A 230,686-nucleotide genomic window follows, 5' to 3' on the forward strand; every position below is an offset into this window, starting at 1 on the left:
AGAAACAGTAGGTCGACTGAGACCAAGTCTACGAGCTATTTCTGCACGAGAAATCGGACCCTCTTCTCTTAAGAGTTTTAAAATTTGTCCTTTATTAACCTCATCTATTAATTGTGGTCTTCCAATTTTCATTTTTTGTCTCTTCAAAAATCAAAAATTTTTTATAAAATATAATGGATTGTGAAATTTGTCAAGAAAAAAATAAATATTTTAAAAAAAGATGAGAATATTTAATATTCATTTGTTAAGGGTTGTTTATGCGTGAAAAAATCAAGGTTGCAGTAGGCATGAGTGGAGGAGTTGATAGTTCGGTTACTGCTCTCTTATTGAAGAAAGAGGGTTTTGAAGTTATTGGTTTAACTATGAATATAGCGTTGACACCTCAGGAAAGATATGAGGCTTGTTGTTCATGGAGTTCTATTAATGATGCTATGAGGGTTGCACATAGTCTTGGTATACCTCATTTTGTGGTAAATCTTAAAAAAGAGTTTGAAGAGAGGATAATTAAATATTTTATTGATTCTTATATAAATGGGTATACTCCAAATCCATGTGTGTTTTGTAATAGGTTGATAAAGTTTGATCTTTTACTAAGAAAGGTTCAAGAGTTAGGTGCTGAATATTTAGCGACAGGTCATTATGTAAGGAAAGTATGGGATCCATTAAAAAATGTTTTTTTATTAAAAAGGGCAAAAGATCAGAAAAAAGATCAGTCTTATTTTTTAAGTTTTTTAACCCAAGATCAGATATCCAAAGCTCTTTTTCCTTTGGGAAATTTAACGAAAGAGGAAGTACGTAGAATTGCTCGTGATAATGGATTAATAGTAGCAGAAAAAGGAGAGAGTCAAGAAATTTGTTTTTTACCTGACAAGGATTATAGAAAATTTTTAAAGCAATATGTGAATGAGAAATCAGGGAAAATTGTTACGGAAGATGGGAAAATAGTGGGATATCATGATGGTATTTTTTCCTTTACTATAGGTCAAAGGAGAGGTTTAAAGGTAGCATTAGGTAAGCCTGTATATGTAAAAGATATAGATACAAAAAGTGGTAATGTGTTTGTGGCAGAAAAAGAGAAAATTTTTAGAAGAGAGGTTTATGCTGTAAATGTAAATTATCCGTCATATATTCCTGAGGAGAAAGAGCTAAGAGTAAATGCTATGATAAGATATAATATGAAACCGTCGCCAGCTACTCTTCATATCTTATCAGAAAAGGAAGTTTTTGTAGTTTTTGATGAACCTCAATGGGCTGTTACTCCTGGGCAGATATTGGTTTGTTATAAAGATGATTTTGTAATATGTGGAGGAGTAATAGAGAGAGAAAAAAATTAGGAAAAATTAAATTTTCCAGTTAATTTGAAAAATTTTTCTTTTTGTTGTATAATTTCATCCAAAGTTAAATAGAGTTGCCCTATAAAGGCTGTGAACAGGAGGAGTAGCTCCCAAGCGGGATCCAGAGAGGCCGGGTAAGGTGGAAGCCGGCTATCAGCGCGGGGAGTGAATGGGCCTGGGAGCTGCATACTGAAAGGGAAGAAATTAGTCTTCCCGAGTAAGCTATGCCGGAGTTGCCACCGTTATCAGGGCAAAGGGTATCGGAGTCGATGGTGTTCTCCTGTACCCGAAAAAGAGATGGGCAATGATGCTCAATAAAGGTGGCACCGCGAGAGTAAACCCTCTCGCCCTTTAAAGGGCGAGAGGGTTTTTTATTTATAGGCTTTTGAGCTTCGTAAAAAGGAGGTGAAAGTTTATGGAGAAAATTATGACAGAGACCTATGTTCCTTTGGTTTTTGATTTTCCTGGAGATTATGAGACTCCTACCAGTCTTCTCTCTAAGATAAGAGAAGAAGAATATCTTTTTCTTCTTGAGAGTGCTGAAGGAGGAGAAAGGATTGGTAGGTATTCGTTTATAAGCTGGGGACCTAAGGAAATTTTGAGTTTTGATAAGAATGTAAATTATGACATTATTAATTATCTTGCCCAAAAGTATCCTGTTTTAAATGTAAGGAATAAGAAGGAACTTCCAAGATTTATTGGGGGTATTGTGGGTTATTTTAGTTACGATATTGTGAGACAGTGGGAAAAAATTCCTGAATTAACCTTAGATAATTTAAACTTTCCTATGGCTGAGTTCCAGTTAGTAAATTTTCTTGTTGTTTTTGATCATTTAAAAAGAAAAATAAGTGTGATTTTTGTTGTTCCAGAAGAAGAAATTGAAAACCCAATATTAAAAGAGAGAATTAATGAAAGATTAGCTCAAATAAAGGAACTATTTAAAAAAGAGTCCCAAAGAGTACCAGCTTATAAAAAGGAGTTTTCTATTGAAGCTCTAACTTCTCAAGAAGAATATGAAAATAACGTGGAGAAGGCAATTGAATATATTAAGGCTGGAGAAATTTTTCAAGTTGTTTATTCTCAGAGATTCTATACCGAATATGAAGGAGATCCCTATCTCTTATATAGAGCCTTAAGGTTGATAAATCCTTCTCCTTATATGTTTTATCTGAAATTTAAAAATAGGTATCTTATTGGTTCTTCTCCAGAGGCTTTGGTAAAAGTAGAAGGTGACAGGGCTGAGATAAGACCTATTGCTGGAACTCGTAGAAGGGGAGAAACGGAAGAAGAGGATAGAAACTTGGAAGAGGAGCTATTAAAGGATGAAAAAGAAAGAGCAGAACATACCATGCTTCTTGATTTAGCAAGAAATGATCTTGGGAGAGTAGCTGAAATAGGAACAGTGAGGGCAGAAAATGTAATGAAAATAGAGAAATACTCTCATGTTATGCATCTTGTTAGTACGGTATCATGTAGAATAAAAGAGGGAATTCATCCTCTTGAAGTATTAAGAGCTTCCTTCCCTGCAGGGACAGTTTCTGGAGCACCCAAGGTTAGAGCAATGGAAATTATAGAAGAACTTGAAAAATATAGAAGAGGACCTTACGCAGGAGGTGTTGGTTACTTATCGTTAAACGGAAATTTGGATACATGTATTTCCATAAGAACATTCTTTTTAGATGGGAAAAACCTTTATTTACAAACTGGTGCTGGTATTGTTTATGACTCTATAAAGAAACGAGAATATGAGGAATGTATAAATAAGGCGAAAGCATTATTTGAAGCTATAAAGACGGCGGGGGAGATGGATTATGATTTTGTTAATAGATAATTATGATTCATTTACTTATAATCTTTATCAATATTTAGCAGAGTATACAGATGTTTTAGTATATAGAAATGATCATATATCTTTGGATGATATATATAGATTAAAACCTAAGGCAATAGTTATATCACCAGGTCCATCTATACCTGAAAATGCAGGTATAAGTATTCCTGTGGTTAAAGAATTTAAGGATAAATTACCCATTCTTGGTATATGTTTGGGACATCAGGCTATAGCATCAGCTTTTGGCACAAAAGTTATAAGAGCACCTATTCCTATGCATGGCAAGGTTTCTCTTATTTATCATGATGGAAATCCTATCTTTAATGGCATAGAGAATCCCTTCCAAGCTACCAGGTATCACTCGTTAGTAGTGGATATGGAGACCTTACATCCTGATTTAAAAGTAATTTCTTGGACTTTAGATAAATTAATTATGGGAATTCAATATAAAGATAATCCAGTTTATGGTCTTCAATTTCATCCAGAGTCCATATTTACTCCATCTGGAAAGGATATAATTAAAAATTTCCTTAAAATAGGGGGTGTTTTGTAATGATTAAAGAATATATTAAAAAGATATCTGAGGGTAAAAATTTGAAATTTGAGGAAGCAAAGAATGTGGTTGAAATTTTGGATATGGAAGAGATTACAGAAGCACAATTGGGGGCATTTTTACTGGGATTAAGGGTTAAAGGAGAAGTTCCAGAAGAGCTTGCAGGTTTTGTCTCTGGGCTGTTTGAGAAAGCTAAAAAAATCCCAAACGTATCTCCTGCAATTGATGTGTGTGGTACAGGAGGGGATAAATCTAATACTTTTAATATCTCTACTGCAGTAGCATTTGTTTTAGCAAGTATGGGAATAAAAGTAGCAAAGCATGGTAATAGGGCCATGTCCAGTAAGTCAGGAAGTGTTGATGTTATTGAGGTTTTAGGCTTTAAGTGTAGTGATAATCCTGAGGAGATTGCTAAAAATATTGAGACTAATAATCTTGGTATAATTTTTGCTCCTTATTTCCATCCTGTTGTAGGAAAGGCAGTAAAAGTAAGGAGAGAGTTAGGAGTTGGAACAATTTTTAATATGGCAGGACCTATGCTTAATCCAGCAAAATTGCAAGGCCAGATAATAGGAGTATATTCTGAAAATTTAATGAAGAAAATGGCAGAGGCAGCTTCTATTTTGGGAAGAGAGAATATTTTATTCTATCATGGAAAGGACGATGGGATAGATGAGATTTCTCTTTGTGGTACTACAATTATGGCTTATGTAAAAGGTAATAAAATAGATTATTTTGACTTTACCCCTGAGGATATTGGTTTAAAAAGGTATAAATTTGAGGATTTCTTAGGTGGTACTGCAGAAGAAAATGCTAAGATTTTGGAAAGTATTTTTAAGGGGGAAGGAACTGATGCCCAAACTGATATTGTTGCTTTAAATGCTTCTTTTGCTCTTTGGGTTTTAGGGAAGGTCAATAGTGTCAAAGAAGGATTTGATAATGTAAAGAACCATATTCTTTCTGGTAAAACCTATGAATATTTAGAGAGACTGAGGAGGGGTAATAAATGAACATATTAGATAAACTTGTAGAGGAGAAAAGAAAAATAATATATAACAGAATATATAAAATACAAACATCTTTTCCATATAAAGAAAAGGACTATTTTTTCAATACTCTCGTAAAAAATAGATTTAATATAATAGCTGAAGTAAAACCATCTTCTCCTGTAAAAGGTAGTCTCATGTCTCTAAGTATTTCTGAAATCTTAAGAATTTATGATATGGCAGATGAAATTTCTGCAATATCTATTCTTACTGCAGAAAGTTTCTCTGCTACTCTTGCTAATCTTCAACTAGCAAGGAATATTACTAAAAAACCCCTTCTTCAAAAAGATTTTATTCTTATTCCAGAGCAGATATATGAAGGTAGATTATTAGGAGCTGATGCTATCTTGCTTATTGCAAGAATATTACCAGTGGAAGATCTGGAGTCTTTATATAGGCTTATTATGAAACTTGATATGGAACCTATCATAGAAATCTATGATGAAAGGGATTTGAAGAAGGTTTTAAAACTAAATCCTCGAATAGTAATGATAAATAATAGAGATCTTAGTAGTTTTAGAGTTGACATTAAAAATACTATAAGACTTTTATCATACATTCCTAAGGATATTTTTGTAATTAGTGCAAGTGGTATCAAAGATAAAGAAGATATTAAAATTTTATACAGGTATGGAGTTAGAGGTGTGCTTGTAGGGGAAAGTATTGTAACTTCAGAAAATCCCAAGGAAAAGATAAAGGAGCTATATGAAGGATGTGGATTAAAATCTGTGGAATAACTGATATTATTACTGCATTACATTGTGAGATAGAAGGAGTTTCAGCTATTGGTTTGGTTTTTGTACCATGGTCACCAAGATTTATATCTTTTGAAAAGCTTGAAAAGCTTGGTCCCCATCTTAATAGATTAAAAATTATGAAGATTGGAGTTTTTATGAATCAGAGCGAAGAAGAAATTAAAAAAATTCTCGATATTGTTTCTTTAGATGGTATTCAGTTTCATGGAGATGAAAATTTAGAGTTTATGAAAAAGTTTAGAGAGTATTTTCTTATAAAGGCAATAAACACAGATCAGTATGAAGACTGGGCTGAAAGAGTTAGTTATTTTTCTCAGTTTTCCTATGTTCTTTTAGATAGGAGTAAAAATTCTGCTTTATCTTTTGAGGAGTTTCTAAGCAGGGCTAAAAGGATTATAAACTCAAAAACGATTATAGCAGGTGGAATTAGAGAAGATAATGTTTATGATGTTCTTAGGTTAAAACCATTTGGTATAGATCTTTCGAGTGGTGTGGAATTTGAAATAGGTAAGAAGGACCTTTTAAAAATATCAAAATTTATGAGAAAGGTGAGGGATTACAGTTATGAGGACGGAAAAGCTTCCTGATGAAAGGGGCTATTTTGGTGAGTTTGGGGGAAGATTTGTTCCTGAAACTTTGATGGAACCTTTATTACAGCTGGAATTAGCATACTATAAGCTAAAACAAGATGAAAATTTTAAAAAGGAATATGAATATTATTTAAGAAATTTTGTGGGTAGACCTACTCCTCTATATTATGCCTCAAAACTTTCTGAGAAGCTAAAAGCAAGGATATATTTAAAAAGAGAAGATCTTTGTCATACAGGAGCTCATAAAATCAATAATGCAGTAGGACAAGCATTACTTGCTAAATACATGAATAAAAAAAGATTAATAGCAGAAACAGGGGCTGGTCAGCATGGTGTTGCTACTGCTACTGTAGCTGCACTATTTGGTTTTAAGTGTACTGTATATATGGGAGAAGAAGATTGTAAAAGACAAGAGATGAATGTGTTGAGAATGAAGTTGTTAGGAGCTGAAGTTGTTCCTGTAAAGGTAGGATCAAGGACATTAAAAGAGGCAATAAATGAGGCTTTAAGAGATTGGGTCGCTCATCCAGAAGATAGTTATTATCTTTTAGGATCTGTGGTTGGTCCTCATCCTTATCCTATGATTGTAAGAGATTTCCAAAGGGTAATAGGAGATGAGGCAAGAAAGCAGATTTTAGAAATTGAAGGTAGATTACCTGATTATCTTATTGCATCAGTAGGCGGTGGTAGTAACTCTATAGGGCTTTTCTATCCCTTTTTAGAGGATAATGTAAAGATTATAGGAGTAGAGGGAGGAGGAAAGGGTATAGAATCAGGTCTACATTCAGCAAGTATAAACTTTGGCAAAGTTGGAATACTTCATGGTGCTAAAATGTATCTTATCCAAGATGAAAATGGTAATGTTTCTCCTACTCACTCTGTTTCTGCTGGTCTTGATTATCCAGGGGTTGGTCCCGAACATAGTTACTTAGCTAAAATAGGAAGGGTGAAGTATGATATTGCTACTGATGATATAGCAATAAAAGGATTTTATGCCCTTTCAGAATTAGAAGGTATAGTTCCAGCTTTAGAGAGTGCTCATGCTATAGGATATCTGATAGAGCATAGAGATGATTTTCCTGAAAAAGAACCTCTTATAATTGTTAATTTATCAGGGAGAGGAGATAAAGATCTTGGAATAATTTATGCTCTATGGGAGGGGAAAAATGAGTAACCTTCAATATAAAATAATAAACAGAAAAAAGAAATTAGTTTTTGTCCCTTTTTTTGTAGCTGGCTTTCCTGATTTTAAGTTTTTAGAGAATTTTATTATTAAAAATAAAGATAAGATTGATATATTGGAACTTGGTATTCCCTTCTCTGATCCTGTAGCAGATGGCCCTGTACTTCAAGAAATTAATTATAGAGCTATTCTAAGTGGAGTAAGTTTGGAAAATACATTAAGTTGGTTGAAAGATACAGAGATACCAAAAGTGGTAGATGTAGTTTTTCTTTTATACTTTAATCTTCTGTATGATAGATTAGAAGAAAGACTTCAAAAAATTAAGGATATTGGAATAAAAGGTCTTGTCATACCAGATCTTCCTCTTGAGGAGAGTGAAGATCTTTTACCCATTTTCAATAAATATGGTTTAGATTTAGTGCTTTTTATATCACCTACCACAAGGAAGGAAAGAAGAGAAAAGATTATAAAAATAGCTCCAAGCTTTCTTTATTTTATATCGGTTAAGGGTGTTACAGGTGAACGAGATGAACTTCCTCAAGAGGGAATTAATTTTGCAAGAGAAGTAAGATTGGAAACAGATAAACCTTTGATTTGGGGGTTTGGTATAAGGAATAGAAATCAAATTGAAAATTTATATGGTTTAGTAGATGGTGTGATAGTGGGAAGTGCTTTTGGAAGGAAGTTATTAGAGGGACAAGATCTTCAAAATTATTTTGATGAATTATATGAGGCCACATTATAAGTAGTATAATAGGCAATAAAAAATACTTAGGAGGGATTGTTATGAAAGCAATATGGTTTGAAGAGAGTATCCCTCGATATTTGCTAAGTAAAACCTTAGGAAATATTCACCATTCTTTTTATTATAATGTATTTTCATGTATAAGATATGGAGATTTTCCAGAGCCAAAACTTCCAGGACCTAAGTGGGTAAAGATAAAAACTCTTATGGGGGGAATTTGTGGGAGTGATATTGGTCTTATAAAACTTCATGATAGTCCTGCAACTTCTCCCTTTGCGTCTTTTCCTTTTGTTATAGGGCATGAAAATTTAGGAGTAATTGTAGAGAAAGGTGAAGAAGTGGAGGGTTTTGAGGTAGGAGATAGAGTGATTGCTGATCCAACTCTCTCTTGTAGGGCAAGGGATATAGATCCACCTTGTGAGAAGTGTCAAAATTGGGAGTTTTCTCAATGTTTTAATTTTAATAAGGGAAGTGTATCACCTGCACTAATGATTGGAGCATGTAGGGATACAGGAGGAAGCTGGGGAGAATATTATGTGGCCCATGAGTTTCAATTATTTAAAGTGCCAGATAAAATTACAAATGAGAATGCCATTTTAGTAGATGCATTTTGTTCTGCATTACATCCTGTTATGAGAAATTTTCCCAAGGATACAGATACAGTTTTAGTGGTCGGGGCAGGAAGTATAGGAATAAATGTTGTAAGTTCATTGCGAGCTTTAGGAAGTAAGGCGAGAATCATAGTTCTTGCGAGATATAAATTTCAAGGAGATTTTGCAAAACATTATGGGGCAGATGAGGTTATATATACTAAAGGATTAGAAAAGTCTAAATTATATAAAAAGATTGTAGAGATGACTGGAGGTGAAGTATTAAAACCCGTTTTAGGAAAGCCTGTTGTGGTTGGAGGTGCAGATATAGTATTCGAATGTGTGGGAAGCGATGATTCTATTGATGATGCATTGAGACTTACTAAACAAGGAGGAAAAACAGTATTTGTAGGTTTGGTGGGAATTACCAAAAAAGTGGATTGGACCTTTGTCTGGTTTAAAGAATTAAAGGTTGCAGGGACAAATAGTAGTAGTGGTGAGATATTTAGAGGAGAGAGAAAAAGAGGTTATGAGATAGCTCTTACTTTAATGAAGGAAGGTTTGGATCTATCACCTCTACTTACCCTTACCTTTAAGTTGGATGAGTATAAAAAAGCAATACAGATGAACTTTCTTAGGGGAAAGTATGGATTAGTAAAGACAGCTTTTGTATTTTAAGATATTTGAAGAACACTTTCTACCTCTTCGTATATTCTGTCGGCAAGCTGAATCCCCTCTTCTAATAAAGATTCAGCTTGCCTTTGAATTTCATTAACAAAATTTTTATCCCTTATACTAACAAGATTTATCTTAACATTAAGCCAAGCGGACTGAATAGCAGATTTAAGACATAAGGCGCTTACACCAATATCACTTACCGCATTAGGGTTGGAGTTTCCTAAGGTATTTTCAAGAATTTTTAGGGCTTCTAAACTCTTTTTCATGACTTCAAGGGGTACTAATGATGCTTCTTTTAATGTATTTTCTAATATTTCTTTCCTTTTTTCCTTTTCTTCAGGATTATTTTTAGGAAGTTTTAAGGCTTCTGCTACTTTATTAAAGGCTTCAGCATCTTTTTCTATAAGATCTAATAATTCTTTCTGTAGTTTTTCATTTTTTTCTACAATTTCTTCCATTAATTCCTCTTTATCTTTAAATTTTTCTTTTCCTATGGTTAAATTTGCAACCATAGATGATAATGCAACCCCAATACTTCCAACTAAGGCTGCTGCAGCTCCTCCTCCAGGTGCAGGTTCCTTTGAGGCAAGTAGATCTATAAATTCTTTTATTGCATAGTTTATAAATTTTATGTTTTTAGATGATTCCAAGTTTTTTCCCTGCCTTTTCAAAAATTTCTAAGGCCCTATCAATTTGATCTTCAGTATGAGTTGCCATATAACTTGTTCTTAGAAGAGATTGATTAGGTGGAACACCAGGTGGAAGTACAGGGTTACAATAAACTCCTAAGTCAAAAAGCTCTTTCCACATATATATGGTTTTCCATCGATCCCTTATATATATGGGTATAATAGGGGTACAGCTATTTCCAATATCAAAACCTAAAGATTTTAATCCCTCTCTCATTCTATTGCTAATTTTCCATAGATGCTCTATTCTTTCAGGTTCTTCTTGCATAACCTCTAATGCTGCTAAAGCAGCTGCAGTATTGGCAGGAGACATGCTAGCAGAGAATATAAAGGACCGTGCTGTATGTTGTACATAAAAAATGGTGTCTTCATCTCCTGCTATAAAACCTCCAAGACTGGCAAAAGATTTACTAAAAGTACCCATTATAATATCTACTTTATCTTCTACACCAAAATAATTAGCAGTACCTCTACCGTGATCACCCAATACTCCTATAGAATGGGCATCATCTACCATCAACCTGGCATTATATTTTTCACAGAGTTTGATAATTTCGGGGAGTGGTGCAATATCTCCTGCCATTGAAAATATACCATCTACTATTATCAATTTTCCTGCATTGTCATGACAAGAAGCAAGCACTTTTTCTAAATCCTCCATATCATTATGTTTAAACCTTTTCATTTCTCCCTGAGATAGTCTACATCCATCAATAATAGAAGCATGATCTTCCTTATCTGTAATTGCAATATCTCCTTTACCTATTAAAGCAGATATTGTTCCTAAATTGGTTTGATAACCTGTAGAAAATACTAAAGCTGCCTCTTTATGGAGAAATTCTGCAAGTTTCTCTTCTAATTCTTTATGAAGTTTTAAAGTTCCATTCATAAAACGTGATCCAGTACAACTTGTACCATATTCTTTAATGGCTTTTATAGCTGCTTCTTTTACTTTGGGATGGGTAGTTAGACCAAGATAGTTGTTAGAACCAAGCATTATTAATCTTCTACCATTAATAACTACTTCTGTACCTTCTGTCTCTTCTAACGGAAGAAAGAATGGATAAATGCCTTGATCTATAGCTACTCTTGCTTCATTTAAGAAATGATCAGGTCCTATATTTCTAAATTTATCAAATAAGTCCATTTTGTACTCCCATCCTTTCTAATTGTTTTTTAGATAATTTTAACACAAAAATTGTTGACTTTGCATTGTTTTTAAGTTATTATTATATGGAATTTGGACTAAAAAGGTAGGTGATTATATGAGAAACAAGGTATTTATAGTAGGGGCGGGTTTTGTAGGATCTTCTTTTGCTTATAGCTTAATGCAGAGAGGTATAGCTAGGGAAATTGTTTTGTTTGATATAGATAAGAATAGGGCTTTAGGAGAAGCTATGGATCTTTCTCATGGGGTATCTTTTACTAAACCTACAATAATAAAGGCTGGAGAATTAAGAGAAGCAAAAGATTCAGATTTAGTAGTTATTACTGCAGGAGCAAAGCAAAGACCTGGTGAAACAAGATTACAACTTATTGATAGAAATCTACAAATATTTAAAGATTTAATTCCAAAAATATTAGAATCTGGATTTAATGGGATTTTCTTGGTGGTGACAAATCCAGTAGATGTACTTACTTATGTTACTTATAAGCTTTCTGGTTTCCCAAGACAAAGAGTAATAGGTTCTGGAACTGTACTTGATAGTTCAAGATTTGCATATCTTCTTTCTCAACATTGTAATGTAGACCCAAGATCAGTTAATGCCTATATAATAGGTGAACATGGCGATTCTGCTGTTGCAGCTTGGAGTTTAACCCATATTGGTGGAATTCACATATCTGATTTTTGTCCTGTATGTGGTAAAAATTGCTTTACTCAAGAAATTATGGAGAATATTTTGAAAGAAGTAAGAGAATCTGCTTATAAGGTGATTGAACTTAAAGGAGCAACATATTATGCTATAGGCTTAGCTTTAGTAAATATTGTTGAAGCTATTTTGAGGGATGAAAATAGAATTTTGCCTGTATCTTCAGTACATAAAGATATATTAGGTATAAACGATATTCCATTAAGTTTGCCTTCTATAATAAATAGAAATGGGATTGAAAAGGTATTAAATATAAAACTTTCTGAAAAGGAAGTAGAGGAATTATTGAATTCTGCAAAAATAATTAAACAAATGATAGATTCCTTAGATTTTGATAAAGAACCAATTTTTAGTTGATCTATTAATTCAACTTTAAACCCTTTTAACCTCTTTAACACCCTATCCCCTGGGTCTCCCCTCCCAGGGGATTTTTCTATGATATACTACTTTTGAGACTTGAATTAAAAATAATTTTTTTAAGGGGGAATTATTATGGAGAAAGAAGAGAAGGTGTATCAGTCTCAATATGAAGTTGTAGAAGATGCAATATTATCTTTAAGAGATATAGGTGATAGAGCAGTAGAGATAAGAGGAGTACCTACAGGAATTGAGGGATTAGATAATTTATTTTTTACCACAAAAATAGAAAAGGGAAAAACAAAAGTTGTATCTTTAGGAGGTATTCCTCAATATAGTGTTTTTAATTTGACTGGTATATCAGATACTGGAAAGAGTTTAATGGGGGAACAATTTGCAATAAAGCAGGCTTCTCTTGGCTATTCAGTTGCCTTTATTACAGTAGAGTCTCCGGCACATTTTGTGGCTACATCTATGAAATCAAGAGCTGTAGCTATGGGAGTAGAGGAAAATGTTATAGACGATAATATAGTTTTTATTGATGCAGCTTCTTATTCTAAATTAAGAGAGGATGTTCCTACACTTCTTGCAACTCTTGCACATGCTATTAAAAAATATAAAATAAAATTTACTGTTATTGATTCAATAACTGGTTTATATGAAGCAAAAGAGATGATGGCAAGAGTAATAGTGAGACAACTTTTCAACTTTATGAAAAAGTGGTACCAAACAGCCATATTTATATCTCAAAAGAGATCAAGCCAAGAAGAGTTCTCAGCTGAAGCAGCTGGAGGCTTTGCTATTTCCCATATAGTAGATGGTACCATGGTACTTTCAAAGGTGCTTATAAGTAGCCAATATATGGAAAGAATATATAAGCGTCCTTTAGGAGAACTGGTTAGACTTTTTAGGATAGATGGTTGTAGAATGTGTGGACATAGTACAGATACTTTTCTTCTTGAAATTGATAGGAATGGTTTAGTAAGAATAGGACCATCTTTAAAAGAACTTTCTAAGGGGGTGAAATTAGATGCCAATTCTTAGTGGTGAAGATATTCCTTTACAAGAGGATGAGCTTGATAATATTGCTATGAAAACTTTTTTGAAAACATTGGAGATTTTGGGGGGACCAAGGAAATTGATTCTTTTTAGAAATCTTACTTGGGTACCAAGTTTAATTGAAGCATGTTATGCAGTAGTACTAAGGGACAGATATATGAAAACGGAGACTGAGATTGCAGAATTTTTAGGGCTGACTAAGCAGACTGTTAGAAATATATTAAAGGCAGATCCAGATATAGTATTGGATATTCTTGAGGATGAGTTTAAGAAAAAGGAGCTTAAGACTCATGTTGCGGGAGGACTTGCCAAATTAGCTTATAGAAAGATAAAGGAGGATTTAGAGATTAAGTAAAGTGGTAAAAGTAGGGGAAGAATACATAGTAAAAATTGATGGGATTAATTCTCAAGGACAAGGAATAGCCCATATTGAGGGATTTGTGGTATTTGTTGATTACGGCCTTCCTAGTGAAATAGTAAAGATCAGAATTCATACAGCTAAAAAAGATTATGCTATAGGTAAAATTGTAGATTTTGTTGAAAAAGATACCCATAGGGTTGATCCTCTATGCGATGTTTTTTATAGATGTGGTGGTTGCCATTTAATGCATGTTAGTTATGAATATCAATTGGATTTAAAAAGAAGGATAGTTGAGGATACATTTAAGAGAATTGGTAAAGTTAATGTATATATTAAACCTGTTATTGGTATGGATTACCCTTATAGATATAGAAATAAGGCAAAGATTCCTGTTGGGCGAAGAAATGGCAAAATAGTAGTTGGTTTTTATAAAACTAATACTCATCATATTGTGGATATTAAAAAGTGCATAGTTCAACATGAGGATACTGACGGACTTATTGAAACAGTTAAAGAGGCAATAAAGAAATTTAGGATAGAAATATACAATGAATTAGAACACAAAGGAGAAATTAGATTTATGGTAGCTCGCAGATCCTTTGCCTTTGATGAATTAATGGTTATTTTAGTTTCAAAGAAGATGCTTAATAATGCTAAGAAAATTGCAAGATATTTTAAATTCAAACATCCAAATTTAAGATCATTTTATATTAATATTAATCCAAAGCGTACAAATGAGATATTTGGAGAGGAATCAAGACTCATATGGGGAGAAGAGGTCATAAAGGACAAAATAGGGGGTTTTATTTTTGAAATTTCTCCCGTTTCTTTCTTTCAGGTAAATTCGATACAAACAGAAAAACTATATAGTAAAGCTGTAGAATATTTATCAGAAGATAGCAATTTAGTTTTTGATGCTTATTGTGGAATTGGTACTATATCTTTATTTTTATCTAAAAAGGCCAAAAAAGTGTATGGAATTGAGATAGAAAGATCAGCCATAGAAGATGCGTGGAAAAACACCAGAATAAACAAGGTTAAAAATGTAGAATTTATTTGGGGTAGATCAGAAGAGGTTATTCCCAGGTTAATCTCTGAAGGTAAAATTCCTGATGCAGTGGTTTTAGATCCACCAAGAAAAGGATGTGATAAGATTCTTTTGGATGCGATTATAAATAGTAATGTTAAGCAAATCATTTACATATCCTGTTATCCCTCAACCTTGGCTCGCGATATAAATGTTCTTGTAAATTCTGGATATAGGGTTAAAGAAGTTCAACCTGTAGATATGTTTCCTCATACATTTCATGTAGAAAACATTGTGTTATTAGAAAAAGATTAATTCTTCAAAAAATTTATTCTCCTAATATTAAAAGAGTGATAAAATAAAAAGTAAAAGAACCTAAATAATGGGAGGATAATTTCAATGGATATAGAAAAATACATAGATTTTAAAGAAAAAGTGGTGAAAAACGTTTCAAGGGTTATTGTTGGCAAAGAGAAAATAATAGAGCTAATAGCGGTTGCATTTATTTGTGGGGGACATGTGTTGATAGAAGATGTTCCCGGCCTTGGTAAAACTCTAATGGTTAAAGCTTTTGCGAAGACAATAGGAGGAAGCTTTAAAAGAATACAATTTACTCCTGATCTTTTACCGTCAGATCTTACAGGTATAAATTTTTATAATCAAAAAAAGGGAGAATTTGAATTTAGACCGGGTCCATTATTTGCCAATATAATCTTAGCTGATGAGATTAATAGGGCAACTCCAAGGACTCAATCAAGCTTATTAGAAGCTATGGAGGAAAAACAAGTAACGGTTGATGGTGTCACAAGAAGACTTCCTGATCCTTTTATGGTTCTTGCAACCCAAAATCCAGTTGAAACTTATGGTACTTTCCCTCTACCAGAAGCTGAATTAGATAGATTTTTTATGAGAATAAAGATAGGATATCCCAATAGAGAAGAAGAAATAGAGATAATAAATAGAAACAAGAAAAGGGATATGCTTGAGGATATAGAAACTGTGGTAGATACTGATGAGATAAATTATTTAAGAGAGAATTTTATTAATGTTAGGGTTTCAAAAGAAGTTATGGATTATCTCTTAGATATTATAGATTCAACAAGAAAATCAGAATCTATACTTCTTGGAGTAAGTCCAAGAGGAAGCGTAGCTTTGTTTAAAGCAAGTCAGGTTTTTGCATTATTTAATGGAAGGGATTATATTATTCCTGAGGATATAAAATATTTGGCTCCTTTCATTCTCAATCACCGTATAATCACTATTGGGGCTTCGAAGAGTAAAGACATATATGAGGTAATAAATAACTTATTAGAAACTATAAAAGTACCTGTAGAGGAGATTTAACCTTGATTTATATTTTATTTTTTGTCATTCTTATAGGGTTAATAATAAATGAGCTTTCTAAATATTATGTTTTAGAAGGTCTCAGCTTTCATAGATATTTTTCAAAAAAATTAATAGAACCAGGAGAAGAGTTTTTCATTGAAATTGTAATAGAAAACAAAAAAATTATACCGGTTACTTTCTTGCAAGTAGTGGAGGAACTTCCAGGAACATTAGATTATAAGTTTAAAGTTGATAAGATAAGAACGAAGAATTTTCTATATCATACTATGACTTTTTTTATACTACCTTTTCAAAGGATAAGAAGAAAGTATTTGGCTACATGTTATAAAAGAGGAAGATATATTTTTGGTAATGTGGAGATTTTAGGGGGAGATTTTTTTGGGCTTAAGGTTAAGACTAAATCTTTAAATTATATGCAAGATATTGTTGTGTTACCTAAGAAGATGGATATGGAAGAGGGTTTAATACCTTATGGAGATTATCATGGAGATATATCGGTTAAGAGATGGATTATTGAAGATCCAACCATGATAATAGGAGTAAAGGAATATACTGGTAGAGAACCTTCTAAAACAATTCATTGGCCTTTGTCCTTAAAACATGGAGAATTATTGGTTAAAAATTTTGATTTTACCTTTGAAAACAATGTTATGATTCTTCTTAATGTAGAATGCTCAAAGCCCTATTGGTTTAATATGGATGAAGAAGGTATTGAGAAATGTATATCTATAGCGAGAGGAGTAGCTGAAGCTTTTAACGAGAAGAAGATTCCTTTTGGCTTTTCTACTAATTCCTTGATTTATGGACTTTCAAGGGATGAAAACACTATATATCCTGGGATAGGAGAGGCTCATCTATATTTGCTGTTAGAGTATTTAGGAAGGGTTTCTTATAATGTTAATTTACCTTTTGAAGAGACCATAAAGAGATTTTTTAGAACAGGAAATTTACTTATTTCTACATTTGTTATAATTACTCCTTATGTGTTGAAAGAGTATATTCCTATTATAAATTCTTTAGATACAGAATTCACAAAAGTGATTGTCATATCCATAAATAGTGATAATTTTCCTTATCTTTCAGAAAGAATATTGAAATATGAGGTTAAAAAGGATAAAAATGTGGCTTATATTTCTTGATTTATTAGCAAGAATTTCTTTTCTTTTTTCTTTGATAGGTACAGCTATTATTCTGCTTTACAACCTTAAGATATATTATATTTCATATCTTTCCTTAGTTTTTGTTTTACTTTGTGGAGTTATTATTAAGAGGAGATTTAAAAAACTTATCTTTCTCCCTTTCCTACTGCTTTTGTTTGTCCCAATTTTCATATATGAGAAATTGTTTTTGTTAATTTTAGGAGGATTAACTTTATTTCTTCTTTATACCCAAAGGGATGTTACGTATGGCTCAGTTTTAGAGCATTTTAATAAAACCTATCCCTTAGCTTTATTATTATTTCTTACAACTTTCGCTATGAGATATATAAGTACTATTAAGTTTATTATTTTAGAAAGTGTAGTATCATCATCCTTGTTGATGTATTTTATATCAAGCATAATTCTGCTAAGAACTTTAAGATATTTAGAGCATAAACCGGAAGATAAAAATCTTATGTCCTTAAATATTAGATATGCCTTGGCTATTCTTGTTTTCTCTATGCTTTTGAGTATACCTTTTGTGAGAGATAAATTGTTTTGGGTAGCAAGTTATGTTTTCTCTTTTATTTATTTCATTTTTATAACTTTAATTTCAGTTATCTTTATTATTATCGGATATGTGATAGGTAAAATAATTTACTTTATTATCTCCTTTATGGCTAACAGAGGATTAATTGGAAGATCTTCAAGAGAAATTATGAATATGAATCCCGAGATAAATAAATTCCTCAAATTCCTTTGGGAGAGGAGACATATAACTTCCGATTTATTAGATAAGATTATAATTGTGTCATTTTATATCTTTGTAACGGTAACACTAATTTTAATTATATATTGGGTAATGAAGAGATTTTATAGAACGTATAAAAAAGAAGAAAACTATATAGAAGAAAAAGAATTTATATTCCCCTCTTTGAATCCAATAAAGATGCTTCAAAATCTTTTTGGTAGGGATAATCTTAATCCTATTAGAGAATACTACAGAAAATACCTTTTAGATAGTAGAGAAATGGGGGCTGATATTAGATATTCTGATACTACTTACGATGTCTATAAGAAGACCTCTGATCTTTTTAATGATAATTCATTGAAAAGAATGAGAAATATTTATATTGAAGTAAGATATGGGTTTGGCAGAATAACATCTGAGCTTATTAAGGAGTTTAAGAAACTTTATAAGAGTTTAAATAAATAGATTCAGGAGGTTGATTATGAAAAGAAGTGAATATGATAAGGCAAGAGAGAAAGCCATTTCTTTTTTGGAAAAAGCCCATATAGTAATTACGGAGGAAGAAAAGAGAAAGATTGAAGTGGCTGATTTTGGTTTAGGAATGTTGTCTGTTTTTGGACTTCAAATACTTACATATGTGAGTACTGAGAGGGTTTGTGCAAAAGAACTTATTTTGTTTCCTCGCCAAACATGTCCCGAACATAGACATCCCCCATTTAATGGAGATTTAGGTAAAGAAGAGACTTTTAGATGTAGATGGGGAAAGGTTTATCTTTATGTTCCTGGAGAACCAACAAGAAATCCAAAGGCTATTATTCCAGAAGATAAGAGAAGATATTTTACAGTTTGGCATGAGATTGAGTTAAATCCTGGTGAACAATATACTTTATATCCTAATACCCCTCATTGGTTTCAGGCAGGAGATGAAGGAGCTATTGTTTCAGAATTTTCTACAAGAAATTCTGATGAATATGATATATTTACAGATCCTAATATAAAGAGAATTCCTGTAATAGAGGAAGATTAAAGGTGTATGGAAGTACATGGGTTGTAACCAGAGAAAAGGCAGAAAAAATAAAGGAAGAGCTCATAAAAAGAGGGGGAATAGAGGAAAATCCTAAAAGTATTTATGAGATTTGGAGGATAAGATTAGGAAATAGTATATTTATATACTATTCATCTAATAAGCTTTACAGCACTCCTTCTAATGAGATATGGAGAATTTGGGAATTAATAGATTCCATAATAAAGAGTGAAAGTGATAATTTAAAGAATTATTTGTTGGGATTTGATGAGACGGGAAAAGGGGAGCCTTTTGGGCCACTTGTACTTGCAGGAGTAATGGTACCTAAGGAAATTCTGAAAAATATTTCTTTAGAATTTAGTACTTCTGATACCAAGAAAAAACATAATTATGAATATTGGGAAAAATTGCTTTTTTCTCTGAATTCAATAGAAGATCTAAAATATAAGATTGATCTTATAATGCCAAGGGAAATAGATAGATTTAATATAAATATGTTGATGGATCTGGGATATGAGAAACTATTGAAAAATCTTATTTATAATGTACCTTTTGAAGACTTAAGGATTGTAATTGATGATTATGGTATAGGTAATATTCTTAATAAATATTTACAGCATGTTAAAGAAAAGGGGGCTGAAGTTATTACTATTTCTGATTCAGAAAATAAGTTTATAGAAGTGAGAGTAGCTTCCTTAATTGCCAAAGCATATAGAGAAAAATTTTTGAAGAAGATCTCAGAAGTATATAAACTTGAAGAAGAAGTTATAAAAGGAAATTTGTCTGATATTTATGTAAGAGATAGGTTTTTGCAGTATAAAAAACAAGATTTCTGGTTTTTGAGAAGGTCATTTGGTGAAAAGAAAATTAAAGAGAAACCATCTTTTATAAATATGATAGACGAAGAGGGTAGAGTTATATGTTTTTTCTGTGGAAAGGCTTCATATCAAGTAATTTTATATAACTATAAGTTTAAATGCATATACTGTGGAAAAGAAATGAAAGATTTGCAGTTTGCCTTAAAGTATAAATATGGAGTTATAAAGGTAGAAGATAAAAGGATTATAAATATGATTTTTGATATTTTTAAGCATAAAGATATATTGGATGGCTTTGATTTTATATTGCCTGAAGGTAGCCTCCAAGATCTTCTTCCCTTTAGAGATATGGGAAAGATTTTAATAGATACTAAAAGTTCGTACCTGACTTATATAGAGCTAAATCTTCAAGGAGATAGTATAGTTTTTTCCCTTATTAGGAATGTCTAAGATTTTTAACTTATAAGGTGTATTGTTTTTATTTAATTCAAATATGAGGAGACCAGATTTCATCTCGTTAGGTTTTATATACCTCATGAAAAATACTTCTTGCCCCCTTAAACCATAATAAATAGCTCCTAATGTACTAATAGGAATTTTAATTCCATCATCATTTATAAGACGAAAATTATCGTGTTTTATTAATAATTCTTTATTTGTTTTGTTTAGCACATATATTTCAAAGATATAAAAGACATGGTTTTTCTCTGGCTTTATATTAGAAGAATCAAAAGGTAAAGCTTCTAATTTGTCAATTTTGGATATATAAAAGATTAATCCATCTATATTTTCTCCTTTTACTTCTTTTCCTTGTATGGTTAAGGATATATCTTCAGCTATTATTATTGAGAAAAGAGGGATAATAAATAAGACTAAAATTATTATAGCTTTTTTCATATACACCCCCAAGAAATTTGTTTTCTGTTTATTATATCATTACTTGGGAGAGTAAGGTAGGTAAACCTACCTTACTCCTTGACAGCCCCACGAGTTAAACCAGATACAATCAAGTTTTGAAGAGCTAAAAACATAATGACAATAGGTAATGCTCCAACTATCGATGCTGCAGCAAAATCCCCCCATCTTACATCATACATTCCTGATATAAAATTTCTTAAGCCAACAGCAAAAGTATATTTGGATGGATCCTTTAATACAATACTTGCTAAAAGGAAATCAGAATATGTTCCAATAAAGGAGGTTATAGCTACAACTGACAAAATAGGTGTAGAAAGAGGTAAAATTATCTTGTAATAGGCTTGAAATCTTGTGGCACCATCTATTAATGCAGATTCTTCAAGAGAATCTGGAATACTATCAAAAAATCCTTTCATAAGCCATATATTATATGGTATTCCTCCACCTAAATATATCATTATCAATCCAGAGAGAGTATTAAGACCTAAAAATGGTAGATATTTCCCTAAATGATAAAGTAGCAAGTAGACAGCAACCATTCCCATAATAGCAGGAAACATTTGAAGTATTAATAAGGTGAGAAGAGAATATTTTTTACCCCAAAACTCAAATTTTGAAAAAGCATAGGCAGCAAGGGAAACAAAAAATACTGTAAGTATAGCTGTAGTTATAGATACTATAAGGGAATTTTTTATCCAATTAAAAAAGCCAATATCTTTTAGGTTGGAATAATGTTCTATAGTAATATTATCGGGGATAAGTTTTTGCCCTACCAAGCTACCTCCAGCCCTAATGGATGCAGAGATAGTCCAAGCTACTGGAAAGAAAGTGAATACTAAAAATATCCAAATGATTATATGCTTGGGAATTTGGAGTATGATTTTGTTTTTTCTCATTCGTATCTCACCTCACGTTTAAACATACCAGAAATCCAAAAGTTAAATATACTTATTAAAGCTATTATGATAAATACGATAATTGATATAGTGGCTGCTAAACCATAGTCTTGACCTCTACCACCTTCAAAGGCAAGTTTATATGTATAAGAAATTAGGATGTCAGTGGTACCAGCTACTGTGGAGATATCAGACATAGGAGGTTTACCTGATGTAAGTAAATATATTACGTTAAAATTGTTAAAATTAAAAGCAAAAGTTCCAACTAAAAGAGGACCAATAGCTGTTAGGAGAAGAGGTAATGTTATACTTCTTAATTGTTGAAAATAGCTTGCTCCATCAACTTTTGCTGCTTCATAGAGCTCCTCTGGGATACTTTGTAAAGCACCTAAGCAAACTGTCATAGCATATGGATATCCAAGCCATAAATTTACCACAAACAATGCTACTCTTGCCCATGTAGTTTCTAAGAACCATGGTATCTTAACTCCGAAAAGGGAAAACAAGATTCTATTCACTACTCCTACTTCTGTATTAAGTAATCCTACCCATATAAGTAGAGATATAAATGCAGGGATAGCCCAAGGGACTATAAGTAGTGTTCTATAAATACCTTTAAATTTTAAATTTTTATCATTCATAAGTAATGCTAAAAATAATCCTACTGTAAAGTTTAAGAGAGTTGTTCCTGCTGCCCAAAAAATGGTCCATAGAAACACTCTAAGGAAGGGCTTAGATACTCTATCATCCTTTATTAATCTTACAAAATTTTCTGTACCTACAAACTCAACAAATCCAGGAATTATCTTTTCACCATTTGGTCTTGTAAAGAATCCATCCTTTGGAAATAATTTTTCATTAGTGAGTTTATCTATTATTACATCTTCCTCTGGAATATAAACATATCTTTGTTTATATAACGAGAAATGATTAAGGTCTGAAAGTTGAAGAAAGGAGTCATCTTCCAGTTCAAATTTAAGATTTTGTAGTAAGGGAATTTTAGAGAATTTTTTCTCTTGGGAGATTAATTTATATTCTTCATATTCAGAAGGAAAGTTATCTTTTGAAATCAATATCAATTTTTTGTTTTCAATTTTATATATATTACCCATGGAATCTTTCAATAAGATTTTAATCTTGTTATCACTTTCATAAACAGCGTATTCATATTTTTGAGTATTTTCAGGTAAATAAGTTTCCTTTTCTAATTGTTCAATCACTTGAGATTTAGTGAGTATGTGTCCAGTACCATAATTTGTAAAAGCTATTTGGATGGTATAAATAATTGGATAAATCATAAATATGAACATTAAAAGAAAGGCAGGTACTATATATCTCCATGGATAGGTTTTAGGATGTAAAACAAATAAAGAAAAGAAGAAAGTAACCATGAAAAAGATTAAACCCCATATAAGTCCTGCTACATTTCCTATAATATAACTAAAAAATATCCCTATTACAGCTATTACTATAGAGTATAAAATATGAAAGATTGTCTTATAAAGATTCATTTCGAGTTACCTCCTGTAAAGAAGGAGGGAGAAAATATTTCTCCCTCCTTTGGTGTATTATTACTTTCTTGCTTTTTGTATGGCATCTTTTATCTGTGCAACTGCCTCTTTTAAGGCAACATCAGGAGCTTTTTTGCCTGAGGTTATCAAAGTGAGGGCGTCACCCATGTAGCTCCATACAGGCCCCATTTCTGGTATATTAGGCATAGGAATTCCATCAGCAGCACTTGCTCCAAAGGCTTTTATGTCTGGATTTGATGATACTACTCTATAAGCGTCTTTCCTTGCCAATATTCTGGGATCTGTCTCAAAGAGTTTTAATTCTAATTCTTTAGAGGCTAATACTTCAATTGCAAAGGTTTTTAATATAGCTAGATTGGGTGATCTGGAATTTAACATAAAGCCTTGAACTCCTACAAAAGGCCTCATTGGTTTTCCATCAATCTTAGGTAATTTGGCTACCCCATAGTTTATTTTTGCTTTTTTGATATTATCTATTTCCCATGGACCATTTATCATCATTCCTAATTTACCTTCTGAGAATAAACTGGTAGTTGTTTGGTAATCTACTCCTTGTTTTAAGATGCCCTCTTTAAAGAGATTGACTAATTTTTCGATTCCTTTAATTGCTCCTTCATTTGCAAGTCCTATGTCCAATGGATCTAATCCATTTGGAGTTTCTTTAAAGACATATCCTCCAAGAGCTGAGAAGAAAGGAAAACTAAAATAGAAGTTATTATAGTCATATAGGAATCCATAAATTCCACCTTTTGTTAAACTTTTAGACACCCTAACTAAGGATTCATAGGTAGTTGGAGGATTTGGAACTAAATCTTTATTATAAATTAAGGCTACTGCTTCCATGGAGTAGGGGATTCCATATAATTTTCCCCTATAGGACATGGCTTTTAAAGTGACAGGTGTAAATTCATCGAGTACTTTTTGTGGTAAGAAATCTATTGGAAGAAGAAGGCCATTTACTACTAATTCTCCAACCCAATCATGAGCCCCAACAATGATGTCTGGACCCTCTCCTGTAGGTGCAGCAGTTATGAATTTGGGTTTAATATCTCCAAAACTTACCTCATTTACTTCTACCTGAATACCATATTTTTGTACAAAAGGTTTAACAGCTTCTCTTAATCCTTTAACTTGTGCTTCTGACGTCCAGATAGTTATTTTGCCAGGAACTGCTCCTTTAGATAAGGTGAAAACTAATAAAAGAATCAAGCTTAAAATTAGAAGCTTCTTCATTTTTTAATACCCCCTTAAAATATGTTTTTTAAAATCCATAAATTATAGAAGGTTTGTCTTTTAAAGTCTTTCACCTCCCTACTTAACTCGTGTTAGTGAAATTATAGCATGTGTTAAGAATTTTTTAAAGATCTTTTTCTTTTTTTTATTTGTGATGTATAATCTTTTAGTTATAAACTTATGTAGATGGAGAGGTAGAAATTATGAAGAGAATAAATATTTTTGATCTTTTTGTGGTTTTGGTCATATTTTTAGCCATATTAGGCTTTTTTTTAGTGAAAGAAGGTAGGACTCCTCTTGCAAGAGTGAAGGGGGAGGAAAAGGATATAGAAATTGACATGATTGTTAGAAATTTACCTCTTAATGATAAATCTGTAATTAAACCAGGTGAGAAAGCCTTTATAAGAATAAAGAATCAACCATTTGCATGGGTAACAGTTAAAGATGTAAAAATATATGAGAAAAAAATGTTGGTACCTAATTTTAATGACACATATACTTTTATAGATGATGTGAATAATCCATTTAATGTGGATATGCTTATTACTTTTACTACTAAAGGTTATGTAACAGAAGATAGTGTTATTCTTGGGGTTAAAGTAAAGGTTGGTATGAGTATAAATGTGGAGAGTTTTAAGGCTGATATTTCGGGAGTTGTATCGGCAATAAGGTATTAATATGGAGAGGCTTTTAGATATTTGGAGAAAAAGTTTTCTTTTTTATATATTAAACAAAGCAGAATTATTTATAAAGGATATAACTGATAAAGTTATCTCTGAATCTTTTTCTTTCCCCCTTATCTCTTTTGTTCTTGAATATTATCTATATCTTTTTCTCTTTCTTATTCCTTTTTTATCATCTGGAAAAATTGCTATAGGAATATTTATTGCTTTCTTCTTATGGTTTCTTGATACTTTTCTTTCAAAGGATAAAAAATTTTTTGAAAGTTTAAATTCCTTTGTTATTATATATGTGATTTTTCTTCTTATAAATCTTGTTGCAACTTTCTTTTCTCCTTATCTTATACCAGCCATTAATGGGTATTTAAAGTTTTTAGTTTATTTTGCCATATTCTTAGTCTTTAAAGATGTTTTTAAAGATGATGAGAAAATAAAAAGAGCTTTCTTTTCTATTCTTCTTTCTACGTTCTTCCTTTCTTTATATTGTCTTTATCAGTGGATAATTAAAGTCCCACCATTAGCTGGATGGGAAGATGTGGAGTTTGTGGGAGAGAAAGTGACAAGAGTTTATGGTACTCTCCTAAACCCTAATCTCTTAGGTGGTTATTTAATAGGAGTTATGCCTTTTATATTATCTACAATTTATATATTTAGCTTAAAGAGTATTTCTGTAATTACTGCTATTTTAACTTTTCTTTCTATTATTTGGACATATTCAAGAGGAGCATACTTGGGTTTTTTGGTATCTATGGCTTTATATTTTATAATGATATTAAAGATAATTTATATGGTAGCAAATAGAAATATAAGGAAAATTTTATTGATGTTTTTGTTTGTTGTAATACTGGCTAGTGTAGGAATTTTCTCCCAGTCCTCTTATTTTCAAAAAAGGATTCTCTCTGCTTTTACCCTTTGGGGACACTCTTCTAATGCGACCAGAATTGTAATTTGGGAACGTTCTTTTAAGATTTTTAAGGATTTCTTTTGGACTGGTATAGGTTTAGGTAATGACGTTTTTAGAAGAGTGTATGCTTTCTATATGGAGCCTAAATTTACTGCCCTTGCTTCTTATAACTTATTTTTAGAAATTGGAATAGAAGGTGGTATATTAGCCCTTATTGTTTTTCTTCTTATGATCTATTATCTTTATAGGAGATTTTTCATAAAATACTCTACATGGGATCTGAAACATAAAATATTGGGTATATCAGCTATTTCATCTATTACTGCTCCTCTTTTTCATGGAATTGTAGATACTATATGGTATAGGCCTTACCCTCAAATAATGTTTTGGTTTTCTGTAGCTATTCTCTTAAATCTTTTTGAATATGATGGAAAAATAAAAAAGGTGCTTTTATTTAATTTAGGAGGTTTAGGAGATCAAATTTTATTCCTTCCAGTGGTTAAAGGGGTTATTCAGAGATGTAATCCTCAAAGGTTGAAGATTATAACTGAGAGAAGAGGAAGAAAAATATTTGATATTCTTGGAATGGATGTAGAGGAATTCAATCCAAAGGAAAAACTTTCTTTTTCTAAAACATTATATCTTATGGCAAAATTAAGAAGAGAATCTTATGATTTGAGTATATCTACAGGAAAATCTCCTTTTATCCCTATCTTTATGTATTTTGTAGGAGCTCCTATTAGGGTAGGTTATATGGAAAATCCTTTGAGCTTTTTATATACCCATAAGGCTTCTTCTACAAGAAATGAGTATATGGGGAAGGTTCATTTTAGGCTTTTAAAAGTATTAGATGAGAATTTAGAATTCTCGTTGCCTGAGATAGATATACCAGAGAGTATAAAAGATAGAGTAAAAAATAAACTCATAAAGTACTCTTTAGAACCTTTCTCTTATATATTAATACATCCTGGAATTAGTAAGATGAGTATTAGAAGAGGTATAGATAGAAGGTGGGCTCCTGAAAAATGGAAAGAATTGATTGAAAAATTAAATCAAAAAGAACTTCCGTATGTAATTGTTTATGGTCCAGATGAAGAAGAAACGATAGAAGAGTTAAAAAAATTAATAAAAGATGGATTGTTTATATTACCTGATGGTTTGGATGAATTTATAGGGTGGATATATTTTAGTAAGGCTATGATATGTTTGGATTCGGCTCCTCTACACTTAGGTGTAGCATTGAAGAAACCTTTAGTCGTCCTATTTGGACCTACTAATCCTAAAGAGATTGTTCCAGATGATCCTAAATTTCAAATAGCTAAAATAGACCTTCCTTGTGAGCCATGTCTATGGGATAAGAGAAATAAAGTTTGTGATGACTTATCTTGTATGGATATTACAGTTGATTTAGTATGGGAAAAATTAATGATTCTTATAGAGAGTTAGAATTTTTTGGATTATTTGGGTAGTAGAGAAATCTTCTAATATAGGTAGAATTATTATTTTTCCTCCATATTCTTTAACAATTTTTGCTTCAGGTAATTCTTCTTCTTTATAGTCTCCTCCTTTTACATGTATATGAGGCTTTATAATTTCTATTAAATTTTCTGGTGTATTTTCATTGAAAAGAGTAACATAATCAACACATTCTAATGCTGAGATGATTTTTAATCTACTTTTTTCATCAAATATTAATTTCTTTTCTCCTTTTATTCTTTTAACAGACTCATCACTATTTATACCCACTACGAGAATGTCACCATAATTTTTGGCCTCTTCTAAAAGTTTTATGTGACCAGGATGTAAAATTTCAAAACAACCATTAGTAAAGACTATTATTTTCCCTTGATTTTTGTGAATGTCGATGACATCTTTTAGTTCTTCAATTTTTTTAATTTTTCTATCAGAAGATAACATGGTTATTCTTAATTTCAATTTTTTCAGGTATTATTGCGATTAGTTCATCAGTTGATAAGGTGCTTGTACCAAATTTTCTCACTACACAGCCTGCGGCAAAATTAGCAATTATACATGCAGAAAGGATATCTGTACCTGCGGATAAACTTAATGATAGAGCGGATATAACAGTGTCTCCAGCCCCTGTTACATCTCTTACTTCAGATTTTAAGGCAGGAATTTCAAAAAATTTATCATTCTCTAAAAGAAAGATTCCTCTTTCTCCTCTTGTTATAACTATTCCTTTTCCTTTAATTATCTCCATGAGTTTTTGGGCACCTTTAATTAAATCCCATTCTTCCTCCATATTTGTAGCGATTTTTGCTTCTTTCTCATTTGGAGTGATAAGGGTGGCATTTTCATATTTGGAAAAATCTTTTCCTTTAGGGTCTACAATTACCTCTTTATTATTAGATTTGGCTATATTTATTATTTTTTGGGTTGTCTCTGGGGTTAAGACCCCCTTTGCATAATCGGATAGGATTATAAGATCTATTTCATTTATATGTTTTTTAAACTTTGATATGAGTTTTTCCTGTATATAATTATTTATTGGGTATTTTTTCTCTCGGTCCATTCTTACTATTTGTTGATTTAAAGCTATAAGTCTTGTTTTTAATGTAGTAGGTCTTCCTTTATCTGTAATTAATATATGTTTTATATTTTTATTAGAAAGAAGATTTATAATTTTTTCTCCTCCGTGATCTTCTCCAATAACCCCAAAAAGAATAGGTTCCCCACTTAAAGCTTTAATATTGTTTGCCACATTTGCTGCTCCTCCTAATACATGTCTTTCTTCTTCAACTTCTAATATGGGAACGGGAGCTTCTGGTGAAATTCTCTCAATTTTTCCTATTATGTATTCATCTAACATTACATCCCCAATGACTGCTATTTTTTTCCCTTTCCATGATTTAATAATTTCTATGAGTCTTGATTTAAGATCCATTTTGCAGCCTCCATCAAGTTTTTAGCAGAGTAATCAGCAGTTACATCCTCTTTTCCTATAATTATGGCTTTACAGCCTGCATTTTTACCAGCTTCAATATCACTTGTTTTATCCCCAATCATATAAGAATTTTTGAGATCTATATTCCAATCTTTTGCTGCTTCTAACAGCATACCTGGATTTGGTTTTCTACATTCTCCTTCCAGATAGGGACAATAATAAAAATCATCTATATATACTCCTTCCTTAGAAAGGATGTAATATAGATATCTATGAAACCTTTCTACATCTTCTTTCGTATAGTAGCCTCTTTCAACTCCTGATTGATTGGTAACAATTATCAGAAGGAACTTTTTTTGTAAAAGTTTTAAAGCTTCTATAACTCCAGGAATAAGTTCCAAATCTTCTATCTTATGGACATAACCCTTGTCTATATTAATTGTTCCATCTCTATCTAAGAAACAAGCAACCTTTTTTGATGGAAATAATGCTTCTTCTATCAGGTCACATAGAATATGACCAATAGTTATATGGGCTTCTTGAATATGAGGAGTCATATGAAAAGGTACAATTATGGAAAAGTGGGCAAAATTTATAACTTTTCCTCCGTTCTTTCCTGTTAAAGCAACTGTATATCCTCCAAGTTCTCTTGCCTTTTCTAATCCTTTTATAATATTAGGTGAGTCTCCAGATGTTGTTATTCCTATAACAATATCTCCTTTATTCATTATAGCTTCTATTTGTCTTGCATATACCTCTTCAAAGCCATAATCATTAGATATAGATGTAAGATTAGAAGTATTTGTGGTTAATGAAATAGCTGGAATACCACGTCTCTCTTTTAGAAATCTTCCTACAAGTTCTGCGGTAATATGTTGGGCATCAGCGGCACTGCCACCATTTCCAAATAATATAACTTTGTTGCCTTTTTTATATCCATCTACAATTATTTCAGCAAGTTTTTTAATATCTTCTATAAGAAATTCTTCTATCATTTTAATGACAAAATCATGTTTTCTTAATCGAGCTTTTATTCTATTTTCCATTGTTTCTCCTTATAAGCTTGAAAATTCTTTATTATTTTATCATAAAAATAAATTACTATTTTATTTTCCATCCTTGTTTATATGGTGATATATCCCTCAATCTTTTTACAGTTTTTTCTAATACTTCTAAAGTATAGTCTAAATCTTCCTTTGTAGTATAGTATCCTAAGGTAAACCTTACTGCACTATGAGCAAGTTCTATCGGAAGTCCTATAGCTGAAAGGACATGGGATGGTTCAAGGGAAGCAGAACTGCAAGCTGAACCTGTAGATACAGCTATCCCTTCTAAATCTAAATTAAGAAGTATGGATTCACCTTCTATATAGGCGAAACTAAAATTTATATTATTAGGTAGTCTTTTCTCTCTTGGTCCATTAAGATATACATCCTCTATTCGTTTTTCTATTTCTTTTATAAAATAGTCTCTAAGATTGATTAATCTTTCTCTCTCTTTATCAAGCTCTAAAATTGAGATTTCAATAGCTTTACCCATTCCTACAATACCTGCTACATTTTCGGTACCTGCTCTTTTTCTTTGTTCTTGCTCTCCACCATGAATAAAAGGGTGTATTTTTGTCCCTTTTCTTATATATAGTGCTCCAATTCCTTTTGGGCCATAAAATTTATGGGCAGAGATGGATAATAGATCAACTCCTAATTTATCTACATTTACAGGTATATGGCCAACTGTTTGCACTGCATCAGTATGAAAATATATTTCATATTCTTTAGCAATTTTTGTAAGTTCCTCTATTGGTTCAATTGTGCCGATTTCGTTATTGGCATGCATTATGGAAATTAGGATAGTATCTTTTCTTATTGCCTTTTTTAATGAATCTGGATCAATAAATCCTTCTTTATCAACTGGCAAATAGGTTATCTCAAATCCAAGTTTCTCTAAGAAATGACATGGTTCTAATATGGCATGATGTTCTATCGAGGATGTAATTACATGTTTTCCTTTATGAGAGAGGGCATATGCTACTCCTTTTAGAGCCATATTATTGGATTCTGTTCCCCCACTGGTAAATATAATCTCCTCATTTTTTGCTCCTAAAGCCTTAGCAATTTTTTCTCTCGCTTCCTCTATAGCAATTCTTGCTTGTCTTCCGAAATGATGGATACTGGATGGATTTCCAAATTCTTTTGTTAGATATGGTTTCATAGCCTGAAAGACTTCAGGTCTTATAGGAGTGGTAGCTGCATAATCTAAATATACTTCTCTTTTCATGTAAATTTACCTCCTAAAATATACTAAAATAGTATAAATTATATGATAATTGTTGTCAAAAGTATTTTTATGTTATAAAATATATTTTGAAAATATACTAAAAAAGTAGGAAAAGGAGGAAATAAATTAAGTTGAATTTAAAATATTCTGATATTGTTTTAGAGCATTTTAGAAATCCAAGAAATGTAGGGATTATAGAAAATCCTGATGGGTTTGCTATAGAGGGAAGTCCTGCTTGTGGTGATCAGATTGCTGTTTATATTAAGGTAGATAAAAATACAAATATAATTACAGACATAAGGTTTCAATCTTTCGGTTGTGCTTCCAATATTGCAACAGGCTCTATGATGACAGAGATGGTAAAAGGAAAGACTATAGAAGAAGCCTTAAAAATTACCTGGAAAGATGTGGCAGAGGCTCTTGGAGGATTGCCTCCGGTAAAAATGCATTGTTCTGTTTTAGCTGTCGATGGATTAAAGTCGGCAATAAAAAATTATTTGGGAGAAAAAAATACTTCTTCAGTTTTAAATGAAAAAGAGATTATAGAGGTTCTTTCTAAGATTGTTTATCCGAGTATTTCCATGGATATTATTAGTCTAAAGTTGCTCAATTATTTAAAAATTACTGAGGAAGGAGATATAATAATAGAACTATTATTGTCTGATGATGATTCTTTCAAGAGTCATATAAAACAAGAAATAGAGGAAAATCTAAGAAAGATACCAGAGGTAAGAAACATAGAGGTTAGATTTGTAAAATGAAATTTTTATCTTAATATTAGTATTTCGTTATCTCTGTCTATAATTTCCTCGATTGTTTTCTTGTATTCTTTATAATTCTCAGTGGGGATAAATATCTCTTTTAGTTTGAAGTTTCTTTCAATTAGAATATTCTTTCCTTCCCAGTAACATTTTCTCGTGTAGGTTATCCAAGGATTCTCTATATTTACATTTTCCAATATATTTTCAGGGATTTTATTAATAGAGGACAAATTAATGGTTATTAATTCTTTTTCCTCGTATGGAAGGTAGTATTGGATGGGGTATATTCTTTCTTCTTTAAATATTTCTTCAGCCTTCTCTATTTTTGTAATGAATGGGGAATATATATATGTATATTTATTATTTTTTAGAAGCTGGCTATTATAATATTGGACATTTATCCTTAGAGGGGCTTCTAAATTATATAGATTTTCAATATTCCAAGAAGTAAGATAAGAGCCGGGATAAGTATTGTTTATTAAGTAGGATATAAGATTTTCCTTTTCCTCATAAGATAGACTATCTAATAACCAACGAAAATAAGTTGCAAAATAGCCTTTAAAAGATAATGTAGTTTTCATTAAAGCCTTGCCATTTTCAAAAATAATTTCTGTCTTAAAATCTTTTGCGTTTTCTTCAGGTTTGCTCATGGGAATTTTTGTAAATACTGGTTTTTCGTCTTTTATAATCATAACATCTGCTCCTTGATCCATGTATGGTACTTCTCCAAAAGGTGTATTTTCAGCTGTTCCATCAAGGAAAATAAAATTATTATTTAGAGGTACAGCTACTATAGCATGATCAAACTGAAAAGCAGGTATTTCTTTCTTAAAAGATATGGAATATCTGGTGTTTACGAGAGTATAATACGCTTCTATTCCTGCTTCTTGAAGCATAGTAATGAGCAGTATTGCCTTATCTTTACAATCACCATATTTTTCTCTAAATATGTTGGGAGCACTATGAGGCATAATTCCTCCAATACCAAATTCTAATCCAACATATCTTATTTCTGACGTTACATAATAGTATATAGCTTTTATTTTGTCTTCTTCTTTTTTCAAACCTAATATTAATTCTTTAACCTTTTCTTTAATTGCCTTATCAGCTCTAATTTGAGGGTAAGCTAAGGAATAATAAAGATCTGCTAATTGTTCCCAATCTTTGAATGTGGTTATCCATACTTGAGGTATTAGATCTATTACTTTAGGCATAAGTGGTTCTTCTATTATAGCAGGAAGTTTTTCCATTTCCCATTTGTATGTTTTCCATTTCTTATCTTCTTCTATGTTAGGTTCTTTGTTACCATTATAAAAGGTATATTTTATCTCTAAATCCTTTGGAATCTTTAATATGAATCTACTGTATAATGAAGGTATCTCGTTTTGAAAGAAAAAGATATCTTGAAAGTTTTTACCATATATCCCACCAGTGTATTCTTCTACCATGTATAGACACTCTAAGATAGCTCCTTTTTCAATTCCTGGATATGAGAGAACAATTTTTCTTTCATCAGTATAAAGAGGGTAATCACTAAGTATTGGAAAATCCTGTATTGTTGAGACTTCAATTTCATCACCGTTTGGTTTTATTGTTCTTGCCCTTAATATTCTTACTCTCTCAAAGCTTGAATCGTAGTCTATTTGAATTTCGCCATATTTGTCTTTTGCTGAGTTTTTAAGAATTTTAATTAATTTATGATAAATCATCCTTGAAGTTCCATCATTAAAAAAAGTTCTTTCTTTTTGATCTAATAAGATTACAGCTGGATATTCTAAATATTCTTCTGGAATTTTTGATTCTAAATAAGAAGAAACATCAGGGAGATTATATTCTTCTCTTTTCAGATGGTTTATATAGATTCTTAAATTTGTAAAATATGGATTTAATTGAAGGGTTCTTTCGAAAAGTTCTATGGCTTTTTCGTCATTATCTTCTAAATAAAGTTTTCCTTTGTATAGATAGGTTTCAGGATATTGATAGGAGATTTTTTCAACTCTTTCTAATATGGAAAATGCTTTCTCTTTGTCTCCCCTAATCATGTATAATCTTATCTTTTCTAAGTACGCCCAAATGCTTGTTGGATCTTTTTCTAAGGCTATATTTAATAAATTTTCTAAGATATCAATTCGATTTAGTTCATCGGCTAAGTTATATAATGTTAAAAACATCTCCCAATTTTCAGTGTCTATAGATAATGCTTTTTGATAATAATCTATAGCCTTATCTTTAATTTCCTTTATCTCATAATATTTTCCAATTAAAAATAATGTTTCTATAGAGTTTGGATATTTAGATGATAATGTATTAACGTTTGAATTTACTTCTTTTTCCCACGATAGTGATATGAAGATTCTTGAGAGTAGAGATCTTAAAAGGAATGAATTATCGTGTATATTTTCTTTAATTATCTTTATGGCATCCTCATATCTTCCATAATTTAAGTTGTAGAGAGATAAGTAATATGCAGAGAGTTTTATGTCTCTGTTACCCTTATAGGCAATGTCCATATATTTTTTAGCAGTTTCTAAGTTTCCAAGTTCATATTCAAGCTTGCCTTTTAAAAACTTTATTAATGAGGATTTAGGTTTTATTTTTTCTGCTCTTTCTAAAAATTCTTCTCCAGCATCACTATATCCATAATAGGTGCCTAAAAGAAATCCGTAAAAAGAATAAAATATCTCAGATAATGATGATTCTCTGATAAAGTCTTTTTGTGGGATTATTTTTACCCAGGACAAATTCCTTTTTATATAATTCTGAATATTCTCAGATATCTTTATTCCAGATATAGGTTCATTCTTTTCATTGGTGATCCCTAAATAAAATCCAAAAGGACCCATAGTATTAGAAATTTTAATTAATAATTTATGCCAACCTAAAGGTAAGTAAATTTTTATAATCTCTTGGTCAAACAAGTTTCGTCTTTCTGTTTCTATGCTATAGATAAAAGAGTCATCTATAAATAATTTATAGGAATTTGGCGAACCTATTTTAATTAATACTTCTTGGCTTTTGGGCATAAAAATATAACAAAGAGCATAAGCAGTACTCCATTTATTAGGATAGAACAAATTATAAAGGTTGATATAACCATTTATACTTTTTTCCATAGGCTTAAACCAATTAATTTCTATGCCATTTTTTCCTTTATACTTTTGATTTAGCAAAATCTCTTTTTCAGGTGGAAATTCTTTATATAATCCAGAATTTCCTACATTTTCAAAAGGGCCGATGAAAAGAAAATCAGTAATAAAGCCTTTACTTCTTGCATAATTATAGATTTCTTTTATCTTTTGTTGAGAAAGCAAAGATTTCCAATATAAATTTTCCATGAAAGGAGAAAGGTTTTTTTTATCTTTTAAGATAATGGGAATTTCTTTAAATATCCCTAAATTCTCCCAAGCACCTTCTCCAAGAAGTCCTATGATGTCATGCCAATAAGAGGAAGAATTTATTTGAAGTGCTTTTTTCCAGTAATTCCAGGATTCTGTAAAGTTATCTTCTAATAAAAAAATTAAAGCTTTTGCTATGTTTGTATTAAAATCATCAGTCTCTAAGTTTTTTACATAGTTAAAATTTTCATCTAAGATGGCGCTCCATAATATTTTAGGATCTGCTTTTTGTTGAGCAGAGACTTGAAATATAAGTATAATAAGGAGAAATAAAAGAAATATATTTTTTCTTTTCATAATGTTTTGAGAATTATTATATCAAAGAATATAAATTTTGTGCTAATATACTAAGAAAAACGTGTTAATAAAAGGGGTGGAAAAATGACAAAGAAAAAGAAAGCGCCTACGAGTTGGGATGTAGCAAGACTTGCTGGAGTTTCTCGTTCAACTGTTTCTTTTGTTCTTAATAATACTCCTGGAATAAAAATAAGTGAAGAAACTAGAAGAAGAGTACTTGAGGCTGTGAAAATACTGGATTATAAACCAAATGCAATTGCAAGAAGTTTAGCAAAGCAAAAAACTGAAGCTATTGCATTTTTTGTATTAGATATAGCTAATCCTGTCTTTCCTAATATGGCAAGGGGAATAGAGGATGTGGCAAGACATAATGGATATACCGTTCTTCTTTGTAATACAGATGGAAAATCATTGAGAGAACTAAGATATATGAATCTTATGTTGGAAAGAAGGGTTGATGGTGTGATCGTTGGAGCACTGTCAAATGAAGAAGTAAGTAGGCTTGCTCGTAAGAAAAATATGCCTTTGGTTATATTGGAGCATCCAAGATTTTCCGAACATGATGTGGTATATGCTGATAATATTCAGGGAAGTTATGAGGCAGTTAAGTATTTAATTGAGTTAGGTCATACAAGAATAGCTCATATTACTATAAATCCAGAAAGTATTATTGTAAGGGAAAGAATTGAAGGTTATAAAAAAGCGTTGGAGGATGCTAAAATTCCTTTTGATGAAAATCTCCTGAAGATATTTTATGATCAGGTTAATGAAGAAATAGCAATTAATGAGTTACTTTCTCTTCCTATTCCGCCTACTGCCGTTTTTGCTTTTAGTGATTTTATGGCTATTCAGATTATGAAGATACTTGTCAAAAGAGGAATTCGTATACCTCAGGATATGTCTATAGTGGGGTTTGATGACACTCTTGCCAATCTTACTATACCCGAACTAACCACTGTTTCTCAGCCATTCTATGAGATGGGAGTTAAAGCAGCGGAAGTTTTAATAGAAAGATTAAAAAATCCAGATCTTCCTATTCAACATATTAAACTTCCTACAAAGTTGGTGATAAGGGAGAGTACTGCTCCAAGAAAATAGAAAATTTGGGTAAAAATTGAGGTAAATATGATATAATTCATAAAAGAAAAACGTTTTCGGGAGGTTTATAATATGGAAATATTAAAAGAAATTGCAAATGCTGTAATTTCAGGTGATAGAAAAAAGGTTCAAGAATTAGTGGAGAAGGCATTAAAAGAAGGGATTACCCCAGAAGATATAATAGACAAAGGACTTCTTTCAGGTATGAGTGTTATAGGAGAAAGATTTAAGAAAAATGAAATCTTTGTTCCCGAGGTTCTTGTTTCTGCAAGAGCAATGCAAAAAGGTATGGAAATTTTAAAACCTCTTATTGCAAAATCCTCAAATGTTATTAAAGGAAAGATTGTAATAGGTACTGTTAAGGGAGATTTGCATGATATTGGGAAAAATTTAGTCGCTATGATGTTAGAGGGAGCTGGTTATCAAATAATTGATCTTGGTATAGATGTGCCACCTGAGAAGTTTGTGCAAGCAATAAAAGAAAATAAACCTGATGTGGTGGGGATGTCAGCTCTTCTTACCACTACAATGCCTCAAATGAAGGTTACTATAGATGTTATTGAAAAGGAAGGATTAAGAGATAAGGTTAAGATTATTGTTGGAGGTGCTCCTGTTACAGAAGAATTTGCGAAGGAGATTGGCGCAGATGGTTATGCAGAGGATGCTTATTCCTCTGTGGAGTTGGTCAATAGATTACTCAAAGTATCATAAATGCCATATATAAGAGTTTTACCTGAAAACAAAATAATTAAGGTAACTCAAGGGGATAGATTATTAGATATATTGATAGAAAATAATATAAAAATTACTTCTTATTGTGGTGGGGCTGGATGGTGTAAAAAGTGTAAGGTAAAAATATTAGATAAGGGTATAAGCCTTGCTTGTCAGACATATGCGGAAGAGGATTTAACGGTTGAATTGTTAAAAGAAGAAAGTACTGACATAAACATACAAAAGGAATTTTTAGAAGATAACAATTTTATCCTTTCTCCCGTCATTACATTACAAGCTTTTTCTCTGCAAATTCCTTCTCTTAGCGATTTGAGATCCGATTTAGAAAGAATTTTATCTGTAAAAGAAAATATATATTTACAAGATATTTCTGTTTTAAGAAGATTACCAACTTTTTTAAGAAGAAATAATTATAAAGGGAATCTTGTACTTTTTAAGGAAGAAATAATTGATATAAGGGAAGAAGAACTAAAAAGTGTATATGGTATTGCTTTGGATATAGGGACAACAACTTTAGTAGGACATATATTGGATCTTACAAATGGAAGCGATATAGATAGCTATTCTACTGAAAATCCTCAGTTAACTTATGGGGCTGATATAATTTCAAGAATTAATTTTATTATTCATAATCCTGAGGGTTTGCAGATTCTAAGAGATAAGTTAATAAAAGCTATTACAGAGATAATTCAAGATTTGTGTATAAAGAATAATATAAGTTTAAATGATATTTATGCTATCTCCATAGCTGGTAATTCCGTTATGACTCACATTTTTCTTGGTGTAACTCCGGAAAATATAGCTTTTTCTCCTTTTGTTCCTGCTTTTAGAAATGGAATGATTTTTAATTCAAAAGATATTTTTGGAAATATATTTAATGCAAAACTTTATGTCTTTCCTTTAATCTCAGGTTATGTGGGGGGAGATGTAGTAGCAGGAATTATAGCTACTAATTTATTGAATGAAAAAGGAAATGTTATGCTTATTGATATAGGAACCAATGGTGAGATAGTGTTAAAGTCAGAGGATACTCTTTTTGCGTGTGCTACGGCTGCAGGACCTGCCTTTGAAGGAAGTAATATTTCACATGGCATGATTGCAAAGAAAGGTGCTATTTCTCATGTATGGTTAGAAGAAACAGTTAAGTTTGAGGTTATTGGAGATATGGAAGAGAAAGGAATATGTGGTTCTGGCCTTTTAGATGCTATATCAGTAATGTTGGATCTAAAGATAATAGATCATACTGGGAAATTTATGAAGGGCGGGGAATTTTATATAGGTAAAGTTAAGATAACTCAGAAAGATGTTAGGGAGTTTCAACTGGTAAAATCTGCCTTAAGAGCTGGTATAGAGGTTTTACTTAATAAAGCAGGTATAATCTATAAAGAAATAGATAAAATTTATATTGCTGGTTCTTTTGGTAGTTATTTGAATAGAAAAAATGCTATTAAAACAGGACTTTTACCTCATATACCTTTGGAAAAAATTATATTGGTTGGGAATTCGGCTATTGGAGGAGCTAAGATTGTACTTCTAAATAGATTTCTTATGGAAGATGTAGAAAAGATAAAAGAAAAAGTCAATTATGTAGAGCTTTCTTCTGATAAAAAATTTCAAGAGTATTTTATAAAGTTTATGTATTTTGAGGAGGAAGATCAATGCTTGATAAGAGAGGAGAAAGACTAATAATTCCTTTACTTGGTGCTCCAGGAATAAAATTGACTAATACTACTTTAAAAGAAAATTTAATAAATCCAGAAATACAGTTTAAAACTTTGGATATGATTCTTTCAGAGTTTCAACCTGATGGTATATTTACTTTTATGGATTTGACTGTAGAAGTAGAAGCTTTAGGTCTAAAGATTAATTTCCCTGAGAATGAAAATCCTTCTGTTTTAGATCATCCGGTTAAGGATAGAGAAGTTCTTCAAGATATAAAAAGAAGATGGAAGGGTATTTCTGGACGTATGATAACATTTATTAGAGTGGCTGAAAAAATGGCTCAGAATTTCAAGGTAATAAAAGGAGGTTATGTTATAGGTCCTTTTACTTTAACAGGTGAACTTATGGGTGTAAATGATTTAGGTATTAATGTAATAGATGATCCTGATTTTGTAAAGGAATTGCTAGAGTTTTCTGTGAATGTTATCAAAGAGTATGCAAAAGCTTTTTTCGATGCAGGAGTTGATGTGGTAGCGGTATTGGAACCAACTGCAGTTATACTTTCTCCAGCTTATTTTAGGGAATTTTCTTTACCCTATTTCAAGTATCTTGTATCTGAACTTAAAAGACCTCTCATATATCATATTTGTGGTAATACATCTCATCTTATAGAAGATATGGGGAAAAGCGATGCTTATGGGTTAAGTCTTGATAGTTTGGTAGATTTAAAATGGGTTGCTGAAAAAATCCCATCTCATATGTATATTATAGGTAATCTGGATCCTGTCAAAGTTTTTTTACAAGGGAAAAAAGAAGATATAGAGAAGAAGACTATTGAGCTTCTAAATAAAATGAGAGATTTTAAAAATTTTATTTTAAGTTCTGGTTGTGATATACCTGTAGGTACACCTTTGGAAAATATAAAGGTTTTTATGGAGACTGCTAAGAAATATAGATAAAATCAATTTATAATCTTGCAAAACTCCGACGTTTTTGGTATTATATATGGAAAATTTTACCCCTTATTTAAGGAGGTGGTGAAATTGTTATGGATCATGCCTTGCCCGAAAAGGGCGGTTAATATAGGAGAAGTTATAATAGATATTGAGAAAAAGGAGGTAAAAGGATGAAGACAATTGAAGAAATTAATGAGAAGATCCGCCAGGGTAAGGCAGTGGTTGTTACTGCTGAGGAAATGATTGGTATCGTGAAAGAAAAGGGTGTAGAGAGAGCAGCTAAAGAAGTAGATGTTGTAACAACTGGGACTTTTGGAATTATGTGTTCTTCTGGTATATATTTTAACATTGGCCATACAAAACCAAGAATTAAGCTCGGGGGAGGAAAAGTATATCTTAACGGTGTTCCTGCTTATGCTGCTTACGCAGCAGTAGACTTATTCTTAGGTGCAAATGCCTTGCCTGATGATGATCCAAGAAATAAGTATTATCCCGGAGATTTCCCATATGGTGGAGGACACGTAATAGAGGATTTAGTTTCAGGTAAAGAAATTAGAATAACTGCTCAAGCATATGGTACAGATTGTTACCCAAGAAGATTTTTGGATGCTTATATTACAATAAATGACCTTAATGAAGCTGTACTTTTTAATATAAGAAATGCGTATCAAAATTATAATGTGGCTGTAAACTCTTCAAACAGAGTGTTGTATACATACTTAGGTATGTTAAAACCTAAGTTTGGTAATGCAAATTATTCCAGTGCAGGGCAATTATCACCTCTTTTAAATGATCCTTATTATAAGACTATAGGAATCGGAACTCGTATATTTTTGGGTGGTGGTATAGGATATGTGATTTGGCATGGAACTCAACATAATCCTTCTGTAGAGAGGACAGAAAGGGGTATACCAAAAGGTGGAGCAGGTACATTAGCAGTTATTGGTGATCTTAAACAGATGAACGCAAAATGGCTTCGTGGGGTAAGCATGAAAGGATATGGGGTCTCACTGGCAGTAGGCATAGGTGTACCAATTCCTATTTTAGATGAAGAGATGGCTTTTTATACCTCTGTTAGTGATGAGGATATACTGGCGCCAGTAGTAGATTATGCTACAGCTTATCCTAATAGAGAATCTGATGTTATCACTTATGTAAGTTATAAGGAACTTAAAAGTGGTTATATAGAGCTTTTTGGAAAGAAGATACCTACAAGCCCGTTATCAAGTTATCCTAAAGCTAAAGAGATAGCTGAAATACTTAAATCATGGATAAAAGAAGGAAAATTCTTTTTAACTTCTCCTTCTGCCCCACTTCCTGGAGTAGAGTCAGGTATAAAATTTAAACAATTTAGTGGAAAAGAGATTTTAGGGGAGGTGGAGCAGAAGTGAGAACAGAGAGGATAGTATTACATTTTCCAAAGGAACTTGCTGATAAGCCTGTAGTGGTAAATTTGGTGAAAAAATTTAATTTGGATTTTAATATACTTAAGGCTACGATCACTCCAGACGAAGAGGGATTAATGGTTTTAGAGCTTTCGGGAGAAGATGATAATTTTATAAAAGGAATTGAATATTTGAAAGATTTAGGTGTTGAGATTCAGCCTCTTTCTCAAGATGTAGTATGGTTAGAGGATAAATGTGTACATTGTGGATATTGTGTAAGTTATTGTCCAACAAAAGCTCTTTATAGAGAAGGTTATTTTGTCAAGTTTGATTCTCAAAAATGTACAGCTTGTGGAATTTGTGTAGAACTATGTCCATATAATGCTATGGAGATGAAACTCTTTGTTTAGATATATTTAAATGGGGAGAGGATATATTTCTCTCCCCATATTTTATGGATTTTTATGACAAAAGAATATATAGAAAGAAAATATAGAAGGTTAGTGAAAACAGAGGATCTTGTTGGTTTTCCTGTAAAAATTCGGGAAAGTGACCTATTTGTTTTAGCTGAGAAAAACCTTGAAGAAGAAACATTAAAAATTTTATCTTTCTATAGACAACAATTAGAAGATTATATATCAAGAGATCCTTTATTTAGGGTATCCTTAACTCCTTACACTGTGGAAGAGGATGCACCTTTAATAGTTAAACAGATGTCATACTGGACAGGAAAGGCAGGAGTTGGGCCAATGGCTTCTGTAGCAGGAGCTATATCCGAGTTTGTTGGAAAAGATCTTTTAAATTATTCTTCTCAAATAATCATTGAAAATGGTGGAGATATTTTCATTTCTACAAAAAAAGAAAGAAAAGTGTTAATCTTTGCAGGAGAATCTCCCTGGAGTAATAAAATAGGGATACTTATTCCTAAAAATTCGGTATTGGGTATTTGTACATCTTCTGGAACAGTGGGACCTTCTCTTAGTTTTGGCAAAGCTGATGCTGTTGTTATAATATCACATTCTGTTATTTTTGCAGATGCTATGGCTACAGCAGTGGGAAATCTTATTCAAAAGCCTGAAGATATAAATATAGGATTAGAATTTGCTAAAAAATTTCCAGAAGTTCATCAAGTAATAATTATTATAGGAGAGCATTTAGGAGTTTGGGGCAAATATGAATTGATAGATGTTTAATATCTAAACTATTTCCACAGTTACTTGTGTGTTTTTTTCTGGTACATTTATATCCACAATTTTCCCTTTTAAATCTGGATTGCTTATTAGTTCTTCCCATTCTTCTGGAGAGAAATCTATTTTTTCTCCGTATTTTTCTGCATATGAATTAGCAAATTTTAGGCCCCATTTTGCTAAGGATAGTGGGATACTTATGTTTACTATATTATTTCCATTTTCTATTACCTTTAATAGAAGTAACCTTTTGCCTCTATTTTGATTCTCTTCTAATTTTTTTAAGAGTTCTTCTGCTTCTTCTGCTGTAATTCTGCCTTCTTGAACTAATTTCAAAATTTTATATCTTTCTTCTCTCATTTTTATCCTCCTTTTATGATCATATCTTTTAGAATTGTAGATAATCTTTATTCCAAAGTATATGAAAATAAGAGGCCAAAATTTCCATAGATCCTTAAGCAAAGGTATTTGAAAATTTTGGGCAATAAGAGAGATACCAATAATTAGAAAAGCTATCCCCAAAAAATATTTATTAAACATCTTTATCCTCCTCTAAAGCCTTTAAAGCCTCTTGAACTGTAATTTCTCCTTTTTCTAATTTATCAATGATCCATCTTATTTTATCTTTTGGCTCTTCCTCAGATAAAAGTCCTAAATTTTTTAAAATATTATCCAATTTACTTCTCACCGTAGGGTAAGAAATTTTAAGAATTCTTTCCATTTCTCTTACATTTCCTCTTGTTTTTAGAAAGAGCTCTAAGAATTCCATTTCTTCTTTGCTTAGACTTGCTAATCTGCTAACCCAAAATTCTCCCTCAATAGTTATCTTACAATCAGGACATTCAAGTTTCCTGATAATCATTTCTTTACCACATATAGGACATTTTGGTAAATTGTGAGACATCCTTTCCTCCTTTAAAAATTTACAAATAAATTTTATAATTTTCAATTATAAAAATCAACATTTTGAATAAAGGATTTTTACTATGGTAAAAAGTTTACTCTGAGCGTAATGCTTGTATTGGATCCAAATTGGCAGCACGCATAGCAGGTAACACTCCAAATATAAGTCCTATAAAAAGAGAGAAAAAGAAACCAAGTAGTACTGTGGTTATATTAAAAGAATATGGTATTTCGAAATTTTTCAATATTTCTCCAGTGATTATGGATAAAATGATTCCTAAAAATCCACCTATTATTCCTAAAAAAGATGATTCAGTAAGAAATTGAATTAAAATATCTTTTCTTCTGGCTCCTATGGCTTTTCTTATACCAATCTCTTTATACCTTTCTGTAACAGAGACCAGCATTATATTCATTATTCCAATACCTCCTACAATAAGTGATATACTTGCTATTCCTGCTAATGTTAAAGTCAATATATTTAATATTTCATTCATAGCAGATAAAAGATCTTCTTGTTTTGCAACAATGAAATTTAATTTTCCTCTGATTTGCTTTAGTATAAATATGAGCTTTTGTTTATAAATATCAATATTTTTTGAATCTTTTACTTGAGCAATAATAATATTAAGATTTTGATCTCCTTTTAAGATAAAGGCGGTAGTAATAGGTATTATGATTCTGGAATCTAAATCACCTAAATTTTGACTGTATCCCCTTTCTTTGAGAACCCCTATAACTCTAAAATTATAACTACCTATTTTAATTATTTTGTTCAGTGATTCTTGAAGTTGAGATGCAATATTTTGGGCAATCTTAGGTCCTATGATACATACTTTCTCCTTTGAAGATATTTCATACTCTGAAAAGAATCTTCCATAGGTAATTCCATCTTTATTGATGATTAATCCATTGCTATCAGTACCATAAATAGTAGCATTAATAGGAAAAATTTTGTATTTCACTTCTAAGTAAGAGGTCACCATAGATGAGAATATAATTTCATCTTTAAATACTCTTCTTAGAGATAGTAAGTCATTATACTTAAAGAGCTGAGGAATAACTCCTCTTTGATTTCTAAAATTCTGATTTCTGATGGAATTAAATGTTCCTTCTGTTTCTACCGATGTAGGAAAGATTAATAGGGTATTTCCACCTAAATTTTCAATTATTTGAAGAGTCTGGTTTTTAGCACCTTCTCCTATAGAAATAAGGAGAACTACAGAAAATACACCAATAATAATCCCTAAGATGGTTAAAAAAGATCTTAACTTATTACTTTTAAGAGTAAAAATAGCTATCTTTAGGTTTTCATAAAATTTTGTGTTCATTTTAGTTTTCTTTATATATTTTTATTTTGGAGTTATCAGAGATTTTATCAAGAGGAGATAAGATTACTAAATCTCCTTCTTTTAGTCCTCCTTTTATTTCCACATAATCAGTATTCATATCTCCTATTACAACTTCTTTTCTTTTTGCTCTTCCATTTTCTACAGTGTAGACATAGGTTTTGCCTTCTTTAAAGGAGATAGTACTTAAAGGTATAACAATAACATTTTTCTTTACTCCTATATTTATGGTAGCAGAAATACTCATACCTTCTACTACTTTATTTCCAAGTTGGGGAATATTCACAGAAACATCATAAGAGTAAGAACCATCTTTATTTAACGAAGGAATCATGTTTATGGATGTTATTTTTCCTCTCCATGGGTTTTCTTCCAAAGCGTCTACATATATTTCTACATCTTGACCTTCTTTTATTTTTAAAATATTGTTTTCATCTACTTTTAGTAAACCAACCAAAGAAGTAGGATCAATTATAGTAATTATGGAGTTACTATTTGAAATATTAAGGTTGAATAAGGATAATAGACTGGAGAGATTTCCTAAGAAATTTGTAGCAGGGACTTGTTCTTGAGATTTTATGGTTTCTCCAGGAGTAATATTTACTTTGGCGATAATACCAGATATTGGGGCTTTTACTATTCGTTCTTCATAAAGGTTTTTTAAAGAATCATAATAGTTTTCTAAGGTCTTTAATTGATCTTGTGAGAAATAAGGAGTATTACTTTGTTGAAATCCTATGCCTCTTAATGCGTTGTTTATTTTCAAAAGATCGATCATATTTTTTATTTGGTCCATCTGTTTTTTTAATTCTTGAGCATCTATTGTAGCTAGTATATCTCCTTTCTTAACTTTGTTTCCTGGTTTTACTCTAACTTCTTTTACTACTCCGGATATTTTAGGATATATGTCTATTTTTCTTGAAAAAACTAAAATACCACTTACGCTTATAGATAAGGGTAAATCTCTTCTTGAGAGCCTTAATACTTCTACATCTACAGGTCTATTAGTTATTTGAAAATATGCAAAAAGAGCTATAGCGATTCCTAATAGTAATATAGTTATATATACTTTTCTCATTTGCCTGATACCTCGTTTAATTTGTCAAGAGTAATTTTTAAGAACTCCAAATAACCTTTTGTCCATCCTGCAAAATTTTCTAAATTATGAAGGATAATTTTATCATACTCTTCTCTTAATTGAGAAGGTTTACTAAATAATTCTTTTGGGGCTTTATAATTTTTATTGTCATTTATTCTAGGAAAATATTTAGATTGAATCTCCCATAATTTTCCTGCATCTTTTCTTGCTTCCCATGCTGCTTTAATTCCTGCTTCTTCAGGATTATCTACCTTGTGAGGTTGTGCCTTTTTAATGGTTTGAATATATATAGGATTTTTATTTATTATTTGCCATTCTTGGTAATCTTCTAAAGTATAATGATGATTTTCTCCCTGGGCAATGAGTTTTTCAAGATTAAAAATATTAACAATAGCATTTCCCAGAGGCATGGGATAGGCGTGAAAAGGCTGTGTAAGGTCCTGAAGGTAGTGGAGGCTATAAGCAAAGAAACGGAAACCCCAATAATAATCATTCTTTTGGAAGGCCTCTTTGGCTAAGTTCCAAAAATGGATTATTCTTTTGGGGGCTTCGCCTAATTTAAGGGTTCCACCAAAAAGTATATAATATTGATGTCTCCAACCTGAGCTTCCTCCCGTAAGTTTTTGCATAGAGTTAAGATTTATGTTTTCATCCATTCCCATATCTGGTTCAGTTACATATCTTGTGATTATTGTTATGGCATCTATCTTATCACCTATTTTTTCTCCACGATAGGGAATAATATATGATGGATTGTATGGGGATGTATCATGATAGGTATAAGCTGTTACGGTTATGTCCCTATATTTTTTTAGCCAATCTAAATCTTTCAGTATGATTTCTGTCATTTCTCTATGGGCAGACCAAGAAAGAGCTGGGGAGAGAAAAAGTATTATTAAGAAAATGCTTAAAGTTACTTTTTTCCACATGTTGGATTATCCTCCTTTTATTTTAGATAACTCTTTTCCCTGAAATCTTATCAAACACATAAATTCTATTTGGAAGGGAAAATGATATAGTTTCTCCTACATGAAATCTTGTACTTTCCTTTATTTCTATTTTTATGATCTTCTTTTCTTCGGTTTCAACATTTAGGATTCTTAAATTATCTGAGGGAGTTCCATCAATAAAAAAGATTTCTCCTCTAAAAATTCCTTCGGAAGTAATTTTTATATCCCTTGCATGAAAACCTATAAGGTATTCTCCGTCTCTTATAGTATATCTGATAGGAATATTTTTTGAACCTATGATAATGTGAGAATTTATAATCTTTGCTTCTATAAGATTCATTGGAGGTTTCCCTACAAAAGAAGCCACAAAAGAATTTTTAGGATCTTCTATTAATTTATCATAAGTACCAACCTGTAATATTTTCCCTTCATTCATTACTGCTATTATATCTCCCATACTTGTTGCTTCTATTTGATCGTGGGTGACATATACTGATGTAACTTGAAATCTTAAAAGGAGCTTTTTTATTTGTACTCTTGTTATAGCCCTTAATCTTGCATCTAAATTAGATAAGGGTTCGTCAAATAACATAACTGAAGGATTTCTAATTATACATCTTCCTATTGCTACTCTTTGTTTTTCTCCTCCTGAAAGTTGTTTTGGTTTTTTATTTAGTAAGTATTGAAAATCAACTCCTAATATATCTGCTGTTTCTTTAATTTTTTCATCAATTACTTTTTCGGGGGTTTTTTTAATCCAAAATGGAAATGCTAAATTACCTCTTGCTTCGTAGTGAGGATAAAGGGCATAGTTTTGGAAAACCATTCCAATTTTTCTTTCAGCGGGTGAGAGATCATTGACTTTTTGTTGATTAAAATAAATATCTCCACTATCTGGGTTTTCTAAACCTGCTATTACTTTTAATAAAGTAGTTTTACCACATCCAGATGGTCCTACTACAGCTAAGGTTTTCCCTTCAGGAATTTCTAAATTAATATTCTCTAAGGCATTTGTAAATTTTTTCTCTTTTAATAAGCCTTCCTCTTTATAAGTTTTATATATATTTTCAAGAGTTATTTTTATTCCCATATTTATATTTCAAAGGTTTGTGGATCAATTTTTATGTTTATCTGAAGGTTTTTATATACTCTCCTATGTACTAATGTTCTTTCTCCCTTAATATCTTCATATTGTTCTAAGGAAACAGGTAAAAATAAATTTTTTTCTATATATATCCTTTGGAAAGAATAATTATATAATTTATCTCTACTACTTCCTATTTCTATTATGTAACAATTATAGTTTAAAAAAACAGTTTCCTTTATTCCAGTTGGGTTATTGGTAGTTAATAAGTCTATAATATAATCAAAAGTGAGGTCAGGTATTTGCCCTTTTCTAATGGATACTACCAAGGGATCATCTACGTTTAAAGATAAGGGAATAAAGCTTAATAATCCGCCCTTTTTATATCTTACTTTACCTGTTTGATATACCATTATTGTACTCTTATCTTTTCCCTCTAGTACTTCCAACCTTATTTTATCTGGTTTCTGGTAATAAAATTTATATGTAATATATTCTTCGTTATTCCCTAGTCTATTATAAACTTCAAGAATACTATAAAGAGTGGATACTTTATTATTAGCTTCTTGGGTTTTTCTTATTACTTCTTCAATAGATATACCTAAGGATAAGGATATGCTTAGTAAAATAAATAATAAAACTAATATAAAATGATGTTTAATTTTCTTCTGATAATTTGATGGTTTCATATTCACCTGTTGTAGTATAAACATCTTTTCCAAAATAGAGAAGGGCTTTGTACTTTGAAGGATCATAAATGGTTTCAAAATATTCTTCTAAGGCTTCAGAGTAAATTACTTTACCTATTACTATGTGATGATCAGCCTTAAGTTCTACAATATCTTCTAAAGAACATTCTATATGTGCGGTACATTCCTTGATTAGGGGAGCAGTTATTTTATGGGCAGGTATGGGAGTAAGGTTAGCCTTTTTAAATTTATCTGTATTTCTACCACTAAATCTTCCACATATAAAAACTGATTTTCTTAAAGAATAATCAGGAATGTTTATTGCAAAGTTTTTTGTTTCTTTAATAAGGGCATAGGTATATCTCTCTGGTCTAAGACTTACAGCAATAAGAGGTGGGTTTATACTTACTGGTATGATCCAAGAAATAGTCATAACATTAGGCTTTTGATTTTTGCTAATACTTGTGATAAGAAGAGCAGGCAGGGGATGTAATAGATAGGTAAAGGTATTTCTTATTTCTTTATACACAATATCACTCCTCATCTTATATTTTTAATATCCATTCAAAATCGTAATTTTTAGATGAAAATACTCCATTTTTATATTCAAGTTTCTCGGTTTCTAAAAAGACTAACATTTGGCTACCAAACTTATTTATATCCTTGGCTTTTGCAAACTCTTTTAGAGAAGATAGAGTAAATGTGATAAAAAGGGTTTTAGAATCATATATATTTTTCTCATCTTCTGTATATAGGATTATGTTGATATTTGTTTTATCAGGAAGCTCTGAACTATTTAAAGCAAAGACCAAATTTTTAAGAATTCTATTTATCATGGAAGGATAAGGATTACCTTTTTGGGAAAGTTTTGTATAAAAAGATAGGTTTAAACCAATCGCAGGATGATATATGGGAATACTCATTTTAAAAGAATCATCAAGCCCTTTTAAATCTTTTTCTAAATTGGATTTTACAAGATTGTTAAATGTTAATACATGAAGGGTAAATATAGTAACTGGTTTTTTCACAATATTTTTTTGAGTGGGGGTTTGAGTATTTTGGGCAAAGCTTAAATTTATGATTAAAATTACAATAAGAATCAAAGTTATAATTTTTTTCATTTTATTATTTCCTCCTTAAAGGATTTTATTTTCTCTTATTATATAATAATTCTTATGGATAACCAATTTAGTGATAAGAAAATTTATATTCTCCCTTCTAAAAAGAAGCAAGAATTTCTTAAACGTATAGAGAAGGACCTAAATGATGAACAGAAAAAAGTAGTTTTAGAAGCAGATGGTCCTTCCTTGGTTATTGCTGGACCTGGATCAGGAAAGACTCGTACAGTTATCTATAGAGTAGGATATCTTATTGCTTTAGGTTATTCTCCTAAGAATATTATGCTTTTAACTTTCACCAACCATGCCGCTAAAAACATGATAAACAGGGCTTCTGCTTTAATAGGAGAAAAGGCTGAAGATATATGGGGAGGTACATTTCATCATGTGGGAAATAGAATTTTAAGAATATTTGGAAAGGAAATTGGAATGAGGGTAGATTATAACATATTGGATAGAGAGGATTCAGCAGATCTTATTGATGAATGTTTAGAGGAGCGGAGGGAGGAAGAATTAGGTAAAAATTTAGTTTTGGAAATATTTAGTTATAAGGTGAACACTGGGAAAAATTGGGATGAGGTTTTGAAAATAAAGGCTCCTCATATTATAGAAAAGGTAGATTTAATTGAGAGGGTTTTTAAAAGATATGAAGAGAGGAAAAAAGAGCTAAATCTTGTAGATTATGATGATCTACTTATGTTTTGGTATAAGCTTCTTATGGAAAAAGAGAAGGTAAAAAAAATCTTAAATGATAAATTTATCTGGCTTTTAGTAGATGAATATCAGGATACAAATTGGCTTCAAGGAGAAATTGTAAGACTTATGAGAGAAGAAAATAAAAATGTATTGGTAGTTGGAGATGATGCTCAAAGTATATATTCCTTTAGAGGGGCCACTATTGATAATATATTGAATTTTCCTAATATATTTTTAGGAACGAAGATTTTTTATTTAGAATATAACTATAGAAGTACACCCGAGATAATAGCTTTGGCTAATGAGATTATTAAGAGAAATGTAAATCAGTATCCTAAGACTATAAGACCCGTATTAAAAAGTGGATCTAAACCCAAATTAGTATGGGTAAGAGATGATGAAGAAGAAGCTCAATTTGTGGCAGAGATCATTAAAAATATGCATCAGGAAGGTATTAAATATAAGAATATGGGAGTACTTTTTAGGTCTAACTATCATTCTATGATTTTACAAATGGAGCTTACTACTCAAGGTATCCCATATGAGGTAAGAGGAGGTTTAAGATTTTTTGAACAAGCTCATATAAAAGATATGCTTTCCATATTAAAAATTCTATATAATCCCCAAGATGAACTTTCTGCCCAGAGATTTTTTAAATTGTTTCCAGGAATTGGTAGAGCTTATGCAAAAAAATTTGCTTCTATTTTGAGAGAAACAAGAGATTTTGAAAGGATATTTCAGATCTCAGTAAGTGGTAGAACTTTAGATGGTTTAAGAAGGATAAGAGATTTATGGGATAAGATTAAGAATATCCCTTTAGATAGATTTTCAGATATTCTATTTGTTTTTTATAACGAAGAGTACAGAAATTATTTGGAAACTAAATATCCTGATTTTAAAGATAGAGAAAAGGATATTGTTCAACTTATTAATTTTTCTCAAAAATATAAGAATTTAGGCGATTTTTTAAGCGAACTTACCTTATATACCTATGCAGGAGAAAAATTAATAGAAGAAGAGGGAGAAGAAAAGGACTATGTGGTTTTATCTACTATTCATCAGGCAAAGGGTTTAGAATGGGATGTGGTTTTTATTCTCCGTTTAGTACAAGGAGAATTTCCTTCTTATAAAAGTATGGATAATTTAGAAGAAGAAAGGAGACTTTTTTATGTGGCAGTAACAAGAGCCAAAAGAGAACTTTTTGTTATTACTCACATAATGAAAAGATTAAAGGATATGAATATATTTAATAAGCCTTCCATATTTATCGAAGAGCTCCCTAAAGAGGAGCTCTTCGAAGAGTGGGTTGTTAAGAAAGAATGATTAACTTTTATCGATTTTTTAAAATTTCATTTGCTTGTTCTGCAAATATAAAATCTACCACCTCTACATCTACATTTTTTACACCTTCTATTTCTTTAATGACTTTTTTGATGGATAGAGCAAGTTGAATACCCAAAGGGCAAAAAGGAGTTGTGGGTCTAAATACAACTTTCACATTTCCATCATTGTCTACTTCCAGTTTATCGATGGTATTAAGTGTTACTAAATCCATACCTACCTCGGGATCTATAATTTCTCTAAGTCTGTTTTCTATTTGCTCTTTTAAATTCATACCTTTCACCTCGTAATATTTTTTTTATTATAATATACTTGGTATAATAAGGTAAAATTAAAATTAAGTTAATTAAATTAAAGATTTATAGGAGGTATTATGAAGAAGATTCTAATAGTGGAAGATGAAGAAAATGTTAGAAGCCTTATCAGAGAAACCTTGGATTTTTTAAAAAAATATGAGATACACGAAGCTGGGACAGGGAGGGAAGCATTAGAGAAAATAAGAGAAGTACAACCCGATTTAGTAATTCTTGATATAATGCTTCCTGATATTGATGGTTATAGTATATGCGAACAAATAAAAGGTGATCCTTCTATGAATACCATGGTACTTATGCTTACAGCAAGGTCCAGCGAATTAGATAAAAAAGTAGGTTATAGTATGGGGGCAGATGAGTATATGACTAAACCTTTTGGTCTTGCGGATTTGATTTCTAAGGTAGAACTACTTTTAGGGGCATAGAAATTTTATGAAAGTTTACTATAATCAAAAGAGAGAAAACTTTTTATCTTTATTTAGAGGCTTAATTCTTTTTGTAGCTCTTCTTCTTGTAAAGTTTGATATTGTGCCTCCTACAGATGTAAGAGTATTTAATATTTTTCTCATTATTTCGTCCATCTATATATTATTTACTACTATTTTCCCTGTACATAAATATCCCTTTTTTTATAAGCATGAAATATTTGCCTCTATAGATGTTATATTAGTATCAATTCTGGTATATTTGACTGGGGGTATAAGCAGTGATTTATACTTATTCTTGGTTTTTCCAGTGGTAGCAGCAGCCTTTAGATATGATTTTAGGACTGCAATTCTTTCTGCTTTTTTAGTTACTCTTGTTTTTATTCTTTTTGGAATAATTCAGGGAATAAATGTAGTCTTAAGTTCTGCCTATATCAGAATTTTAGAACTTGGAATTATGGCTATCGTTTTGGCTCTGTTTTTAAATTATATTGGGAGAGAAAGTTTAAAACTCGAACAGAAAATAAATGAAATGAAGATATTCTCTGATATAACTAAAGCTGTAAATTCATCCTTGGATACTAAAGAGGTTTTAGGACTTATTTTAGATTCTGCTGTTAAATTACTTGATGCTGATGGTGGAACCATCTTTCTTAAAGATAAAGAGACAGGGGATTTAATCTTTGAAAAGGCTATAGGAGAAAAGGGAGATTTATTAGAAGGTAAAAAGCTTGCAAAGGGAGAAGGAATAGTTAGTTGGGTTGTGGAGACAGGAAATCCTGCTATTGTAAATAATCCATCTAAAGATAAAAGGTTTAGTCAATATTATGACTATATATCAGGTTTCAAAACAGGTTCTATTTTATGTGTACCTCTTAAAGTTGGAGATGAAGTATTGGGAGCAATAGAAGTAGTTAATAGTACAAGGAATAAGAAATTTTCTAATTATGAATTAGAGATGCTTATTAATTTATCTTATGAAACTTCTATAGCTTTGCATAAGGCAATTCTTTACAGTAATGTGAATTTGGAAAGAGAAAAGATGAAAAAGATTCTTGAAAATGTTGGTGATGGACTAATAATTCTGGATGGGCGAAAAAGATTAAGTATGTGGAATAATGTAGCAAATAATTTCTTTAATATTACACAGGGAGATATTCAGAAAAGATGTACAGAAGTCTTAAAATGTAGAAATGCAAATGGAGAGTTGATGTGTTCTGAGTGTCCCCTTGATAAAATGGTTTTTCAGGGATTATCCTTACTTCAATATGAAATGAAAACTTGGAATGGGCAGAAAGAATATATTCTTGGATGTAACCTTTCTGGTATATGGGAAGGAAGAAAAGTAACTAATTTTATTTTAGCTCTTAGAGATATCAGTTTGATAAAAGAATTGGATAGAATGAAGTCAGAATTTGTAGCTAATGTTTCTCATGAGTTGAAGACTCCATTAACTGCAATAAAGGGTTATAGTGAGCTTTTAATGAAAATGAATCTCCCTCCAGAGAAAATAAAAAATTATCATCAGATCATATACAAGGAGGCAGAAAGGCTTACTCAACTTATAAATGATCTTCTGGATGTATCAAGAATTGAATCAGGAAGAATAGAACTTAGAAAAGATATGGTAGAGTTGAGAAGAATAATTAGAGAAAGAGCTTCTTTTTTTCAAACTCAAACTTCAAAGCACAAAATAATTTTGCAATTCCCAGAATATCCCACTCTTCTTTTAGGTGATTCAGCAAGACTTACACAGGTATTTCATAATCTTTTAGATAATGCTATAAAGTATTCTCCAAATGGAGGAAATGTATGGGTGAGAGTTACTGATAAAATGGAGGATATAATTATAGAGGTGCAAGATCAAGGAGTAGGAATACCTCCAGAGCATCTTCCCCATATATTTGATAGATTTTATCGGGTAGACAGTTCATTGAGAAAATCAACAAGTGGTACTGGTTTGGGGCTTTCAATAGTTAAGAGTATAGTAGAAGCCCATAATGGTAAAATATCTGTTAGTAGTAAGGTAGGAGAAGGTACTACCTTTACAATAAAATTGCCTCGAAGATATTCTTTAGTAGATCCTTTAACGGGAACGCTTTCTCTTCCTTACTTTTTCCCTATCCTTTGGAGAGAACTTTATAGAGAAAAATCATCTTTTGCCTTTGGTAAAATTGCTTATGAATTTGAAGGTCTTGTTTCGGAGAATTTAAGAAGATCCTCTATTTTTAATCTGGCATCATTAATAAAGGATAAATTAAGACCCAATGATCTTATAGGTCATGGTTTTGATAGATTTTATGTCTTTACCCGTTCTGTTATGGATATTGAAGAAAAAGTCTCCCATATCTCTTTGGGAGATATGGGAGCTATAAGATTGAAATTTAATTTTATTTCATCCACAAGTAAAACTATTGAAGAGGTAGTTAAATTAATAAATGAAGATTTTTAACGAGACTCCCATGTTGATATACTGTAATTAGGTGCTTCTTTTGTTATTATTACATCATGAGGATGGCTTTCTCTAAGTCCAGCATTAGTTATTTTTATAAATTTAGTTTTTGTTCTTAACTCTTCTAAATTTCTAACACCACAATACCCCATACCTGATTTAAGCCCACCTACAAGTTGGAAAATAACTTCTGAAACTGGTCCTCTATATGGTACTCGTCCCTCAATACCTTCTGGTACAAGTTTTTCTGAATTTTCTTGGAAATATCTATCTTTACTTCCTTCTTTCATTGCTGAGAGTGAGCCCATGCCTCTATATACTTTAAAGCTTCTACCTTGATATATCTCAATTTCTCCAGGGCTTTCTTCAGTACCAGCAAGTAGGCTTCCTAACATAACTGCATGAGCTCCAGCTGCTATTGCTTTTGTAATATCTCCAGAAAATTTTATTCCTCCGTCTGCAATTATTGGCACGTTATATTTTTTGGCCTCCTCAGCACATTCCCATATAGCTGTGAATTGTGGTACTCCTATACCTGCCACAACTCGAGTAGTACAAATGGACCCAGGTCCTATACCCACTTTAACTGCATCTGTTCCTGCTTCTATTAATGCTTTTGTACCTTCTGCTGTTGCCACGTTACCTGCAATTATTACTATATTGTCTTTAAATAATTTTTTTAATTCTTTAACAGTTTCTAATACTTTTTTATGATGTCCATGGGCCGTATCAACTACAATAACATCTACTTCAGCTTCCACTAGTGCTTTTGCTCTTTCAATAGCCTCTGAGCCTACCCCTATAGCAGCACCAGCCAAAAGCCTACCTTTACTATCTTTTGCTGCATTAGGATATTGTTTCATTTTTTGGATGTCCTTTATTGTAATAAGACCCTTTAATTTATAATCTTTATCTACAATAGGAAGTTTTTCAATTTTATATCTTTGTAGAATTTCTTGGGCATCCTTAATAGTTACACCAACTTGAGCAACTATAAGATTTTCTTTTGTCATTACTTCGTATATTTTTTTGTTCATATCAGTTTCAAATCTTAGATCTCTATTAGTAACTATCCCTACAAGCTTACCATTTTTTTCTACAACAGGTAATCCTGAAATGTGGTATTTTGCCATGATATTTAAGGCATCACCGACAGTTTGATCTGGATATAGGAATATGGGATCTGTAATCATACCATGTTCTGATCTTTTTACCTTGTCTACCTCCTCTGCTTGTTTTTCAATGGAAAGATTTCTATGAATAATCCCTAAGCCTCCCTCTCTTGCCATGGCAATAGCCATTCTTGCTTCTGTTACTGTGTCCATTGCGGCACTTAATATGGGTATATTTAGATGAATCTTTTCAGTAATATATGTATCGACACTTACTTCTTTTGGGGTTACTTCACTGTATGCTGGTACTAATAGTATATCATCAAAAGTTAGAGCTTCTCCTAAGAATCTTTCATTAAAATTCATAACCTTTTTAGCCTCCTTCTCGGTTGGAAAGTTTTCAATTATTTTATTTAAGGGAGATTTAAAAGTCAAATTTAAATTTGTAAAATAAGAAATATATGGAATATAAATTATTTTTCTATGACTCTAAGGAAAACAAATATAGTATAAATGCTCTTCTTGGAGCAGTAGAAGGGGATAAAGAGCTAAAAGAACTTCCAATATTATTTTTTGAAAAAATAGATGATTTATTTTTCGAAAGAGATTTAAGAAATAGTATTTTATGTTTTTCCTTTTTTACTACTCAATTTTTTGAAATAAAAGATATATTAGGAAAGCTCAGGGAACTTAAAAAGAGTAATGAGAATCTTTATTTTATGGCAGGTGGACCTCATCCATCGGGAGATCCCCAGGAAGTATTAGATATGGGATTTGATATTGTGGTAAAGGGAGAGGGAGAAAGAATATTTCCAAACTTAATAAAAGAGATAGTTAGTGGTAAAAAAATTTTTGGAATATTTCATGATAAAAAGAAAATTGATTTAAATGATTACTTCCCTTTCTCAAAAAAATTTGGTAGGTTTGGGCCTATTGAAATAAGCAGAGGTTGTCCTTTTGGGTGCTACTTTTGTCAGACACCAAGAATTTTTGGTGGAATTATGAGGCATAGGAGTATAGAAAAAATAGTGGAAATTGTGGAAGTTATGGTAAAAAGAAATTTAAAAGATATAAGATTTATTACACCTAATGCTTTTGCTTATGGATCTTCTGATAGTATGACAATAAATCTTAAAAAATTAGAAGAATTACTTATTGAAATTAGAAAAATTATTGGAAAAGAAGGAAGAATATTTTTTGGATCTTTCCCTTCAGAAGTAAGACCAGAACATGTTTTACCTGAAACTGTAGAGCTGATAAAGTTATATGCTAATAATGACAATATCGTAATAGGAGCTCAATCTGGTAGTCAGAGGATTTTAGATTTAGCTCATAGAAGGCATAAAGTAGAAGATGTTTATAGAGCTGTAGAAACTGCTACTTACTATGGTCTCAAGGTGAATGTGGATTTCATATTTGGATTACCTTATGAAAATGAGGATGATATAAACCAGACAGTCAAAATGATAGAAGATTTAGTAAAAATGGGAGCAAAGATTCATGCTCATACCTTTATGCCTCTTCCCGGAACTCCTTTTGAGAATTTTCCTCCAGGTAAATTTGATAAGTATATGAGGAAAGTTATAAATAAACTTCTTCCAAAAGGTGTAGTTTTTGGAAATTTTAGAGAACAAGAGGAAATAGCTTGGAAATTATACAATTATTTTTCTTCTAAAGAAGCATAGAATACTGCTATTATTATTAAACCTATTCCTATAAGTTTATATAGATTTATAGTTTCTTTTAAAAAGATGACTGAGAAAACTGTTGCTATTACTGTTTCACCTATTAATACTATAGAGGTAAAGGTAGGAGATAAAATTCTAATAGCATAATTGGTAGAAGAATGACCTATTAACTGTGGTATTAGGGCAAGGAGCAAAAAATTTAGATATGTATAGGCAGAGTATCCTACTAAAGGTATTTTTAAGAGGATAGTAATTAAAAGTAAGCATATCCCTGCAATAGAATATACATAGGTAATATATGAGATGAAGGATATTTCTTTTGAGAGATATCTACCTGTGTATATATAAATGGCAAAGGTTATAGCACCTATAATGGATAATATTTCACCTTTTCCTATTTGGACTTTTAAATCATTGTTATAGGTTATAAGAAACACACCTATAAGGGCTACTAATACTGAAAGGTAGAATTTTTTTGATGGTATTTTTTTCTCTATAATTGATACTAATATAGATATAAATATAGGACTTGTATTTACAAGTACAACAGCATTAGCCACAGAAGTTAGAAAAAGAGCAGAGATCCATGTGTAAAAATGAATGCTTAAGGATAATCCTGCAAAAGTTAACAATATATTGTTAAATATCTTAGAGCATGTTTTTACTTTCTTGTAATTCATTAAGGAAAGAATAAGAGATGATATTAATAAACGGTATGATGCTATAACAAGGGGAGGAGCTTTTGTCAGCTTAATAATAATGGAAGCTGAAGCCATAGCTGATATGCCAATTAAAAGGAAGATATATGCTTTTTCCTTTTGAGTTTTGGTTTTTAACATTGAAGTATTATTCTATTTCCAAGCTTAGATCTAAGCTTTTCACTGAATGAGTTAGTTTTCCCATAGATATAAAGTCCACACCTAATTTAGCAATAGATTCTAAATTTTCTATGGATATTCCTCCTGAAACCTCTATTAATGCTTTTCCTTTTGCTATTTTTACACATTCCTCTATAGTTTTTAAATCCATATTATCCAACAATACCATATCTACATTATTTTCTAATGCTTCTTTTAGTTCCTCAATATTTTTTACTTCTACTTCTATTTTATATATATGAGATAGGTTTTTCCTAATTCTTTTAATTGCTTCAGTGATGCTTCCTGCAAATTTTATATGATTATCTTTTATTAATACCATATCGTATAGTGCAAATCTGTGATTTTCTCCTCCACCAACCTTTACTGCATATTTTTCAAGAATTCTTAAAAGTGGAGTAGTTTTTCTTGTGTCTAAAATTTTAACATTGTATGGACTTACTATATCAATGCATTTTCTTGTATAGGTTGCAATGCCAGATAGTCTTTGTAAAAAGTTAAGAGCTGTTCTTTCTCCTGAAAGTATAGCTCTTGTTTTTCCATATATTTCAAGTATTATGTCTCCTCTTCTAATGGAATCACCATCTTTACAATTTTCATTGAATTTTACATCTGCATCAAGATATTTAAAAACTTCTTTTGCTACAGGTATACCAGCAATAATACCGTTATCTTTTGACAAAATAATAGCCTTTGATCTCATATCTTCTGGAACGATACTATCGGTTGTAATATCTCCTGTACCAATATCTTCAATTAAAGCTTCTTCAATGATCTTTTTTAAAAGATGGTGGGGAATTGACATCACGATATATTACCTCCTTATCTTTTTCCCAAATTATATGTTTTTTCCATTCTTTTTTTGAGGTAGGAAAATCTATTCTAAAATGGGCACCACGACTTTCCTTTCTTAGAATAGCTGATCTTATCATCAATAAAGAAAGGGTTAACATATTTTTGTATTCAAAAAAGTTTCTATTTTTCAAATATACTCCGTTTATCTCTTCCATTAAATCAATTATTTCTCTTTCACTTTCTTTTAATTTACTTTCTTCCCTTATAATTCCTACTTTATCCCACATAAGAGTTTTTAATTTTTGTATTCTCTCCTTTAAAAATTTGTCATTTTCAATTTCTTTTAAATTTAGGTTTTCATCATATTCTGAGATCAAAGATGGGTTATCATTTAATATAGCATCAATACATCTCTTACCAAAAACAAGCCCTTCCAGTAGAGAATTACTAGCAAGTCTATTAGCTCCATGCAGTCCTGTACAAGCTACTTCTCCACAAGCATATAAATTTCTTATGGATGTTCTTCCATATTCATCAGTTTCTATTCCCCCCATAAAATAGTGGGCAGCAGGTGATATAGGGACAAGGTCTTTTGTTATGTCTATTCCATATTCCAAGCATTTTTTGTATATATTAGGAAATCTTCTCTTTATTTTGTTTTCTCCGATTGGTCTTAAATCAAGATATACATCTTTTTGCGTTTCTAATATTTCAAAGTATATAGCCCTTGTGACTATGTCTCTTGGGGCTAATTCTCCCAAAGGATGATAATTAAGCATAAACCTCTCTCCATAGGAGTTTATAAGTCTTCCTCCTTCGCCTCTTACTGCTTCGGAGATAAGGAATCTTTGGGGAGCATCTATTTTTAAGGCTGTTGGGTGAAACTGGAAAAATTCAAGATCCATAATTCTTGCTCCCGCCCTAAAAGCAGATACTATACCATCTCCTGTGGCAATGAGAGGATTAGTGGTATGAAGGTATAACTGGCCTGCTCCACCAGTAGCTAATATAATATAACTGCTAAGATATATTGAAATTTTGTTTGTTTTTGAATCAAGAAAGATACATCCATAAGCTTGATTATCAAGGGTAAGTATATCAATAAGCATATGATTATCAAATAATCTAATATTCTCCTTATCTTTAATTTTTTTAATTAGAGTACAAGCCACTTCGTATCCTGTAGCATCTCCATGGGCATGGATTATTCTCTTTCTACTATGGGCAGCCTCCTTTGTAAAGGAAAGCCCATTTTTTTTATCAAAATTCACACCTAATTTTATTAAATCTCTAACCCTATCAATTCCTTCTTCCACAACAATTCTTACTATTTTTTCCTCATTAAAATCTGCCCCAGCTAAAATAGTATCTTTGAAGTGTAATTCGGGAGAATCATCAGGAGCTAATGCTACTGCAATTCCTCCTTGGGCATAATAAGTATTACTTTCCTCTATTTTGTCTTTTGTAAAAAGGCCGACTTTAAATTGAGGGGGAGTATAGTAGGCTGAAATTAAGCCTGCTATTCCACTTCCAACAATTATTATGTCAAATTTTTCTAATGTACTTTTTGATTTGAAATTAGCAATATATCTATCTATCATAAGGATAGCATTCTCATGATTGGTATTAATGCTTTTTCTCTTATATGATCTGGTACCTTTACTTGTGGAGATAAATCTTCCAAAGACCATAATATTTTTTCTAATGTGATTTTTTTCATGTTAGCACATACTGCAAGTGGGGATGCCAGGAAGAATTCTTTATTGGGAACTTCCTTTCTTAGTCTGTGTAGTAATCCTGCTTCGGTCCCTATTATGTATCTATGATGGTTATCTTCTTTTACGTATTTGATAATTCCACTTGTACTTGCTACTTTATCAGCTAAGTCTAATACCTCTTTTCTGCATTCTGGATGTACTACTATTTTGGCATCTTTATGTTTTTCTTTAAGTTCCAATATATTTTGAGGAAGAATTCTTTGATGGGTAGGGCAAAATCCATCCCAAATTATCATTTCTTTCTTAGTATGCTTACTTACATAATAGCCTAAATTTCGGTCTGGTACGAAGATGATTTTATCCTCTGAAATTTTATCTACTACAGAGACCGCATTTGCAGAGGTGCAAATATAGTCACTTAATGCTTTTACTTCTGCGGTTGTATTTATATAACTAACAACAACATGATCTTTATATTTTTCTTTTAATTTTAAAATATCTGCTGGGGTTATAGAATTAGCCAAAGGGCACCCTGCATGTGGGTCAGGTAGAATTACTATCTTATCTGGAGCAAGAATAGAAGCTGTTTCTGCCATAAAATGTACTCCACAAAAAATTATTACTTTTTCTTTAACTTCCTTTGCTATCCTTGCAAGTTCTAATGAATCTCCCACAAAATCAGCTATATCTTGTACTTCAGGAAGTTGATAATTATGAGCTAATATAACAGCATCTCTTTCTTTTTTTAATTTTTTTATCTTTTCCTCTATCATTTTTTCACCTCTTAGTTTCCTGGAGATATTTCTTGCTCTTTATTTATCTTAAATTGTTTTTCATAATCTTTTATTTTTCTATTTAATTTCGATATTTCTCGTTTATATTTAAACAAAACTGGTAATATACTAATAAAAGCTAAGAGAACTCCAATTGCAAAAGTAATAAAAAGTACTGTAGAAATTTTAGTTGTAAAAGACCAATATACGAAGTAGATTACAACCTCAGTCTGATTTTGAAATGAAAAAATTAAAGCTATAATTATTCCCAAAAGAAGTATAATAATTAAGTTGGACAATAAGATCACCTCCTTGAAATTCGTTTTACCTATTAATTATATCTAAAATTGTGTAAATAAAAAGAGAGGAAGAAATTTATTTCTTCCTCTCTTTTCTAGAAAATTTTTATTTTAGCTTTTTTTAGCTATGTTTTTTGCAAAAGCTTTATTGGCTCAAAGACTACTGTAGCTATATCTCCGTTTTTAACAAATGCAGCATTTGCTTCGTCTGTATCAATATGAAATTCCCAGGCGTATTTGTCGCTTACTCTTATTAAGACATTTTCAAATACTACAGCTCTTATTCCTTCTACTTTTACCTTTACAATCTGCTTATCCACAAGACCCAATTCATCTGCCATATCTTTTGGAGTGTGTATATGTCTCCGTGCGACAATTACTCCTTTAGGAATCTCAATCTCTCCTAAGGGACCTCTAATCTTTATTCCAGGTGTCCCTTCCACATCACCAGAATCCCTTATGGGAGGAATGGGTTGAATCCCTAAATAAATAGCATCGGTTATTGCTAATTCTACTTGAGTATTTTTTCTGGTTGGCCCTAGTACTCTTAACTTTAGAGACCTTTTAGGCCCAATTACTTCTACCTCTTCTTCTGCTGCATATTGTCCTGGCTGTGATAAAGGTTTATAAGGATGCAACTCGTAACCTTTTCCAAATAACCTCTCCAGATCATCCTGTGAGAGGTGGACATGGCGTGCAGACACGCCTATCGGTACTTTTATTTCTTTCATTTTTATATTCCTCCTCGAATATAAAATCTTTTTTCTATTTATATTTATACCACTTATATATAATTTTTAAAAGAGAAAAAAATATTTTATTATCTACGAGGAGGAATTAGTTTTATATAATCCTCTAAGCTCCCATCATCTAAGCAACATTCAATAATTCTTTTCCCTAAGGGATCAAGATCTAAGGTCATAAATTTTTTAAGTTCTTTTTTAAAGAAATTTTTAAGTATTTCTGCTCCAGCATCATAGGCTTCTGGTCCTACTTCTGGTTGTTGATCTACTTGAAGAAATGCCTTTGGTATATAGTGACCTTCAACTTTTACTATTTCTAGGGCATATCCCAACAAAGGACATCTTGCAGGTTTTAATTGCTCTGGTCTGAATCTAGCACTTCCTCTTTTAGCTAAGTACTCTCTTACTATCCACTCTGGCATAAATCCTACCCTATAAACACCAATATACTGATTAGGCACAAGTATATATTGAGTATTAGGATAATCTAATATTTGCTGTAAAAGGAGATTGGCTTGTTTTACCATCTTTCCTGTAGCAAAAGGCCAATAAGATCCTACACCTTCACTACTCATTAAATCTCCATTGGTTACACTTGGATTATCATATCCTCTTGGGCTTACAAGTCTCCAAAGCCAAGCGATAGCAGGGGGAAGCACATGAAAGAGACCTACTATGCCATATGTTGGTTTTTCTTTTGTACATGGTGGGGTTCTAAAACCAAAACTCCTTACATCTATTTCTACAGATTCATCTATAATATTAGGTATGAATCTTCTTGGGATTATAACCCTTGGATTTGGACATGGTTTACCAGGTTCGTCCATAGTATGTTCCCATATTAAAGCAGTAGCACCAGGGTGTCCCTCAATATTTAAGAATATTAATGGCTCAGGCGGATGTATAGTAAGTCTTTCTAGCTGAGGCTCAGTGCCATAGCTTTTAATATTGTCCAGTCTTACAAACCATCCTTGTTCTGCATCTTTTACTACCATTTTGCCTCGTCCGGTTTGTAACTTAGGATGACACATTGCCATATCATCAGTTACAGGATAAATTTCACAAGATTCTTGGATTTCTATATAAAATTTTTCTCCTGTAATGATATTTGTACCTAATAGTACTCGGTTATCTTTTTCTCTGTGCATCTGTTGTAGTAGTTCGCTTTTTCCACCACCGCTTGCTCCTTCATGCATTATAGTTAATACATTATCATAAGGTGTTATTATTTTTACTGTTGAGGCATGTGCAGTAACCCAGCCTTCCATTTCTCCTATATTTAACAGTACTCCATATATTCCCTTTTTTGCACTGGGCCCAGGGTATAAATTATATGAAAAAACCTCATGATGGTTATTTATTCTATTATGTACTACGACTTGTTTTCCTCCAAAATGAGTATGTCTAAAAGGAGGGGCTACATATACTATGGCTATAGGCTCAAAATTGGTTCTTATTTGGCTTTTAGGTATAAAACCTTGAATATCAGCAAGTGCTCCAGCAAAAAAAGCAGCGTTAGAAGGGCAAATTAATAGGGAAGGGTATCCTAATTCTTTTCCACCAGACATAAATGGCATGACTATAAGTTCTTGTGATTTTAGCCATTCAAAGGTTTTTTCTCTTAATGTATCAAAATCTTCTCCAAACCTTTCCTTAAATGTAGGTTTATCTGTATCACCTTCGTCGCCAACTACTAAGCTATCTGGATCTCTTCTTCTCATATATACATCAGGATAATTTATTACAATTCCATTTTTGCATTTTGTTACTATAGCTTCCACTACTTCTCCTTTTCCAGGTACATTGTATTTTACTTCAAATTCTTTATTATCTTTTCCTCCTATAGCGAGCTCAAAAAATTCTTCTCTTTTTTCTGGTATTATAACTTTTTTACATGAAAGAAGGATATCTTCTACTTCTTTTGGAACTATAAAATAGGATACTTCTTCCCTAAGCATAATCTAATCGCTCTCCTTTCTAACATTTTATAAATAAACAAAGGCCAATATTTCTATCCTCATTGATGAGGGAAATATTGGTCATCTTTGAGCCTTTATTAGTTCAAGGATAAATTTATCACAAAAAGATGTTAAAATCAATTAAAGATTATTAAAATGGGAGGAATAGGAAGTGAAATATAAGGATGCTTTAGATTACATATATGGTTTTATAAATTATGAGAAAAACTTAGATAAATTAACTTATGAGGAGAAAAAGTTTTATTTAGAGAGAATGAAATATCTTTTAAATCTTATGGGAAATCCCCAAAATAATTTTAAATCTATTCATATAGCTGGAACAAAAGGTAAGGGATCTACATCTGCCTTTATTTTTTCAGTACTAAAAGAAGCAGGATATAAAGTGGGATTATATACTTCACCTCATTTGCAAACCTTAAGAGAGAGAATTAGGATTGATCGTGGATTAATTTCTGAAGAGGAATTGGTTGATCTTGTAAACATTGCTAAACCTTATATTGAAGAAGCCAAAAAGCATCCTATTTATGGTTCTCCTACTTTCTTTGAAATATTAACAGCTTTGTCTTTTCTATACTTTTCTATCAAAAAAGTCGATTTTGCAGTTATTGAAGTAGGATTAGGAGGAAGGTTGGATGCTACTAATGTTATATTGCCTTTAGTATCTGTAATTACTCCTATAGGTTATGATCATATGCATATTTTAGGAAACACTTTATCCCAAATAGCTTTTGAAAAGGCTGGCATTATTAAGGAAAATATACCAGTAATCTCATCTTTACAAGAGGAAGAGGCATGGAATGTGGTTAAAAAAATGGCTACTGAAAGAAAGGCTCCTATAATTAAAATAGATGAAAAATATAGTTGGAAAAGATTGTCATTTAGTAATTTGGGTCAGGAATTTTCAATAAGTGATGGTTCATATGAAAAAATATATTTTATCCCTTTATTAGGTAATCATCAGATAATTAATGCTGTTACTGCTTATGGGGTTTTAGAAGTTTTAAAATCAAAATATTTTATAGATATTGATGATGAGAGTATAAAAAATGGTTTTTCAAAGATTGAATGGAAAGGTAGAGTTCAAATTTTAAAGGAAAATCCAATGGTAGTTTTAGATGGTGCTCATAATATCTCTTCTGCTAAAGCTTTAAGAGATACTATCACAGAATATATAAAATATGATAAATTATTTCTAATCTGCGGTATGATGAAAGATAAGGATGCTTTAGGCTTTGTCTCTACTTTAGATCCATTGGTTTATAGCTATCATTTTGTTCCATTACCTACTAATAGAACAAGAACTCCTGATGAACTTTCAAGAATAGTAAACAGCTTCTCTGTAAAAGATGCTTTTTCTTATGTAGATTTTAAAGAAGCATATGAAGATGTGATAAAGAAAGCCTCACCTACTGACTTAATATTAATTACTGGATCTTTGTATTTAGTAGGTGAGGCTTTAGACCATTTCTTTGGTAAATTAGACTAATCTTTTAGGGCAGATTTAAAATATTCAAGAAATACATTTTCAGGAACAGCACCTTCTATCTCAACCTTTTCATTGATTATGGTTTTTGGTACCCCTGTTACTTCATATTTTTCTGCTAAATGTGGAAATTCAATTGCTTCAATCATATCTGCTGTGATTAATGGATTCTCCATAGCAAATTGATGGGCTAGCCTTACAGCTCTTGGACAATATGGACAGGTAGGTGTGACAAAAACTTGTATATGTACAGGTTTATCTACTGTCTTAAGAAATGACTTTGTTGTAGGAGAGAGTTGAGTTTCTCCTCTTGAAATATCAATGAGGTCTTCTATTAAACTTGAGAACTCATAACCTGATGGTATTCCGAAATACCTTACTCCTAAAACATTATTATTTTTCTCAAAAAGTATGGCAGGTATTTTATCCACATTATATTTTTTAGCAATAATCTCATCTGTGAGGAAATCATGTACCTCAAGTTCTAATAGATCAGAAAGTCCAGTTAATTCTTCCAAAATTTCTCTTGTTTGTTGACAATAGGGGCATTCTATTCTTCCCGGAACTACAAGTTTGCTTCCTGCAGCCTTTTCACTGAATAATATTATTTTTACTTTATCTTTTAGATTTTCCCTAAAAAGATTTTCTAAATACTGACGATCCTCTTCTTTTAAAAGAGCCATTATTATACCTCCTTATTATATTTAATATCTTCTAAAAATTTACTTGCTTCCATGCCTGCTATAGCACCATCTGCAACAGCAGTTACTATTTGTCTTAATATTTTTCCGCGTACATCTCCAGCAGCATATATACCTGGTACTGAAGTATGCATCTTTTCATCTGTTATTATAAAACCATCTTTATCTAAATTCAAAATATCTTTAAAAATTTCTGTATTTGGTATTAGTCCAACATAGATAAAGACTCCATCTATCGGCAATTGTTTAATCTCATTGGTTTTTAAATCTTGTAATATTAATCTTTCCACTTTTTTATCACCCTCAATAGCCTTGACTATATGACTCCATAAAAACTTAATTTTAGGATTGGAAAAGGCTTTTTGTTGTGTAATCTTTTCAGCTTTTAAAGTATCTCTTCTGTGAATTAATATAACTTCTTCTGCAAATTTCGTCAGGTAGATGGCTTCTTCAACAGCAGAGTCTCCTCCTCCTACCACTGCTACTCTTTTACCTGTAAAGAATGCTCCATCACATACAGCACAGTAAGAGACACCTTTTCCTGTGAATTCTTCTTCTCCTGGTACTTCTAATTTTCTTGGTCTTGTTCCTGTTGCTATAATAAGGGTTGGAGCTCTATATATACCATTAGATGTTTCAATAATTTTCCATATGCCATCAATACGAAAATTGAGAACATCTGCCTCTAATATTTTAGAACCAAATTTTTTTGCTTGGATTTCCATTCTTTTAACTAATTCTTCTCCTGTTATTCCCTCAGGAAATCCGGGATAATTGTCAATTTTTTCAGTTAAGGCTGCATTTCCTCCAATTATTGCTTTTTCAATAATCAAGGTCTTCCATAAGTTTCTTCCAGCATAAATACCTGCAGTGAGTCCTGCTGGTCCTCCTCCTAATATTATTACTTCTTGCTCTTCTTCAATTTTATCCATAGGCTTTGCAATAGAAATAAAATCCATATTTTACTATCACCTCCTTTATATATATACCATATGGAGTATATCAGAAAGATCTGAAAATTCAAGATATAGTACATTAAGAAACTTTAAAAATTGGTTCTATATTTAATGCAAGTTTCTTCAGATGCTCCAATTCCTCTTGAGTAATAGGATTAAAATTCATTCCAACCTCTATTGCCCATTGAAAAAACTTATATTCTCCTGGGGGTATAGCTGCTGTTATATTTAGGGAGAGGGTGAATCTTAATGCTAATTGAGCAAGTTCCTTATTATCAACAGGTTCATACCAACATTTAGGGTATTTTCTTTCTTGTCCTTCAGGAATAGAAGTTTTTGCCATGGCTTTTAAAGCTAAAATAGTAATACCTTTTTCTTTAGCTTTTTCAATTACTTGTGGACCGAAATTGCCATTGAAATAACATACCCAATTTATGGGAAATAAAATAGAATCAAAATTAAATACATCTAATAATTTTAATGCTATATCTGCAGAATGAGCGGAAAAACCTATATAACGAATTAAACCTTCATCCTTTGCTTTTAAAAAAGCTTCTAAGGCTCCATTAGGACCTATTACTTTTTGAAAATCATCCTCAGTAGTCATAGCATGAAGCTGATATAGATCAAAGTGATCGGAATTTAATTTCTTTAGAGATTTTTTTAGTTCTTCTAAAGCTCCTTCTTTGTCTCTTTGCATGGTTTTGCAAGCCAGAAATATTCTGTCTCGTTTTCCTTTGATAGCTGGACCAAGTTTATCTTCTGCATCTCCATATGAAGGTGCGACATCAAAATAATTTATACCTAACTCTATAGCTTCTGAAACTCTCCTATTTGCTGTTTCTTGATCTTCATTCATTACTAATATTCCACCAAAGCCTATTATGGAAAGAGGTTCTTTATTTTTTCCATAAAACCTTTTTTTAATCATTTTTTTTACCCCCTTTTAGTTTTTCTTATTTTACTTTATTTTTTCTTTACAAAAAATAGAGATTTTTATTATAATATTACCCACACCCCCCTCCTTATGAGAGGCTGGAAAGAAAAAGTTCTTCCAGCCTCTCTTTTAGTTAGAGGGATAAATAGTAAAAGGAGACTTTAAAAAGCGATGGAGCTTGACTATGAAGAAAGAAAAGAAATAGGTAAAAAAGTAATTACTCTTTCTATACCTGTCCTTTTTGAGAACCTTTTTCAACTACTATTTAGTTTTGTTGATATGATCTTTGTTGGGTTTTTAGGCGCAACTGCTTTAGCTGCTGTGGGTTTTGGCATGCAGATAATTAATGTGATCCTTGCTATAATTTCAACCCTTACTACGGGTACAATGGTGATGGTGGCTTATAGTGTAGGGGCAAAGAGATATAAAGATTTATCTGATTATTTACAAATTTCTTTAAATATTGGTTTATATTTATCAATTTTAATTTTGTTTTATGCCATATTTGGTATAGATGAGACCCTAAGGATGTTAGGAGCTAAGGGGGAGCTTTTGAAACAAACATCTCTATATTTGAAATATATTCTTGTTCCCGGTATTCTTATGGTCTATATGAATATAATTTCATCTGCTTTAAGGGGAGCTGGTGATACAAGAATACCTCTTTACATAACAATTTTTTCAAATACTATTAATATATTTCTTGATTACGTTTTTGTTTTTGGGAAATTTGGTTTTCCCAAAATGGAAGTTGCTGGGGCTGCTTTGGCAACAACTATTTCAAGATTTTTGGGGGTTATAGTACTTTTTCTTGTAATCTATAATAAAAATAGGCTTTTTAAATCTTTTAGATTTATTTCTTTAAAAATTGAAAAAGAGAAAGCTTTTCAAATTCTTAGAATAGGTATACCCACATCAGTAGAAAGTCTACTTTTTAACGTAGGTGCTCTTCTTTATGCGACTATCGTTTTAAAGTTGGGAACAAAAGTCTATGCTGCTCATAGAATATCTCTTAATGTAGAGTCTCTTTCTTTTCAACCTGGTTTTGCTTTTGGAGTTACTGTAACTGCTCTGGTAGGTCAGTTTAAAGGGGCAGGAGAGGATAAAAAAGCTCTTTTAGCCTCGTTAGAAGCATGGAAGAGAGCAGTGATACTTATGGGTACAGTAGGATTAATTTTATTTTTGGTCCCAGAATATTTTGTACAGATTTTTAGCAGAGATAGAGAAGTAATTAGAATGAGTTGTTCTGCTTTAAGAATTATTGCTATAATACAGCCTTTTTTGGCAACAGCTAATGTAATGTCTGGATCTTTAAGAGGAGCAGGATTTTCAAAAATTCCTATGATATATAGTGGTTTAGGTATGTGGTTAATAAGAATACCACTGGCTTATATACTCTCTATTAAACTTGGTTTAGGCCTTGTTGGAGCTTGGATTGCGATGGCTACAGATATATCTTTCAAGGCAATTTGTGGTTTTTATATTTTTATAATAAAGAAGTGTTATGAGAGAGTGAGTATAAAACTTGATAAAAGATATGGGCCAATTAGTAATTCTTAATCTTCCCAAAGTAAGATATTTAGATGCATGGGAACTTCAAAGAAAATTGCATTCCTTAAGAGTAGAAAATCTAATTCCAGATACCTTGATTTTGTTAGAACATTATCCAGTTATCACCTTAGGAAAGTTTGGTAAGGAAGAAAATCTTTTAAAAACGAAAGAAGAACTTAATAGCTTAGGAATTGAATATTTTCATGTGGATAGAGGTGGAGATATAACTTATCATGGTCCAGGACAATTAGTGGGTTATTTTGTTTTTAGAGTTGAAGGCGTTAAAAATTTTATCTTTAAAATTGAAAATGCTTTAATAAAGCTATTAGAAGAGTATAGAATAGAATCTGGGATTGATGTCAAAAATCCAGGAGTATGGGTAGGAAATAAGAAAATTGCTGCCATAGGGGTAGCAATTAAAAAAAGAGTTTCTTATCATGGTTTTGCTCTAAATGTTAATAATGATTTGACTCCTTTCTCTTTTATTATTCCTTGTGGTTTAAAAGATAAAGAAGTAACATCAATAAAAGAAGAGACCCACCGTAATGTAGACTTTGAAGATTTGAAAAATAAGATGGGTCTCTTCCTTTTTAAAGAATTTTATTTTTCAGAATTTAGAATAATTAATTTTTCCTCTTATATGGAGGACTCCATCCTTGAAGAGCTCTTGGTGGGCCCATAATCTCTATTAGTGCTATAATTTCTGGAAGATTATTTTTCAAGCTTTTCTCTATATAAGAGGGCTCTTCTTGTATTTTTTTTCCTTGAACAATTTCTTTTGTTTTACTCTCTATTCTTGGTTTTTCTGAGTATAATGTAGATAAAACTTTAGTTTTTTCTTTTGGTGGGGACTCAGTCTTAGGCGTTTTCTCCAACTTTTCTTCTATTGGTTTAATGACAACTACTTTTTTCTGTTTATTAACTTCTTTAATGGCATTTAAAGTGGCAGATAGAATTATGAATAATATATATAGAAATACTATCCATTCCATTTTAATCTTTGCCTTCTTCTTTTGTTTGTCCAAGTTTAGATATTGCTTCTCTCATGGCTGTATCTGCCATAATATTTTTAAGAGTATAGTAATCTAAAACACCTATTTTACCAGCTCTCAATGCTTCTGCAACAGCTAATGGTACTTCTTTTTCTGCTTCTATTAATTTGGCTCTCATTTCTTGAGTTAAAGCTTTCATTTCTTGTTCTCTTGCTATAGCAAGAGCTCTTCTACTTTCGGCTTGGGCCTGAGCGATTCTCATATCAGCTTCTGCCTGATCCATTTTTAGTCTTGCACCTACGTTATTTCCAACATCTACGTCTGCAATGTCTATAGAGACTATTTCAAAGGCAGTACCAGCATCCAATCCTTTTGCAAGTACAGTTTTTGATATACTATCAGGATTTTCTAATACTTCTTTATAGCTCTCTGCAGAACCTATCGTGGTTACAATACCTTCTCCAACTCTTGCTATTATGGTAGCTTCGCCAGCTCCTCCCACAAGTCTCTCAATGTTAGCTCTTACAGTTACTCTTGCTTTAGCTTTCAGCTCAATACCATCTTTGGCAACAGCTGCAACTGTGGGAGTTTCGATAACCTTTGGATTTACACTCATTTGTACTGCTTCTAAGACATCTCTTCCAGCAAGATCTATAGCAGCAGCTTTCTCAAAGGTTAAAGGAATTCCAGCCCTTTGTGCAGCGATAAGAGCATTTACTACTCTATCCACATTACCTCCTGCTAAATAATGAGCTTCTAATTTATCTAATGTAACTTCCGATAGTCCTGCCTTATGAGCTTTAATTAGAGAATTAATTATTATTCCAGGGGGTACCCTTCTAAGTCTCATTCCGATAAGATCAGTAACTTTTATTCGTACACCAGCTGCAAGGGCGGAGATCCAAAGTCCTAAGGGAACAAAGCTAAAGAATATTACTAAGAAAATTAAAACTAAGATTAGGATTAGAAAACCTAAAACTAAACTCATTTTTCACTCCTCCTTACAAAAATTTTATTTCCCTCTACTTTTACCACTATAATCTCCGTATTTGGTTCAATGAATTCTGATTCTGTATATGCCTCTAATTTTTCTCCATCTACTTCAATATAACCTGTAGGTCTTAACATTGTTATAGTTATCCCTTTTTTTCCAATAAGGTCTGTTCTTTCTTTAACTGCAGTGTATCCTAAATCTTTCTTTTGATCTTGAGGGATGTTTAAAATTTTCCAAAATCTGCTTCTTGGAAGGTAGAAGATAAGAAATATAATAAGGGAAGATACTACAAAAATTCCTGTAAGAATTGCTTGGGTGGTTCCAACCTTTTGAGCTATAGTAAGATATATACTAAAAAATACTGAGACACTACCTAATATTCCTGAGATTCCAAATCCTGGGGTATGTATTTCTATAAAAATTAGAAGAAGCCCTAATAAAAATAATAGTACTGTTTCAAGTCCCGAAAGTCCTGCTAAATAATGCCCTCCAAAGAATAGACCTAAACAAACAATAGCTAATATTTCAGGAACACCTAATCCAGGGGTAAAGATAGCTACATAAAGACTTAACATTCCTATAGTCAAAATGATACTAGATACTGTTGGATCTGTTATAAATCTTACAATATTTTCAGACCAAGTAGGATTAAGCTTTACAAGATTTGTATCCTTTAATTTGAAGAAATTTAGTACATCATCCATATTAGAAGCAATAAGATCTGCGAATTTAAATTTTTTGGCTTCTTCTGCGTATAATGTAAGAATTTTACCTTTTTCTTTTATACCAGGTATGTAGATACTTGCATCTACCATTCCTGCTGCTATTTTAGGATCTCTTCCTCTTTTCTTTGCGGTACTCTCGAACTCAGCTTTAAGAGCAGAGATAATTTTTTCTTCTGCGGGTCTTGGTTCTGCTGCTCCAATGCTTCCAGATGGAGATATGGCGATTTTTTCACACGCAAGCGCTATTAATGCACCTGCAGACCAGGCTCTATCTTTTATATATGCAATGGTTGTTATGGGAGTATTAAGGATAGCATCTCTAATCTTTGTGGCTGCATCTACCCTTCCACCAAATGTATCAATTTCGAATATAAAAGCTTTTGCATTTGGATGTTCTCTAATACTTCTTTCTACGAAAGAAGAAAGCCCTAATTCGATAGTTCCTTTAATAGGTATTATATATACTGACTCTTGGGCAGGAACTGAAATGGAAATGATCCATAGAAGAAGAATAAAGAGAATTAAGAAAAACTTTCCTTTTTTCAAATTTCTACCCTCCCGGCTTTTCCTTAGTATAATGGAGAGAAAGATAGGGAATAAGAAAGGAAAAAGGGATAAGAGAAAAGGATATGGTGGGAGATAAAAATTGAGTATTTTGTAAAGAATAGAGAATAATTATTACATTACATATAAATCCTAATAGAAATGCTTCTTTATCCCTTCTAAAAAGTACTTCTTTTATTACAGGAAGATATATGAGAAATAAAAATTTAGAGATAAAATTTTTAAAGGTAAACAGGTGAATAAGAATAAAGATCTCATCTAAAACTGAGATAATAAGAGTTTCATTGATTTTATTGTGGGATGAAAAGTAATAAAGAATAAAACTATAAAAAATAGAAGATAATATTACGAGATATTGTAATAAGTCTTCGAAAAATATATTGGATATAACATAAGTATAAGTCAATAGAAAGGTTAATATTCTTATCCTACTTATAACAACAGTTTCCAAAATTCTAACCTCCCATTATTTATTTTAACACAAATTAGGTTTCCGAAGAAAGATTAATTAATTCTGATGTTTCAGGCAAATAGAGCTCATCCTTATCATCATCATATTCAAAGAGTTCTGCATATCGGCCCCAATCTATGAGTGTATCTAATTGTCTTTCTGCCTCTTTTGGTGTGAGGTTTTTCCTTAATAAATCTAAAAAGAAAGCCCTTGGAACTTTATGGTTTGATTTTGATTGAAGAACTTTGACTATCTGCTTTAGGAATGGAACTTTTTCAATTGCTAAAGTTTTAAAAATTTCTTTCCTCTCTAACACATCTGCTTCTGCAAATTTTTTACCAGCTTCAGTAAGTATTAAATCACCTTCTTTAACCTCAGCAAAACCTAAAAGTTCGCAGGCTTCTACAATAGGTAATAAATCTTCAACGTCCATGAGAAGTTCCTCTCCTAATTTGTATATATCAGCTTTCCCCTCTAAATCATTGACAAGTTCAACTAATCCTGTTATAGAACCCACGCTTGCTTCAGGAATATGAATATGTCTTTTTTCTTTCCATAAGATCTTTTCCAATGGTTTACCAGTTAAGGTGCTATAAATTTCATCTACAATCTCCAAAAATTCTTGAGATTTTTTATCTCTCCAATGAGGTATGTTTATTCTTATTTCTTTAATTATCCTTCCAGGATCTTTACTTAACAAAATGATTCTGTCTGCCATATATACAGCTTCCTCAATACTATGAGTAACTAAAATTATAGCTTTAGTTGGAATTCTTTTTTCTATCCATAATTCAATAAGGTCATTTCTTAAGTTTTCTGCTGTTAATACATCTAAGGCAGAAAAAGGCTCGTCTAAAAGGAGAATATCAGGTTCCATTACTAAAGCCCTGGCAAAGCCTACTCTCTGTCTCATCCCTCCAGAAAGCTCTTTAGGATATGCATTTTCAAAACCATCAAGTCCTATCAAATCTATTGCTTCTGTAGCCTTTTTTCTCCTTTCTTCAGGGGGTAAACCTTTTGCCTTTAGTCCTAATTCCACATTTTCTAAGACAGTAAGCCATGGAAATAGAGCAAAATTTTGGAATACCATCGCTACTCCAGGATTTATATCTTTTATTTCTTTACCCTTAAAATATACTTTTCCTTTATTAGGTTTTATAAGTCCTGCTATGATTCTAAGTAGGGTTGATTTTCCAGATCCCGATGGTCCTAAAAGGGCCAAAAAATCTCCTTCATTAACTGTAAAATTAATATTATCTAATACTGTAACAATGCCCTCTGGAAAGGTAAAGCTTACAGTTATATTTTCTAATTTAAGAAGTTCCATAATTTAAATACCTCCTAATCATCATGATAGCATTTCTTCTGATTTCTTAAATAATCTTTTCCAGAATAAACGGTTTATAGTCACCACCATGATAGCCATAGTAATAGTACTTCCAGCAAGGAGAGCATTATTTCCTGTACTTGAGGCTTCAGTTATCAAAGCTCCAAGACCCTTTATTTTTACCACCTTATTTTGAAATTCTATATATTCAGAAACAATACTCGCGTTAAATGCTCCTCCCATTGCTGTAATACCACCAGTTACCAAGTAAGGTAATATGGAAGGTAATATAAGTATTTTCCATTGTTCTTTTCTACCAAGTTTAAGAAGTTTGGAAACTTCGATAAGATCTTTTGGAATAGACATACCTCCTGCAATAATATTAAAAAGTAGATACCATTGAGTACCTAATAACATTAAAATAATACTTGCTAAATTTAGCCCTCCTGGTAGTTTTATAAGATACATAATGATAATAGGAAATATGGCTGTTGCAGGAATGGATGCAACTATTTGTACTATTGGTTGTAATATTTTAGAAAGTTTTGGATTCATTCCAATTTTTACACCTAAAGGTAAGGTCCATAATAAAGTAATAATAACTGCTAAGGATACTCTTAAAAGGGTTAGGAGTGCAGCAGTAAGAATTTCTTCCCAGGTAGTTAAAGGTAATTTAATTAATAGATTTAATAATCCGAAGACTCCTCTTAATACTAATAATCCTAAGAGGGAAGATACAATAATATTTAATATCTTTGGAAATATAGATATATTTTGGGCTTTTAGAGTTTTCTCCGTATAATATCTTACAAAACATTGGTTTAATTTCTCTTTTAAAGGATCAGCGATATGGTTTTTTATAAATTCAAATATTCTTGAACGTCGATACCATAATAATACTCTTGATTCATAAGTTTCTTCATCTTGAACAAATTCTATTTTAAATTTTTGTCCCCATGCAATAAGAGGTCTCCATACTAATTGATCTAAAAGTATGATCACAATAATTAATGTAAATAAGCCATAGAATAGTTTTGTTAAGTCTCCTTCTATGGCTGAAAATGATAGATAAGAGCCAATGCCTGGTAATACGAAATTTTGATTTGTTAATGTAAACATTTCACAGGCCATAAGGAAAAACCAGCCCCCAGCCCAGGACATCATACTGTTCCATATGAGGCCTATAGCAGCACATGGTAATTCTAAATTCCAAAACCTTTGCCAAGGATTTAGCTTTAAAATCTTAGCTGCTTCTCTGAGATCTCGAGGTATGGATATTAGGGATTGATAAAAACTAAATACCATGTTCCATACTTGTCCTGTAAATATTAATATAATAGATGTAAGCTCTAGTCCTATTTTGGAGCCAGGAAAAAGTGATATTACTGCCATAAATACAGGTGGTAAAAAGGACAAGACAGGTATGGATTGGAGAATGTCAAGGAGAGGAATTAATATCTTTTCCAAGTTTTTCTTATAGGCCGCAGTATAGGCATATACAATGGTAAAAATTAAAGAAATAATATAAGCGAAGATCATTCTTATAAGTGAAAAGATAGCATAAAGGGGAAGTTTTAGGGGGGATAGATCAAGATATATTTGTTGGGTGGGTTTTGAATAGATAGTATTTAAGGTTGCAATGGAGTAAATAATACTTCCTATAAAGAGGAATATTATTATGTCTCCAACAGAAAATTTTCGATATTTTATTGGAGACCAGATTAGCCTGGGCATTTTCTCTGGCCTCCTTTACGTAAGGGAGAGAATCTACTTTTTTCCATGATATCTTATCTCCTTTCCTTTGTATTGTAGTAATGAAAGAGTTACATCTCGGAATTACGTCTTCATTCTTACTACTCATACAATTTATTCTCTCCCTCCCTTCTTTTTTTCTTTGTTATAACACTTAACCTAATAATCGTCAATTACTTGATGATAAAAGGATATAATGATATTATACACTTGATTTTTAACACGTATTAATATATGGAGGTTCATATAATGAATGAAAACAAATTATATATAGCTTTTGTATGGCACATGCATCAACCTTATTATAAAGATACTATTAATAATCTTTCCCTTTTTCCATGGGTGAGGCTTCATGCAATTAAAAATTACTACAATATGGTGTCCATATTAAGAGATTTTCCCAAAATTAAGCAAACTTTTAATTTAGTTCCAAGTTTACTAATGCAAATTGAAGAATATTTAAATGGGACAACTACGGATCTTTGGCTTGAATATACACTTAAAAAAGTGGAGGATTTAAATGAAAATGAGAGAAAATTTATTAAAGACAACTTTTTTCTGCTTAATAAGGAGAAAATGGGGTTTATTTTTGATAGGTTTAAAGAATTGTATGATAAAAAGTTAAAAAATGAAGATTATTCTAATCAGGATTATTTAGATTTGCAGGTTTTATATAATCTGGCTTGGTTTGATCCTGAATTTAGGGAAAAGGATGAATTTTTGAGAGGATTATGTAAAAAAGGAAGATTTTTTAATGAAGAGGAAAAAGTAAAACTGATAGAGAAACAGTTTTATATAATTAAAAATTTATTTTCTCTTTATAAAGAGATGCAAGATTCAGGGCAAATAGAAATAACTTTTTCTCCCTTTTTTCATCCCATATTACCACTTCTTGTAAGTACCGAGAATGCTAAGATATCTACTCCAGATTTACCTTTACCTTCTTTTAGCTTTTCTTATCCTGAAGATGCAAAAGCTCAAATAATTTTAGGAAAGGAATATTATAAAAAAATTTTTTCAAGAGAACCTATAGGAATGTGGCCTTCTGAAGAGGCTGTTTCTCCAGAGGTTATAGTTTTATGCTCTGAGCTTAATATAAAGTGGATAATTACAGATGAGAAAATTCTTGGAAAAACTATTAGAAAAGAGATGGTGAGAAATAGTAATGGAAATATTTTAAATCCAGAAGTTTTGTATAAACCGTATAGAGTAAATATTAATGGTAAGGAAGTTAATGTGGTATTTAGAGATCAGTTCTTATCAGATAGGATAGGCTTTGTTTATATGAATATGGATCCCTATGATGCAGCTAAGGATCTATATGAGAGAATAATTAAAATAAAGGATAGATTACCTATGGATCAGTCTTATCTATTGACTATTGCTTTGGATGGTGAAAACTGCTGGGAATATTATGATAATGATGGTAGAGATTTTTTAAGGCATCTTTATACATTGATTGAAGATTCTAATGAAGTTGAAACTACAACGGTTGGAGAGTTTATACTTAAAAATCCTCCAAAGGATACTTTAAACTATATTTTTACAGGATCCTGGATAAATGCTGATCTTACTACTTGGATTGGAGAGCTTGAAGAAAATTTGGCTTGGGATTATTTGAGTTTAGTTAGAGCCTATTTAGAAAGGGGGATTAAAAAAGCCTATTTTGATAAGAATAGTTTAGATTGGAAAAGCTTATGGGCTGCGGAGGGGAGTGATTGGTTCTGGTGGTATGGAGATGATCAAGATTCAGGCCATGATGAGGTATTTGATTATATATTTAGAGTGCATTTAAAAAATGTTTTTAAATCAATAGATAAAGATTATCCTACTTTTTTGGATTTTCCTATTGTCTTTAAAAATCCTATTTGGAAATCAAGAGAATTTTTTATTTTTACTCCTAAAATAGACGGGAAAGTTTCTTTCCAAGATGAGTGGGTGCTTTCTTCTTTAAATCTTTTGGAGGAGGATGGATTAATAAAGAGAATATATTATGGCTATGATCTTGAGAATCTTTATATAAGGATTGATATAAAGAATGGTAAGGCGAGTGATTTCTTTGATAAAGGAATATCCTTAAAATTAAATTTTAGGGATTATACTAAAGAAATGTTATCCTTAGAAATATCAAAGGACAATAAAACATCTTTAAGTGAGGATATATTTTGGGCATTAGATGAGATTTTTGAAATAAGAATTCCCCTTAATATAGTTTTTTTACATAATGAAAAACTTCTTTTGGATATTCAGCTTCTTAAAGATACAAAGGTTTTAGAGAGTTATCCTAAAGACTCTAAAGGGTTTATGGTTAGAAAGCCAGGATTTCTTGAAGAACTTATAACAAAGCTTTATTTTCAAAGGTTGAATAAGGAAAAAGTGGCTGTTATAGAGTCCTTTATACTAAAGAGAAAAGAAGGGGAATTTTATAACCTTTATACTAAAGTTGTAATAGAGAATAAAACTTTCGATAATAATATGGATTTATCTTTTTCTGGTGATATTATTAAAGTAAGGAAAATTATTTACTTAGATGAATTTATTTTATTCTTACAAGCCTTAAGAGATTTAAATATTTTTCTCTTGTCAAATTACACTATATTTTATCCTTTTGCTTACTCTGTAAAACTGAATAATGTCTATATTCTTAAGCCCAAAAATTCAATGAAAAGATTTATAAATGCTTATATGAGTAAATGTGGTGGGGATAAGAATCTTAATATAGAGATGGAGAAGTTAGGAAGTATAGAGATTTATGGATTATGAAAGTTTTTTTGTTTGGAAAAGTAGAGATGAAGCAATAAAAATTCAAGAGGAGCTAAAAAGAAAAATTATTTTAAAAGATGGGTTTATTAATATAAACACAGTAGGTGGTGTGGATACATCTTTTTCTAATGATGTGGCATTATCTGTTATTGTAGTTATGAATTACAAAACATTAGAGTTAATAGAAATTTCTTATCATTCAATGGATGTAACAGTTCCTTATATACCAGGATTTTTAAGTTTTAGAGAAGGCCCAAGTATAATGAAAGCTTGGGGGAAACTCAAAATAAAGCCTGATATATTAATCTTTGATGGTCAAGGTATAGCACATCCAAGAAGATTGGGTATTGCATCTCATGTAGGTGTAGTGTTAGATATAGCAACCATAGGTTGTGCTAAAAATTTATTAATAGGAGATTTTAAAGAACCTGATAATAAAAAGGGAGCATTTAGTTATATATATGATAAGGAAGAGGTTATTGGTGCAGTGTTAAGGACAAAAGAGAATGTAAAACCTGTATATATATCTCCTGGTCATAAAGTTTCATTAGAATCCTCTATAAAAATTTCGTTTAATTGTACTTTCAAATACAGATTGCCTGAACCTATAAGATTAGCCCACATATACAGTAAGAAAATTCTATTAGATCTTAAAAAAGAAAGATAATTTTTTAAGAGTATCTATCTCTTCTCTTCTACCTAATTTTGCATTTTTAATTGCCTTTTCTAATATTTCTATGGATTTATCATAATTTCTTTTGTCTACAGGATAGGGATGTCCGTCTTTTCCGCCGTGAGCAAAAGAGAACCTTGCTGGATCTTTTATGCTTGCTGGATTTCCATATACAAGCTCGGATATCAATGCTAAAGCTCTAAGAGTTTTTGCTCCTACACCTTCTCTTAGTATTAAATCTTGGAAATCCTTTGGAGGATTTTCATAATTTTTCAATAATACAGTCTTAAGATTTTCAGGCTTTATTTCTCTAGCAGTTATTGGATGGTAAGGGGGTAGTCTTAAAGAGACTTTTTCCCATAACTTTGTTATATCTTCTGGTTTTTCATGAAATAAATATGTTATTGTTTCCTGAGCTTTTTTACTTTCTTTTGAAACCAGGTTTAATACGTAATTTTCAAATCTTTCACTAATAATACCTTTATGGGGATCTTCCACAAAACTTTTTATTTCATCTCCTAACCAATGATATCTTCTTGCATAGTGGTTTTTTTCATTCATTCCTTGTTGGATAACACACCATTTGTCATTTTTTGTAAATACTAAAAGATGGGTATACAATTGATATCCATCCTGAATAGCATTATTATCTACCCTCGCTACTATTCTACTTATAAAGATCCATTTATTTGGATCAATGCTACTCTTCTCTGATATTTTTATGATTTCTTTAGGAGTATTTAAAGCTGTTTTTCCCTTTCCTCCTACTATATAAAGTCCTATGTCATCTGGAATTTCTCTAAGAGCTTCTTTAAGTGCGGATCCAGTAGTTGTAGTAAGTCCACTGGAATGCCAATCGAAACCTAATATACATCCTAAAGCTTGAAACCAGAAAGGATCCGAAAGTTTTTTTATAAGATCATCAATTTTGTTCTCCATATAGAATAGAAGAATGATTTCTCTTGATAGCTTTTTCATTCTATGAAAAAGCCATTGAGGTGCTTTACCAGTATGAAGAGGTAGTTCTGCAAATTCTCTTTTTATCATACTATAATTATAGCAAGAAATAAAAAGAAAGGGGCTATTATGTAATGAAAAAGTTTATATTTTTAATGATTTTTGGGATCCTAATTATATCTTTAGTAACCTTGGGAACTTCTAAGACAGTTTTTCCAAAGGGAAGACTTATTATTACCCAAAACCATAGAAGTTTGGAGATTCCAATAGAGATAGCTGATAAGGAAGAATTGCATACTTTAGGACTCATGTATAGAAAGGATATACCATGGGAGTATGGAATGCTCTTTATATTTTCCACCGATGTATCCTACGGTTTTTGGATGAAAAATACGTACGTACCGTTAGATATTGCATTTATTTCTTCTGATAAGATTATCTTTAATATTCAGAGAATGTTACCATGTAAAGAGGGAAAAGATTGTGCTGTGTACTATAGTCCAAAACCCTATAGATATGCTTTGGAAGTTAAAGCGGGATTTTTTGAAAAATATAAATTCTCTGTAGGAGCTAAAATAGATTACATAAGAGAATAATTGTTGACTTTTAGGATAAAATTTTCTATTCTTTAAGAGAATTTTTAAGATGATAATACTATATTATAAAAGGAGGTTAATTAAATGAGCGTACCAAACGTAAACAGAGAACTTTGTATCGGGTGTGGTGTTTGTGCATCTTTATGCCCTGATGTTTTTGAGATTGATAGCGAAGGAAAAGCTGTTGTAAGAGAAGGGGCTGATTGCGAGTCTGCAGGTTGCTGTCAAGATGCAGCAGATTCTTGTCCAGTCGGTGCAATTACTCTTTAAGAATTATTTAAAGATTTGAGGGGGAGATAAAACTCTCCCCTCTTAAGGTTAATAATTGAGGTTAACAAATATGTTAAATAAAAACTTAATAGAAGAAATTCTTGGTATTGCTATCAGACATGGGGGAGAATTTTCAGAAATATTTTTAGAAAATTCTCATTCCCTTTATTTTTATTGGGATGATAGAAGGGCGGAAGAGGTAACTTATGGAGAGGATATAGGGGCTGGTATAAGGATTATTCAAGGAGACAAAGTATATTATGGTTATACTACTGATATAAGTGAATTGGGTTTAAAGAAGCTTGCTAACAATTTATCAGAGGTAGTTATTAAAGGAGAAAACAATAAAAAGATAATTATGGAGGATAAAAAGGAATTTATTACCAAAGCATTGAAAGATTATAAATCGGTAGAGGTTGGGGAAGGTATTGATCTTTTGAAAATAATGGATGAAAGTTCAAGAAATTATAGTCCAAGAATTGTCCAATTTACATCAGTAATAAGGAACCATACTCAGGAAATACTTATAGCAAATAGTGAAGGTGATTTTGTAGAAGAAAAGAGAGTGCGAAGTGTCGTTTATGGGTTTGCAGTTGGTGAAAAAGATGGACTTATACAAACTGGTTATGAGATTGTAGGAGCTACTTTAGGCTGGGAACTTTTTACTGAGGATTTGGTTAAGAATGTAGCTTTAGAGGCTTCTCGAAGAGCTATTTTAATGTTAGAAGCTGAGGAAGCGCCTGCTGGAATTATGCCTGTGATTATTTCTTCTCAGGCTGGGGGTGTTCTAATTCATGAGGCAGTAGGTCATGGTTTGGAGGCAGACTTAGTAGAAAAAGGTGTTTCTGTTTATAAAGGTAAGATAGGGGAGAAAGTAGCTTCTAATTCTGTAACATTAGTAGATGCTGGTGTGTTGGAAGAAAAATATGGAAGTTCATATGTAGATGACGAAGGAGTTAAAACAAATTATAATGTGTTAATAGATAGGGGAATATTAAAAAGTTATATGCATTCAAGAATTACTGCTAAAAAGTTTGGAGTAGCTCCTACTGGCAATGGTAGAAGACAAAGTTTTAGATATCCACCAATCCCAAGAATGACTAATACTTTTATCCTTCCTGGGAATAGTAAGTTAGGGGATATGTTAGATAAAGTAGAAAAAGGTCTTTATGTGGTAAAAATGGGGGGTGGTCAGGTTGATACAGTCTCAGGAGATTTTGTTTTTGAGATTGAAGAAGGTTATATGATAGAATCTGGAAAAATTAAAAATCCTGTGAGGGGAGCTACTTTGATAGGTAATGGGCCTAAAATCCTTGAGAAAATAGAATTAATAGGTGATGATATTGGTTTTACTCCAGGGACATGTGGAAAGGATGGTCAGGGTGTACCTGTTACTGATGGAATGCCTACCATATTAATATCTGAGATTACTGTAGGTGGAACTAAAAAGAGGGAGGATTAGATTTTTTAATCATGTTAGATATAGAATTTGTTTTGAAATTTCTTAAGAAAAATAAAGTTGAAGGAGAAATTTTTTATCAAGAAAAGGAAAAACATTCTTTAACAATATATGGTGGAGACGTAGAGAAATATCAAGTATCAAAAGAACAAGGTATAGGTATAAGAATACTTAAAAAAAACAAGCAAAGTTTTTCATACACTACTGATATTAAGAATGTGGAGGAAGCTATAAATAAGGCATTGGCATATGTTGATTATATGCCTATTGATGAAAATTGGAGTTTAGTAGAAGATTTGGAAGCCAAAGATATAAAAGGATATATTGAGGATCCTCCGATGGAGGAAAGAATTAACACTCTTAAAGAAATTGAGAAGAAAATATATTCTAAGGATAAGAGAATAAAAAGTATAAGAAATATAGTTTGGGAGAAAATATGTGAAAATAATAAGATAATAAATACATTAAATACTTTCCTTGAATACAATTATCAATATCAATATGTTTACACAGAAATTTCAGCTTCTGATGGGAATAATGAGAGAAGCGGTTTTGAGTTTGATACTGGAAGAACTTGGTATGATTTGAATTTTAATAATTTAGTAGATAAGGTTGTTTGGAAGGCTACAAGCTTATTGGGAGCTGAGCAAACCCTATCTAAACGTACTACAATTTTACTCCCCTCAGATGTGGCAAGTGATTTTTTAGAGCTTCTTTCATATATGTTCATTGCTGACAATGTTCAGAAAAACAAATCATTATTGAAGGGATTAATTAATCAAAGAGTGGCATCTCCAGTATTGAGTATTATAGAGGATCCTACTGATGAAAGGTCATTGGTTCCAAGGGCTTTTGATGATGAAGGAGTTAAAACATATAAAAAGTATCTTATTGAAGATGGAATATTAAAGGAATATCTTCATAATTTATACACTGCTAATAAAGAAAGAAGAAATTCTACTGGAAATGGAGTGCGTCTTAATTTTAAGAGTCTACCTAAAATAGCCTCCTTCAATATGTATATAAAACCAGGTATTAGAACAGAGAGAGAGATAATATCTTCTGTAAAAAATGGTATTTATATTATTTCTTTAATGGGATTACATCTTGCAGATACAGTTTCTGGAGATTTTTCCTTAGGTATAGAAGGTTTGCAAATAAGAGATGGTGAATTTTATAAACCGTTAGCAGAGATGACTGTTGCTGGAAATTTAAAGGATCTTTTAAATTCAATATCTGAAGTAGGAAGCGAATTATATTTTAAAGGGAATGTAGCTTCTCCAATAATAAAGTTAGAAGACGTTATGGTATCTGGAAAGTAAAAAAAGGAGGTTTTATAGAAAATGGTAAAGATGTTTTCTTCTGCTGATCTTTTAGAAATGGCAATTCACTTAGAAGAAGAGAGTGAAAAATTTTATAAAATATTGGAATCTAAAGTGGAGAAGGAAGACTTAAAAAGACTATTTTCATATCTTGCTGTTCAGGAGCATGCTCATGCAATAACTTTTAAAGAGATTTATCGTGAGATTGAAAAAGAAGGTTTTGTATCTGCTTATCCTGATGAAGAAGCCAATAAATATTTACATGCTTGGGTGAATTCACAGGTATTTATTGATTGGGATGAACTTACCAAGAAAACTGTATGGAACAAAGAAGAAATATTAGATCTTGCTATCAGACTTGAGAAGGATTCTCTTTTATTTTATTATGAGATAGAACCATTTATACCAGAGAAAGATAGAAAAATCCTCTCTGAGATAATAAAACAAGAGAAAGACCATTTATATCAATTAACAGAATTTAAAAAAGGAATGATTTAAATCTCTTTAAGTTTTTCCCAAAATTCTTCAGAGAATTGACCTTTAAATACTTCTTCTACAGGACCTATGAGGTTAACAGTCCAATCTTTATTTATTCTTATTTTTAATTCGCCCCCAGGCATAAGAACCTCTACATAATTATTGACAAGACCTTTCCTATATGCTGCTGAAACTGCTGCACAAGAGCTACTACCAGATGCAAGTGTATAACCAGCACCTCTTTCCCATATTCTTATCTCTATTTTTTCAGGAGATATTACCTTTACCATTTGAACATTTGTTCTGTTTGGAAAGAGAGGATGATTTTCCAAAGTTGGACCTAATTTTTTAATTTTTTCTTCATCAATATTATCAACAAAAAACACACAGTGAGGGTTACCTATGGAAAGGCAGGTTATTTTTATTTTTTCGTGATCTATTTCTAATTCTTTGTCTACAAGTTCTTCTTCTTCTGTATTTACAGGAATTTCTTTAGTATTAAAGGTAACTTTTCCCATTTCAATTTCTATACATTTTGCTTTGTTATTTTTTTCCTCAATTATATTGGCTCTAACCCTTCCTCCTAATGTGTGTATAAAAAATTCTTTTTGAGAGGTAAAACCGTAGTCATATATATATTTAGCTAAAATTCTGAGTCCATTGCCACTCTTTTCTGCTTCACTTCCGTCAGGATTAAAAATTCTGACAGCAAATTCGTTATCGTTAATCTTTTCAAATACAAGGATACCATCAGATCCTATACCCATATTTCTATTACAGATTAATCTAATGTTTTTCTCGTTTAATATAAAATCAATTTTATTTTTTTCAAGGACTATATAATCATTTCCAAGACCATGACTTTTTACAAATTCCATAACTAATTTTCCTCCCTTACTTTTTTATAGTGATAAAATTAATTATATCAAAAGATTTTAATGAAAGGAGAATGAAGAGGTATGTTTTTTAGTGAATTGGCAGAATATTTTGGAAGATTAGAAATTACTACAAAAAGAAATGAGATGACTGAAATATTAGCTGATTTATTTAAAAAGGCAGATAAAGAAGAAATTGATAAGATAATCTATTTATTAAATGGAAGAGTTGCTCCTGAATATGAAAAAGTCGAGTTTGGTATGTCAGAAAAATTAGTATTAAGAGCTATGGCTTTAGCATTTATAGTGCCTATATCAGAACTTGAAAGGGTTTATAAAGAAATAGGAGACTTGGGAGAAATTGTAATAAGGTACCATAGAGAAAGAGAAAAAGATTTATCAATTACTGAGGTGTTTAATGTTTTATATGAGATAGCTAGTATCTCTGGAGAAGGAAGTGTTGATGCCAAAGTAAATAGATTGGCTTTTCTTATAAACTCCTTAACTTCAGAAGGAGCAAAATATCTGGTAAGAATAGTTTTAGGGAAATTAAGGCTTGGAATAGGAGAGCCAACAATTATGGATGCTCTTTCTTATGCAAAGGCAAAAGATAAGACTCTAAGGTCTTTTATAGAAAGAGCTTTTAATATTACTTCTGATTTAGGATATGTGGCTAAGGTTTTTTGGGAAGGAGGTACAGAAGCTCTAAAGAAAATCAAGGTACAAGTTGGAAGACCTATAAGGATGGCATTAGCTGAAAGGGTTTCTAAGCCTGAAGAGATCATTAAAAAAATGGGTAAATGCTCAGTAGAACCTAAGTTTGATGGTTTTAGGTGTCAGATACATAAAAAAGGTAAAATTGTCAAAATTTTCTCAAGAAATTTAGAAGATAATACCCATATGTTTCCTGATTTAGTAGAAGGGATACTTGATCAGATACCTAAGGAGGAGATAATAATTGAGGGTGAAGCTATCTCTTATAATCCCGAAACTGGAGAATTTTATCCTTTTCAGGTTACTGTTCAAAGAAAAAGGAAATATAATATTAGTGAAATGGTAGAGCTTTTTCCTCTCCAGCTATTTACTTTTGATATTTTATATGTAGATGGAGAAGATATTACATCCTTACCTTATCTTAGAAGAAGAAAAAAATTAGAAGAGAATATAAAAGAAGGAGATAAAATTTTTATAACAAAGAATATTGTTACCAGTGATCCGAAGGAAATACAGATGTTTTTTGAGGAATGTATTAGTGAAGGATTGGAAGGTATTGTAGCTAAGAGATTAGATGCCCCATATCAGGCAGGAGTAAGAAATTTTAACTGGATAAAATTAAAGAGATCTTATCAAAGTCATCTCACAGATACAGTTGATTGTGTGATTCTTGGATATTTTAAAGGAAGAGGACATAGAGCAAAATTTGGAATAGGTGCCCTTCTTGTTGGAGTGTATGATCAAGAGAGAGATCTATTTAAGACTATAGCAAAAATAGGAACAGGCCCAACGGAAGAGGAATGGGTAAAATTTAGGGAAGTTTTAGATGAAGTAAAAGTTGACCATAAACCCAGTAATGTTGATTCTTTAATAGAACCTGATGTATGGGTAGAACCTAAATATGTGGTAGAAATTCAAGCTGATGAAATAACAAGAAGCCCCGTGCATACATGTGGAAAAGAAACTGATGGATTAGGTTATGCATTAAGATTCCCAAGAGTTATTGGCTTTATTAGAGAGGATAAAGGTCCTTATGATGCAACTTCTGTCTCTGAAATTTTAGAAATGTTTAGAAATCAAAGAAGAGAAAAGGTAGAAGAAGATCAAGAGGTATAGAGGCTTTTTTGCTTTTTTATATTTTTTTCTTGTCCCCCCTCTTGCAAAAGGGAGATATATATGATAGAATTTAATCCGCCCGATGAGAAAGGGCGGATGCACATTAGACAAAGGGAGAAAAGGGAGAGAGAAGAGAGAAGGAAGAAGAGAGGAAGGCATATAGAGAGCGAGGATACAGACCCGAAAGGGAAGGTATGATATATACTGGATGGAGGGTTTGATCCTGGCTCAGGACGAACGCTGGCGGCGTGCCTAAGGCATGCAAGTCGAGCGGTAGCTCCTATTGGGATAACCGATAGGAGTGAGAGCGGCGCACGGGTGAGTAACACGTAGGTAACCTACCCCAGAGAGGGGGATAACACCCCGAAAGGGGTGCTAAACCCCCATATACTTACCGAGCGGAGAGCTAAGGTAAGGAAAGAGTATACAGAGGCAACTCTGTATACTGCTCTGGGATGGGCCTGCGGCCTATCAGCTAGTTGGTGGGGTAATGGCCCACCAAGGCGAAGACGGGTAGCCGGCCTGAGAGGGTGGTCGGCCACACTGGGACTGAGACACGGCCCAGACTCCTACGGGAGGCAGCAGCCGGGAATCTTCCGCAATGGGGGAAACCCTGACGGAGCGACGCCGCGTGAGGGAAGAAGCCCTTCGGGGTGTAAACCTCTTTTCTCGGGGAAGAAAGCTGACGGTACCCGAGGAAAAAGCCCCGGCTAACTACGTGCCAGCAGCCGCGGTAAGACGTAGGGGGCGAGCGTTGTCCGGATTTACTGGGCGTAAAGGGCGTGTAGGCGGCTTAGCAAGTCAGATGTGGAAGCCCCAAGCTCAACTTGGGGAGGCCATCTGATACTGCTAAGCTAGAGGGCAGGAGAGGAGAGCGGAACTTCCGGTGTAGCGGTGAAATGCGTAGATATCGGAAGGAACGCCGGTGGCGAAGGCGGCTCTCTGGACTGGCCCTGACGCTGAGGCGCGAAAGCTAGGGGAGCGAACGGGATTAGATACCCCGGTAGTCCTAGCCGTAAACGATGGGCACTAGGTGTGGGGAGTCAGACTCTCCGTGCTGCAGCAAACGCGATAAGTGCCCCGCCTGGGGAGTACGGCCGCAAGGCTAAAACTCAAAGGAATTGACGGGGGCCCGCACAAGCGGTGGAGCGCGTGGTTTAATTCGATGCTAAGCGAAGAACCTTACCAGGGCTTGACATGCAGGCTGAAAGCTTACCCGAAAGGGTAAGTGCCGAATGAGGGGGTTTCCCCTTATTTGGAGCCTGCACAGGTGGTGCATGGCTGTCGTCAGCTCGTGTCGTGAGATGTTGGGTTAAGTCCCGCAACGAGCGCAACCCCTGCCCTTAGTTGCCAGCGGGTAAAGCCGGGCACTCTAAGGGGACTGCCGGCGATGAGCCGGAGGAAGGTGGGGATGACGTCAAGTCAGTATGCCCCTTATGCCCTGGGCTACACACGCGCTACAATGGGTGGTACAGAGGGGAGCGAAGCCGCGAGGTGGAGCGAATCCCTAAAGCCACCCCCAGTTCAGATCGCAGGCTGCAACTCGCCTGCGTGAAGGCGGAATCGCTAGTAACCGCAGATCAGCCACGCTGCGGTGAATACGTTCTCGGGCCTTGTACACACCGCCCGTCACACCACGAGAGTCCGCAACACCCGAAGTCAGGCGAAGAGCCTGCCGAAGGTGGGGCGGATGATTGGGGTGAAGTCGTAACAAGGTAGCCGTACCGGAAGGTGCGGCTGGATCACCTCCTTTCTTATGGAGAAGGAAAAGTGTCCTCTTTTTCCTTTATCTCTTCTCCCTCTTTTCTCCCTGTATCTTTGCACCTTAGACAAGAGAAGATAGAGAGGGATGATGCAGTAATCAGCCGGGCGTCAAAGTAGAAAGGGCGTACGGTGGATGCCTAGGCACCAAGGGCCGAAGAAGGACGCGGCAGGCGGCGAAACGCCCCGGGGAGCTGCGAGCAAGCTATGATCCGGGGATTTCCGAATGGGGAAACCCACTCTGGGTAATGCCAGAGTATCCCTAAGGGGAAACTCTTAGGGAGGGGAACCGGGGGAACTGAAACATCTTAGTACCCCGAGGAGAAGAAAGAGACAATCGATTCCCTGAGTAGTGGTGAGCGAAAGGGGAGGAGCCTAAACCTGAGTGGTGGAGAAGCTCGCGGGCGTTGCCACTCAGGGGTAGAGGGATAAGGCCGGAGAGAGCCGCGACTCTCTCGTAAGGGAATGCATACTTAGCCGAACAGTCTGGGAAGGCTGGCCAGAGAGGGTGAGAGCCCCGTAGGCGAAAAGTATGTATCTCTTATGGGCCTTAATCCCGAGTAGCGTGGGGCACGTGGAATCCTGCGCGAATCAGGGCGGACCACCGCCTAAGGCTAAATACCCTTGGTGACCGATAGCGCATAGTACCGTGAGGGAAAGGTGAAAAGAACCCCGGAGAGGGGAGTGAAATAGAACCTGAAACCGTACGTCCACAAGGAGTAGGAGAGCGATGCTCAAAAGGGGTAACTCTTTTGAGCTGGCTCGACTGCGTGCCTGTTGAAGAATGAGCCGGCGAGTTAATGCGTGTGGCGAGGTTAAGGGAGAGGAGTCCCGGAGCCGAAGTGAAAGCGAGCCTGAAGAGGGCGATTAGTCACACGCATTAGACCCGAAACCAGGCGAGCTACCCATGGCCAGGATGAAGCGGGGTTAACCCCCCGTGGAGGTCCGAACCCGTTAGCAGTGAAAAGCTATGGGATGAGCTGTGGGTAGGAGTGAAAAGCTAATCGAGCCTGGAGATAGCTGGTTCTCCCCGAAATAGCTTTAGGGCTAGCCTCAGCCGATGAAGCCTAAGGAGGTAGAGCACTGGTTGGGCGAGGGGCGGGGATCCGCTGCCGAGTCCAGTCAAACTCCGAATGCCTTAGGTGGATGGCTGGGAGTCGGACTGTGGGGGATAAGCTCCATAGTCGAGAGGGGAACAGCCCAGATCAACAGCTAAGGTCCCAAAGTCCGGGCTAAGTGGTAAAGGAGGTAGCTTGGCGAAGACAGTCAGGATGTTGGCTTAGAAGCAGCCATCATTCAAAGAGTGCGTAATAGCTCACTGATCGAGCCAAGCTGCGCCGAAAATACACGGGGCTAAAGCCCGGCACCGAAGCTTTGGGTTCTACCTATCTTCGGGTAGGTAGAGCGGTAGGGGAGCGTTCCGCTGTAGGGAGAAGGCGGACCGGAAGGACCGCTGGACGAGGCGGAAGTGAGAATGCCGGCATGAGTAGCGAAAAGGAGGGTGAGAATCCCTCCCACCGAAAGCCCGAGGTTTCCTGGGTAAAGCTCGTCTTCCCAGGGTTAGGCGGGAGCTAAGCCGAGGCCGAAAGGCGTAGGTGATGCACAGCCGGTTAATATTCCGGCCCCACCTGCTAACCGTTAATACCGAAGGAGGGACGCAGGAGGGTAGGTGCGCCTGGTGGTGACATACCAGGTCCAAGCTCTAAGGGAGGGAGTGTAGGCAAATCCGCACTCCTGATGAACCGAGGAGTGATGGGGAGTCCTCGAGAGAGGGCGAAGGCATCGAGCCCACACTGCCGAGAAAAGCTTCTAGGGAGGTTAGCGGGTGCCCGTACCGCAAACCGACACAGGTGGGCGAGGTGAAGATCCAAAGGTGCGCGGGATAACCCTCGTTAAGGAACTCGGCAAAATGGCCCCGTACGTTCGCAAGAAGGGGTGCCCGAGTAAGGTGAATAGCCTGAAAGGGCCGCAGTGAAGTGGCTCTGGGGACTGTTTACCAAAAACACAGGTCTCTGCTAAGGCGTAGAAGCCGATGTATAGGGGCTGAGGCCTGCCCGGTGCTGGAAGGTTAAGGGGAAGGGTTAGGGGAATACCCGAAGCCCTGAACCGAAGCCCCAGTGAACGGCGGCCGTAACTATAACGGTCCTAAGGTAGCGAAATTCCTTGTCGGGTAAGTTCCGACCCGCATGAAAGGCATAACCACTGGAGCGCTGTCTCAACGAGGGGCCCGGTGAAATTAGAGTGTCCGTGAAGATACGGACTACCCGTGGCAGGACGGAAAGACCCCGTGAAGCTTTACTGCAGCCTGGCATTGAACTTTGGCACCGCATGTAGAGGATAGGTGGGAGGCTGAGAAGCAGGGGCGCCAGCCTCTGTGGAGCCGCCGGTGGAATACCACCCTTGTGGTGTTGGGGTTCTAACCCCAAAAGAAGAGCCTTTTGGGGGACAGTGCTTGGTGGGCAGTTTGACTGGGGCGGTCGCCTCCTAAAAGGTAACGGAGGCGCCCAAAGGTAGGCTTGGCACGGTTAGAAATCGTGCCTAAAGTGTAAGGGCGTTAAGCCTGCCTGACTGTGAGGCCGACGGGCCGAGCAGAGACGAAAGTCGGGCCTAGTGATCCGGTGGTCCCGAGTGGAAGGGCCATCGCTCAACGGATAAAAGTTACTCCGGGGATAACAGGCTGATCTCGCCCGAGAGTCCACATCGACGGCGAGGTTTGGCACCTCGATGTCGGCTCACCGCATCCTGGGGCTGGAGAAGGTCCCAAGGGTTGGGCTGTTCGCCCATTAAAGCGGTACGTGAGCTGGGTTCAGAACGTCGTGAGACAGTTCGGTCCCTATCCGCCACGGGCGTAGGAAACTTGAGGGGAACTGCTCCTAGTACGAGAGGACCGGAGCAGGCGGACCTCTGGTGTACCAGTTGTGCCGTCAGGTGCAGGAGCTGGGTAGCCAAGTCCGTACGGGATAAGCGCTGAAAGCATCTAAGCGCGAAGCCCACCCCAAGATAAGGTTTCCCACAGGGAGAACCTGGTAAGGCACCTCCGAGAAGAGGAGGTAGATAGGCCGGAGGTGGAAGCGCAGCAATGCGTGAAGCCGACCGGTACTAATATGCCGAGGCTTTGACGCCTGGCTGGTTACGGTGTGATCTCTCTCAAGAAGGATTTATGATGGAGTTATGAAGGAAGAGGAGGCTACTGGTGATTAGAGCGGAGGGGAAACGCCCGTTCCCATTCCGAACACGGAAGCTAAGCCCTCCAGCGCCGATGGTACTGCCCTGGCAACGGGGTGGGAGAGTAGGTCATCGCCAGAGAGCCTCTTTTTTTTTGTTGATTTTTTTTATTCTTCCTTAAGTTTAAAACTTGGATATGGTATCCTTGGGTGTCTTAGCTCAATAATTGTTTTTATAAAACTCTGAGCAATTTTTTCTAATTCTTCTAAGGTTAGTTTACTGTTTTCTAATTGTCCATCTATAAGTTTTTCTCTAATTACTTCTCTTATTACTTTTTCTATAGTTTCTGGAGTAATATTAGTAATGGTTCTTGTGGCTGCTTCTATGCTATCTGCCAACATCACTATAGCTGCTTCTTTAGATTCGGGTTTTGGGCCAGGATATCTAAAATCATCCTCAGGTACATATTTCTTAGAAATCTGTAATTGCTTATTGTAAAAATAGTTAATGAGGCTTGTACCATGATGTTGCTCAACAATATCTATAATGTTTTTGGGAAACTTATAATTATTTAAAATTATCGCTCCATTTTTTGGATGTGATTTGATAATAAGAGCACTTATATAGGGAGATAAATTTTCATGAGGATTATTTTGGCCTGGAAGAAGGTTTTCTATGAAATATTGAGGTCTTTTTACTTTGCCTATGTCGTGATATAAGGCTGCAGTTCTTGTTATTCTCTCATTTGCTCCAGCTTCTTTAGCTGCTCTTTCTGCTAAGTTTCCTACAATTAAACTGTGATAATAAGTACCTGGTGCTTCCATAAGGAGTTTTCTTAGAAGGGGATGATCTGGATTTGTCATTTCTAATAATTTTAATGGTGTAGCTACTCTAAATAATTCTTCTATGGGAGGAATTATTCCCACTGAAAGAATAGCTGATAAGGTAGGGTTAATAAATGAATAAATCATGTTTGTATATGTCAAATCTGACTCGTTAAAAACAAGCTTGCCAAAAACAATAAAGGGTATTCTAATTAGTGATATAAGAGAACCAATCTTTACATAATCTGATCTGTTTTCTAATTCTTTAATTTTGTTATTTATGATAAGAAAATCAAAGAACAATAAAATAGGGATAGTATAAGAAAAGGAGAAAATAGAAGAGCTTACTATTATTGTTAGAGAAACAATATAAGATAATGGAAAATCTAATAAAGCTGTAGAAATGAATAAATATGAAGTTAAAGGATTTAAGTAGGGAGAATAGAAAGAGAAAATCTTAGATGAAAGTATTGATAGAGTAAATAAAAAATTCATCAATAGAAAAATATTTAAGTTTTTTTCTATTATTAAATATTTTCTCGTAAAAATGGTAATGGATAATTGGAGGGCTGATAAAGTTAAAAAAAGACTTATAAGTCTTAATATGTTTTTTTGAGAAAGGGTATAGCCTAAGGCCTCTAAAATTATAAATTTATCTCTTGTTATTTTTTCACTCTTTCTAACAATAATTTCACCTTTTGTAATTAGTCTTTCTATAGGTTTAATGGACTTTAATAGTTCTTGTTTTTTTGTTTCCGTCTCTTTTTCATTTATAAACATGTTAGGAACTATCAGTATTTCTGAAAGTTCTTGGGCTATTTGGGCTGGTATATAAATTTCATCTATTAGGAAATTTATAAATTTTTGTTTTACCTCATCAGTCTCTTCTGGTTTAATCCCTTTTGTATAATTTTCTATTAACCATTTCTCTATTTTCTTTTTAATTAGGTTAATTCTTGATGAGGGAAGAGAAGAAAAATACTTAGTTATATTTGAAGATTCTTCTGTAACTATCATTAATTCTGATAGCTTGCTAATATTCTGTAAAATAATATTTTGGTCAATAGTATAAACTGGTTTGAATTGAGAAAGAAGGAGATTTTTTATTCTTTCTGTTTCCTCTTCATCTTTATATATTATAGTTCTTGGTGCTTCTATATTTTTAGGGGCTATATCTCCTATTTTTAAAGGTGGGGTAATAATAAAATCAATTAAGAGGATTAAAAGGTCGATAATTATAAATAATAATAGAGGATAAACTATATTGTGTTTTGATTTTTCAATCAGATTTTTATAGACTTTTCTTAAATTTTTAAAGTTTGTATTAATCCTGACTTTCATTTTGAAAATTATTTTATCATTTATTGACCTCTTTTTCACTATAATATATAATTATTTTGGCACTGGGGAGTAGCCAAGCTGGTAAGGCAGCGGACTTTGGATCCGCCATTCGCTGGTTCGAATCCAGCCTCCCCAGCCAATTTTTATTATAAAAATTCACCTAAGCATGAATGGATTTAAGGCTATAATTTTAGCAGCAGGACAAGGTAAAAGGATGAGAACTGAGCTTCCAAAGGTTCTTCATCCCCTCTATGAATCTAATCTTTTAGATTTTTTACTTGATACAATAAAGTCGGTTTTTGGTGAAAATTATATATTAGTTGTGAGCCCCAAAATAAAAGCATTAATTTCTGATAATGATCACATGGTGGTTCAAGATGTTCCTTTAGGTACAGGTGACGCAATAAAAAGGGCTGAAGAAAAACTTGGTAATTTTAGTGGTAATCTGGTAATATTTCCAGGAGATGTACCTTTAGTGGAAGAAAATACGATAAGAGATTTGTGTAGGGAACATATAGAAAAAAATAATGATTGTACCTTAGTAACTACTTTTTTAGAAGATCCTAAAGGATATGGAAGAGTTGTACGTGATTTTAATGGTAATGTTTTGAAAATTGTAGAAGAAAAAGATGCAGATGAAGAAGAAAAGAATATCAAGGAGATTAATACATCTATTTATGTTTTTAAATGGATGTATCTTAAAGAAATTTTACCACTTTTATCTAACAATAATGCTCAAGGAGAATTTTATTTAACTGATGCGATTAGATATTTTGTTAAAAAAGGCAAAAAAGTTGGTGTTTTTCATGTAAATAAGGAAGAGGTGTTAGGAGCTAACACTCAGGAAGAGCTTGCATTTTTAAGAAAAATATTAAAGAATAAAATAAATAAAAAACATATGGAAAATGGTGTTATTATGATAGAACCGGAGAACGTTGTAATAGGAAAAAAAACTAATATAGAGCATGATGTTATTGTATATCCTTTTTCTTTCATATTTGGAGATATTAATCTTAAAAAGGGAGCAATAATTGGGCCTTACTCATATATAAATATAAATAAAAGAGTTAAAGGAGAGTAAGTATGGCACATAAATGTTTAGCTTTGTATAGTGGGACCTCTAATAGGGAACTTGCTGAAGAAGTAGCTAAATATTTAGGTATTGAGCTTGGAGAAATTGAAATAAGAAGATTTTCAGATGGTGAGATATATGCAAGGATTTCAAAAAGTGTAAGAGGAGCAGAAGTATATGTAATTCAGTCTCTTGGTAGCAGAGTGAATGAATACTTTATGGAACTTTTAGTAATAATTGATGCTTTAAAAAGGGCATCTGCAGATGAGGTTACAGCTGTAATTCCATATTATGCTTATGCAAGACAGGATAGAAAAACTAAATCTCGAGAGCCTATTTCTGCTAAGCTTATAGCTAATATTCTTACAGTTGCTGGGGCTTCAAGGGTTGTAACTATGGACCTTCATGCTGGTCAGATTCAGGGGTTTTTTGATATTCCTGTTGATAATTTAACAGCTTTACCTCTTTTTTCAAGGTATTTTCAGGATAAAAATCTTAAAAATCCTGTTGTTATATCACCTGATATTGGAGGTGTTACAAGAGCAAGAGCTTTAGCAGAAAGATTACATACTCCTCTTGCTATAATTTATAAAAGAAGACCAGCTCCAGAGGTGGCAGAGGTTGAGGAAATAATTGGAGATGTTATAGAAAGAGATGTTATTATATGTGATGATATAATTACAACAGGGAATACTCTTTTTTCAGCGGCAAAGCTTTTAAGAGAAAGAGGTGCAAGAGATATTTATGCAGCTGTTACGCATGGTATCTTAACAAATGATGCCCATAAGAGATTAGAAGAATCTGAGATAAAGGAATTAGTAGTAACTAACACAATACCAATTCCTGTAGAAAAGAGGGTCCCAAGGCTTACTATAATATCAGTAGGTAATCTTTTAGGAGAAGCTATTAAAAGGATCTCAAATAAGGATTCCTTAAGTTCATTATTTGACTAAAAAATTGATTAAAAAAATTTATTTAAGGAGGTTTAAGAAAATGGATGTGGTTGAAATAAAAGTCAAAAAAAGAGAGAAATTAGGAAAAGAATCTGCAAAAAAATATAGAAGAATGGGGTTGGTACCAGGTGTAATGTATGGGGTACACTTGAAGGAAAATGTTCATATATTGATAGAAAGAAAAGCATTGTGGGATCTAATTAAAAGAGGGCATTCAAAAGAACAGCATATACTTAAAATAATAGTAGAAGATGGTAATAACAGTGTTACTGAGACTGCTTTACTTCAAGATATACAAATTGATCCATTAACAGATGAACCAATACATGTAGATTTTCATGCTGTAACATTGGAAGAAGTAGTAGATGTTTATGTGCCTGTGGTTCTTAAAGGAGAGCCAAAAGGAGTTAAACAGGGTGGGTTGTTACAACATGGAGTGGAAGAAATTTTAGTTAGGGCTTTACCTCTTGATATACCTACCAATATAGAAGTAGATATTTCGGATTTGGATATTGGAGATGCGATTACTGTGAGGGATTTAAATATCCCTGATAAAATTAAGGTATTAACTCCTCTTGATGATGTTATAGTTGCCATAGTAACCCCACAAAGGTATACAGAGGAAACTACTGTTTCTGAAGAGACTGAGGGATCTTAAAAATAAATTTAGGGGGGAAAATATGTTTAAAATTGTAACTGATAGTACAGCTGCTCTTCCAAAAGAATATGTAGAAAGATATGATATAACAGTCGTACCGCTAAAGGTTGCTTTTGAGGAAGAAGTGTATAGAGATGGTATAGATATAACGCCTGAAATTTTCTTTAAAAAGGCAAGAGAAACCAATATATTCCCGAAAACTTCTCAGCCTTCTGTGGAAGATTTCTATAATGCATACAAAAATATATTTGAGAAGAATCCAGATTTAGAGGGGATTATATCTATACATATTTCTTCTAAATTAAGTGGAACTATTGGGTCTGCAAATGCTGCAAAAGAGCTTTTACCTTACGGTGATAAAATATATGTGATTGATTCAAAACTTACAGAACTTGCTCTTGGTGTTGTAGTTATAGAGTTGGCTAAGACCATAGAAAAGGGAGCAAGTATAAATGAGATTTTGAATATTCCGGAGATTATGTTCAGAAATTCCGAAGTAAAATTCACAGTAGATACTTTGGAATACCTTTATAGGGGAGGAAGAATAGGCGCAGCCCAAGCATGGATGGGAAGTTTGTTACAGATAAAGCCTATTTTGGAGCTTAGAGATGGAGCAATAGAGCCAGTTGAAAGGGTTAGGACAAAACAAAAAGTGAAATCAAGAATTATAGAAATAATTAAGGAAAGAGTGGGGGATGTTCCTGTAAAAATAGCTATAGCTTATTCTGATAATTATGAAGAAGTCTTAGAAGTCGCAGAAGAAGTAAAGAAAATATTTAGAATTACTGATTTTTATATAGGATCTTTTAGTTGTACTATTCTTTCACATATAGGTCCAGGATCATGGGGTATAATAGCTTTTAAGGAAATTCAAAAAGAAGGAGAGGTATAGAATTTTGGTTCAGCAAATAGTTGATGATTTAGATAAATTTTTATCTATATTTCCTGCGGATATTAAAGAAAAATTGGAAAAGGATTCTGATGTTAAGGATCTTATAGAGGTTGTATTAGATCTTGGTAGGGAAATAGAAGCGAGATTTTATAAAAAAACTATTATTTTTGAAGGAAGATATACTACAGAGGAGGATTTAAATTATATTATTGCCAGAGTTGGCGAGTTTAGTGGTGATAAAAGGGCTGGCATAGAAAGAACATTACACAGAATTTCAGCTATTGAAAATAGACATGGAAGAATTATAGGTTTAACTTGTCGTGTGGGTAGGGCAGTTTTAGGTACTGTAGATATAATAAGAGATGTTATAGAAAGTGGAAAAAATATTCTACTATTAGGAAAACCTGGAGTTGGTAAGACCACCCTTCTTAGAGAGACCGCAAGGGTTTTAGCTGATGAATTAGGTAAAAGGGTAATAATAATAGATACTTCTAATGAAATTGGTGGGGACGGTGATATTCCGCATCCTGCTATTGGTAGAGCAAGGAGAATGCAAGTGCCAAATCCCTCAAAACAACATGATGTGATGATAGAGGCAGTAGAAAATCACATGCCAGAAGTTATAGTAATTGATGAGATTGGTACAGAGCTTGAAGCAAAAGCAGCTCGAACTATTGCAGAAAGAGGGGTACAACTTATTGGTACTGCTCATGGAATAACCTTACAAAACCTTTTATTAAACCCTACATTATCGGATCTTGTGGGTGGTATACAAGTTGTAACTTTAAGTGATGAAGAGGCAAAAAGAAGAGGTACCCAAAAAACGGTATTAGAGAGAAAAGCTCCTCCAACCTTTCAAGTTGTAGTAGAGATACAAGAAAGGGATAAGCTGGCTATTCATCATGATGTAGCAAAAACAGTAGATGCATTATTAAGAGGTTATATTATAAGACCAGAGATAAGAGTAAGGACTGCAGAAGGTGAAGTAAAAAAGGTTGAGGCTTCTGTACTGGAAATTTCTTCTCAAGAGACTGAGGAGTCAGTCGTTAAGATAGATAAAAAGACAGATGTCCTTAAAATTTATCCTTATGGTATAAGTAGAAATAGATTGGAAAAAGCCATTCGAAATCTTGGTGTACCAGCTTTCATAGTAAAAAATTTATCAGAAGCAAATTGTTTACTTATATTGAAAGCTCATCAAAAGAGGGCTAAGGATTTACTTAAAGAGGCAGAAAAAAGAAAGATAGATATAGCAGTATTAAGAAGTAATACTGTGACACAAATTGAAAGGTTTTTAGGAGAAAGATTTGGTATTAAAACTGTAGGAGGAAAGAGTAGCGAAGAAGAAGAGGCCTTAAGAGAAGCTCAAGAAGGAATTGAATATGTTCTTACCCATGAAGAACCCTATGAATTGTCTCCTCAACCTGCCTATATAAGGAGATTACAGCATCAACTTATTCAACAATATGGTTTACATTCTGAGAGTGTTGGGGTGGAGCCCTTTAGAAAAGTAAAAATATTCCCAGCATAGATTTATAAAAATGGAAAGATCTGTATTTATAACTTTTGAAGGTTTAGATGGATCTGGAAAAAGTACTCAGATTTCAATACTTAAAAATTATTTGGAAGATAAAGGTGTAAAGGTCTATGTAACTCGAGAACCTGGAGGAACAGAGGTAGGAGAAAAAATAAGGTCTATCCTTTTAGATCCAGATTTAGCATTAAGACCATGGACCGAAGCTTTTCTCTATATAGGATCAAGAGTAGAAAATACAGAAAAGATTAAGGAAAAGCTTCAAGAAGGGTTTTGGGTTCTATGTGAACGTTATATGGATTCTACTATAGCTTACCAAGGATATGGTAGAGGTTTACCAATAAATATATTATCTGATCTTAATAAGATTGCGACTTCCAATTTGATACCCCATATAACCTTTCTTATTGATATAGATCCTTATAAGTCTTTGAGTAGAAAAAAGAATTTTGATAGAATAGAAAGGGAAAATTTAGAGTTCTATAATAAAGTAAGAAAAGGATATTTAGAAATAGCTGAAATTGAAAAAGATAGATTTGTAGTAATTTCTGGAGATAGACCAAAGGAAGAAGTAAGTAAAGACATCATTGCTTATTTGGAAAGAAAATATCTTTAGAGGTGGATAAATGAAATTAGTTTTTGCTATTATTCAGGAAGAGGACTGGAAAAAAGTTAGAGAGATTCTCTTAGAGAAGAACTTTTCCTTGACCTTCTTCAGAAGTAAAGGAGGATTTTTAGAAGAAAGTAGTGTTACTATAATGACTGTTGTAGAAGATGATGAATTTGAGGATTTTATTACAGTTTTAAAAGAAAATTGTAAGGAAAGAGAAAAAATAATTATTCCTCCTCTTCCTTCTGTAGAACTTTTAAGGATGGTACCAATGCCTGTTAAGGTAAAAGTTGGCGGAGCCATTGTGTTTGCTGTAGATGTGGCTTATTTTGAGAAGATTTAGAGATGGCATTTAAAGAGATTATAGGTCAGGATTTAGCTATAAAAATACTCAGGAAATCCCTTAAGGAGAACAAAGTATCCCAAACCTATCTTTTTGTGGGTCCTGAAGGGGTAGGTAAAAAGTTAACAGCTATTTCTTTGGTTCAGGCTTTAAATTGTAAAGTAGAACCTTTTGAGGGATGTGGGGAGTGTGAGACTTGTCTAAGTATAAAGAAATTGAGTCATCCTGATCTATTTTATCTTCAACCTGATGGAATGTGGTATAAGATACAGCAGATTAAAGATTTGAGAAGGGAAGCTTATTTAAAGCCTTATGTAAGTAATTATAAGTTTTTTATTTTAGACGATGCTCATCAATTGAGAAATGAAGGGGCAAATGCCCTTTTGAAGATACTTGAGGAGCCTCCGGAATATACCATATTTATATTGATAGCTTATCGTCCTGAGCTTCTTCTTCCTACTATAATATCAAGGAGTCAGATTATTAATTTTTCATATCTTAACGAGGAAGAAGTCCGAAAAATTATAGAAGATAGAGTTCCAGAAGATAGAATTGATATATTAATATCTTTATCCCAAGGAAGTGTTGGAAAGGCTTTGTATTGGAATGAAGAAGAAAATTGGAATAAAAGAATTGAACTTTTTAAATACTTAACTTTACTAAAGAAAGAAAAATTATATTCTCCATTTGAGGTAGTTGATTTTCTTGTAGAAGAAAAGGATAATGAAAAGATAATTAATTATTTAGAATTAGTTCTTTTTTGGTGGAGAGATATGTTTTTCTGGAAACTATTACAGAAAGAGGATTTTATAACTCAGAAAGATTTTTCTATAGAGATTGCGAGAAAATCTCAAGAATATTCCTTAGAGGATTTGAAAATTTTCTTTAGAATGACGCAGGATGCTATTAGGAATATTAGAAATAATGCAAATTTGACTCTTACAATAGAAACCTTATTTTTGAGAGTAGGGATAAAAGGATGATGGAAGAAATTAAGGCTAAAGAATATGTGGTAGGTATTAGATTAAGAAGTTTGAAGGTTTATTATTTTTCTACTAATGATTTGAATTTAAAAGTAGGAGATTGGGTAATTGTTAAAACTGTACAAGGAACAGAGGCAGGTAGAGTAGCAATTCCACCCTTTGAGCCTCCAGATGGTTTTCAACCTCCATCTCCCTTAAAACCTATACTAAGAAGAGCAACAGAAGAAGATTTAGAGAAGATAAGAGGATATAGGGAAAAGGAGAAACAAATTTTAGAGTATGCTCAAAAAAAGGCAAATGAAATGTCTCTTCCTATGAAAATGCTTGCTTGTGAAATAACTTTTGATTATAGCAAGATAACGATACATTTTGCTTCTGAAGATAGAGTAGATTTTAGAGAATTAGTAAAAGATCTTGCTTCACAATATAAAACAAGAATTGAATTACATCAGGTAGGAGTAAGAGATGAAGTAAAATATATGGGAGGCTTAGGAATATGTGGTAGAGAAGTGTGTTGTCATCTTTTTTTGCAAGAATTTGAATCTATTTCTGTTAAGATGGCAAAGGAGCAATCTTTGGCTTTAAATCCATTAAAAATATCTGGAATATGCGGAAGACTCATGTGCTGTTTAGCTTATGAATATGAAACATATCAAAAAATTAAGGAAGAGATGCCTCCCAAAGGTAGTATTGTAGAAACTAAGCAGGGGAAGGGAGTAGTAGTAGATCATCATGTACCATTAAGTAAGCTTATTGTAGAATATGACGAAGAAAGAAGAGAATTAGTATCTTTAGATGAAGTGATTAGGGTTTATACAAAAGAGGAAAGGGATAATGACAAAGATAAAGTACTGGAAAAAATTCTAAAGATGTTAGAGGAAGATAAAGATTGATTTAATGAATTCTGAAGAGGTAAGAAGAGCACTTTGGCGTAGAGGATATGAGATAATAGAAGAATGTCCTATTGAGAGGGTGATAGTACCTAAAGGAGGGGAGTTTTTAGACGAATATTATCAAAGACTTTTTAATTATAGATTTAGACGCTTTTTAGGTGATCTTTTACTATTTAGAAAAGATGATTATATTGATTGTGAAACTCTTTTTTCTCGCTGGAAAAAGGATGAAGTAGAAGAACAATGGAATTTTTTATTGAAAGCTCATATTATAGAAAGTTTAAAAGAAGATCAGTATTTGTTTTCTTACTTTTATTTGGATAATTTTGGAGAAACTTTAGAGTGGTTCATATCAGAGATATTTAAAAGGGAATTTTATATGCCCACGATTTGGGGAATAAAAATAAAGGAGATTAAAGGTGGAGGAGACTTTGATATCCTCTCCATATTAGAGAATAACTTATTGTATGTGGAGTGTAAAACAAGTCCTCCTAATAATATAAGACTAAGAGAAATTTGGGAATTTTTAAGAAGAAGAGAAGTATTAAAACCAAAGATTACAATATTTTTTATTGATACAACATTAAAAATAGAAAGAAATATAATTGAAAATATATATTCTCTATTAGAAAGAAGATTTATGAAAAGTAAAAAAATAAATGTCTTCTCTTTAAAAGATGGTGTATACGCTTTTGATAATGGGATTTATATAATGCAAAGTAAGGGAGATATAATAAAAAATTTTCAGGTGGTTTTTAGGCACTTCTTAGATGGATAGGCAAGAAAAGCTATTTAAAGAGGATAATAGTTTTCAACCTCTTTCATACAGAATGAGGCCAAGAAGTTTTGATGAATTTCTTGGTGCAGAGGAGATTATAGGTGAAGGATCTTTTTTAAGAAGGACAGTTCAAAAAGGTTATTTACCTTCCCTTATTATCTTTGGCCCCCCAGGATCTGGAAAGACTACCCTTTCTATTCTGTTAGCTAAGGAGATAAATGCTGATTTTATAGAATTAAATGCTGCTATAATTGGAGTACAAGATCTTAAAGAAGCCCTTCAAAAAGCTCAAAGAAATATTGAACTTTATAAAAAGAAAACTGTTTTATTTCTTGATGAAATACATCATTTCAATAAATTACAACAAGATGTGCTACTACCCTTTGTAGAAAAAGGTATAATAATTCTTATAGGTGCTACTACTGAAAACCCTCTTTTTGCTTTAAATACAACCCTTCTTTCTCGTTGTAGGATTATAGAACTGAAGCCCTTAACGGATGATAAACTAAGGATATTAATTGACAGAGCAATAAAAGATAGAGAAAGAGGTTTAGGAGGAAAAAACATTGTAATCTCTCAAGATGCTGTTGATGAAATAGTTAGGTTTGCCAATGGTGATGCAAGGATTGCTCTTAATACCTTAGAAATTGCTTCCTTTGTTGCAAAAGCTGATGAAGATGGAAAAGTCCTTATTGATGCATCTGTGGTAAGAGAGGTAATAGGGAAAAGGGTGATAAGATATGATCAAAAAGGGGACGAGCATTATCACACTATATCAGCATTTATTAAAAGCATAAGAGGTTCTGATCCCGATGCTGCTTTATATTATCTGGCTAAGATGCTTCTTGCAGGAGAAGATCCGCGATTTATTGCTCGAAGACTTATAATCCATGCTGCTGAAGATATAGGAATGGCAGATCCTTTAGCCTTATTGATTGCTCAGTCTGCATATTATGCTGTGGATGTGGTAGGTATGCCAGAGGCAAGAATTCCTTTAGCTGAAGCTACCATATACCTTGCGACCGCTCCAAAGAGTAATAGTGTGATATCTTCCATAGAAAAAGCCATGAATTACATACAGGAGAAAGGAGTGTCAGAGATTCCAAAGCATTTATGGGGAAGTTCTCCTGATTATTTGTACCCTCATGATTTTCCGGAACATTTTGTAATTCAAAGATATTTACCATATGATGTGAATGAGGTTTTTTATAATCCAACTGAGCAAGGAAAGGAGAAAATAATAAAAGAAAGGATTAAAAAATTATGGAAAGAAAGATATGGAAGATAGGAATTTTATTTTTATTTTTTCTATTGGTTTTTTATGGATGTAAGGAAAACAGAAAAGAGGAAGTTTTAAAAGATGATAAAAAATTTGTGAAAAATAGGATTGAAATAAATGTTGAATCAGATGAAATAAATAAAATTTTATCTGAATATAAGCCTTTTATAGAAAGATACATAATAGAGGGAAAAAGAAGAGAAACTGGAGATTATATTATAAATTGGAAGTTATATTCTGTTTATTTTAGATCAACTGTCTATAATACTCAGATTAGAAAAGAAATAATTAAAAATTATGACATTAGGAGAACCATATCTTCTAAATATGAAAAGTATATTTTAAGTTCAGATATAGATCTTCCTAATGGTGATTCAATTGAGCTTGATAATATATTTTTATATTTTCCAATTTACATATCTCATAAGTCATCTCAGCCCAAAATAGCCTTCGTGGTAGATGATTTAGTGGAAGATAATTATTGGGTTGAAGAATTATTATCTTTTCCTTATACATTGAATGTTTCTATAATTCCTACATCACATACAAAGGACTTAGCATATAAGTTTGTCAAAAAGGGTTGGGAAGTAATGATGCATATTCCTATGGAATCAATTACTTATCCGAAAGATGCAAAATATTTAACTTCAGAAGCAATAATGAGTGGTATGAGTGAAGGGGAAATAGATAAAATTGTGAACCTTCATCTAAAGAGATTTGGAGATGCTAAAATATGTTGGGTTAATAATCATATGGGATCGAAAGTTACAAAAGACGATGAAACTATGGAGAAGGTGTTAAAGGTTTTCAAAAAATATGGCCTAAGCTTTTTGGATAGTAAAACTATTTTAAATTCAGTAGGGAAAAAAATCGGTAATAAAGTGGGAGTTCCTGTTTTAGAAAATATGTTATTTATAGATCATGAGAATCAAGAGGATAGAATAAAATACAGGTTTTCTCAAGCTATTAAGATAGCTGAGAGGAAAGGTTGGGGTATATTCATATTTCATTTAAGACCAAAGACCATAAAGGTGTTAAAAGAGCTTTATCAGGAAGGATTTTTTAACAATGTAAAATTAGAGAAAATTAGTGATTTAGCTCAAGAAGTATATAACCCTCAAAAGGATGAATTATCAAATCATTCTTATAAATCTTGTTATTAAATAAATTTTTGAAAACACCATTAAGATATATATTTTTTTCATCTTTTGTATTATTTATTATTACCAGTATTTTTTGATCATCATAAATCTTGTAAAAGCTAATAATATCCTTTATAGGGCCTAAGGTAAAATCTCCTTTATATAGGGCTGGATAATTTTTTCTGATTCTTGATAGTTTTTTATAAAACTCAATAAGTTCTAAATCTTGTTTGGTTTCATCCCAGGGTATAGGTAGTCGTACATACTCATGAAGAGCCCTGTTTCCTTCTAACATGTTTCTATATTGATTAGCACCCATCTCTTGTCCATTATATATTATGGGTATATCATTAAGTGAAAATTGAAATATGGAAGCTATTTTTAATAATCTTTTGTCATTAGCTACAAAAAGGAATCTATTAGAATCGTGATTTTCTAAAAACGAAATTAGCCTTATATGATTCTTGTAAAATTTATATCTTAAATCTATAATTTTCAAAAATTCTTTTAATTTCCATTTTTTACCTATAAAAGACTCTCTTATTAATTTAAAAAGGTAAAAATCAAGTACTCCATCCATTTTCCCTATAAACCTTCTTACATATTCGGGAGTATCTACTATCTCCCCAAAATGAAAAGTTTCAGGAAAATCTCTTTTTATGGAATAATAGTATTCAGTCCAAAAATTGATATCTGGTCCAATTGCATAATCCAATCGATATCCAGATATTCCGAAATTTTTAATCCAATATTTAGCTGCATCTATAATATATTTTCTTGCCTCTCTATTTTTTAGATTTATCTGTGGCATGGATTTTACTCCAAAGAATGATTCATAAGAATTATCGTCCTTAAAAATGAACCAATTTCTGTATTTACTATCTTTATTATTCAATGCATCTTGAAATATAGGATTTAAATAGGATAAATGATTTGGTACAAAGTCCAGAATTATTCTAATTCCTCTTTCAAATGCATCATTAACTAATTTTTTGAGATCATCTTTATTACCCCATGCGGGATCAATTTCAAAATAATCCTCTATATCATATCCATGATAAGAAGTTGATTTAAATATAGGAGAAAGCCAAATTGTGTTTATACCTAAGGATTCTATATAATCAAGGTGATTGATAACTCCTTTGATATTACCTCCAAGTTTCTCTTTTAGATTATTAGATAAACTCACTTCAAAATTATCTTTTGCAAATCGATCAACAAAGATGTGATATATTATGCTTTCTTGGGACCACTTTGGTGGTTCAAATTCATCAATGGAAAAGGAAAAATAATCTTTTTCATAATCATCTTCCGGATTTAATGTTATTTCAATTATACCTTCTTTGTTCAAAGGAGGAATTTGGGCTTCTAAGATTTGTAAAAAACTAAAAAAATCATTATCCCAAATCACATCTTTAATTTCAATTGAAACTTCTTGTATTTCTGATGTTTGGGATTTTATTTTATAATAAATAGTCTTATAATTCTGAGATGGAGTACAAGTAAATATAACTTTAATTTCATCCTTAGGAGTTGGATCTTCAGGAATTATTTCTATGTAAGGAAACTTTTCAAGCTCTTCTATTTTTCTATTTGATAAAAATTCTTTTTTTTCTAAATCTCCAAAAATTTTATCATCTATATACATTTCTCCTTACCTCTTTATATTAACTCGTGTTAGTTTTATTCTATCATAGGTTATAATTAAATACAATATTTTTTATGTGGAGGTTAAAGAAAATATGATATTAGTATCTGGAGAATCCTTAATAGATTTTACGCCTATATCTTTAGGAGATGGATATGCGTATGTACCTAATCCTGGAGGATCTCCATATAATGTTGCTATTACCCTTGGAAAGCTTAGAGCACGTGTATATTTCTTTGGTAAAATTTCTTATGATCCTTTTGGGGAGATTCTTTATTCTAATCTTATAAAAAATAATGTGGATACATCTTTTGTGTTAAGAGATAAATACCTTACTACTTTAGCTTTTGTAATATTAAAGGACAGTGAACCTTATTTTATGTTTTATGGGGATAATACTGCTGATACTATGCTTAAAGAAGAAGAGATTCCTTTTATTGATTCACAAAAAGTGAAAATCCTTCATTTTGGATCTATATCAATGATTAGAGAACCTGGTTGTTATGTCTTTGAAAAAATGATTTTTGAAAATTACAAAAATTGTATAATTTCCTTTGATCCAAACGTAAGACCAAATCTAATTGTGAATAAGGAACAGTATTTATCAAGATTTGAAAATTGGGTAAGTAGGGTGGATATATTAAAAGTAAGTTTGGCAGATTTGAAGTGGTTATATGGAGAAGAGGATTTAGACAAAATTGCTGAGAAATTTATTAATTTGGGAGTTAAAATTTTTGTGGTTACTTTAGGAAAGGATGGATCTGTTGCTTATCAAAAATCTAATTATGTTAAAGTGCCAGGTATGAAGGTAAAGGTTATAGATACTGTGGGAGCTGGAGACTCTTTTATGGGGGGCTTTTTATATTATTTATATAAGCTTGGCAAAACAGTTAAAAAAGAAATATCCAATCTTTCTTTAGAAGAGTTAAAAAATATTCTTATTTTTGCTAACAGTGTAGCTGCTTTAACTTGTACAAGGCGTGGTGCTAACCCCCCTAATTTAGACGAGGTTGAAAAATTTATGAGTAACCTGTATTATTGAATAGAATTTTAGATTTTTAGGAGAAGAGATAAAAAAGGAGTGAAAAAATAGATGGATATTATTTTGTTTTTGGTCCTTTTTGCTATACTTACTGTACCGCATGAACTTGGACATTTTATATTAGCTAAACTTTTTGGGGTTAAGGTTTTTGAATATGCTATTGGTTTTGGCCCTAAGCTTTATGAATACAAAGGTAAAGAGACTAAATTTGTATTGAGGTTGATTCCTATTGGTGGTTTTGTGAAAATGGCTGGTGTTGATGATTTAGAGTTACCAATAGAAGAGGAGGTTCCAGAAGAAAGAAAATTCTATAAAAAGGCTCCATGGCAACGCTTCTTAATACTTTTTGCAGGAGCCTTTTTTAATTTTTTGGTTGCTTTTCTTTTATTTGTAAGTATTTTTTTAATTGGAATTCCTCAACCTATACCTATAATTGATAGAGTAGTAGAAGGTAAACCAGCTCAAATGGCAGGTTTTCTACCAGGTGATAAAATTATCTCGATAGAAGGTATAAAAATAGAAAAAATAGAGGATGCAGTAAATCTTATTACAAAATCTATAAAAAGCCCTAATGATAGAAAAGAAATAACAGTGGATGTGGAAAGAGATGGTAAACTAATTACTTTAAGGGTTATACCTCAATGGGATGAGGAGAGAAAGGGAGGTATTATAGGTATTGTCTTTAGATCAATCCCTAAGAGATATCCTATAACATTAGCACTGAAAAATGGATTTGCTATGCTAATCAATGCTTTTTTGCTTATTTTCTTTGTATTAAAAGCACTTTTTACAGGAGCTCAAGGGATATCAGTTTCAGGTCCGATTGGTATTGCCAAGATGACGGGAGAAGTAGCTTCTTTAGGGCTTGTATATTATCTTAATTTTACAGCACTGTTAAGTGTACAACTGGGGATATTTAACTTAATTCCATTTCCTGCTTTAGATGGAGGTAGGATATTGTTTATTATTCTTGAGAAAATAAGGGGAAAGCCTATTGAAACTAAAAAAGAAGAAATAGTACATTGGATAGGTCTACTAATTCTCTTATTTCTCATGATCATTATTACTTTCTTTGATGTGTTAAGACTTAGAAAGTGATGGGAAGAGGAACAAGGGTAGTAAAAGTAGGAAATGTAGAGATTGGTGGAGATAATCCTGTAAGAGTACAGTCTATGACTAAGACTCCTACAGTAGATGTTAAGTCTACTCTTAGACAAATTAGAAGATTGGCTAAGAAGGGTTGTGAGTTAGTAAGGTTAGGAATACCTGATAAAGACTCAGCTTTAGCTCTGGGAAAGATAAAGAAAAAGAGCCCTATTCCTATTATTGCTGATATACACTTTGATTATAGACTTGCTTTAATAGCTTTGGAGCAAGGGGCAGACAAATTGAGAATAAATCCAGGTAATATTAAGAATCCTAAATATATATCTTTAATAGCAAAGGAAGCAAAAGCAAGAGGCGTACCAATAAGAGTAGGTAGTAATGCTGGTTCTTTGAGCAGGGAGATTCTTGAAAAATATGGTGGAGTTACTCCTGAGGCATTGGTAGAGAGCGTTTTAAATGAGATTAGATTATTAGAGGAGAATGATTTCACTGATATAGTTGTGTCTGTTAAATCTTCATCTGTTCCTTTGACTATACAGGCTTATAAGCTACTTTCTTCCCAAGTAAAATATCCTCTCCATATAGGAATAACAGAAGCTGGTACACTTGTTCCAGGAAGTGTTAGGTCCGCAGTAGGAATTGGTATCTTACTTTATGAGGGTATTGGTGATACAATTAGGGTTTCTCTTTCTGCTTCTCCAGAAAAAGAAGTAGAAGTAGCATACCATATATTGGAAAGCTTAGAATTAAGGCAAAGAGGTATAAAAGTTATTTCGTGTCCCATGTGTGCAAGAGCTCATTTTCCAGTAGAAAAAGTAGCTAAAGAAATAGAAAAAAGATTTAAGGATTTTCCATTAGATATAACGATAGCTGTAATGGGATGTGAAGTAAATGGTCCTGGTGAAGCGAAATGGGCAGATATAGGAATTGCAGGCTCAAATAAAAGAGTTATAATTTTTAAGTATGGTAAGATAGTAAAGGAGACAACATGGGAAAAAGCAATTTTGGAATTAGAAAAAGAGCTTGAAAAATGGAAGGAGGTGAATTCAAATTAGCATATTAATAGCTTTAATCACACTTATTATAGGAGTTGGTCTCGGGTATCTTATAAGGAAAAATATTGAGCAAAAAACAATACAAGTCGCAGAAAAGAGAGCAGAGGAGATAGTTAAAAAGGCTGAAGAGGAAGCAGAAGAAAGGAAAAGAACTGCTTTATTAGAAGCTAAAGAAGAAATTTTTAAATTAAGGTCTGAGACTGAAAGGGAAATTAAGGAAAGAAGACAAGAGCTTTTCAATTTGGAGAAGAGAATTCTTCAAAGAGAAGAAAATTTAGAGAGAAAAGAGGAAATTCTCTCCAATAAAGAAAGAGAAATAGATAAAAAACTCGAAAATCTAAAGAAATTGGAAGAAGAAGCATTTATGGAGCTTCAAAAGGTTGCTCAGATGAGTAGAGAAGAAGCTCGTGATATTATTCTCAAGAAGGTGGAAGAAGAATTACAAAGAGATATAGCTATGAGGATAAAAGAAGCAGAGGCAAAATATAAGGAGATAGCAGATGAAAAGGCTCGAGAGATTTTAACGGAAGCAATTCAGAGATGTGCAGTGGATCATACTGTGGAATCTACAGTATCTGTTGTTAGTTTGCCCAGTGAAGAAATGAAGGGAAGAATAATAGGTAGAGAAGGAAGAAATATAAGAACTTTTGAGACTTTGACAGGTGTAGATCTTATAATTGATGATACTCCAGAGGCTGTGGTTCTTTCTTCCTTTGATCCAGTAAGAAGAGAAATTGCTCGAATTGCCTTAGAAAGATTAGTAAAAGATGGGAGAATTCATCCTGCAAGAATAGAAGAAATGGTAAATAAAGCAAGAAAAGAAGTAGAGAGTAAGATAAGAGAGGAAGGAGAAAGAGCTTCAATAGAAGTAGGTCTTCAAAATTTACATCCTGATTTAGTAAGGGTTTTAGGAAGACTTTATTATAGATCCAGTTATGGACAAAATGTTCTTCAGCACTCAATTGAGGTTGCAAAAATTGCAGCAATTATTGCTGCAGAATTACATGCGGATGTAAATTTAGCGAAGAGGGCTGGGCTTTTACATGATATAGGAAAAGCTATAGATTATGAGGTTGAGGGATCGCATGCAACCTTAGGAGCTGATCTTTTAAAGAGATATGGAGAGCATCCAGATGTGATCCATGCAGTAGCAGCTCATCATGAAGAGATTCCTCTTATTAAGACTTTAGATGTTATAATTCAAGTAGCGGATAGTATCTCTGCAGTAAGGCCTGGATCAAGAAGAGAAAGCATAGAAATTTACATAAAGAGACTGGAAAAGCTTGAGGAGATAGCTATGTCATTTCCTGGTGTAGAAAAGGCTTATGCCATTCAGGCAGGAAGAGAAGTTAGAGTGTTAGTAAGCCCTGAAGAAGTTGATGATTTGACAGCTACTAGATTAGCTTATCAGATTGCTAAAAAAATTGAGAAAGAAATGGAATATCCTGGTCAAATAAAAGTTACTGTAATAAGAGAAACAAGGGCTGTAGAGTACGCAAAATAAGTTATGAATATTCTTATACTTGGTGATATAGTAGGAAAAATAGGGAGAAGAGGTGTAGGGCTTCTTCTCCCTCAAATTAAAAAAGAATATGGAATTGATTTTACAATTGCAAATATTGAAAATGCTGCTACCGGATTTGGTATTACTGAAAGTGTTTTGAAAGAATTAATGGATTATGGTATAGATGCTTTTACAAGTGGTAATCATATTTGGGATAAAAAAGAAGGGATCTCTGTTTTAGAGAATTACGAGAGAGTATTAAGACCTGCTAATTATCCTTCGGGAGTTCCTGGTAGAGGCTATATTACAGTCTCATATTATGGCAAAAAAATTGGTATAATTAATATACAAGGACGTATTTTTATGGAACCTATTGAAAATCCGTTTACAGTAGTGCATAATATAGTTGAAGAAATGGAAAAAGATACTAAAATAATAGTAGTGGATATGCATGCTGAAGCAACGTCTGAGAAGATAGCTATGGGATATTTTTTAGATGGAAGAGTAACAGCAGTAGTAGGTACACATACACATGTTCAGACAGCTGATGAGAAAATTCTCCCAGGGGGAACTGGTTATATATCTGATTTAGGTATGTGTGGGGCTTACGATTCTATATTAGGTGTAGATAAGGAGGCTGTTCTTAAGAAATTTCTTCTCCAAATACCTCAAAAATTTGATGTACCAGAAAAAGGACTTTTTAAAGTGGAAGGGGTGATTATAGAGGTAGAAGAAGTAAATGGAAAGACAAAAAACATTATCAGGTTACAAAGGAGGGGAGAAATTTAAAATTTAAAAGTCTGCCATGGGAAGAACATATAAAGGAGGTAGGTTTATGGTAGAAGTATTAAAAGTTTCCGCTAAATCTAATCCTAATGCAGTAGCTGGTGCATTAGCAGGTGTAATTCGTGAAAAGGGACGTGCTGAGATCCAAGTAATTGGTGCTGGAGCTGTCAACCAAGCAGTTAAAGCAATTGCTATTACCAGGGGTTATGTAGCTCCAAGTGGCATTGACTTAATTTGTATTCCTGCATTTACTGATGTACAAATTGATGGAGAAGAAAGAACAGCCATCCGTTTTATAGTTGAGCCTCGTTAATTTAAATTGAAGTAAAGGTAAGTAAAAAGGAGGCAGGAAGATTTTCTTTCTGCCTCCTTATAATTTTTATGGTATAATTTTTCAGAATGTAAATTTGGAAATTTTATAGTAAAGAAAGGAGAGGAAACATGAAAAAAGGTATTCATCCTGAATTGAAAAAAGCAAAGATAGTATGTGCATGTGGGGCTGTTTATGAGACTTTATCAACAAAGGAATATATGACAGTAGAAATATGCTCTAAATGCCATCCATTCTTTACAGGTCAAAGAAAATTTGTGGATACGGAGGGAAGAGTAGAAAGATTTACTAAAAAATATAATTGGGAAATTAAATAAAATTGAGGGTAAAACTAATAGCTTATACGCCAGAGCCCGAAAAAGTATGTGCTCTGGCTATGAGATTATGTCATTATCAAGGAAATATTGAAGAGTTGGAAGAAAAACTAACTCTTGAGGAGATTTCTCGTCTTTTAAAAAAGGCAAAAACCTTACAACATTTTTCCATATTTGAGCATGCTAATTTTACTTTTTATATAGAAGGTATATCAAGAGTTACTACTCATCAGTTAGTGAGACATAGGATTGCATCTTATTCACAACAAAGTCAGAGGTATGTAAAAATAAGGCAAGAATATGTAATTCCTGAGTCTATATTGATAGATAAGGAGAGGGAAAAAGTATATAAAGAAACTTTAGATAAAGCCTTTAATGCTTATGAGGAACTTGTAAAAATGGGAGTTCCTAAGGAGGATGCAAGATATCTATTACCCCAAGCTGTGGAATCTAAAATAATTGTTACTATGAATGCCAGAGAACTACTTCATTTTTTTACGTTAAGAACATGTAATTCTGCCCAATGGGAAATAAGGGAGATGGCTTGGGAAATGTTAGATTTGGTTAAAAAAGTAGCACCTAATATATTTGAAGATGCAGGACCGTCTTGTTTTAGAGGTACATGTCCTGAGGGAAAGAGCTGTATTCCTAAGAGAAGGTGATAATTTATGGAATTTATGAATATGCCTTCAGGGTGGATAGAGGTTATTTGTGGAGGAATGTATAGTGGAAAAAGTGAAGAGTTAATTAGAAGAGTTAGAAGAGCACAAATTGCAAAACAAAAAGTGCAAGTTTTTAAGCACAGTTTAGATACAAGATATGATAAAGATTATATAACATCTCATACAGGTTTGAAGATAGAGGCGATAGCTGTGAGTAATAGTGCAGACATAGAAAAGTATGTAGACGAGGATACTCAGGTTGTAGCTATAGAAGAAGGACAATTCTTTGATATGGGAATTGTAAAAGTTTGCCAGAGATTAGCAGATAAAGGGAAAAGGGTTATCGTGGCAGGTTTAGATCAGGATTTTAGAGGAGAACCTTTTGGCCCTATGCCATATTTAATGGCAGTAGCAGAATACGTTGATAAACTTCATGCTATTTGTATGAAATGTGGAAATTTAGCCAGTAGAACTCAAAGAATAATTAATGGAAAACCTGCATACTATGACGATCCAATTATTTTAGTAGGAGCTTTTGAAAGCTATGAAGCAAGATGTAGAAATTGCCATACAGTTTTAAGGAGAGATAAAGATGAAGAATAAAAAAGAGTTAGTTGGTGGACAAGCAGTTTACGAGGGAGTAATGATGAGAAAGGGAATAGATATTGCTGTTGCTGTAAGAGACCCAAAGGGAGAAATTATTGTAAAGAAAGAGAGATTACAGCCCTTTTTTAAAAACTGGACAAGAATACCTTTACTAAGAGGTCTTATGGTTTTAATGGATTCTCTCTTTTGGGGAATAAAAGCATTGAATTATTCCACATCGATTGCTTTTGAGGAAGATGAAAAACCAACCAGTAATGCCGAGATAGGTATTGCATTAATTTTAGGATTTCTTCTTTTTGTTGCATTATTTATTGTCTTACCCCTTCTTATATTAAAACCTATAGAGGTATATATAAATTCTTTAATAATTTTGAGACTTTTAGAGGGAATTATAAGATTAGCTATTTTTGTAATTTATCTTTATTTGATAAGTAAGATAAAAGAGATCTATAGAGTTTTCCAATATCATGGTGCAGAACATAAGACGGTATTCTGTTATGAGGCAGGAGAAGAATTAACAGTTGAGAATTGCAGGAAATATCCTCGTTTTCATCCCCGCTGTGGAACCTCTTTTCTATTGGTAGTAATGATAGTAAGTATAGTTATTTTTGCCTTTTTAGGTAAACAGCCTTTTCTTTTAAGAATTATTACTAGAGTTTTGCTTATCCCATTGATTTTTAGTATATCTTACGAGATAATAAAATTAGGATCTGAGCATATTGATTCTATTTTTTGGAAAATCTTGCTTAAACCAGGGTTATGGATGCAGTATTTTACAACAAAAGAACCAGATGATATGCAATTAGAAACAGCAATTGTAGCTTTAAAGGAGGTGACACTGGAGGAAAATGCTTCAAGATATAGTGATTGAAAAATTAGAAGAAATAGAAAAAAGATTTAATGAGATTGAGGATCTCTTAGCTCAACAGGAGGTAATTAATGATTTTAACAAATACCAGAATCTTCTTAAAGAAAGAGCAAAAATTACGGAAATAGTAGAGAATTTTAGAGATTATAAAAAATTATTGAAGGAAAAAGAAGATTTAGAAGAAGTATTAAGAGAAGAAAATGATGAAGAGATTAGAAATTTAGCTGAGATGGAATTGGAAGAAATAGAAAGAAAGATTGAACAAAAGGAGTTTGAATTAAAATCTGCTCTTTTGCCTAAGGATCCTAATGATGAGAAAAACATTATTATGGAGATAAGAGCAGGAGCTGGAGGAGAGGAGGCTGCCCTTTTCGCTGCAGATCTTTTTAGAATGTATATTGGATATGCCCAGAAGAAGGGATGGAAGGTAGATATTGTGAGTTCTAACCCAACAGGACTTGGGGGTTATAAAGAGATTATATTTATTGTTGAAGGTAAAGGTGCTTATAGTAGGCTCAAATTTGAGAGTGGAGTGCATAGAGTTCAGAGAGTACCTGTGACTGAGTCAAGTGGAAGAATTCATACATCTACCGCTACTGTTGCGGTTCTTCCTGAAATGGAGGAAGTGGAAATAGAAATTGATCCTAAGGATCTTAGGATTGAGACTTTTAGATCTGGTGGGGCAGGAGGACAACATGTAAATAAGACAGAATCAGGAGTAAGAATAACCCATATACCATCTGGAATTGTGGTTCAATGTCAAGACGAGAGATCTCAGCATCAAAATAGAGAAAAGGCCATGAAAGTTCTTAGAGCAAGATTGTATGAATACTATCAAAAGGAAAAAGAAAATGAGATCGCTTCTCAAAGAAGAGCTCAAGTAGGAAGTGGGGAAAGAAGTGAAAAGATAAGAACATATAATTTTCCACAAAGAAGAGTTACAGATCACAGAATAAATTATTCATCTTTCCAATTAGAAGAAGTGTTATCAGGAGAGCTGGATGAGTTTATAGATAGGCTCATCCTTGCTGAAAAAGAAGAGCAAATTAAAAAACTTTTTGAAGAAGTAAGTGCAGGCTCTTAGAGAAGTATTATTTTGGTTAAAAAGAGAATTAGAAGACATAGATCCAGATTCTGCATATTTGGAGGCTGAATTACTTATATCCTACGTTCTAAATAAAGATAGAAGCTTTATTTATACGGTAGATTTTATTGAAGAAGAAAAGGTAAAGGAGATTAAAAAACTATTAGGTTTAAGGAAAAAAGGAATACCTATAAGTTATATCCTTAAGAAAAAATTTTTTTATGATTATGAGTTCTTTACAGATAAAGGGGTTTTGATACCGAGAAATGAAACGGAATTATTAGTAGATGTGACTATTGATACTATCAAAAGTTATTCTTCAAAAAAAATTGTTGACATCGGGGTAGGTAGTGGTAATTTAGCAGTAACGTTAGCTAAGAAAATTGACAATCTCACTGTTTATGCGTGTGATATATCACCTTTTGCTCTAAAATTTGCAAAAATTAATGCTCAAAAATATGGGGTTATAGATAAGATTAAATTCTTCTTAGGACCTTATCTACACCCTATTATCATGAGAAATTTACAATTTGATTTAATATTAAGTAATCCACCATATATTGCTTCTTGGGAAATGCCTTTTCTTCAAAAGGAAGTTAAAAGAGAGCCTTGGGAGTCTCTTTATGGTGGTTGGAATGGTTGTGTTTTTTATGAGAATATTATTAAGGACTTGAAAAAGATGGATAAAGGTGTATTTATTTTTGAAATTTCACCGTTTATTTATGACAATTTAGTAAAATTGATTAAAAGAACCTTTCTTAAGTTTGAATTTCATGTATACAAAGATCTTTCCCAAAAGAATAGAGTGATCAAATTAATATGGTGGAAATAATTAAGGTAGATAGAAACAATCCAGATGAAAAGATTTTAAATATAGCGATTGAAGTATTAAGAAGAGGTGGTCTTGTGGCTTTTCCTACAGAGACTGTCTATGGTCTTGGGGCTGATGCTTTGAATGAAGAGGCTGTTAGAAGAATTTTTGAAGCTAAAGGTAGGCCACCTGATAATCCCATTATTGTTCATGTAGGAAATATGGAGCAAGTCTATAGTCTTGTGGATGATGTTCCACATGATGCTGAGAGATTAATGGAAGCTTTTTGGCCAGGGCCATTAACTTTAATTTTCTATAAATCACCTATAGTTAGTGATATAGTTACAGGTGGAAGTCCCAAAGTGGGTATAAGAGAACCTCAAAATAAGGTTGCTTTAACCCTTCTAAATCTTTTTGGACGGCCAATAGCTGCTCCTTCTGCAAATGCTTCCGGAAGACCAAGTCCTACTAAGGCTGAACACGTTCTTGAGGATTTAGGAGATAAGGTTGATTTAATAATTGATGGGGGAGATGTAAGTTTTGGAGTAGAATCTACAGTTTTGGATATAACTACTGATCCACCTGTTTTATATAGGCCTGGAGCATGTCCAAAAGAAGAAATTGAGAAAGTATTAAAGAAAAAAATAGTTTTTTGGAAAGAAGTAAAAAAAGAAGATATTCCCTCTCCTGGCTTAAAATATAGACATTATGCTCCTAAGGTACCTTTATACATTATTGAAGAGTTTAATGAAATATGGCAAAATAAAATAAAATCTTGGATAAAGGAAGGTAAAAAAGTGGGAGTTCTTGCTTCAGAAGAAACCAGAGATGTTTATCCAAAAGATCTTAAAATTTATGTTATAGGAAGTAGATCTGATCTATATAATATTGCTTTAAATTTATTTCCCTCCTTACGAAGATTGGAGAAGGAAGTTGATATTATTCTTGCGGAATCTTATCCAGAAGAGGGAATAGGTCTTGCAATTATGGATAGACTAAAGAGAGCAGCAGGTGATAAATAGTGATGATATTATTCGTTTGTACAGGAAATACTTGTAGAAGTCCAATGGCAGAATATCTTTTTCGTAAGCTTATTAAAGAGTATGATATAGAAATTGAAGTTTCCTCGGCAGGTATATTTGCTTTGGAAGGAAATAAGGCATCTATATATTCTCAAGAAGTAATGAAAGAGATAGGTGTTGATATTACAAATCATTCTTCTAAAAAAATAGATAATGAACTCATGGAAAGAGCTAATTGTGTTTTTACTATGACAAAAGAACAAGCTGAGATTTTAAAAAGTGTTTATCCTAAATATAGCTACAAAATATCTACTCTAAGTGATGAAGATATTTTGGATCCATATGGTAAAGATATAGAGACGTATAGAGAAGTTCGTAATAAGATAGAAAAAGAATTAAAAAACTTAATCAAAAATATGATGGTGAGGGTAGATCTATGAAGATTGCAATTGGGGCTGATCATGCAGGATATTTATTAAAAGAAGAATTAAAAAAATGGTTAGAAGAATGGAATATTAGTTATCATGATTTTGGAACTTATTCGGCAGAAAGAACAGATTATCCTGATTATGGGATATTAGTAGCAAGGGCTGTGGCAAGAGGGGGTTTTGAAAAAGGTATATTAATTTGTGGTACAGGTATAGGTATGAGTATTGTAGCTAACAAAGTAAAAGGTATAAGAGCTGCTTTATGTAGAGATCCTTATGAGGCAAAATTAAGTAGAGAACATAATGATGCAAACATTTTGGCATTAGGAGGGAGAATCCTTGGTTATGATTTGGCAAAGGAGATAGTAAAAGTATGGCTAAATTCTGAGTTTACTGGTGGAAGACATAAATTAAGAATTCAAAAAATATCTATGATTGAGGAGGAGGAGCTGTGAAGTACTTACCTAATGTAGATCCTGAAATTTATGAAGCAATAAGGGGTGAAGAATATAGGGAGGAGTATCATTTAGAACTTATAGCCTCTGAAAATTTTGTAAGTAGAGCTGTTCTTGAGGCTCAAGGTTCTGTTCTTACTAACAAGTATGCTGAAGGTTATCCTGGAAAAAGATATTATGGTGGTTGTCTTTATATGGATAGGGTAGAGGATATAGCAAGAGAAAGAGTAAAGGCTATTTATGGTGCTGAGCATGCAAATGTTCAACCTCATTCTGGAAGTCAAGCAAATATGGCTGTTTATTTTGTAGTGTTAAATCCTGGAGACAAGGTTTTAGGTATGAATTTGGCACATGGGGGACACTTAACTCATGGAAGTCCTGTAAATTTTTCTGGTAAATTTTTTAATTTTTATTTTTATGGAGTAGATAAAGACACTGAGAGAATAAATTATGATGCTGTTTGGAATTTGGCAAAGGAAGTAAAGCCAAAACTTATTGTTGCTGGGGCAAGTGCGTATCCTCGTATTATTGATTTTGAAAAATTTTCAAGTATAGCAGAGGATGTAGGTGCTTATCTTATGGTTGATATGGCACATATTGCAGGGCTGATTGCTGCAGGGTTGCATCCATCTCCTGTCCCTTATGCTCAATTTGTTACAAGTACTACTCATAAAACTTTAAGAGGGCCAAGAGGAGGTTTTATCCTTTGTAAAAAAGAGTTTGCAAAGGAGATTGATAAGGCTATATTTCCAGGTATTCAAGGTGGTCCTCTTATGCATGTAATTGCAGCCAAAGCTGTAGCATTTAAAGAGGCTATGTCTCCTGAGTTTAAAGAGTATCAAAGGCAAATTATATTTAATGCTAAAGCTCTTGCTGATGAACTTATGAGACTTGGATATAGATTGGTAAGTGGTGGTACTGATAATCATCTCATGTTAGTAGATTTGAGAGATAAGGGTATTACTGGAAAAGAAGCTGAAAAAGCATTAGAAGAAGCTGGTATTACTGTGAATAAAAATTCAATACCCTTTGATCCTCAACCGCCTACTGTTACAAGTGGTATAAGAATTGGTACACCAGCTTTAACTACAAGAGGTATGAAAGAAGGTGAAATGAGATATATTGCGAGACTTATTCATGAGGTTTTATCAAACATAAAGGACGATAAAGTAAAGGAAAAGGTAAAAAGTGAAGTAGAAGAGCTTTGCAAGCAATTTCCAATTTATAGAAAGGAGAATTAATTAAATGGTTAAATTGGTTGATCATCCTTTAGTTCAACATAAACTTACAAAATTAAGAGATAAGAATACACAGCCCAAAGAATTTAGAGAATTACTTTCAGAGATATCAAGCCTTATGCTATATGAAGTTACAAGAGATTTACCATTAAAAGAAGTGGAAGTGGAAACTCCTCTTGGTAAAGCAAAGGGAAAAGTTTTAAACAATAAAGACTTAGCGATAGTGCCTATATTGAGAGCTGGTCTTGTAATGGCTGAGGGTATGTTACAAATTCTTCCTTCAGCTAAGGTTGGTCATATAGGACTTTATAGAGATCCAAATACACTTCAACCAGTCCAATATTATACTAAGCTACCAGAAGACATAAGCGAAAGAGAAGTAATTGTAGTTGATCCAATGCTTGCTACTGGTGGATCAGCAATTGCAGCCATATCAATTTTGAAATCAAAGCAAGTTAAAAACATTAAATTTGTTTGTATAATAGCTGCTCCTGAAGGTATTAAGGCTTTTAAAGAGGTTCACCCAGATGTGGAAATTTATACTGCTGCTGTAGATGAGTATCTAAATGATCACGGATATATAGTGCCGGGGCTTGGAGATGCAGGAGACAGACTTTTTGGAACCAAATAATATTACTTTAAATAAAGTTGGAATGAGAGATAAGTTTATTATTGAAGGCAGACATAAGCTTAAAGGTGAAATAGATATATGGGGAAGTAAAAATGCTTCTCTGCCTATTATGGCTGCCTCTCTTTTAAACTCTGGAGATCTTATTTTGGATAATGTTCCACCTGTAAAAGATAACTTAACAATGGCTGAAATACTGAGATATTTAGGATTAAGCGTAGAGTTTTTAGAAGGAGATAAGGTACTTATTAAAGGAGAACCAAAGGGATATAGAGCTCCTTATGAATTAGTTTCTCGAATGAGAGCTTCTTTTGAATTGATGGGACCTCTACTTGCTTACTTTGGAGAAGCAGAGATTCCTTATCCAGGTGGATGTAGAATTGGTTTAAGACCGGTGGATCTTCATATAAAAGGCTTTGAAAGTTTAGGAGCAGAGATAACTGTAGATAAAGGTTTTGTTTGTGCAAGAGCAAAAAAGGGGTTGAAGGGAGCCAAAATTCATCTTGATAAACCAAGTGTAGGAGCTACAAGAAATATTATGATGGCTGCTGTTTTAGCTCAAGGAGAAACTATAATAGAGAATGCAGCTTGTGAACCTGAAGTTGTGGACCTTGGAAATTTTTTAAAAAGCATGGGAGCGGAAATTGAAGGCTTAGGCACTTCCACCATATATATAAAAGGTAAGAAAGAATTACAACCCATTGATTATTATAAAATTATTCCTGATAGGATAGCAGCAGGGACCTTTATAATAGCAGGAATAATGATAGGAAAAGATTTAGTAATAAAGAATATAGAACCTGAACATCTCCAAAGTTTATTTATTAAGCTTAAAGAGGCTGGTGTAAATTCTTTGCAAATAAGGGATAGAGAGGTAAGGGTTAAAGGAGAAAAGGTTTGGAAAGGGATAGAGGTAACTACTATGCCTTATCCTGGTTTTCCTACAGATCTTCAACCTCAAATGATGGTATTTTTAAGCCTTGCTCAGGGTACAAGTTTGATAGTTGAGACTGTTTTTGAAAATAGATTTTTACATGTAGGAGAATTGTTGAGATTAGGTGCTAAAATAAGTATAGATGGAAGAACAGCTTTGATACAGGGAGTTGAAAAATTGAAAGGAGCACCTGTGGAGGCTACAGATCTAAGAGCGGGTGCTGCCTTAGTGCTTGCAGGTTTAGTGGCAGAAGGAGTTACAGAGGTATTAGATGTGGATGAACATATAGATAGAGGATATGTGGCTTTAGAAGAAAAACTTTCTACATTAGGAGCAAATGTTAAGAGAGTGAGTTATGAAGAAGGTAAAAAAGTTTCTGATCTTAGTCTTTAGTATAGTTTTTATATTAATAGGAATTATATACATAACATCACCATTATGGGTAAAGTATGTTGTAGTTTATGTATTGAATAGAAGTTTTGGAGAATCTTTTAAGGTAGAAGATGTAAGGTATATTTTTCCGAATAAGATACAGATTGCAAAGTTAGAGCTTGGAAATTTTGCGTTATTTACCAATGTAAGCCTTTCAGTGGGAGATGCTATAAAGCTTTCTCCTATTACTTTAGAATTTATAAAACCCAAAATAATAATAATACATGATGAAAAAGGGGAATGGAAGTTTCCTGAAATTCCTGGTATTGGAAAATCTGGGACATCTTCTCAAAATATCAATATTGAAATTAAGGGAAAAATAAAAGATGGAATTTTTGTAATCAGGGATTTGAAGCTTAAGAAAGATATAGAGATAAATAAGGTAAATGGAGATTTATCTTATAAAAATCAAGTCATAAATTATGATGTAGCTACAATCTTGGCTGATGGACAAAACATAAAAGCCTATGGATATTATAATTTTTCCAAATTATCGGGAGATTTAACTTTTGAGTTTAAAAATACTAATGCTACAATATGGGCTCCTATATTTCTACCTGATATATTTAAGGTTGAAAAGGGAACTTTTTCTGGATGGTTTAATACAAAAGGGGACAAAGATAAATGGAGTTATAGTGGAGAGATGGATACAAAAGAGGTAAAAGGAAGCATATCTGGTGTTCCAGGAACAATAGAGAATGTATGTATGAAGGTAAAAATAAATAATGAAAATATATCAGTTGTACAAGGAGATGGGGTTTGGTTTGAAGCTTCTGTAAATTTCAGTGGGAAAGTAGCACCAGATCCTGATATCCAAGTATCTTTTAAGAACCTTAATGGAGAGAAAATAGATAAAGAGTTTCTTAATAGTTCCCTCAAACTTAAGGGAAAGGGAGAAGGAAATTTAATTATTAAAAATTCATGGGATAAACCCTGGATTTCAGGAGAGGTGTATATTAAAGATGGAACTATTTATGATATCAAATTTGATAATATAGCCTTAAATCTGGATGCTAAGATACCTGGGCTTTTAGTCTCTTTTACTGGTGATTTGGAAATTGGTAAGGCATCAGGAAATATGAATTATGAACTTGAAAAGAATTCTGGCAAGTTTTACTTAAGTGCTGAAAACATAAGATTAGAAAAGATATCCAAGCTATTTAACCTACCAGATATAGAAGGAAAAGGTTCTTTAGTTGTGAAGGGGAATAAAGAGGCTAGTAAAGGATGGAAGGTTTTTGTTGATGGAGTAATAGAGAATGGAAAAATGGGAGATTATTCTGCTGAAAAAATTATCTTTTCTTTGGAAAATGAGGAAGGAAGCTTAAATTTTGATTTATTGAGAAATTCAGTTTTTTTTTTAAAAAGCTAAGGTTAGAGTTTTTTAGTATATCCGCAGGGATATATGTTAAAAAAGGAGTATTAGGTATAAACAAAACTACTACGGAAGATTTTAATATTAATGGTAAATTACTTACTGATGATTTTGGATATGTTCGGGTAAGCGGTAAATATGATCCTAAAAATCTATTAGGATACATTTCTCTTCTTTCATCAAATATTGAAATATTGAAAATTAAATCCTCAATTCATCAATTATCCAACTTAGATATTGATGGAGATCTGTTGATAAGGATTAAGATCTCAGGTAATATTTTAAAGAATCCCTATTTTGATATATCTCTCTATGGAAAAGATCTTATTATCAAAAACTTTCCATTGAGAATAGTCAGCATAAATCTAAAGGGTCATGATTTAAAGAATCTAAGCCTGTCCTTAAGTGGAAAATATAATAATAGTTTATTTTTAGGAAAGGGAAAGTTAAATATTTTAAATATGAATGGGGAAGTGGAAGGAAGATTATCTTTTAGAGAGGAGTTTAGTTTTAATAGTTTATTTTATTTTAAAGGAGATTTTTCTTCTTGGAAGTTGAAATTTTATACAAAAATAGGAAGTCTAAAATATAAAGATTTTGAAATTAAGGTTTCTAATTTTGATTTGAATTTAGATAGTAGTGGAAGTGTTGATGGTTATTTTTTGAGTGTGGATAAAGATTGCTTTTTGAATGCAAAAATAGAAGGAGATTTTAACAATTGGAAGATTTCATTTTGGGGCGAAAATATTGATTTTTTGGGTGGTAAGGTTAAAAAATTGAAATTAACCATGGATAATAAGTTTTCAGGAGAATTTTATTCAGAACTTGATAATATAGGTAGTTTGGAAGGTAATTTTGTTTTTTCTTTAGAAAAAGGAAATATACTACTTGAAAATCTTTTAATTAATAAAAATAAACTTGGATATATACATGGGAGCTTTAGGGATAACAAATTTAATATAGATGGGCAAATTCTTGAGGGATCAATAAAAGGTTATTATGATATTTCGGGTGATGGGAACATAGATTTTAATGATATTAAGTTGCTGGATTTTGAGCTTTCAGGAAATGTATTAATAAAAGGAAATAAGGTACTCTTTAAAATTCCTAAATTAGATTTTTACGGCATGAATATAGAAGATATAAAAGCAACATTAGATCTTTCAAATTCTAAAGAGATAAAAGATATCAGCTTTATTGGACCATATTCTTTAGAAGGAGTTGGAAAGTTTTCTTTTGATAGTGTAAATCTAAAAGGAGAGATTTTTATATATAGAGAGAGAAATGAATTTGTTAAGCTTAGTGTAGAGATTGAAAAGGATAATATGAAATTAAATGGGAATATTCTTGGAGGAAAGTTAGCTGGTAATGTGAACTTGAAAGAAAAAGAGGTTAAAATTATCTGTGAGAATTTAGATCTTTCTTCTCTTAATGATTATTTAGGAAAAATTGATCAATTAGAAATAGATTTTGCTAATGAGGGGATTAATTTCTCTGGGGTTTCTAAGACTTTTAGCATTCGAAATATAAACTTAAATAATGTTGTATTTAAAGGAACTTACAAAGATCTTTTGAAGTTCCAGATTGTTTTTGATTATTCATTAGTTAATTTAAAAATTGATGGGGTATTTGATTTAAAAGGAAATAATGATTTTAATCTTTATATTAATTCTAAGATTTCTCTCTTAAATTCATCTTTTATTGGAAAAGTCAACAAGGATCTTGATTATATTAATCTCAAAATAGATAAGCATAACGTTTTTCAACTAAAAGATCTCATCGCTAATATTTCTTTAAAAGAAGGAGAAGTATTTTTAAGGGTTTATTTAGAAGAGGCTGGAAAAATTGAAGGGAACATAGATTTTTCTGGAAATGGATTTTGGGCTTTTGAAAATATTAATCTTAGTTTTTTGAAAAATATGAATATAGATTTTGTAAGTGGAATGTTATCTGGTAATATGGAGATGAAGAGTTTTCAAGTGAATAATGTAAAATTAAATACCAAGGATGTGGTTATCTCTGGATTTATGCCATTTGATATATCCATGAATATTTATAACATCCAGAATAGATATTTATTGAGAGGAACGATCTCAAGATTGTCAAAAGATAATGGTGAAATTAAAGGAGAATTTTCTTTGAATGACTTTACATTTAACATATCATTACCTGATATTTTCTTTATTAATTCATTATTACCGAAAGGAATTTTAAAAAGCGGAGATATAACTAAGGGAGAATTAAGGGTCAGTATAAAGGGTAATAAGGATCTTCAAAGTATTGAAGGTGATATTAAATGGAAAGATCCGATTGTGGTTAATTATATAGAAAAAAAATTTAAGTATGTAAGTTTTGATATGATTGCAAAAAATGGTGAGATTTTATTAAATAATTTAAATTTAGGTGGAGACAATAATAATCTTATTTTAAAAGGTAAAGTTTATCCAAATATAATGATAAAATCTGATTTTTCAGAAATTTGTTTTTGCATACCTGATATGGCAAAGGGCTATTTATCTGGGGATTTAATGTTTTATCAGAAAAAAGATAGATATATTCTTAGTGGAAATTGCATAGTTTTTAATACCCATGTTAAATATCCGCAGTTAAATACACAGATTCCTAATATTTCTCTTCCATTAGATTTTGATCTTAAAATATCCTTTAAAGATAATGTTATGTTTTATGAAAATGAGTTTTTATATCTGTCAATTAAGGGGGATCTTGCAGTAAAAGGTAATAGTGCAAAGCCAATTTTGGATGGAAAGTTATCCTTTAATAGTGGAAATATTAATGTTTTAGGTAATTCTTTTATTGTGAATAATGGATATATTAAGTTTCCTGGCTTAAGTTTTGAAGAGAATATTTGGGAAATTTCTGCTAGTACTATCATACAGGGATATATCATATATTTGAAAGGTTATAGTTTTATGGGAAATAATTCTTTTGTGTTTTCTTCAGATCCTCCTCTTACCTTTAGAGAAATTTTATTTCTTCTTGTGGGACAAAAAAATCTTCCTATAGCACAATCAGAAACCTGGACTCTTTCAAGTATTATAGAAAGCATTCCTATAGGAGTAGAAGGAGTTATAAGCTCTGCTTTTGGAAATTTTATTTTAAATCCTATTGTTTCAGAGATATCTAATATCTTTAGTCTTGATAGTTTAAAAGTAGATTATGAAATACAAGGTTTATTACCGATTTGGAAAAGCTTAACTCTTGAAAAGAGAATTTGGGATAGATTATATTTCACATTAAATTATTCTTTAGGGGGAGATAGGATGTGGAGTGGTGAATTTAGCTATAAATTAAGTAATGATTTGAAATTTAAGCTTTATACCTCTCAGGGAAAACAATTCAATTTTAATATGGAATATTCTACAAAGTTTTAAGAAGGAAGGTGAATTAGCTTTGAAAAAGATAGTATTTTTATCCTTATTCTTCTTTTTAATATTTTCCTCTGTATTAGTATTCGCTCAGACAGAATATAAAGTAATAGATGTTATAGTAAAGGGCAATACAAAAATAAGCACTCAAGAGATATTAAAGATAGCAGGAATAGGAAAGAATATATATATCTCTGACGATAAACTGAATGCGATAAAAGAAAAATTGGAGGATTCTTCTTATTTCATTTCTGTTGTGTTGAATAAGATCTCCCAGAAGGATGGAATTATTCTTGAAATAAATGTGGTAGAATCACCCTTTCTTATATTTGTGAATGGAGTAAGATTTCAAGGCTTACAGAAACTAGCTTTAAAAGATATTCAAGATTCAGTTATTCTTCCTTATATAGGATGGACTACTGATCAGCTTATCTGGGAGCAGAGAAGAAAATTCATGTCTAAAGGTTATTTTTCTGATATTGATATTACACAAGAAAAAATAGATTCTGGTGTAATTTTGACATTTTATTTTAAAGAAAATCCAGTTTTAGATAGCATTCAAATAAACGGACTAAATAGAATATCTAAGGAGAGAGTGTTAGAATTATTAGGGTTAAAAGAAGGCATGCTTATATCGGAAGATGCAATTTTAGAGAAGAAAGAAATGTTAATGTATAGTGGTTTATTTTCTGAAGTAGATTTTAAAATTGAAAAAAAGGATAATAAGTTATCACTTAATATAAATCTAAAAGAGAATCCGTTATTATCTAAAATCTCGATTTCTGGTCTAAATAAATTAGAGATGAAAGATTTAATGCAAGTAATAGGATTTAAGGGAGATATAAAAGGAAATTCTATATTTTTAAATACAGAGGTTTATCTGTCTCAAGGGCTTTTAGACAATCTAAGATCTAGATTAGAGGATACAGGATATTTTAAAGAAATAGCTTTTAAAACAATTAATCTTGGAAACAATGCTGCTGGATTAGATATTAACTTAAAGGAAAATCCATGGATAGTTTTGATCGATGTAAAGGGTTTAAAAAATGTGTCCAAGGATAAGTTTTTTAATATAATTAAAAAAACTTCAAAGGATTTCTTATCTGAAAAATATGTTGAAGAAAGAAAAAATCTCTTAATAAATTCTGGTTATTTTTCATATGTAGATATAAAATATGTGGTGTCACCTAATAATATGGCTTATGTGACTTTTATAGTAAGGGAAAGTCCTATCTTAGAGAATATTAGTTATAAAGGACTTTCTAAAGTTGCAGAATCCGAGGTTGACAAGTATAGAATAATAGATAGGGGGGATTTTATTACGCAAGATAAGATTGATGAACAAGTTTCTAAATTTAAAGAATTAGGTTATTTTGAAGATGTAGATGTAGAATCCATAACCAATGAAGATAAGATATCTCTTACTTTTATTTTTAAGGAAAATCCTATAGTTAGAAAGATAAGTTTTGTAGGATTAACGGGAGTAGCAATTGATTACTTAAAGACTATATTGTTAACAAAAGAGGATAGCCCTTTTAATACTAATTTTATAAAAAAGGATATAATTAATATTCAAAATTTCCTCCAACAAAAAGGGTATGTTTTCACAGTTCTTCAATCCTTCTCTTTTACTGAAGATGGTGAATTGATATTTACCTTTAAGGAGTATAAAGTAGAAGACATTGGAGTAGAAATTGTTCCTGCTACAGAAACTTCGGTATTAGGATTTTTAGCTGTACTAAGAAGACCGACAGATAAGAATGTGATTAAGAGGGAAATTTCATTAAAGGTTGGAGAACCTGTTAATTGGGAAAAGATAAAAAGGGATCTTCAAAATATATATAATGTGGGAATATTTGAAGACGTATCTGTTAGGTTCGAACAGGGAAGTTCAGAGGAAATGGTAAAGGTTATTTATGTTGCAAAAGAAAAACTTTCCGGATCTTTTAATTTTGGTGGTGGGTATGCGACGGATGTAGGTATATATGGTTTTGTGGAGTATAAAGAAGGCAATTTATTTGGGAAAGCTAAAAGTTTAAGTTTACAATTATCATTAACAGGTTTAGGAAAGATCAATTATCAGTTAAGTTTCAGTGATCCTTGGTTTTTAGGAGGGAGAAATTCTTTTCAATTGGATATTTATGACAAAAAAACAACTATTACAGATTTAACAACATCTACCGTTGAAAAGACTGGGGGTGCTTTTTCATTCTCCTATCCTTTGGGTAGACTTTGGAGCCTTTCTTTTGGTTTTAAATATGAAGAGATTACTTATTTGGATAACTCTAATCCTAAGAGTAGTGTAGGGAGTTTTAAGATAGGATTAATAAGAGATTCTAGAGATTTTTATTTAAATCCTACACAAGGAAATAGACAATATGTAAACTTAGAATTTGCTGGTGGTGGAAGTGATGCTAACTTTATCAAATATGTAGGAGATTTTCAGTGGCATATACCTCTCACTAATAGAGAGTCCACCTTAACTATTATAGAGCAGAAAAATAGACAAGTTTTATCATTTAGATTAGGATTAGGATATGGGGAGGGTAATATACCAACTACTGAACTCTTTACCTTAGGTGGCTCAAGTTCTATCAGAGGATTTTATGATAATGAATTTAAAGGAGATACATTTGCTCTTTTTAATGTCCAATATAGAATTCCTCTTGGGAATGGAATTTATGGGGTTTTCTTTTTAGATACAGGAAGTACATGGTATTCAAAAGATATTTCCTCCTTATCTGATATTAAACTTTATACTGGCGTAGGACTTGGTTTAAGGTATGAAACTATAATTATTCCAATAAGATTTGATTTTGGATATAATTTTGGTAATGATCCAATGGATCCTAATACTAAGTGGAGAATTCATTTTAGTTTTGGAGACATATTTTAATGAATGGAGGGATCTCTTTGAAAAGGATAATAATATTTTCTTTATTTCTTTTAATTACTTTAAACCTTACCTTTGCTGATGAAAATTATTTTATTCAGGGAATATCTATAATAGGTTTGAAAAATGTTTCTTACGATACGGTTCAGAATATATTAAACATTAAAGTTTTAAATACTTATAATGGAAAGTATATAGAAGGTCAACTAAATAAGTTAAAGGAAAGTGGTTATTTTAAATCTGTCTCTTATGATCTTAAAAAATTAGATGGTGGTTATGAACTGATCATAAAGGTGGAAGAATTTCCTGTTGTTGCTGACATAATATTTCCAGATATAAAGCTTATAACAATTAATGCTATTCAGAAAGTTATTTATAGTGGCAAAGGCAAATTTTTTATTGAGGATAAAGTTAAAGAGGATTGCAAAAAGATTGAGGATCTTTATAGAAAGAAGGGTTTTGTTTTAGAAATTTCTCCTCAATATATTTTTAAAGATGGAATTCTTTCATTTATTTGGAAAGAGGCTCCTATTATAGGTAGTATTGAAATAATAAGCGGTAATCAATGGGAAAAGAAGGTTATTGAAGAGAATTTGAATCTTTCAATAGGAGATCCTCTTGATCTAAAGAAAATAGATGAACTTAATCAGAAACTTTTGAAAAAGAATATAAGGATAAAAATAATACCAGAATGGGCTTTTGAAGGAGCTTATACAATTTTATATCTTAATGTTGAATATCTATCACCAAGAATAGTTTCTTTGATTTATGAAAAAAATGAGAGAGTAAATTTACGTTTTAGCTACTATTTGAGTAATTATGGCAATTTAGAGTTAAACATTTCTAACAATATGCGAGGATCTTTTGACTACCTTATTTCTTGGCAACGGGAGTTTTTAAAAGTTTATTTTGGAGATAATTATTGGGGATTGAGTATTAATAAAACTCTTTCCAGTAGTAATAATATAGTAGGTGAAATTGGTTTTAAAAATAATCCGAATCTTGATGATAAAGTGTTGAGTTTTGATATAACTCAAGATGCAACTTTAGAAGAGAATGGTGTTTATAAATCTGGAAGCTATTTTAATTTTGGCATAGATTTTCATGGTGGAGGCTCTAATTATAATTATTCTTTAGCCTCATTATCAGGTAAGTATTTTATAAGATACGGAGAGGGTCTTAATGAACGTATATTAGGTTTAATGGGGGATATAAGATATCCTTTTGGAGATTCACCAGAGGATGGATCTTTGTATTTAAAGATTACTTATGCATTTCCCTTAAACAAATGGATATATTTAACTCTATCTGTGGGAGGTGATAGCTGTTTTAATCCAAGAGATTTAGTGTCTGCAAGTGATATTAGAATTAATCCATTTTTTGGTGTGGAGTTTTCAGTTACTCAAAAATCCTTATTCTCTGCCTTTGGATTAGAGAGTGATCTTGTATCTTTAAGAAATTTTTATATCAAATCAAAATTAGAATTTTAGGAGGTAAGGAAAATGAAAAAATATGGTCTGTTCATAGTATTTTTACTAATTGCAATCTCATTCATCTTTGTTGGTATTAAAATTGTTGGAGCACAGACTCAGACTTCTCTGAAAATAGCATATATTGATGAAGATAAACTTTTAAGAAGTTATCCTCCTTTTATGAATGCCTATAATAAATATCAACAAGAATATCAAGATAGGCTTAATAAGCTTAATGAAGCTCAGAAGGCTGGAAAATCTCAGGATGAAATAAAGAAACTATCGGCCCAATATGATGCGGAACTTCAACCTTATAAGCAAGCAGTGGAAAAAGTGTTAGATAGCTTAAAAAAGACTCTTGATAAAATATTCTCTGATCTTGCTAAAAAAGAGGGATACATAGCAGTACTTACAAAGAATGTACAAGGTCAGGAGATTGTAATTTGGGGCGGAGTAGATATTACAGATAAAGTTATAAATATTCTATCTTCTGGTAAATAGACATGAAAAAAAGGCTATTGAAGATAATTTTATCTGTATACATTATATTTGTTTCATCTTTCTCTATTATTTCTTCTCAACAGAGTATTAATATAGGATATATAGATTATTCAAAGGTATTTCTTGATTTCAGATATACTAAGAGTGTTCAAACTGTAATACAGAAAAGACAGTCTGAAATTGAGAAATTGGTAGTTGATGCCAAGAAAAGTGGAAAAACTGATAAGGAGATTAATGAATTAAGGGCTAAAGAAGAGAAAAAATTAGGAGAATATGTAGAGAAAGCAAGACAAGATATAAAAAATAAAATTTTAAAAGAAGTTGAAAATATAGCAAAGATCAAGAAGCTTTCTGTGGTTATCGAAAAGAAGATAAGAATATGGGGTGGGATTGATATTACTGATGAGGTTTTAAAAAATTTGAATAAATAAAGGGTGAATAAAGATGCATCTTAGTGAAATAGCAAAGATAATTAATGGAGAGTTAGTTGGGGAAGATGTATATATAGAAAAGATTTCTGAATGGGACAAAGCAGGAGATAATGATCTTATATTTGTATTTGATTTGGATGATATAAAAGTAGCTGAAAAAACAGGGGCAAAAGCAATGGTGATTCCATATGGTGGGTCTTCTTCTAAGCCACATATAAGGGTTGAGAATCCTAAACTTGCAATGGCAGAATTATTAAAGTATTTTGATTGGCGGGTATATCCTAAAGATATTCATCCTACAGTTATTATGGGCAAAGGGATTCAATTAGGAGAGGATGTGGGAATAGCACCATATACTGTTATAGGAGATAATGTAAAGATTGGCAAAGGATCAAAGATATTTTCAGGAGTAGTAATAGGAAATAATGTGGAAATAGGTGAGAATTGTATCATATATCCAAGAGTAACTATTTATGACCATTGCTATATTGGAGATAGAGTTATAATTCATTCAGGATGTAGTATTGGAATAGATGGTTTTGGATATGTATGGAATGGAGAAGAGCATTACAAAATCCCTCATATTGGTAAGGTGGTTATAGAGGATGAAGTAGAAATAGGAGGAAACACGGTTATTGAAAGAGCCACTTTGGGAGAAACACGCATAGGTAAAGGTACTAAAATAGGATCATTGATAATCATAGGACATAATGTAAGAATAGGAGAGAATTGCGTTATAGTAAGTCAGAGTGGTATAGCTGGAAGTAGTAAATTAGGAAATAATGTAATCATGGCAGGTCAAAGCGGTGTTTCTGATCATGTTAAAGTAGGCAATAACGTAACCATCCTTGCTAAGAGTGGTGTGATTAAAGACATACCTGATAACATGATAGTTTCTGGATTTCCCGCCAGACCTCATAGGGAAGAGATGAGAGTACAAGCTATTATGAGAAGACTTCCTGAGATTTGGGAAGAAATAAAGAAGTTGAGGGATAAACTTGGTTAGACAAAGAACAATAAAAGAATCTGTCAAGGTAGAAGGTAAAGGCCTACATACTGGTTGTTATACTAAAATGTATTTACATTCTGCCCCAGAAAATACAGGTGTTTTGTTTATTAAGAATAAAGTAAAAATTCCAGCCAATTATAAGTTTGTAGTAGAAACTTCACGTAGAGTTGTTTTAGAAAAAGATGGCGAAAAGATTTCTACTGTTGAACATTTTTTGTCTTCATTATATTACCTTGGAATTTCTAACTTATATGTGGAAGTTGATGGAGACGAAGTGCCAATTTTAGATGGCAGTGCTTTTTATTGGGTAGAAATTCTTGAGGATTTAGTAAAAGATCAGGATGATTTAATAGATGAATTGACGATTGAGAAACCATATTCTTTTAGGGTTAAAAATGCTGAAATTCTCTTTTTTCCCTCAAGCAGATTTCAAGTACTTTGTGCTATCTCTTTTCCTAATTCCTTTTTAAGATGGCAAACATTTTATTTAAAAGATCTTAAAGATTATAAAACTGAAATTGCTCCAGCAAGAACTTTCGGGTTTTATTATGAGGTAGAGGAGCTTGTTAAAAAAGGACTCATAAGTGGTGCTGATCTTAACAATGCACTTCTTGTGGGAGAAGGTAGATATGTTAATGAACCTCGCTTCAAAGATGAGCCAGTAAGGCATAAAATTCTTGATTTAATAGGTGATATATCCCTTTCAGGTAAAAGATTAAAATTAAAAATTATATCTATTGGATCAGGACACTCGCTACATATGAAAGCTATGTCATATCTACTTAGGGGGTGATGATGTGAATAATATTGATATTACTAAAATTCTTCCTCATCGTTTCCCTTTTCTTCTTGTTGATAAAGTATTAGATTTTAAAGAAGGGGAATGGTTAAAAGCAATAAAAAATGTTACGTATAATGACTATTTTTTTGTAGGACATTTTCCTGAAAGACCTATTATGCCGGGAGTATTAATAATTGAAGCTATGGCACAGTGTGCAGGTATATTTTTATTTCTAAGCTATGGAAAAGATAAAAGTGATAAAGAATATATAGCGTATTTAGCAGGGGTGAATAACGTTAAATTTAGAAAACCAGTAATTCCGGGTGATCAAATAGTTTTAGAAGTAAAACTAAAGCAAACAGTAAGGAATATATATAAGTTTGATGCAATTTGTAAAGTAGATGATAATATTGTGGCAGACGGAGAAATTACTATTGCATTAGGAGGAAAAGAATGAAGGATGTATCAATACATCCTACTGCTATAATCAGTGGTAAGGCTGAAATAGGTATAAATGTAGAGATTGGTCCTTTTACTGTAATTGAGGATGGGGTAAGAATTGGAGATTATACAAAAATTGAAAACAATGTTCATATTAAAAGAGGAACCATTATAGGTAGTGGTTGTCATATACATACAGGAAGTGTTTTAGGTGATATTCCTCAAGATTTGAGTTTCAGAGGAGAAGAAAGTTTTCTTATAATAGGAAATAATGTAACAATAAGAGAATATTGTGTATTTCATAGGGCATCTGGTAATGGTAATGCTACAATCATAGGTGATAATTGTTATTTAATGGCATATGTTCATGTGGCTCACAATGTTAAAATTGGAAGAGATGTTATAATAGCCAATGCCACACAACTTGCTGGATATGTGGAAATTGGAGACAAGGCATTTATAAGTGGTCTTGTAGGGATTCATCAGTTCGTAAGGATAGGTAGTTATGCAATGGTTGGAGCATTATCTAAGTTGGTTAAAGATATTCCTCCCTTTTCTTTATGTGATGGTAATCCGGCTCTAATATATGGTATTAATGTGGTAGGTCTAAGAAGAAATGGTTTTTCGAGTGATAGGATTAGAATAATTAGAAAACTCTTTCATATATTATATGATAAAGGTTTATCTTTTGAGAAAAGGTTAGAGGCAATATCTAAGATAGAATATGAAGAGGCTAAAATGTTGGTTGATTTTGTTAAAGGCTCGAAAAGAGGAATTGCTGATGCATCTTGGAGGAATGAAGAATGAAAATATTCTTTTCAGCATTAGAAGTTTCTGCTGATTTACATGGATCAAAGCTTATAAATGCGCTAAAACAAAAACAAAAAAATATATATTTTTTTGGCCTTGGCGGAGAAAGAATGAAGGAAGAAGGCTTAGATGTAAGATGGGATCTAACAAGATATAGTACTGTTGGTTTTGTTGAGCCTTTACCTTATATTCCAAAGTTATTAAAAATACAGCAAGAAGCCAAAAATTTATTAAGAGAGGCAAGACCTGATCTTGCTATATTTATTGATGCTCAAGGTTTTAACCTCCCATTAGCAAAATATGCGAAAAGTTTAGGTATAATAACTGTATATTATTTTGCTCCACAATATTGGCTATGGGGAAAGAAAGAAGAAGCTAAAGAAGTTCTTTCAAATTTGGATTGGATAATTGCTACTTTTCCTCAAGAGTATTCTTTATATAAATCATTTGGAGATAATGTGGTTTTTTTTGGACATCCTCTTATAGATTATCTTTCAGTTTATTCAAATATAGACAAAAAAAATGATCTTATAGGACTTTTCCCAGGAAGTAGAGTACAGGAAATTAAAAAACTTACTCCTATTTTTTTAGAGATAGCTGAGAAATTGCCAGGATATAAATTTGTTATTCCTTTAGCAAGTCAAAATTTTTCTAATTTATTATATTCTATCATTAAAGGGAAGGAGAATTTGGTGAAAGTTGTGTCAGGAAATGAAAGCCAAAAGATCTTAAGGGCATCTGTCATAAGCCTTGTAGCCTCTGGTACAGTAACTTTAGAGGCTGCCATTCTCAAGACACCTGTTTTTGTATTTTATAAGATCTCTCCATTGACTTATTTTATTGCTAAAAGACTTGTTCATTATCCTTATATTGCTTTGCCCAATATTATTTTAGAAAAACGTATATTTCCTGAGTATGTGCAGTATATAGATATAAACAAGGTTGTTAAGGATATAGATGATTTTTTGAAAGATAGCGATAGAAGAGAAAAAATGTTAAAAGATCTTGATAGAATCTCTGAAATAATTGGAAAACCTGGGGTTTTAGATAAAATTTCTGATTTTATATTAAATCTTTTATGAAAATTTATTTCATAGCTAATGGGCCTGGAGAAATAGCAGGCTGGCTCTATCCATTGGTACAGTGGATAAGGGAGTATGAGCCTTTTTGGAGTAAAAATTTGTCATATTATTTAATATTAAATCCTTGTCAATTTGCATCAGGAGAAGAAGAAAGAGTTGTAAGAACATGGGAATTTTTTGAAGATATAATCTTACCAAATGAATATTGGAAGCTTTTTAAAGTTAAAGAAAGTAACACAATAATCTTCCATATAGGAGGAGATTTATTTTTTAATTTGGCTCTTGCCAAAAGGTGGAAAAGTAAATCTTTAGCATACTTGGAGAAAGATTTTTATTGGGAAAGATTTTATAATAGGATCTATGCATCTGAAGTATTGAAATATAAAAAGGCAGTAGTAGTTGGAGATTTAAGATTTGATTTTCTTCCCAATAATGGGTTTTCTAACAATAATAAAATTGCTTTATTTCCGGGGAGTAGGACCTATGGGTTGAGATTTTATTTGCCATTTTATTTCATGTTAGCAAGAGAAATTTTAAAAGATTTTCCAGATCTTAACTTCACCTTATTTTTCTCTCCCTTTTTAAATCCATCAGAAAGGGGAAAAATATTAGAGAAACTGCAACCTATTTGGAAAGATTTACCTATGGAGTTTAGAGATCTAAAGGATATGAGAGATGTGAATGGTTATTTTCTTGCTATTACACTTCCTGGTACCAATACTTTGCAACTTGCATATATGAAGATTCCTATGTTAGTAATATTGCCTCTTCATAGACCAGAATATCTTCCTCTTGAAGGGATTGGTAATTTGTTTAAGGGAAGAATACGAGATTTTATTATAAAAGCCTACTTAAATAGAAATCCATATTTAGCCTTGCCCAATAAGCTATATCCTGGAATACTACCTGAAGTAGTAGGTAAATTTTTGTTTAAGGATGTGTTAGAATTTTTAAGAGGATTAATTGTTGAAAGGGAGATAATCTTAAATATACATAATGAGTTAAAAGAAAAGTTTAATAAGAATTATCTATCGTCCGAGTTGATCTGGAAGGATTTTTATCATGAAGTACTTGAAAAGGCTATTTGAATTTTTAAAACCATATGCAATTTATTTTATAATAGGTTTTTTCTGTATTATAGTTGGTAATGGTGCTCAATTATATGCACCAAAATTCTTAGGAGAACTTTTGGATCAGCTTTCTCATATTAGAGATTTAAATGTTTTAAATAGATTAGCCTTTATAATTATTCTTCTTCTTTTTACAAGAAGTATGTTTTTGTATGGTCAGATTTATATTTTTTCTTTTATTGGTCATAGATTAGTAGCAGATTTAAGAGAAAAATTATTCGAGAAGATTCAATATCTCTCTTTAGATTATTTAAATAGATGGGGAAGTAGTGATCTTATAGCTCGTACTCTTCAAGATACTCAATTGATACAAACTTCTTTTTTATCAGGCATAGCAGATCTTTTTTATGCTATAGTCCTTTTATCAGGAGTACTTGTTATAATATTCATCACAGATTGGCAACTTGCTCTTGCAACTCTTATTGTTATTCCTCTTTTTGTTTTTTCTATATCTGGTATAGGTAGGGAAATACAAAAATGGTCCATGTCTGTACAAAAAAAGGTAGCAGATTTAACAAAACTTATACAGGAGAGTATAAAAGGAGCAAGAATAGTAAGAGGCTTTTCTCAAGAAGAAAAAGAAATTGAAAGATTTAAGAAAGAAAACGAGAAAAACTTTTTTAGAAATTTGAAAATTGCAAGACTTACAGCATTTCAAATTCCTCTTGCTAGCTTTTTAAGTGCTTTAGCACTTGTTTTTATCCTTTGGTTAGGTACAAGAAAGATAGCAAGAGGAGAGATAACAATGGGATCATTTGTAGCCTTTCTTACTTATGTGGGTATGGCTTTGGATCCTACTCAAACTATTCTTAGAGTGTTTTCAGGACTTAGGCAAACCTATGCAGCTTTAGAAAGAATTTTTGAGATTTTGGATAAAGGTAAAGAAGTAGAAGAGGTTAAAAATCCAATAGTTCTACCTCCAATAAAAGGTTTTGTAGAATTTAAAAATGTATATTTTACATATGACGGAAAGAGTTGGGTTTTAAAGAATATAAATCTTAAAGTTAATCCTGGAGAAAAAATTGCTATTGTTGGAAGTAGTGGTGCAGGAAAAAGTTCTCTGGTAAATATTATTCCAAGGTTTATAGATCCCACTCAAGGAGAAGTAAGAATTGATGGGTACAATATAAAAGAAGTGAGTTTAAAATCTTTAAGATCTCAAATAGGTTTCGTTCCACAAGAGACTATTGTTTTTTATGGTACAGTAAAGGATAATATAAGTTATGGAAACCCAAATGTAACTTTAGATGAAATTATAGAGGCTGCTAAAATTGCAAGGGCTCATGATTTTATTATGAATCTACCAAATGGATACGATACTGTAATTGGAGAAGGTGGGGTAGGTATTTCGGGAGGACAGGCACAAAGAATTGCTATTGCAAGAGTTGTTCTTTTAAAGCCAAGATTAATAATTCTTGATGAAGCTACCTCAGCATTAGATTCAGAATCAGAAGCCTATGTACAGGAAGCTTTAAAAGATCTTATGGAGGGAAAAACTGCTTTTATTGTGGCTCATCGCTTATCTACTATAAGAAAAGCTGATAGAATAATTGTATTAGAAAATGGAGAAATAGTAGAAGAGGGTACTCATGAAGATCTCTTGAAGAAGGGTGGAATTTATGCAAGAATAATAAAATGGCAACTTGAGGAGAGTAATATAGGAGATGAATAAGGTAAAGATAGGAGTTGTTGGAGTAGGATATTTAGGGCAACATCATGTAAGAATTTTCAGCGAGATTCCTAAAGTAGAAATTGTAGGAATTGCAGATTTAAATTTACAAAGAGCAAAAGAGATTGCTTCTATTTATAATATACCTTTTGTAACTTCTGATTATAGAGATTTACTTGATAGGGTTGATGCTGTTAGTATTGTTACTCCTACTAATACTCATTTTCAGATAGCAAAAGACTTTTTGCTTAGAGGTATTCATACTTTTATAGAGAAACCTGTAACTCAAACTTTAAAAGAAGCGGAAACTCTTTTAGAGATTGCCAGTGGGAAAAATCTTATTTTACAGGTAGGTCATATAGAAAGATTTAATCCTGCTGTTCAAGAATTAAAAAGATATATAAATGATCCTTTTTACATGGAGATAAAAAGATCTGGTCCTTTTGACGGTAGGATAACTGATGTGGGGGTTGTAATGGATCTTATGATTCATGATTTGGATATACTTTTTTATGTATTAGGTAAGGGTAGAAAAATATTAGACATAAAAGGATATGGTTATTCTTTTTATACTTCTTATGAAGATTTTGCAAATGTAGAACTTGTTTTTGAGGGAAATCTTCTTGTAAATCTGATTGCCAGTAGGGTAACTCCTAAAAAGATTAGAAGATTAGATATTTATGAGAAGAATGGGGATTTAATAAGCATAGATTATATGGAACAAAGCATATCTATAATTCATGGGAATAGAAAACAAGTTGAAACATCTATAGAGACTCCAGTTTTAGAGAAAGAGGAACCTTTGAGATTAGAGCTTGAACATTTTGTGAATTGTATTCTTGAGGGGTCGGATCCTGAAGTTACCCTTGAGGATGGAAAATTAGCTTTAGCCCTTGCTACTGAAATTTTAAAGGAGCTGAGAATTTTTGATATTAAGAAAGATACTTAAAAATTTTTACTTATCTATAATCTTTCTTATCTTTTTTATTATTCTATCATTATCTTCTGATGATCTAAAATATTTAAAAACTCAATTTGAACAGCAATTAAAAAAAGAGCCTCAAAATTCTAAAGTTCTTTTTAATCTTATGGTAGTATATGGGGCTTTAGGAGATTTAGAGAATCTTTATAATACATATAATTTGCTTATTGCTACTGATCCCAACTTTCTTAAAAACCTAAAAAAAGATATAAAGGAAGAAGATAGTAGTATATTCAATCTATATAAATTAGCATTTTTGTATTATTTCTTAGAAGATTATGATAAATCTATCTTTTATTTTGAAAGATTATATGATTTAAAACCTAACGATGATTGGGTAATAGCTTTTCTTGCATATTTGTACTATTTAAAAGATAATTTAAATAAGACAAAAGAATTAATAGATAAAGGATTAAAATTAAATAAAGATAATGAGGTTTTTCACGCTCTTTTATGTGCCTTATATTTAAGAGAAAATAGATATTTCTCTGCCCTTAAGGAATACTTTATGACTTTGAGTATTGTTCAAAGAAAAGGATATAAAAACATATTTGGAATTTTAAAAAATTTGAGATAAATTGACATATTGTTAAAATTTTCTTAACATTAAATTATGGCACTTGAGACCATAGGTATATATAAATACTACGGAAAAAGATGTGTAGTTAAAAATGTCTCTATACGTGTAACCCCTGGGAATGTAGTTGGGCTTTTAGGACCAAATGGGGCAGGAAAAACTACTACATTTTATACTATTATGGGGGAAGTAACTGCTAATCAGGGTAAGATTTTACTTGATGGCGAGGATATTACACATTTATCTATGCCCCAAAGAGCAAGAAAAGGTATTGGTTATCTTGCCCAAGATCCTACAATATTTAGAAAGCTTACAGTAGAAGACAATATAAAATTGGTATTAGAATTAACAAAGTTAACCCCAAAAGAGCAAAAAGAGAGATTAGAAGAATTAATAGAAGAATTTCGATTACAGAAAGTTAGGAAAAATTTAGGGTATACACTCTCTGGAGGAGAGAGAAGAAGGGTTGAAATAGCTAGGGTTTTAGCCCTTTCTCCTAAGTATATACTTTTAGATGAACCTTTTGCAGGGGTTGATCCTATTACTGTTCAAAATTTACAAGAAACTATTTCCTATTTAAGAGAAAAGGGGTTGGGTATATTAATTACTGATCATAATGTTAGAGATACATTAGCTATAACAGATTATGCATATATAATATTTTCTGGAGAGGTTCTTATCTCCGGTACTCCAGAAGAAATAGTTAATAGTGATATGGCAAAAAGATTTTTCTTAGGAGAGAGGTTTAATCTTTAATGTCTGGATTTTTTTTAATAATTATATTGATTCTTGCAAGTGGTTTGATTGCATATGCAGGAGATTATGTAGGTAGAAAAGCAGGGAAAAAGAAACTTTCTCTCTTTGGCCTTAGGCCTAAATATACTTCTCGTATAATCAGTATTTTGACTGGCATTTTAATTATGATTTTCTCTCTTGTTGTGCTTTCTGTTATTTCGGAAAATGTTCGAGTAGCTTTATTTGGAATGGAAAAATTAAAGAAACAAATATATTCTTTAGAAAATTCGATTAAGTCAAAGGAGAAAGAATATACAGAGATTTTAAAGAGGTATGAAGAAGTTAAGAAAGGTAGAGATAAGGCTCTAAAAGATTTAGAGGAATATAAAAATAAAATTCATATTTTGGAAATGGAAAGAGAAAAATTACTTAAAGAACTTAATAAATTATCTATGGAAAAAGAGAGATTAAAGAAAGAAAATGAGAAGCTTCAAAGGTCTATATACGAAGTCTCTAAAAAAATAGCCACATTATCTAAGGAAAAAGAATCTTTGGAGAAAGATAAAAAATATTTACTTGATGAATTACAGTTTTTGAATTCTACTATAGCCAGTCTACGTACAGAAGGAATTATATTTAAAAGAGGAGAATTGATACTTAATTATATTATTAGAGGTAAAACAGGTGATGATATACAAAAAGAGGCAAAAGCACTTCTTTCTTTAATTGAAAGTATAGCAAGAGAAAGAGGAGCAGGAAATGAAGAAAAAGGATACGTATGGGTGCCAGAAGCGGAATGGAAAAAACTTTTAGAGGAAATGAAAACTACAGAGGAAAAATTGGTAAGGGTACATTCTCTAGCAAACATATTTGAGGGTGAACCAGTTATTGTATATTTCCAAATTTTTCCTTATAAATTAGTATATAAGACAGGAGAGGTAATATTACTAAAAGTTATTGATGGTAGTGAAAGTTTAGATAAGATTGAATCAAGACTATTAGAGGTTCTATCAGAGGTTAATAAAATAGCTCAACAAAAAGGAATACTTCCTGATCCATTATCAAATACTGTTGGTGAAATATCTTTTGATGAATTTTATGATACTGCTTATAAAATTAAAGAGAGGGGTAAAAAGGTTATCCTAAAAGTGATAGTTGAAGAGGATACTTATAACAGTGGTCCTTTAAAAATAAGATTTGAGATATAGGAGGTAGTGATTTTTATGGAAAAAAAATTTGTAGAAGCATTAACATCTCAAAAAGATGATTTTTCAAAATGGTATACCGAAGTGGTATTAAAGGCAGGACTTGTGGATTACTCTCCTGTTAAAGGTTGTATGGTAATAAAACCTTATGGATATGCTATATGGGAAAATATACAGAAGATTTTAGATGAAAAGATTAAAGCAACAGGTCATGAAAATGCATATTTCCCTCTTTTTATACCAAAGAGCTTCTTGGAAAAAGAGGCAGAACATGTGGAGGGTTTTTCACCTCAAGTTGCTTGGGTTACAAAGGGGGGAGATGAGGATCTTTTTGAACCTCTTGCTGTGAGACCTACCTCAGAATCAATAATCTGCAGCATGTATGCTAAATGGATTCAATCATGGAGAGATTTACCAGTACTAATAAATCAATGGGCTAATGTTGTTAGATGGGAAAAAGAAACAAGACCCTTTTTAAGAACCACTGAATTTTTATGGCAGGAAGGTCATACCGCTCATAGAACCCTTGAAGAAGCAGAAGAAGAAGCATTAAAAATGCTTTTTGTGTATAAAGATTTTGTTGAGAATGATTTAGCTATTCCAGTAATTGCTGGTAAAAAAACGGAGAATGAAAAATTTGCTGGTGCTTTACACACATATTCTATAGAGGTTCTTTTAGCAGATGGAAGGGCCCTTCAAGCTGGTACATCTCATAATTTAGGTCAGCATTTTGCTAAGGCATTTGATATTATGTTCCAAGATTTGGATGGAGAGAGAAAATATGTTTGGCAAACCAGCTGGGGAGTGTCTACAAGGCTTATTGGAGCTTTGATAATGACTCATGGTGATGATTATGGCCTTGTATTACCTCCTAGGGTTGCTCCTTATCAAATAGTGATTATACCGATATGGAAAAATGATGCTGAAAGGGAAAAAGTCTACAATTATGTAGATGAAATATATAATATCTTGAAGAGATACTTTAGAGTAAAGGTAGATAAGGATGAGGAACATACTCCTGGTTGGAAGTTTAATGAGTATGAACTTAAAGGTGTTCCAGTAAGATTAGAAATAGGTCCAAAGGAAGTAGATAAGCAAGAAATATTTGTGGCAAGAAGAGATTTAAGATTGAAAATGTCGTATAAAAAAGAAAATATGGTGGAAGAGCTAAGTAATCTTTTAGATGATATTCAAAAAACTCTTTTCCAAAAGGCTTTAAAATTTAGAGAAGAAAATTTCCATAATGTAAGAGACTTTAATACATTTAAAGAAATTATGGATACAAAAAGGGGGTTTGTTAAAGCAAGTTGGTGTGGAGACGGAGAATGTGAGTTAAAGATAAAAGAATTAACTGGAGCAACAATAAGAAATTTACCCCTTGATTGGAAAGAGGAAGAAGGAAAATGTATTCTTTGTGGAAAGGAAACAAAAATTAAAGCCTTATTTGCAAAGGCATATTAGAGATATGAAGGTTAAAGTACTTATAGAAAGAATAGATAAAGAACTATCACTTCCTTTTTATGCTACATCTGGATCTGCTGCTTTAGATCTGTATTCTCGCGTTGATTTTGTACTTCCCCCCTTTAATGAGATAGGTGGAGGAATTATAATTCCTACAGGAATAAAAATTGCCCTTCCTGAAGGATATTTGGCATTGGTCTTACCTAGAAGTGGACTTTCGGCAAAGGAAAGTATAACAGTTTTAAACACTCCAGGACTTATTGATAGTGACTATAGAGGAGAAATTTTAGTTAATCTTATCAATTTTTCACAAAGGCCATTTTACGGTAAAAAAGGTATGAGAATAGCCCAACTTCTTGTTCTTCATTATCCGAGGGTAGAATGGGAAGAAGTGGAAAGCCTTCCTTTAACGGAAAGAGGAGAAGGGGGGCTGGGAAGTACTGGGATTTTATAAAATGTAATTTTCTTTTATGTGATATATAATTTAAAATTGGAAGTTTTTAAAACAAAAAGAAGTAAGGGGGTTATGAAAGAAAAATGAAATATGAAACTGAAAACTTAAGGAATGTAGGACTCTTTGGGCATGGAGGTGCAGGAAAAACAAGTTTAGCTGAGGCAATTTTATATACTGCAAAAGTAATAGATAGAATAGGTAAAGTTGAAAATGGTAATACGGTTTCTGATTTTGAACCTGAAGAAATAAAAAGAGGAATATCTTTAAGTCTTTCAGTTCTACCCTTGGAATGGAAGGTAAAGAAAATTAATGTAATTGATACACCAGGATATGCAGACTTTATAGGAGAAATCAAGAGTGCTTTAAGAGCAGTAGATAGTATGCTTATTGTAATTGATGCTATTTCTGGAATTCAGGTTCAGACTGAAAAGGTGTGGGGGATAGGTGAGGAAGAGAAGTTACCAGTAGCTTTTGTAGTGAATAAACTTGATAGAGAGAGTGCTGATTTCTATGAAAATGTAAAAGCTATTCAAGAAAGATTTGGAGGCAAAGCAATTCCTATATATTTACCCATTGGTAAAGAAGGTAATTTTAATGGTATTATAGATCTTTTAGAGGGTAAAGCATATATTTATAAAGATGAGAAGGGTGAACCAGTAGAGTCTGATATTCCAGTAGAGCTTAAGTCGGATTATGAAAAATATAGACAACAGTTAATTGAAACTATTATTGAGTTTGATGAGGAGTTGCTTCAAAAATATTTAGAAGGAGAAGAGATAGAAAGTGCATTAATAGCTAAAACTTTAAAGGAGGCTTTTATAGGAAGAGAATTATTCCCAATCTTTCCTGTATCCTCTTTTAAAAATGTAGGAGTATCAAAGTTACTTGATGCAATAGTTGCTTTCTTCCCAAATCCTTTAGAAAGACCAGCTATACCTGTTGAAGATCTTAAAAAGGGGGAAACAAAAGCTGTACGAATAGGAGAAAAGAATGGCCTTTTGGCTTTTGTTTTTAAAACCTCTGCAGATCCTTTTGTTGGTAAGATAAGTTACATTAGGGTTTTATCAGGAGTGTTAAAGCCAGATTCTCCATTATTCAATGTAAATAAAGGAGTACAGGAAAAGATAGGTGGACTTTTCTATCAAAGAGGTAAGAATCAGGAAGTTGCAACAGAGATCAATACTGGAGATATAGGTGTCATAACAAAATTGAAAGAAACAAGCACAAATGAGACTTTGAGTGATAAAGATAATTCAATAAAGGTAGTTCCAGTGGAATTTCCCGAACCTGTTTTTGCAGTTGCAGTAGTTCCAAAGACCAGAGCTGATGAAGATAGGATGAGTTCTGCAATTGCAAGAATTTTAGAGGAGGATCCAACTTTAAGGGTGCAAAGAAATCTGGAAACCAATGAAACATTAATTTATGGGTTAGGAGATTCTCATTTAGAAGTAGTAGTAGAGAGAATGCAAAGAAAATTTGGGGTAAATGTGACCTTAGGTACACCACAAGTAGCTTATAGAGAAACTATTAGAGCTACTGTCAAAGCTGAAGGTAAAGTTAAAAAGCAGACAGGTGGTAGAGGGCAATATGGTCATGTATGGCTTGAGTTAGAGCCTCTACCTCGAGGTGCTGGATATGAATTTGTAGACAAGATTGTTGGTGGAGTTGTTCCTAAGAACTATATACCTGCAGTTGAGAAAGGTGTTAGAGAAACAATGGAAAAAGGAGTATTAGCTGGATTCCCCGTAGTAGATGTTAGAGTTACTTTATTCGATGGATCTTATCATGAAGTAGACTCTTCAGATATGGCCTTTAAGATAGCAGCTGCTAAAGCATTCAAAAAAGGTTTTATGGAGGCAAAACCTGTACTTCTTGAACCAATAATGAGTGTAGAAGTTACAGCACCAAGTGAGTATACAGGTGATATTATAAGTGACCTTAATAGTAGAAGAGGGAGAGTAACCCAGATAGATTCCTTGGGTAAACTACAAGTGGTAAAGGCTCTTGTACCTTTGGCTGAAATGCTTAGATACTCATCTGTTCTTAAATCTATTACTCAAGGTAGAGGATCTTATTCTATGAAATTTTCACATTATGAAGAGGTACCAGCAAAGATACAAGAGGAGATTATAGCTAAGGCAAAACCAAGAGCAGAAGAAGAAGAGGAATGATAGAGAAAATTGAAGTAGGTGATATATTAGAACTACCTAAGAAACATCCTTGTGGTGGAAATAGATGGATTGTGCTTTATTCTGGTGTTGATATTAAATTAAAATGTGAAAAATGTGGTCATATAGTTATGCTACCAAGGATCGATATAAAAAGAAAGGCAAAAAAAGTGGGAAAGGTAGAAATAAAAGAGGATGAATAACTGGAAAAGAATTGTTGTAAAGGTTGGTACTTCAAGTATTACTGATGAGAAGGGAAATCCATCGGCAGAGAAGATCCTTTCCTTAGCAAGAGAATGCGTAAAACTTATAAGATCTGGTAAAGAAGTTATATTGGTATCCTCCGGAGCTATTGCTTCAGGAAGAGAAATTATAACTCGTCTCTCTAAGAGAAAGGATCTTCCTGCCAAGCAGGCATTATCTGCTGTGGGACAAGTAAGGTTAATGCAATACTATGCACAAATTTTCTCTATTTTTAAACAACCTATAGCCCAAATACTTATTACGGCAGAAGATATTTATGATAGAAAGAGGTATTTAAATATATCTCAGACCTTTGAGACTCTTTTAGAAGAGAAGATTATTCCTATTGTAAATGAAAATGATACAGTAGCAGTTGAAGAAATAAAGATTGGGGATAATGATACATTATCAGCAAAAGTAGCATGTGCTGTAGATGCTGACGTTTTAGTTATATTGTCTGATGTATATGGTCTATATACAGAAGATCCCAATAAATCTAATGATGCTAAATTGATAAAGGAAGTTTATGAGATAAATGAAAATATTGAAAAATATGCAGGCCCTGGTAAGGGAACTGGGGGTATGTATACAAAGTTAATGGCAGCCAAGATAGTTACAGAGGCTGGGATACCTATGATTCTAACAAAAACAGATATTGAAAATATTTTGGAAAGACTTATCTTAAAAAATGAAAAAATTGGAACTTTTTTCTATCCTCCTGAGAAACATCTAAGTAGAAAAAAGCACTGGATGTTATTTGTGGCGAAAAGTGAAGGGAAGATTTATGTAGATAATGGTGCTAAAGAAGCTATTCTTAAAAAAGGTAAGAGTTTACTTCCAGTTGGGATAAAAAAGATTGAAGGTGATTTTGTAAGGGGGGATACAGTATCTATATTGGATGAAGAAGGAAATGAAATAGGTAAAGGAATTGTTAATTATGACAGCAATGAAATTCAAAACATAATTGGAAAAAACTCTGAAGAAATAAAAGCTATTTTAGGGGATAACTCTTACGAAGAGGTAATTCATAGGAACAATATGGCTCTTATACATCTTGATTAAAAATTAATATAGATCCAAAAAGCTAAAAGATAAAGATAGGCAAACCTCAGCTTTTTAACTGGTTTTTCATAATATGTTTGCTTTCTTTAAAAATTAAGACAATAAAGGTTGTTTAATAAAATAACTAAAATGGCGAAGATATTGATATAAACTATTTCTCCTGTTTTGGTGGAGGCGATGGGATTTGAACCCACGGCCTCTTGCATGCGAAGCAAGCGCTCTCCCGCTGAGCTACGCCCCCACCTTATTTAAACCTTTTTAAGTTTAATCAAAACAAAAGGTTTTTGTCAAATTGTTTTAATTTAATTTCATGGAATAACGATATCATTTAAAATGTCTAATTTAATTGGATAAACTATTAAAGAAAGGGTGTGAGAGTCAAGATGGAAGACATTATTGTTTTGGAAGATGTGATTAAGATTTATAAAATGGATGGAGTAGAGACTACTGCATTAAATGGAGTCTCATTAAGGGTTAAGAGAGGGGAATTTATAGCAATAATGGGCCCTTCCGGATCTGGTAAATCTACTATGATGCACCTTATAGGATGTCTTGATAGACCAACATCTGGTAAAATATATTTTGAAGGAAAGGATGTTTCTAAACTTACTGATGATGAATTAGCTGAGATAAGAAATAAGAAAATTGGTTTTGTATTTCAGAGTTTTTATTTACTTCCCCGTTATAATGCACTCCAAAATGTAGAACTTCCTTTAATATACCAAGGAATTTCACCAAAAGAGAGAAGAGAAAAAGCTAAAGCAATTTTAGAAAGAATGGGTCTTAGTGATAGGTTATTTCATAGACCTACTCAACTTTCAGGTGGTCAACAGCAGAGAGTTGCTATTGCAAGAGCACTTGTAGTGGATCCTTTAGTTTTGCTTGCTGATGAACCAACAGGAAACTTAGATACTAAATCCAGTCATGAGATTATGAATTTAATTAGTAGGCTTCATAAAGAAGAAAATCTTACTATTGTTTTAGTAACCCATGAACAAGATATTGCTTCTTATGCTGAAAAAATTGTAAGGATGCAAGACGGAAAAATCGTAGATATAGAGGATAGGAAAAGGGAGATAAGCCATGTATAAGAAACTTCTTTTGGTTATGATCATCTTCTTTGTTTTTTTAAATATATCTTATAGCGAAGATTACATAACTATAGACTCTCTTTTACCTCTTTTACAAAAGTCACCCCTCTATAGCGTATATAAAATTCAATACGAAAATTCCTTACAGAATTATTATTTATCTCAAGCAAATTTAAAGCCTAATATTACATTTCAGGCATCATATAATCTGGGAGAAACAAAGACTATAATAGGATCATCTACTACTATTAATACAACTCAAAACACAGTTCTATCCTTAAGTTATTCTCAGATTATTCTTCCTTTCGGAGAAGCGGGAATAAATCTAAAATTAGCTGAGCTAAGTTTAGAGCAGGCAAAAAATAATTTTCAAATTAATTATAATGATCTATTTCTTCAATTTTTACAATCCATATATAATCTTTATTTAGCTCAGGAAAAATTGAAGATATATGAAGAAAGTTATAGTTTAGCAGTAAAGCAAAGGGAAGTAGCGGAGAAACAATTTGAGAATAAGGTTATAAATGAAATAAATTTATTGGATTATAAACAAAGGGAAAAATTGGCAGAGACTAATTATAACTCAGCAAAAAGTAATTTAGAATTAGCATATAAGTCCCTTGAAAATCTTTTAGGAACAACCTTACGAAGAGTTCCGGTAAAAATTGATATTAAATATGATGAAATAGAAGACAAACCTGAAGATCTTTTGAGTAAACTTTATACTAATAATTTAAGTGTAAAAAATGCGAGCTTAGAATTAGAAAAAAGTAAGCTTAATTTAGATAAAGCATATCTTCCATCTTGGGGTATCTCATTTAGTGGAAATTACAATACTGGAAATGCATCTTATAATGCCTCCTTTAATACAAAAAACTATCTTTTATCATTTAATACAGATCAAACTTTTGGAGATACAATAAGTTCGAGTAAAGAGTCATGGAATATCAAGATTCAGTTTAGTATTCCTATCTTGGATGGAGGAAGTAGTAATATAAATAAAACACAAGCAGAACTTTCCTTGAAACAAACGCGGATTAATTTTGAGAAAACTAAGAAAGAGGTAGAACTTAATTTCTGGAAGACCTATTATAATCTAATTCAAGCTCAATCCGTTATAAAACAGAAAGAGATTGCCTTAGAACAAAAGAGACTAAATTTTGAGGCTCAAAAGATAAGGTATAGTTTGGGCTTAATTACAGATTTGGATTTAAAGAGTTATGAAATAGAATTTATACAGGCCAAGTATGATCTTGAAGATGCTATTTTAAATTATAATCTTTTAAGAGTCCAATTAACTAATCTTCTTGGAAATTTAGGGGGTAATCTACTATGAGAAAAGTATTGGCTTTTTTAGTTTTAACATTTTTGGTTCTTACGTTAGGCTATTCTCAAGAATTAAAGATATTAACTTTTGATGAAGCAGTAAATATTGCTTTAAAAAATAATAAAGATATTTTGGTAGCGAAAATAAATTTGGATAATGCAGTTTTTGATTATGAAAATAAAAAGAAAGATCCAACTACTTTAATACTCTCTTTAAAGCAAGCAGAATTAAATGTAAAGCTTGAACAGGTAAAATATAATAATACAAGAATTCAAGTAATTCAAAGTGTTAGAAATGCTTATTTTTCTGTCTTAGAAGCACAAGCACAAGTTAAATTATATAAAAAACAAGTAGAATATTATCTTGAAAATCTGAATGCAGTAAAGCTAAAATTTCAGTTAGGTAATGCAACTGCCACTGATGTTAAACAGGCAGAAATAAATTATTTGTCTGCTCAAAATATGTTAAAATCAGCAGAGAATAATCTCGCTATAACTTGGAGTCAGTTTTGGCAAACCTTGGGGGTCTCTCCTATGGAAAATATAACCCTCAAAGAGCCAGATCTTGTAGTTTTTAACTTTACGTTGGATAATCTTTTTAATCTTGCAAAAGAGAATTTAACAAATATTGTACAGGCAAGTAATAATGTTGAACTCTATAATTTACAAGTAAAGCTTTATAATAATGAATATACACCAAAAGCAACTCTTTTGTCATCCCAAAATTCATTGGAAAGTGCAAAGATGAATTTAGAACAGGTATTGAATAGTACAAAATTAACTATAGCTCAAAGGTTAGACCAATTGTATGCAAGTTTGAAGGAAGTAGAATTACAAAAGATTAATTTGGATCTTGCTAAAGAGAATTACAATATTACAAAAACGCGATTTGAAGCTGGATTAATAACGAAATTAGATCTAATGAATGCTGAAATAAATTTAATAAAGGCTGAAAACAATTATTATTCTTCTTTGCACACATATTTTAAAAATTTAGACAATCTTTCTATCTCTGTAGGAAAAGTACTTTTCGAAGGAGGAGAAGTTAAAAAATGAAAAAGAAAAGTATATTAATCATTGTTATAGCTATTTTAGTTGTAATTATAGGATCATGGAGTATTTTTGGTAGAAATTCAAGAACTTCTTCAAATAAAACTACAATTACCACATATACTGTACAAAGAGGAGATCTTTTAGTAACGGTATCTGGCAGTGGAATGCTCGAGGCTGAGAGAAGTCTTGATATTGTCAGTAAAGTATCAGGGACAGTCATATATGTGATAGAAGAAGGTAAAAAAGTGAAAGCAGGAGATATTCTTGTAAAAGTTGATCCTACAGATTATCAAATATCCTATAATCAAGCATTAATTTCTTATAAAAATGCTGAAAACTCCTATGAACAAGCAAAACTTAATTATGAAACACAAAAAAGAAATTTAGATAAAAACTTAAGTGATGCTCAAATAAGTAGAGATAATGCATTTTTGGAATATAAAAATGCTGAGAAGAATTTAGAAAGGATTAAAGGACTTTTTGAAAAGGGGTTTGCTTCACAGAGTGATTTGGATAATGCTAGACTAACTTCGGAAAAAGCAAAGAATTCATATATGCAAGCAGAAACAAATTTAAAGACCGTGAAAAGTAATTATGATAATCAACTTAAAAATTTACAAAAAGATCTTGAAACAAGTAGACTTTCTTTTGAAAAGGCAAAATTGGATTTACAAAATGCGAAAAAAAACTTAGAAAATACTATTATAAAAGCACCCTTTTCTGGAATTGTGTCTAATGTGAAAGTAGTAAATGGCCAAATAATTTCAAATAATACTGTTCTAATGACGCTACTGGATACAGATAATGTGGAATTAAGTTTAGAAGTAGATGAGACAGATATAGGAAAAGTTTCTTTGGGTCTACCTGTAAGAGTTACTTTAGATGCTTTTCCTGGTGAAGAATTTGAGGGAAAAGTAATTAGGATATCTCCTGTTGCAACTATTTCAAATAATATACCTATATTTAAGGTAAGGGTTAAAATACCTAATCCTGGTTTAAAATTAAAAGTAGGGATGAGTGCTGATGGGGATATTATTCTTTTAGAGAAGAAGAATGTTTTATTAATACCCCTTAGAGCTATAAAAAAGACAGAAAGAAGAAGTTATGTAGAAATCCTTAAAGGAAACGGAAACACTGAACTTGTTAGGGTCACTTTGGGAGAAGACGATGGTACAAATGTGATTGTGGAAAGTGGTCTTAAAGAAGGTGATGTTATTGTTTTATCATCATCAAGCAGTACATCAAGATCTACAAACCAGCAAATGCAAATAAGAATTCCAGGGGTTCCTTTAAGGTAGGTGTAATAACTATGATGATTGTAGAGATACTAAAGATGGCCCTTTATAGCTTTTCGTCAAATAAATTAAGAACATTTCTTACAACTCTTGGGATAATAATAGGAGTCGCAGCTGTAGTAACTTTAGTATCCTTAGGAGAGGGTACTAAATATTCTATTGAAAAGCAGTTTACATCTCTTGGGTCTAACCTTCTTACTGTTTTTCCACGATTTGGTAGAGGAGTTGGGCTTGTAAGAGGAGCACCTCGAAGTTCTATTACTAATGATGACTATGAAGCTCTTAAAGAAGAGTTGGACAGTTCAAAAGTAGTAGCTATAGTACCTTATGCAAACAGAAATGTTCAGGTAAAGTATAAGGCATCAAATTCTAATACTCAAGTTATTGGTACTTCTGCTGATTATATGAGGGTGAGAGAGATAAAGTTAAAGGAAGGAGATTTCTTCAGTGAAGAGGATTATAGGGGGAGTAAAAAAGTAGCAGTATTGGGATCTTCTGTTGCCGAAACTCTTTTTGGGAATGAGGACCCTGTGGGTCAAAGTATAAAAATAGCTGGAATAACATTTAAAGTTATAGGAATTCTTGAACCTCAAGGACAATTAGGCGGATTTGCTAACTTGGATGATATGATATTTATACCTTTAACTACCTTTCAGCGTAAAATTCAAGGAGGAAATTTTTTAAACAATATATATATTTCTGCTGTAAGTCCTGATGTCATGGATGATCTTCAAACCCGGATTGAGGAAATAATAAGAAAAAAGCATAAGATAACAAATCCCGATGAAGATGATTTTGTAGTACAGAATCAATTAACTATTCTTTCTTCTTTGAATCAGTCAATGCAAACATTAACTCTCTTTCTTGCAGGAATAGCGGCTATTTCCCTTTTAGTTGGTGGAATAGGTATTATGAATATAATGTTGGTCAACGTTACAGAAAGAATAAAAGAAATAGGTATAAGAAAAGCTGTAGGAGCAAAATCTGGATATATTCTTTTGCAATTTCTCTTAGAATCAGTAATTGTGTCAGTAGTAGGTGGGATAGTGGGTATTTTATTAGGTATTTTCTTAGCACAAATTATAAAATCATTTTCTGGTCTTTCTGCTGTTGTAACATTAAATCCTATAATCTTATCGTTTACAGTATCTGCATTGGTTGGTATATTTTTTGGTTATTATCCTGCAAGAAGAGCTTCTAAATTGAATCCTATAGAGGCTTTGAGGTATGAATAATAAGGAGGTAAATGCCATGAAGAGACTAATTACTTTAATGTTGTTCGTTATATTAATAATAACCTTAGTATATCCTCAAACCCAAACTCAACAACAAAGAAGAAATTTTATGTCTCAAGAAGTTCAATATCTTATAAGATTAATAAGGGATTTAAGAGAGCTTGATAAAGATAAGAAGGTGGCTATTACAAAAAACCAGGCTCAAAAACTTATTCCTATCCTACAGGAGCTTCTTAAAACAAATATGCTTCCCAAGAAGGAGGCTGATAAATTTATATCAAGGATTGAGACTGTTTTAACTGATGAGCAAATAACCTATCTTGACAAATTACAAATAGAAAGGCAAAAAAGATTTGAAGAAATAAGGCAAAAGTTGCAACAAAATCCTCAAGGTTCACAGATAAGTAAGGGGCAAGTTAATCCTCAATGGAGAGGACCACAAAATGTTTCTGAGAAAGAGAGACAGGAATTTCAAAAATTTATGGAAGCATGGAGTAAAGGACAACCATTAAATCCTTTTTATCACGTAACTATGTATAAAAAGCAGTTGAACGATTTGATAGACTATTTGAGGAAAAAATAAAAAAATTTAGGAAAGAGGGGGAGGTAAATATGTATATTCTTGCATTAGATCAGGGAACTACGAGCTCAAGAGCAATAGTTTTTGATTCCTTAGGTAATATTATTAGTATGGCTCAAAAAGAATTTCCTCAAATTTTCCCAAAACCAGGATGGGTAGAGCATAATCCTTGGGATATTTGGAATTCTCAAAAAGAAGTAATGATAGAGGCTGTTTATAAATCAGGCATATCACCAAAAGAGATTTCTGCTATAGGAGTTACTAATCAGAGAGAAACAACTATTGTGTGGGACAAAGAAACAGGAGAACCAATATACAATGCAATTGTTTGGCAGTGTAGAAGAACAGCAAATTATTGTGAAGAATTAAAGAAAGAAGGTCTTTCTGAATTAATAAAGGAGAAAACTGGTCTTGTAATTGATGCATACTTTTCAGGGCCCAAGATTAAATGGATATTAGACAATATACCTAACGCAAGAAGAAAGGCTGAAGAAGGTAAGCTCCTTTTTGGTACAGTGGATACTTGGTTAATATGGAATCTTACGGGAGGTAAAGTCCACGTTACAGATTATTCTAATGCTTCAAGAACTATGCTTTTTAACTTAAAAACCTTAGATTGGGATGATGAGCTCTTAGAGATAATGAATATTCCGAGAGTTATGATGCCTAAGGTTCTCCCTTCAAGTTGTGTATATGGGACATGCCATATTATTGACAATTTTGAGATTCCCATATCTGGGGATGCAGGAGACCAACAAGCTGCCCTTTTTGGGCAATGTGGTTTTGAAGAAGGCATAGTAAAAAATACATATGGTACTGGTTGTTTTATTTTACTGAATACGGGCAAAAATATTAAATATTCATCTAAAGGTCTTATTACTACTATAGCTTATGGGGTAGGAGATGAGATCTATTATGCCTTAGAAGGTAGTGTTTTTATTGCAGGAGCAGTGATACAATGGCTTAGGGATAATTTAGGAATTATAAAGAATTCTTTAGAAAGCGAAATTCTTGCAAAGAGTGTTGATGATAACGGAGGAGTGTTTTTTGTACCTGCATTTGTAGGGCTGGGAGCGCCTTACTGGGATATGTTTGCGAGGGGACTAATTATAGGAATAACCCGCGGAACTCAGAAAGGACACATTATAAGAGCAGCTTTGGAAGCTATAGCATATCAAACCCAAGATGTTTTAGAACTCATGAGTGAAGAGACTGGTATAAAAATTAGAGAATTAAGAGTTGATGGTGGTGCTTCTGCTAACAATTTTCTTATGCAATTTCAGTCTGATATTTCTAATATAAGAGTTATAAGACCTCTTATTACTGAAACAACATCCTTAGGTGCAGCATTTTTGGCAGGCCTTGGAGTAGGTTTATGGAAAAGTACTGATGAACTCAAGCATTTATGGAGAGAAGAGAAAATTTTTGAGCCCTGTCTCTCAGAGGAGAAAAGGGGAGAGCTTTTAAAGAAATGGAAAGAAGCTGTTAGAAGAGCTAAAAATTGGGAATAAAAAATAGTAATTTTCGTCATAAATTATGTAAAAAGGTATTTAGAAAGGGGTGAGAATATGAAAAGTCTGAAGTATGTTGTAGGAATCTTAATAATACTTTTCCTTATTTCAAATATTATTTTTGCTACTCCAAATCATAAAGGTCCGATGCTTTATAGAGAAAAAGTTATGATATTAGACAGAAACAGATATACCTTTGGGCTGGGAGTTCTTGTTTCTCAAGATTTACAGAATCTTTTAAGAGAAAGAAATAGAATACAAGCTGAGATTCAGTTACTTTTAAGAGAAGAAAAGATTGATTCTGAAAAATTACAGCAAAATATTAAAGAATTAAAAATTTTGAATAACAAGATATATGAAGAATGGAAGAAGAATTTACTGTCTTTCCTTGATAAGAGTTTAAAGCTTAAAGAAGAACAGAAGGTAAAAGTTAAGGCTATTTTGGATAAGTATTTTGATGCTTTAAAGGAATTAAGATTACAAATAAGAGAAAAGACTTTACAAGCAAGAGCTCTTGGAAGTCAAGATAAGGAAAAATTAGAACAATTGAAAAAAGAGATTAGAGAACTAAGGATAAAAGAAAAGGATACGAAGAAAGAAATGTGGAAAGAGATAAGCAATGTTTTAGATAAAGGGGATGTGGCAAGGTTAAGATACTTGTTAATGATATATAATAGAAAGGCTCCTAAATTTTAAACTGAAGGGAAGAAAATATTATGTATAGAGAATTAGTTAGTGTGATTAAAGGAAAGAAAACTATATCTGATAATGAATTAAAGCCTTTTTCCTCCCTTTCTGAGGAGGAAAAAGGCAAGTTATCTGATCATGCTCTTCTCTCTTATATCAAAGGTGGAGATAGAGAGGCCTTCTCTATCCTTGTGAAAAGATACGAAAAGAAAATCTTGAATATTCTTTATCTTCAACTTGGAAATATTCCAGATTTGGAGGATCTTGTACAAGAAGTATTTATAAAGGCCTTTAAAAGTATTAATAGTTTTAGAGGAGATTCAAAGTTTTCTACATGGCTCTATAGAATAACGATTAATATTGCTCATGATTATAGAAGAAAAAATAAAGAAGTATATTCCTTAGATAATTCAATAAATGAAGAAGATGATAATACATTTGAAAGTATAATAGCGGGAGATACAAAGGATCCTTTAGATATAGTAGAAAAGGAAGATGTGAAAAGTAAAGTACGTAGATTAATAAAGGAGCTTCCTAAGGAATATCAGGAAGTTTTAATACTTAGGGAATATGAAGGATTGTCATACGGGGAGATAGCTAAAATACTAAATTGTCCTGTGGGTACTGTAGAATCAAGACTTTTTAGAGCAAGAAAAGAATTGAAAGAGAAACTTTTAAAGGAAGATGTAAATTATGCAATGTAAAGAGGCCAAAAGATTGATATCGTCATATATTGATGGTGAAATCTCTCCAGATAAAAGGAGAGAGTTAGAAGCTCATCTTTTAACTTGTCCTTATTGTAGAAGGGAATTAGAAATGATGGAGAAAATAGTGAAATTAATCCATGAACTTCCTGAAATTGAACCTTACGAAGAATTGTCAGATAAAATCTGGGTAAAATATACCTTAGAGAAAGATGAATTTTTAAAGAACCCGTTCAGAAAATTCCTTTTAATTCTTGGTTTTATTGCTTTCTTCGGTGCAATTATCTTTCTTGCCCAGAATTATTTTAAATCTCAGAGTTTTGATAAAAACATATACAGTTATTATAACTTTCACGGAAAAATGAGTACTTCAATAAATGAAAATACTTTGGTCGATCTTGTACTTTATCAGTATAGTGGAAAATGAGTAATGAAAAGGATATTTGTACTGTTTATAAGTCTCTTTTACATTACAACTGTTTTTGCTGAAGATCCTTTCGAAATTATTAGAAATTATGAAAAAAATAATGGTATAGTACCATTTTCAGGCATAGAGGTTTCTATATTATTTGATGATCCTAATTTTGAGAAAACAAGTATTGCTAAGGTTTATTCTAATGGTAATTATCTTTTTAGAAAAGATTATTTATCTCCACCCTTCCTTTTGGGTAGAGTAGTTATAGATAATGGAAGATATCAATATGATTTTGACCCTAAAATTAATGTGGTAAGAATTTCTCCTTCATCTTTTATCATAAGAACTAAAGATGAGATAGAAAGACAAATAAGATTAATAAGGAAAAATTATATTGTTACTATAGAAAATGAAGAGGTATTTTTAGGCAGGAGGGTATATGTTATTCTATTCGTTTCTAAATATACTAAGAAACTCATAAGTAAAATGTGGATAGATAGTGAAAAATATATATCTTTGAGAACGGATAAGTATAATAGTAATGGAAAAATTGTGGGAAGAACGATGTTTATAGAGATCAATTTTAATCCTAAGTTCTCTGAGAATCTTTTTAATCTTGACTTTATAAGAAATAAGAATACGAAAATAGAGGAGAGTAAATTAGTCGAGGAAAAAATTAATAATGCAAAAGTACCTTTTGAGCTTCCTTTAGGATATATGCTTATTAAATTTTATTCTATATTAGAAGATAATGATAAAATAACCCATTATTATAAGTATTCAGATGGAGTTTCTGATTTATCCCTTTTTGAGGGCAATATTCCTTTCAGACCTACTGGACAGCTTATTATTATTGATGGTACTCAGGTATTTTTTGCATCTAATATTCTGTGGAAATCTATAGTTTGGAAGAAAGATAATAAATATTATCTTCTCGTGGGTGATATTCCTGATAATTATGTAGAAACAATTTTTATAAAAGTAATGAAAGAATTATCCATAAGAGAAATAAAAAAGGAACCTTTAGAAAAAGCTTTTATCCAAAAGTAGGGTTTAAATATAAAGTCTTTTTAAGAAAACATTTATCATTGCATCTTCTACATTTTCTTTTACCATGTTCTATAATCAGTGCGTGATATTCTTGATATAGTTGGTAAATTGGGAATAAAGAGTTGTGAAAAATTTGTTGCCATTTCTCATAAGGTAATTTGTAGTCAAAAAGTCCAAGGCAGTGAAATAATCTTTTGGTATAGTTGTCAATTACAAAAACAGGTCTATTTAATGCATATAATAAAATGGAATCTGCGGTTTCCATACCTATGCCATTTATGTTTAAAAGTTCTTTTCTTAGATATGATGTGGGATAAACGTTCATCTTGGATATGTTTCCTTCAAATTTATTAATAAAAAACTCTATAAAACTTTTAAGTCTTTTTGCTTTTATCTTGTAAAATCCACATGGTTTAATAAGATTTGACAAATCCTTTTCAGAGATGTTGTAAATACTATAAGGATCAAGAAGATTATGTTTTTTTAAATTATTAATTGCCTTTTCCACATTATTCCAACTTGTGGCCTGAGTAAGAATAGCTCCTACTATTACTTCAAAAGGAGTTTCAGCAGGCCACCAATATTGAGGACCATATCTATCAAAAAGAATTTTAAAAATCTCTTCTATTTGGTTCAATGTCTAAAATGTCTGGTATCTATCATGACTAATATGATTCCATTTTTCTCTGCTTCTTTTATTACTTCCTCATCTCTTATGGACCCTGATGGTTGAATTACAGCCTTTATTCCGTATTGGGCTGCAAGAGTTATGGAATCTGGAAAAGGAAAGAAAGCGTCAGATGCAAGATAAGCCCCTTTTGCTTTTTCTCCTGCTTGTTCTAGTGCTATTTTTACTGAATTCACTCTATTCATTTGTCCAGCTCCAATTCCTAAGGTTTGTTTGTTTTTACTAACCACAATAGCATTTGATTTAACATGTTTTACAACTTTTAAAGCAAAAAGTAATTCTTCTATATCCTTTTCATCAGGTTTTATAGATGTTTTTACTTCATAGCTTTTCATCATTACATTATTGAAGGTTTGAATTAAGAATCCTCTCCTTAAAGATCTTATCTCAAAAGGATTCTCTGGAATATTTTCTTTATATATTAAAACTCTTAAGTTCTTTTTAGTAGAAAGAATATTTTTAGCTTCTTCTGTAATACCTGGTACTACTACAATCTCAAAAAAAGATTTTGTTATCTCTTTTGCTGTATTTTCGTCTAAAATAAAATTGCATGCTATAATTCCACCATATGCTGATACAGGATCACTTTCAAGGGCTTTTAAAAAGGCTTTAGTGGGGTTATTGTCAGAAGCTACACCGCAAGGATTGTTATGCTTGATAATTGCTACAGTGGGCTCTGTAAATTCTTTAACTAAATTCCAAGCTGAATCCATATCTAAGAGATTATTATAGGATAATTCTTTTCCTTGAAGTTTCTCAAAAGGTATTTCTTGATAAGGTAAAGTATAAAATCCTGCTTTTTGCTGAGGATTTTCTCCATACCTTAAATCTATTTTCTTGCTTAAATTAAGATTTATATTTTCATAAAATTCTTGAGATAAATAGGAGGATATAGTTTGATCATATATGGAGGTAATAGAAAAGGCTTTAATAGCCATCTCTCTTCTAAATTCAATATCATTCCTATTTTCTCTTAAATATTGAATTACTTTCTCGTAATCTTCAGGGGATGGGACTACAAGAACATATGGAAAGTTTTTTGCAGCTGCTCTTAAAAGGCTTACACCTCCGATATCGATGTTTTCTAATGCTTCTTCTAAAGATACATCTTTTTTAGAAATAACTTTTGCAAAAGGATAAAGGTTGCAAACAACAATATCTATTAAAGGGATGTTTTTTTTCTGTATGTCTTCTATGTCTTCTTTTTTATCTCTTCTAGCCAAAATTCCTGCAAATATTTTGGGATGAAGTGTTTTAACTCTTCCACCAATTAATTCTTTGAAATCTGTATATTCAGATACTTCTTTTACTTCAAATCCTTTCTCCCTTAGATATTTAGCAGTAGAAGAAGTCGCAATAATATGATATCCATGGTTGATTAATTCAAGGCAAAGATTCTCAATTCCGGTCTTGTCATAAACACTAATAAGAGAGAAAGGCATTAGTATATAACCTCCTTCTTATTGTTTTTTGAATTCTTCAGGATTTAAATCTCTTAATAGTTTTGTTAATTCTTCTTCTGCATTATATTCCTCTACAAAACCAGCTTCTTCCAATACTTGGGAATCTACATAAATGGGAGATTGAGTTCTTAAAGCAAGGGCCATAGCATCAGAAGGTCTGGAGTCGATTTCTAATGTTTTATCGCTTACATTTAAGAAGATGGTCGCATAAAAAGTATTTTCTTTTAGGGAGTGTATATAAACTTTATCTACCTTTGCATTTAAAGATTCAATTATATTTTTTAGAAGGTCATGGGTAAGAGGTCTCCCTATATCTATTTTTTCCAAAGCAATAGCAATAGCATTTGCTTCAAAAGGACCTATCCATATTGGGAGGAATCTTTTTCCTTCTGGCTTTTCTCTTAAAAGAACAACAAACTGATTGGTTTGAGGATCTAAACTTAGCCCTGCTATATAAACCTCAACCATCATGATATTTCACCTCTTTTGATTGACCTTTTATCATATCTTAACCCAAATATGCTTATTTGTAAATCGTTGTGATATAATTCTGCTATATGATGAGAAAATTGGAAATTAAAGGTACATTAATTTTAATTTTTGTAACTTTAATATGGGGAAGTACATTTTCTTTGACGAAGATATCTTTAAAATATCTTACTCCTTTTTTTCTTTTATTTGTAAGATTCTTTTTGGGAAGTCTATCTTTAAGTATTTATTTCATAGCTAAAAGGGATCCTTTAACAATAAATTGGGCAGGATCAATTTTAGGAATTATTAATTTTTCAGCTATAGCTTTTCAAACTTTTGGATTAAGATCTACAACTGCTACTAAAGGTGCTTTTATAACTGGGCTTTCTGTTTTAATGGTACCATTTTTTGAAAGAATATTTTTGGGAAGTAAAATTGGTGTTAGATTATGGTTTTCGGTTTCTATAGCCTTCTTAGGATTAACTATGCTTACTGTCGATTTTAAGCAGATTGGTTATGTAAATTGGGGAGACTTCCTGGTTTTTATTTGCGCATTACTCTATGCTATCCAGATTGTCTATATTGCATATGTAGTTCATAAAAAAGAAGTTTTAGATCTTGCTTTTTCTGAACTCTTTTTAACAGCTCTTTTAGCATTATTGTTCCATATTTTTTTTGAAACAGGAAGTCTCCCTTTAAAAAGTATTTTTATATCTTTTCTTCCTGTTTTTTACTTAGGTACTATTGCTACTTCTTTAACTCTGACACTTCAACTTATAGGTCAAAAGTACCTTACTCCTACGAAATCAGCCTTAATATATAACTTAGAACCAGTTTTTGCTACTGTTTTTGCCTTTTTTATATTAAAAGAATCATTATCTTTTATTCAGTTTATTGGAGCTTTTCTTATACTCTTAGCTTTGTTCATTTCTATTCCTTCTTCTCCAATAGATAATTAGTTAATGTATTTATGGAGGAAATAAGATAAGCAATAATTGAATTGACACCAGCCTTAATTAAATTAAATGGAATTATCACTGGAATAATTAATGGAATAATACTACTTCTTGGTACTCCTAAGTAGATGGGAGTGAGTATTAAATTTGCAATTGCCATTGTTATAGCCATACTTATTGTTCCAAAAAATAGAGATAGAATTCTATTTTTTGTTTTTCTGTATAATATGCCAGCTACTGTTATTAAGGTGCCTGTGGCTATAAAATGCATAAGAGCTCCTATAGGTCCACCTTGGCCTGTGAATATGGCCATCAAAATTGCCACAATAAGAGTTGCAATGATACCCTCCGAAATACCATAATACAAAGCTATTAATAATAAAGGAATATCTCCTGGATCATACAATAAATAGGGGGCTTGGGGGAGAATGGGGAAATAGATTGTTATTGATAAGATGATAGATAAGGCTGTTAAGATAGAAATTGTTGTAAGCTTTTTAGTGGTCATGCTATCAACCTCCTTTTTTAGAATTAAAAAAGCCCTGGGGGTATTTACCCCCAGGGCTTTTTTTACAAATAAATAAATTACCTTCTCCCATCCGGACTATACCGTCGGCCCTGGATTCTCACCAGGTCTGCAAGCCAAAAGACTTGCTCGCAGGCTTAGGTATCTCTTGTAGAGATACCATCACTGCCGGTCGGGAATTGGGAAGAGCTTTATCTCTTCCCTCACCCTGCCCCGAAGGTAATACCTTGCCGATAATTTTAAATTAAATTATGGTTTTTGTCAAATTTACTCTATGGAAAGGGATGATGGATAGGCAATCACACCTACAGTGCCAGGTCCAGAATGAACACTTAGAGCCGCTGATAATTTATTAATAAGTACTTCTTTTATTTCAAAATATTTAGCAATTTCTTCTTTTAATTTCTGTACCTCTTCCCATGCATTTGCATGAAGTAATCCTATATTCAAACTGATTTTTTCTTTAAAAAAATCATGCATATGAAATATAATTTTTTGATAGGAATTAAGCCTTCCTCTTGCTTTATCTAAAGCAAAAAGGACTCCCTCTTTATCAATTGAAATTATGGGATTGATATTTAATATTTCAGCTAAAAGATACTTTGCTTTACCTATCCTTCCACCAGCTGCAAGATATTTTAATGTTTCATTAGTAAAAGCATGAAATAAGTTTTCTCTTATTTTTTGGATATGTTCTACTACTTCTTTTAGAGATAATCCTTTTAGTGCAGCTCGAGCAGCTTCTATAGCCATAAACCCAGTTCCTAACGAAACACTTTTAGAATCTATAACTTCTATTTCATAATTTGGATTTTCCTCTTTTAGTATAGATTTTGCTGTACTGGCTGATTGAAAAGCACCGCTTCCCCATGATGTTAAATGTATGCTTAAGACAGATAAGCCTTCTTCTAAAATTTTTTTAAATACCTCATAATATTCTCCTACACCAGGACATGCTGTTTTAGGAAGGTTATTTTCTGGAGCCTTTTTTAGATATTCCCAAACATCTTCAGGCTGAATATCAACATTTTCTTCATAAGATTTTCCATCCATATGAATATAGTAAGGAATTATATTAATATTAAGCCCTTTTCCTATCTCAGTAGGTATATCAGACGTAGTGTCTGTTACCACTTTAAATTTTATATTCTTATCCATAGTTACCTCCATAACAAAGTAGTCTTAAATAATAATAACATATATTATTTTGATTAGTAATTCTTTTTTGATTTTTTTATCCTATTAGTTTATAATTTAAGATAAAAACGTTTGCTTATAAGGAGGTATTATCATGGAAGAAAAAGAGTTAAGTAAAAAGGTTAAAGAATTAATTAAAAAGATGACTCTCGAAGAGAAGATTGCACAATTGCAAGCAGTATTTGCTAAAAATTTAGTAGATGATAATGGGGAATTTTCTGAGGAAAAAGCTCAAAAATATTTGAAATACGGAATTGGTCAAATTACAAGATTGGCTGGTGATAAGGGTGTAGAACCTGAGAAAGCAGTTATTTTGAGAAACAAGATTCAAAAGTTTCTTAAAGAAAAAACAAGACTTGGAATTCCTGCCATTATTCATGAGGAATGTCTTAGCGGATATTTAGCAAAGGGTGCTACTACTTTTCCACAAGCGATTGGTATGGCAAGCACCTTTGAACCAGATCTTATTCAGAAGGTTACTGATGTTATTAGGCAACAAATGAGGGCTGTAGGCGTTCACCAAGGATTAGCTCCAGTTCTTGATATCCCAAGAGATCCAAGATGGGGAAGAACAGAAGAAACTTTTGGAGAGGACCCGTATCTGGTTTCAAGAATGGCTTCAGCTTACGTGAAAGGACTTCAAGGTGAGGACTGGAAAGAAGGAATAGTTGCTACAATTAAGCATTTCACTGCTTATGGTATTTCTGAAGGTGCGAGAAATTTAGGACCAGCTAAAATTGGAGAAAGGGAACTTAGAGAAGTATTTCTTTTCCCATTTGAAGTGGCTGTAAAAGAGGCTCAAGCTGGTTCTTTAATGAATGCATACCATGAAATAGATGGTGTACCTTGTGCTTCATCTAAATTTTTGTTAACTAAAATATTAAGATGGGAATGGGGCTTTAAAGGGTTTGTGGTTTCTGATTATGTTGCTATTAGGATGTTAGAAAATTTTCATAGAGTGGCAAAGGATGCTAAAGAGGCTGCAGTTTTAGCCCTTGAAGCAGGAATTGATATTGAGTTACCCGAAATTGATTGTTATGGTGAACCTCTCATTCAAGCAGTAAAAGAAGGATTAATTTCAGAGGAAGTTATAGATACTTCTGTGGAGAGAGTATTGAGAGCAAAATTCCTTTTAGGCTTATTCGAAGAAGAAGAGAAAGAGCCTAAGAAAGTATATGAAACTTTTGATCTTCCTGAACATCGTGAACTGGCAAGAGATGTTGCTAGAAGATCAATTGTCTTACTTAAGAATAATGGAATTCTTCCTCTTCCAAAAGATATAAAATCTATTGCAGTTATAGGTCCTAATGCTGATAATCCAAGAAATCTACATGGTGATTATAGTTATACTGTACATATTCCATCTGTTTCTGAAACATTAGAAGGCCAGAAGATAGAAGAAGTATGTGCTGTACCAACAGTAAGTATACTTGAGGGAATAAAAAATAAAGTTTCTAAGAACACAGATATTCATTATGCTAAAGGATGTGATATAGTGGATGGTTCTGATGAAGATATAAGAAATGTCTTAGAAGAAGCTAAGAAGTCAGAAGTTATAATTGCTGTTATGGGAGAAGAGAGTGGTCTTTTCCATAGAGGTATATCTGGAGAAGGTAATGATAGATCAGAATTAGAACTTCCTGAGATCCAAAGGAAATTGCTCAAAGAGCTTAAGAAGTTAGGTAAACCTATTATACTTGTTCTTATCCATGGAAGACCATTGGCTTTGAAATGGGAAGATGAAAATATGGATGCTATTTTAACTGCTTGGTATCCAGGAGAAGAAGGAGGAAATGCAGTAGCTGATGTTATATTTGGTGATTACAATCCTTCAGGAAAACTTCCTATATCTTTTCCGGCTGTAACAGGTCAAATACCGGTATATTATAATAGAAAGCCTTCTGCCTTTACTGATTATGTTGATGCTAAAGCTAAAGCCCTATATCCTTTTGGTCATGGTCTATCTTATACAAATTTTGAATATTCCAATTTAGAGATAAAACCTCAAATAGTTAATTCCTTGGAATCTGTTGAAATAACTTTTAAAATAAAAAATGTAGGAAAACTAGCTGGAGAAGAAGTTGTACAACTTTATATACATGATGAAATAGCAAGCTTAGAAAGGCCAGTTAAAGAATTGAAGGGGTTCAAAAAGATTTATTTAAATCCTGGAGAAGAAAAGACTATTAAGTTTATTTTGTATCCTGAGCAACTTGCTTTCTATGATGAGTTTATGAGGTTTGTGGTAGAAAGAGGAAATTTTGAGGTAATGATTGGGTCTTCATCTGAAGACATCAAACTTAAAGGTAATTTCCAGATTAAAGAGACAAAAGTAATAACTGAGAAAAGAAAATTTTCAAGTGATGTAATAGTAAAATAGATAAAGAGGGAGGAGATTTCTCTCCTCCCTCTTTATTTTACTGTTTCATCATAGTTCCAGCCCATTATGTCATATAGTTTTCTTCTTCCCTCTTTATCCATTTCTAATTCTTTTCTGGCATACATAGCTACCTCAAAAGCTTTTTCACGGGGTACTATAACTACTCCATCCCCATCTGCTACTACAATATCACCTGGATTAACAATTACGCCTTCTATATTAACAGGAATATTCATTGCATCAAACTGCAACCTTCCAATTACTGTTTTCTGAGATATAAATTTACACCAAAAAGGAATCTTTTGTAATATTAATTCATCAGAATCTCTTGGACCTCCGTTGGTTAAATATCCAACTACTCCTTTAGTGAAACCTAATAGAGAGTTGTTTGATCCCATTAATCCTGCGTCTACACAACTTTGATCTATTACTATAAAATCTCCTTTTTTAATTGTATCTAACCATGGATATGTACATATATTGTTATAATAATAACCCATCCATTCAGCATATTCTTTTGGTGACATTCTGGGTATTTCTCCTTTATAAGGAAGATATCTAACAGTTTTTGCAATACCAACAATTCTTGTACGAAATAGAGGTTTTATAGTATAGGGAATACTATAATTATGATGTAACAAAAGATAATCAAGTCCATCTCTTACATCTGCCACTCTTAATCCCTCAAAAAGTTTCAAAAGTTCTTGATTTTCTTTATCATTGAAAACCATTTTGGTTATTCCTCCTCGATAATGTTTATATTTTTTTCATTGAGCCTTCTTTTAAGAGAAAAGTTATTCAATGTTAATAAGACAATTTCTGCTAGATACAATACTTGAGAATTAAACTCAATATGGCCTGAATATGTATTTTTTAAGTCTGAAGCTACGAAATGGAGATGTGGTTCATAGTTTATTATCATTCCTTGAAGAGAAGATAGTTCAAAAGGTCCTTCTAAAGATAGATATTCGTTTTCGGGATAAATGGATGTGGAAAGAACACGATGATATGTTAATTTTTTTAAGGTGCCAATTCCACTAATCACGCAAGCATTTTTAATATTATTGTTTTTAAGATAATCAACTATACTTTCAATGAGAAATTCTTCAGGATCCAGATTGATAATTATTATTTCATTTTTCTGGGTGTTAGCTTTTTTAAAAGCTCTCATATTTTGTCACCCCTTTAAATATGTTTATAGTTAAGATATTAAATTTAAACTTACACATAGTCAATCTTAAAAATAATTGACTTTTTTTTCTAATATGATACCTTTATATTTAAAGTGGTATTTAAATGGTATTGTGTTTAAAAATGAAGTTTAAACCATTAGTTAAAGAAAAAGTTAAAGAAGAAATATTAAAACTGATAGAAGAGAATAGAGGGTATGATTATGTAAAAATACCCTCAGAAAGAGACCTTTCTGAAACTTTTCAGGTTAGTCGTACTACTATACGTTCTGTAATAAAAGAGTTAATTAATTATGGATTACTTATTCAATTTCAAGGGAAAGGCACATATATTGTACCTAAGACTCGAGATAAAATTGTGCATATTTTATCCTCTCCTGACATAAAAAGCGATGATCCTTTTTATGCAAGGTTTTTTGTGGAGCTAACTAATATTTTTACTCTTAATGGTTTTAAGATCCTTTTTGTAAATGTAGAAAGTCTTACTAATGAAAGTAAAAAAAATAAAGATATCCCTATCGTTATGATAGGTCTTTTAAATGATGAATTAATAGAAAAAGTTAAGAGAAGTTATAAGTATATTTTGACCATAGAACAGTATATGAATCATGACGAGATTATACAAGTTTCTGTAGATGATTATAGGATAGGATGGATGGCTGCTGAAATTCTAATTAAGTCTGGATATTTATTTTTAATACATTTAGCAGGGCCAGAAAGATATACCGCATCTTATCTTAGAAAAATTGGGTTTTTAGATAGAGTGAAAAGTTCTACTAGAATAAATTATAGGGTTATAGAATCAAAAATGAATTATACATCAGGGTATATGATTGGCGATGAAATTTATAGTATATACAATAAAATTAGAGAGCCTATAGGTATTTTTACTGCAAATGATTGGATGGGAATTGGTTTAATACAAAGGTTAAAAGAGAAGAGATTAAATATTGGTAAAGAAATTGGTATAATAGGTTGTGATAATATTTCTCTTTCTACTGAAATTAAGCCTTCATTAACTACTTTTAAATGGGACGTAGAGAAGATAGTCAAAGAGATATTGAATATAATTATTGATATTAATCATGGCAAGAATATAACTCAAAAGAGGGTACTAATACCTGCTCAAGTTATATATAGGGATTCTTTGAGATTGTAATTGACAAATATGAGTAATCATTTATAATAATAAATTGGTATCAAAATGGTTTTAAATTGGCTTATAATTAATAAGTAAGGATAGGTAAAGCAAAAAATTTTTGGGGATTAACCTAAAAATTATTAAGAAAGGGGGTTCATTATGAAAAAACTGAGTAGTTTCCTATTAGTTGTACTGTTTTTGTTCTTAGCTATTAGTTTAACTGGAGCTCAAGCAAATAAGATTACTATTTGGTGTTCAGAAAAACAAGTGGATATTCTTCAAAGATTGGGAGAAGAGTTTAAAGCAAAATATGGTGTCAGTGTTGATGTTCAATATGTAGAATTTGGTTCTATAAAGCCTAATTTTCTTACGGCAGCTCCTCAAGGTAAAGGTGCAGATATAATTGTGGGAGCCCATGATTGGGTTGGTGAATTGGTGGTTAATGGTTTATTAGAACCAATTCCTCAATTTAAAGATCAGAATCAATTTTATAAAACTGCTCTTAACGCTTTCTCTTATGGTGGTAAATTATATGGATTACCATATGCAATGGAAGCTATAGCTCTTATTTATAATAAAGATTATGTAAAACTACCACCTTCTACTTTTGAAGCTTTAATAAGCACAGCTAAGAGAATAAATACCGCTTATAAAGGAAAGGTTAGAGGATTTATAACAAGTGCTGCAGAATTTTATTATGTTGCTCCTGTAATTTTTGGATATGGTGGGTATGTATTTAAAGAAACACCAAAGGGTCTTGATGTAACAGATATTGGTCTTGCAAATCCTGGTGCTATTAAAGGGGCAAAGTTATGGAAGAAACTTGTAGATGAGGGCATTTTAACACCTGGAGATAACTATCAGATAATGGATTCAATGTTTAAAGAAGGTAAAGCTGCAATGATTATTAATGGGCCATGGGCAGTAAAAGCTTATAAAGATGCCGGTGTAAACTATGGAGTAACCGTAATACCAGCACTTGAAAAAGGAATCGTAGCAAAACCCTTTGTAGGTGTACAAGGATTTATGATTAATGCTAAATCACCTAATAAGATTCTTGCTCGTGATTTCCTTATAAATTATGTGGCAACTAAAGATACAATGTATAAGATTTATTTGGCAGATCCAAGACTTCCTGCAAGAAAAGATGTTCTTTCATTAGTAAAAGATAATCCAGATATTGTTGGATTCACTAAGAGTGCTGCTAATGGAATTCCAATGCCCAATGTACCTGAGATGGCCTCTGTATGGAGTGCAATGAATGATGCATTGAATCTTATAATTAATAACAAGGCTACCCCAGAAGAAGCTTTAGAAAATGCTGTCAAAGCTATAAAGGCTCAAATTAAGAAGTAGTAAACTTTTAAAAGGGGCCTAAGGATTATGTTCTTAGGCTCCTTTTTTTATAGGAGGGATGATTTTGAGGGGCTTTTTAAAAATTTTTTTATGGTTAGTTATTGCTATAGTTAATGGTATCCTTTTTTGGGGTGGTGTTTATTTAATTCAAAATTATTATTTTGAACTTGGAGTTATTATTATATCAGCTCTTTTATTAATTGATTTTTTTATTTTTAACCCAAAGTGCTATCCTTATAGATATACTATCCCAGCTCTAATTTTTCTGTTTCTTCTCGTTTTGTACCCTATATACTTTACTATAAAAACTGCCTTTACAAACTATGGGACAGGTCATATATTTACAAGGCAAGAATCTTTAGAGAAAATTTTATATGATCCAAATTATACTTATGTTGTGGATAAAAAGCCTATAAACTTTAAAATATTTACTACTTATGATAATTTTAAACCTACAGAAGATTTTGTTCTACTTTTTAATATTAATAATGAAACCTTTATAGGTACTGTTCCTGTACCTGTTAAGCAAAGAGGGAGAGAAATACTTTTAAGAGAAGGTAAACTCTATAAATTATCGACATCAAAAATCAATATTAATGGTAATGTTTATGAATTCATTCCTGAACCATCATTTTCTAAAATAGAAAAAATTATTTCTACTAATAAAATATACAAACCATTATATTCTCTAAATGATAATAATTTAGAAAAGAGTTCTTATTATTTTACTTTGCTTATACAAAAGTTTCTTGCTAATGCAGAATATATAACCCCAGAAGGAAAGATAATTAGTGTGAAAGTTGATGAGGATGGAAAATGGAAATTTTTTACTATAGAACGACTTTATAGATTGACTTATGAAGATGTAGAAGAAAACGGCAAAAAGATTACAAAAATGGTAATTATAAACACAAAAACAAATAAGCCTTTAATTGAGGAGGAAGGATCTTTCTATGATGTAGATGAAAATGGTAATAAGATATTTCTTGTTGGTTATACTGCTTGTGTAGGGTTTAAAAATTTTTCAAGAATTTTTACCGATGAAAGGATATCTAGTCCTTTCTTTAAGATATTTTTATGGACTGTAGAATGGTCTCTTTTTACAGTTTTATTTTCTTTTTCAATTGGTCTTGCCTTTGCTTTAGTTTTAAATAATAGAAAACTTAAAGGAAGAAACATATATAGAACTCTTTTAATAATTCCTTGGGCTATTCCTTATTTCATATCAGTCTTAACATGGAAAAATGGAATATTTAATGAAACATATGGCATATTGAATAAAATTATTTTACCTTACTTGGGGCTTAATCCGATAAAATGGTTTAATGATCCTTTTTGGGCTAAAGTGATTTGTATTGTTGTTAACACTTGGCTAACCTTTCCATATATGATGACCATATCCTTAGGAGCACTACAATCTATTCCAGATGATTTGTATGAAGCAGCTGCTATAGATGGAGCAGGAAAATTAAGTAGGTTTAGATATGTAACTTTTCCTTTGTTACTTTCTATTATTGCTCCACTTTTAATAAGTAGTTTTGCATATACTTTTAATAACTTCACTCTTATATATTTATTAACTGGGGGCGGACCACCAATGGTAGGTTCAACTACTCCGGCAGGTCATACAGATATTCTAATATCTTATGTATATAAATTAGCATTTGAGGGAAGAGGTCAGGAATTTGGTTTTGCGAGCGCAATTTCCATTTTGATTTTCTTCTTAGTGGCTGGTATAAGCTTGGTTAATTTTAAAATATCAGGAGCTTTTGAGGAAGTAAGAGGTGAATGAGAATGATAGTAAAGAGGGGGCATATTATTACCCATATTATACTGTGGATTCTTATTCCCATAATACTTTTTCCTGTAGTATGGATTGTATCAACATCTTTAAGAAGAGATGAGGCTGCTTTTTCTACAAGGCTTTTTTCCTCCAGAATTTCCATTCAAAATTATAAGGATTTACTTATCCCTGAAAAAAATATGCCTGTTTTAGCTCAAGAGTTACAGAATTTAATTATGGTTACCCCACCTTATGACAAATGGGATAAAAACAAAATAGAAAAAGAAATTCAAAAAGATATATCTTATTTGAAAGTATATGTGAAAGAGACAAAAGATAGGCAAAAGAATGCATCAGAAGCATTTTATAAAATTAGAGATTATATGGCATCAAAAAATGAGAAACTAAAACATGATATTATTGCAATTTTGGAAGATCTAAGAGGATATTTAGAAAAAAATCTTCCAAAAGAGGAATCAAAAAATGAAAATTTTAAATTGGCTATCGCTACAATCCTTTATAAAAAAGATTTTGATAAAGATACAATATTAATTTTTAAAGATGATTTGGAGAAGCTTTTTGGTTTAAAAATCTCCTCAGAAGAAGATATTAAAAAGATAACCTCTCTCTTAGGAAAATACTACAAGCAAAAAATAGAAAAAAGTAATATTAAGTTAAGAGAGCTGGATAGGATTATTGGTTTAAATCAAGAAAGGTATGATAGATTGCTTAGTGAATATACATATTTGCAAGACAGGGTTCTAAACATTAACAATAAGATAACAAATGATATTCTCAAAGAGATTTTAACTTTTGATAAAGAACTAGAAAAAATAGTTGAAGACAATCATTTATCATATGTTAATGTGGCATATAAACATTCTATAAATCATACAATTACAGACATAAAACAAGTTACAGAAAATATCTCTAAGTATCCTGATTTGTATGAAGTTAAAAGAGCATTAGATAACGTTAGTGCAAAATTAGCCTTAGTAAAAAAATCGGATTATAAAAGAATTGATAATATTTTGTATAATTTGAAATTGCTTCTTAAAGAACTTGATAAAAATGTAGAGATTCTTCAAGAGAAAAATAGAAAAGTTGCCCTTATAAAACAAGAAAATGAATTTTTAGAGATTGAAAAGGAACTTACTCAGGGGGAATTAGAAAAACAAGAAGAGAATATTAAACCTTTTACAAGATATGGACAGTTAAAAATCTTTATATCAGATTTAGAGAAAGATATTGAGAAAATAGAAGGAGCTAAAAGTTTTAATAATTTTCTTGAATTAACATACCCTTTGAGTAATAAATTCAGGGAATTTGCAACTTCTTATATCATTGATTTTGGTCGAGATAATCTGATCATGAATGTTGAGCAAACAGCGGATAAGTTAAAGTGGCTTAATGATTTTAAAATCTTTTACGAAAAATTCAATCTTTTTTCAATAAATCTAAATCTTGTTACAGAAAGATCAGATTCTCTTATTTATGCTATTGATAAAAAATGGAAAGAAGTTTTTGAAGAATCTTTTAAGGGAGAAAAAAGCTATCTATCCGAAGTTGATGATTTATACAATTTGAGTAAAACTGATTTTGTTAATATGGTAAGCTCAAATCTCAATATTGTCTCGAAAAAAGCTGGAGAATTGATGGATAATATGCCATACAGAGAGATTAAAGGTTATTTAAGGAAAATTGATAACGAAATATTTCGAATAGATCAAATATGGAAACAAAAAACAAAACATTATTTCTTAAGATGGGTAAGAAATTCTATTATAGTTTCTGGAGTGTCAGCTATAATTACAACCTTTATTTGTGCTTTAGCAGCATATCCATTCAGTAGAATGAGATTTTGGGGAAGAAGGTATGGTATTCTTACCCTCCTTCTTATACAGATGTTCCCAAGTGCTGTATATATGATAGCTATATATAGCTTACTTAATCTTCTTGGAAAATTTATTCCATTTTTAGGTCTTGATACTCTTTCGGGTTTGACTTTCGTTTATTTGGGAAATATTGCTTATAACATGTTCCTTATAAAGGGTTACTATGATACTATTCCTGACTCTTTAGAAGAATCAGCAATGATAGATGGAGCAACAAGATTTCAAACTTTTTATAAGATAATACTTCCTTTAGCAAGACCAATACTTACAGTAGTGGTAATACTAACATTCATGAATGTGTTTAACGAATTTATCTTTGCAAGAATTATTCTTCAAGATGCTCAGAAATATACATATGCAATAGGGCTTTGGACCTTTTCTTCAGGTCCTTATATGACTGAGTGGGGTCTTTTTACAGCTGCTGCCCTATTAGGTATGCTTCCTATGACTATTCTATTCCTTTCATTGCAAAAGTATATAGTTAGTGGTCTTACAAAGGGTGCTGTTAAAGGATAAAATTTGGGAGGTGAGATGTAATGAAAAAAATAATATTTCTTTTAATTTTATTGGGGGTTACGATGATTCTCATGGATAGTTATGGAGAAGATAAAATTTTTATAAATCCAATAGAGGGATTATCAAAGGATTTTATAAAGGGTGTTGATATATCCATGTTATATGAAGTAGAAGCTAAGGGTGGGAAATTTTATGACAATGGAGTGCAAAAGGATCCATTACAGATTTTGAAGGATCATGGGGTCAATTGGGTTAGAGTTAGGATTTGGAATGATCCGTATGATGAAAAAGGAAATCCATATGGTGGGGGTATTTGTGATTATAAAAGGATGACAGAGCTTGTTAAAAGAGCTAAAACTCTTGGACTAAAAGTACTTGTAGATTTCCATTATAGTGATTTTTGGGCAGATCCTGGTAAACAGGAGAAACCAAAGGCATGGAAAAATTTAAAAGGATCCCAATTAATAAAAGCAGTTTCTGACTTTACATATAATGTACTTAAACATATGAAAGACAATAAAGCATTGCCTGATATGGTACAAATTGGTAATGAAGTTAATAATGGATTTTTATGGCCTGATGGTAAGCTTATAGGTGATGATGCAGGAGGTTTTGAAACCTTTGTTAAACTTTTTAATGCAGGTGCAAGTGCTGTAAGAAGAATTGATAAGAATATAAAAGTGGCTGTTCATTTAGCAGAAGGAGGAAATAGTTCCCTGTTTAAATGGTTTTTGGCAAATGTTTCTGGCCTGAAGATGGATTTTGATGTTATTGGAGTATCTTATTACCCATATTGGCATGGCACCTTGGAAGAGTTAAAGGAAAATCTTAATGATATAGCAGTAAGATATAATAAGAAAATTGCTGTTTTTGAAACAGCCTATGCATGGACTCTTGAAGATGGTGATAATCATCCAAATATATTTGGTGGAGATTTATGGATGATAGGTGGATATAAACCCACTGTTCAAGGGCAAGCTACAGCAATAAGAGATATTATGGAGGTTGTGGCTCAAATTCCAAATAATAAAGGTTTGGGCATATTTTATTGGGAAGGTTGCTGGATTCCAGTAAATAGTGCAGGATGGAAAGTTGGGGAAGGTAATCCATGGGATAACCAAACCTTATTTGATTTCAAAGGTAATGTATTACCATCTCTTGATGTCTTTAACTTAGTTTATGGACATCAAAAAATAGATGTAAAAGTAGTAGATATTTTATCTGATGTAAAAATAAAGATTTCTACAGGAGAGATTCCTAAACTTCCAGAAAAGGTTAAAGTGCTTTTCAATGATGATTCTATAAGGAATTTCAAAGTTACATGGGATGCTATAGATAATAAACTATTAAGTGTTCCTGGAGAATTTAAATTGAGGGGAAAGATAGAAGGTATAGATAAGGAAATATATGCTCAGATATCAGTATCTGGGGAGAAGAATTATGTACCTAATTGGAGCTTTGAATCGGGAACTATAGATCCTTGGATAGTAGAAGGAGATAAGATGGCAGTTAAGGTTGTTAAGGCTACTCCACCTCAAAATGCAAAAACAGGGGAGTATGCGATAAATTACTGGTTAGATAGACCATTTAAATTTGAAATGAACTTAGTGATTAAAGATTTAAAACCTGGTAAGTATAGAGTGAGTTTTTGGATTCATGGTGGTGGAGGAGAAAACCTTCTTAGATTTAAAGTGAGTGGTTACGGAAAAGAAGAAAAGTATATAGATATTGTAAATACTGGATGGTTGAAATGGAGTAATCCTACCATCAGGGATATAAATGTAACGACAGGTGAAATAAAGATTAGTATAATTGTTGAGGGAAATTCAGGAAATTGGGCTTGGATAGATGATTTTGAAGTTAAAGAAGAATAATATATAATCATAATAACTTAGGACAATGATGCCTTAAGAGAGAATAAAGAGAATGGGGAGGGGGAGTAAGATTTTATGGGAGGTGTCAGGATGCGTAAGTTTTTGGTCCTCTTTTTATGTTTAATGTTATTTGTTAATTTTGCTAATTCCCAAACTCCAAAAAAGGGTGGAACCTTAGTTTTTGGAAGAGGTGGGGACTCTGTTAAATTGGATCCCATTAATGTTACTGATGGCGAATCTCTAAGAGTTACACATCAAATATTTGATACTCTTGTTAAGTACAAGCCAGAAAATACAGAGATTTTGCCAAGTCTTGCTATTAAATGGACAGTTTCGAAGGATCAAAAAACATGGACTTTTACATTGAGAAAAAATATTAAATTCCATGATGGTACTGATTTTGATGCTTATGCTGTTAAATTTAACTTTGACCGATGGATGGATCCTAAGAATCCTTATCATATTGGTGGCGAATTCGAATATTGGGGGTATATGTTTGGTGGATTTCCAGGAATTGTAAAAACTGTCTCTGTTGTTGATAAATATACAGTAAAAATTACTTTAACAAAACCTTTAGCCCCATTTCTCTCTAACCTTGCTATGCCTTGTTTTGCTATTGCAAGCCCAACTGCAATTAAGAAATATAAGGAAGATTTCTTTAAAAATCCTGTAGGTACTGGTCCTTTTAAATTTGTTTCTTGGAGTAAGGGAGATAAGATAGTACTTTCAGCAAATAAAAATTACTGGGATGGAGCCCCCTATATTGATAAAATTATTTTTAGATCAATACCGGATAATTCTGCAAGATTTATGGAATTAGAAGCTGGCACGGTGGATATTATTGATGGTTTAAATCCAGAGGATGTAGAAAGGGTCAAACTAAATAAAAATTTACAATTGTTTGTCAGACCAAGTTTGAATGTTGGATATCTTGCTATGAATATGGATAAAAAACCTTTTAATGATTTAAGAGTAAGGCTTGCTATAAATTACGCAATTGACAAGAAAGCAATTGTGGATGCTTTTTATCCAAAAGGCTTAGCAATCGTGGCTAAGAATCCTATACCACCCACCTTATGGGGTTACAATGATAAAATACAAGATTATCCATATGATCCAGAAAAAGCCAAGAAATTGTTAGCTGAGGCAGGATATCCTAATGGCTTTAAAACCACATTATGGGCTATGCCAGTAAACAGGCCATATAATCCTCAACCAATGAAAATAGCAGAAGCTGTTCAGAGCTATTTAAAGGCTGTGGGTATTGATGCAGAAATAGTTACTTATGATTGGGGTACTTACTTACAAAAAACAGAAAATGGTGAACATGATATGGCTTTCTTAGGATGGACAGGAGATAATGGAGATCCAGACAATTTCTTCTATGTTTTATTAGATAAGGATAATGCTGTAAAAGGTAGTTCTGGAAATATTGCTTTTTACAGATCTGATGAGTTGCATGAGATACTTATAAAAGCACAGACCATATCTGGCCAAAAAGAGAGGGCTAAATTGTATGAAAAGGCATGTGAAATAGTACACAGAGATGCTCCATGGGTGATAATAGCTCATACAATGCCACCTCTTGCAGGAAAGAAGAATGTAAAAAATTATATTCCACATCCAACTGGTAGTGAACCATTGTATCGTGTATGGAAAGAACAATAAATTTATCATTTAGTACAAAGGGGGAGGAGAATACCACTTTCCCCCTTTTAAAATATATATGCTTTAAATTAAACAAATAATTAGGGGAAAGAATGAAAAAATATATAGTAAGAAGGTTATTACTTTTAATTCCAATATTAATTGGAGTTTCCTTTTTTGCTTTTATGTTTATTAGACTGATTCCTGGGGATCCTGCAAGGATTATGTTAGGTGAAAGAGCTACTGCAGAAGAAATCACAAGAATTAGAAAAGAGCTTGGGCTTGATAAACCTATAATTTTACAATATCTAATTTTCTTAAGTAATGCTACAAAGGGAGATTTAGGAAGATCTATAATAACAAGAGAAAAAGTTATTTCTGAAATTATGCAAAGGTTTCCTGCTACTATTGAATTGACACTTTTTGCAATGTTAATAGCAAGTTCATTAGGTATATTTTTAGGAGTATTAGCATCTATTAAACCAGGCTCCTTAATAGATACTCTGGTTATGTTTTTAGCTTTAATAGGTGTTTCTATACCAATATTTTGGCTTGGTTTAATGTTGATTTGGTTTGGTTCTTTGGTTCTTGGTTGGTTTCCCCCATCGGGAAGATTAGATATAAGTATTGATCTTAAGGTGATAACAAATTTTTATTTGATTGACAGCTTATTAACTTTTAACTTTAGAGCTTTTATAGATGCGTTGTATCATCTAGTCCTTCCAGGTTTTGCTTTATCCACTGTTCCTATGGCAACAATTGCAAGAATGACAAGATCAAGCATGTTAGAAGTCTTAAACCAAGAATATATATTAGCTGAATATGCAAAAGGTTTGCCTAAGAAGAAGATAATCATGAAATCTGCTTTAAGAAATGCTTTAATTCCAATAATAACTATAATAGGGCTTGAATTTGGTTTCCTTCTTGGAGGAGCAATAATGACAGAGACGATTTTTTCATGGCCAGGCATGGGAAGGTTAGTTTATGATGCAATAATGTCAAGGGATTATCCGTTGATTCAAGGTTGTATTTTATTGTCTTCTTTGTTGTTTGTATTTATAAATCTAATTGTTGACATTTTATATGCATTTATAGACCCAAGGATTAGATATGAATAGGAGGGAATGTCTTTGGAGAGAAATTATAATCGTGGTTTATGGAAAAGATCTTTAATAAAATTTAAAAGGCATAAGACAGGAATAATAGGAGGTTTAATATTACTTATTTATATTATTACGGCTGTTTTTGCTCCATATATTGCAAAATTTGATCCCATTGCTCAAAATTTATCAGAAAGATTGCAACCACCATCATGGAAGCATATATTAGGTACTGATTATGCTGGAAGAGATATTTTTAGTAGGATCATATATGGAACAAGAATATCTATTACCATAGGGTTTGTGTCTGTTTTATTAGCTTTAATTTTTGGAACAATTTTAGGGGTTTCTTCTGGTTATTTTGGGGGATGGTGGGATATTCTGATTATGAGAATTATAGATATAATGCTTGCCTTTCCAACTATTCTTCTTGCTATTGGTATCGTGGCAGTTTTAGGTCCAAGACTTGAAAATGCAATGATAGCTGTTGGTATTGTTTCAATTCCACAATTTGCAAGAGTAGTTAGAGCAACAATTCTTTCTATAAAAGAGAAAGACTATATAAATTCTGCAAAGGCCTTAGGGATAGGAGAAATTAGGATAATTGTTAGACATATTCTTCCTAATGTATTAGCTCCAATTATTGTGCAGGCTACCTTAGGAATAGCTTCCGCTATATTAGAAGCTGCAGGTCTTTCTTTTCTTGGATTGGGGGCAAGGCCCCCTATTCCAGAGTGGGGTGCGATGTTAAGTGAATCAAGGCAATATTTAAGGTCAGCACCATGGACTGTAATTTTTCCTGGTCTTGCCATAATGTTTCTTGTTCTTGCTTTTAATTTGTTTGGAGATGCATTAAGAGATATATTTGATCCACGATCTTATAAATGGAAAGGAGGAACTTTTTAATGAATTATAAAGAAATACCTATTGGGATTCAAAAAAGGATAGCCCTAATTGCCCATGATAATAAGAAACAAGAATTATTAGAGTGGGCAAGATTTAATCAAGGAACATTATCAAAACATATATTATATGCTACAGGAACGACTGGTGAGATTTTAGAAAAAGAATTGGGTTTAAAGATTATAAGATTTTTTAGTGGACCTTTAGGGGGTGATCAACAGATTGGAGCAAAGATTGCAGAAGGTGAAATTGATTTTCTTATATTTTTCTGGGACCCTTTAGAACCATTGCCTCATGATCCTGATGTTAAAGCTCTTTTGAGGATAGCAGTAGTATGGAATATTCCTATAGCATCAAATAGATCTACAGCTGATTTTTTGATTTCCTCACCTCTTATGGATAGAGAATACAAAAGATTAGTGCCTGATTATACACATTATCTTACTAGAAAAATATAAGAAAGAAACTTGAAAGAATATAAAAACATTTTCTTTTCTTATCTATGAAGTTTTAGAATATTCCCTTGTCAGGTTGACATATTTCTTAGTAAGAAGTATAATCTTATTTGAAGCTTTTTTGGAAAGGGAGGTGGTGAGGAAAACCCATTTAACCATGATATTTAGATTTTTATGGAGTGATTTAGGAAAATTAGAGAGGAAGCTTTTTATCCCTTTTGGGATAAAAGAAGCTCTCTCTAAAATATTATATGATGGGAGGGTCGTATGAGTAGGAGGTTATTAGCAGTATTACTCACATTGTTTTTACTTTTAAGTGTTTCTTTTGCTCAAACAGCAAATTTTAAAGATGTTCCAAGTAATCACTGGGCAGCGTCTGCAGTAAAGTATCTAACAGATTTGGGGATTATTTCAGGTATAAGACCAGATACTTTTGGTGGTGATCTTTACGTTACAAGGTATCAGGTTGCAGTATTACTTTATAAATTAATTCAAGCTTTACAAGCTGGAAAAATAGCATTACCTACAGCAGATGTTGAAGAGCTAAAAGATCTTGTAAGTCAGCTTCAAGATGAATTAAATCTTATTGGAGCTAATGTTGAAGATTTGGTGTCTGCATTGCAAGATCTTGATACAAGAGTGTCAGATCTTGAGTCAGCAGTGCAAGAGAAGGTAAGTGTTGAAGATGTAGAAGCAATGATACAAGAATCACTTTCTGATGTTGTTTCAAGACTTGATGACGTAGAGAGTAGAATATCAGATCTTGAGTCAGCAGTGCAAGAGAAAGTAAGCGTTCAAGATGTAGAAGCAATGATACAAGAAGCTGTATTATCTATTGAAAAAGTAGAAGTTACTCCAGAGCAGATTGAAGCTGTAGTTGGAGATAAATTAGAAGAGGCTGTTAGTGAAAAAGTGGAAGAGAAAATTGGAGATCTTGAAAGTAGAGTATCAGATCTTGAGGGGTTTGTGACTGATCTTGACAGCAGATTAGCAGATGTAGAGACAGCGTTAGTAGATAAGCCATCTCTTGATGAAGTGCAAGCAATGATAGAGGAGAAGATAGCTGAGATTTCCGTACCAGATGTTGAGGAATTAACTGGTAGAGTATCAGATCTTGAGGGGTTTGTGACTGATCTTGACAGCAGATTAGCAGATGTAGAGACAGCGTTAGTAGATAAGCCATCTCTTGATGAAGTGCAAGCAATGATAGAGGAGAAGATAGCTGAGATTTCCGTACCAGATGTTGAGGAATTAACTGGTAGAGTATCAGATCTTGAGGATAGAGTATCCGCAGTAGAGACAAGACTTGATGATTTTGACTTTGCAATATCTGATTTAATGGGCACTATAGATGAAGTTAATGCTAATCTTGTAGATCTTTCTGATAGAGTAGAAGAAGTATTAGCATTAAAAGATAAATTGGATGAAATAATTAAAATGGTTGAAGCAATACCTGGTATTGAAGTTCCTGCTGAATTAGAAGATATCGAGAGTTTTGTTACAGATTTAGATGCTAAGGTTTCTGATCTTGCAGTAGCTATGGAAGATCTGAATACTCTTGCATCCGATTTACAATCTCAAATTGATGATATTAATGCAAGAGTAGATGAATTAATGGCATCCTTAGACAACATCAATTCCAGTATAGATGCATTATCTACCAGTGTTGACGATCTCTATGTATTGAATGATGGAGTTTCTACAAGACTTGACGAAGCAATAAATAGACTTTCTGACTTAGAGAGCAAAGTGGCTGATCTTGAGAACAAAGGTGTAAAACCATTCACATTAACATTAACATTTGGGGCAACATGGGACTTTGTAAATAAGACCATATCTACAACACCTGTATCTATAAGTAAAGTGGTATTAACTTTGAACAATTTAGATTTCGGTATCAATAAACTTGTTTTGACATATAACAATTCTGGATACTTTGCTATGGATGACTATGGTTTGGTAGGATTTGGTGCACCATTATCTGCATGTGTAAATGTTGCAGGAGTAAAAGTTTCTGTGGGTGCTGGTGCTAATGCTGTAGGTGGAAAAGTTTCTGGAAGTATGGGTAATATAAATTGGAATGTATATGGAATGTTGAGTATAGAATCTCAAGCATATGACTTTGGTCCAGTTGGAGCAGATATAAGTATGCCTGTTTCACAAGGGGTAACAGTGTTTGCAGATGCTTACTATAATGACGCATCTTTTGCAGGTCTTGCTGGTGTATCCCTTGATGGATTATTAAAAGATACATCTGTAACTTTAGAAGCTAAATATGTTGATAAAAAATTTGGAGCATATGCAGGAGTAAGTACAACATTGATGAAAGGCTTTGATGCTGGTGTATCAGTTGATATGGCTGATCTCTCAGATATTAGTATGAAAACTGTAACAGTAACAGTATTTGGATCATATAAAGTTAATGAGAGATTAACATTATCAGGATCAGTTACTAACAATTCTGGAATTAATAATGTATCTAAATTAAGTCTTGGAATAAGCTATGTTCCAGTAGATAATGTAAATCTTACACTTGGTGTTGAAAAAACTAACTTACCAGCATTTACAAGTAACCCATATCCAGATAGTGTAAACTTTGGAACAACAATTACATTCTAAAAAATAGAATCAGTGGGTGGGGATAATTATCCCCACCCTTTTTTTATTTATAAAAGAGATTTTATAAGTGTTTTTATTAATGGCAATAATTTAACAAAACTTTTTGAGGTAATGAGATTAGGGAATATTTTTATAATAGATGTTTGATAAGCGGTATCACCATATTTTTCCATTGTCTTTACAATTTTATCATTTTCTTTTAAAACTGACCATATTAGATTAAAATCATCGTCACATAAGGAATTTAAAAACTTTCTAGCAACTTTTGTAAAAGTTAATTCTTTTCCAAAGGATCTATGGGTTAATTTTGGATAATCTGATAAATATGCTTTATTATAATCTTCAAGATATTTTTTTATTTGATTAACTGCTATTTCAGCACCTTTTAATCCAAAGTATATACCACCACCTGTTGTTGATTTATTGTAACCTGCAGCATCTCCAACTATTAAGATATTTGGAGGAATAAATTCCTCATAAGGTCCAAAAATAGGAATTATTCCCCCATAAGCTTTTTCTATATATATTTTTTCAGATCTTTCCTTTAATTTATTCCTTATAAAATTATCAAGGAATACTTTAGGATTATATGAAGGATTTACAGCAACACCCAATTTGGCTATGTTTTTAAATGGTGAAATCCAAAGAAAAAAACCTTGTGAATAAGTACTTCCAAGATAAACTTCTACGCATTCTCTATCTAATGGATTTAATCCTGAAATCTCATATTGTAAAGATACTAAGTAAGGTCTTATTTTAAGTCCTATCTTTCTAAGAAATTGTCTTTTGGCACCTTCTGCTACTAATATAACCTTCGTGTTAATATATTTTGTTTTACCTTTTTCTTCTACTATCAAGGTAGAGTGATTTTCATAATGATTTACTCCTATTGCTTTTGAATTGAATGAGTAAGAACAGCCACTTTTTTCTGCTTTTTCTGCAATTATTTTATCAAATAAGATTCTATCCAAGATAAAAGAATCAGAGGAATCCTTTTTAAGTTTTAAATATTCTCCTGAAGGAGAAAAAAAGTATCCACCTTTTAGATTATTTACTATAGTTTCCTTAGGTAGATGAAATTCCTCAAAAGCATGGACACTTAATTTTCCAAGACAGTGTATTGGTTCTCCTATTTTGTCATGTTCTTCTAAGATTAGAGTTTTTATATTATTTTTTGCTGATAAATATCCAGCGTAACTTCCTACAGGACCTCCACCAATTATAACTAAATCCCATATCATAGAAAAACTTCTTCTTTTTCCTTATATAATTCCCATGCAATATAAAGTCTTTTTATTCCCTCTGCCATTTTTTCTGGAGATACTTGTGAAAATGATATTCTTGCAGTATTTTTCCCTCTTTTAGAGACGAAAAATTCTTCTCCAGGGACAAAACTGGTTTTTTGTTCTAAAGCAGTTTCTGCAAGCTTATATGCATCTACCCATTCAGGAAAAACAAGGAAAAAGAAGAAACCCCCTTGTGGAAAATTCCACTTTGCAATGTCTTTAAATTTTTCATCCAAGGCTTTCTTCAGTGAGTCTCTTTTAGTTCTATATGCAATTTTTAATTTTTCAATATGTTTTTCTAAATATCCTAACCTATAAAATTGATATATTAATTTTTGATTTAAAGTACCAGAACATAAATCTGTGCCTTCTTTAAGCCGTATAATCATTTGAGTAATTTCCTTTGGTGCAATTATGAATCCAGTTCTAAGTCCTGGAGAAAGTATTTTTGAGAAGCTCCCTATAGTTATGATTTTGTGGCTATCAGAGAAAGTAATTAATGGAGGATATGTTTCATGATCATAGGAAAGAAGACTATAGGCTAAATCTTCTACTATGTAAAAATTATATTTTTCAGATAGTTCTACTAGTTTCAATCTTCTCTTAATTTCAAGGCATGTCCCAGCAGGATTTGAAAAATCTGGTACCACATAAAGAACTTTAACAGAATCTTTCAGCTCTTTTAGTTTTTCTTCCAAGTAGTCTATATCAATTCCATATTCATCTTGAGGTATCCCTATTAGATTATCAGAGTACATACTCCAAGCTTGAATAGTACCTAAATAACCTGGTTCTTCAATTAGTGCTATATCACCATCATCGAGAAATAACTTTCCTAAGAGATCAAGTGCTTGTTGAGAGCCTTCGGTAAGTACTATATTGTCTGCAGGGATTGTCTTATCCCATCTCTTGAAAAGATTTTTACCTACTAATTCTCTTAGTTTTATATCTCCACAAGTTGATGTATATTGAAAGGCAAGGTTTCCTTCCGTTCTTAAAACCTCTTCATATGCATGTTTTAATTCTTCAACAGGAAAGAGATTATTATCAGGCAGACCACCAGCGAAAGAGATAGTTTCTGGGTCTTGAGCTAAAACAAATTTTGACATAGCATCGGAAGTTCTGTAGGATGCTCTTTTAGAGAAATTTCTCTTCCCCATTTTCGCCACTCTCCTAAATTTTTCCATAAAATTAGCATAATTATGCTAAAAGGTCAAGAGGTATTATTTTATTTCTTTAACACTTACTCTATCTACATATTTTAAAATTTCTTCTTTATCGTTCATATTAAGTTCTTCTTTTTTGACTTTTACATAACCTGTAGCACAGGCAATTTTCAATGAATATAGTGGATCATTAGTTTTTCTTAAACCATAAATAAAACCTGCAAGAAATGCATCTCCAGCTCCCCAGTGTATTCCATCTATTGGTGGTAAAAAGGAATGATATAGTTTGCTATCTATAGATATTACAGCTCCCTTTTTTCCAAGAGAAATTATTGGGTATTTTATTTGGAATTTTTCAATAAACTTAAAGGCTCTTATAATATCTCTTTTTGATTTGATGGTTTTATTCAAAATATCTTCCATTTCCTCTTTATTTGGTTTTATTATGTCAGGTTGGGCTTTAAGGGCTTCTATAAATTCTTTTCCTTTAGCATCTAATACTCTGATTATATTAATTCTTTCTGCTTCTTTAAATATTTTAAAATATATATCATATGGAATATTAGGTGGAATACTTCCTGAAACTATCAAGGTATCTGCATCTTTAATAATGATTCTATATATCTTAAAAAATTCTTCTATTTTATAGTCTGGAATTTCTGATCCTGCACCATTTAGAATAGTAAGCTCTTTTTTATATAAATTCTTTATTCCTATAGCGAATCTAGTGTTATTTTGTACTTCTACAAAATTGAAATCAATATCTCTTTTCTTTAATTCCTGTTTAAGTATTATTCCTGTATTTCCTCCACAAAAGCCAATAACTTTTAATTTTTCATTAAAAATTTTTAGGGTTTTAGCTACGTTTATACCTTTTCCACCTGGCATAATATATTCTCTGATAGATCTGTTAACTTTGTTTTTTAAAAATTTTTCTGTATAGAATATAACATCCAAACTGGGATTTAGATTTACTATTAAAATCATTATTTCCTCCAGCTTTAATTTTTCTTATGATTATATTATACTTAATTAACTATGAGTTTAAGAGTAGATGAAATTCTTATAAGAGCAGATGATCTAAAACAGAGGGGTAAACTTTATAAAGCTATTACCTTATATGAAACCCTTTATAATGAAGTAATTGATGAAAATCTTTTATATTGGTTGAGATTAACACTTGCTGATCTTTATTTTTGGGTTAAAGATTTTGATAAAGCAGAGAAACTTATTTTAGAAAATATAGAGTCTAATTCTAATGATTCATTTAATTATTACTATATGGGATTTATAATGATAGGAAGAGGAGATCTAATCAAGGCAGAAAAATATTTTGAGATTGCAATAAAATTAGACCCTGATAACTCCGAATACTTAAGAGGTTTAGCTTGGGTTGAGTTTTTGAAGGGCAATTATGAAGAAGCAGAAAATTTATTTAGAGAAGTGTTAAATAAGGACCCTGAAAATAGTGCAGCTTTGGATAATTTAATTGAACTTTTAATAAAAACTGGGAAGCTTGAAGAAGCAAAATTAGAGATAGAAAAATTTAGAGAAAAGGATCCTAAGGATTGGCAGATTCTTTACAGAGTCCAAGAATTAAGAAATAAACAAAGGGAAATTAAAAGAAACAGAGGGAAACTATGATATTCCCTCTGTTTCTGTAGTTTTTTGTAAGAATTTATCAATTTCACTACCATCAAGAGTTTCTTTCTCTATTAATATCTTAGACAATTCTTTTAATACATCTTCATGATCTTTTAATAATGATAATGCTCTATTATAAGCTTTGTCTACTATATTTTTTATTTCTTCATCTATTATTTTTGCAGTGTCCTCACTATAATTTTTGATCTGCATCAGGTCTTTTCCAAGAAATACTTCAGAATGATTTTCTCCAAGAGTTAAATTTCTTAATTTTTCACTCATACCATATTCACACACCATTTTCCTTGCAAGATCAGTGGCTCTTCTTAAATCATCTGCAGCACCGGATGTTGGTTGACCAAAGATAAGTTCTTCTGCTGCTCTTCCCCCAAGAAGTACTGCTATTTCAGCTTCTAATTCTTTTTTAGAGAGTAAATATCTGTCTTCTTCAGGAAGTTGCAAGGTATAGCCTAAAGCAAGTCCCCTTGGGATTATAGTCACTTTATGTACAGGAGTTGCTTCAGGAATTAATTTTGCTACTAAAGCATGTCCAAGTTCATGAAAAGCTACCATTTCCTTTTCTTGGGGTCTTAGTATTCTATTTTTTTTCTCTGGTCCTGCAATTACTTTCTCTATTGCTTCTTCAAATTCCTCCATATTTATCTCGTTTTTATTTTTTCTTGCAGCTAAAATAGCAGCTTCATTTACAAGATTTGCAATATCTGCTCCTACAAATCCTGGAGTACTTTTGGCGATTATATCTATATTAACATCTTTACCAATTGGTTTACCTCTCAGATGTACCTCTAATATCTTTTTTCTTCCCTCAAAATCTGGTCTATCTACAATCACACGCCTATCAAATCTTCCTGGTCTCAATAATGCTGGATCTAAGATATCAGGTCTATTAGTAGCAGCAAGTACAATCACATTAGTATTCTCATCAAATCCATCCATCTCTACTAAAAGCTGGTTTAATGTTTGTTCTCTTTCGTCATGGCCCCCACCAAGCCCTGCCCCACGATGTCTTCCTACTGCATCTAATTCGTCAATAAAAACTATAGATGGACTTAATTTTTTTGCTTGAGTAAATAGATCTCTAACCCTTGCTGCTCCTACACCTACAAACATCTCTACAAATTCTGATCCACTTATAGAGAAGAAAGGTACATTTGCTTCTCCTGCAACAGCTCTTGCCAAAAGAGTTTTCCCAGTGCCTGGAGGTCCTACTAGTAGTATTCCTCTTGGAATTTTAGCACCGAGTCTTCTATATTTTTGGGGATTCTTTAAAAAGTCTACTACTTCTCTTAATTCTTGTTTTGCCTCTTCCACGCCAGCAACATCAGCAAAAGTTACTTTAGGCTTATTATCTAAGAATAATCTTGCTCTGCTTCTTCCAAAAGAAAAGGCTTGACTATTACTTCCTTGTACTTGACGAAACATCATCCAAAAGAAAAATATAAGTATAAGATAAGGAGCAAATCCTAAGATGAAACTTATCCATAATGAAGTGTTATCTGGTGGTTTTACTTCTACCACAACATCATTTTTAATTAAAGTAGGAATTAAGTTAGCATCCTGAGTTGGTGAATAGGTTTTAAATCTTGATCCATCTCGAAATAGACCATTGATCTCTTTTTCTCCAATTTCTACTTTAAATACTTCCTTGTTTTCTACAAATTTTATAAATTCTGAATATGGAATCACTCTTTCCTTTGCAGAGTTATCAAGTATATTGGGATTAAGGAATGTAAAAATAAGAAAGCCTATAAAGAAAATAATTATTAATCTTGAGATTATATTTTTAAAGTTCAATTATTTAAACCTCCTTCTTTACCATTATATGTAATATTCTTTTTGTATTTTCAGTAATAGGCGCTATGTTACTTCTTGCTATTCCTACTACCCACAAAATTTCATTTTCCCAAAAAATAATTGGAATTTCAAGTCTTTTCCATTTAGGAATTTTTTTATCAATAAATAGATCTTGAAGCTTTTTGGATTTACCTTTTAGACCAAATGGTTTAATTTTATCTCCTTCTCTCCAGTTTCTAACTTTTAATTTATCTACTTCTATTTTATCATAGTCAAAATATACATGCCAAAGATCATTAAAATTTATAGACTCTTTATTATCTTCAATTATTTCAGTAATGATTTCGTAACCTGATGGAAGCTTTAAAGAACCAGGGATAGGTAATGTATATTCGTAGTTTTCTTCCAAGGTTTTCTTGATAAAATAGACAGTATTCTCGTGTTTATATATTTTAATAGTATTCATTGTAGCTATATTACCTGTTTTTCTTATTTTGGAAAGTTTATTCATTAAATATATTAAACCTTCAATTGTGATAATCTCACCCATGTTATTAAATATATTTTTTAAAATCCTTACTTTTATTGCGTCTGGAATATTGTTCCAGTCATTGTAATTTACTTCAAAACCATCCATATTACTTTTTATGTATTTGTTCGAATACTCCTTTGATATGTTTTTTATTAATTCTTGATCCCAATTTAGTATTATTTTTTGATTCATTAAACTTTGAGGAAATTGTTCTATGATATCTCTTAAAAATGGAATTAATTGATATCTTACTCTATTTCTTAGAGTAATTGGTAAATAATTTGTAAAATCTTCTTTGTACTTTATTTCTTTTTTGTTACAATACTCTGCCGTTTCTTTTTTGGTAAGAACCAAAATTGGTCTTATTATTTTATCTCTCTTTGGGGGTATACCAATAAGTCCTTCAAGCCCATATCCTCTTAGGAAATTCATAAGTATTGTCTCTATATTATCATCTAAGGTATGTCCAAGAGCTATTCTGGTAAATCCATTTTTTTGAGCAAATTCTTCTATTATTTTGTATCTTTCTTCTCTTAAGGTTTTTTCTGTAAGATTATCAGGATATATATTTAAAATAGTAAAAGGAATATTTTTCCTATCTGCATATTCCTTTATTAACGACTTTTCTTCTTCTGTATTTTGTCTTACATGATGATCAACATATAAAAGATGAATATTAGAATTATAATGAGGTGAGAGAGTGCTAAGTACTTCAGCTAATGCAAAAGAATCACTTCCTCCTGAAATACATATAAGAATAGAGTCCCTCTCATTAATGAGGGACTCAGTGTTAATAAAATTTAATACTTTTTTTTCTAAGTTCTCAATAAATTTATCTTTCACTTTTCATGGTGGCGGTGCAGGGATTCGAACCCTGGACACCACGGTTATGAACCGTGTGCTCTAACCGCTGAGCTACACCGCCGATATTCCTTGCTTTAAATTATAATAAAAAATTTTGTTTTAGACAATACTTTACTAATATAAAAACTTATGATACACTTTTTAACCAAAGAGAGGTATGAGGAATTACCGCCGGAGTGGCGGAATGGCAGACGCACTGGACTTAAAATCCAGTGGGGAGCAATCCCCGTGCCGGTTCGAGTCCGGCCTCCGGCACCAATCCTTAGCCCCTCTTTAAATTTTAAAAAAGAGGTGTTCATAATGTCAGATAAAATGTTTGACGAGGAAGTTATAATTTTAGAAGACGAGGATGGAAATACTTATGAGTATTTGATTAGAGATTTTGTGGAGGTAGATGATAAGACGTATGTTCTTCTAACACCAAAAGATGCGGAAGATATGGATGAAATTTATGTATATCGTTGCAGGCTTTCAGAAAAAGATGGTGAACTCTATATAGATGCTTTGGAAGAAATAGAAGATGATGATGAATTTGAAAAAGTTGTGGAAGCTCTGGAAGAAGAGGAAGAATGGGAAGACGAAGATTGGGAAGAAGAGGATTTGGAAGAAGAAGATTGAGAAAAAGGAGAAGAGGAATAGTAAATTAGAAAAAATTCTTATATTCTTTTCCTTTTCTCTAATTTTATTTTTATTATTTGTTTTTGTAATACTTTTCGTCCCAAAGTTTAAGACTAATAGTGATGTAGAAGTATATATTCAAGAGGGTTCCTCACTCTCCCAAGTAGCTGATATATTATATGAAAAAGGGATTATAAAATCTAAAGAAATATTTATATTGTATACAAAGCTTATTGGGAGAGAGAGGAACATTAAAAAAGGGTACTATAAATTATCTCCATCCTATTCACTTGTTCATGTGGTGAATAAATTAGTAAATGGAGAAAATTTAAGTATAAAGATAACAATACCTGAAGGAGTATCTTTAAAAGAGATAGGGGCAATTCTTGAAGAACGCTTAAATATTTCAAAAGATCTTTTTCTTAAATATTGTACTGATTCTAATTATGTTTCGTCTTTTTTAAAAGAGTATAAAGAATTTTTTGGGGGTAAAATACCCATGTCATTAGAAGGTTATTTATTTCCTTCTACTTATTTTTTACCAAAAGACATTAAAGAGAAAGAGATTATAGAAATTCTTTTGAAAGAATTTTTTAAGCAGATCCTATCTAATTTTCCTGATTATAAAGAAGATCTTAAAAAAATTGGTTTAAGTTTTAATGAATGGATAATATTGGCATCTATTGTGGAAAAAGAAGCCAAGATAGACAGAGAGAGACCTTTAATTGCTGGTGTCTTTATTAATCGTTTGAAGAAAGGATATATGCTTCAATCTTGTGCTACAGTAGAGTATTTATATGATTTTAAGAAAAATCCTCTTTTATACAAAGATCTGGAGATTGATTCTCCTTATAATACGTATAAATATTATGGTCTTCCTCCTACTCCTATTTGTTCTCCATCTTTAAAATCTTTGGAGGCAATATTACAACCTAAAGGAGATTATCTTTTTTTTGTTTCAAATAATGATGGAACTCATACCTTTTCGAAAACCTATGAAGAGCATTTAAAAGCTCAAGGTTATAAAAGGTGATTATGATGTGCAAAATTTTAAAACCAAATAGATATGTGGGAACAATATTTAAAATTAATTTTGAAGAATTATATAAATTAGGATACAGGGGTATTATTTTTGACCTTGATAATACTATTGTTCCTTGGGATGAAAACAAATTGGATGAGAGAACAAAAAAATTAATAGAAGATATCAAAAATTTAGGCTTTAAAGTTGTTATTTTATCAAATAATTGGTCTCAGAGAAGGGTAAAACATTTTTCTAAGCTTATACGGCTTCCTGCATTAGGATATGCATTAAAACCAAGAAGTAGATCTTTTAAAAGAGCTTTAGAGATAATGGGTACTACCCCCGAGACAACTTTGGTAATTGGTGATAGAATATTAACAGATATATATGGTGGTAATAAATTGGGGATGTTTACCATACTAGTATCTCCTTTAAATAAGAAAGAATTGTGGATTAAAAGATGGACTGTAAGGCTTATTGAAAATTATTTAATTAAGAGATGGTTGTCTAAAAAGGAGTTAATAAAGGAGGAGTAAGATGGATTCTCCTAATATTAATGAGAAACTTTTAGAGATTATTAGAGAGAGAAATCTTATCCCTAAGGGGTTATTAGATAACTTACTTTCTTCAGTAAAAGGTAAAGAACTACAAGAAATTCTTTTGGAAGAGGGATTAATATCGAAAGATAAACTTACTGATTTATTATCAGAAATTTTAGGGTGGAAAATTATTGAAGGAAAAGAATTTAAACCTGATGAAGACGCATTAAAGATTATTCCTCCTTTTTTAGTGAAATTTCATAATTTTATTCCTCTTAAATTAGAAGAAAGAATGCTTCATGTGGGTTTCTTCCCACCAGTAAAAGCTACAGCACTTGAGGATATAAGATTGCTTACAGGATTTTCAGTAGAACCTTATCTTTTAAAGGTTGTGGATAAGGAATCTTCAGAAGATATATTTGAGAAGAAAGAAATAGGTTCTACAACTTCAATTTTGACATCGTCAATGATTCCTAGAACTGATGTTTCTGAAACTAAGGTAAAGGAAGAATCAAAGATAGGTATAGAAACAATAAATGATATAGAAATTTCTAAGCTTGTAGAAGAATTAGTTCCTGAAGGTGGATTGTTAGAGAAGCTAAAGGGAGAGGATGTCAAGGAAGAGATTATTGAAGAGATGCCTTCTAAATCTGAGGAAGAAATACCTAAAGAAGATATTAAAGAGATTAATGTTAAAGAAGAATCAATAACTGATGTGCTCTCTGAGTTAGAAGGCATAGGAATTGTGGAAGAGATCAAAGAAGAGACTAAAGAAGAAAATATACAACAGGAAATTAAAGAGGAGTTAAAAACCGAGGAGAAAGAAGAGAGGAAAAAAGAAAAGGATCTTGCCAATAAGATAATTGAAAGTATTAAAAGTAGTTTAACCACTACTGAGAAAAAAACATTAAGGAAAACATCAACCCCTGCAAAAAGAAAGCCTCTTGGTGAGATATTATTAGAAAAGAATTTAATTACAAAAGAGCAATTAGATGAAGCTTTGATGCTTGCATCTAAAAAGGGTATAAGGCTTGGAGAAGCACTTTTAGAACTAAAGCTTCTAAGTGATATGGATCTTGCAAAGTTATTAAGTGAACAATTAGGGATTCCTTTTAAATCAATAAAGGAGATAAAAATTGATCCAGATCTATCAAAACTTATAACAGCTAAAAAAGCGAGAGATAATTTAATACTTCCTCTTTATAAGGAGGATGGGAGGATCATAGTAGGAATTGTAGATCCAGCAAATATAATAGCCCTCGATGATTTAAAAATGGTAACTAGAAATGAAGTTATACCAGTAATAGTACCACGAAATGAACTTATTGATGCTATTAATCAGATTTGGGGTAGTGAAGAGGTAGAGAAAGTACTTGAAGAGATTATAGTTCAGAAGGAAGAGGAAGAGACTCAATATCAAGAGGTTTCTTTAGAAGAAGTTTCATCTGAGGAAGGTCCTATAGCAAAGCTCGTAAATAGTATTTTAGTTGATGCAGTTAAAAGAGGAGCTAGTGATATCCATATAGAGCCTCTGGAAAGAAATGTAAGGGTAAGATTTAGAATAGATGGTGTATTACATGAAATTATGTATATTCAAAAAAGATTTCAGGCAGCTGTTGTTTCAAGAATAAAGATTATGAGTGATATGGATATTTCTGAGAGGAGAATACCTCAAGATGGACGTATTAAAGCAAATATAAAAGGAGAAGTGTATGATTTCCGTGTCTCTACATTACCTGGAGTTTTTGGTGAGAAGGTGGTATTGAGAATCTTAGGAAGAGGAGCTATATCTTTATCTCTTGAGAGTCTAGGTTTTTCTGAAGATAATTACGAAAGATATTTAAAAATGTTAAAGACACCATATGGTATTATACTTGTAACAGGTCCAACAGGAAGTGGTAAGTCCACAACCCTTTATGCATCTTTAAATATGATAAATTCTCCTGATATTAATATAGTAACAGTAGAAGATCCAGTGGAGTATCAGCTTCCAGGGATACATCAAGTGCAGGTGAACCCAAAAGCGGGTCTTACTTTTGCCAGTGCCTTGAGATCTATTTTACGTCAAGACCCAGATGTGGTGCTCGTAGGTGAGATTCGTGATGAAGAAACAGCAAGAATTGCTATACAGGCTGCTCTAACAGGACACTTAGTATTATCCACCCTTCACACCAACGATGCACCATCGGCTGTTACCCGTTTAATTGATATGGGTATCGAACCGTTCTTGATTAGTTCCTCTTTACTTGGAGCGGTAGCACAAAGATTGGTGAGGACAGTATGTCCTTATTGTAAGGCTCCTTATGAACCTACAAAGGAGGAAATAGAAGCTATAAAAGCAACCTTAGGAGACATAGATTTATCTAATGCTACTTTTTATAAAGGTCAGGGTTGCCCCAGATGTAACAACAAAGGTTATAAGGGAAGAACAGCTATTCATGAAATTATGCTTATGAATGATGAAATTAGAGATTTGGTATTAAAAAAGGCTTCTCGTGAGACTATAAAAGAGGCTGCAAGAAAATATGGAATGGTAACGTTAAGGGAAGATGGAATGCGTAAAGTTCTTAGAGGTTTTACTACTGTGGAAGAAGTTATGAGGGTCACAGCTGCAGATTAAGAGGGAGGTAATAAAAAATGAAAGAAAGTATTTCTATTATTGAAATACTACAAAATGCTTTACAGAAAGAAGCCTCAGATGTACATATAACTTCTGGAGTACCACCTGTTTTCCGTATTAAGGGGCATTTAATACCTCAAACTCAATATCCTGTTTTAACTCCCCAACTTACTTATAATCTTGTTTTTAGTCTTTTAACAGAAGAACAAAAGCAGAAGCTTCAAGAAAACAAAGAGTTGGATTTTTCAGTTGGTATAAGTGGTGAAGGAAGATTTAGAGTAAATGCTTTTTGGCAGAGGGGGAGCTTAGCTGCTGTATTTAGATTAATTCCTTGGAAGATTCCTTCTATTGAAGAACTTAGATTACCTTTAATTTTAAAAGATCTTGCAGCCCTTCCCAGAGGATTAATACTTGTAACGGGTCCAACAGGAAGTGGTAAATCTACTACTCTTGCTTCTATGATAGACTATATCAATTCAAATTTCAGCAGGCATATCATAACAATAGAAGATCCTATAGAGTATTTGCATACTCATAAAAAATCTATTGTGAATCAAAGAGAAGTAGGAAGTGATACCTATTCCTTTGCTAATGCTTTAAGATCAGCTTTAAGAGAAGATCCAGATGTCATATTAGTAGGTGAGATGAGGGATTTGGAAACCACAGCTATAGCTATCACAGCAGCAGAAACTGGTCACTTAGTTATGGCAACTTTACATACTGTTGATGCGGTTCAAAGTATTGAAAGAATAGTTGACCAGTTCCCTTCTCATCAACAACAACAAATAAGGCTTCAACTTTCTGGAGTTATTCAAGGAATTATCTCTCAACAGCTTCTCCCAAGAAAAGATGGTACTGGAAGAATAGTTGCTACTGAAGTACTTATTGGTATCCCTGCAGTGAGGAGTCTCATTAGAGAAGGAAAAACTCCTCAAATATATAGTGTAATACAAACAGGTGGAAGATATGGAATGATGACTATGGATCAAAGTCTCGCTGATCTTGTTAAAAAAGGTCTTATAACTCAAGAAGTAGCCTTTGAAAGGGCTGTTAATAGAGAGGAATTAATGCGTCTTTTGGGGGGAGAAATTAGGAGGTGAGGGGTAGATGGCAAAGGTATATGTTTATCATGCAAGAAATATGAAGGGAGAGCTTGTAACTGGAGAATCAGAAGCAGAAAGTATGAGAGAATTAGCTATGAAATTGAGAGGAATGAATTTATATCCTATTAGGATTGAAGAAAAAAGAACATCCTCCTTTTTAACTCTTTCCCTAACTTCTCCAAAAGAAAAAAAAGGAGGAAAAGTAAAACTAAAAGATATTACAATCTTTACTCGACAATTTGCTACCATGATTAATGCAGGTCTTTCTCTTTCTACTTGTTTGAATATATTATCAGAACAAAGTGAAAGTAAAGCTTTGAGACAAATACTAAAAGAAGTACAAAAAATGGTAGACGAAGGAAGTTCTTTATCTGATGCCTTTGGGAATTTTCCAAATGTATTTTCTCCACTTTATGTAAATATGATAAGAGCTGCAGAATCAGCTGGAACATTAGATGAGACCTTAGAAAGATTGGCAATAACCTTAGAAAAGCAGCAAGAATTAAGAAGAAAGATAAAATCAGCTATGACCTATCCTGTTATTGTATTAATAATAGCTATAGGGGCAGGGTTTGGAATGCTTACTTTTTTGGTGCCTATTTTTGCTGGTATGTTTGAAAGTATGGGTGCACAGTTGCCCTTACCTACAGCTGTATTACTTAGATTAAGCCAAATGATAAGGAAAAATTTCTTGCTTATTTTCTTGGCAACTGTGATTTTAGTTTTGACAGCTATTAGGGCATGGAAAAATCCTAAAATAAAAGAAAAAATAGATGAAATATTATTAAAAATACCTGTGTTAGGCGGTTTAATACAAAAAACAGCAATAGCTAATTTTGCAACTACCCTCTCTGCCCAAGTAAGAACAGGGGTTCCCATACTACAAGCTCTTCAATTAGCAGGACAAACAGCAGGAAATAGTGTCTATAGGAAAGCCATTGATTTAGTTAGAGTAAGGGTAAGAGAAGGTGAGAGAATAGCTCCTGTTCTTAAAGAGACAAAAGTGTTTCCAACAATGGTAATACATATGATCTCAGTGGGAGAAGAATCGGGTTCCTTAGAGACTATGTTGAATAAGATAGCTGAATTTTACGAGGCTGAAGTTGCTGCTGCTGTTGAAAGTTTAACATCTTTAATTGAGCCTCTCATGATGGTAGTTATAGGTGGAATAGTAGGTGGTATGCTTATAGCTTTGTATCTACCTATATTTACCATGTTCCAATACATAAAATGAAGAATTCTGCTATTATACTCTGGGAAAGATATAAAAAGGAAAAGGATGAAAAGGCTTTAGAAGCTCTTCTTGAACTATATGATGATCTCATTTATTACTGGGCATCTAAGTTTGTATCTTATGGTGAACCATTAGAGGATTTAGTGCAGATAGGCTATTTAGGATTTCTTAAAGCTATAGAGAATTATGATCCAGAAAAAGGTGAATTATCTACCTATATATCCCATTTTGTATTGGGTGAAATTAGACATTATTTAAGAGATAAAATAGATAAGGTAAAAATTCCAAGGAGCGTAAAAACATTAATCAATAAAATGGATAAGTATATAAATGAGGTATGGGAAAAGGAAAATAGATCTCCTACTACGGAAGAAATAGCTCAGTATTTGAATGTAAAAAAAGAAGCTGTTGAGGAACTTTTTAGGATAAAAGAATCTATAATGGCCATATCTTTGGAAGATATGGAAATTGAAATGGATAAGATTAGGGCAGAAAAATTAGAATCTTTTAAATTACCTATAGAGGATAAAATTGCTCTTGAACAGGCTCTCTCAAAACTTCCAGAGATACAAAGAAAAATTATTGAGTTTATATTCTATCAAGATTTAACTCAAATGGAAGTAGCAAAGATTTTAAAAATATCTCAGTCTCAAGTTTCAAGGCTTTTGAAGATAGCTTTAAAAAGATTAAGAGAAATGTTTTAAATTTTTTAAAGTAAATTTATGCATAATTTATAAATAGAGTAGGGTATAATCTATAGTGAAAGTAAAATTGGGGGAAGGAGGACATTAATATGCGTAAAGAGAGAGGTTTTACATTAATTGAGTTGATGGTGGTTATTGTGATCATTGCCATTTTAGCCGCGGTAGCATTACCAAACTTTATGGGAGCAACAGAAAGGGCAAGGGAGTCTGCAGTAAGATCTGCAGTAAAAAGTATTCAAACAGCTCTTGAAATATATGCAACAGACAACAATGGTTATTATCCTGCCTATATTTATTCATTAACACAAGGGAATTACTTACCAGGTGGAAAGTTTCCAAACAATCCAGCAACAAATGCACCTTATGGCTTTACATCAAATAGCAATGATAGTGGTGAGTCTGCATACAAGATTGTTTATTCTGTTTCTACTGATAATACATCCTATACTATCACAGGATATGGTAAAAATAATACTAAGATTGTAATACAAGTCTCAAGTGCTGGTACTATGAAGTAGACTTAATTGTTTAAAAATCAATAATTACAAAGGGGGAACAGTCCTTTATATATGGTTCCCCCTTTATTTTTTATTTGTAATAATATTAAAAATATTGTTAAAAAAACTTATTTTTTATGAATAAAAAAATTTTTTTAGGGTATAATATTTGTTAGAAAGACTAATTAAAAAGGAGGTTAGATTATGCGTAAAGAGAGAGGTTTTACATTAATTGAGTTGATGGTAGTTATTGTGATCATTGCCATTTTAGCCGCGGTAGCATTACCAAACTTTATGGGAGCAACAGAAAGAGCAAGAGAGTCTGCAGTAAGATCTGCAGTAAAAACTATTCAAACAGCTCTTGAGATGTATGCGACAGACAACAATGGTTATTATCCTTCTTTTGTTTACTCTCTAACACAAGGTAACTACTTACCAGGTGGAAAATTCCCAAACAATCCAGCAACAAATCAGCCTTATAATTTCACAGAAAGTAGCAATGATAGTGGAGAGTCTGCATACAAGATTGTTTATTCTGTTACTTCTGATAATACAGCTTATACTATCACAGGATATGGTAAAGATAATACTAAGGTTGTAATATCAGTCTCAAGTGCTGGTACAATTAAGTAAAAATATTGGCTGATATAATCTTTAAAGGGGGCAAGATATCATATCTTGCCCCCTTTTTTTAACTTTAAAAGAGGTGAAGAACTATCATGAGAAAAGATAGGGGATTTACTCTTATTGAGATTATGATAGTTATTGTTGTCATAGCTATACTTTTTAGTGTAGGAATAGGAAGTTATTACAGGGCTTTGGAAAAGACAAGAGAAAGTGTGGCAACTCAAGCATTAAAAGTAATTCAAATGTCCTTAGAAATGTATGCTACGGAAAATGAAGGGAGTTATCCTTTGGCAAGTGGATTAAACGAGTTAAGAGAAAAAATAAAAAAATTTCTTCCTGGAGGAAATCTTCCAGCAAATCCTTATAATGATCAACCTTATTCTGATGAAAACAACAGCTATTATAGAATTACCTATACATACGATCCTTTGGAAAATGCCTATACATTAACGGTATGGGACAGGTATAATATAAAGAGGCTTATATTGCTCTCAAATAAAATTGTGATAAAAGGGGGTAACTGAGATGGAGGACCGTTGGAAAAAACTATGGGAAAATTTAAAACCACAAATATCAGATCTTGCTCAAAAGGCAGGAGAGGTAGCTAAAAAAGCAGGAGATACAATATCAGATATGGCAAAGACCCTGGGAAAGGAATCAGCAAAGCTTGCTAAGATTGGTAAATTGAAGGCGGAAATAGTCTCTCTCGAATTAAATAGGAATGATATTTTTAGAAAGCTTGGGGAAAGACTTTATGATCTTCACAAAAAGGGAGAAGAGATTAAAAATGATAAATTTGAGGATCTTTTAAAAGAGGTTGAAAAAATTGAAAGTACCATAATTGAGAAGCAAAAGGAAATCAAGAAAATTGCCGAAGAAGAAAAACTTGAGCCTGAAGATGTGGAAAAAATTCCTACATTAAAAGATGAAGAAAAGAAAGATTAAAGATCTTCCCCCATTGGAAAGACCGAGAGAAAGGTTATTAAACTATGGCGAGAAAGCTCTTTCGGATGCAGAACTTCTTGCCATTATATTGAGGACAGGGGATAAGAATAATACAGTATATGAGCTATCTCAGAAACTTTTAATTGATTTTGGAAATTTAAAAAAGATTTCAGAGGTTGGAATAGGAGAGTTAATAAAATATCCTGGAGTTGGTATTACAAAGGCTATTCAAATAAAGGCGAGTATAGAGCTTGGAAGAAGGATATATTCAGAGAAGAAGAACTTTTTTAATGAAAGTATAACTAAACCTGAAGATGCCTTTAATCTCTTTAAAAATGATTTTTGGGATTTAAAAGAGGAGCATCTTTTTTGTGCATATTTGGATGTTAAAAATCGTTGTCTTAATAAAATATTGATTGCAAAAGGTAATCTGAATTTGGTATATGCAACTCCGAGAGAAATATTAAAATATGCTCTTCAGGAAAATTCGGCCAAAATTATATTAGCTCATAATCATCCCTCTGGTGATATTTCTCCCAGTGAAGATGATATAATTTTTACAAAAAGGATTGCTGAGGCGGGAAAAATTATTGGACTTGAGATTTTAGATCACCTTATAATATACAATGATAGCTATTTAAGCTTAAAAGCCAAAAATTATTTCTAATATCATGGAGCAAAAATCTCTTTGGGATCTATTTCAAGAGGATAAGAGAAAAACCATAGAAGATAGAATTCTTTTAATTGATGCTTCAAGTATCATTTATAGGGTTTATTATGCTCTACCTCCTTTAAAAACAAAAAATGGAGAAATTACTAATGCTCTCTATGGTTTTATAAGGATTCTTTTAAAAGCTGTTGAGGATTTTAAGCCAAATCTTATTGGTATAGCTTTTGATAGACCAGAGCCAACTTTTAGGCATTTTATTTATAAAGAGTATAAAGCTAAAAGACCCCCTATGAAGGACGATTTGAAAGCACAAATTCCGTGGATTAGAGAATTTTTGAGAATTAATAATCTACCAATTTTAGAAGAGCCTGGATACGAAGCTGATGATGTTATAGCTACAATTGTAAAGAGAAATGAAAGATCTTTGAAATATATTTTATCTGGAGATTTGGACCTAATTCAGTTGATTTCTGATAATTGTTATCTTATTCACCCCCAGAAGGGTATAACAGAATTTATCATATATGATCCTCAAAAAGTTAAAGAGAGATATGGAATTGAGCCATATAAAATACCTTTGTATAAAGTTCTTGTAGGAGATGAATCGGATAATATTCCGGGATTGCCAGGGATAGGACCTAAAAAGGCCACAAAAATTTTAGAAAAGATTTCAAATATAGAAGAACTAAAAATAAATTTACCTATGATTGATAGCGATATTAGGAGGGTATTAGAGGATAATTGGGAACTTATTGAAAGGAACATGGAGCTTGTTACTCTTAAAGATATTGGTAAAAATTTTGAACTTAAACCTTTTGAAATAAAAAGGGAAGAGAAAGTAGTTGAGTTTCTTAAAAAGTATGAGTTAAAAAGTATTATTCAAAAGTTATTTCCAGATCTTCAAGATGAAGAGAATATAGAATTTAAGGATATAGATTTTGATTTAGAGGATATTGCTAAAAGAGAGAAGAAAATTGCTTTTAAATGTCTTGGGGAAAAAGCTTTAGAAGGTATATCCATATCTTTTAGAGAGGGGGAAGGGTATTTTATAACATCTTTTGATTTTAATAATGATATAAGATCTAAATTTGAAAAAGTTCTTATATCAAATGAGGTAGAAAAAATAGGCTCGTATGTTCAGAGAGATCTGCATTTTTTTGAAGGTAATATATCAGGTAATGTTTTTGATGTGAGTATTGCATCTTATCTTTTAAATCCTGAGAGACAAAATCATTCTTTAGATATTCTTATAGGAGAGTATCTTGGTAAAACTAATTTTATCCCTCAAAAATTTGCAGGATATTTATTTGATCTAAAGAGGATCCTTGAAAAAAGAATTGAAGAGGAAGAATTGGAGAAGGTGTTATATGAAATTGAAATTCCTTTGATTCCCGTTTTACATTCTATGGAAAGATGGGGAATAAAGGTTGATATAGATTATTTAAGAAGGCTTTCTGAAGAGTTCTGTGGGAGAATTAAAAAGATAGAAGAGGATATTTATTCATTGGCAGGAATGAGATTTAATCTTAATTCTCCCAAACAGCTTTCTGGAGTTTTATTTGATAGGTTAAAGCTTCCTACGGGAAAGAAAGGTAAGAAAGGATATTCAACCTCTTCTTCTATTCTCCAGAATTTGATAAATACTCATCCTATCGTGAGGAAAATTTTAGAATATAGAGAATTATACAAATTAAAAAGCACTTATATAGATACTATCCCCAATCTGGTTAATCCTATAACAGGTAGGGTTCATACTAAATTTAATCCAACAGGTACTGCTACGGGTAGAATAAGTAGTAGTGAGCCTAATCTTCAAAATATTCCAGTAAAGAGCGAAGAAGGAAGAAAAATTAGATCAGCTTTTATTTCTGAAGAAGGATATTACTTTGTTTCTTTAGATTATTCTCAAATAGAACTTCGCATTATGGCCCATTTATCTCAAGAACCTAAGTTAATATCCTCATTTCAAAAAGGGGAAGATATTCATAGGAAAACTGCTTCTGAAATATTTGGTGTGCCAGAGGATAAGGTAGATGATCTTTTAAGATCACGTGCTAAAGCTGTAAATTTTGGAGTTATATATGGTATTTCTGCTTTTGGATTATCAGAAACAGCCGGAATTCTCCCTGAAGAGGCCGAAAAATTTATAGATACATATTTTAAACATTATCCTTATGTAAAAAGATATATAGATAAGGTTCTTTATGAGGCGAGAGAAAAGGCTTATGTTAAAACCATTTTTGGAAGAAAAAGATATATTCCTGAAATTAAAAGTATAAATAAGCAGGTAAGAAGTCTTTATGAAAGAATTGCTATTAATGCTCCTATACAGGGCACTGCTGCTGATATAATTAAACTTGCCATGATTGATATTTTTAATGAAATAAAGCAAAGGAATTATAAATCAAGACTCATCCTTCAGATTCATGATGAGTTGATTTTAGAGGTACCTGAAGATGAGATGGAAATAGTGCCTAAGATGGCTAAAGAAAAAATGGAGAATATAGTTAAGCTCCTGGTTCCTCTTGTGGTGGAAATTTCAGTTGGTAAAAACCTTGCTGAATTAAAATGAGTTATAAGATTGGAATTACAGGAGGAATTGCATCTGGTAAATCTTTAGTCCTTGGAATTTTGAGGGATTTAGGTATTCCTGTTATTAGTGCTGATGATATTGTGAAAGATCTCCAAAAAGATCCATATTATCTTGAAAAAATAAGAGTGACTTTTGGAAATGAAGTTTTTGAAGGTGAAAATTTAAATAGAAAAAAACTTGCTGATATTATCTTTAATGATGAATCTGCAAGATTAAAATTAAACAGTATATTTCATCCCCCTGTATTAAAAGAGATTATAAAGAAAATGGAAGAATTAAAAGAGAAACCAATAATTGCTGTAGAAGTTCCTTTACTTTTTGAGGTGGGTATAGAGAATTGGTTTAATGAAATATGGGTAGTTTATGTGCCTCTTGATATCCAAATACAAAGGATCATAGATAGAGATAGGATATCGTGGGAGGAAGCTATAAAAAGAATAAAATCTCAGATGCCTTTAGAAGAAAAAATTAAAAAAGCTCATTTCATTGTTTATAATGATAAAGATAAGGAATATACTAAAAAGCAGGTTTTGGATAGAATTTCATACTTATATAGGATGTTATATAATAAGAATTTGGAGTAAATTATGAATGGTTTTATACTAGTATCTGAATTTAAACCCTGTGGAGATCAACCTCAGGCTATAGAGAAGCTTACCGAAGGTGTTAAAAGAGGCCTGAGATACCAGACCCTTATAGGGGTTACTGGTTCAGGTAAGACTTTTACTATGGCAAATGTGATAGCTAATGTACAAAAACCTACTCTGGTAATTGCTCCTAATAAGACCCTTGCAGCCCAACTATATAGTGAGTTTAAAGAATTTTTTCCATATAATGCTGTAGAGTATTTTGTAAGTTATTATGACTATTATCAACCTGAGGCCTATATTCCTCAAACTGATACTTATATAGAAAAGGATGCAGATATAAACGATAGAATTGATAGGTTAAGACATAGTACTACAAGTAGTCTTCTTTCAAGAAGAGATGTTATTGTGGTTGCAAGTGTATCTTGTATATATGGTTTGGGCTCTCCTGAAGATTATGAACAGATGATATTTATGATTAAAGAGGGTGATGAGATACCTCGGGAAGTACTTTTAAGAAAACTTATAAAATTACAATATGAAAGAAATGATTATGAATTTACAAGAGGAAAGTTTAGAGTTAGGGGAGACTTAGTAGAGATATTTCCTATAGGAGGAGAAACTGCGATTAGAGTAGAATATTGGGGTGATATCATAGAAAGAATATCAGAGGTTGATCCCATAAGTGGTAAAAGAAATTGTGATTTAAAAAGCACCTTTATTTATCCTGCCACCCATTATATTGCTCCTACGGAGAAACTAGAAAGGGCTATAGAATCTATTAGAAAAGAATTGGAAGAAAGGCTTGAGGAGCTTAGATCTCAAGGAAAGTTTCTTGAAGCAAAAAGATTAGAAGCGAGAACCCTTTATGATTTAGAACTATTAAAAGAGGTAGGTTATTGTAAGGGAATAGAAAATTATTCAAGACATTTTGATGGTAGAAAACCTGGTGATCCTCCTTATACCCTTCTGGATTATTTTCCTGAGGATTTTTTAGTATTTATTGATGAATCTCATCTAACTATTCCTCAACTTAGAGCTATGTATCATGGTGACAAATCAAGAAAGGATAATTTAGTAGAATATGGATTTAGACTTCCTTCAGCTTATGATAATCGTCCTTTGACTTTTGAAGAATTTTGGGAAAGGGTTCCACAAGAGATCTTTGTTTCTGCAACACCTGCAGATTTTGAGCTTAGTATTTCAGAACAGATAGTAGAGCAACTTATCAGACCTACAGGATTACTTGATCCTGAAATTGAGGTACATCCAACGGAGGGTCAGATTGAGCATTTAATTTCAAAGATAAAAGAGGCAGTTTCAAGAGGAGAAAGGGTTCTTGTAACTACATTAACAAAAAGAACAGCTGAGGATCTGGCAGAATATCTATCTAATCTTGGTATAAGAGTAACCTATCTGCATTCAGAAATAGAAACCTTAGAAAGAACAGGAATTTTACAGGATCTGAGATTGGGAAAATTTGATGTACTAGTAGGGATAAATCTTCTTAGGGAGGGGTTAGATCTACCCGAGGTCTCATTGGTAGCAATTTTAGATGCTGACAGAGAAGGGTTTTTAAGATCAGAAAGATCTCTTATTCAAGTGATGGGAAGAGCAGCAAGAAACGTCAATGGTAAAGTAATTATGTATGCAGATACTATAACCGATTCTATGAGAAGGGCTATTGAAGAGACGGAGAGAAGAAGAAGAATTCAAATGGAATATAATAAAGCTCATGGAATAGTTCCAAGAAGTATTCAAAAATCTGTGAAAGAAGTTTTTGATTTTGTTGAGGCAGTTAGTGAGAAAAAAGCAGATTACAAAGCTGTATCTAAAAATCTATCTATAGATGAGATAGGAGAGGTTATAAAGCGGCTTGAAAAGGAGATGTATTCTGCTGCTGCGGAACTTGATTTTGAGAGAGCGGCATATTTAAGGGATCAAATAAAAGAATTAAAGAATGAATTAAAGAAAAAGACAAAATTATGAGTGATTATATAAAGATTAGGGGAGCAAGAGAGCATAACTTAAAGAATATAAATTTAGATATCCCCAGAAACAAACTTATTGTATTTACCGGGATAAGTGGCTCTGGTAAATCTTCACTTGCCTTTGATACCATATATGCTGAGGGGCAAAGGAGATATGTAGAATCTCTTTCTACTTATGCAAGACAGTTTTTAGGACAGTTAAATAAGCCTGATGTGGATATTATAGAAGGTCTTTCACCCGCTATCTCTATAGATCAAAAAACAGTGATAAAAAATCCTCGATCTACGGTAGGTACAGTTACCGAGATATATGATTATTTAAGACTTCTTTTTGCTAATATTGGAAGACCCTATTGTCCCAATTGCGGTATTGAAATCTCTGCCCAAACCTCCCAGGAAATAGTGGAAAAGATTCTTTCTTGGGAAGAGGGAACAAGGATTCAAATCCTTTCTCCTGTGGTAAGGGGAAGAAAAGGAGAGTATAAGAAGTTATTGGAGAATTTAAGAAAAGAAGGATTTTTAAGAGTAAAAATAGATGGTGAGCTCTATTCCTTAGAAGATGAAATAGAACTTGATAAGAATAAAAAACATGATATTTCTGTGATCATAGATAGATTAATAGTGAAACCTGATATAAAGACAAGATTATCTGATTCGGTAGAATTGGCCTTAAAACTTAGTGAAGGATTATTAATTGTGGAAAAATATGTGGGAGATAAAGTGGAAGAACACATTTTCAGTGAAAATTATGCTTGTCCAATATGTGGTTTTAGTTTTGGGGAGATAACTCCAAGATTTTTCTCTTTTAATAGTCCATATGGAGCTTGTCCTGTATGCTCTGGACTTGGAGGTAAAAAAGAATTTGATCCAGATTTGATTTTGGATTATGAAAAATCTATATCAGAAGGGGCAATTATCCCTTGGGGAAAGGAAATATCTCCTTATTATAAAATTCTACTGGCCAATATTGGAAAGAGGCTTGGTTTTAATCTTGATACTCCCCTTAAATTTTTTACAGAAAATCAACTAAAATCTCTTTTATATGGTGTACCTTTTGCGGTAGAAGTAAATTTTCCCGACTGGGATATTTATGGATATAGACATTTTGAGGGTTTAATAAATATATTTATGAAAAGATATGAAGAGACAGAATCTGAGGATGTTAAAAACTTCTATGAGAGATTTATGGTTTTTTCCCCCTGTAGTGAATGTGGGGGAAAGAGATTAAGGAAAGAAGCTCTATCAGTATTTGTAGGGAGTAAAAATATAGCTGATGTTTCTTCTTTAACTCTTGTGGAATTAAAGGATTTTCTTATGAATCTTTCCTTATCTGATAGAGAAAGAATTATTGCATCACCCATATTGAAAGAGATAATTCAAAGGGTAAATTTTTTAATAGAGGTAGGTGTAGATTATTTAACTCTTGATAGATCTGCATCTACATTATCTGGAGGAGAATCTCAAAGAGTTAGGCTTGCTACTCAAATTGGGTCAGGACTTGTAGGAGTTATATATGTCCTTGATGAACCAAGTATAGGATTACATCCAAGAGATAATGAGAGATTAATAAAGAATCTAAAAAATCTTAGAGATCTTGGAAATACAGTAATCGTTGTAGAACATGATGAAGAAATAATCAGATCCGCAGATTTTATTGTAGATATAGGGCCAGGAGCTGGAGAAAAAGGGGGACAAATTGTTGTTGCTGGTCCTTTAAATGAGGTAATAAAACATCCTGAATCCTTAACAGCCCAATATCTTAGGGGTGAGAGAAAAATTCCTATTCCTGTAAGGAGAAGGAATATAGGTGGAAGATGGTTAGAAATTAAAGGGGCTAAGGCAAGAAACTTAAAAAATATAGATGTTAAAATTCCACTAAATGCCTTTGTATGCCTTACTGGTGTATCGGGCTCTGGAAAGAGTACTCTTGTGGAAGAGATTATATATCCTGCTCTTCAGAAAGCATTACATGGAAAGAAGGTAAGAAGCGAGTATTATGAGGAAATAAAAGGTACCGAATATATAGATAAGGTTATTGTCATTGATCAATCTCCTATAGGGAGAACTCCGAGATCTAATCCAGCTACCTATACTAATGTTTTTACGGAAATAAGAGAACTTTTTGCCCAATTACCAGAGGCTAAAATGAGAGGATATAAAGCTGGAAGATTTAGCTTTAATGTGAAGGGTGGAAGATGCGAAGCGTGCAAAGGGGAAGGTATGGTAAAAGTAGAAATGCACTTTTTACCTGATATTTATGTTCCATGTGAAGTATGTAAAGGGAAAAGATATAATAGTGAGACCTTAGAAATAAATTATAAAGGTAAAAATATTGCAGATGTATTAGATATGAGTGTAGAAGAAGCCTTGGAATTCTTTGAAAACTTTCCATCTATTCGAAGAAAGCTGGAAACATTGTATGATGTTGGATTAGGATATATAAAATTGGGACAGCCTGCTACTACTCTTTCAGGAGGAGAGGCTCAAAGAATCAAGCTTGCAGCAGAACTTTCAAGAAAAAGTACAGGTAGGACTTTTTATATTTTAGATGAACCAACAACAGGATTACATTTTGCTGATGTAGAAAAATTATTAAATCTGCTTCATCGATTAGTGAATGCTGGAAATACTGTACTTGTTATAGAGCATAATCTGGATGTGATAAAAACAGCAGATTATATTATTGATTTAGGTCCTGAAGGAGGAGATAGGGGTGGTGAGATTGTAGCAGAGGGTACTCCTGAAGATGTAGCTATGAATGATAGGTCATACACAGGACAATTTTTAAAAAGGATTTTGAATTTAAAGGAGGAAGTGAGTGAAAGGAGCTTTAAGAATAGATAATAATAAATTTTTAGTAGTAGAGTTTGAAAAGGGAGTCATTACAAAAATATATTTTAGTTTTAAAGAGGAAATTGAGAAGGATTTTCCAGGAAAGGATTTATTTTTAGATTATTTTTCTGGTAAGATGGTAGATTTTAAAGATCTCAAACTTGATATGAAGTATATTCCCGGATTTTTTGTGAAAGTATACCAATTACTTAGAAATTTACCTTATGGAAGAATTACAAATTACGGAAGTATTGCTATAGAATTAGGAAATAAAAATTTAAGTAGAGCTGTAGGTAATGCATTAAGAATGAATCCTTTTTTGATTGTGATCCCATGCCATAGGGTTGTTAGGAAGGATGGAAATATAGGTAATTTCTCCTTTGGAAAAGATTTAAAAATATGGCTTCTTAGAATGGAAGGAGTGACGATAGAAAATGAGAAAGTATATAGCTGTAGACATTGGTGGGACTAAGATTGCATTAGGAAGATTTAAGGAAGAAGGAATTTTGGAAGAGAAAGTTGTATTTCCAACAAGACCTGAGAGGGGTTATCAAAAGATATTGGAAGAAATGGTAGAAAATATAGAAAAGTTTTTAACTCCAGATGTAATAGCCATGGGAATAGGAACAGCAGGTCCATTAGATAGAATTAAAGGAGAAATATATTCACCTCCTAATCTTCCAGGATGGAATGGAGTACCTTTAAAAAAAGATTTGGAAGAAGCTTTCAAAATTCCTGTTTATATGGATAATGATGCTAACGCAGCTTGTCTGGGAGAATATTATTTTGGGGCTGGAAAAGGAGTAAAAGATTTAGTTTATGTGACTGTAAGTACAGGGATAGGGGGAGGAATTATTATAGATGGAAAAATTTTGCATGGTAGGAGAGATAGTGCTGGAGAAGTAGGGCATCAGACCATTCTACCTGATGGCCCATTATGTAATTGTGGTAATAAAGGATGTTTAGAAGCTCTTGCCTCTGGAACTGCTATAGCAAAGAGGGCTAAAGAGGCTATAGAAAGAGGGGAAGATACTATACTTTTAGATTGGAGTAAGAAGGAAGAAATTACTGCAAAACATGTAAGGTCTGCTATGTTGTTAGGAGATAAGGTAGCAACATATATCTGGAATCAGGCAATGGAATATTTAGGTATTGGGATAGGTAATATTATCACGATTCTTTCTCCTCAAAGGATAATAATTGGGGGAAGCGTAGGTCTTTCAGGAGAGGATGTCATTCTTAAAATAAAAGAAATAGTTGGGCAGAGAGTCTTTTTGGTTCCTGTAGATATGGTTGAAATTGTCCCTGCCCAACTTGGAGAAGATGTAGGTCTATATGGAGCTTTTTCAGTAGCACTTCATGAGATTACTTTGAAGGCGACATAAAGGGAATAGGTGTGGTCATATTTAATGGCTCTTTTTGTTTTATAATCTTGCCTTGAGGTAATGTTCTTAGAGTGTTAGGAGATAAATTTGAATTAATTTTTACTTCTGACCACAATATTTCTATATATGGCCTATTTTGTACATCATAAACCTTTAATCTTAAGGGTATATAATCCTTTGTTATAAAAAATTCTAAATATGAATAATTGGCTTTTAATTCTGGTTTTTGAGGAATTCCTGTAATCTTATATAATTTTTGATTTTTTTCAGTAACTTCCTCTAACTTTAATGAAAAGTCTTCACTAGAGCCAATCATAGGAATAGAGGAAAAAGAAATAGTAGAGGTTTGGGTTACAGTGTAAGGAGCTTCAATAATTTGCTTAGTGGAAGGTGAATACATTTTTGTTATTTGTTTTTCAGCATCAATCAAAAATATCTGTCCAGCCAGAAGTGCTGGTTCTGTAAAATCTATTCTTAAAATAGATGGGTTTTTTATTGCCTTAATCTCCATCGACATCTTTGTGGGAAGGCTTTCTCCTTTGCTGGAATAAGAATAAACCGTCATTGTCATTTTCATACTTATATCTTTTGCTGAGTTCCATTTATTCTCTATTTCTTTGAGAATAGAATCAGGAGTTTGAGTATATACAAAGGAAAGAAAGAGAGAAAAAATTAGTACTAAATTTAGAATCTTTTTCATCTTTTAATTACCCCCTTTTTAAAACTGATAGGAAATTTTCATTCCAAGACTTGTATTTTCAGAATCTTCTTTCAATTCATGTTTTATATAGAGGCTATTCCACATAGCTCCTTCCAAGGCAGGAAAATTGAGGGCTAATTTAGTAAAGATATAATTCTTTCCTGATAAATTGATAAGATATCTTACTAAGCCTTCAACATTTAAATTATTAGTAACATTCCATTGGGCTTTTATTCCCAGATCTATTTTGTGTTCATTGTCTTTTGTATTGTAAAAATAGCCTATGCTATATTCTGGAAATATTTTACTGCTTAATGGTAAAGCTAATGAAAGTTTAAAACCTAAATCCCCTTCATCTAAGGAAGACAAAGAAAGAGTGTTTCCATTTAAATATCCTATGAATCCTCTTATTCCTAAACTTCCAATATTTATTTCTCCATTAAATAAAACACTAAAATTTAAATTTGAATCTTTAAGGTATAAATTTGTCTCCTGAGCTAGTAATAGAAATCCAAGAGGAAGATGAATTTTTCTTACAAATAAGATGTCTGCCATATAATTTTCGGTATTATTTTTATTTAGAGATAAAATAAAAAGGGTAAGATAATTATTATTGGAAAACGTGGTACTCCATCCTAAAATTTTTAAGGGTATATTTGGTTCTAAATGGGTTAATGAAGGTAGATCCTCAAATGTTTTACTTCCTTTTCCAGATAGATAAAAAATCTCATTATTTCCTAAATATAAACTTAATTGATAGCCATTCAATCTTAAATTATTTGTAAAAAGGTTCAAAGATGGATAAAAAAGACCTGATACTATCTTTAAATGTGGGGATTGGATAAAAAGATGATAGTTTATTTCCTTATTTAGAGTGTTGTATAAAATAGAGGACCCTAAACCCAAATTGTCACTCCACCATCTTTCAAAAGAGATATTAAAGTCTTGGCCATATGAAGAATTTACCTCTGTTGAAATTTCCATTTTACCCCATTCATACGCATAAGTTAAGGAAAACAAGATGATAAAGGATAGAGATATTATTATAATCTTTCTCATAATTCCCTCCCTTTTGACATTTTCTATAAATCTTTTTATAATCCAAAAAGGGAGATTTATCAAGTATGGAGAAAGAAAGAAGAGAAGCTTTATTTTTACTTATACTTGTAATATTAGATTTAATAACATTAAGTTTTTCTTTACCTTTGGCTTATTTTGTTCGTTTTAACCTGTTAAGTAAGATTCCATATTTTTATGTAGAAAGAAACGAAATTCCTCAATTTTTTCCATATTATTTTACCCTTAACTTAATTTTATTTGTTGCTTGGGTTTTACTTTTAATTATATATAAGGTCTATAGATCTAAGAATTTTTTATCTTTTCAACAAGTATTTAGTGCTATTACTATAGGTACCTTTTTGGTTTCTTCTTTGTCTTTCTTTTATCGTGATTTTTTTTATTCGAGGTTAGTTTTTATATTAACTTGGGGAGTGGCAATAATATTAACCTTTTTTACAAGGATAATTCTTTTTCTTTTAAAGATGTCTACTATAGGCAAAATTTCTAATAAAGTAATTATAGTAGGGAGAAATGAAATATCAGAAGTAATTAAATCTTTTTGGGAGCAAAATCCTTATTTAAATTATAATGTTATAGATGTGATTGAGGATATAGGTAATATTGAGGAATTAGTTTCTCAAAAAGGTATTAATGAGATATTAGTGGCTAAAAGGCTAAATAATGGGGAGATCTTGAGACTTGTATCTTTGAAAAGAAAAAAAGGAGTTTATATAAAAATGGTGCCGGAAAGTTATCTCTTTTTTAGCAAGAGGATATCTTTTGATGAAATTAGTGGTATCCCAATTATGGAGCTTGAAATTTCTAATTTAGAAGGATTTCAAGGTTATATAAAAGAGATTATAGATATAGTATTAGGAACTATAGGGCTAATTGTATTTTCTCCACTTTTTATAATAATTGCTATTCTTATAAAGTTGGATTCAGAGGGTCCTATCTTTTATAAGCATCTGAGAGTAGGTAGATATGGTAAGCCATTCTATTTGTGGAAATTTAGGACAATGTATAAGGAGGCAGATAAGATTTTAGATAAATATCCAGAGCTAAAGAAGGAATTTGAAAAAGAATTTAAGCTTAAAAAAGATCCAAGGATAACACGTATAGGTAAATTTTTGAGAAAGTTTAGTTTAGATGAGATTCCACAGATTTTTAATATTTTGAAAGGAGAAATGAGTATTGTGGGCCCAAGGCCTGTAACCTTTAAGGAGCTGGAAAAGTATGGTGAATATAAAGATGAAGTCCTTAGAGTAAAGCCTGGTTTAACAGGTCTTTGGCAGGTTAGTGGTAGAAGCAATTTGGGTTATGCAAGAAGAATAGCATTGGATCTTTATTACATACAAAATTGGAGTCTTCTTTTAGATATAAAGATAATTCTTAAAACTATTCCTGCTGTTTTTTTGGGAAAGGGTGCTTACTAAACAAGTTATGATATAATCTAAATGGTGACTTTTCATGGAAGAACTTTTGAATGAAATGGTATTGGTATTAAATAGTAATTATGAACCCTTGGACGTATGTAGAGTTAAGAGGGCAATTAGTCTTATTTTACAAGAGAAGGCAGAGACTCTTGAAACAAATGGTGGCGTCGTAAGAAGTGCAACTTTAGAACTTGAGATACCATCTGTGATTAGGCTACTTTACTATGTAAAAAGACCAAGATTAGAACTCAAGCTTTCAAGAAAAGGGATATTTTTGAGAGATAATTATACATGTCAATATTGTGGTAAAAAAGGAGGAGAGTTAACAATAGATCATGTAGTACCTAAAAGGCTTGGTGGAAAATCTGTTTGGGAAAATTTGGTAACTGCATGTAAGGAATGTAATCATAAGAAGGGAGATAGGACTCTTGAAGAGGCTAATATGAGACTTTTGAAGGAGCCTAAAGCTCCTAAACATGTTTATTATTTTAGATTAGCTAAATATTTAGAGGAAGAAAAAAACGAAGGATGGAAAAAATATTTTTTTAATGTAGATATTTAACATTTGAATTATATATGGAGGAATGCTCATGTGGTATAAAATGTCTAAGGAGGAAGTATTAAAGAAATTAGAGGTGAATCTTAATGCGGGACTGTCTGAGGAAGAAGCAAGAAAAAGGTTAGAGAAGTATGGTAAAAATACTATTCCTGAAAAACCACCTGAGAGTTTTATAAGTATCTTATTAAGACAGTTTAAGGAATTTCTTACTATTGTACTTCTTATTGCTACCTTTATTTCTTTTGTTTTAGGAGAGACAAAGGATGCGATAGCTATTTTGATTATTGTGCTTATAAATGCTTTTTTAGGTGCTTTTCAAGAGTTTAAAGCTGAACAGACTCTTGCTTCTTTAAAATCTTATATAACTCCTAAAGTAAAAGTTATAAGGGATGGTAAGATTAAAGAAATTAACATAGAGGACTTAGTAACAGGTGATATAGTTCTTGTAGAAGAAGGAGAGAAAATACCTGCAGATGTTAGATGGATTGAAACTTCAAATCTTCAAGTTGATGAGTCTATTTTAACCGGTGAATCGGTGGCAGTGACAAAGAATGCAGATTTTATAGCGGATAATGACATGGCTTTAGGGGATCAACTTAATATGGGCTTTAAGGGAACCACTGTAGTTTCTGGTAAAGGAAAGGGTGTTGTAATAGGAACAGGTTTAAATACAGCACTTGGAAATATTGCTCGTATGCTATCTGAGATAGAAGAAGAAAAAACTCCTCTTCAGAAAGAATTAGAGAAACTTGGAAAACAGTTAACTTATGTAATTCTTGCCATCATATTTTTAGTTTTTATTATAGGAGTTATTCAAAGAAGAAATGCCTTTGAAATGTTTTTTACGTCTGTAAGTTTAGCAGTTGCAGCTATTCCTGAAGGTCTTCCTACAGTTATTACTATTCTTCTTGCATTAGGTGTACAAGAGATGGCAAGAAACAAAGCTATTGTGAGGAGACTTTCTGCTGTTGAAGCTTTAGGAGCCACATCTATTATTTGTACTGATAAGACAGGTACTTTAACAGAAAACAAGATGGATCTTGTCTCTGTAATTTTACCAGATGGAAAAATAATTAAAAAAGAAGATTTTGTAAAGGAAAAAGATTATATAAAGGAGTTGCTTTTTACTGCTGTTTTAGCAAGCGATGTAAAGAAAAAAGATGATGGTAGTCTTATAGGTGACCCATTAGATGTGGCAATATATAATCATTATTCGAAGCTTTATCCATTAAATTATTGCGAAAAAGTAGATGAAATTCCATTTAATTCTCAAAGGAAAAGAGTAAGTGTTCTTTATAAATTAGATGATTTATATTTTCTTGCAGTAAAAGGAGCTGGTGAGGAAATTTTAAGAAAAAGTAAGTTTTATTATCTAAATGGTGAAGAAATAGAATTAACAGAAGAAAAGAAAAAGGAATTTTTAGAGGCTCAGGATGAGTTGGCCAAACAAGGTTTAAGGGTTTTAGCTGTAGCAAAGAGAACCTTTAAAGATTTAATAGACAAAGATAATTGGGAAAAGGATCTTGTTTTTTTAGGTCTTTTGGGATTTATGGATCCTCTTCGAGAGGGGGTAAAGGAGGCTATTGAAGAATGTAAAAAGGCAGGCATTCGTCCTATAATTGTAACAGGCGATTATCTTTTAACAGCCAAAAAGATAGCAGAAGATCTTGGAATGGATGTGGAAAATAGTTTATATTATACAGGGGAAGATATAAATAGACTTGGTTTAAATAATATATCTTGGGACAATGTAGTTATTTTTTCAAGAGTCTTACCAGAACATAAGATGGATATCGTAAAGGAGTTAAAGGAAAGAGGAGAAATAGTTGCAATGACAGGGGATGGTGTAAACGATGCCCCTGCATTAAAAATGGCAGATATTGGGGTGAGTATGGGGTTGAGAGGAACCGATGTGGCTAGAGGAGCATCAGACCTTGTCCTTCTTGATGATAGTTTTGCTACAATTGTAAAGGCTGTTAAAGAAGGAAGAAGAATATTTGATAACATAAAAAAAGTGACATATTATTTACTTTCGTGTAATCTAAGTGAGATTTTTGTGGTAAGTACGAGTATATTTTTAGGTTTACCTTTACCCTTGACACCTTTAGAGCTTCTTTGGATTAATCTGATAACTGATGGATTTCCAGCCTTAGCTTTAGGAATAGAACCTTATGAAAAAGATATTATGATGAGAAAGCCAAGAAGAATAGAAGAAGGTATTATTAATAAAGAATTATGGAGAAAGATAGTTATTGATGGAATTTTTATAGGGATCTCTTCATTAATATTATTTAATATTGGGTTAGCTAAAAGCTTAAATTTTGCAAGGACTATGGCTTTTTCTGGTCTTGTTTTTTCACAGATTTTCCAAGCCTTGAGCCTTTCATTAAGGAGAAGAGAAAAGATTTTTGGAGAGTTATTCTCAAATAAATATTTAAGTTTAGCTATAACATTTTCAATTATTATCCAGCTTTTAGTACTATATACACCTTGGGGAATAAGATTTTTTAATATAGAGATTTTAGATCTAAAAGATCTTGTTTTTGTTATTTTATTGAGCTTGTTACCAATTTATAAATTAATAGGAGAAAAAATATATGAAAAAATTTTTAAGAGAGCTGTTAATTTATAGTATAAGTTTTTTATTAATTCTCTTTTTAACGAGTCAACTATTTTCTCTTGAAAAAAGACCAATTTATACATCTATAAAGAGTAATACAGTAAGTTCTGTATATACTCCAACATACACGTTAACAAATGTAACAAATACTCAAACCTATACAATGACAGCTCAGAAGACCGTAACTTCTACATCCTCTCAATCAAGCACTAAAGAAAAAGAATCTTCACAACCAGAAATACAAAATCCATCCCAGATTATATATGAAGTTAAGGTAGGAGATACTATTATTGGAATTGCTCAAAAATATGGAATAAGTTGGCAAGAGTTGGCCAAAATAAATAAATTAAAAGATCCTAATTATTTAGTGGTAGGACAAAAATTAATTATTCCAATAAATAACAAATAGATATAAACCCTTGTCTTTAATAAGTTTATTTGATATAATTTATCCAAGAGTGCGGACGTAGCTCAGTCGGTAGAGCGAGGGACTGAAAATCCCTGCGTCGGGGGTTCGATTCCCTCCGTCCGCACCATATAATGGGGAGAATAAAGAGGAATTTGATAAGAAAGGGTTTTTATCTTTTTTATAGATTTTTTAATTCTTTTTTACCTTTCGAACTCCTAAGCGCCCGTAGCTCAGTAGGACAGAGCAGCGGTTTCCTAAACCGCGTGTCGGGGGTTCGAATCCCTTCGGGCGCACCACTTTTGAATACCCGCGTTACCTACCCTACGCTTCAATATATAATACTTGGAGGTGGTACATATAATTAAAACACAGTATTCTTTGTGCTCTTTAAAACATGAATCATTAAGAACTCTAAGGAGGTAGAAGCGATGGCAGAGGTAAAATTGGAAAATGTAACAAAAAAATTTGGTGATGTTATAGCTGTTAATAATGTATCTCTTGATATCAAGGATAAAGAGTTTATTGTTCTTGTTGGACCATCTGGTTGTGGTAAAACAACTACATTAAGAATGATTGCTGGATTAGAGGAGATAACATCTGGAAACATCTATATTGATGGAAGAATAGTTAATGATGTACCCCCCAAAGATAGAGATATAGCAATGGTATTTCAGAACTATGCTCTTTATCCTCACATGACTGTTTATGATAATATGGCTTTTGGTCTAAAACTTAGAAAATATCCAAAGAGTGAAATTGACAGAAGAGTTAAAGCAGCTGCTGAGATGTTAGGTATTGAGAATCTGCTAAAGAGAAAACCCAAAGAACTTTCCGGTGGTCAAAGACAGCGTGTTGCTTTAGGTCGTGCAATTGTTCGTGAACCTAAGGTTTTCCTTATGGACGAGCCTTTATCTAACTTAGATGCAAAGTTAAGAGTACAAATGAGGGCTGAGCTTAAGAAACTTCAAAGAACTCTTGGGGTCACTACAATATATGTGACTCATGATCAAACAGAGGCAATGACAATGGGCGATAGAATTGTAGTTATGAAAGATGGAGTGGTTCAACAAGTAGATGATCCTTTAACAGTCTACGAAAAACCCAATAATGTATTTGTAGCTGGTTTCATAGGTAGTCCCCCAATGAATTTCATTGATGCAACTCTTTCTGAAGATGCTAAAGTTCTTAATCTTGGAAGTTTCAAATTAGGAATTCCTTCTGATATGCAATCTTTTGTGGCAGAACATGCCAAAAACTATCTGGGCAAAAAGGTTATTTTGGGAGTAAGGCCAGAGCATATATATGAGGTGGCTCTTATGAAAACAGAAGATCTAATACCAGAAGCTGTAGCAGATCTAAAAGTAGAAGTTTTAGAACCTATGGGAACTGAAGTATATTTATATTTATTAAATGGACCTGTAAGTGTGGTAGCAAGAGTTAGTGCAGAAACAAGGGCAAGGATGGGTGAAAATGTAAAAGTGATGTTTGATCTAAGAAAGATGCATCTTTTTGATCCTGTTACTCAGATGGCTATAATTTAAGGATTATTAAGGAAAGGGGTATTAGGGATGTTAAGGAAGGGGGAACCAAATTCCCCCTTCCTTTATATATAATTATTAACATGTGTTAATAAGGAGGATTAATATGGTAGAGAGATATTTTAATTTGGTGCTTCATTCCCATCTTCCCTATGTTAAAAAGGCTGGAAGATGGCCTTTTGGAGAGGAATGGTTCTTTGAGGCTATGTTGGAAACCTATATACCCCTTTCCATATGTTTTGATAGATTAATTGATAAGGGTATTGAATGGCATTTAACCATAGGTGTTACTCCAGTTCTATCTGAGATGATGATGGATTCTTATATGATTTATGAAACTGAGAAATATATAAACAATAAGTTAGAAATGGCCCAAAAAGATTATGTTTTATTTGAGAGGGAGAATAAGGAAGAATCAGAAGTTGCAAAATTTTATATTGAGTATTTTGAAGAGATTTTAGATTTTTTTAAGAATAAAATATCATATAATATTCTTGGATATTGGGGTAATCTTCAGAGGGAAGGATATCTTGATATAATAACCTCATCTGCAACTCATGCATATTTGCCTCTTTTAAAAAAGAATTCATCTATATACGCTCAGCTTTATATTGGTAAAGAGACATATTTGAGAAAGTTTAACAGACCTCCTAAGGGTATTTGGCTTCCTGAATGTGCCTATAAGCCTGGGATTGAAAAATTTTTAGAGAATTTTGATATTAAGTATTTCTTTGTTGATACCCATACAATCCTTGGTGGAGAACCTTCGGATTATCCTTATTTTAAAAAGAAAGAAGTAGAGATTAAAAATACTGAAAGAAGTATTTATAAACCATATTTAGTATCCGATAGTAATGTGGTTGTTTTTGGAAGAGATAGTAAGACGAGTATGCAAGTTTGGTCTGCAGAATGGGGATATCCTGGAGATGGAGTTTATAGAGAATTTCACAAAAAAGCAGATACTTCAGGTATTCAGTACTGGAGAATAACAGATAAAACCAAGGGATTAGGGGAAAAAGATGTTTATGATCCATTGTTAGCCAAAGGTAGAGTTTATGAACATGCTGAACATTTCGTAAGTATTTTAGAAAATGAGATAAAAGAAGAGGGAATTGTGACTGCAATGTATGATACTGAACTATTTGGACATTGGTGGTTTGAGGGACTCATGTTTATTGAGAGAGTGTTTGAGCTTCTAAATGAAAGTAAAAGGGTTAAAAGTATAAACGCAAGCTTAGCATTAGAAAAATTTGAGCCAGAAGAAAGAATTGATCTTCCTGAATCATCATGGGGAAGAGGTGGAAAACATGAAGTGTGGCTTAATGAGGAAACTTATAAATTATGGGAAAAAATTTATGAAATAGAGGAATTTATGGAAGAGATTGTTTCAAGTGTAAAAGAACAGAAAGTTCCATTATGGAAGGAAAAGGTACTAAATCAAATGGGAAGAGAAAAATTACTCCTTGAAAGTAGTGATTGGCCATTTTTAATTACCACAGGACAAGCCAAAGAATATGGTTTTAATAGATTTTATGAACACTATAACAATTTTAAGGATCTATCTAATTTTTTAAATGAGGATAAATTATCTATTGAAGATTATAGGACATTGAAAAAATTAGAAGATAAAGACTCTTTATTCTTGTCCTTAAATTATAGAATCTTTGAAAGGAGGTAGAGGATGCAAAAAAAGATATATTTTTCTTTAGGACTGCATAATCATCAACCTGTAGGAAACTTTGACTTTGTAATTGAAAGAGCATATCAAATGTGTTATAAGCCTCTTATTGAATTTTTTTATAACTATCCAAAATTTCCTTTCAATGTCCACTTTTCAGGATATTTATTGCTTTGGTTGGAGAATAATCATCCAGAGTATTTTCAGATTCTTAAGGCTTTATCAGAAAGGGAACAAGTTGAGATATTAAGCGGTGGTTTTTATGAACCTATATTACCTATAATACCTGATAAAGATAAAATTTTGCAGATAAAAAAACTAAATGATTATATCTATAATAAATTTGGGCAAAGGCCAAAAGGAATGTGGCTTGCAGAAAGAGTTTGGGAACCTCATCTTGTTAAATTTATAGCAGAGGCTGGTATTGAGTATGTGATTGTAGATGATGCTCATTTTCTATCAGTTGGATTAAATGAAGATGACCTTTTTGGTTATTACTTAATGGAAGAAGAAGGGTATAAATTAGCTGTTTTTCCAATTAGTATGAAATTGAGATATCTAATTCCTTTTGCAGATCCTCAAGAGACAGTAGAATATTTGGATAAGTATGCAACAGTAGAGGGAGATAGAATAGCTCTTCTTTTTGATGATGGAGAAAAATTTGGGCTTTGGCCTGATACATATAATTTAGTATATGAAGAAAAATGGCTTGAAAGGTTTTTCGAGAAATTGGAGGAAAATTTTTTATTAATAACACCTGTTAATTTATATGAGTACATGAAAAAATATCCCCCTAAAGGGAGAATTTACTTACCTACAGCCTCCTACAGAGAAATGATGGAATGGGTTCTGTTTCCAGATGCACAATTAAATTTAGAGAGATTAGCAGAAAAACTTAAGAATGAAGGTACATGGGAAATATATGCACCATTTATTAAAGGGGGTTTTTGGAGAAATTTTCTCAGCAAATATGACGAATCAAATCATATGCAAAAGAAGATGTTGTATGTGAGGAAAAAAATTGATTTATCGAATAATGATGAGTTAAAAAATAAAGCCTTAGAGGAACTTTGGCAAGGGCAAGCGAATGATGCGTATTGGCATGGAATTTTTGGTGGACTTTATCTTCCACATTTAAGATCTGCTATTTATGAACATTTAATTAAAGCAGAAAATTTTGTTGATGGGGATTTCAAGTATAATATTTTTGACTTTGATTGTGACGGTAAAGATGAGATTATCATTGAATCTTCTGTTTTTAATCTTTATTTTTCACCCTCTTATGGAGGATCATTAATAGAATGGGATTTTAAAAATAAGTCTTTTAATCTTACTAATGTTCTTACCCGTAGAAGAGAAGCTTATCATGAGAAGCTTCATAAAATAGAAGAATATGTATTAGGAAAAAGTATTCATGAAAGATGGACAGCTAAAGAGAAAGGATTAGATCAAGTATTATTTTATGATAGACACAGAAGGGTATCTTTTATTGAAAAATTTTATGAGAAAGAACCAGCTATAGATTTATTACTAAAAGATAACGAAAATTTAATAATCGATACTTTCTATGAGAAATTTGACTATGATATAAAGGAAGAAAATAATAGATTCCTTTGTTCCTTTAAAAAGGGATTTTCAGATTTTGAATTATACAAGATTTTTCTAATTCCTAAGGATAGGAATGAAATTGAAGTATATTATCGAATTATAAATTTGAAAGATGAAAATATTAGTTTGAATTTCTCATGGGAGATAAATTTAAATTTCTTGGCACCTAATCATCCTGATTTTTATTATTTTTCTACAAAAAATGAGAAGGCTCCTCTTAATTCTATGGGAGTTGAGAGTATAAATAGATGGGGTATAAGTTCTGGTATTGGAATAAATTTAGACTGTTATCTTGATATGGAAACAAAAGTTTATAGATATCCTATTGAGACTGTATCTTTATCAGAAGAGGGGTTTGAAAGAGTATATCAAGGAAGTGATTTTGTACATTTTTATCATATAAATTTAGGACCAAATCAAGGTTGGGAAACTCGTGTGAAATTTATTGTTTATTGATAATTATTGGTGCGCCCGAGAGGATTTGAACCTCCAACCACCGGCTTCGGAGACCGATGCTCTATCCCTTTGAGCTACGGGCGCACCTTTTAAGGTATTATATAAATTAAGTAGAAAATTAATGCCTCAATAATTATTATAACCAAGAAAAACTCTACTATAACAACAAGATCTATTTGAATCTTTCTCCATTCTTTTTGTATAAGTATTGGAAGTTTGACTTTTAAAAGTTTAGATGTCTTACTATAAAGATGCAAACTCATAAGTATAGTTCCAATTACAAATGGTACATAGACTTCTATTAGAATTTTAACATATGGATTTTTCTTGAAAAAGTAAGAAAAGGTATTATCAATAAGTAAGAAGTTTAGATTAGTAATAAAGAAAAGAAGATAGAAAAAGGAAGAAAAATAAATATATTTGTTAATAACTTTTAAAAATTCCTCTCTATTGAACTTTTCTTTTAATGCTAAAATAACTAAAAAAGTAGGTGATCCAATAAGATAAGAAAGAGAAAAAATATGAAGAAGAGAATTAATAAAATGTATAAATGGAAAAATCTTCATTTCTTAATCACTATCCTTTCCAATTTTATGATCTCTAGCATATTATCATGAATAAGTCCATTAGATGCTAAAAAAGTATCATCATCTAATTGTATATCATTACCGTTAAAATCAGTCACTTTTCCTCCTGCCTCCTTTACTAAAATTATTCCTGCTGCAATGTCCCATGGTTTTAGTTTTCTTGCCCAAAAGCCATCTAATCTTCCGCAGGCCACATAAGCAATCTCTAATGCTGCAGATCCTGCTCTTCTTATTCCATGTGTTCTTGAAGATAAATTAATAAAAGGTAAGAAATTTTTTTCATCTAGGGTTAGTTCATATGGCATGCCTGTACTTATTAGTGCATCTGCAATATTCTTAGTTTTTGATACTGCTACTTTTTTATCATTCAAATAAGCCCCTTCATTTTTTAAGGCGAAAAATAATTCTTTTCTTATGGGATCATATATAACTCCCAATATTATTTCTTCATTATATTTAAGAGCAATGCTTACTCCAAAGAAAGGAAATCTATGGGCATAATTTGTGGTGCCATCCAATGGATCTATGATCCATGTATAATCAGATTTTTTTTGCAAAAATCCCCTTTCTTCACTTAATATGGAATGATCTGGAAAATTTTCTTCTAAACATTTTATAATTAATTTCTCAGATTCTTTATCTATGGAAGTAACCAGATTAGAAATTCCTTTTAATTCTATAATTTTCTCATCTTCTAAATGAGAAACTATGAAATCTCCAGACTTTTTGGCTATATTTATTGCAGATTCCAAAAATCTTAACATTATACTTTTCCCTCCAGATGTTAGCATTTCTTTTGATTATAAAATTTTTAAATTATTCTTTCAAATATGTTGACAAAAACAATATGTAGATGTAATATATATACAGTTTTAATATATAGAACATTAATTTGTGAAATTTGATATAATAAAAAGGAGGTGAAATGTATGGGTAGAAAATTATGTGATATTTGTAGTCAAAACCCTGCTACTGTAAGGGTGTATACTATCAAAAATGGTCAAAGGCGTGTCTTAGATATTTGTGAAGAGTGTTATAGCAAAATAAGGAGACAAGAAAGAAGTTATTCTCCTTTAGAATCGTTATTCTTTGGAGATCTTTTTAGAGACTTTTTTGGAGATGAATTTGGCTCTCCTTTTGGAAGATACCCTGAAAGAGAAAGAGAGGCTATTGATATAGGAGACTATTTGAGTGAGGTTTCAAAGAATTTGCTACAGGAGGCAGCTAAAAAGGCTGTAGATTTTGGGAAAAATCAAGTAGGAACAGAACATTTGCTATATGTTCTTCTTGATAACGATGTGGTAGGTGAAATACTAAAACAATTTAAACTTTCTCCTCAGGACATAAAGATATATATAGAAAATAATGCTCCTAAGGGTAGCTTCAAGCCTGAAGGAGAAGAAGTAGAAGTAGATATCTCTCCAAGGCTTAAGAGTGCCTTAGAGAGAGCGTTTATGGCTGCAAGGGATTTAGAACATAATTATATAGGTCCTGAGCATCTATTAATTGGACTTGCCGAAGAAGAGGAGGGATTTGCCTCTACTGTTTTAAGAAAATATGGATTATCTCCTCAGGCTTTAAGACAAGCTACAATTAAAGTTGTTGGTAGAGGTAAAGAGGAGGCAAAAACAAGAAGAAGAACTAATACTCCTACCTTAGATAAATATTCTCGTGATCTTACAGAGCTAGCAAGACAAGGAAAACTTGATCCAGTAATTGGTAGAGCTAAAGAAATAGAGACAGTTATTGAAGTACTTGCAAGAAGAAAGAAAAACAATCCTGTTTTAATAGGAGAGCCTGGAGTTGGAAAGACAGCAATAGTGGAAGGATTGGCACAAAGAATTGTTAAGGGCGAAGTACCAGAAGTATTAAGAGATAAGAGATTAGTAGAATTAAATATCAACTCAATAGTTGCTGGTACTAAGTATAGAGGAGAATTAGAGGAAAGAGTAAAGCAGATTCTTGATGAAATAATTGCTAATCAAGACAACTTAATTATCTTTATAGATGAAATTCATACTATAGTTGGTGCAGGAGCTGCTGGAGAAGGTAACTTAGATATAGCTAATGCCTTTAAACCTGCTCTTGCAAGAGGTGAATTGCATTTAATTGGCGCAACCACTTTAAATGAATATCAAAAATATATAGAGAAGGATGCTGCTTTGGAAAGAAGATTCCAGCCTATCTTTATAGCTGAGCCAACTGTAGAACAAACAATTATGATTTTAAGAGGGCTTAGAGATAGATTTGAGGCCCATCATAAGGTAAAGATAACAGATGAAGCAATAATTGCAGCAGCTGAGCTATCGGATAAATATATAACTAACAGGTACTTACCAGATAAAGCTATTGATCTTATAGATCAAGCAGCTGCAAGAGTAAGAATTATGCTTACTTCAAGACCGGCTGAAATTCAGGAATTAGAGTCTAAGATACAATCTCTAAAGAGAGAGCAGGAATATGCTACATCAAGAAAACAATATGATAGAGCTAAAGAATTAGAGGAACAAATTCAAAAACTTGAAAAAGAGCTTCAAGAAAAAACTGAAGCTTGGCAGAAAGAAAGAGCTTCTGAGGTACCAGAAGTTAGAGCCAAACATGTAGCAGAGATAGTCTCCTCATTAACTGGTATTCCAGTAACAGAACTTACTGTAGACGAAAAAGAAAGATTATTAAGACTTGAAGAAAAATTACATGAAAGAGTAGTTGGTCAAGACGAAGCTATAAAAGCTGTAAGTGATGCTATAAGATTGGCAAGGGCAGGATTAAGAGAAAAGAATAGGCCTATAGCTTCATTCTTGTTCCTTGGTCCTACAGGAGTAGGAAAGACTGAATTAGCAAAAGCATTAGCATGGGCGGTGTTTGGTGATGAAGATGCTATTATAAGGATTGACATGAGTGAGTATATGGAGAGACATACTGTATCAAGACTAATTGGTGCACCACCAGGATATGTAGGATATGAAGAGGGTGGCCAATTAACAGAAAGAGTTCGTCGTAGACCTTATAGCGTGATACTTTTGGATGAAATAGAAAAGGCTCATCCAGACGTGCATAACATTCTCTTACAAGTATTCGATGCTGGTAGACTTACAGATGGAAAAGGTAGGGTTGTAGATTTCACAAATACCATAGTAATTATGACAAGTAATATTGGTTCTGATATTATTCAGGCTAATTTAAGTGCTACCGGAAAGGATAAGCTTTCATATGAACAATTGAAAGAAAAGCTTATGGAAATATTAAAGAAATACTTTAGGCCTGAATTTCTCAATAGAATTGACGAGATAATTGTATTCCATGCTCTTACTAAAGAGCAGATAAAGGATATTGTGAAATTACAACTGGAAAGAGTAAGAAGAACAGCAAAAGCTCAGAATGTAGATCTTATGTTTGACGATTCAGTAATAGAATTTTTAGCTGAAATAGGATATAGTCCAGAATTTGGAGCAAGAGAACTTAAGAGAAAGATAAGGAATGAAATTGAAACTAAGCTTGCTAAAGCCATGTTAGATGGTACAATCCAAGAAGGAGATAAGATAAGGGTTAAGTATGATCAAGAAAAGAATCAAGTAGAGTTTGAAAAGATAACCGAAGAAGTTAAAGCAAAATGAAGTTAATAAAAGGGGAGGAAAATTCCTCCCCTTTTTTTTAAAGAATTAGAATAGGAGGGGTTGAAAATATGGAGATTCAAATTGTGGAGATTGAGAAACCTGAAGATGTTAACTTGATACTTGGTCAGACGCATTTTATAAAGACTGTAGAGGATTTATATGAGGCAATTGTAAATAGTGTACCTTTTGCAAAGTTTGGTATTGCTTTTTGTGAGGCTTCGGGTCCTGCCCTTATAAGGCATATAGGTACTGATCAAGAAATGGAGGAATTAGCCATAAAGAATATGCAAAAAATAGCTGCTGGCCATACTTTTATAATATTTATAAAGAATTTTTATCCTATAAATGTTTTAAATGCTATAAAACATGTGCCAGAAGTTGTAAATATTTTTGCTGCTACAGCTAACTCTCTTAGAGTAATAGTTGCAGATGACGGAATAGGTAGAGGGGTTTTAGGAGTAATTGATGGTGTGAAACCAAAGGGAATTGAAGGAGAGGAAGATATGAAACATAGAAAGGAATTTCTTAGAAAAATAGGATATAAACTTTAAGCATTTTAGGGGGAGGTGTTTTTGTGGCTATTATTACCATATCAAGACAGATAGGAAGTATGGGAGATGAGTTAGCAGAAAAGTTATCACAGGAACTTAGATATAGGTATTTTGATAAGCTCCTAATGACAGAGATAGCTGTTGCTTCTGGATTAAGCGAGGCTGAAGTTATAGATTACAATGAAGATAATTATAAAATAAAAAGCTTTTTTGAACAGCTTTTTAACAGAAAGACCCCCTTAGGTAAGATAACCGTTAAAGAAAAAGATGAAACAGGTAGAACCGTTATTACCACAAAAACTTTTGATGAAGAAAATTCTTTGGCCTTTACACAAGCAGTAATTAAAAAGTTGGTGGATTGGGATAATGTGGTAATTGTGGGAAGAGGTGGACAAATTCTTCTTAGGAATATTCCCCACACTTTACATCTAAGAGTAATAGCTCCTTTAGAATTTAGAATTGAGAATATAATGAAGAAAAAGGGTTTTTCAAAGGAGGAAGCCTTAAAATACATCTCTGAAAAGGATAGGGCTGCTCAAGAATATCTATATAGGTTTTATAATGTAGATTGGAATGACCCAGAATTATATCATATGGTAATCAATATGGGTATGTGGGAAATTGATAAGATTGTTAGAGTTATAAAAGAAACAATTAAATTAGTATAGTTCTTCTATTTGATTCTCTAAAAAGGAGATTAGATTTTCAAGGGATAATGTTAGTTCTTCTTGAGTTTTTATTTTAAATTCTTTCAGGAAATTTATTAAAAGATTTTTTAGTTCAGTTTGTAAATTATTTATTTTTAAAAGTTCTAATAGTATTTTACTTAAAATCTCTTCTGTTATACGAATGGTTTCTTTAAAATATAGTATACTGCTCTCATAATTTTTAGAGTTTTTTATTGTGAATAATTTATATTTGGAGGATGGAAAAAGGGTAGACAAAATCTCAACAATATTTTTAGTAATATTTTCCAAGTAAATAGTTAATAAATATTTTTCCGTTGTGTTTAAAGGATTTAAAACATAATTTTCTTTGTCTATATTAAAAATTATAGGGAATTGGGAAGAGTTTAATTCGATATTTAATATCTCTTTTAGTTTGTAGGACAAATCATAAAGATGACAGAGTTTGTGAAAAGAAATTTCAATAGAATTTAAATCCAATAAAGATCTATCATTTTCCTTTTTTGTTAGGATATTTATATTCTCTCCTAATTTAATCAAGGATAAATGAGGATTTGAAGCTAAAATATAGGGATCAATATAAGGGTTTTGAAATTTCACTGTTCTATAATATAGGACAAAGATTACCGATAGAATTTTTCTAATAATCTCTAATCTATAATATAAAAGAGCTAAGATAGCTATATAATAACCCTTACTTTTTAGAATTATTCTTCTTTCCACATCTGAGGTATCTAAGTGGGATAAAATATAGCCATATGGAGGCATATTTATTGGACTTAAAGAAGTTTCTGGAATGTCTATATCTTCTAATCTACCAATTTTAGTTATAATCTCTTTTATGGTTTTATAGCTTATGCCTGAATTTCCATTGGATGCAGTGTATATTAATGTGATAATAATAGATCTTTTTTCCTCCTTATTTAAATAAGAACTAGAGAAGATTTTATTAAATTTCTCATCTTTAAATATTGAGTCAAAATGTCTAATATATATATTTAGAAGATTATTAGATTGATTAACTTTTTGAGAAAGAGTTTCAGAAAGAGTTATTATATATCTCTTCTTAACAATATCTACAAGGTCCTCTATAGATAAGGAGTTTTCATCTAATACGTATTCCATT

Annotated in this window: 208 protein-coding genes, 7 tRNA genes, 3 rRNA genes, 1 riboswitch and 1 other annotated feature (1 of these 220 only partly in view); of the genes, 155 read left to right on the top strand and 63 right to left on the bottom strand. The window is 32.2% G+C overall.

Annotation, left to right across the window (positions count from 1 at the left end; translation table 11 throughout):
- Positions 1–147, bottom strand: partial view of an ROK family protein gene (locus ACY3JM_RS03765; protein ID WP_463111741.1) — the start only. 1,032 nt of this gene lie to the left of the window's left edge; only the first 147 of its 1,179 coding nucleotides appear in the window; the start codon lies at positions 145–147; its stop codon lies off the left edge, out of view.
- Positions 148–257: 110 nt separating this feature from the next.
- Between ACY3JM_RS03765 and mnmA the strand changes: the two genes are divergently transcribed.
- The 9 genes from mnmA to ACY3JM_RS03810 all read left to right on the top strand — a co-directional run bounded on the left by mnmA (position 258) and on the right by ACY3JM_RS03810 (position 9,305).
- Positions 258–1,334 carry a tRNA 2-thiouridine(34) synthase MnmA gene (gene mnmA, locus ACY3JM_RS03770; RefSeq protein WP_463111742.1) on the top strand — a complete coding sequence of 359 codons (1,077 nt, stop codon included), beginning with the start codon at positions 258–260 and terminating at the stop codon, positions 1,332–1,334.
- A gap of 81 nt (positions 1,335–1,415) precedes the next feature.
- Positions 1,416–1,689: a binding site (T-box leader), on the top strand.
- Positions 1,690–1,749: 60 nt separating this feature from the next.
- On the top strand, positions 1,750–3,165 hold the full coding sequence (gene trpE, locus ACY3JM_RS03775) for an anthranilate synthase component I (RefSeq protein ID WP_463111743.1): 1,416 nt from the start codon (positions 1,750–1,752) through the stop codon (positions 3,163–3,165).
- Positions 3,146–3,718 (top strand): anthranilate synthase component II, encoded by a 573-nt coding sequence (locus tag ACY3JM_RS03780; RefSeq protein WP_463082512.1) that lies wholly within the window; start codon positions 3,146–3,148, stop codon positions 3,716–3,718. Before trpE ends, ACY3JM_RS03780 begins: the two co-directional genes overlap by 20 nt.
- On the top strand, positions 3,718–4,728 hold the full coding sequence (trpD, locus tag ACY3JM_RS03785; protein ID WP_463082511.1) for an anthranilate phosphoribosyltransferase: 1,011 nt from the start codon (positions 3,718–3,720) through the stop codon (positions 4,726–4,728). Before ACY3JM_RS03780 ends, trpD begins: the two co-directional genes overlap by 1 nt.
- Positions 4,725–5,501, top strand: coding sequence for an indole-3-glycerol phosphate synthase TrpC (locus ACY3JM_RS03790; RefSeq protein WP_463082510.1), 777 nt, complete (start codon positions 4,725–4,727; stop codon positions 5,499–5,501). The genes trpD and ACY3JM_RS03790 overlap by 4 nt, the downstream gene beginning before the upstream one ends.
- Complete coding sequence (locus ACY3JM_RS03795) at positions 5,477–6,106, top strand: phosphoribosylanthranilate isomerase (protein ID WP_463082509.1); 630 nt, start codon at positions 5,477–5,479, stop codon at positions 6,104–6,106. Before ACY3JM_RS03790 ends, ACY3JM_RS03795 begins: the two co-directional genes overlap by 25 nt.
- Positions 6,084–7,283 (top strand): tryptophan synthase subunit beta, encoded by a 1,200-nt coding sequence (gene trpB, locus ACY3JM_RS03800; RefSeq protein WP_463092452.1) that lies wholly within the window; start codon positions 6,084–6,086, stop codon positions 7,281–7,283. Before ACY3JM_RS03795 ends, trpB begins: the two co-directional genes overlap by 23 nt.
- Positions 7,276–8,037, top strand: coding sequence for a tryptophan synthase subunit alpha (trpA, locus tag ACY3JM_RS03805; protein WP_463082507.1), 762 nt, complete (start codon positions 7,276–7,278; stop codon positions 8,035–8,037). The genes trpB and trpA overlap by 8 nt, the downstream gene beginning before the upstream one ends.
- Before the next feature lie 41 nt (positions 8,038–8,078).
- Complete coding sequence (locus ACY3JM_RS03810; protein ID WP_463082506.1) at positions 8,079–9,305, top strand: zinc-dependent alcohol dehydrogenase; 1,227 nt, start codon at positions 8,079–8,081, stop codon at positions 9,303–9,305.
- Here ACY3JM_RS03810 and ACY3JM_RS03815 read toward each other — a convergent pair.
- Entirely contained in the window at positions 9,302–9,955 is a 654-nt protein-coding gene (locus tag ACY3JM_RS03815; protein ID WP_463082505.1) for a cyclodeaminase/cyclohydrolase family protein, read from the bottom strand. The two genes, ACY3JM_RS03810 and ACY3JM_RS03815, sit on opposite strands and share 4 nt — an antisense overlap.
- Positions 9,942–11,141: an aminotransferase class I/II-fold pyridoxal phosphate-dependent enzyme gene (locus ACY3JM_RS03820; RefSeq protein WP_463111744.1), complete on the bottom strand. Its 1,200-nt coding sequence runs from the start codon at positions 11,139–11,141 to the stop codon at positions 9,942–9,944. The genes ACY3JM_RS03815 and ACY3JM_RS03820 overlap by 14 nt, the downstream gene beginning before the upstream one ends.
- Positions 11,142–11,259: 118 nt before the next feature.
- On the opposite strand from ACY3JM_RS03820, the gene ACY3JM_RS03825 reads away from it, so the two are divergent.
- From ACY3JM_RS03825 to ACY3JM_RS03865, 9 genes are all read left to right on the top strand, one after another.
- Positions 11,260–12,222: an L-lactate dehydrogenase gene (locus ACY3JM_RS03825; protein ID WP_463111745.1), complete on the top strand. Its 963-nt coding sequence runs from the start codon at positions 11,260–11,262 to the stop codon at positions 12,220–12,222.
- Between the two features lie 135 nt (positions 12,223–12,357).
- The gene (locus ACY3JM_RS03830) at positions 12,358–13,266 is read left to right on the top strand and encodes a KaiC domain-containing protein (protein WP_463082502.1); all 909 of its coding nucleotides are present in this window, start codon (positions 12,358–12,360) and stop codon (positions 13,264–13,266) included.
- Positions 13,253–13,636: a regulatory domain protein gene (locus ACY3JM_RS03835; RefSeq protein ID WP_463082501.1), complete on the top strand. Its 384-nt coding sequence runs from the start codon at positions 13,253–13,255 to the stop codon at positions 13,634–13,636. Before ACY3JM_RS03830 ends, ACY3JM_RS03835 begins: the two co-directional genes overlap by 14 nt.
- A gap of 1 nt (position 13,637) precedes the next feature.
- The gene (gene rlmD, locus ACY3JM_RS03840; RefSeq protein ID WP_463082500.1) at positions 13,638–14,984 is read left to right on the top strand and encodes a 23S rRNA (uracil(1939)-C(5))-methyltransferase RlmD; all 1,347 of its coding nucleotides are present in this window, start codon (positions 13,638–13,640) and stop codon (positions 14,982–14,984) included.
- 84 nt (positions 14,985–15,068) lie between these two features.
- Positions 15,069–16,013, top strand: coding sequence for an AAA family ATPase (locus ACY3JM_RS03845; protein WP_463082499.1), 945 nt, complete (start codon positions 15,069–15,071; stop codon positions 16,011–16,013).
- 2 nt (positions 16,014–16,015) lie between these two features.
- Entirely contained in the window at positions 16,016–17,155 is a 1,140-nt protein-coding gene (locus ACY3JM_RS03850; protein WP_463082498.1) for a DUF58 domain-containing protein, read from the top strand.
- A complete protein-coding gene (locus ACY3JM_RS03855) occupies positions 17,136–18,371 on the top strand; it encodes a hypothetical protein (protein ID WP_463082497.1) in 1,236 nt (411 codons plus the stop codon). The genes ACY3JM_RS03850 and ACY3JM_RS03855 overlap by 20 nt, the downstream gene beginning before the upstream one ends.
- Before the next feature lie 16 nt (positions 18,372–18,387).
- Entirely contained in the window at positions 18,388–18,933 is a 546-nt protein-coding gene (locus ACY3JM_RS03860; protein ID WP_463082496.1) for a D-lyxose/D-mannose family sugar isomerase, read from the top strand.
- Positions 18,934–18,935: 2 nt separating this feature from the next.
- Entirely contained in the window at positions 18,936–20,198 is a 1,263-nt protein-coding gene (locus tag ACY3JM_RS03865; protein WP_463111746.1) for a ribonuclease HII, read from the top strand.
- Here the strand turns inward: ACY3JM_RS03865 and ACY3JM_RS03870 are convergent.
- From ACY3JM_RS03870 to malE (ACY3JM_RS03885), 4 genes are all read right to left on the bottom strand, one after another.
- Complete coding sequence (locus tag ACY3JM_RS03870; RefSeq protein WP_463082494.1) at positions 20,148–20,645, bottom strand: DUF4352 domain-containing protein; 498 nt, start codon at positions 20,643–20,645, stop codon at positions 20,148–20,150. The genes ACY3JM_RS03865 and ACY3JM_RS03870 overlap by 51 nt on opposite strands.
- A 71-nt stretch (positions 20,646–20,716) precedes the next feature.
- Complete coding sequence (locus ACY3JM_RS03875; protein ID WP_463082493.1) at positions 20,717–21,562, bottom strand: sugar ABC transporter permease; 846 nt, start codon at positions 21,560–21,562, stop codon at positions 20,717–20,719.
- A complete protein-coding gene (malF, locus tag ACY3JM_RS03880; protein ID WP_463082492.1) occupies positions 21,559–23,073 on the bottom strand; it encodes a maltose ABC transporter permease MalF in 1,515 nt (504 codons plus the stop codon). The genes ACY3JM_RS03875 and malF overlap by 4 nt, the downstream gene beginning before the upstream one ends.
- A 60-nt stretch (positions 23,074–23,133) precedes the next feature.
- Entirely contained in the window at positions 23,134–24,327 is a 1,194-nt protein-coding gene (gene malE, locus ACY3JM_RS03885; protein WP_463082491.1) for a maltose/maltodextrin ABC transporter substrate-binding protein MalE, read from the bottom strand.
- 200 nt (positions 24,328–24,527) lie between these two features.
- Between malE (ACY3JM_RS03885) and ACY3JM_RS03890 the strand changes: the two genes are divergently transcribed.
- Together ACY3JM_RS03890 and ACY3JM_RS03895 are read left to right on the top strand one after the other, a co-directional pair.
- Positions 24,528–25,004 (top strand): DUF4330 domain-containing protein, encoded by a 477-nt coding sequence (locus ACY3JM_RS03890; protein WP_463083645.1) that lies wholly within the window; start codon positions 24,528–24,530, stop codon positions 25,002–25,004.
- A gap of 1 nt (position 25,005) precedes the next feature.
- Complete coding sequence (locus ACY3JM_RS03895; RefSeq protein WP_463111747.1) at positions 25,006–27,357, top strand: glycosyltransferase family 9 protein; 2,352 nt, start codon at positions 25,006–25,008, stop codon at positions 27,355–27,357.
- Here ACY3JM_RS03895 and rfaE2 read toward each other — a convergent pair.
- From rfaE2 to nifS, 4 genes are read right to left on the bottom strand one after another with little or no spacing between them, the layout of a single operon-like run.
- A complete protein-coding gene (rfaE2, locus tag ACY3JM_RS03900) occupies positions 27,334–27,828 on the bottom strand; it encodes a D-glycero-beta-D-manno-heptose 1-phosphate adenylyltransferase (protein WP_463111801.1) in 495 nt (164 codons plus the stop codon). The two genes, ACY3JM_RS03895 and rfaE2, sit on opposite strands and share 24 nt — an antisense overlap.
- Positions 27,815–28,816 (bottom strand): D-glycero-beta-D-manno-heptose-7-phosphate kinase, encoded by a 1,002-nt coding sequence (rfaE1, locus tag ACY3JM_RS03905; RefSeq protein ID WP_463082489.1) that lies wholly within the window; start codon positions 28,814–28,816, stop codon positions 27,815–27,817. Before rfaE1 ends, rfaE2 begins: the two co-directional genes overlap by 14 nt.
- Positions 28,792–29,862 carry a D-glycero-beta-D-manno-heptose 1,7-bisphosphate 7-phosphatase gene (gene gmhB, locus ACY3JM_RS03910; RefSeq protein WP_463082488.1) on the bottom strand — a complete coding sequence of 357 codons (1,071 nt, stop codon included), beginning with the start codon at positions 29,860–29,862 and terminating at the stop codon, positions 28,792–28,794. The genes rfaE1 and gmhB overlap by 25 nt, the downstream gene beginning before the upstream one ends.
- Positions 29,863–29,917: 55 nt before the next feature.
- The gene (gene nifS / locus ACY3JM_RS03915; protein WP_463082487.1) at positions 29,918–31,093 is read right to left on the bottom strand and encodes a cysteine desulfurase NifS; all 1,176 of its coding nucleotides are present in this window, start codon (positions 31,091–31,093) and stop codon (positions 29,918–29,920) included.
- A 131-nt stretch (positions 31,094–31,224) separates the two neighbouring features.
- Here nifS and ACY3JM_RS03920 point away from each other — a divergent pair, with 131 nt between their 5' ends.
- Positions 31,225–31,854 carry an iron-sulfur cluster assembly scaffold protein gene (locus tag ACY3JM_RS03920; protein ID WP_463082486.1) on the top strand — a complete coding sequence of 210 codons (630 nt, stop codon included), beginning with the start codon at positions 31,225–31,227 and terminating at the stop codon, positions 31,852–31,854.
- Between the two features lie 5 nt (positions 31,855–31,859).
- Here ACY3JM_RS03920 and ACY3JM_RS03925 read toward each other — a convergent pair whose 3' ends face one another.
- Positions 31,860–35,546 (bottom strand): DUF3857 domain-containing protein, encoded by a 3,687-nt coding sequence (locus ACY3JM_RS03925; RefSeq protein WP_463111748.1) that lies wholly within the window; start codon positions 35,544–35,546, stop codon positions 31,860–31,862.
- Positions 35,547–35,630: 84 nt separating this feature from the next.
- Between ACY3JM_RS03925 and ACY3JM_RS03930 the strand changes: the two genes are divergently transcribed.
- The 7 genes from ACY3JM_RS03930 to ACY3JM_RS03960 all read left to right on the top strand — a co-directional run bounded on the left by ACY3JM_RS03930 (position 35,631) and on the right by ACY3JM_RS03960 (position 42,572).
- Positions 35,631–36,644, top strand: a complete 1,014-nt coding sequence (locus tag ACY3JM_RS03930) for a LacI family DNA-binding transcriptional regulator (RefSeq protein WP_463082484.1) — start codon at positions 35,631–35,633, stop codon at positions 36,642–36,644.
- Between the two features lie 72 nt (positions 36,645–36,716).
- A complete protein-coding gene (locus tag ACY3JM_RS03935) occupies positions 36,717–37,355 on the top strand; it encodes a cobalamin B12-binding domain-containing protein (protein ID WP_463111749.1) in 639 nt (212 codons plus the stop codon).
- A complete protein-coding gene (locus ACY3JM_RS03940) occupies positions 37,356–39,062 on the top strand; it encodes an ASKHA domain-containing protein (protein ID WP_463111750.1) in 1,707 nt (568 codons plus the stop codon). It begins immediately after the preceding gene.
- Complete coding sequence (locus ACY3JM_RS03945; RefSeq protein WP_463111751.1) at positions 39,035–39,997, top strand: uroporphyrinogen decarboxylase family protein; 963 nt, start codon at positions 39,035–39,037, stop codon at positions 39,995–39,997. Before ACY3JM_RS03940 ends, ACY3JM_RS03945 begins: the two co-directional genes overlap by 28 nt.
- 167 nt (positions 39,998–40,164) lie before the next feature.
- Positions 40,165–41,385: a homocysteine biosynthesis protein gene (locus ACY3JM_RS03950; protein ID WP_463111752.1), complete on the top strand. Its 1,221-nt coding sequence runs from the start codon at positions 40,165–40,167 to the stop codon at positions 41,383–41,385.
- On the top strand, positions 41,382–41,789 hold the full coding sequence (locus ACY3JM_RS03955; protein ID WP_463082479.1) for an NIL domain-containing protein: 408 nt from the start codon (positions 41,382–41,384) through the stop codon (positions 41,787–41,789). The genes ACY3JM_RS03950 and ACY3JM_RS03955 overlap by 4 nt, the downstream gene beginning before the upstream one ends.
- A gap of 54 nt (positions 41,790–41,843) precedes the next feature.
- Positions 41,844–42,572, top strand: coding sequence for a UPF0280 family protein (locus tag ACY3JM_RS03960; protein WP_463082478.1), 729 nt, complete (start codon positions 41,844–41,846; stop codon positions 42,570–42,572).
- Positions 42,573–42,575: 3 nt separating this feature from the next.
- Here ACY3JM_RS03960 and ACY3JM_RS03965 read toward each other — a convergent pair whose 3' ends face one another.
- The 9 genes from ACY3JM_RS03965 to ACY3JM_RS04005 all read right to left on the bottom strand — a co-directional run bounded on the left by ACY3JM_RS03965 (position 42,576) and on the right by ACY3JM_RS04005 (position 49,761).
- A complete protein-coding gene (locus ACY3JM_RS03965) occupies positions 42,576–43,106 on the bottom strand; it encodes an SHOCT-like domain-containing protein (protein ID WP_463111753.1) in 531 nt (176 codons plus the stop codon).
- Entirely contained in the window at positions 43,099–43,470 is a 372-nt protein-coding gene (locus ACY3JM_RS03970; protein WP_463111754.1) for a DUF2089 family protein, read from the bottom strand. Before ACY3JM_RS03970 ends, ACY3JM_RS03965 begins: the two co-directional genes overlap by 8 nt.
- 94 nt (positions 43,471–43,564) lie before the next feature.
- The gene (locus tag ACY3JM_RS03975) at positions 43,565–44,800 is read right to left on the bottom strand and encodes an ABC transporter permease (RefSeq protein WP_463082475.1); all 1,236 of its coding nucleotides are present in this window, start codon (positions 44,798–44,800) and stop codon (positions 43,565–43,567) included.
- Between the two features lies 1 nt (position 44,801).
- On the bottom strand, positions 44,802–45,896 hold the full coding sequence (locus tag ACY3JM_RS03980; RefSeq protein WP_463111755.1) for an efflux RND transporter periplasmic adaptor subunit: 1,095 nt from the start codon (positions 45,894–45,896) through the stop codon (positions 44,802–44,804).
- Positions 45,893–46,846, bottom strand: coding sequence for a hypothetical protein (locus ACY3JM_RS03985; protein ID WP_463111756.1), 954 nt, complete (start codon positions 46,844–46,846; stop codon positions 45,893–45,895). Before ACY3JM_RS03985 ends, ACY3JM_RS03980 begins: the two co-directional genes overlap by 4 nt.
- 22 nt (positions 46,847–46,868) lie before the next feature.
- Positions 46,869–47,957 carry an ABC transporter ATP-binding protein gene (locus ACY3JM_RS03990; RefSeq protein ID WP_463111757.1) on the bottom strand — a complete coding sequence of 363 codons (1,089 nt, stop codon included), beginning with the start codon at positions 47,955–47,957 and terminating at the stop codon, positions 46,869–46,871.
- 2 nt (positions 47,958–47,959) lie between these two features.
- Positions 47,960–48,640 carry a LolA family protein gene (locus ACY3JM_RS03995; RefSeq protein ID WP_463111758.1) on the bottom strand — a complete coding sequence of 227 codons (681 nt, stop codon included), beginning with the start codon at positions 48,638–48,640 and terminating at the stop codon, positions 47,960–47,962.
- Positions 48,609–49,169: a flavin reductase family protein gene (locus tag ACY3JM_RS04000; protein ID WP_463082470.1), complete on the bottom strand. Its 561-nt coding sequence runs from the start codon at positions 49,167–49,169 to the stop codon at positions 48,609–48,611. Before ACY3JM_RS04000 ends, ACY3JM_RS03995 begins: the two co-directional genes overlap by 32 nt.
- A gap of 16 nt (positions 49,170–49,185) precedes the next feature.
- Positions 49,186–49,761, bottom strand: a complete 576-nt coding sequence (locus ACY3JM_RS04005; RefSeq protein ID WP_463111759.1) for a hypothetical protein — start codon at positions 49,759–49,761, stop codon at positions 49,186–49,188.
- A 54-nt stretch (positions 49,762–49,815) separates the two neighbouring features.
- Between ACY3JM_RS04005 and ACY3JM_RS04010 the strand changes: the two genes are divergently transcribed.
- Positions 49,816–51,777 (top strand): ATP-dependent helicase, encoded by a 1,962-nt coding sequence (locus tag ACY3JM_RS04010; protein WP_463082468.1) that lies wholly within the window; start codon positions 49,816–49,818, stop codon positions 51,775–51,777.
- Between the two features lie 7 nt (positions 51,778–51,784).
- On the opposite strand, the gene ACY3JM_RS04015 is transcribed toward ACY3JM_RS04010, so the two are convergent.
- On the bottom strand, positions 51,785–52,069 hold the full coding sequence (locus ACY3JM_RS04015; protein ID WP_463111760.1) for a metal-sulfur cluster assembly factor: 285 nt from the start codon (positions 52,067–52,069) through the stop codon (positions 51,785–51,787).
- Positions 52,070–52,168: 99 nt separating this feature from the next.
- Here ACY3JM_RS04015 and ACY3JM_RS04020 point away from each other — a divergent pair, with 99 nt between their 5' ends.
- Both ACY3JM_RS04020 and ACY3JM_RS04025 read left to right on the top strand, forming a co-directional pair.
- Entirely contained in the window at positions 52,169–52,534 is a 366-nt protein-coding gene (locus ACY3JM_RS04020) for a response regulator transcription factor (protein WP_463082466.1), read from the top strand.
- A gap of 7 nt (positions 52,535–52,541) precedes the next feature.
- Complete coding sequence (locus tag ACY3JM_RS04025) at positions 52,542–54,986, top strand: ATP-binding protein (RefSeq protein ID WP_463082465.1); 2,445 nt, start codon at positions 52,542–52,544, stop codon at positions 54,984–54,986.
- Here ACY3JM_RS04025 and guaB read toward each other — a convergent pair.
- Entirely contained in the window at positions 54,983–56,464 is a 1,482-nt protein-coding gene (gene guaB, locus ACY3JM_RS04030) for an IMP dehydrogenase (protein ID WP_463082464.1), read from the bottom strand. The two genes, ACY3JM_RS04025 and guaB, sit on opposite strands and share 4 nt — an antisense overlap.
- A gap of 95 nt (positions 56,465–56,559) precedes the next feature.
- On the opposite strand from guaB, the gene ACY3JM_RS04035 reads away from it, so the two are divergent.
- Complete coding sequence (locus tag ACY3JM_RS04035; RefSeq protein WP_463082463.1) at positions 56,560–57,783, top strand: TIGR04013 family B12-binding domain/radical SAM domain-containing protein; 1,224 nt, start codon at positions 56,560–56,562, stop codon at positions 57,781–57,783.
- Here ACY3JM_RS04035 and ACY3JM_RS04040 read toward each other — a convergent pair.
- The 7 genes from ACY3JM_RS04040 to ACY3JM_RS04070 all read right to left on the bottom strand — a co-directional run bounded on the left by ACY3JM_RS04040 (position 57,759) and on the right by ACY3JM_RS04070 (position 64,950).
- Positions 57,759–58,625: a DMT family transporter gene (locus tag ACY3JM_RS04040; protein ID WP_463082462.1), complete on the bottom strand. Its 867-nt coding sequence runs from the start codon at positions 58,623–58,625 to the stop codon at positions 57,759–57,761. The genes ACY3JM_RS04035 and ACY3JM_RS04040 overlap by 25 nt on opposite strands.
- A gap of 7 nt (positions 58,626–58,632) precedes the next feature.
- Positions 58,633–59,469 (bottom strand): carboxylating nicotinate-nucleotide diphosphorylase, encoded by an 837-nt coding sequence (gene nadC, locus ACY3JM_RS04045; RefSeq protein ID WP_463083643.1) that lies wholly within the window; start codon positions 59,467–59,469, stop codon positions 58,633–58,635.
- A complete protein-coding gene (gene nadB, locus ACY3JM_RS04050) occupies positions 59,432–61,060 on the bottom strand; it encodes an L-aspartate oxidase (RefSeq protein WP_463111761.1) in 1,629 nt (542 codons plus the stop codon). Before nadB ends, nadC begins: the two co-directional genes overlap by 38 nt.
- Positions 61,057–61,950 carry a quinolinate synthase NadA gene (gene nadA, locus ACY3JM_RS04055; RefSeq protein ID WP_463082460.1) on the bottom strand — a complete coding sequence of 298 codons (894 nt, stop codon included), beginning with the start codon at positions 61,948–61,950 and terminating at the stop codon, positions 61,057–61,059. The genes nadB and nadA overlap by 4 nt, the downstream gene beginning before the upstream one ends.
- Before the next feature lie 11 nt (positions 61,951–61,961).
- On the bottom strand, positions 61,962–62,249 hold the full coding sequence (locus ACY3JM_RS04060) for a LapA family protein (RefSeq protein WP_463111762.1): 288 nt from the start codon (positions 62,247–62,249) through the stop codon (positions 61,962–61,964).
- Positions 62,250–62,374: 125 nt separating this feature from the next.
- Entirely contained in the window at positions 62,375–62,980 is a 606-nt protein-coding gene (pduL, locus tag ACY3JM_RS04065) for a phosphate propanoyltransferase (protein ID WP_463082458.1), read from the bottom strand.
- An 89-nt stretch (positions 62,981–63,069) separates the two neighbouring features.
- On the bottom strand, positions 63,070–64,950 hold the full coding sequence (locus ACY3JM_RS04070; RefSeq protein ID WP_463082457.1) for a DUF4914 family protein: 1,881 nt from the start codon (positions 64,948–64,950) through the stop codon (positions 63,070–63,072).
- Between the two features lie 172 nt (positions 64,951–65,122).
- Between ACY3JM_RS04070 and ACY3JM_RS04075 the strand changes: the two genes are divergently transcribed.
- Entirely contained in the window at positions 65,123–66,457 is a 1,335-nt protein-coding gene (locus ACY3JM_RS04075; protein ID WP_463082456.1) for a bifunctional folylpolyglutamate synthase/dihydrofolate synthase, read from the top strand.
- Here ACY3JM_RS04075 and pdo read toward each other — a convergent pair.
- From pdo to ACY3JM_RS04090, 3 genes are all read right to left on the bottom strand, one after another.
- On the bottom strand, positions 66,454–67,137 hold the full coding sequence (gene pdo / locus ACY3JM_RS04080) for a protein disulfide oxidoreductase (RefSeq protein WP_463082455.1): 684 nt from the start codon (positions 67,135–67,137) through the stop codon (positions 66,454–66,456). The genes ACY3JM_RS04075 and pdo overlap by 4 nt on opposite strands.
- Positions 67,138–67,139: 2 nt before the next feature.
- The gene (trxB, locus tag ACY3JM_RS04085) at positions 67,140–68,114 is read right to left on the bottom strand and encodes a thioredoxin-disulfide reductase (protein ID WP_463082454.1); all 975 of its coding nucleotides are present in this window, start codon (positions 68,112–68,114) and stop codon (positions 67,140–67,142) included.
- Between the two features lie 76 nt (positions 68,115–68,190).
- Positions 68,191–69,042, bottom strand: coding sequence for an aldo/keto reductase (locus ACY3JM_RS04090; RefSeq protein ID WP_463082453.1), 852 nt, complete (start codon positions 69,040–69,042; stop codon positions 68,191–68,193).
- A gap of 177 nt (positions 69,043–69,219) precedes the next feature.
- On the opposite strand from ACY3JM_RS04090, the gene ACY3JM_RS04095 reads away from it, so the two are divergent.
- Together ACY3JM_RS04095 and lipB are read left to right on the top strand one after the other, a co-directional pair.
- On the top strand, positions 69,220–70,608 hold the full coding sequence (locus tag ACY3JM_RS04095) for an MATE family efflux transporter (RefSeq protein ID WP_463111763.1): 1,389 nt from the start codon (positions 69,220–69,222) through the stop codon (positions 70,606–70,608).
- Entirely contained in the window at positions 70,586–71,281 is a 696-nt protein-coding gene (gene lipB / locus ACY3JM_RS04100; protein ID WP_463082451.1) for a lipoyl(octanoyl) transferase LipB, read from the top strand. Before ACY3JM_RS04095 ends, lipB begins: the two co-directional genes overlap by 23 nt.
- Here lipB and ACY3JM_RS04105 read toward each other — a convergent pair.
- From ACY3JM_RS04105 to ACY3JM_RS04130, 6 genes are read right to left on the bottom strand one after another with little or no spacing between them, the layout of a single operon-like run.
- A complete protein-coding gene (locus ACY3JM_RS04105; RefSeq protein WP_463082450.1) occupies positions 71,223–71,591 on the bottom strand; it encodes a hypothetical protein in 369 nt (122 codons plus the stop codon). The two genes, lipB and ACY3JM_RS04105, sit on opposite strands and share 59 nt — an antisense overlap.
- 1 nt (position 71,592) lies before the next feature.
- Positions 71,593–72,579, bottom strand: coding sequence for a flotillin-like protein FloA (floA, locus tag ACY3JM_RS04110; RefSeq protein ID WP_463082449.1), 987 nt, complete (start codon positions 72,577–72,579; stop codon positions 71,593–71,595).
- Positions 72,576–73,856 carry an NfeD family protein gene (locus tag ACY3JM_RS04115; protein WP_463082448.1) on the bottom strand — a complete coding sequence of 427 codons (1,281 nt, stop codon included), beginning with the start codon at positions 73,854–73,856 and terminating at the stop codon, positions 72,576–72,578. Before ACY3JM_RS04115 ends, floA begins: the two co-directional genes overlap by 4 nt.
- Before the next feature lie 4 nt (positions 73,857–73,860).
- On the bottom strand, positions 73,861–74,325 hold the full coding sequence (locus tag ACY3JM_RS04120; RefSeq protein ID WP_463111764.1) for a hypothetical protein: 465 nt from the start codon (positions 74,323–74,325) through the stop codon (positions 73,861–73,863).
- Positions 74,326–74,359: 34 nt separating this feature from the next.
- Positions 74,360–75,652: an ABC transporter ATP-binding protein gene (locus ACY3JM_RS04125; protein WP_463082446.1), complete on the bottom strand. Its 1,293-nt coding sequence runs from the start codon at positions 75,650–75,652 to the stop codon at positions 74,360–74,362.
- A gap of 21 nt (positions 75,653–75,673) precedes the next feature.
- Positions 75,674–77,386 (bottom strand): ABC transporter permease, encoded by a 1,713-nt coding sequence (locus tag ACY3JM_RS04130; protein WP_463111765.1) that lies wholly within the window; start codon positions 77,384–77,386, stop codon positions 75,674–75,676.
- Positions 77,387–77,653: 267 nt separating this feature from the next.
- On the opposite strand from ACY3JM_RS04130, the gene ACY3JM_RS04135 reads away from it, so the two are divergent.
- Positions 77,654–80,167, top strand: a complete 2,514-nt coding sequence (locus ACY3JM_RS04135; protein ID WP_463111766.1) for a glycoside hydrolase family 57 protein — start codon at positions 77,654–77,656, stop codon at positions 80,165–80,167.
- Positions 80,157–80,834: a deoxyribonuclease V gene (gene nfi / locus ACY3JM_RS04140; RefSeq protein WP_463082443.1), complete on the top strand. Its 678-nt coding sequence runs from the start codon at positions 80,157–80,159 to the stop codon at positions 80,832–80,834. Before ACY3JM_RS04135 ends, nfi begins: the two co-directional genes overlap by 11 nt.
- On the opposite strand, the gene ACY3JM_RS04145 is transcribed toward nfi, so the two are convergent.
- Positions 80,811–81,887 carry a DUF763 domain-containing protein gene (locus ACY3JM_RS04145; RefSeq protein WP_463082442.1) on the bottom strand — a complete coding sequence of 359 codons (1,077 nt, stop codon included), beginning with the start codon at positions 81,885–81,887 and terminating at the stop codon, positions 80,811–80,813. The two genes, nfi and ACY3JM_RS04145, sit on opposite strands and share 24 nt — an antisense overlap.
- 44 nt (positions 81,888–81,931) lie before the next feature.
- Between ACY3JM_RS04145 and ACY3JM_RS04150 the strand changes: the two genes are divergently transcribed.
- From ACY3JM_RS04150 to ACY3JM_RS04170, 5 genes are all read left to right on the top strand, one after another.
- Positions 81,932–82,393 carry a DUF192 domain-containing protein gene (locus ACY3JM_RS04150; protein WP_463111767.1) on the top strand — a complete coding sequence of 154 codons (462 nt, stop codon included), beginning with the start codon at positions 81,932–81,934 and terminating at the stop codon, positions 82,391–82,393.
- A gap of 84 nt (positions 82,394–82,477) precedes the next feature.
- Positions 82,478–82,663, top strand: a complete 186-nt coding sequence (locus tag ACY3JM_RS04155) for a ferredoxin (RefSeq protein WP_463082440.1) — start codon at positions 82,478–82,480, stop codon at positions 82,661–82,663.
- A 70-nt stretch (positions 82,664–82,733) separates the two neighbouring features.
- Positions 82,734–84,125: a TldD/PmbA family protein gene (locus ACY3JM_RS04160; RefSeq protein ID WP_463111768.1), complete on the top strand. Its 1,392-nt coding sequence runs from the start codon at positions 82,734–82,736 to the stop codon at positions 84,123–84,125.
- Positions 84,126–84,136: 11 nt separating this feature from the next.
- The gene (locus tag ACY3JM_RS04165; protein ID WP_463111769.1) at positions 84,137–85,444 is read left to right on the top strand and encodes a TldD/PmbA family protein; all 1,308 of its coding nucleotides are present in this window, start codon (positions 84,137–84,139) and stop codon (positions 85,442–85,444) included.
- A 21-nt stretch (positions 85,445–85,465) separates the two neighbouring features.
- Positions 85,466–85,942: a ferritin-like domain-containing protein gene (locus ACY3JM_RS04170; RefSeq protein ID WP_463111770.1), complete on the top strand. Its 477-nt coding sequence runs from the start codon at positions 85,466–85,468 to the stop codon at positions 85,940–85,942.
- On the opposite strand, the gene dapF is transcribed toward ACY3JM_RS04170, so the two are convergent.
- Positions 85,939–86,799 carry a diaminopimelate epimerase gene (dapF, locus tag ACY3JM_RS04175; RefSeq protein WP_463111771.1) on the bottom strand — a complete coding sequence of 287 codons (861 nt, stop codon included), beginning with the start codon at positions 86,797–86,799 and terminating at the stop codon, positions 85,939–85,941. The two genes, ACY3JM_RS04170 and dapF, sit on opposite strands and share 4 nt — an antisense overlap.
- Before the next feature lie 81 nt (positions 86,800–86,880).
- Between dapF and ACY3JM_RS04180 the strand changes: the two genes are divergently transcribed.
- The 5 genes from ACY3JM_RS04180 (at position 86,881) to rrf (ending at position 93,693) form a co-directional block, all read left to right on the top strand.
- Positions 86,881–88,626, top strand: coding sequence for an ATP-dependent DNA ligase (locus ACY3JM_RS04180; protein ID WP_463082435.1), 1,746 nt, complete (start codon positions 86,881–86,883; stop codon positions 88,624–88,626).
- Positions 88,627–88,686: 60 nt separating this feature from the next.
- A complete protein-coding gene (locus ACY3JM_RS04185) occupies positions 88,687–88,824 on the top strand; it encodes a hypothetical protein (protein ID WP_463082013.1) in 138 nt (45 codons plus the stop codon).
- Positions 88,825–88,831: 7 nt separating this feature from the next.
- Positions 88,832–90,379: ribosomal RNA gene (locus ACY3JM_RS04190) — 16S ribosomal RNA — on the top strand.
- Positions 90,380–90,496: 117 nt separating this feature from the next.
- Positions 90,497–93,510, top strand: a 23S ribosomal RNA gene (locus tag ACY3JM_RS04195).
- A gap of 66 nt (positions 93,511–93,576) precedes the next feature.
- Positions 93,577–93,693 (top strand): 5S ribosomal RNA (gene rrf / locus ACY3JM_RS04200).
- The 16S, 23S and 5S rRNA genes sit together here, the layout of an rRNA operon.
- Before the next feature lie 26 nt (positions 93,694–93,719).
- Here the strand turns inward: rrf and ACY3JM_RS04205 are convergent.
- Positions 93,720–95,717, bottom strand: coding sequence for an HD family phosphohydrolase (locus tag ACY3JM_RS04205; RefSeq protein ID WP_463111772.1), 1,998 nt, complete (start codon positions 95,715–95,717; stop codon positions 93,720–93,722).
- Positions 95,718–95,780: 63 nt separating this feature from the next.
- Here ACY3JM_RS04205 and ACY3JM_RS04210 point away from each other — a divergent pair.
- The 13 genes from ACY3JM_RS04210 to ACY3JM_RS04270 all read left to right on the top strand — a co-directional run bounded on the left by ACY3JM_RS04210 (position 95,781) and on the right by ACY3JM_RS04270 (position 106,875).
- A tRNA-Gln gene (locus tag ACY3JM_RS04210) sits at positions 95,781–95,856 on the top strand.
- Between the two features lie 27 nt (positions 95,857–95,883).
- A complete protein-coding gene (locus tag ACY3JM_RS04215; RefSeq protein ID WP_463111773.1) occupies positions 95,884–96,798 on the top strand; it encodes a sugar phosphate nucleotidyltransferase in 915 nt (304 codons plus the stop codon).
- A 2-nt stretch (positions 96,799–96,800) separates the two neighbouring features.
- A complete protein-coding gene (locus tag ACY3JM_RS04220) occupies positions 96,801–97,742 on the top strand; it encodes a ribose-phosphate diphosphokinase (RefSeq protein WP_463082432.1) in 942 nt (313 codons plus the stop codon).
- A gap of 40 nt (positions 97,743–97,782) precedes the next feature.
- Positions 97,783–98,400: a 50S ribosomal protein L25/general stress protein Ctc gene (locus tag ACY3JM_RS04225; protein ID WP_463111774.1), complete on the top strand. Its 618-nt coding sequence runs from the start codon at positions 97,783–97,785 to the stop codon at positions 98,398–98,400.
- 22 nt (positions 98,401–98,422) lie between these two features.
- Positions 98,423–99,292: a DegV family protein gene (locus ACY3JM_RS04230; protein ID WP_463082430.1), complete on the top strand. Its 870-nt coding sequence runs from the start codon at positions 98,423–98,425 to the stop codon at positions 99,290–99,292.
- Between the two features lies 1 nt (position 99,293).
- On the top strand, positions 99,294–100,823 hold the full coding sequence (locus ACY3JM_RS04235) for a R3H domain-containing nucleic acid-binding protein (RefSeq protein WP_463083642.1): 1,530 nt from the start codon (positions 99,294–99,296) through the stop codon (positions 100,821–100,823).
- 10 nt (positions 100,824–100,833) lie between these two features.
- A complete protein-coding gene (tmk, locus tag ACY3JM_RS04240; RefSeq protein ID WP_463082429.1) occupies positions 100,834–101,442 on the top strand; it encodes a dTMP kinase in 609 nt (202 codons plus the stop codon).
- 10 nt (positions 101,443–101,452) lie between these two features.
- The gene (locus ACY3JM_RS04245; protein WP_463082428.1) at positions 101,453–101,779 is read left to right on the top strand and encodes a cyclic-di-AMP receptor; all 327 of its coding nucleotides are present in this window, start codon (positions 101,453–101,455) and stop codon (positions 101,777–101,779) included.
- A gap of 2 nt (positions 101,780–101,781) precedes the next feature.
- Positions 101,782–102,762, top strand: a complete 981-nt coding sequence (gene holB / locus ACY3JM_RS04250) for a DNA polymerase III subunit delta' (RefSeq protein ID WP_463082427.1) — start codon at positions 101,782–101,784, stop codon at positions 102,760–102,762.
- Positions 102,759–103,655 carry a PSP1 domain-containing protein gene (locus ACY3JM_RS04255; RefSeq protein ID WP_463082426.1) on the top strand — a complete coding sequence of 299 codons (897 nt, stop codon included), beginning with the start codon at positions 102,759–102,761 and terminating at the stop codon, positions 103,653–103,655. The genes holB and ACY3JM_RS04255 overlap by 4 nt, the downstream gene beginning before the upstream one ends.
- A gap of 4 nt (positions 103,656–103,659) precedes the next feature.
- Positions 103,660–104,433 carry a hypothetical protein gene (locus ACY3JM_RS04260; RefSeq protein ID WP_463082425.1) on the top strand — a complete coding sequence of 258 codons (774 nt, stop codon included), beginning with the start codon at positions 103,660–103,662 and terminating at the stop codon, positions 104,431–104,433.
- Positions 104,426–105,721, top strand: coding sequence for a replication-associated recombination protein A (locus ACY3JM_RS04265; protein WP_463082424.1), 1,296 nt, complete (start codon positions 104,426–104,428; stop codon positions 105,719–105,721). Before ACY3JM_RS04260 ends, ACY3JM_RS04265 begins: the two co-directional genes overlap by 8 nt.
- Complete coding sequence (locus ACY3JM_RS04270) at positions 105,697–106,875, top strand: divergent polysaccharide deacetylase family protein (RefSeq protein WP_463082423.1); 1,179 nt, start codon at positions 105,697–105,699, stop codon at positions 106,873–106,875. The genes ACY3JM_RS04265 and ACY3JM_RS04270 overlap by 25 nt, the downstream gene beginning before the upstream one ends.
- Here ACY3JM_RS04270 and ACY3JM_RS04275 read toward each other — a convergent pair.
- Entirely contained in the window at positions 106,799–108,502 is a 1,704-nt protein-coding gene (locus tag ACY3JM_RS04275) for an alpha-amylase family glycosyl hydrolase (RefSeq protein ID WP_463082422.1), read from the bottom strand. The genes ACY3JM_RS04270 and ACY3JM_RS04275 overlap by 77 nt on opposite strands.
- A gap of 94 nt (positions 108,503–108,596) precedes the next feature.
- Between ACY3JM_RS04275 and ACY3JM_RS04280 the strand changes: the two genes are divergently transcribed.
- The 40 genes from ACY3JM_RS04280 (at position 108,597) to proB (ending at position 149,676) form a co-directional block, all read left to right on the top strand.
- Complete coding sequence (locus ACY3JM_RS04280; RefSeq protein WP_463111775.1) at positions 108,597–109,544, top strand: carbohydrate kinase family protein; 948 nt, start codon at positions 108,597–108,599, stop codon at positions 109,542–109,544.
- A 51-nt stretch (positions 109,545–109,595) separates the two neighbouring features.
- A complete protein-coding gene (gene rseP / locus ACY3JM_RS04285; protein ID WP_463082420.1) occupies positions 109,596–110,642 on the top strand; it encodes an RIP metalloprotease RseP in 1,047 nt (348 codons plus the stop codon).
- Positions 110,642–111,706 (top strand): flavodoxin-dependent (E)-4-hydroxy-3-methylbut-2-enyl-diphosphate synthase, encoded by a 1,065-nt coding sequence (ispG, locus tag ACY3JM_RS04290; RefSeq protein ID WP_463083641.1) that lies wholly within the window; start codon positions 110,642–110,644, stop codon positions 111,704–111,706. Before rseP ends, ispG begins: the two co-directional genes overlap by 1 nt.
- The gene (rny, locus tag ACY3JM_RS04295; RefSeq protein WP_463083640.1) at positions 111,696–113,210 is read left to right on the top strand and encodes a ribonuclease Y; all 1,515 of its coding nucleotides are present in this window, start codon (positions 111,696–111,698) and stop codon (positions 113,208–113,210) included. The genes ispG and rny overlap by 11 nt, the downstream gene beginning before the upstream one ends.
- 3 nt (positions 113,211–113,213) lie before the next feature.
- Positions 113,214–113,999: a TIGR00282 family metallophosphoesterase gene (locus tag ACY3JM_RS04300; protein ID WP_463082419.1), complete on the top strand. Its 786-nt coding sequence runs from the start codon at positions 113,214–113,216 to the stop codon at positions 113,997–113,999.
- Between the two features lie 46 nt (positions 114,000–114,045).
- Positions 114,046–114,309 carry a stage V sporulation protein S gene (locus ACY3JM_RS04305; protein ID WP_012548757.1) on the top strand — a complete coding sequence of 88 codons (264 nt, stop codon included), beginning with the start codon at positions 114,046–114,048 and terminating at the stop codon, positions 114,307–114,309.
- A 128-nt stretch (positions 114,310–114,437) separates the two neighbouring features.
- Positions 114,438–114,644, top strand: a complete 207-nt coding sequence (gene rpmE / locus ACY3JM_RS04310) for a 50S ribosomal protein L31 (RefSeq protein WP_012583166.1) — start codon at positions 114,438–114,440, stop codon at positions 114,642–114,644.
- A 2-nt stretch (positions 114,645–114,646) separates the two neighbouring features.
- A complete protein-coding gene (thyX, locus tag ACY3JM_RS04315) occupies positions 114,647–115,303 on the top strand; it encodes an FAD-dependent thymidylate synthase (protein WP_463111776.1) in 657 nt (218 codons plus the stop codon).
- 6 nt (positions 115,304–115,309) lie between these two features.
- On the top strand, positions 115,310–115,906 hold the full coding sequence (locus tag ACY3JM_RS04320) for a thymidine kinase (RefSeq protein ID WP_463082417.1): 597 nt from the start codon (positions 115,310–115,312) through the stop codon (positions 115,904–115,906).
- Positions 115,896–116,780: a DUF1385 domain-containing protein gene (locus ACY3JM_RS04325; RefSeq protein WP_463111777.1), complete on the top strand. Its 885-nt coding sequence runs from the start codon at positions 115,896–115,898 to the stop codon at positions 116,778–116,780. Before ACY3JM_RS04320 ends, ACY3JM_RS04325 begins: the two co-directional genes overlap by 11 nt.
- On the top strand, positions 116,758–117,861 hold the full coding sequence (gene prfA / locus ACY3JM_RS04330) for a peptide chain release factor 1 (protein ID WP_463082415.1): 1,104 nt from the start codon (positions 116,758–116,760) through the stop codon (positions 117,859–117,861). The genes ACY3JM_RS04325 and prfA overlap by 23 nt, the downstream gene beginning before the upstream one ends.
- Positions 117,848–118,693 (top strand): peptide chain release factor N(5)-glutamine methyltransferase, encoded by an 846-nt coding sequence (gene prmC / locus ACY3JM_RS04335; RefSeq protein WP_463082414.1) that lies wholly within the window; start codon positions 117,848–117,850, stop codon positions 118,691–118,693. The genes prfA and prmC overlap by 14 nt, the downstream gene beginning before the upstream one ends.
- Positions 118,681–119,694, top strand: a complete 1,014-nt coding sequence (locus ACY3JM_RS04340; RefSeq protein ID WP_463111778.1) for an L-threonylcarbamoyladenylate synthase — start codon at positions 118,681–118,683, stop codon at positions 119,692–119,694. The genes prmC and ACY3JM_RS04340 overlap by 13 nt, the downstream gene beginning before the upstream one ends.
- Positions 119,695–119,696: 2 nt before the next feature.
- Positions 119,697–120,134 carry a low molecular weight protein arginine phosphatase gene (locus tag ACY3JM_RS04345; RefSeq protein WP_463082412.1) on the top strand — a complete coding sequence of 146 codons (438 nt, stop codon included), beginning with the start codon at positions 119,697–119,699 and terminating at the stop codon, positions 120,132–120,134.
- The gene (gene rpiB / locus ACY3JM_RS04350) at positions 120,131–120,577 is read left to right on the top strand and encodes a ribose 5-phosphate isomerase B (protein ID WP_463082411.1); all 447 of its coding nucleotides are present in this window, start codon (positions 120,131–120,133) and stop codon (positions 120,575–120,577) included. Before ACY3JM_RS04345 ends, rpiB begins: the two co-directional genes overlap by 4 nt.
- Positions 120,574–121,818: a serine hydroxymethyltransferase gene (locus ACY3JM_RS04355; RefSeq protein ID WP_463111779.1), complete on the top strand. Its 1,245-nt coding sequence runs from the start codon at positions 120,574–120,576 to the stop codon at positions 121,816–121,818. The genes rpiB and ACY3JM_RS04355 overlap by 4 nt, the downstream gene beginning before the upstream one ends.
- A gap of 4 nt (positions 121,819–121,822) precedes the next feature.
- On the top strand, positions 121,823–122,446 hold the full coding sequence (upp, locus tag ACY3JM_RS04360) for a uracil phosphoribosyltransferase (RefSeq protein WP_463082409.1): 624 nt from the start codon (positions 121,823–121,825) through the stop codon (positions 122,444–122,446).
- 22 nt (positions 122,447–122,468) lie between these two features.
- A complete protein-coding gene (gene murA, locus ACY3JM_RS04365) occupies positions 122,469–123,770 on the top strand; it encodes a UDP-N-acetylglucosamine 1-carboxyvinyltransferase (RefSeq protein ID WP_463083639.1) in 1,302 nt (433 codons plus the stop codon).
- Positions 123,733–125,181, top strand: a complete 1,449-nt coding sequence (locus ACY3JM_RS04370) for a translocation/assembly module TamB domain-containing protein (RefSeq protein WP_463111780.1) — start codon at positions 123,733–123,735, stop codon at positions 125,179–125,181. Before murA ends, ACY3JM_RS04370 begins: the two co-directional genes overlap by 38 nt.
- A 197-nt stretch (positions 125,182–125,378) precedes the next feature.
- Positions 125,379–128,576, top strand: a complete 3,198-nt coding sequence (locus tag ACY3JM_RS04375) for a translocation/assembly module TamB domain-containing protein (RefSeq protein ID WP_463111781.1) — start codon at positions 125,379–125,381, stop codon at positions 128,574–128,576.
- A gap of 19 nt (positions 128,577–128,595) precedes the next feature.
- Positions 128,596–131,466 (top strand): BamA/TamA family outer membrane protein, encoded by a 2,871-nt coding sequence (locus ACY3JM_RS04380; protein WP_463111782.1) that lies wholly within the window; start codon positions 128,596–128,598, stop codon positions 131,464–131,466.
- Positions 131,467–131,483: 17 nt separating this feature from the next.
- Positions 131,484–132,953 (top strand): POTRA domain-containing protein, encoded by a 1,470-nt coding sequence (locus ACY3JM_RS04385; protein WP_463082405.1) that lies wholly within the window; start codon positions 131,484–131,486, stop codon positions 132,951–132,953.
- 12 nt (positions 132,954–132,965) lie between these two features.
- Entirely contained in the window at positions 132,966–133,436 is a 471-nt protein-coding gene (locus tag ACY3JM_RS04390) for an OmpH/Skp family outer membrane protein (protein ID WP_463092542.1), read from the top strand.
- A 2-nt stretch (positions 133,437–133,438) separates the two neighbouring features.
- On the top strand, positions 133,439–133,867 hold the full coding sequence (locus ACY3JM_RS04395; RefSeq protein ID WP_463082403.1) for an OmpH/Skp family outer membrane protein: 429 nt from the start codon (positions 133,439–133,441) through the stop codon (positions 133,865–133,867).
- A gap of 13 nt (positions 133,868–133,880) precedes the next feature.
- Positions 133,881–134,873, top strand: a complete 993-nt coding sequence (gene lpxD, locus ACY3JM_RS04400) for a UDP-3-O-(3-hydroxymyristoyl)glucosamine N-acyltransferase (RefSeq protein ID WP_463082402.1) — start codon at positions 133,881–133,883, stop codon at positions 134,871–134,873.
- The gene (lpxC, locus tag ACY3JM_RS04405; protein WP_463082401.1) at positions 134,866–135,669 is read left to right on the top strand and encodes a UDP-3-O-acyl-N-acetylglucosamine deacetylase; all 804 of its coding nucleotides are present in this window, start codon (positions 134,866–134,868) and stop codon (positions 135,667–135,669) included. Before lpxD ends, lpxC begins: the two co-directional genes overlap by 8 nt.
- 4 nt (positions 135,670–135,673) lie before the next feature.
- Positions 135,674–136,114 (top strand): 3-hydroxyacyl-ACP dehydratase FabZ, encoded by a 441-nt coding sequence (gene fabZ, locus ACY3JM_RS04410; RefSeq protein ID WP_463082400.1) that lies wholly within the window; start codon positions 135,674–135,676, stop codon positions 136,112–136,114.
- Positions 136,111–136,905, top strand: a complete 795-nt coding sequence (gene lpxA, locus ACY3JM_RS04415) for an acyl-ACP--UDP-N-acetylglucosamine O-acyltransferase (RefSeq protein ID WP_463082399.1) — start codon at positions 136,111–136,113, stop codon at positions 136,903–136,905. The genes fabZ and lpxA overlap by 4 nt, the downstream gene beginning before the upstream one ends.
- On the top strand, positions 136,902–137,990 hold the full coding sequence (lpxB, locus tag ACY3JM_RS04420) for a lipid-A-disaccharide synthase (RefSeq protein ID WP_463111783.1): 1,089 nt from the start codon (positions 136,902–136,904) through the stop codon (positions 137,988–137,990). Before lpxA ends, lpxB begins: the two co-directional genes overlap by 4 nt.
- Positions 137,987–139,078, top strand: a complete 1,092-nt coding sequence (locus ACY3JM_RS04425) for a glycosyltransferase family protein (protein ID WP_463082397.1) — start codon at positions 137,987–137,989, stop codon at positions 139,076–139,078. The genes lpxB and ACY3JM_RS04425 overlap by 4 nt, the downstream gene beginning before the upstream one ends.
- Positions 139,053–140,792, top strand: a complete 1,740-nt coding sequence (locus ACY3JM_RS04430) for an ABC transporter ATP-binding protein (protein WP_463111784.1) — start codon at positions 139,053–139,055, stop codon at positions 140,790–140,792. Before ACY3JM_RS04425 ends, ACY3JM_RS04430 begins: the two co-directional genes overlap by 26 nt.
- Complete coding sequence (locus tag ACY3JM_RS04435; RefSeq protein ID WP_463082395.1) at positions 140,785–141,738, top strand: Gfo/Idh/MocA family oxidoreductase; 954 nt, start codon at positions 140,785–140,787, stop codon at positions 141,736–141,738. The genes ACY3JM_RS04430 and ACY3JM_RS04435 overlap by 8 nt, the downstream gene beginning before the upstream one ends.
- Positions 141,716–142,348 carry a tetratricopeptide repeat protein gene (locus ACY3JM_RS04440; protein WP_463111785.1) on the top strand — a complete coding sequence of 211 codons (633 nt, stop codon included), beginning with the start codon at positions 141,716–141,718 and terminating at the stop codon, positions 142,346–142,348. The genes ACY3JM_RS04435 and ACY3JM_RS04440 overlap by 23 nt, the downstream gene beginning before the upstream one ends.
- 36 nt (positions 142,349–142,384) lie before the next feature.
- Complete coding sequence (gene lptB / locus ACY3JM_RS04445; protein WP_463082393.1) at positions 142,385–143,104, top strand: LPS export ABC transporter ATP-binding protein; 720 nt, start codon at positions 142,385–142,387, stop codon at positions 143,102–143,104.
- Positions 143,104–144,291, top strand: coding sequence for a DUF3084 domain-containing protein (locus ACY3JM_RS04450; RefSeq protein ID WP_463082392.1), 1,188 nt, complete (start codon positions 143,104–143,106; stop codon positions 144,289–144,291). Before lptB ends, ACY3JM_RS04450 begins: the two co-directional genes overlap by 1 nt.
- A gap of 15 nt (positions 144,292–144,306) precedes the next feature.
- Complete coding sequence (gene proS, locus ACY3JM_RS04455) at positions 144,307–145,749, top strand: proline--tRNA ligase (RefSeq protein WP_463111786.1); 1,443 nt, start codon at positions 144,307–144,309, stop codon at positions 145,747–145,749.
- A 4-nt stretch (positions 145,750–145,753) separates the two neighbouring features.
- Positions 145,754–146,203 (top strand): dUTP diphosphatase, encoded by a 450-nt coding sequence (gene dut / locus ACY3JM_RS04460; protein ID WP_463083638.1) that lies wholly within the window; start codon positions 145,754–145,756, stop codon positions 146,201–146,203.
- 83 nt (positions 146,204–146,286) lie between these two features.
- The gene (gene fusA / locus ACY3JM_RS04465) at positions 146,287–148,374 is read left to right on the top strand and encodes an elongation factor G (RefSeq protein WP_463082390.1); all 2,088 of its coding nucleotides are present in this window, start codon (positions 146,287–146,289) and stop codon (positions 148,372–148,374) included.
- Positions 148,371–148,574: a DUF951 domain-containing protein gene (locus tag ACY3JM_RS04470; RefSeq protein WP_463082389.1), complete on the top strand. Its 204-nt coding sequence runs from the start codon at positions 148,371–148,373 to the stop codon at positions 148,572–148,574. The genes fusA and ACY3JM_RS04470 overlap by 4 nt, the downstream gene beginning before the upstream one ends.
- Positions 148,567–149,676, top strand: coding sequence for a glutamate 5-kinase (gene proB, locus ACY3JM_RS04475; protein WP_463082388.1), 1,110 nt, complete (start codon positions 148,567–148,569; stop codon positions 149,674–149,676). Before ACY3JM_RS04470 ends, proB begins: the two co-directional genes overlap by 8 nt.
- Before the next feature lie 166 nt (positions 149,677–149,842).
- Here proB and ACY3JM_RS04480 read toward each other — a convergent pair.
- Positions 149,843–149,917 (bottom strand) — tRNA-Ala (locus ACY3JM_RS04480).
- 142 nt (positions 149,918–150,059) lie between these two features.
- On the opposite strand from ACY3JM_RS04480, the gene ACY3JM_RS04485 reads away from it, so the two are divergent.
- The 11 genes from ACY3JM_RS04485 to ACY3JM_RS04535 are packed head-to-tail and all read left to right on the top strand — an operon-like array spanning position 150,060 to position 160,623.
- Positions 150,060–150,767 (top strand): ABC transporter ATP-binding protein, encoded by a 708-nt coding sequence (locus tag ACY3JM_RS04485; protein ID WP_463082387.1) that lies wholly within the window; start codon positions 150,060–150,062, stop codon positions 150,765–150,767.
- Entirely contained in the window at positions 150,760–152,103 is a 1,344-nt protein-coding gene (locus ACY3JM_RS04490) for a TolC family protein (RefSeq protein WP_463111787.1), read from the top strand. The genes ACY3JM_RS04485 and ACY3JM_RS04490 overlap by 8 nt, the downstream gene beginning before the upstream one ends.
- Positions 152,100–153,149, top strand: coding sequence for a TolC family protein (locus ACY3JM_RS04495; protein WP_463082385.1), 1,050 nt, complete (start codon positions 152,100–152,102; stop codon positions 153,147–153,149). Before ACY3JM_RS04490 ends, ACY3JM_RS04495 begins: the two co-directional genes overlap by 4 nt.
- A complete protein-coding gene (locus ACY3JM_RS04500) occupies positions 153,146–154,444 on the top strand; it encodes an efflux RND transporter periplasmic adaptor subunit (protein ID WP_463111788.1) in 1,299 nt (432 codons plus the stop codon). Before ACY3JM_RS04495 ends, ACY3JM_RS04500 begins: the two co-directional genes overlap by 4 nt.
- An 11-nt stretch (positions 154,445–154,455) precedes the next feature.
- Entirely contained in the window at positions 154,456–155,676 is a 1,221-nt protein-coding gene (locus ACY3JM_RS04505; RefSeq protein ID WP_463082383.1) for an ABC transporter permease, read from the top strand.
- A gap of 16 nt (positions 155,677–155,692) precedes the next feature.
- Positions 155,693–156,259: a hypothetical protein gene (locus tag ACY3JM_RS04510; protein ID WP_463111789.1), complete on the top strand. Its 567-nt coding sequence runs from the start codon at positions 155,693–155,695 to the stop codon at positions 156,257–156,259.
- A gap of 29 nt (positions 156,260–156,288) precedes the next feature.
- Positions 156,289–157,767 carry a glycerol kinase GlpK gene (gene glpK / locus ACY3JM_RS04515; protein ID WP_463082381.1) on the top strand — a complete coding sequence of 493 codons (1,479 nt, stop codon included), beginning with the start codon at positions 156,289–156,291 and terminating at the stop codon, positions 157,765–157,767.
- Between the two features lie 57 nt (positions 157,768–157,824).
- A complete protein-coding gene (locus tag ACY3JM_RS04520; RefSeq protein WP_463082380.1) occupies positions 157,825–158,463 on the top strand; it encodes a Spy/CpxP family protein refolding chaperone in 639 nt (212 codons plus the stop codon).
- Between the two features lie 20 nt (positions 158,464–158,483).
- The gene (locus tag ACY3JM_RS04525; protein ID WP_463082379.1) at positions 158,484–159,158 is read left to right on the top strand and encodes an RNA polymerase sigma factor; all 675 of its coding nucleotides are present in this window, start codon (positions 158,484–158,486) and stop codon (positions 159,156–159,158) included.
- The gene (locus tag ACY3JM_RS04530) at positions 159,148–159,585 is read left to right on the top strand and encodes an anti-sigma factor family protein (RefSeq protein WP_463082378.1); all 438 of its coding nucleotides are present in this window, start codon (positions 159,148–159,150) and stop codon (positions 159,583–159,585) included. Before ACY3JM_RS04525 ends, ACY3JM_RS04530 begins: the two co-directional genes overlap by 11 nt.
- A 3-nt stretch (positions 159,586–159,588) precedes the next feature.
- Positions 159,589–160,623 (top strand): LolA family protein, encoded by a 1,035-nt coding sequence (locus ACY3JM_RS04535; RefSeq protein WP_463082377.1) that lies wholly within the window; start codon positions 159,589–159,591, stop codon positions 160,621–160,623.
- Here ACY3JM_RS04535 and ACY3JM_RS04540 read toward each other — a convergent pair.
- The 3 genes from ACY3JM_RS04540 to ACY3JM_RS04550 are packed head-to-tail and all read right to left on the bottom strand — an operon-like array spanning position 160,610 to position 163,245.
- Positions 160,610–161,260 (bottom strand): endonuclease, encoded by a 651-nt coding sequence (locus ACY3JM_RS04540; RefSeq protein WP_463082376.1) that lies wholly within the window; start codon positions 161,258–161,260, stop codon positions 160,610–160,612. The two genes, ACY3JM_RS04535 and ACY3JM_RS04540, sit on opposite strands and share 14 nt — an antisense overlap.
- Positions 161,257–162,753 (bottom strand): bifunctional phosphoribosylaminoimidazolecarboxamide formyltransferase/IMP cyclohydrolase, encoded by a 1,497-nt coding sequence (gene purH, locus ACY3JM_RS04545; protein ID WP_463111790.1) that lies wholly within the window; start codon positions 162,751–162,753, stop codon positions 161,257–161,259. The genes ACY3JM_RS04540 and purH overlap by 4 nt, the downstream gene beginning before the upstream one ends.
- Before the next feature lie 18 nt (positions 162,754–162,771).
- Positions 162,772–163,245, bottom strand: a complete 474-nt coding sequence (locus ACY3JM_RS04550) for a bifunctional nuclease family protein (RefSeq protein WP_463082374.1) — start codon at positions 163,243–163,245, stop codon at positions 162,772–162,774.
- Between the two features lie 86 nt (positions 163,246–163,331).
- Here ACY3JM_RS04550 and ACY3JM_RS04555 point away from each other — a divergent pair, with 86 nt between their 5' ends.
- Entirely contained in the window at positions 163,332–164,204 is an 873-nt protein-coding gene (locus ACY3JM_RS04555) for a DMT family transporter (protein ID WP_463111074.1), read from the top strand.
- Here the strand turns inward: ACY3JM_RS04555 and ACY3JM_RS04560 are convergent.
- Together ACY3JM_RS04560 and ACY3JM_RS04565 are read right to left on the bottom strand one after the other, a co-directional pair.
- A complete protein-coding gene (locus ACY3JM_RS04560; RefSeq protein WP_463082372.1) occupies positions 164,176–164,709 on the bottom strand; it encodes an ECF transporter S component in 534 nt (177 codons plus the stop codon). The genes ACY3JM_RS04555 and ACY3JM_RS04560 overlap by 29 nt on opposite strands.
- A 75-nt stretch (positions 164,710–164,784) precedes the next feature.
- A riboswitch (FMN riboswitch) is annotated at positions 164,785–164,952 on the bottom strand.
- Positions 164,953–164,994: 42 nt separating this feature from the next.
- Entirely contained in the window at positions 164,995–165,885 is an 891-nt protein-coding gene (locus ACY3JM_RS04565; RefSeq protein ID WP_463082371.1) for a DegV family protein, read from the bottom strand.
- A 133-nt stretch (positions 165,886–166,018) separates the two neighbouring features.
- Here ACY3JM_RS04565 and ACY3JM_RS04570 point away from each other — a divergent pair, with 133 nt between their 5' ends.
- Entirely contained in the window at positions 166,019–168,304 is a 2,286-nt protein-coding gene (locus ACY3JM_RS04570; RefSeq protein ID WP_463111075.1) for a glycoside hydrolase family 3 N-terminal domain-containing protein, read from the top strand.
- 32 nt (positions 168,305–168,336) lie between these two features.
- Here the strand turns inward: ACY3JM_RS04570 and ACY3JM_RS04575 are convergent, their stop codons facing one another.
- Entirely contained in the window at positions 168,337–169,035 is a 699-nt protein-coding gene (locus tag ACY3JM_RS04575) for an RraA family protein (RefSeq protein ID WP_463082369.1), read from the bottom strand.
- Between the two features lie 5 nt (positions 169,036–169,040).
- Positions 169,041–169,475: a PPC domain-containing DNA-binding protein gene (locus tag ACY3JM_RS04580; RefSeq protein ID WP_463082368.1), complete on the bottom strand. Its 435-nt coding sequence runs from the start codon at positions 169,473–169,475 to the stop codon at positions 169,041–169,043.
- Between the two features lie 143 nt (positions 169,476–169,618).
- On the opposite strand from ACY3JM_RS04580, the gene ACY3JM_RS04585 reads away from it, so the two are divergent.
- From ACY3JM_RS04585 to ACY3JM_RS04630, 10 genes are all read left to right on the top strand, one after another.
- A complete protein-coding gene (locus tag ACY3JM_RS04585) occupies positions 169,619–170,653 on the top strand; it encodes a substrate-binding domain-containing protein (protein WP_463082367.1) in 1,035 nt (344 codons plus the stop codon).
- Positions 170,654–170,794: 141 nt separating this feature from the next.
- Entirely contained in the window at positions 170,795–171,991 is a 1,197-nt protein-coding gene (gene malE, locus ACY3JM_RS04590; protein WP_463111076.1) for a maltose/maltodextrin ABC transporter substrate-binding protein MalE, read from the top strand.
- Between the two features lie 64 nt (positions 171,992–172,055).
- Positions 172,056–173,783, top strand: a complete 1,728-nt coding sequence (locus ACY3JM_RS04595) for an ABC transporter permease subunit (protein WP_463111077.1) — start codon at positions 172,056–172,058, stop codon at positions 173,781–173,783.
- Between the two features lie 2 nt (positions 173,784–173,785).
- The gene (locus ACY3JM_RS04600) at positions 173,786–176,185 is read left to right on the top strand and encodes a sugar ABC transporter permease (RefSeq protein ID WP_463082364.1); all 2,400 of its coding nucleotides are present in this window, start codon (positions 173,786–173,788) and stop codon (positions 176,183–176,185) included.
- A 20-nt stretch (positions 176,186–176,205) separates the two neighbouring features.
- Entirely contained in the window at positions 176,206–178,059 is a 1,854-nt protein-coding gene (locus tag ACY3JM_RS04605; protein WP_463082363.1) for a glycosyl hydrolase 53 family protein, read from the top strand.
- 90 nt (positions 178,060–178,149) lie between these two features.
- Complete coding sequence (locus ACY3JM_RS04610) at positions 178,150–179,727, top strand: ABC transporter substrate-binding protein (RefSeq protein WP_463082362.1); 1,578 nt, start codon at positions 178,150–178,152, stop codon at positions 179,725–179,727.
- Between the two features lie 92 nt (positions 179,728–179,819).
- On the top strand, positions 179,820–180,824 hold the full coding sequence (locus ACY3JM_RS04615; RefSeq protein WP_463082361.1) for an ABC transporter permease: 1,005 nt from the start codon (positions 179,820–179,822) through the stop codon (positions 180,822–180,824).
- Positions 180,825–180,830: 6 nt separating this feature from the next.
- Positions 180,831–181,712 carry a nickel transporter permease gene (gene nikC / locus ACY3JM_RS04620; RefSeq protein ID WP_463111078.1) on the top strand — a complete coding sequence of 294 codons (882 nt, stop codon included), beginning with the start codon at positions 180,831–180,833 and terminating at the stop codon, positions 181,710–181,712.
- Complete coding sequence (locus ACY3JM_RS04625) at positions 181,712–182,167, top strand: methylglyoxal synthase (RefSeq protein WP_463082359.1); 456 nt, start codon at positions 181,712–181,714, stop codon at positions 182,165–182,167. Before nikC ends, ACY3JM_RS04625 begins: the two co-directional genes overlap by 1 nt.
- A gap of 264 nt (positions 182,168–182,431) precedes the next feature.
- Positions 182,432–184,783: an S-layer homology domain-containing protein gene (locus tag ACY3JM_RS04630; protein ID WP_463111079.1), complete on the top strand. Its 2,352-nt coding sequence runs from the start codon at positions 182,432–182,434 to the stop codon at positions 184,781–184,783.
- A 47-nt stretch (positions 184,784–184,830) separates the two neighbouring features.
- On the opposite strand, the gene ACY3JM_RS04635 is transcribed toward ACY3JM_RS04630, so the two are convergent.
- From ACY3JM_RS04635 to ACY3JM_RS04645, 3 genes are all read right to left on the bottom strand, one after another.
- Entirely contained in the window at positions 184,831–186,024 is a 1,194-nt protein-coding gene (locus ACY3JM_RS04635) for a geranylgeranyl reductase family protein (RefSeq protein ID WP_463111080.1), read from the bottom strand.
- Positions 186,021–187,229, bottom strand: a complete 1,209-nt coding sequence (locus ACY3JM_RS04640; RefSeq protein ID WP_463082356.1) for an aminotransferase-like domain-containing protein — start codon at positions 187,227–187,229, stop codon at positions 186,021–186,023. The genes ACY3JM_RS04635 and ACY3JM_RS04640 overlap by 4 nt, the downstream gene beginning before the upstream one ends.
- Positions 187,230–187,292: 63 nt before the next feature.
- On the bottom strand, positions 187,293–188,222 hold the full coding sequence (locus ACY3JM_RS04645; RefSeq protein WP_463082355.1) for a 1-phosphofructokinase family hexose kinase: 930 nt from the start codon (positions 188,220–188,222) through the stop codon (positions 187,293–187,295).
- Positions 188,223–188,273: 51 nt separating this feature from the next.
- On the opposite strand from ACY3JM_RS04645, the gene ACY3JM_RS04650 reads away from it, so the two are divergent.
- Positions 188,274–188,879, top strand: a complete 606-nt coding sequence (locus tag ACY3JM_RS04650) for a tetratricopeptide repeat protein (protein WP_463111081.1) — start codon at positions 188,274–188,276, stop codon at positions 188,877–188,879.
- On the opposite strand, the gene ftsH is transcribed toward ACY3JM_RS04650, so the two are convergent.
- From ftsH to ACY3JM_RS04665, 3 genes are all read right to left on the bottom strand, one after another.
- A complete protein-coding gene (ftsH, locus tag ACY3JM_RS04655; RefSeq protein ID WP_463111082.1) occupies positions 188,874–190,694 on the bottom strand; it encodes an ATP-dependent zinc metalloprotease FtsH in 1,821 nt (606 codons plus the stop codon). The genes ACY3JM_RS04650 and ftsH overlap by 6 nt on opposite strands.
- 4 nt (positions 190,695–190,698) lie before the next feature.
- Complete coding sequence (tilS, locus tag ACY3JM_RS04660) at positions 190,699–192,069, bottom strand: tRNA lysidine(34) synthetase TilS (protein ID WP_463082352.1); 1,371 nt, start codon at positions 192,067–192,069, stop codon at positions 190,699–190,701.
- 6 nt (positions 192,070–192,075) lie between these two features.
- Positions 192,076–192,151: transfer RNA gene (locus ACY3JM_RS04665), tRNA-Met, on the bottom strand.
- Positions 192,152–192,260: 109 nt separating this feature from the next.
- Here ACY3JM_RS04665 and ACY3JM_RS04670 point away from each other — a divergent pair.
- The 19 genes from ACY3JM_RS04670 to ACY3JM_RS04760 all read left to right on the top strand — a co-directional run bounded on the left by ACY3JM_RS04670 (position 192,261) and on the right by ACY3JM_RS04760 (position 212,059).
- Positions 192,261–192,348, top strand: a tRNA-Leu gene (locus ACY3JM_RS04670).
- A 42-nt stretch (positions 192,349–192,390) separates the two neighbouring features.
- Complete coding sequence (locus ACY3JM_RS04675; RefSeq protein ID WP_463082351.1) at positions 192,391–192,708, top strand: DUF1292 domain-containing protein; 318 nt, start codon at positions 192,391–192,393, stop codon at positions 192,706–192,708.
- Positions 192,617–193,741, top strand: coding sequence for an endolytic transglycosylase MltG (gene mltG / locus ACY3JM_RS04680; protein WP_463111802.1), 1,125 nt, complete (start codon positions 192,617–192,619; stop codon positions 193,739–193,741). Before ACY3JM_RS04675 ends, mltG begins: the two co-directional genes overlap by 92 nt.
- A 2-nt stretch (positions 193,742–193,743) precedes the next feature.
- Positions 193,744–194,268 (top strand): YqeG family HAD IIIA-type phosphatase, encoded by a 525-nt coding sequence (locus tag ACY3JM_RS04685; RefSeq protein ID WP_463082349.1) that lies wholly within the window; start codon positions 193,744–193,746, stop codon positions 194,266–194,268.
- Position 194,269: 1 nt separating this feature from the next.
- Positions 194,270–196,891 carry a type II secretion system ATPase GspE gene (gspE, locus tag ACY3JM_RS04690; protein ID WP_463111083.1) on the top strand — a complete coding sequence of 874 codons (2,622 nt, stop codon included), beginning with the start codon at positions 194,270–194,272 and terminating at the stop codon, positions 196,889–196,891.
- Between the two features lie 29 nt (positions 196,892–196,920).
- On the top strand, positions 196,921–197,991 hold the full coding sequence (locus ACY3JM_RS04695; protein WP_463092586.1) for a type IV pilus twitching motility protein PilT: 1,071 nt from the start codon (positions 196,921–196,923) through the stop codon (positions 197,989–197,991).
- A 7-nt stretch (positions 197,992–197,998) separates the two neighbouring features.
- Positions 197,999–199,228, top strand: a complete 1,230-nt coding sequence (locus ACY3JM_RS04700) for a type II secretion system F family protein (protein WP_463082347.1) — start codon at positions 197,999–198,001, stop codon at positions 199,226–199,228.
- A complete protein-coding gene (locus ACY3JM_RS04705; protein WP_463082346.1) occupies positions 199,225–199,932 on the top strand; it encodes a sigma-70 family RNA polymerase sigma factor in 708 nt (235 codons plus the stop codon). Before ACY3JM_RS04700 ends, ACY3JM_RS04705 begins: the two co-directional genes overlap by 4 nt.
- Positions 199,933–200,021: 89 nt before the next feature.
- The gene (locus tag ACY3JM_RS04710; protein ID WP_463082345.1) at positions 200,022–200,450 is read left to right on the top strand and encodes a type II secretion system protein; all 429 of its coding nucleotides are present in this window, start codon (positions 200,022–200,024) and stop codon (positions 200,448–200,450) included.
- Positions 200,451–200,633: 183 nt separating this feature from the next.
- Positions 200,634–201,062, top strand: a complete 429-nt coding sequence (locus ACY3JM_RS04715; RefSeq protein ID WP_463082344.1) for a type II secretion system protein — start codon at positions 200,634–200,636, stop codon at positions 201,060–201,062.
- Positions 201,063–201,148: 86 nt separating this feature from the next.
- Positions 201,149–201,580, top strand: coding sequence for a prepilin-type N-terminal cleavage/methylation domain-containing protein (locus ACY3JM_RS04720; RefSeq protein WP_463082343.1), 432 nt, complete (start codon positions 201,149–201,151; stop codon positions 201,578–201,580).
- Between the two features lies 1 nt (position 201,581).
- Complete coding sequence (locus ACY3JM_RS04725) at positions 201,582–202,001, top strand: DUF47 family protein (protein WP_463082342.1); 420 nt, start codon at positions 201,582–201,584, stop codon at positions 201,999–202,001.
- Positions 201,982–202,668 (top strand): RadC family protein, encoded by a 687-nt coding sequence (radC, locus tag ACY3JM_RS04730; protein ID WP_463111084.1) that lies wholly within the window; start codon positions 201,982–201,984, stop codon positions 202,666–202,668. Before ACY3JM_RS04725 ends, radC begins: the two co-directional genes overlap by 20 nt.
- A 4-nt stretch (positions 202,669–202,672) precedes the next feature.
- Positions 202,673–205,243: a DNA polymerase I gene (gene polA / locus ACY3JM_RS04735; RefSeq protein ID WP_463082340.1), complete on the top strand. Its 2,571-nt coding sequence runs from the start codon at positions 202,673–202,675 to the stop codon at positions 205,241–205,243.
- Positions 205,240–205,848, top strand: a complete 609-nt coding sequence (gene coaE / locus ACY3JM_RS04740; RefSeq protein WP_463111085.1) for a dephospho-CoA kinase — start codon at positions 205,240–205,242, stop codon at positions 205,846–205,848. Before polA ends, coaE begins: the two co-directional genes overlap by 4 nt.
- A 3-nt stretch (positions 205,849–205,851) precedes the next feature.
- Positions 205,852–207,840: an excinuclease ABC subunit UvrB gene (gene uvrB / locus ACY3JM_RS04745; protein WP_463111086.1), complete on the top strand. Its 1,989-nt coding sequence runs from the start codon at positions 205,852–205,854 to the stop codon at positions 207,838–207,840.
- The gene (gene uvrA / locus ACY3JM_RS04750; RefSeq protein WP_463111087.1) at positions 207,837–210,686 is read left to right on the top strand and encodes an excinuclease ABC subunit UvrA; all 2,850 of its coding nucleotides are present in this window, start codon (positions 207,837–207,839) and stop codon (positions 210,684–210,686) included. Before uvrB ends, uvrA begins: the two co-directional genes overlap by 4 nt.
- The gene (locus ACY3JM_RS04755) at positions 210,661–211,146 is read left to right on the top strand and encodes a methylated-DNA--[protein]-cysteine S-methyltransferase (protein ID WP_463082336.1); all 486 of its coding nucleotides are present in this window, start codon (positions 210,661–210,663) and stop codon (positions 211,144–211,146) included. The genes uvrA and ACY3JM_RS04755 overlap by 26 nt, the downstream gene beginning before the upstream one ends.
- A complete protein-coding gene (locus ACY3JM_RS04760) occupies positions 211,109–212,059 on the top strand; it encodes an ROK family protein (RefSeq protein WP_463111088.1) in 951 nt (316 codons plus the stop codon). Before ACY3JM_RS04755 ends, ACY3JM_RS04760 begins: the two co-directional genes overlap by 38 nt.
- Here ACY3JM_RS04760 and ACY3JM_RS04765 read toward each other — a convergent pair.
- Together ACY3JM_RS04765 and ACY3JM_RS04770 are read right to left on the bottom strand one after the other, a co-directional pair.
- Entirely contained in the window at positions 212,040–212,759 is a 720-nt protein-coding gene (locus ACY3JM_RS04765) for a LolA family protein (RefSeq protein ID WP_463082334.1), read from the bottom strand. The genes ACY3JM_RS04760 and ACY3JM_RS04765 overlap by 20 nt on opposite strands.
- Before the next feature lie 18 nt (positions 212,760–212,777).
- Positions 212,778–213,818: a hypothetical protein gene (locus tag ACY3JM_RS04770; protein ID WP_463082333.1), complete on the bottom strand. Its 1,041-nt coding sequence runs from the start codon at positions 213,816–213,818 to the stop codon at positions 212,778–212,780.
- Positions 213,819–213,883: 65 nt separating this feature from the next.
- On the opposite strand from ACY3JM_RS04770, the gene ACY3JM_RS04775 reads away from it, so the two are divergent.
- From ACY3JM_RS04775 to ACY3JM_RS04815, 9 genes are all read left to right on the top strand, one after another.
- The gene (locus tag ACY3JM_RS04775; protein ID WP_463111089.1) at positions 213,884–215,254 is read left to right on the top strand and encodes a sugar transferase; all 1,371 of its coding nucleotides are present in this window, start codon (positions 213,884–213,886) and stop codon (positions 215,252–215,254) included.
- Positions 215,255–215,288: 34 nt separating this feature from the next.
- Complete coding sequence (locus ACY3JM_RS04780; RefSeq protein ID WP_463082330.1) at positions 215,289–215,816, top strand: HNH endonuclease; 528 nt, start codon at positions 215,289–215,291, stop codon at positions 215,814–215,816.
- A 28-nt stretch (positions 215,817–215,844) separates the two neighbouring features.
- The gene (locus ACY3JM_RS04785; protein WP_463111090.1) at positions 215,845–218,445 is read left to right on the top strand and encodes a calcium-translocating P-type ATPase, PMCA-type; all 2,601 of its coding nucleotides are present in this window, start codon (positions 215,845–215,847) and stop codon (positions 218,443–218,445) included.
- On the top strand, positions 218,411–218,842 hold the full coding sequence (locus ACY3JM_RS04790) for a LysM peptidoglycan-binding domain-containing protein (RefSeq protein WP_463082328.1): 432 nt from the start codon (positions 218,411–218,413) through the stop codon (positions 218,840–218,842). Before ACY3JM_RS04785 ends, ACY3JM_RS04790 begins: the two co-directional genes overlap by 35 nt.
- Positions 218,843–218,893: 51 nt before the next feature.
- Positions 218,894–218,969, top strand: a tRNA-Phe gene (locus ACY3JM_RS04795).
- A gap of 92 nt (positions 218,970–219,061) precedes the next feature.
- Positions 219,062–219,138, top strand: a tRNA-Arg gene (locus ACY3JM_RS04800).
- A 132-nt stretch (positions 219,139–219,270) separates the two neighbouring features.
- On the top strand, positions 219,271–220,383 hold the full coding sequence (locus tag ACY3JM_RS04805; protein WP_463082327.1) for an ABC transporter ATP-binding protein: 1,113 nt from the start codon (positions 219,271–219,273) through the stop codon (positions 220,381–220,383).
- Positions 220,384–220,486: 103 nt separating this feature from the next.
- Complete coding sequence (locus ACY3JM_RS04810; protein ID WP_463082326.1) at positions 220,487–222,058, top strand: 1,4-alpha-glucan branching protein domain-containing protein; 1,572 nt, start codon at positions 220,487–220,489, stop codon at positions 222,056–222,058.
- 3 nt (positions 222,059–222,061) lie between these two features.
- Positions 222,062–224,122: an alpha-amylase/4-alpha-glucanotransferase domain-containing protein gene (locus ACY3JM_RS04815; RefSeq protein ID WP_463111091.1), complete on the top strand. Its 2,061-nt coding sequence runs from the start codon at positions 222,062–222,064 to the stop codon at positions 224,120–224,122.
- Between the two features lie 7 nt (positions 224,123–224,129).
- Here the strand turns inward: ACY3JM_RS04815 and ACY3JM_RS04820 are convergent.
- From ACY3JM_RS04820 to ACY3JM_RS04830, 3 genes are all read right to left on the bottom strand, one after another.
- Positions 224,130–224,206: transfer RNA gene (locus ACY3JM_RS04820), tRNA-Arg, on the bottom strand.
- Between the two features lie 5 nt (positions 224,207–224,211).
- Complete coding sequence (locus tag ACY3JM_RS04825) at positions 224,212–224,688, bottom strand: hypothetical protein (RefSeq protein WP_463082324.1); 477 nt, start codon at positions 224,686–224,688, stop codon at positions 224,212–224,214.
- The gene (locus tag ACY3JM_RS04830; protein ID WP_463082323.1) at positions 224,685–225,473 is read right to left on the bottom strand and encodes an inositol monophosphatase family protein; all 789 of its coding nucleotides are present in this window, start codon (positions 225,471–225,473) and stop codon (positions 224,685–224,687) included. Before ACY3JM_RS04830 ends, ACY3JM_RS04825 begins: the two co-directional genes overlap by 4 nt.
- Positions 225,474–225,638: 165 nt before the next feature.
- Between ACY3JM_RS04830 and ACY3JM_RS04835 the strand changes: the two genes are divergently transcribed.
- The 3 genes from ACY3JM_RS04835 to ACY3JM_RS04845 all read left to right on the top strand — a co-directional run bounded on the left by ACY3JM_RS04835 (position 225,639) and on the right by ACY3JM_RS04845 (position 229,542).
- The gene (locus ACY3JM_RS04835) at positions 225,639–228,323 is read left to right on the top strand and encodes an ATP-dependent Clp protease ATP-binding subunit (protein WP_463082322.1); all 2,685 of its coding nucleotides are present in this window, start codon (positions 225,639–225,641) and stop codon (positions 228,321–228,323) included.
- 68 nt (positions 228,324–228,391) lie between these two features.
- Positions 228,392–228,874 (top strand): adenosine-specific kinase, encoded by a 483-nt coding sequence (locus ACY3JM_RS04840; protein WP_463082321.1) that lies wholly within the window; start codon positions 228,392–228,394, stop codon positions 228,872–228,874.
- Between the two features lie 23 nt (positions 228,875–228,897).
- The gene (locus ACY3JM_RS04845; protein ID WP_463082320.1) at positions 228,898–229,542 is read left to right on the top strand and encodes a cytidylate kinase-like family protein; all 645 of its coding nucleotides are present in this window, start codon (positions 228,898–228,900) and stop codon (positions 229,540–229,542) included.
- Here ACY3JM_RS04845 and ACY3JM_RS04850 read toward each other — a convergent pair.
- Positions 229,534–230,685, bottom strand: coding sequence for a hypothetical protein (locus ACY3JM_RS04850; protein WP_463111092.1), 1,152 nt, complete (start codon positions 230,683–230,685; stop codon positions 229,534–229,536). The two genes, ACY3JM_RS04845 and ACY3JM_RS04850, sit on opposite strands and share 9 nt — an antisense overlap.
- Position 230,686: the final 1 nt, after the last annotated feature.

It is taken from the genome of Dictyoglomus sp. SSW (genome assembly GCF_055181335.1).

Excerpts from the sequence above, each read along its gene's own strand:
- mnmA (WP_463111742.1), top strand. The coding sequence starts at position 258 with ATGCGTGAAAAAATCAAGGTTGCAGTAGGCATGAGTGGAGGAGTTGAT.
- trpE (WP_463111743.1), top strand. The coding sequence starts at position 1,750 with ATGGAGAAAATTATGACAGAGACCTATGTTCCTTTGGTTTTTGATTTT.
- ACY3JM_RS03780 (WP_463082512.1), top strand. The coding sequence starts at position 3,146 with ATGATTTTGTTAATAGATAATTATGATTCATTTACTTATAATCTTTAT.
- trpD (WP_463082511.1), top strand. The coding sequence starts at position 3,718 with ATGATTAAAGAATATATTAAAAAGATATCTGAGGGTAAAAATTTGAAA.
- ACY3JM_RS03790 (WP_463082510.1), top strand. The coding sequence starts at position 4,725 with ATGAACATATTAGATAAACTTGTAGAGGAGAAAAGAAAAATAATATAT.
- ACY3JM_RS03795 (WP_463082509.1), top strand. The coding sequence starts at position 5,477 with ATGTGGATTAAAATCTGTGGAATAACTGATATTATTACTGCATTACAT.
- trpB (WP_463092452.1), top strand. The coding sequence starts at position 6,084 with ATGAGGACGGAAAAGCTTCCTGATGAAAGGGGCTATTTTGGTGAGTTT.
- trpA (WP_463082507.1), top strand. The coding sequence starts at position 7,276 with ATGAGTAACCTTCAATATAAAATAATAAACAGAAAAAAGAAATTAGTT.
- ACY3JM_RS03810 (WP_463082506.1), top strand. The coding sequence starts at position 8,079 with ATGAAAGCAATATGGTTTGAAGAGAGTATCCCTCGATATTTGCTAAGT.
- ACY3JM_RS03820 (WP_463111744.1), bottom strand. The coding sequence starts at position 11,141 with ATGGACTTATTTGATAAATTTAGAAATATAGGACCTGATCATTTCTTA.
- ACY3JM_RS03825 (WP_463111745.1), top strand. The coding sequence starts at position 11,260 with ATGAGAAACAAGGTATTTATAGTAGGGGCGGGTTTTGTAGGATCTTCT.
- ACY3JM_RS03830 (WP_463082502.1), top strand. The coding sequence starts at position 12,358 with ATGGAGAAAGAAGAGAAGGTGTATCAGTCTCAATATGAAGTTGTAGAA.
- ACY3JM_RS03835 (WP_463082501.1), top strand. The coding sequence starts at position 13,253 with ATGCCAATTCTTAGTGGTGAAGATATTCCTTTACAAGAGGATGAGCTT.
- ACY3JM_RS03845 (WP_463082499.1), top strand. The coding sequence starts at position 15,069 with ATGGATATAGAAAAATACATAGATTTTAAAGAAAAAGTGGTGAAAAAC.
- ACY3JM_RS03855 (WP_463082497.1), top strand. The coding sequence starts at position 17,136 with ATGTGGCTTATATTTCTTGATTTATTAGCAAGAATTTCTTTTCTTTTT.
- ACY3JM_RS03860 (WP_463082496.1), top strand. The coding sequence starts at position 18,388 with ATGAAAAGAAGTGAATATGATAAGGCAAGAGAGAAAGCCATTTCTTTT.
- ACY3JM_RS03870 (WP_463082494.1), bottom strand. The coding sequence starts at position 20,645 with ATGAAAAAAGCTATAATAATTTTAGTCTTATTTATTATCCCTCTTTTC.
- ACY3JM_RS03875 (WP_463082493.1), bottom strand. The coding sequence starts at position 21,562 with ATGAGAAAAAACAAAATCATACTCCAAATTCCCAAGCATATAATCATT.
- malF (WP_463082492.1), bottom strand. The coding sequence starts at position 23,073 with ATGAATCTTTATAAGACAATCTTTCATATTTTATACTCTATAGTAATA.
- malE (WP_463082491.1), bottom strand. The coding sequence starts at position 24,327 with ATGAAGAAGCTTCTAATTTTAAGCTTGATTCTTTTATTAGTTTTCACC.
- ACY3JM_RS03895 (WP_463111747.1), top strand. The coding sequence starts at position 25,006 with ATGGAGAGGCTTTTAGATATTTGGAGAAAAAGTTTTCTTTTTTATATA.
- rfaE2 (WP_463111801.1), bottom strand. The coding sequence starts at position 27,828 with ATGTTATCTTCTGATAGAAAAATTAAAAAAATTGAAGAACTAAAAGAT.
- rfaE1 (WP_463082489.1), bottom strand. The coding sequence starts at position 28,816 with ATGGATCTTAAATCAAGACTCATAGAAATTATTAAATCATGGAAAGGG.
- gmhB (WP_463082488.1), bottom strand. The coding sequence starts at position 29,862 with ATGGAAAATAGAATAAAAGCTCGATTAAGAAAACATGATTTTGTCATT.
- nifS (WP_463082487.1), bottom strand. The coding sequence starts at position 31,093 with ATGAAAAGAGAAGTATATTTAGATTATGCAGCTACCACTCCTATAAGA.
- ACY3JM_RS03925 (WP_463111748.1), bottom strand. The coding sequence starts at position 35,546 with ATGAAAAGAAAAAATATATTTCTTTTATTTCTCCTTATTATACTTATA.
- ACY3JM_RS03930 (WP_463082484.1), top strand. The coding sequence starts at position 35,631 with ATGACAAAGAAAAAGAAAGCGCCTACGAGTTGGGATGTAGCAAGACTT.
- ACY3JM_RS03935 (WP_463111749.1), top strand. The coding sequence starts at position 36,717 with ATGGAAATATTAAAAGAAATTGCAAATGCTGTAATTTCAGGTGATAGA.
- ACY3JM_RS03940 (WP_463111750.1), top strand. The coding sequence starts at position 37,356 with ATGCCATATATAAGAGTTTTACCTGAAAACAAAATAATTAAGGTAACT.
- ACY3JM_RS03945 (WP_463111751.1), top strand. The coding sequence starts at position 39,035 with ATGCTTGATAAGAGAGGAGAAAGACTAATAATTCCTTTACTTGGTGCT.
- ACY3JM_RS03950 (WP_463111752.1), top strand. The coding sequence starts at position 40,165 with ATGAAGACAATTGAAGAAATTAATGAGAAGATCCGCCAGGGTAAGGCA.
- ACY3JM_RS03960 (WP_463082478.1), top strand. The coding sequence starts at position 41,844 with ATGACAAAAGAATATATAGAAAGAAAATATAGAAGGTTAGTGAAAACA.
- ACY3JM_RS03965 (WP_463111753.1), bottom strand. The coding sequence starts at position 43,106 with ATGTTTAATAAATATTTTTTGGGGATAGCTTTTCTAATTATTGGTATC.
- ACY3JM_RS03970 (WP_463111754.1), bottom strand. The coding sequence starts at position 43,470 with ATGTCTCACAATTTACCAAAATGTCCTATATGTGGTAAAGAAATGATT.
- ACY3JM_RS03975 (WP_463082475.1), bottom strand. The coding sequence starts at position 44,800 with ATGAACACAAAATTTTATGAAAACCTAAAGATAGCTATTTTTACTCTT.
- ACY3JM_RS03980 (WP_463111755.1), bottom strand. The coding sequence starts at position 45,896 with ATGAGAAAAGTATATATAACTATATTACTATTAGGAATCGCTATAGCT.
- ACY3JM_RS03985 (WP_463111756.1), bottom strand. The coding sequence starts at position 46,846 with ATGTGGAAAAAAGTAACTTTAAGCATTTTCTTAATAATACTTTTTCTC.
- ACY3JM_RS03990 (WP_463111757.1), bottom strand. The coding sequence starts at position 47,957 with ATGGGAATAAAAATAACTCTTGAAAATATATATAAAACTTATAAAGAG.
- ACY3JM_RS03995 (WP_463111758.1), bottom strand. The coding sequence starts at position 48,640 with ATGAAACCATCAAATTATCAGAAGAAAATTAAACATCATTTTATATTA.
- ACY3JM_RS04005 (WP_463111759.1), bottom strand. The coding sequence starts at position 49,761 with ATGAAAAAAATTATAACTTTGATTCTTATTGTAATTTTAATCATAAAT.
- ACY3JM_RS04010 (WP_463082468.1), top strand. The coding sequence starts at position 49,816 with ATGGATAACCAATTTAGTGATAAGAAAATTTATATTCTCCCTTCTAAA.
- ACY3JM_RS04015 (WP_463111760.1), bottom strand. The coding sequence starts at position 52,069 with ATGAATTTAAAAGAGCAAATAGAAAACAGACTTAGAGAAATTATAGAT.
- ACY3JM_RS04020 (WP_463082466.1), top strand. The coding sequence starts at position 52,169 with ATGAAGAAGATTCTAATAGTGGAAGATGAAGAAAATGTTAGAAGCCTT.
- ACY3JM_RS04025 (WP_463082465.1), top strand. The coding sequence starts at position 52,542 with ATGAAAGTTTACTATAATCAAAAGAGAGAAAACTTTTTATCTTTATTT.
- guaB (WP_463082464.1), bottom strand. The coding sequence starts at position 56,464 with ATGAATTTTAATGAAAGATTCTTAGGAGAAGCTCTAACTTTTGATGAT.
- ACY3JM_RS04035 (WP_463082463.1), top strand. The coding sequence starts at position 56,560 with ATGGAATATAAATTATTTTTCTATGACTCTAAGGAAAACAAATATAGT.
- ACY3JM_RS04040 (WP_463082462.1), bottom strand. The coding sequence starts at position 58,625 with ATGTTAAAAACCAAAACTCAAAAGGAAAAAGCATATATCTTCCTTTTA.
- nadC (WP_463083643.1), bottom strand. The coding sequence starts at position 59,469 with ATGTCAATTCCCCACCATCTTTTAAAAAAGATCATTGAAGAAGCTTTA.
- nadB (WP_463111761.1), bottom strand. The coding sequence starts at position 61,060 with ATGATAGATAGATATATTGCTAATTTCAAATCAAAAAGTACATTAGAA.
- nadA (WP_463082460.1), bottom strand. The coding sequence starts at position 61,950 with ATGATAGAGGAAAAGATAAAAAAATTAAAAAAAGAAAGAGATGCTGTT.
- pduL (WP_463082458.1), bottom strand. The coding sequence starts at position 62,980 with ATGAAAGAAATAAAAGTACCGATAGGCGTGTCTGCACGCCATGTCCAC.
- ACY3JM_RS04070 (WP_463082457.1), bottom strand. The coding sequence starts at position 64,950 with ATGCTTAGGGAAGAAGTATCCTATTTTATAGTTCCAAAAGAAGTAGAA.
- pdo (WP_463082455.1), bottom strand. The coding sequence starts at position 67,137 with ATGGCTCTTTTAAAAGAAGAGGATCGTCAGTATTTAGAAAATCTTTTT.
- trxB (WP_463082454.1), bottom strand. The coding sequence starts at position 68,114 with ATGGATTTTATTTCTATTGCAAAGCCTATGGATAAAATTGAAGAAGAG.
- ACY3JM_RS04090 (WP_463082453.1), bottom strand. The coding sequence starts at position 69,042 with ATGATTAAAAAAAGGTTTTATGGAAAAAATAAAGAACCTCTTTCCATA.
- ACY3JM_RS04095 (WP_463111763.1), top strand. The coding sequence starts at position 69,220 with ATGGAGCTTGACTATGAAGAAAGAAAAGAAATAGGTAAAAAAGTAATT.
- lipB (WP_463082451.1), top strand. The coding sequence starts at position 70,586 with ATGGGCCAATTAGTAATTCTTAATCTTCCCAAAGTAAGATATTTAGAT.
- ACY3JM_RS04105 (WP_463082450.1), bottom strand. The coding sequence starts at position 71,591 with ATGGAATGGATAGTATTTCTATATATATTATTCATAATTCTATCTGCC.
- floA (WP_463082449.1), bottom strand. The coding sequence starts at position 72,579 with ATGAGTTTAGTTTTAGGTTTTCTAATCCTAATCTTAGTTTTAATTTTC.
- ACY3JM_RS04125 (WP_463082446.1), bottom strand. The coding sequence starts at position 75,652 with ATGGAACTTCTTAAATTAGAAAATATAACTGTAAGCTTTACCTTTCCA.
- ACY3JM_RS04130 (WP_463111765.1), bottom strand. The coding sequence starts at position 77,386 with ATGCCCAGGCTAATCTGGTCTCCAATAAAATATCGAAAATTTTCTGTT.
- ACY3JM_RS04135 (WP_463111766.1), top strand. The coding sequence starts at position 77,654 with ATGAATGAAAACAAATTATATATAGCTTTTGTATGGCACATGCATCAA.
- nfi (WP_463082443.1), top strand. The coding sequence starts at position 80,157 with ATGGATTATGAAAGTTTTTTTGTTTGGAAAAGTAGAGATGAAGCAATA.
- ACY3JM_RS04145 (WP_463082442.1), bottom strand. The coding sequence starts at position 81,887 with ATGATAAAAAGAGAATTTGCAGAACTACCTCTTCATACTGGTAAAGCA.
- ACY3JM_RS04150 (WP_463111767.1), top strand. The coding sequence starts at position 81,932 with ATGAAAAAGTTTATATTTTTAATGATTTTTGGGATCCTAATTATATCT.
- ACY3JM_RS04155 (WP_463082440.1), top strand. The coding sequence starts at position 82,478 with ATGAGCGTACCAAACGTAAACAGAGAACTTTGTATCGGGTGTGGTGTT.
- ACY3JM_RS04160 (WP_463111768.1), top strand. The coding sequence starts at position 82,734 with ATGTTAAATAAAAACTTAATAGAAGAAATTCTTGGTATTGCTATCAGA.
- ACY3JM_RS04165 (WP_463111769.1), top strand. The coding sequence starts at position 84,137 with ATGTTAGATATAGAATTTGTTTTGAAATTTCTTAAGAAAAATAAAGTT.
- ACY3JM_RS04170 (WP_463111770.1), top strand. The coding sequence starts at position 85,466 with ATGGTAAAGATGTTTTCTTCTGCTGATCTTTTAGAAATGGCAATTCAC.
- dapF (WP_463111771.1), bottom strand. The coding sequence starts at position 86,799 with ATGGAATTTGTAAAAAGTCATGGTCTTGGAAATGATTATATAGTCCTT.
- ACY3JM_RS04180 (WP_463082435.1), top strand. The coding sequence starts at position 86,881 with ATGTTTTTTAGTGAATTGGCAGAATATTTTGGAAGATTAGAAATTACT.
- ACY3JM_RS04185 (WP_463082013.1), top strand. The coding sequence starts at position 88,687 with ATGATAGAATTTAATCCGCCCGATGAGAAAGGGCGGATGCACATTAGA.
- ACY3JM_RS04205 (WP_463111772.1), bottom strand. The coding sequence starts at position 95,717 with ATGAAAGTCAGGATTAATACAAACTTTAAAAATTTAAGAAAAGTCTAT.
- ACY3JM_RS04215 (WP_463111773.1), top strand. The coding sequence starts at position 95,884 with ATGAATGGATTTAAGGCTATAATTTTAGCAGCAGGACAAGGTAAAAGG.
- ACY3JM_RS04220 (WP_463082432.1), top strand. The coding sequence starts at position 96,801 with ATGGCACATAAATGTTTAGCTTTGTATAGTGGGACCTCTAATAGGGAA.
- ACY3JM_RS04225 (WP_463111774.1), top strand. The coding sequence starts at position 97,783 with ATGGATGTGGTTGAAATAAAAGTCAAAAAAAGAGAGAAATTAGGAAAA.
- ACY3JM_RS04230 (WP_463082430.1), top strand. The coding sequence starts at position 98,423 with ATGTTTAAAATTGTAACTGATAGTACAGCTGCTCTTCCAAAAGAATAT.
- tmk (WP_463082429.1), top strand. The coding sequence starts at position 100,834 with ATGGAAAGATCTGTATTTATAACTTTTGAAGGTTTAGATGGATCTGGA.
- ACY3JM_RS04245 (WP_463082428.1), top strand. The coding sequence starts at position 101,453 with ATGAAATTAGTTTTTGCTATTATTCAGGAAGAGGACTGGAAAAAAGTT.
- holB (WP_463082427.1), top strand. The coding sequence starts at position 101,782 with ATGGCATTTAAAGAGATTATAGGTCAGGATTTAGCTATAAAAATACTC.
- ACY3JM_RS04255 (WP_463082426.1), top strand. The coding sequence starts at position 102,759 with ATGATGGAAGAAATTAAGGCTAAAGAATATGTGGTAGGTATTAGATTA.
- ACY3JM_RS04260 (WP_463082425.1), top strand. The coding sequence starts at position 103,660 with ATGAATTCTGAAGAGGTAAGAAGAGCACTTTGGCGTAGAGGATATGAG.
- ACY3JM_RS04265 (WP_463082424.1), top strand. The coding sequence starts at position 104,426 with ATGGATAGGCAAGAAAAGCTATTTAAAGAGGATAATAGTTTTCAACCT.
- ACY3JM_RS04270 (WP_463082423.1), top strand. The coding sequence starts at position 105,697 with ATGGAAAGAAAGATATGGAAGATAGGAATTTTATTTTTATTTTTTCTA.
- ACY3JM_RS04275 (WP_463082422.1), bottom strand. The coding sequence starts at position 108,502 with ATGTATATAGATGATAAAATTTTTGGAGATTTAGAAAAAAAAGAATTT.
- ACY3JM_RS04280 (WP_463111775.1), top strand. The coding sequence starts at position 108,597 with ATGATATTAGTATCTGGAGAATCCTTAATAGATTTTACGCCTATATCT.
- rseP (WP_463082420.1), top strand. The coding sequence starts at position 109,596 with ATGGATATTATTTTGTTTTTGGTCCTTTTTGCTATACTTACTGTACCG.
- ispG (WP_463083641.1), top strand. The coding sequence starts at position 110,642 with ATGGGAAGAGGAACAAGGGTAGTAAAAGTAGGAAATGTAGAGATTGGT.
- ACY3JM_RS04300 (WP_463082419.1), top strand. The coding sequence starts at position 113,214 with ATGAATATTCTTATACTTGGTGATATAGTAGGAAAAATAGGGAGAAGA.
- ACY3JM_RS04305 (WP_012548757.1), top strand. The coding sequence starts at position 114,046 with ATGGTAGAAGTATTAAAAGTTTCCGCTAAATCTAATCCTAATGCAGTA.
- rpmE (WP_012583166.1), top strand. The coding sequence starts at position 114,438 with ATGAAAAAAGGTATTCATCCTGAATTGAAAAAAGCAAAGATAGTATGT.
- ACY3JM_RS04320 (WP_463082417.1), top strand. The coding sequence starts at position 115,310 with ATGGAATTTATGAATATGCCTTCAGGGTGGATAGAGGTTATTTGTGGA.
- ACY3JM_RS04325 (WP_463111777.1), top strand. The coding sequence starts at position 115,896 with ATGAAGAATAAAAAAGAGTTAGTTGGTGGACAAGCAGTTTACGAGGGA.
- prfA (WP_463082415.1), top strand. The coding sequence starts at position 116,758 with ATGCTTCAAGATATAGTGATTGAAAAATTAGAAGAAATAGAAAAAAGA.
- ACY3JM_RS04340 (WP_463111778.1), top strand. The coding sequence starts at position 118,681 with ATGGTGGAAATAATTAAGGTAGATAGAAACAATCCAGATGAAAAGATT.
- ACY3JM_RS04345 (WP_463082412.1), top strand. The coding sequence starts at position 119,697 with ATGATATTATTCGTTTGTACAGGAAATACTTGTAGAAGTCCAATGGCA.
- rpiB (WP_463082411.1), top strand. The coding sequence starts at position 120,131 with ATGAAGATTGCAATTGGGGCTGATCATGCAGGATATTTATTAAAAGAA.
- upp (WP_463082409.1), top strand. The coding sequence starts at position 121,823 with ATGGTTAAATTGGTTGATCATCCTTTAGTTCAACATAAACTTACAAAA.
- murA (WP_463083639.1), top strand. The coding sequence starts at position 122,469 with ATGAGAGATAAGTTTATTATTGAAGGCAGACATAAGCTTAAAGGTGAA.
- ACY3JM_RS04370 (WP_463111780.1), top strand. The coding sequence starts at position 123,733 with ATGAAGAAGGTAAAAAAGTTTCTGATCTTAGTCTTTAGTATAGTTTTT.
- ACY3JM_RS04390 (WP_463092542.1), top strand. The coding sequence starts at position 132,966 with ATGAAAAAATATGGTCTGTTCATAGTATTTTTACTAATTGCAATCTCA.
- ACY3JM_RS04395 (WP_463082403.1), top strand. The coding sequence starts at position 133,439 with ATGAAAAAAAGGCTATTGAAGATAATTTTATCTGTATACATTATATTT.
- lpxD (WP_463082402.1), top strand. The coding sequence starts at position 133,881 with ATGCATCTTAGTGAAATAGCAAAGATAATTAATGGAGAGTTAGTTGGG.
- lpxA (WP_463082399.1), top strand. The coding sequence starts at position 136,111 with ATGAAGGATGTATCAATACATCCTACTGCTATAATCAGTGGTAAGGCT.
- lpxB (WP_463111783.1), top strand. The coding sequence starts at position 136,902 with ATGAAAATATTCTTTTCAGCATTAGAAGTTTCTGCTGATTTACATGGA.
- ACY3JM_RS04425 (WP_463082397.1), top strand. The coding sequence starts at position 137,987 with ATGAAAATTTATTTCATAGCTAATGGGCCTGGAGAAATAGCAGGCTGG.
- ACY3JM_RS04430 (WP_463111784.1), top strand. The coding sequence starts at position 139,053 with ATGAAGTACTTGAAAAGGCTATTTGAATTTTTAAAACCATATGCAATT.
- ACY3JM_RS04435 (WP_463082395.1), top strand. The coding sequence starts at position 140,785 with ATGAATAAGGTAAAGATAGGAGTTGTTGGAGTAGGATATTTAGGGCAA.
- lptB (WP_463082393.1), top strand. The coding sequence starts at position 142,385 with ATGGCACTTGAGACCATAGGTATATATAAATACTACGGAAAAAGATGT.
- ACY3JM_RS04450 (WP_463082392.1), top strand. The coding sequence starts at position 143,104 with ATGTCTGGATTTTTTTTAATAATTATATTGATTCTTGCAAGTGGTTTG.
- proS (WP_463111786.1), top strand. The coding sequence starts at position 144,307 with ATGGAAAAAAAATTTGTAGAAGCATTAACATCTCAAAAAGATGATTTT.
- dut (WP_463083638.1), top strand. The coding sequence starts at position 145,754 with ATGAAGGTTAAAGTACTTATAGAAAGAATAGATAAAGAACTATCACTT.
- fusA (WP_463082390.1), top strand. The coding sequence starts at position 146,287 with ATGAAATATGAAACTGAAAACTTAAGGAATGTAGGACTCTTTGGGCAT.
- ACY3JM_RS04470 (WP_463082389.1), top strand. The coding sequence starts at position 148,371 with ATGATAGAGAAAATTGAAGTAGGTGATATATTAGAACTACCTAAGAAA.
- proB (WP_463082388.1), top strand. The coding sequence starts at position 148,567 with ATGAATAACTGGAAAAGAATTGTTGTAAAGGTTGGTACTTCAAGTATT.
- ACY3JM_RS04485 (WP_463082387.1), top strand. The coding sequence starts at position 150,060 with ATGGAAGACATTATTGTTTTGGAAGATGTGATTAAGATTTATAAAATG.
- ACY3JM_RS04490 (WP_463111787.1), top strand. The coding sequence starts at position 150,760 with ATGTATAAGAAACTTCTTTTGGTTATGATCATCTTCTTTGTTTTTTTA.
- ACY3JM_RS04495 (WP_463082385.1), top strand. The coding sequence starts at position 152,100 with ATGAGAAAAGTATTGGCTTTTTTAGTTTTAACATTTTTGGTTCTTACG.
- ACY3JM_RS04500 (WP_463111788.1), top strand. The coding sequence starts at position 153,146 with ATGAAAAAGAAAAGTATATTAATCATTGTTATAGCTATTTTAGTTGTA.
- ACY3JM_RS04505 (WP_463082383.1), top strand. The coding sequence starts at position 154,456 with ATGATGATTGTAGAGATACTAAAGATGGCCCTTTATAGCTTTTCGTCA.
- ACY3JM_RS04510 (WP_463111789.1), top strand. The coding sequence starts at position 155,693 with ATGAAGAGACTAATTACTTTAATGTTGTTCGTTATATTAATAATAACC.
- glpK (WP_463082381.1), top strand. The coding sequence starts at position 156,289 with ATGTATATTCTTGCATTAGATCAGGGAACTACGAGCTCAAGAGCAATA.
- ACY3JM_RS04520 (WP_463082380.1), top strand. The coding sequence starts at position 157,825 with ATGAAAAGTCTGAAGTATGTTGTAGGAATCTTAATAATACTTTTCCTT.
- ACY3JM_RS04525 (WP_463082379.1), top strand. The coding sequence starts at position 158,484 with ATGTATAGAGAATTAGTTAGTGTGATTAAAGGAAAGAAAACTATATCT.
- ACY3JM_RS04530 (WP_463082378.1), top strand. The coding sequence starts at position 159,148 with ATGCAATGTAAAGAGGCCAAAAGATTGATATCGTCATATATTGATGGT.
- ACY3JM_RS04535 (WP_463082377.1), top strand. The coding sequence starts at position 159,589 with ATGAAAAGGATATTTGTACTGTTTATAAGTCTCTTTTACATTACAACT.
- purH (WP_463111790.1), bottom strand. The coding sequence starts at position 162,753 with ATGCCTTTCTCTCTTATTAGTGTTTATGACAAGACCGGAATTGAGAAT.
- ACY3JM_RS04550 (WP_463082374.1), bottom strand. The coding sequence starts at position 163,245 with ATGATGGTTGAGGTTTATATAGCAGGGCTAAGTTTAGATCCTCAAACC.
- ACY3JM_RS04555 (WP_463111074.1), top strand. The coding sequence starts at position 163,332 with ATGATGAGAAAATTGGAAATTAAAGGTACATTAATTTTAATTTTTGTA.
- ACY3JM_RS04560 (WP_463082372.1), bottom strand. The coding sequence starts at position 164,709 with ATGACCACTAAAAAGCTTACAACAATTTCTATCTTAACAGCCTTATCT.
- ACY3JM_RS04565 (WP_463082371.1), bottom strand. The coding sequence starts at position 165,885 with ATGGATAAGAATATAAAATTTAAAGTGGTAACAGACACTACGTCTGAT.
- ACY3JM_RS04570 (WP_463111075.1), top strand. The coding sequence starts at position 166,019 with ATGGAAGAAAAAGAGTTAAGTAAAAAGGTTAAAGAATTAATTAAAAAG.
- ACY3JM_RS04575 (WP_463082369.1), bottom strand. The coding sequence starts at position 169,035 with ATGGTTTTCAATGATAAAGAAAATCAAGAACTTTTGAAACTTTTTGAG.
- ACY3JM_RS04580 (WP_463082368.1), bottom strand. The coding sequence starts at position 169,475 with ATGAGAGCTTTTAAAAAAGCTAACACCCAGAAAAATGAAATAATAATT.
- ACY3JM_RS04585 (WP_463082367.1), top strand. The coding sequence starts at position 169,619 with ATGAAGTTTAAACCATTAGTTAAAGAAAAAGTTAAAGAAGAAATATTA.
- malE (WP_463111076.1), top strand. The coding sequence starts at position 170,795 with ATGAAAAAACTGAGTAGTTTCCTATTAGTTGTACTGTTTTTGTTCTTA.
- ACY3JM_RS04600 (WP_463082364.1), top strand. The coding sequence starts at position 173,786 with ATGATAGTAAAGAGGGGGCATATTATTACCCATATTATACTGTGGATT.
- ACY3JM_RS04605 (WP_463082363.1), top strand. The coding sequence starts at position 176,206 with ATGAAAAAAATAATATTTCTTTTAATTTTATTGGGGGTTACGATGATT.
- ACY3JM_RS04610 (WP_463082362.1), top strand. The coding sequence starts at position 178,150 with ATGCGTAAGTTTTTGGTCCTCTTTTTATGTTTAATGTTATTTGTTAAT.
- ACY3JM_RS04615 (WP_463082361.1), top strand. The coding sequence starts at position 179,820 with ATGAAAAAATATATAGTAAGAAGGTTATTACTTTTAATTCCAATATTA.
- nikC (WP_463111078.1), top strand. The coding sequence starts at position 180,831 with ATGTCTTTGGAGAGAAATTATAATCGTGGTTTATGGAAAAGATCTTTA.
- ACY3JM_RS04625 (WP_463082359.1), top strand. The coding sequence starts at position 181,712 with ATGAATTATAAAGAAATACCTATTGGGATTCAAAAAAGGATAGCCCTA.
- ACY3JM_RS04630 (WP_463111079.1), top strand. The coding sequence starts at position 182,432 with ATGAGTAGGAGGTTATTAGCAGTATTACTCACATTGTTTTTACTTTTA.
- ACY3JM_RS04635 (WP_463111080.1), bottom strand. The coding sequence starts at position 186,024 with ATGATATGGGATTTAGTTATAATTGGTGGAGGTCCTGTAGGAAGTTAC.
- ACY3JM_RS04640 (WP_463082356.1), bottom strand. The coding sequence starts at position 187,229 with ATGGGGAAGAGAAATTTCTCTAAAAGAGCATCCTACAGAACTTCCGAT.
- ACY3JM_RS04645 (WP_463082355.1), bottom strand. The coding sequence starts at position 188,222 with ATGATTTTAATAGTAAATCTAAATCCCAGTTTGGATGTTATATTCTAT.
- ACY3JM_RS04650 (WP_463111081.1), top strand. The coding sequence starts at position 188,274 with ATGAGTTTAAGAGTAGATGAAATTCTTATAAGAGCAGATGATCTAAAA.
- ACY3JM_RS04675 (WP_463082351.1), top strand. The coding sequence starts at position 192,391 with ATGTCAGATAAAATGTTTGACGAGGAAGTTATAATTTTAGAAGACGAG.
- mltG (WP_463111802.1), top strand. The coding sequence starts at position 192,617 with ATGAATTTGAAAAAGTTGTGGAAGCTCTGGAAGAAGAGGAAGAATGGG.
- ACY3JM_RS04685 (WP_463082349.1), top strand. The coding sequence starts at position 193,744 with ATGATGTGCAAAATTTTAAAACCAAATAGATATGTGGGAACAATATTT.
- gspE (WP_463111083.1), top strand. The coding sequence starts at position 194,270 with ATGGATTCTCCTAATATTAATGAGAAACTTTTAGAGATTATTAGAGAG.
- ACY3JM_RS04700 (WP_463082347.1), top strand. The coding sequence starts at position 197,999 with ATGGCAAAGGTATATGTTTATCATGCAAGAAATATGAAGGGAGAGCTT.
- ACY3JM_RS04705 (WP_463082346.1), top strand. The coding sequence starts at position 199,225 with ATGAAGAATTCTGCTATTATACTCTGGGAAAGATATAAAAAGGAAAAG.
- ACY3JM_RS04710 (WP_463082345.1), top strand. The coding sequence starts at position 200,022 with ATGCGTAAAGAGAGAGGTTTTACATTAATTGAGTTGATGGTGGTTATT.
- ACY3JM_RS04715 (WP_463082344.1), top strand. The coding sequence starts at position 200,634 with ATGCGTAAAGAGAGAGGTTTTACATTAATTGAGTTGATGGTAGTTATT.
- ACY3JM_RS04720 (WP_463082343.1), top strand. The coding sequence starts at position 201,149 with ATGAGAAAAGATAGGGGATTTACTCTTATTGAGATTATGATAGTTATT.
- ACY3JM_RS04725 (WP_463082342.1), top strand. The coding sequence starts at position 201,582 with ATGGAGGACCGTTGGAAAAAACTATGGGAAAATTTAAAACCACAAATA.
- radC (WP_463111084.1), top strand. The coding sequence starts at position 201,982 with ATGAAGAAAAGAAAGATTAAAGATCTTCCCCCATTGGAAAGACCGAGA.
- polA (WP_463082340.1), top strand. The coding sequence starts at position 202,673 with ATGGAGCAAAAATCTCTTTGGGATCTATTTCAAGAGGATAAGAGAAAA.
- coaE (WP_463111085.1), top strand. The coding sequence starts at position 205,240 with ATGAGTTATAAGATTGGAATTACAGGAGGAATTGCATCTGGTAAATCT.
- uvrB (WP_463111086.1), top strand. The coding sequence starts at position 205,852 with ATGAATGGTTTTATACTAGTATCTGAATTTAAACCCTGTGGAGATCAA.
- uvrA (WP_463111087.1), top strand. The coding sequence starts at position 207,837 with ATGAGTGATTATATAAAGATTAGGGGAGCAAGAGAGCATAACTTAAAG.
- ACY3JM_RS04760 (WP_463111088.1), top strand. The coding sequence starts at position 211,109 with ATGAGAAAGTATATAGCTGTAGACATTGGTGGGACTAAGATTGCATTA.
- ACY3JM_RS04765 (WP_463082334.1), bottom strand. The coding sequence starts at position 212,759 with ATGAAAAAGATTCTAAATTTAGTACTAATTTTTTCTCTCTTTCTTTCC.
- ACY3JM_RS04770 (WP_463082333.1), bottom strand. The coding sequence starts at position 213,818 with ATGAGAAAGATTATAATAATATCTCTATCCTTTATCATCTTGTTTTCC.
- ACY3JM_RS04775 (WP_463111089.1), top strand. The coding sequence starts at position 213,884 with ATGGAGAAAGAAAGAAGAGAAGCTTTATTTTTACTTATACTTGTAATA.
- ACY3JM_RS04780 (WP_463082330.1), top strand. The coding sequence starts at position 215,289 with ATGGAAGAACTTTTGAATGAAATGGTATTGGTATTAAATAGTAATTAT.
- ACY3JM_RS04785 (WP_463111090.1), top strand. The coding sequence starts at position 215,845 with ATGTGGTATAAAATGTCTAAGGAGGAAGTATTAAAGAAATTAGAGGTG.
- ACY3JM_RS04790 (WP_463082328.1), top strand. The coding sequence starts at position 218,411 with ATGAAAAAATTTTTAAGAGAGCTGTTAATTTATAGTATAAGTTTTTTA.
- ACY3JM_RS04805 (WP_463082327.1), top strand. The coding sequence starts at position 219,271 with ATGGCAGAGGTAAAATTGGAAAATGTAACAAAAAAATTTGGTGATGTT.
- ACY3JM_RS04810 (WP_463082326.1), top strand. The coding sequence starts at position 220,487 with ATGGTAGAGAGATATTTTAATTTGGTGCTTCATTCCCATCTTCCCTAT.
- ACY3JM_RS04815 (WP_463111091.1), top strand. The coding sequence starts at position 222,062 with ATGCAAAAAAAGATATATTTTTCTTTAGGACTGCATAATCATCAACCT.
- ACY3JM_RS04825 (WP_463082324.1), bottom strand. The coding sequence starts at position 224,688 with ATGAAGATTTTTCCATTTATACATTTTATTAATTCTCTTCTTCATATT.
- ACY3JM_RS04830 (WP_463082323.1), bottom strand. The coding sequence starts at position 225,473 with ATGTTAAGATTTTTGGAATCTGCAATAAATATAGCCAAAAAGTCTGGA.
- ACY3JM_RS04835 (WP_463082322.1), top strand. The coding sequence starts at position 225,639 with ATGGGTAGAAAATTATGTGATATTTGTAGTCAAAACCCTGCTACTGTA.
- ACY3JM_RS04840 (WP_463082321.1), top strand. The coding sequence starts at position 228,392 with ATGGAGATTCAAATTGTGGAGATTGAGAAACCTGAAGATGTTAACTTG.
- ACY3JM_RS04850 (WP_463111092.1), bottom strand. The coding sequence starts at position 230,685 with ATGGAATACGTATTAGATGAAAACTCCTTATCTATAGAGGACCTTGTA.